We start from the raw sequence: 224,038 nt of genomic DNA, 5'->3' as shown, positions 1-224,038 counted from the left end.
GCCGGCCACCTCGGAGGCCAGGAAGTCGGCCTCCTCGGCGGAGAGCGGGCGGGCCCGGAAGTCCACGTCGTTGGTGCCGAGCGCGACCCGGGCGAACTTGCCGTAGCCGTAGGCGTCCTCGACCGTGACGCGGCCGCCCGCGAGGACCGCGGCCTTGGCGCCGCGCAGCCCCTCGGCGGCGAAGGCCAGCGCCTCCGGCCAGGAGACGGCGACGAGTTCGCCGTCCTTGCGGATCATCGGGGCGGTGAGGCGGTCGCGCTGCTGGGCGTAGCGGAAGGCGAACCGGCCCTTGTCGCAGTTCCACTCCTCGTTCACCGCCGGGTCGTCCCCGGCCAGCCGGCGGAGCACCTTGCCGCGGCGGTGGTCGGTGCGCTGGGCGCAGCCGGAGGAGCAGTGCTCGCAGACGCTGGGCGAGGAGACCAGGTCGAACGGGCGGGAGCGGAACCGGTAGGCGGCCGAGGTGAGCGCGCCGACCGGGCAGATCTGGATGGTGTTGCCGGAGAAGTAGGACTCGAAGTCGTCCCCGGCCCCGGTGCCGACCTGCTGGTTGGCACCGCGCTCCAGCAGGTCGATGAACGGGTCACCGGCCACCTGCTCGGAGAAGCGGGTGCAGCGGGCGCAGAGCACGCAGCGCTCGCGGTCCAGCAGCACCTGGGTGGAGACCGGCAGCGGCTTGGGGTAGGTGCGCTTCATCCCGTCGAAGCGGGTGTCGGCGTCACCGGTGGACATCGCCTGGTTCTGCAGGGGGCACTCGCCGCCCTTGTCGCAGACCGGGCAGTCCAGCGGGTGGTTGATCAGCAGCAGCTCCATCACGCCGCGCTGGGCCTTCTCGGCCACCGGCGAGCTGACCTGGGTGCGGACCACCATGCCCTCGGCCACCGGGATGGTGCAGGAGGCGACCGGCTTGCGCTGGCCCTCGACCTCGACGATGCACTGGCGGCAGGCCCCGGCCGGGGCGAGCAGCGGGTGGTCGCAGAAGCGCGGGATCTGGGTGCCGATCTGCTCGGCCGCCCGGATCACCAAGGTGCCCTTGGGGACCTGGAGTTCGACTCCGTCGATGGTGAGCGTGACGAGGTCGGTGCTGGTCTTCGGCGGCTCGGTCACGGTCATGCGTGCACCTCCCTCTCGGTGGTGTGGTCGTGGGCGGTGCGGTCGGCCCAGACGGTGGAGGCGGAGTGGTCGAACGGGCAGCGCCGCTCGGTCAGGTGCCGCTCGTACTCCTCGCGGAAGTACTGCAGCGAGGAGACGATCGGGCTGGCCGCGCCGTCGCCGAGGGCGCAGAAGGACTTGCCGTTGATGTTGTCGGCGATGTCCAGCAGCTTCTCCAGGTCACCGTCGGTGCCCTCGCCCGCCTCGATCCGCTTGAGCAACTGCACCAGCCAGTACGTGCCTTCGCGGCACGGGGTGCACTTGCCGCAGGACTCGTGGGCGTAGAACTCGGTCCACCGGGTGACCGCCCGGACCACGCAGGTGGTCTCGTCGAAGACCTGCAGCGCCTTGGTGCCGAGCATCGACCCGGCGGCCCCGACGCCCTCGTAGTCGAGCGGCACGTCGAGGTGCTCGTCGGTGAACATCGGGGTCGAACTGCCGCCCGGGGTCCAGAACTTGAGCCGGTGCCCGGCCCGGATGCCGCCGCTGATCTCCAGCAGCTGACGCAGCGTGATGCCGAGCGGGGCCTCGTACTGGCCGGGGTTGGTGACGTGCCCGGAGAGCGAGTAGAGGGTGAAGCCGGGGGACTTCTCGGTGCCCAGCGACTTGAACCACTCGTTGCCCCTGGCCAGGATCGGCGGCACCGAGGCGATCGACTCGACGTTGTTCACCACCGTCGGGCAGGCGTACAGACCGGCGATCGCCGGGAACGGCGGACGCAGCCGGGGCTGGCCGCGGCGGCCCTCCAGCGAGTCCAGCAGCGCCGTCTCCTCGCCGCAGATGTACGCCCCGGCACCCGCGTGCACGGTGATGTCCAGGTCGATGCCGGAGCCGAGGATGTTCTTGCCGAGGTACCCGGCCTCGTACGCCTCGGCCACCGCCGCGTGCAGCCGCCGCAGCACCGGCACGACCTCGCCGCGCAGGTAGATGAAGGCGTGCTCGCAGCGGATCGCGTAGGACGCGATGACCATGCCCTCGATCAGCGAGTGCGGGTTGGCGAAGAGCAGCGGGATGTCCTTGCAGGTGCCCGGCTCGGACTCGTCGGCGTTCACCACCAGGTAGTGCGGCTTGCCGTCGTTCTGCGGGATGAACTGCCACTTCATGCCGGTCGGGAAGCCGGCCCCGCCGCGGCCGCGCAGGCCGGAGTCCTTGACCTGGGCGATCACCTCGTCGGGGGCCATCGCCAGGGCGTTCCGCAGGCCCTGGTAGCCCTCGTGACGGCGGTAGGTTTCGAGGCTCCAGGGGCGGTGGTCGTCCCAGGAGGCGGACAGCACGGGCGAGAGCAACTTCTCGGCCGGCTCTGCGGAGGTCATCACGCTTCGGTCCCTTCGTGCCTCGGAGCCACGACCTTGGTGCCGGGGGTGCCGGGCAGTGCCTCGCCCTTGGCGAGCCGGAGCCCGGCCAGCGAGGGCGCGCCGCCCGCGCCGGAGGCGTCCACCGCGCCGGGGCGCTCGTCCGGGAAGCCGGCCAGGATGCGGGAGGTCTCCTTGAAGGAGCAGAGCCGGGCGCCGCGGGTCGGCCGCACCTCCTGGCCGTCCTTCAGCTGGTCGACCAGCTCCCGTGCGCTCTGCGGCGTCTGGTTGTCGAAGAACTCCCAGTTGACCATCACCACGGGGGCGTAGTCGCAGGCCGCGTTGCACTCGATCCGCTCGATCGAGACCTTGCCGTCCGGGGTGGTCTGGTTGTTCTCCACGCCCAGGTGCTGCTTGAGGTCCTCGAAGATCTCGTCGCCGCCGAGCACCGCGCAGAGCGTGTTGGTGCAGACGCCGACGTGGTACTCGCCGGCCGGGCGGCGGCGGTACATGGTGTAGAAGGTGGCCACCGCGGTCACCTCGGCCGTGGTCAGGTCCAACTGCTCGGCGCAGAACCGGATCCCGGTCGGCGTCACGCAGCCCTCCTCCGCCTGCACCAGGTGCAGCAGCGGCAGCAGGGCGGACCGGGCCACCGGGTAGCGGCCGATCAACTCCTTGGCGTCCTCGGCCAGTCGGGCCTCGACCTCGGCCGGGTACGGCTTGGCGGGGAGGGCCGGCATCCCCAGTTGGACGTCGCTGCTCACCGGTCCACTCCTCCCATCACCGGGTCGATCCCGGCCACCGCGACGATCACGTCGGCGACCTGGCCGCCCTCGCACATCGCCGCCATCGTCTGCAGGTTGGTGAACGACGGGTCCCGGAAGTGCACCCGGTACGGGCGGGTCCCGCCGTCGCTCACCACGTGCACGCCGAGCTCGCCCTTGGGGGACTCGACGGCCGCGTAGGCCTGGCCGACCGGCACCCGGAAGCCCTCGGTGACCAGCTTGAAGTGGTGGATCAGGGCCTCCATCGAGGTGCCCATGATCTTCCGGATGTGGTCCAGCGAGTTGCCCATCCCGTCCGGGCCGACGGCCAGTTGGGCGGGCCAGGCGATCTTCTTGTCGGCCACCATCACCGGGCCGGGCTTCAGCCGGTCCAGGCACTGCTCGACGATCCGCAGCGACTGGTGCATCTCCTCCAGCCGGATCAGGAACCGGCCGTAGGAGTCCGCGGTGTCCGCGGTCGCGACCTCGAAGTCGTAGTTCTCGTACCCGCAGTACGGGTCGGTCTTGCGCAGGTCGTGCGGCAGTCCGGTGGCCCGCAGGATCGGGCCGGTGGCGCCGAGCGCCAGGCAGCCGGGCAGGTCCAGGAAGCCGACGTCGACCAGACGGGCCTTGAAGACCGGGTTCCCGGTGGCCAGCTTGTCGTACTCGTGCATCCGCGAGCGGAGCAGCTTCACCGCCTCGCGGATCTGGTCCACCGCGCCGGGCGGCAGGTCCTGGGCCAGCCCGCCGGGGCGGACGTACGCGTGGTTCATCCGCAGGCCGGTGACCAACTCGAAGACGTCCAGGATGAGTTCGCGGTCCCGGAAGCCGTAGATCATCAGCGTGGTGGAGCCGATCTCCATGCCGCCGGTGGCCAGGCAGACCAGGTGCGAGGAGATCCGGTTGAGCTCCATCATCAGCACCCGGATCACGCTGGCGCGGTCCGGGACCTGGTCGGTGATGCCGAGCAGCTTCTCGACCGCGAGGCAGTACGCGGTCTCGTTGAACATCGGGGTCAGGTAGTCCATCCGGGTCACGAAAGTGGTGCCCTGGACCCAGTTCCGGAACTCCATGTTCTTCTCGATGCCGGTGTGCAGGTAGCCGATCCCGCACCGGGCCTCGGTCACCGTCTCGCCGTCGATCTCCAGGATCAGGCGCAACACCCCGTGGGTGGACGGGTGTTGGGGGCCCATGTTGACGATGATGCGCTCGTCGTCGGCCCGGCCGACGGCCTCGACCACCTCGCCCCAGTCGCCACCGGTGACGGTGAAGACCCGTCCCTCGGTGGTCTCCCGTGCTTCCTCGAAATGAGTGGTCATCAGCTGTACGACCTCCGCTGGTCGGGCGCCGGGATCTGGGCGCCCTTGTACTCGACGGGGATGCCGCCGAGCGGGTAGTCCTTGCGCTGCGGGTGGCCGGTCCAGTCGTCCGGCATCATGATCCGGGTCAGCGCCGGGTGGCCCTCGAAGACCAGGCCGAAGAAGTCCCAGGCCTCGCGCTCGTGCCAGTCGTTGGTCGGGTAGACGCTGACCACTGAGGGGATCACCGGGTCCGAGTCCGGCGCGGTGACCTCCAGCCGGAGCAGCCGGCCGTGGGTGATCGAGCGCAGCGGGTAGACCGCGTGCAACTCCCGCCCGGTGTCGCCCGGGTAGTGCACCCCGTTGACGCCGAGGCAGAGCTCGTAGCGCAGCGCCGGGTCGTCGCGCAGCGTGCGGACGGCCTTAAGCAGGTGCTCGCGGGCGATGTGGAAGGTGAGTTCGCCGCGGTCCACCACGGTCTTCTCGATCACCTCGGCCGGGTCGAGCCCCTGCTCCTCCAGCGCGCCCTCGAACTCGTCGGCGACCTCGTCGAAGCCGTGCCCGTAGGGGCGGCTGCTGGCCGGCGGCATCACGATCGGGGCGGCCAGGCCGCCGAAGCCGGAGGTGTCGCCGGTGCCCTTGGCGCCGAACATGCCCTGGCGCTTGCCGATCACCTCGACGGCCAGCTCACGGTGTGGGTGCTCGGTACGGGTCGCCGGTACCGGCGTCTGCTCGCTCATCGCAGCAGCCCCCGCATCTCGCTGGTCGGGGTGGCCTCCAGGGCCAGCTCCTCCGCCAACTCCTCGGCCCGGAGCCGGTTCACGCCCAGCGGCTCGTGCTGGATCTTCTCGTGCAGCTTGAGGATCGCGTCCATCAGCATCTCCGGGCGGGGCGGACAGCCCGGCAGGTAGATGTCCACCGGGACGATGTGGTCCACGCCCTGCACGATCGCGTAGTTGTTGAACATCCCGCCGGAGGAGGCGCAGACGCCCATCGAGATGACCCACTTCGGATTGGCCATCTGGTCGTACACCTGGCGCAACACCGGCGCCATCTTCTGGCTCACCCGGCCGGCCACGATCATCAGGTCGGCCTGCCGGGGGGAGCCCCGGAAGACCTCCATGCCGAACCGGGCCAGGTCGTAACGGCCCGCCCCGGTGGTCATCATCTCGATCGCGCAGCAGGCCAGCCCGAAGGTGGCGGGGAAGAGCGACGCCTTGCGCACCCACCCCGCCGCGGCCTCCACGCTGGTGAGCAGAAAGCCGCTCGGCAGCTTCTCCTCGATACCCATCAGTTCCCTCTCAGTCCCTCAAGTCCGGTGGCTTGCCCCCGTGTTCACAAGCGGCCCGCACCGTCACGGGGAGCCGCCCGACCGGGGCGTTCAGTCCCACTCGAGACCGCCGCGACGCCACACGTAGGCGTAGGCGACGAAGACGGTGGCGATGAACAGGAGCATCTCGACCAACCCGAAGATCCCCAGGGCGTCGAAGCTGACCGCCCAGGGATAGAGGAAGACGATCTCGATGTCGAAGACGATGAACAGCATCGCCGTGAGGTAGTACTTGATCGGGAACCGACCGCCGCCCACCGGCTGCGGGGTCGGTTCGATGCCGCACTCGTACGCCTCCAACTTGGCCCGGTTGTAACGCTTCGGGCCGGTCAAAGAGGCCATCACGACGGAGCCGACCGCGAACGCCGCCGCGATGGCACCGAGTACGAGGATCGGCGCGTAGGCATTCATAGCCCCCGCTCCCTCCGTCCAGTCTTCCGTGACTGCAGATCGGAACTGCCGGGTCACGCTGTGGTTGACCCGCTTCCACTCCGTGAGATCCGCCCATGTGAGGCAGTTCACAAGGCTTGGAACGAGCGCATCCTATGCCCGTCGGCTTGTGATCTGCGACACGCGGTTCTGAACGATCTTTGTGATCTACGACACCTCGCAAAGGATCACGGAGGGGCGGAAGCCGGGATCAATCAACCCAGTGCAGGCAAGCGGTCACAAACCGTCGCAATCGCCTGTGAAGTGACTGGTCAGCGGGCCATGCGCATATCAACTCGACTGGTGATCATGCAAATTTCGGAGGGTGCCGATGACGTGATAAAGGGACCACCCGGGAGGGTGGCCCCTGGAGAACGGTCGCTTGACCCTTCGTTCACAAGCGCACGAAGGCCCGGTTCCGCTACCGGCGTTCGGCCCAGACGTGGGCGGCGATGCCGACCCGGTTCCGGACGCCGAGCTTGCGCTGGATGGTGGCGAGGTGGTTCTTCACCGTGCCCGGCGAGATGAACAGCCGCCCGGCCACCGCCGCGTTGGTCGCCCCGTCCGCCACCAGGGCGGCGATCTCGGCCTCCCGGGGCGTCAGTTGCTCCACCCCGGCGGCCGGAGCGGCCGGTGCGGCCGGAGCCGCCGGCTCCCGCTCGGTGATCGTCCTGAGCAGACGGACCGTCACCTCCGGGCTGATCAGGGCGTCCCCCGCCACCGCCGCCCGGACCGCCTCCACCAGCAGCGCCGGGCCGGACCGCTTCAGCAGGAACCCGGACGCGCCGTTCCGCAGCGCGGCGTGCACGTACTCGTCCAGGTCGAAGGTGGTCACCACGACCACCCGCAGCGGGTCCGCCACCCCCGGCCCGGCCAGCCGCCTGGTCAGCTCCAGACCGTCCAGCCCCGGCATCCTGATGTCCGCCAGCAGCACGTCCGGCCGCAGCCGGCGGGCCAGGTCGAGCGCCTGCTCGCCGTCGGCCGCCTCGCCCACCACGGTCAGGTCGGGCTGGGCGTCCAGGATGATCCGGTACGCGGTGCGGATGTCGGCGTGGTCGTCCGCCAACAGGACCGTGGTCGTCACGACTCCCCCTCGATCGGCGGCAGGTACGCCCTGACCCGCCAGCCCCGTTCGGTGCGGTCCGCCTCCAGCGTCCCGTCCAGTGCCTCCACCCGGGCGGCCAGTCCGCGCAGCCCGTTGCCGCCGCGCCGCCGGGTCCGGCCGGACGCCGCGCCGCCGTCGTCGCTGACCAGCACCTCCAGACCGCCCCGGGCGGACGGCCGGACGGCCACCTCCACCAGGGTCGCGGCGGGCGCGTGCCGCCGGACGTTGGTCAGCGCCTCCACCACCACCCGGTGCGCGGTCGCCCCGATCTCCCGGCCGACCGGAACCCCGACCGGCCCGCCCGGCCCGGTCAGCTCGGGCAGCTCCAGCCGGACGCCGGCCGGGCCGGAGGCGGCGAACCGCTCGACCACACCGGCGAGTTCGGCCAGGCCCGGCTGCGGCTCGCGGCGGGCCGCGTCCTCCTCCCGGAGCAGGTGCACCGTGCGGTCCAGCGAGGCCAGCGCCTGCTGCCCGGCCTCCTCGATCCGCCGGAACAGCTCCTGCTGACCCTCCGTCACGAACGCCTCCGCCTGGGCCAGCGCCACCATCCCGCTGACGTCGTGGGCCACGAAGTCGTGCAGGTCGTGCGCGAGTTCGACCCGCTGGGCCCGCCGGGCGGCCGCCACCTCACGCCGCCGCCGCTCGTCCAGCGCCCCCAGGTACAGCCCGACCGCCACCGCCGACAACCCCGCCACCAGGCCGAACCCGAGCAACCCCGAGGTCTCCCGCCAGTCCGCCGGCGGCACGTACCGGGTCGGCCAGAGCCCCGCCGCCGTCGCCGCCAGGACCGCCGCCGGCCACCTCCGCGCCCGCACCGCCAGGACCACCAGGCCCAGCAGACAGCCCAGTTCGGCCACCAGCAGCACCCCGAGCAGCCGGCCCGACTCGCCCACCCCGCCCCACCACCAGCCGACGGCGGTCACCCCCAGTGACCCCAGCGCCCCCGCGCTCCCCCACCGAACGATCATGCGACCACCCTACGGGCCGCCCCACCGCCACCACCCGTGCCGAACGGCACATGCCCTCACCTGACGGCCCGTCCGGACCTGCCGATCGGCATCTGCCCCGGGCCGGGGCGCCGACGGGACGCTTGAGCCGTCCCGACCGGCCCACCCCGAAAGGCAGTCCGATGCCCACCACCCTGTACCCCTCCGCCACCCCCACCACCGTTCCCGCCGTCCGGCCGCCCGCCCGGTGGGCCGTCCGCACCGCGAAACTGGCCGCGCTCACCGCCCTGCCCTCCGGCCTCTGGCGGGTCGCCCTCGGCCTCGGCATCCCGGTCGGCTTCTCCGGCACCCTGGAGGCGGAGATGACCGCCCACATGCCGGGCTGGGGCACCCTCTACGTCCTCGCCCTCTCCGCCCTCGCCGAGGCCCTCGCCTTCCTCACCCTCGGCCTGGTCCGCCCCTGGGGCCAACTCGCCCCCCACTGGCTCCCGTTCATCGGCGGCCGCCGGATCGCCCCGCGCACCGCCGCCACCACCGCCGCCCTCGGCGCCCTCGCCGTCACCCTCATCACCCTCTACGCCGCCACCACCTGGTACTCCCCCGAAGCCATGGGCAACCCCGACGCCCCGCACGGCCCGGCCGGCTTCCTGATGACCGCCGCCTACGCCCCACTGCTGCTCTGGGGCCCGCTGCTCGCCGTGGTCACCGCCGACTTCCGGCGCCGCTCGCGGGCCGGCTCCCGCTGAGCCGCGCCCACGTCCTCGCCGGTGCCCGAGCCCGCGGACACCGGGGCCGCGGTGCGGCGGCCCCACTCGGTGCCGGCCAGGACGCAGAGGGCGCCGAGCAGACCGAGCGGGCCGAGGTGGTCGCCTGCCAGGGTGATGCCGAAGACGGCGGCCCAGAGCGGTTCGGTGCCGAGCAGCAGGGAGACCCGGGAGGGCGAGGTGGTCCGGACGGCCCACATCTGGACCACGAAGGCGAAGATCGTGCAGGCCAGCGAGAGGTGCAGCAGCAGCACCCAGTCGGTGGCCCCGTAGGAGGCCGCCAGGGCCGCCGGGGAGGTGCCGGTGAACGGTGCGATCACCGCGAACACCACGGTGGCGGTGGCCAGTTGGACCCAGGTCAGGGCCCCCGAGTCGGCCTCCCGGATGGACCGCAACCGGGCCATGGTGAGCACGTGCGCCGTCCGCACCAGCGCCGCCCCGAGCACCAGCAGGTCCCCGGGGCCCGGCGCCCGGAAGCCGCCGCCCCCGCCCCCGGTCAGCAGCGCGACCCCGAGCACCGAGAGCCCGGCCGCCGCGACGAACGCCCGCGGCAGCCGGGTGCGGGCCAGCGCGCTCTCGGCGAGCGGGGTGAAGACCATGGTGAGGCTGATGACCAGTCCGGCGTTGGTCGCCGAGGTGTGCACCGCCCCGTACGTCTCCAGCAGGAAGACCGCGCCGAGCACCAGCCCGAGCGAGGACCCGCCCAGCCACTCCTTCGGCCCGAAACGGCGCAGCCCCCGCCAGGTGAACAGCGCCAGCAGCGGCAGCGCCACCGCGAACCGCAGCACCAGCATGGCCACCACGCTCTCCTCGGTGGCCACGTTCTTCACCACCAGGAAGCTGGACCCCCAGGCCACCGCGACCCCGAGCACGGGCAGGTCACGGGCGAACGGGGCGAGCGACCGACGCATACGGTCTCCTCCGAAGGATCGGGGTGCGGGAGCCGTGCGACGCCGAACGGTCTGGTGGCGGGCATCCTCCCGCACCCCCGTTCGGACGATCAACAGCATTCCACCCACCGGTCGGCCGACGGTTCCACGAACCGACCTGACGACGTGCATACCGAACGGCCGTGCGGGCATTGATGATTGCGCCATGCCAACTCCCCGCCGTTCCCCGGAGGCTCCTCAAGTGCTGCGCAAACACTGGGCCCTGCTCACCGCCGCCACCACCCTGCCGCTCGCCCTCACCACCTCGGTCGGCGTCGCCGACGCCGCCCCCGCGGCCCCCGCCGCCGCGAGCTGCACCTACACCCCGGCCGTGCCCGCCGACAACTTCAAGGGCATCCCGGTCTTCGACGCCAAGAAGGCGGCCCAGCCCTACAGTGCCGTGCTGAAGACCACTCAGGGCACCATCACCTTCCAGGCCCTGACCGACAAGGCACCCTGCACCACCTTCTCGTTCCGCTTCCTCGCCGAGCGCGACTACTTCGACAAGAGCCACTGCCACCGGCTCACCACCGAGCGGATCTTCGTCCTCCAGTGCGGCGACCCGACCGGCACCGGCAGCGGCGGCCCCGGCTACTCCTTCCCCGACGAGAACCTCACCGGCGCCACCTACCCCGCCGGCACCGTCGCGATGGCCAACGCCGGCCCCAACACCAACGGCAGCCAGTTCTTCTTCACCTGGAAGGACACCAAGCTCTCCCCCGCCTACACCCCCTTCGGCCGCGTCACCGCCGGCCTCGACGTCCTCCAGAAGATCGCCGCCGCCGGCTCCGACTCCCAGAACAACCCCGGCGACGGCTACCCGAACCTGGTCCCCACCTTCAAGAACGTCAAGATCACCAAGCGCTGACGCCACGTCGGCCCGCGGCACGGGCGTAACACGCCGCGTTACGCCCGTGCCACGGCCAAGCAGCGCTTCTCCGTCTCCCTCGACGAAGAGCACGCGGCACAGATCCGGACCACCGCCGAGCACCACGGCCCGGGAACGCACGACGCCCCCGGCGCTCCTGGATGCGGAGGCCGGGGGCGTCGGGGCGGGTCAGGCGTTGGGGGCCACCTTGGCGAGGCCGTTGATGATGCGGTCCATGGCGTCGCCGCCCTGGGGGTCGGTGAGGTTGGCGAGCATCTTGAGGACGAACTTCATCAGGACCGGGTGGGTGAGGCCGCGCTGGGTGGCGAGCTGCATCACCTTGGGGTTGCCGATGAGCTTCACGAAGCCGCGGCCGAGGGTGTAGTAGCCGCCGTAGACGTCCTTGAGGATGCGCGGGTAGGCCTGGAGGGCGCGCTCGCGGCCCTCGGGGGTGATCCGGGCGTGGGCCTGGACGATGACGCCGGCCGCGATCTGGCCGGACTCCATCGCGTAGGCGATGCCCTCGCCGTTGAAGGGGTTGACCATGCCGCCGGCGTCGCCGACCAGCAGCAGGCCCCGGGTGTAGTGGGGCTGGCGGTTGAAGGCCATCGGGAGGGCGGCGCCGCGGATCGGGTCGGTCATGTTCTCGGGGGTGTAGCCCCACTCGGCGGGCATGCCGGCGCACCAGGCCTTGAGCACCTCGCGCCAGTCCAGCTCCCCGAACGCGGGCGAGGAGTTGAGGATGCCGAGGCCGACGTTGGAGGTGCCGTCGCCCATGCCGAAGACCCAGCCGTAGCCGGGCAGCAGCTTCTTCTCGCCGCCGCGGGTGTCCCAGAGCTCCAGCCAGGACTCCAGGTAGTCGTCGTCGTGCCGGGGCGAGGTGAAGTAGGTGCGGTAGGCGACGCCCATCGGGCGGTCCTCGCGGCGGTGCAGGCCCATGGCGAGGGAGAGCCGGGTGGAGTTGCCGTCGGCCGCGACCACCAGCGGGGCGCGGAACACCACCGGGCGCTTGTCGTCGCCCAACTTGGCGGTGACGCCGGTGATCCGGCCGCTGCGGTCGTCCAGCACCGGGCCGGTCACGTTGCACTTCTCGTACAGCCGGGCGCCGGCCTTCTGGGCCTGACGGGCCAGCAGTTCGTCGAAGTCGGCGCGCTTGCGGACCAGCCCGTAGTCCGGGTACGCGGACAGCTCCGGCCAGTCCAGCTCCAGCCGGACGCCGCCGCCGATGATCCGCAGGCCCTTGTTGTGCAGCCAGCCGTTGGAGGTGGAGACGTCGATGCCCATGTCCACCAACTGCTTGGTGGCGCGCGGGGTCAGGCCGTCGCCGCAGACCTTCTCGCGCGGGAACTCGGTCTTCTCCAGCAGCAGCACGTCCAGCCCGGCCTGGGCCAGGTAGTACGCGGTGGTGGCCCCGGCCGGGCCGGCCCCGACCACGATCACGTCGGCGGTGCTCTCCACCGTCTCGCTGGACTCGCTGCTCAGGTCAACTGCGGTGTCGGACACGGCTGGGCACACTCCACTACGTCAGGCTGCGGGCTCGGTCGAGTCTAGTCAGCGCTTATGCCTTGAATCCCCGGTGCAGCGCGACGATGCCGCCGGTGAGGTTGCGCCAGGCGACCCGCTGCCAGCCGGCCTGCTGCAGGCGGGTGGCCAGGGCGGGCTGGTCCGGCCAGGAGCGGATGGACTCGGCGAGGTAGACGTAGGCGTCCGGGTTGGAGCTGACGGCGGTGGCGACCGGCGGCAGCGCGCGCATCAGGTACTCGGTGTAGACGGTCCGGAACGGCGTCCAGGTGGGGGTGGAGAACTCGCAGATGACCACCTTGCCGCCGGGCTTGGTGACCCGGTACAGCTCGCGCAGCGCGGCGTCGGTGTCCTGCACGTTGCGCAGGGCGAAGGAGATGGTGGTGGCGTCGAAGCTGTCGTCGGCGAACGGCAGCTTGGTGGCGTCGCCGGCGGTCAGCGCCAGCTCGGGGTGGCGCTTCTTGCCCTCGCCCAGCATCCCGGTGGAGAAGTCGCAGGGCACGACCTCGGCCCCGGCCTCGACGAAGGGCAGCGAGGAGGTCCCGGTGCCGGCCCCCAGGTCGAGCACCCGCTGCCCGGGCTCGGCCCCCACCGCCTCGGCCACCGCGCGGCGCCAGGCCCGCGCCTGGCCGAGGGAGAGCACGTCGTTCGTACGGTCGTACTTCGCGGCGACGTCGTCGAACATCGCGGCGACTTCGTGCGGCTGCTTGTCCAGGGAGGCTCGGGTCACGACCCCATTGTTCACCACCGGCCCGCGGACCCGGGAGGAGGTGGGGCGGCAGGGCGGCGGAGGCGGCCCGGAAGGCGTCTGGCGGCGGGTCAGCGCAGGGCGCGGCGGCCGGACTTGCGGCGGCGCCGGGAGCGCTTGCCGTGGCTGATCGCGGGCATCCCGGCCCCGAAGGACTCGGAGGCGAAGGCGACCGTGGTGCGCGGCCGGCTGCGCCGCGCCCCGCCGGCGCCCCGGCGGTGCAGCCAGATCCGGTAGCAGCTGAAGGCGAGCAGCAGCAGCGCGACCGGGACGCTGACCCGGGCCAGCCCGACCCCGGCCGGCTGCGGGTAGCGCTTGCCGCAGGCCCGCACCGCGCCCGGGTCGTCGCCCGCGTACTCCAGGCAGATCCGGTCGCCGACCCGGGACTCCTCGGGGAGCCAGAGGTCGGTGGCGGTCAGGGTGCGGCCCTGGGCCGGGTAGTTGACGGAGCTGTAGGTGCCGGTGCCGGCGGCGAGCTGGGTGACGGTGCCCTGCACCTTCACCGGGTCCGCGTTGATCCGGTCCGCCTGGTCGGCCTGGCGCCAGCCGAGCAGGCACATGCCGACCGCGAGCACCGCACTGAGCACGGCGGCGAGGTACCAGCCTCGACCGAGGCGCGCGGTGCTCGGGCGGGAAGCGGTCGGGGGTCGCATGGTTCCTGTCGGGGCTTGCCGGGCCGGGCTGGGGACCACCCGGTGCTCAGGATGGTAACCGCTGACGGTCCCTCCGGTCACGACGAGGGACCATCAGTTCACGTGAGCGAAGCGGGGGTTAGTGCGGTTATGTCCAGTTGACGCCCCGTCGGACGGGGCCCCACCTGACGGAGTCCGGCCGACCCGGTGGCACACCGCTGGACGCCGCTCAGCGGCGGCGGTAGAGCAGCCGCCCGCCCAGCACGGTGGCCAGGCAGGCCGCCCCGCCGCGCTCCAGCTCCGTGACGGACGACACGTCGAAGACCGCGAAGTCGGCCGCCCCGCCGGCCGTCAGCGGACGGTGCGCCGCCCGGGCGAGCGGACGGTCCGTCAGCGGGTCCAGCCCGCCCCGGCCGCCGTCGCCCGGCACCGCGTGCAGCCCCGAACGGGCCACCGCGGTCCGTACCGCGGGCAGCGCGAACGGACCGGCCACCGCCGTCACCCCGTGCGCCAGCAGCCGCTGCAGCCCCAGCCGGGCGCTCGGCCCGCGCCGCTCCGGCGCGACCTCCGGCAACTCCAGCGGCTCGCTGCCCAGCCCCTCCCGCGGGTCCGGGTGGTACGCGGTCTCCAGCAGCCAGGCACCGTACGGGTTGAGCAGACCGGGCGTCAGCAGCCCGCCCCAGTCCCGCTCCCGGGCGCCCTCGCGGTCCAGCGCCGCGTACGGGCCGAACGCCAGCACGGTGCCGCCGTCGACCAGCACCGCCCCGTCGGGGACCGGCGGGGCGGTGGGGTCGGACAGCAGGAGGGCCGCCCGGTGCAGGGTGCGCATCAGGTTCCGACCCCGGATCAGGTGGTGGAGAGGATCTTCAGCTCGGGGTGCGCGGTGCCGCCCTCGATCGCGGTGGAGGCGATGTGCGAGGCCACCCGCGGGTCGACCGGGTCGTTCGCCGGGTCGTCCAGCACCCGCAGGTGCTGGTAGGTGGTGGAGCGCTGCGCCGGGGTGCGGTCGGCGGCCCGGATCAGGTGGATCAGCTCGGTCAGGTTCGACCGGTGCTTGGCCCCGGCGGCCGAGACCACGTTCTCCTCCAGCATCACCGAGCCGAGGTCGTCGGCCCCGTAGTGCAGCGAGAGCTGGCCGGCCTCCTTGCCGGTGGTGAGCCAGGAGCCCTGGATGTGCGCCACGTTGTCGAGGAACAGGCGGGCGATCGAGATCATCCGCAGGTACTCGAAGACGGTGGCCTGGGTCCGGCCCTTGAGGTGGTTGTTCTGCGGCTGGTAGGTGTACGGGATGAACGCCCGGAAGCCGCCGGTGCGGTCCTGCACCTCGCGGATCATCCGCAGGTGCTCGATCCGCTCCGCGTTGGTCTCGCCGGTGCCCATCAGCATGGTGGAGGTGGACTCCACGCCCAGGCCGTGCGCGGCCTCCATGATCTCCAGCCAGCGCTCGCCGGACTCCTTCAGCGGGGCGATCGCCTTGCGCGGCCGCTCCGGCAGCAGCTCGGCGCCGGCCCCCGCGAAGGAGTCCAGGCCGGCCTGGTGGATCCGAGTGATGGCCTCCTCGATCGAGACCTTGGAGATCCGCGCCATGTGCTCGACCTCGGAGGCCCCGAGGGAGTGGATCACCAGCTGCGGGAAGTCCTTCTTGATCGCGGCGAACGCGGTCTCGTAGTACTCCACCCCGTAGTCCGGGTGGTGGCCGCCCTGGAACATCACCTGGGTGCCGCCCAGTTCGACGGTCTCGGCGCAGCGGCGGAGGATCTCGTCGAGGTCGCGGGACCAGCCCTTGTCGCTCTTCGGCGCCACGTAGAAGGCGCAGAACTTGCAGGCCGTCACGCAGACGTTGGTGTAGTTGATGTTCCGCTCGATGATGTACGTCGCGATGTGCTCGGTACCCGCGTAGCGGCGGCGGCGGACGGTGTCGGCGGCGGAGCCGAGGGCGTGCAGCGGGGCCGACCGGTAGAGGTCGAGCGCCTCTTCCGGGGTGATCCGGCCACCGGCCGCCGCACGGTCGAGGACGGCCTGCAGGTCAGTGGCGGAAAGGTTCTGCTCGGACACCTTTGCTGGCCCTTCTTTTCTCCGACGTCGGACCGGCCTAGCCTACGCCAGGGCGTGCACGACCTCGGGGGCGCGGGTTGGTGGTCACCCCGGGGGCGCGAGGAACTGCGCGAGGCGGAAGGCGGCCCACCGGCAACTGAACCGCCGTCAGCCAGTTGCACGTGCTGCCGTTCCCCTGCGCGCCCCGCGGCGGAGCCGCAGATCGCAGAGCCTCGCGCCCCTGCGGGGCGCTCCCGAACGGGCGTCAGACGGGCTGCAGGAGCGTCACCTGGACGTCCGGGGCGAAGCCGGAGTCGTGGCCGGTGCGGCGGGCGAACTCGGCGATGCCGGCCAGCTGGCGCTCGCCCAGGGAGAAGTCGAGGGCCTCGGTGAAGTACCGCTCCAGCAGCGGGGCGTCGAACTCCTCCCACCGCGCCGCCTGTTCGGCGACCAGCGGGGCCTCCGTCAGCGAGAGGTCCCGCGACTCCAGGAAGGCGCGGTGCACGGCGGCCACCACCTCGGGGTGGCTCTCGGCGTACTCCCGCCGCGCGGCCCAGACCGCGAAGACGAACGGCAGCCCCGTCCAGTCCTTCCACATCTCGCCGAGGTCGTGCACCGCCAGCCCCTGCCGCGGCGCCTGCTCCAGCGAGGCCCGCAGCGCCGGGTCCCCGATGAGCACGGCGGCGTCCGCGTCGGCGAGCATCAGCTCCAGGTCCGGCGGGCTGGAGAAGTACTCGGGCCGGACTCCCTCGCGCTCCTCCAGCAGCAGCCGGGCCAGCCGCACCGAGGTCCGCGAGGTGGAGCCGAGCGCGACGCGCTTGCCGTCCAGCTCGTGCAGCGGAAGCTTGCTGACGATCACGCAGGACATCACCGGCCCGTCGCTGCCGACTGCGATGTCGGGGAGCACGACCAGCCGGTCGGCGTGCCGCAGGTACTCCACGCAGGTGATCGGGCCGATGTCGAGAGCTCCGTTCACCAACTGGTCACTCAGCTTCTCGGGGGTGTCCTTGCTGAGGTCGAGGTCGAGCAGGTTGCCGGTTCTGGCCAGACCCCAGTAGAGGGGAAGACAGTTGAGGAACTGGATATGTCCCACTCGGGGCCTTACCGCGACGGTCACGTTGATCCTTCCGAGCTGCCCGTTTGAAGCACTGTTCGCAGGGTATGCCTGCCCGGCTCGGCACCGGTCACCGGGCACCCACGACACACACGCGACACACACCTGACGTGGCTTTGGTCACCCCTGGTCGGGGCCGCCTCTGCGTGCTACCGTTCCACTCAGTTGCAGTTTGATTCCCCTTGCAGTACTTGAAGCCTGCGGAGCATGTAACCGCGGGCTTTTTGTAGTTTTTCAGCTTTATCGAAAAACTCCGGACCCACTCCGGAGGCGGGGCGATCAGCGCAGCGGACCGGATGCCACACGGTGTGGTCTCCGAAACGTCCCTCGCAAGGAGAACGGCATGGCTCAGGGAACCGTCAAGTGGTTCAACGCTGAGAAGGGCTTCGGCTTCATCGCCCAGGATGGCGGCGGCCCCGACGTCTTCGTCCACTACTCCGCCATCAACGCGAACGGTTTCCGCTCGCTGGAGGAGAACCAGGCGGTCTCGTTCGACGTCACCCAGGGCCCGAAGGGCCCGCAGGCGGAGAACGTCACCGCTATCTGATTCATCCTCCCGATGATCTGATCGCTCTGGACCCCTGCTGGGTCCGGCGACGGCCCGACGGGTCGTCAGCAAGAGCATGACGAGCAGTACCAAGGGGGCCCACCGAGTCTTCGGACCCGGGCGGGCCCCCTGCCTTTTCCCGACGTGGCCTCAGGACCGGGCGAACGGCGCTCCGGTGGCCAGCCCGCGCAGCACCAGGACCGCAGACTCCCCCAGGAAGCTGACCCCGAGGCCGAGTTCGGTCGGCCGGGCCTCGTGGTGCAGGCCGAGGCGGGTGGCGAGCAGGCCGTAGCCGGCCATCGCGGCGGCGGAGAGCAGCAGCACCGCGAAGGTGCGGACGGTGTAGTGCTGGTGGAGCACCCCGTCCCTGACCGAGAGCCGGACGGTGGTGCCGCGCACGGCGCCGGAGCCGAGGCCGAGCAGCAGGCCCGGGACGGCCAGGACGTAGTCGGTGCCGGTCAGACCCTCGGCGCGGAGCAGCGAGGAGAGGCCGAGCACGGTCAGGACCACCGGCACCGCCACCAGCCCCCGCAGGTCGAGCGGTTCGCCGCGCACCCGCCGCACCGCCACGACCACCACTCCGGCGAGCACCAGCACCGCCACCGGCCAACCGTTCACGTCGCCCCCCATCGTTTCGTAGCACGGCCGTGCTACGAAAAGTGAATGTAGCCCACCCGTGCTATAACGGCAACATGCCCAAGATCGTGGACCCGGACGAGCGCCGCGCCGCCGTCGCCGCAGCCGTCCTGCGGGTCGCCGCCCGGGACGGGCTGGCCGCCGCCTCGCTGCGCAACGTCGCCGAGGAGGCCGGGCTGGCGATCGGCTCCGTCCGGCACTACTTCGCCGACCACGACGAGCTGATCCTGTTCACCATGCGGGAGTTGGTCGCCCGGATCGACACCCGGGTCACCGCCGCCGTCCGCCGCCTGCTGGCCGAGACGGACGGGGACCACCGGCAGCGCGCCGTGGCCCTGCTGGAGGAGTTCCTCCCGCTGGACGCCACCCGCCGCGAGGAGGCCGAACTCTGGCTGGCCTTCACCACCGCCGGCCACACCAGGCCCGCACTCCGCCCCTACGCCCGCAAGCTCCAGGACTCCCTGCGCACCGTCCTGGCCAAGCTCCTCACCGGCGCCGTCACCTCGGGCGCCCTCCCCGCCGACCTGGACGTCCCGCTGGAGGCCCACCGCCTCTCCGCCCTCCTCGACGGCCTCACCTTCCAGGCCGTCCTGGAGCCGGACCGGGTCACCCCCGCCCTGATGCGGCGCGTCCTGCGCGCCCACCTGCGCTTCAGCTGACCGCCCGCCGACGGCCGACCGGCGGCAACAGCGCGACGGCCCGCCTCCCCGGTGGGGAGACGGGCCGTCAGGCGATGGAGCGTCAGGCCGCGACGGCGACCTTCCCGCCGCGCGGGGCGTCCTCGGTGAGCAGGTCACCGGTGGGGTTGTTGTAGGCGGTGAGGTCGAGGGTCTTCTCGCGGGCGGAGACCAGGATCGGGACGACCGACTGCCCGGCCACGTTGGTGGCGGTGCGGATCATGTCGAGGATCGGGTCGATGGCCAGCAGCAGGCCGACGCCCTCCAGCGGGAGGCCCAGGGTGGAGAGGGTGAGGGTCAGCATCACGATCGCGCCGGTGAGGCCGGCGGTGGCCGCGGAGCCGATGACCGAGACGAAGGCGATCAGCAGGTAGTCGCCGATGCCGAGGTCGATGCCGTAGACCTGGGCGACGAAGATCGCGGCCAGCGACGGGTAGATCGAGGCGCAGCCGTCCATCTTGGTGGTGGCGCCGAACGGGACCGCGAAGGAGGCGTACTCGCTCGGGACGCCGAGCCGCTCGGTGACCCGGCGGGTGACCGGCAGGGTGCCGACGGAGGAGCGGGAGACGAAGGCCAGCTGGATCGCGGGCCAGGCGCCGCGGAAGAAGTTGACCGGGTTGAGGCCGGCGGCGAAGCGCAGCAGCAGCGAGTAGACGCCGAACAGGACGATCGCGCAGCCGACGTAGATGTCGATGGTCAGCGTGGCGAACGGGCCGAGCAGGTCCCAGCCGTACTTGGCGACGGACTTGCCGATCAGGCCGAGGGTGCCGAGCGGGGCGAGCCGGATGACCCACCACAGGGCGGTCTGGGTGAGGTCGAGGACGGACTCGCTGAGCTTGCGGACCGGCTCGGCCTTCTCGCCGATCTTCAGGATGGCGGCGCCGACCACCACGCCGAGGAAGACGATCTGGAGGACGTTCACCTCCAGGAAGGCGTCGGCGATGTTGGTCGGGACGATGCCGGTCAGGAAGTCGACCCAAGTACCCGCGTCCTTGGGGGCCTTGAGGCCCTCGGTGGAGAGCGAGGCGCCCTTGCCCGGGTCGGTGAGCAGGCCGAGGCCGAGACCGACGCCGACCGCGATCAGCGAGGTGATCAGGAACCAGAGCAGGGTGCGGCCGGCCAGCCGGGCGGCGTTGGTGACGTTGCGCAGGTTGGCGACCGAGACCACGATCGCGGTGAAGACCAGCGGCGGGACGGCCAGCTTGAGCAGCTGGACGAAGGTCTTGCCGATGGTGTCCAGGGTGGTGGTCAGCCAGGAGACGTCCTGGACCCGGGCGACGTAGCCCAGGAGGAGGCCGAGGACCAGGCCGCCGACGATCTGCACCCAGAACGGGGTCTGACGGACCTTCTGCAGGAAGGAGGGCGCGGGGGCTGCTGTGGACATGGCGATGCGGCTCCGAGGGGAGTGGGTGAGGAGGGCGACCTGGGGAGGGACGGGCGACACGGCTGTACGGAGCGGGGAGGAGCTCAGGCGCGACGTGCCGCCGGGATACAGCTGACGCAGCGACAGCCGTTGTCCACAGCGGTGTTCAGGCACACGGAGGGCGCGAGCGGGGTGCTCGCGTCACGCATCCGGAAGGCGCCTGGGGTGGTCATGGTCAGTACAGTAGCAACAAACCTTTGAGATGTTCAAAGTACTACTTTCAAATGTGACCACGAACCACCCCGGGACGGTCAGGTCCGTTCGTCCTACTTCCCCAGGCGGGCCTGGGTCATCGCCTTGGCCACCGGCCCGGCCAGCCCGCCGCCGGTGATCTCGTCCCGGTCCTTGGAGCCGTTGAGCACCACGGCCGCGGTGGCGATCTTCCGGCCCTTGCCGTCCTCCGCGTAGGAGGTGAACCAGGCGTACGGGATGCCGGAGTTGTCCACGCCGTTCTGCGCGGTGCCGGTCTTGCCGCCGACGGTGAGCCCGGGGATCCGGGCCGCCTTCCCGGTGCCGTCGGTGACCACCGAGACCATCGCCGAGCGCAGCTGCCCGGCGGTCCGCGCGCTCATCGCCTGCGACTGCCGCTCGGGGTCGAACTGCTGGACGGTGCGGCCGGAGTGGTCGGTCAGCCGGTCCACCTCGAAGGGCTTCATCAGCACCCCGTCGTTGGCGATCGCCGCCGAGACCATCGCCATCTGCAGCGGGGTGGCCGTCACCGAGAACTGCCCGATGCCGGTGAGCGCCACCTGCGAGGGCTCCATCCCCGACGGGTAGACGCTGGTGGCCGCCCGCACCGGGACGTCCTGCTTGGTCAGGTTGAAGCCCAACTTCTGTGCCTGGTCGGTGAGTTTGGCCTCACCCAGGTCGGCCGCGGCCTTGGCGAAGACGTTGTTGCAGGAGTACTCCAGGGCCGTCCGCAGGGTGGCGTTCAGACAGGGCGCGGAGGCGTTCTCGTTGGTGAGCACGGTGCGGGTGTTCGGCAGGGTGTACGGGTTGGGACTGTCGGTCGGGGTGTCCACGTCCTTGTACAGGCCGTTCTCCAGCGCGGCCGCGGCCACCACCAGCTTGAAGGTGGAGCCGGGGGCCAGCGTGGTGCGCAGCGCGCCGTTGACCATCGCCCGGCCCTGGTCGGCGCCGAGCCGCTGCCACTCCTGCCCGGCCGCCCGGTCGCGGCCGGTGATCCCCGACGGGTCGTAGGACGGGGTGGAGACCAGCGCCAGGATGTGGCCGGTGGCCGGGTCGATCGCCACCGCCGCGCCCTGCTTGCCGCCGAGCGCGTCCCAGGCGGCCTTCTGCACCGCCGGGTCGATGGTGGTGACCACGTCGCCGCCGGCCGGACGGGTCCGGGTCAGCTGGTCGGTGACCCGGTCGACCGGGCCGGCCAGCCGGGGGTCGGAGCCGTCGAGCAGGTCGGCGTAGAGGTTCTCCAGCTGGTTGCTGCCGTAGGCCTGGGAGGTGTAGCCGGTGACGGGGGCGTAGAGCGGGCCGTCCGCATAGCTGCGCTTGTAGGCCAGCGAGCCCTCGGTGGCGGTGGAGCCGGTGACGGGCTGCCCGCCGACCAGGATGTTGCCGAGCGGCTGGGAGTAGCGGTCGATGGCGAGCCGCGCGTTGGCCGGATTGTTGGTGTACTCGTCGGCCTTGGCCACCGCGAGCCAGGTGGCGCGGCCCATCAGGGCCAGCACCAGCAGCAGGCAGAACAGCGAGGCCCGGCGCAGCGGGGTGGCCATGGCGTCTCGACTCGCGCTCTTCTTCATCCGTTCCGTCCCGCCGCCGGGCCACGGCTTCCCTTCCGTGCGGCGGCTGGTCGCGGCCGGTGTCCCTGGCGGCCTGGTGCGTCATCAGCTGTCGGTCTGTCAGACGACGAACGATCGGCCCCGGTTCCCGGCCGTGGCCCGGAGCGAGATTGACCCCGGTCTGGTTATACGTATAACTTAAGGGCTTGCCACCCCCTGCTCACGCCTGCCCCGGGAGACCGAATCCGATGGGCTACCTCGCCCTGCTCCGCGCCCCCCACGTCACCCGTCTCCTGGGCGGCACCCTGCTCGGCCGCCTCCCCGCCGGGATGACCGCCCTGGTGATCGCCCTCGCCCTGCGCGAGGCCGGCACCCCCTACAGCCGGATCGGACTGGCCACCGCCGCCTACGCCATCGCCGCCGCGATCGGCGGCCCGGTACTCGGGCGGATCGTGGACCGGACCGGACAGCCCCGGGTGCTGCTCGCCTCCGCCGTGGTGGCCGGCGGCGGGTACGCACTGCTCGCCCTGGCCCCCGGCTCGGCCTGGGCCGCCCCCCTCGGAGCCGCGGTGGCCGGGCTGGCCATGCCGCCGCTGGAGCCCTGCCTGCGCTCGCTCTGGCCCGAGGTGGTGACGGAGGAACAGCTCGACACCGCCTACGCCTTCGACTCCGCCACCCAGCAACTCCTCTACGTGGCAGGCCCGTTGGCCGTCGCCGGGATCGCCGCCGGCGCCTCCCCCACCGTCGCCCTGTGGACCGCCGCCGGGCTCGGACTGCTCGGCGCCCTGGTCGTCGCCACCTCCGCCCCGTCCCGCGCCTGGCGCGCCCCCGCCCGGCACGCCTCCTCCGGCCTGCTCGGCCCGCTGCGCTCGCCCGGCCTCGTCCTCCTCCTGCTCGGCCTGGCCGGAGCCGGCTGGGCGGTCGGCGCGCAGAACGTCCTCTTCATCGCCTACGCCGAACAGCACCCCGACGGGCTCCCCGGCGGCGCCGGGACCCTGCTGGCGCTCGCCGCCCTCGGCGGACTGGTCGGGGCACTCGGCTACGGCGCCGTGAAGTGGCGCAGCACCACCGCGACCCGCACCTGGGTGATCGCCCTGGCCATGGCCGCCTCCTACCTGCCGCTGCTCCTCCTCCCCTCCCCCGGGCCGATGGCCGCCCTGGCCCTGCTCTCCGGGGTCGGGCTGGCCCCGCTGCTGGCGGCCGCCTTCGTGCTCATCGCCGAGCTGGCGCCGACCGGGACGGTGACGGAGGCCTTCGCCTGGCTGATCACGCTGTTCGCCACCGGCAACGCAGCGGGCTACGCCGTCTCCGGCGCCCTGGCCGAATCCACCCTCCCCGGCGTCGCCCTCTGCGCGGCCGGCGGCATCGCCCTCGGCGGCCTCCTCCTGCTGGGCGCCCGCCGGCTCTTCCACCCGATGCCGACGCCCGCTCCCCTCGTCGCGGCGGCGTAGCGGGGGAACGGCAGCACGATCGACCGGCGGGCGAAAGTGGTTACACCAGGGGCGCGAGGAACTGCGCACAGTGGAAAGGCAGCACCGGCAACTGACTGACGGCGGTTCAGTTGCAGATGAGCCGCCTTCCGACTCGCGCAGTTCCTCGCGCCCCCGGTGTAACCACGTACGTCCTCGCGCCCCCGGGGCGACCGCGTAACGTCCCCGCGCCCCTGGTGTAACCACGTACGTCCTTGCACCCCCGGGATGGCCACGTAGCGGAGCGGTCAGGTGGCCGGTCGGGTGGAGCTGCGGTGGACCAGGCGGGTGGCCAGCGGTGGCACGGGCCCGGCGGGCTCGCCGCGCAGCAGTGCGGCCAGCGCGGCCGCCCCGGCCCGGCCCAGCTCTTCGCCGGGCAGGTCGACGGTGGTGAGCGGCGGGGCCAGCAGGTCGGCCACCGGGATGTTGTCCATGCCGACCACCGAGACGTCGTCCGGGATCCGCAGGCCCAGCTCGGCCGCGGCCTGGTAGAGCCCGGAGGCCACCACGTCGTCGTCGCAGACCACCGCGTGCGGCCGGTCCGGCCTGGACAGCAGCTCCCGCGCCACCTCCCGGGCGGCCCGCTGACCGTCGTTCAGGGTGACGCCCAGCTCGATGACTTCGAGGCCGCGGGCGGCCCGCTCGAAGGCGGCCTGCCGGAGCCGGAAGGTGTACGCGGAGTGGGTCGAGCGCAGGTGGCCGATCCGGCGGTGGCCGAGCCCGGCCAGGTGCTCCACGGCCGCCCGCATGCCGCCCGCCACGTCCAGTTCCACGGTCGGCCGGGTGCGGCCGGTCTCCGGATCGGCCAGCGCCGGGTCGGCGTCCAGGAAGACCACGGGGGTGTCGGGGGGCAGTGCGCCCAGCTGGCTGTCGTCGGGGGAGCAGACCAGCAGGCCGTCGAAGCGGCCGGTGGTGGCGGCCTCGGCCAGCGTCGCGCTCCCCCAGCCCGAGCTGACCACCACGGCCAGCCCGTGCCGCCCGGCCTCCTCGTGCACCCCGACCAGCACCCGGCCGAAGAACGGCCCGAGCATGTTCGGCACCGCCAGCAGGATCATCCCGCTGCGGCCCAGCCGGAGCTGACGGCCCGCCGCCTGCGGCCGGTAGCCCAGTTCCCGGGCCGCCTCGCGGACCCGCTCCCGGGTCGCCGGGGAGACCCGCTGGCCCGCCTCCGAGCCGGAGAACACCAGCGAGACGGTGGCCTGCGACACCCCGGCCAGCCGGGCCACGTCCCGCCCGGTCGGACGGCGCGGCGCTGCGGCGGGCTCGGGGGTGGTCATCGGGCGGACGGGAGCGGTCAGTTGGCGGTGGTGGTGCGGGCCGCCTCGGCGGCGCGGGCCGCGTCGTCGGCCGCGTCCTCCTGGGCCGCGACGGCGGCCGAACGGGCCCGGCGGGCGGCGACCTTGTCGGCCAGCTGCGCCGACATCGCGTCCCGCTGCTTGCTGAGCAGGACGTAGCTGAGCGGCGCCGAGACCACACCGGCGATCAGCACCAGGAAGACCACGCCGGTGTTGCCGGTCACCGGGATGATCCCGTAGTGGCCGAGCACCAGGGAGATCAGCAGGCAGGACAGGAAGATGCTGATCCGCATCGAGGTGTAGCGGAGCGTGGCGTGCTTCTGGCTGCTCACGGTGGTGTCCTTCACGGCGGGGGTACGGCTGGCACGGCAGTCCAGTGAAACACGACCCGACGCCCCGGAAGCGCCAGGGTCCCGTGGTGACCTTCGTTCAGGCGAGCGGGAGCCACATGGTGACGTCGTCGCGGTCGTCCCCGGGCGCGACCCGGATCGCCCCGGGCACCCGGCCGACCTCGGTGTAGCCGCAGCTCCCGTAGAACCGCTCCAGCCCGTGCCCGCCGCGCAGGGTCAGCCGAAGGCCCGTCAGACCCCAGCCGGTGGCCACCCGGGCCGCCTCAGCGAGCAGTTCGGCCCCGTAGCCGCGCCCCTGGAAGTCCGGGTGCACCATGACGCGCTTGAGCATCCTCCAGTGCTCCATGAGGTCGAAGCGCATCGACTCGAAGAACAGCATCGCGGCCAGCCGTCCGGTCTCCGGCTCGCGGCCGGTCAGCAGCACGTCCGGCTGGCCCGGGCCGGTGCCGCCGAACTGCTTCTCGGCGGTGACCCAGACCTGGTCCTCCGTCACTGGGGCGACGAAGCCGACCGCGCCGCCCGCGTTGGTGACGTCCGTCCAGAGCGTGATGATCTCGGCGCGCAGCTCGGGCGTCAGCTCGGGGGCCAGGGTGAAGGAGAGGGTCATGATCCCCGAGCCTAGTCGGCGGTGACGGCCGCCCTCGGGGTGGCCTCGTGGTGCGCGTCGGCCGGGGTGGGGGGCGGGGTGGGGCGGGAGATGCCCGGGCCGAGGGCCAGGCAGAGCACCACGGCCACCGCACAGAGCCCGCCCGCGGCGTACCAGGTCAGGTCGTAGTCACCGAAGCTGTCGCGGGCCAGACCGGCGAGCCCGGCGACCACCGCCGCGCCGATCTGGTGACAGGCCAGCACCCAGCCGAACACCACCGGGGCGTCCGCGCCGAACTCGCGGCGGCAGAGCGCGATGGTCGGCGGCACGGTGGCCACCCAGTCCAGGCCGTAGAAGATGATGAAGGCCAGGATCGGCGGCTGCAGCGAGCCGGCGAACAGCTGCGGCAGCAGGAACAGCGAGACCCCGCGCAGACCGTAGTAACTGACCAGCAGCACCCGGGAGTCGAAGCGGTCCGTGAACCAGCCGCTGGCCACCGTCCCGACCACGTCGAAGACGCCGACCAGGGCGAGCAGGCTCGCCGCGGTGGTGACCGGCATGCCGTGGTCGTGTGCGGCCGGGATGAAGTGGGTGCCGACCAGCCCGGCGGTGGTCGCCCCGCAGATCGCGAACGAGCTCCCCAGCAGCCAGAACGCCCGGTCGGTGAGGGAGCGCCGCAGCACCCGCAGACTGCGCAGGATCGCGCTACCCTCCACCTTCGGCACCTCGGGCGCCTCGGTCGCGCCGTACGGCAGCAGACCGAGGTCGGACGGGCGCTCACGCATCAACAGCAGCACCGGGACGGCCACCACGGTCGCGCTGATCGAGACCACCACGACGGCGGTGCGCCAGCCCTGGGTCTGCACCATCCAGGCGAGCAGCGGCATGAAGACCAGGTTGCCCGCCGCCCCGGCGGCCGTCAGCACGCCGGTGACCAGGCCCTGGCGGGCGGCGAACCAGCGACCGGTGACGGTGGTGGCGAAGGCCCCCGCCATCGAACCGGATCCGAGGCCGACCATCACGCCCCAACAGAGGATCAGCTGCCAGCTCTCGGTCATCATCACGGTGAGGCCGGCCCCGACCGAGATCGTCAGCAGGGCGCAGACCACCACCAGGCGGACGCCGAAGCGGTCCATCAGGGCGGCGGCGAACGGGGCCGTCAGGCCGAACAGGGTGAGGTTCACCGAGACCGCGCCGGCCACGGTGGCGTGGGACCAGCCGAACTCCACGTGCAGCGCGTCCATCATCAGCCCCGGCGTGGACCGGAACCCGGCCGAGCCGACCAGCACCAGGAGGGCGACCGCCGCCACCACCCAGGCGTAGTGGAGACGTGGGGCGCGGGTGCGTTCACTGGGTCTGGTCACGGCCGACAGCGTAGGGAGCGGCGTCTGCGACGTACACGGGATATCCGTTCAACGTGCAGTTCGCACAGGTGAAAGCGGAACTGGCCACGCCTCGGGGGCGCGGGGAACTGCGCGGGTCGGAAGGCGGCCCACCTGCAGCTGAGGGCACGTCAGCCGGTTGCACGTGCTGCCGTTCCCCTGCACGCAGTTCCTCGCTCCCCTAGGCCACTCTCCGCAGTTTCCGTACCGGCCGTGCCAGCAGGAGCGCCGCAACGGTCAGCAGGGCGACCAGGATGCCGAGTTCGAGGGTGCGGGTGGTGCCGAAGGCGGTGGTGGCGGGGCCGGCGAGGGCGCTGCCGACGGGGAACATGCAGACGGAGCCGGCCACCTCGTAGGCGTGGATGCGGTTGAGGACCTCGCCCGGGACCTGGGTCTGGACGCTGGTGGCCCACATGACGCTCCAGAAGGTGAGGCCGATGCCGACCACGAACTGGGCGACCCCGAGCAGCCAGACCGGCCAGCCGGCCACCAGGCCGACGGGGTAGAGCGGGAAGACGGCCATGGCCACCGCCCCTGCGGCGAGCGGCCGTTCGGGCTTGTAGCGGATGGCGAGCAGCCCCCCGGCCACGGTGCCCGCGCCGAGGGCGCAGTTGAGCACGCCGAACACGGTGGAGCCGTGCTCGGGCACCACCAGCCCGGCCGAGATCGGCTGCAGCGGTCCCCAGGAGAAGACGGTGAACGCCATCCAGATCAGGATCACGCCCCAGAGCCAGCTGCGGGAGCGGAACTCGTGCCAGCCGACCACCAGGTTGCGCCAGAGGCTGTCCCCCGGCGGCGGGGCGGGGACGGGGCCGAGCCGGAGCAGGAAGAGGCAGATCGCGCTGATGCCGAAGGTGACGGCGGCGATGACCATCACCCAGCCGGTGGCGGCGGCGCCGACCAGGACGCCGGCCAGGGCCGGGCCGATCAGGGTGGTGAGGGCCTCGGAGGTGCGGAGCACGCCGTTGGCGCCCTGGACGTCGCGGGCGACCAGGGGGACGGTGGAGGCGGCGCCGGGCTGGAACATCGCGGCGGCGGTGCCGGCCATCGCGAGCAGCACGTAGAGGTGCCAGAGCTGGTCGATGCCGCGGAAGAAAAGGACGGCGAGCAGGGCCCGGGTGGTGAGGTTGGTGAGGTCGGCGGCGATCATCATCCGCCGGGCGGTGAAGCGGTCGGCCAGCACGCCGCCGAAGAGCACGAAGCCGGCGAACGGGGCGAACAGGAAGGCCAGGGCGAAGCCGACGGTGCCGAGGCCGTGGCCGGCGCCGATCAGTCCGGCGGAGACCGCGACGGGGAGCATCGCGTCACCGAGCAGGCCGGAGCTGCGGGCGGTGAAGTAGTAGCGGAAGTTCCGGGACCAGATGGCGGGTTGGTCATCGGCCGGGGCGGCGACGGTGGGGACCTGTGTTTCGGGGAGCGTCACCCCAGCAGTTTTGGTCCAGACCACTTGGACACGCCAGCGATTTAGGGTCACGATCCCGCAGCTTCGGCGGCCGGGCGGCGGTCGGACGGCGGCCGCTGTTCCGCCGCCGCCCGACCGTGGGCGCGGGCCCTGAATCCCGCACTCCGAGTGCTCCGTGCTCGCCGAGGAAGGGCCGGCCGGGCGCTCGGCAGCTGCTGATCCCCCATGCTGACCGCACCCGGTGCTCCCTCGGCGTCCCCTCACGACGGAGAACTGCACCCAAGAGTGATCAGTCGGATACGTCACGTCAATGGGTTGTCGGAAATTCGGAATGGTTGCGGCGCATTTACCGGGCGCAGGGGGGCGCACGCCCGATGGCTAGGCGATCAGTGCGCCCCCGGAGCCGCCCGCCCCCTCCAGCGCCGGGAGGTCCGCCGAGCAGCCCGCGATCTCGCACCAGACCCGCTTGCCGGAGCCGTCCGGGAACCAGCCCCAGCTCTCGCAGAGCAGCTCGACCAGCTCCAGGCCGCGCCCGTTGGTGGCGTCCCCGGAGGCGTGCCGCGGCACCGGCGCACTGGTGCTGCCGTCGGCCACCTCGACCCGGACCCGGGTCGGCGCCGACGCGCCGTCACCTCCGGCCAGCGGCAGGGAGAGCCGGAGCACCGCCGGGGAGCCGGTGTGCACCACCGCGTTGGTGACCAGTTCGGAGACCACCAGGACCAGCGTCTCGGCCAGCGGGGCGTCCGGATCGAGCCCGTGGCCCTGGAACCGTGACCGCACCCATCGCCGGGCCCTCCCGACCTCCGCCGGGTCGGGCCGCACCGCCAGCTGGACCTGAAGTACCTGCACCGCTCACCACCCGCACTCGCAGTTCGAGGCCCGGTCGGACCGGCCTCGGCCCCGTCACGAATACGCCTCAGAATGGTCCGGCCGGACATTCGCAGCAAGCGCTTCGGGCATATTCCAGCGTCAGAAGGACAGTGCAGTGCATACTGTCCCGCTCACCCTGGCGACCGTCGAACCGACGGGCGTCCGGCCACCCGTGCCCACCTGCTCGTCGAGGGTGCTCCGGGCATGACGAAAGGTACCGCGCGGCGGCTCGGATCTGACGACCGCCACGAGCGAACCACCCTTCCTACATGTGTCCACCACCACTCGAACATCGAATGGCGGTACCACCTCCACCAACTGACGAATCGAAACTTCTTCGTACGATTCCCCCCACCCGTCCACCCCTGCGGGCTACCGTGGTCCGGTGGAGAGCGCCGCACCGCCGCCGAGCTGGGACGAACGGATCCACCGGCGGCTGGCCCGGGGCGAGGAGACCGCCCTGGCCGAGCTCTACGACCGGACCGCCCCGCTGGTGCACGGCCTGGCCGGCCGCATCCTCGCCGACCAGGACGCCGCCGAGCAGCTCACCCGCGAGGTCTTCGCCCAACTCTGGGAGCACCCCGAGTCCTTCGACCCGCGCCGCGGTTCGCTGCGGGCCTGGCTGGGGGCGCTCACCCGGCGGCGGGCCCTGGACCGGCTGCGGCTGGAGCACGGACCCGAGGGGCCGCCGTCCCGCGGACGGGCCTCCGAGGTCGTCGACGCACTGCCCGGCCACCTGCGCGAGACCGTCGCCCTGGCCTGGCTGGACGGCCACGACTACCGCGAGACGGCCCGCCGCCTGGGCACCGACGAACGGACCGTCAAGGAACGGCTCCGCCGCGCCCTTCAGCTCGTGAGTGGTCGTGCCTGCGGGGGCGCGGGGAACTGCGCGCAGGGGAACGGCAGCACCTGCAACCGGCTGACGTGCCCTCAGGTGCAGGCGAGCCGCCTTCCGACCCGCGCAGTTCCCCGCGCCCCCGAAGGCGTAACCGATTCCCCCGAGGCACCGCAATGACCCACGAGGAGTACCGGTCCCTGCTCGGGGCGTGGGCCCTGGACGCCTGCCCCCGGCGGGAGGCGGCGGAGGTGGGCCGTCACCTGGACGGGTGTCCGGAGTGCGCGGAGGAGGCGGTGCGGCTGCGGGAAGCCGCCGGGCGGCTCGCGGCCGAGGACCCGCTGGAGCCGTCCGAGACGCTCCGTCAGCAGGTGCTGGACTGGTGCCTGGCCCGCCGCGCGCCCGAACTCCCGGTCCCGGCCTGGGCGGCGCCCTACGCGGCGGAGACCGCCAAGCTGGACGCCCTGCTGCGCGACCTCGGCCCGCAGGAGTGGCAGGAGGTGGCCGAACTCCCGTGGCACGGCGGGGTGGAGCGCTGGCGCCCGGCCGAGGTGCTGGCCCACCTGACGGCGGTGGACGGGTACCTGGCCCCGGCGCTCGGCCTGCCCGACCCCGTGCCGGACGCCGTCCCCGGGGCGGCGCTGCCGTGGATCCCCGAGCAGCGCTCCCCCGCCGCGGCCGTGCTGGAACGGACCGGGCGGCTGCTGGCCGCCCAGCGCGTGCAGGAGGCGGCGGCCGTCCGGGACCGCTGGCGGGAGCAGGGGCACGCGCTGGTGCGCGGCGCCGCACTGCGGCCGCGGGGTGCGGCGGCGGTGGACTACGGCTTCGCCCGGCTGCCGCTGCGGGACGCCTTCGTGGACCGGGCCTTCGAGACCTGGGTGCACGGCGAGGACATCGCCCGCGCGGTGGACTACCCGTACCCGCCGCCGCTGGCCCGGCACCTGCGGCTGATGGTGGACCTGGCGGCCCGGATGCTGCCGCTGGCCCTGGCCGCCGCGGGTACCCCCGGTGCCGGGCGCCCCGGGCGGGTGGTCCGGCTGGTGATCGACGGGCCGGCCGCCGGGGAGTGGCTGGCACCGCTGGACGGGACGGCGGCCGAGGGGCCGCCGGTGGCCGAACTGGTGCTGGACGGACTGGAGTTCTGCTCGCTGGCGGCCGCTCACCGGAGTCCGGAGCGGATCCCGGCCGGGCAGCACGGGGACCGCGGCGCGATCGCCGAACTGCTCAGGGCCGCCCCGCTGCTCTCCCGTCCGTGAGGCCGGCGGCCCCGGGCCGGTCAGGCCGTCAGGCCGTCAGGCCGTCAGGCCGTCAGGCCGTCAGACCGTCAGGCCGTCAGGCCGTCAGGCGAAGACCACCGTGCGGCTGCCGTTCAGCAGCACCCGGCGCTCGCTGTGCCACTTGACCGCCCGGGCCAGCGCCTGGCACTCCACGTCCCGGCCGAGCGCGACCAGCTGGTCCGGCGTCACGTCGTGGGTGACCCGGGCCACCTCCTGCTCGATGATCGGGCCCTCGTCCAGGTCGGCGGTCACGTAGTGGGCGGTGGCGCCGATCAGCTTCACGCCCCGGGTGTGCGCCTGGTGGTAGGGCTTGGCGCCCTTGAAGCTCGGCAGGAAGGAGTGGTGGATGTTGATGACCCGTCCGGCCAGCGCCTTGCACAGGTCGTCCGAGAGGACCTGCATGTAGCGGGCCAGCACCACCAGGTCGACCTGCTCGGCGGCGACCAGATCGAGCAGCTGCTGCTCGGCCTCGGCCTTGTTCTCCCGGTTCACCGGCAGGTGGTGGAAGGGGATGCCGTAGGACTCGGTCAGCTCGCGGAAGTCGGTGTGGTTGGAGACCACCGCGGCGATCTCCACCGGCAGCGCGCCGATCCGGGTGCGGAACAGCAGGTCGTTCAGGCAGTGGCCGAACTTGGAGACCATCAGCACCACCCGCATCCGCTCGCTGCTCGGGGTGATCTGCCAGTCCATCCGGAAGGAGGCCCCGATCGCGGCGAAACTGGCCCGCAGCTTCTCGGTGCTGACGGGGTGTTCGGCGGCGAAGTGCACCCGCATGAAGAACAGCCCGCTGTCGGCGTCGCCGAACTGCTGGCTGTCGATGATGTTGCACCCCGTCATGAACAGGTAGCTGGAGACCGCGTGCACGATCCCCTGCTTGTCCGGGCAGGACAGCGTGAGGACGTACTGGGCGCTGGCGGTCTGCTGGTCCACGGGGCGTTCCGTTCCTGGGTCGCGGGGCGGGTCGTCCAGGGTTTCACATTCCGGACGCGCTCCGCCCCGCTGACCGCACTGCGGGACAGCGGCCCGCGGACCGGGCTCAGCCGACCCGGGTGAGGATCCGCAGCACCTCCAGCGAGCGCGGCGGCTCGGCCGGGTCCTCGCCGTCCGCCAACGTCAGCCGAACGTGTGCCTCGCGCGAGGCCGCCACCGCGGCGGGCCAGCCGGGGTGCCCGAGGTAGGCGGAGGCCGGGGCGTCCGCGCCGACCTCGTGCAGCACCCGGAGCACCGCCAGCACGGCGGCGTCCACCAGGGCGGCCTCCTCCGCGTCGCGCAGCATGGCACCCACGTACTTCTCGGCCGGCCAGCGGTCCAGCCAGCTGTCCTCGACCAGGCGGTAGACGGCGTCGGTCACGTCGCCGTAGCCCTCCTGGCCGGCCAGCCAGGTGCGCTGCTGGAAGTCGGGATCGGCGAGCATGTGCAGGGCCGAGCGGATCCGGGCGCGCCAGCGCCACCACGGCAGGTCGTTGATCGGCATGCCGCCCATCGTGCTGGAGCCGTGCCCGGTCCGAGAAGAGGTTCGGGCCGAACGATGCGAAGAACTTGTACTCGCGGACATGGGCATCGATGCTACGTGCCCGGACATTGCACGTTCTACCCGCGTCGCGCAACGCGAGCACTCGGAGTTCCGTCCTCGTTTGCCGGTCGTTCGCTTTTCATCCCCTCCTGCGCACCCTGACCGGTCGAACCTGAACCCGGGGCCGACCAGGCCTGCACGTCCGAGGAGGGGCAGAGCATCATGAGGCGCAGCGGATCGCCCGACCACACGCCGTCGACCGACACCGCAGGTCCGGGTGGCCGACGCCGCCGCACCGCCGCCGCGGTCACCGCCGCCCTGCTGCTGCCCGCACTCCTCTCCGCCTGCGGCGGCCCCGCCGACGCGGCCGGGGCCGAGGAGCTGACGGTGATGACCTGGGCCCCCTCCGGCACCGGCGCCACCGACCGCCCCGGCATGACCGCGCTGGCCGAGGCGATCGGCCGCGAGCTGAACTCCACCGGCGGCCTGTTCGGCCGCAAGGTCAAGGTGCTCACCTGCAACGAGCAGAACTCCCCCGACGGCGCGGCCGCCTGCGCCGAGCAGGCGGTGGCCGAGCGCGCGCTGGCCGTGGTCGGCTCGTACAGCCAGTACGGCGACAGCTACATCCCGGTCCTGGAGAAGGCCGGCATCCCGTACATCGGCGGCTACGGGCTCTCCACCCCGGAGTTCAGCAGCCCGCTCTCCTACCCCGTCTCCGGCGGCACCCCCGCGCTGATCGCGGGCAGCGGACGGCAGCTCACCGAGGCCGGCTGCCGGACCGTCGCGCTGATCCGCCCCGACACCCGGGCCGGCGACACCCTGCTCGGCTACCTCGGCGGGGCGCTCAAGGGCTCCGGCATCAAGATCAACGACATCAAGGCGCCGGAGCGGTCGAACGACTACACCTCCATCGCCAAGAAGGCCATCGGCGACGACAAGGCCGGCAACTGCGCGGTCGCCGCGCTCGGCGCCGAACCGACCGCCAACCTGCTCGACCCGTTCCGCCGCCTGGAGCCCAAGCGCACCCAGCTGGCCTCGGTGATCGGCAGCTTCCAGCAGTCCGTGGTCGACTCCACCGGCGGCGACAACGGCCCGCTCGGCGGCGCCTACGCGACCGGCTGGTACCCGCCGGAGTCCTCGCACGTCTGGAACGTGCTGCGGAGCACCGTGCGGCAGCGGGCCGAGGGGGCCGTGATCGACGTCTCCGACCCCGGCGTGCAGACCACCTGGGTCGCGTACGAGGTCCTGCGGACGGCGGTCGAGCGGGCCGGGAACGAGAAGCAGCTGACGTCGAAGGCGCTGCGCAGCGTGCTGGACAGCGGCGAGCCGATCGAGACCGGCGGCGCCACCCCGGCCCTCAGCTGGGGCATGACCAACATGCTCCCCAGCGCCGACTCCCCCCGCCTGGTCAACACCTCCGTCACCTTCCAGCGCGTCCAGGGCGGCCGCCTCACCCTCCAGCGCGAGGGCTTCGTCGACGTCCGCACCACCCTCGCCGGCTGACACCCACCCCCTCCGGGGTCCGGGGAACGTACGTGGTCACCCGGGAGGCGCCAGGGACGTACGTGGTTACCCCGGGGGCGCGGGGAACTGCGCGCAGGGGAACGGCAGCACCTGCAACCGGCTGACGGTGCTTCAGTTGCAGGTGGGCCGCCTCCCGAAGCGCGCAGTTCCTCGCGCCCCCGGCATGACCACCTACGTCCCTCGCGCCCCGTCAGAGCTCGATGGCGGTCTTGGCCGGGAGCCCGGTCTGGGCGGCGATCGCGTTCCAGAGGGTGCTGGCCTGGTTCTTGGCGGTGGTGGCGGTGCCGCTCGCCGCGTCGCCGTTCTTGAGGTGCTGGTTGTCCTTCTTGGCCGGGTCGCAGGCCACGATCGAGTCCGCCGCCCACAGGGCGTACTCGCGGTCGGCGTTGGCCGAGGCCTCCCAGGCCTTCTTGAGCTGCTCGGCCAGGGCGGCTCCGCTCGGCAGCTGGTCGACCTTGAGCGCGGCCAGCCCGCTGACCAGCTTGTCGCGCTGCTGCGCCGCCTGGTCCAGCGCCGCCTGCGACTCCGGGAGCTTCTCGCACTTGCGCACCGACCCGACGGCGTTGACCACCGCCGTGCGGCTGGCGTTGGCGTCGCCGAGCAGGGCGGAGAGCGCCTCGGCCTGGGCCTTCACCTCGGGGCTGACGGCCGCGCCGGAGCCGGCCGAGGCCCCGGAGCTGGGCTTGGCGGAGGAGGAGGCGGTGGTCGCCTTCTTGTCGGTGCCCTCGCCCTCGCCGCCACCGCCGGACAGGGCGATCACGATGCCCACGACGGCCAGGGCGGCCACCACGCCGCCGCCGATGACCACCCGCTTGTCGACCCCGCGGCGCCCGCTCTCGGGCGCCTGGGCCCCGTAGGAGGGCGGGGCCGGGTACTGCTGGGTCGCCGCGGCGGCCGGGAAGCCCTGCTGCCCGCCGAAGGTCTGCCCGCCGTAGGACTGCTGCGGCTCGCCGTACTGCTGCTGCGGATGCTGCGACGGCTCACCGAACTGCTGCGGCGCGCCGAACCCCTGCCCGCCGTACGTCTGCTGACCCGGCATCGGCTGCCCGCCCACCGGCTGGCCGGTCGGGTACGGCGGCAGGTACTGGGTGGCCTGCGAGGCGTCTGCCGGGGCGGCCGGGGCCGCCGCCTGCGGAGGGACCCCGTGCGCCGGCGGGGCGTACTCCGGGCCGCCCTGGAACTGCCCCGTCGGGAAGCCCTGCTGGACCGGCGGCGCGGACTGCTGAGCCGCCTGCTGGGCGGCGTCGGGCTCCGGACGGAACAGATCGTCCAGGTTGAAGTCGCCGGAGTTGTTGTACGAGCGGCGCTGGCTCAACGGGATTCCTCACCTGTGCACGGCCTGCGTCCGCACCGCGGGCCTCTCTCGGTCTACCGCGCGCTCGCTGTGCCCCTGACCGCGCCGGAACGCCGACTATCGGCCCCCAACCTACCCCGTACCCCTCAGCCGTGACTACGCGCCCCGGCACCTCTCACGCTGCCTCCACCTCGATCCTGGCCTGGAACTCCCGCACCGCGCGGTGGCTGCGGTACGGCTCCAGGCGGCGGCGGAACTCGTCCAGGTACTCCACGCCCCGGTTGGAGCGCAGCCCGCTGAGCAGCCGGACGGCCTGGGTGCCGGTCTCGCAGGCCCGCTCGACGTCCCGCTGCTGGAGCTGGGCGGTGGCCAGCAGGACCAGGTCGACCGCGCGGCGCCGGACCCGGGTGGGCGGGTGCAGCTCCAGGGCGGTGCGGGCGTACTTCTCGGCCTGCACGGCCTGCTCCAGGTCCCGGTGGCAGTGCGCCAACTCGTCGGCCAGGTAGGCCTCGTCGAAGTGCACGATCCAGTCCGGGTCGTCCTCGGGGTTGCGCTGCTCCATGGCGGCCAGTGCCTTGGCGGCCACCGCCTCGCAGGAGCGGACGTCGCCGAGCAGGGCGTGGCCGCGGGCCTCGGCGGCGTAGAACATCGCCATCGCGGTGGGGGTGGCCACCGAGCGGGCGCCCTCCTGGGCGGCGCGGGCGAGCTGGGCGATCTCGCGGGGGTTGCCGAGGGCTGCGGCCAGGTGGCTCATCGAGGCGGCGAGCACGTAGCCGCCGTAGCCGCGATCGTCGGCGGCCTGGGCCAGCCGCAGGGCCTGGATGTAGTAGCGCTGGGCCAGCCCGGGCTGGCCGGTGTCCACCGCCATGTAGCCCGCCAGCTCCGTCAACCGTGCGACGGCGGCGAAGAGTTGACGCCCGGTCTGCTCGCGGTAGGCGCCGCCGAGCAGGCCGGAGACCACGCTGTTGAGGTAGTGCACGACCACGGGGCGGACGTGGCCGCTGCCGAAGCGGTGGTCGAGGTCGACCAGCATCTGGGTGGTGGCCCGGATCGCCGCGACGTCCGCCGGGCCGACCCGGGGGCCGCCGGCCCGGGCCACCGAGGGGTCGGGCGGGGTGATCAGCCAGTCCCGGCTGGGCTCGACCAGCGCGGAGGCCGCGACCGTGGCGCCGGAGAGGAACTCCCGGCGGCCGACGTCGCTGCGCCAGAGCTCGCAGACCTGGTCCAGTGCTCCGCTGAGGGTGGCGGCGAACTGCAGCCCGATGCCCGAGCTGAGGTTCTTGCCGTCGGCCATCCCGATCTCCTCGACCGTGACGCTGCGGCCGAGCTTGCGGCCGAGCGCCTCGGCGATGACCGCCGGGGCCTGGCCGCGCGGCTGCTGGCCGCGTAGCCAGCGGGCGACCGAGGTCTTGTCGTAGCGCAGGTCGAGGCCGTGCTCGGCGCCACAGAGGTTCACCCGGCGGGCGAGGCCCGCGTTCGAGCAGCTCGCTTCCTGGATCAGCTGCTGCAGACGCTCGTTGGGCTGCCGTGCGACGAGTGCTCTTGCGGCCATGGGCTTCGCCTCCCCACGCCCCCGGCCCTGACCGGCGGGCGACGATTATGCTGCTCGGTTGCCGACGTGCCGACCGGTTAAGGCTTCTGAGTGCAGGTTAGCGATCAGCAACGCCAGCGGGATACCCACGGTGACTGGCCCGACCCCCACGCGCCCTGCCAAATGCCCCCGTGCGCCCCCTGTTGCGCCGTCAGGAGCCTGTTCCACCTCTACCCCGCCCCGAACACCCGGAACCCAAGCGGCAGTTGCGTTCCGGCTCCGCCGGAGCCCGGTCCGGGCGCCGCCGTGTCACCGGTTGGGGTGACATCGGGGCCCGCGCACAACCGGGCCCGGCACAGCCCGTAACCCCACTCACGGACGGTAGTTGAGCAGCACGTGGAAGAGACCCCCCAAACGCCCAGGTCGGGCCTGCCCCCGCTGCTCATCGAGGCCGTCAGCTACGTCGAGGACCGGCACTGGGAGGTGGCGCAGGGCTGCTGGCTGATCGAGGGCGACGGCCCGGCGCGCTGCTCCTGCGGTGACCCGCGCTGCGAACTGCCCGGCGCCCACCCGACCGGCCCGGAGTGGCGGCGCAAGGCCAGCGCGGGCCCGGGGATCGTCCGCAAGTGGTGGACGGAGAACCCGGAGGGCTCGATCCTGCTGCCCACCGGCCGGTTCTTCGACGTGCTGGACGTGCCGGAGATGGCCGGTTGCCTGGCGCTGGCCCGGATGGAGCGGCTCAGCCTCCAGCTCGGCCCGGTGGTCTCCACCCCCGCCACCACCGGCACCACGGGGCGGCGGCTGCTCTTCCTGGTGCTGCCCGGCGTGGTCGCCAAGCTGCCCGAGATGCTCCGCCGGCTCGGCTGGGCCCCGGGGCGGCTCGACATGGTGGCGCGCGGCGAGGGCGACTGGATCGTCGGCCCGTCCTCCCGGGTCGGCCTGTTCAGCTCGGCCCGCTGGGCCCGGCCGCCGTCCGAGATGAACCGCTGGCTGCCGGACGCCCAGGACCTGATCAGTCCGCTGGCGTACGCCTGCGGACGGGAGGCCGCGCCCCTGCGTCCGCAGGGCGCTCCGGCCACGGCGGGCCGCTGACCGGGCGGCCCGTCGGCGCCCGCCGCGGATTGACGGAGCGTCAACCCGGACGGCCCTCGAACTGCCGCTCTACGCCTATCGGGTGAGGGCGCGCACCGCGCGGGATCACCGCGCACCGCGGACGGGCCCCGTCCCCCACCGGGGGCGGGGCCCGTCACGCGTGGAGGCGGATAAGAGACCGGTCTACCCGGTGATCACCCGTGGAAGCCGCTCGTACGAGTGACAACGCTCAAGGATTGCCGCGATCTGCCGAGGGGAGGAACTCCACCGAGAGGAACGCCGGAGGGGCGCTCGGACGGGGAAGCCGAGTGAGGCGGATCGGGGGGGCTCTCCAGGGAGGGACCGGGGGACCGGAGGGGAAGCGGGGGGCAGAGGGCCCGGTGCGAAGGGGACGCACCGGGCTCACAAGCGCTTCCGGGGGCCGGCGGGACCGCCGGCCCGGGAGAGGTCAGACCTCGGCGACGAAGAGGTGGGCGGCGATGTCCTTGGGGAGCTCGGCCGCGTTCTCCCCCGTACCGACCAGCAGGCCGCCGACGCCGGTGGAGACCTTGACCGTGGTGCCCGGGCGGATGCCGGCCCGGCGCAGGGTGAGCATCAGGCCCTCGTCGTTCTGGATCGGCTCGCCGATCCGGCGGACCACCACGTCCACGCCGCCCTCGCCCGGGCGGACCGCGTCCAGCGCGACCAGCGAGGCGTCGTGGCCCTCGCCCTCGGCCCGGGTGTCCCCGAGCTCGTCCAGGCCCGGGATCGGGTTCCCGTACGGGGACTGGGTGGGGTGACCGAGCATGGCGAGCACCTTGCGCTCGACCGTCTCGCTCATCACGTGCTCCCAGCGGCAGGCCTCCTCGTGCACCTGCTCCCACTCCAGGCCGATCACGTCGACCAGCAGGCACTCGGCGATGCGGTGCTTGCGCATCACCCGGACCGCCAGCAGGCGGCCCTCCTCGGTCAGCTCGAGGTGGCGGTCGCCCGCGACCTGGAGCAGGCCGTCGCGCTCCATCCGGCCGACGGTCTGACTGACCGTCGGGCCGCTCTGCTCCAGCCGCTCCGCGATCCGGGCCCGCATCGGCACGATGCCCTCTTCCTCCAGCTCCAGAATGGTGCGGAGGTACATCTCTGTGGTGTCGATCAGCCCAGACATCGCCGCTGGCTCCCGTTCTTCGGTGTCCTCACCGACAATTCTGACGTACCCCGGGGACAACGACGGCCGCCGGACCCCATGTTCCCGGGCTTTCCGTAACCCCCGCGGCGATTTCGTCACTGTTGACAGCCGCCGCCCCCAGGCCGCACCGTGCTCGCCGTAGCTTTCTCCCAAACTGCGGTCTGGACCACGGGCCGCCCCCACGGTACGGAGATCTGATGAGCGACCTGGTCGGGCAGTACTTCGACGCGGCGGTGGAGCACCTGCACCGGATCCGGACGGAGGAGGCGGAGTCGATCGACCGGGCCGCCGTGCTGCTCGCCGAGGCCGTCGAGGAGGGCCGCCGGATCTTCGCCTTCGGGGCCGGGCACTCCTCGCTGGCCGCCCAGGACGTGGTCTACCGGGCCGGCGGCCTGGTGGTGGTCAACCTGCTGAACGTGCCCGGCATGACCGGGGTGAACGTGATGCCGGCCAACCTGGGCAGCGCCCTGGAGCGGGTCTCCGGCCTGGCCACCACCACCCTGGACCTCACCCCGGCCCGGGCCGGGGACCTGCTCTTCGTGATCTCGCTCTCCGGCCGCCAGGTGATGCCGGTGGAGCTGGCCCAGCACGCCCGGGCCCGCGGGCTCTCGGTGATCGGCGTGACCTCGCTGGCCTATCCGGCCGAGGTGAGCTCCAACCACCCCACCGGCACCTACCTCAAGGACCACTGCGACGTGGTCCTGGACAGCAAGATCGCGGTCGGCGACGGCGAGCTCTCCCACCCCGGCGCCGGCACCACCTTCGGCTCCGTCTCCACCATCGTCACCAGCGCGCTGATGCAGTCCGTGGTGGCCTCCGCGGTCGGCAAGCTGGCCGACCGGGGCGTCACGCCCCCGCTCTTCCGGTCCGGGAACGTGGACGGCGGCACCGAGTGGAACGTCAAGGTGATGGCGGACAACGCGGAGCGCATCTACTACAGCTTCTGACCCCCCTCGATCCGTCAGTTCCCTTGTGATCATCGGGAGTTGGGCCCTCCGGAGGGCGTAGCAGGGCTCCGCCCGGGGCAGTAGGTACCTGGCGGAGCAGATGCGAGCGACGGGGGTCCGGATGGCGGTGGCCGGTGGCGGGCGGTCGATGGGCTGGGTCCGGGAGGACGAGCTGATGCCCGAGCTGTTCTGGACGGCGGACTCCTCCTCGCTCCAGGGGCAGCGGCGGGCGGTCTCGCTCTCCCGCTGGGGCCTGCTGCTCCTGGTGCTGGCCGCCTTCGCCGGCTCCGCCGACGGCACCCTGCCGGCCTGGCTGGCGGCGGCCGCCTACCTGTTCACGGTGGCGCTGGCCGCCGTGGCCGGGCGGCAGAACCCGCAGGGCCTCTGGTACGAGGGCCGGGCCGCCGCCGAGTCGGTCAAGACGCTGTCCTGGAAGTACGCGGTGCGGGCCGACGCCTACCAGCCGCCGCCGAAGACCCTGCCGGACGCCGAGCGGCTCTACGACGTCCAGCTCGGCGGCATCCTCGGCCAGTTCGGCACCAGCCGGGCGATCCCCCAACTGTCCAGGGTGCAGGCCGAGTTGCAGAGCTGGCGGGGCCCGCTGGCCGGCCGCCCGACCCGCCACCCGCAGATCACCGAGAGCATGCGGCAGCTGCGCGAGCAGCCGCTCTCGGTCCGCCGCGAGGTCTACATCAGGGAGCGGGTGAAGACCCAGCGCGAGTGGTACCGGGCCAAGGCCCGCTCCTGCACCAACGCCACCCGCTGGGCTGACCTGCTGGGCGTGGTGCTGCCGCTGGCCGGCCTGGTGCTGGCGGTGCTGCGGGCGCTCGGCGAGTTCAGCTTCGACGCGCTCGGCGCGGTCTCCGCGGTGGCCGCCTCGGTCGCCGCCTGGGCCCAGCTGCGCCAGTACCGGCCGCAGGCCGCCGCCTACTCCATCGCCGCCTCCGAACTCGCGGTGATCGAGGCCCAGTTGAGCCAGCTCCCGCTGGACACCCCGGACGCCGAGGAGACCTGGGCCCGGCTGGCCCGGGACGCCGAGGACGCGATCTCCCGGGAGCACACCACCTGGCAGGCCCGCCGCGAGGTGCGCACCACCGACCCGTTGGGCATGTGACGCCGACGGACGGCCCGCGCGCGGTCCCGCACGCCCCACCGGACGCCCGCGGGGCGTCCCCGACCCCGAGGAGCCCGATGGCGTCGACCCGGCTGGTGCAGGTGGCGGACGGCCGCACCCTGGCGGTGGAGAGCTGGGGCGACCCGGAGGGCAGACCGGTCTTCCTGCTGCACGGCACCCCCGGCAGCCGGGTCGGCCCCAGCCCGCGCAGCTCGGTGCTGTACCGGCTCGGCGTCCACCTGATCTCCTTCGACCGCCCCGGCTACGGCGAGTCCACCCGGCTGCCCGGCCGCCGGGTCGCCTCGGCGGCGGCCGACGTGGAGGCGATCGCCGACGCGCTCGGCATCGACGGCTTCGCCGTGCTCGGCCGCTCCGGCGGCGGGCCGCACGCCCTGGCCTGCGCGGCGCTGCTGGGCGGGCGGGTGCGGCGGGCCGCGGTGCTGGTCAGCCTGGCCCCGCGGAACGCGGAGGGCCTGGACTGGTACGCCGGGATGACCGCCTCCAACGAGCGCGCCTACCACGAGGCCGAGCTCGGCCCGCACCGCTTCGCCGCCTCCTTCCAGGCCAAGTCCCGCCGGATGAAGGCCGACCCGGCCGCCGTGATCGACGGCCTGGTGCCCGAACTCCCGCCCACCGACCGGGTGGTGGTCACCGACTCGGGCATCCGGCGCCGGCTGCTCTCCACCTACGCGGCCGCCTTCCACTACAGCGCGGACGGCTGGATCGACGACGCCCTGGCCTTCACCACCGACTGGGGCTTCAAGGTCGAGGACATCACGGTGCCGGTCCGGCTGTGGCACGGCGCCGACGACCAGTTCTCCCCGGTCGAGCACTCCCGCTGGCTGGCCGAGCACATCCCCGGCGCCGAGCTCTACCTGGAGCCCGGCGCCGCCCACTTCGGCGCGCTGGCCGTGCTGACCGAGGCGCTGCGCTGGGCGGCCGGCTGAGCGGTCTTCAGAGCAGCCGGCCGAGCGGCCGTCAGACGGGGGTGACCGGGTCCTTGCCCGCCAGGACGGCGAGGACGTTGTCGACGGCCAGGTCACCCATCGCGCGGCGGGTCCGGACGGTGGCGCTGCCGAGGTGCGGGGCCAGCACCGCGGTGGGCTGGGCCAACAGCTCGGCGGGGATGGCCGGCTCGCGCTCGAAGTTGTCCACGGCCGCCGCGGAGAGGTGACCGGAGGCGAGCGCGGCGGCGAGCGCGAGCTCGTCGACGATCCCGGCCACCACGCTCACCAGGACGGCCCCGGACGGGAGTCGGGCGATGCTGGTGGCGTCGAGGAGGTGGCGGGTGGCCTCGGAGAGCGGGCAGGTGACCACCAACACGTCGGAGGTGGAGAGGAGTTCGCCGAAGTCGACCCAGCGGGCGCCGTGCTCCTTCTCGGACGGGAGCCGGGAGCGGTTGTGGTAGCTCAGCTCCATCCCGAAGCCGACCGCGCGGCGGGCGACGGCCCGGCCGATCCGGCCCATGCCGAGGATGCCGAGGCGGGCGCCGGTGAGCTCGGTGCCGAGCATGAAGGTCGGGGCCCAGGCCCAGGGCTCGCCGGAGCGGACCAGCCGCTCGCCCTCGGCGAGGCGGCGGGTGGCGGCGAGCAGCAGCGCCCAGGTGAAGTCCGCGGTCGCCTCGGTGAGGACGCCGGGCGTGTTGGTGACGGTCACCCCGCGGGCGGCACAGGCCGCCGTGTCCACGTTGTGGAACCCCACCGCGTGGTTGGCCACCACCTTGAGCCCGGGCCCCGCGGCGTCCAGGAACTCCCCGTCCACCACGTCGTCGAGGGTGGTGACCACGGCCGCCTTGCCCGCCACCGCCGCCAACAACTCGGCCCGGCCCATCGGCGTCTCGCTGTCGTGCTGCTCCACCCGGCAGGACGGGGCCAGCCGCTCCACCACGCCGTCGACGAGCCGCCTGGTCACCAGTACCTGATCCATGCCGCGACCCTACCCGGGCCGACGGCCACCCCGGGGGCGCGAGGAACTGCGCGCAGGGGAACGGCAGCACCTGCAACTGGCTGACGGTGCTTCAGTTGCAGGTGAGCCGCCTTCCGCTTCGCGCAGTTCCTCGCGCCCCCGGGGTGACCACTCTCGTCAGCCAGGCCTGCCGTTCCCCTGCGCGCCCGGTGCCACCACCTTCGTCAGACGGGCTGGGGTTCGAGGTCGCGGTTGATCCGCCTCCAGCCGCGGCAGGCCATGGTGTTGGGGTGCTCCTCGCCGAAGAGGCGGAGGAGTTCGGTGAGGGCGTGTTCGCGGAGTTCGACCGCCTGGTTGGGGTTGGTCTTGCGGAGGGTGACCGCGAGGTTCGACTCGCAGGCGATGGCGTCGGGGTGGCCGGGGCCGTAGCGGTTGACCAGGCCCGCGTAGGCGGCCCGTTCGAGTTCCTCGGCCTTGGCGAGCTGGCCGGCGTCGCCGTGGGCGTTGGCGAGGTTGATCATCGCGTTCAGGGTGTAGTGGTGGTCGGGCCCGAGCACCGACCGCAGGGCGTCCACGGTGTGGCTGCCGCGGCGGATCGCGGCCTCCACGTCGCCGCTGCCGCGCAGGTAGATGCCGAGGTTGTTCTCGCAGGCCAGGGTGAAGGGGTGCTCGTCGCCGAACAGCCGCTGGTGGCCCTCGTAGACAGCGGTGGCCAGGTCTCGGGCGGCCTCCTTGTCGCCGGAGGCGCTGTGGTCGGCGGCCAGGTTGAGCGCGCAGGCGAGCGTCTCGGCGGCCTCGGAGCCGTAGCGGTCGAGGTAGCGCTCGTAGGTCTGCATGGTGAGTTGGCGGGCCTCCCGCAGGTGGCCCTCGCGGCGCAGCGACACGGCCAGCGACTTGGCGTTGCGCAGGTTCTCGGGGAGGTCCGGCTGGAGCACGTCGGCGAGCTCCTCGTTGACCTCCCTGAGGAGTTCGATGGAGCCCTTGTAGTCGCCGATCTCGCGCAGGTCGCGGGCCAGGTTGGACTTGCTGGAGAGGGTGTAGGGGTGGCGGGGGCCGAGCACCGCCTGCCGGCGGTCGTAGGTGTCCTGGTCGAGGTCGCGGGCGGCGGCCGAGTCGCCGACCAGGCGGTAGTCGATGGCGAGGTTGTTGGCGGCGGAGAGGGTGCGGGCGTTCTCCTCGCCGAAGAGTTCGCGGAACTGGCCGTAGGTCTCCAGGTCGAGGTCGAGCGCCTCCTGGAAGCGGCCGAGCGCGCGCAGGTCGGCGCCGAGCGAGCCGGCCGTCATCAGGGTGTACGGGTTGTGCTCGCCGAGCAGTTCCTTCTGGCCTTCCAGGGTGCGCTCGTCGAGGGCCCGGGCGTCCGCGAAGTTGCCCTGGGAGCGGACCACGTTGGCGAGTTGGAAGTTGAGGCTGAGCACCTGGCGGCGCAGGTGCCGGGCCTCCAGCTCGTTGGTCTCGCCGGCCAGCCGGGTGGTCCAGGTGGTGTCCAGCTGTTCGGCCAGTGCCCGGGCGCGGTCGAGGTCGCTGCGCTTCCAGAGGTAGCGGACGCGGTCGATCATCAGCTCGCGGGTCTCGCGCTCGTCGCAGTCCTGGGCCCGGGAGGGGGCCAGGTGCGGCCAGATCTTCTCGAAGCGGGGCCAGTTGGCGGGGTTGTCGGTGTCGCCGAGGACGGGGCGGGCGCCGACCAGGATGCGGTGCACCTCGTGCATCGCGGCCTCCCGGGCGGGGTCGTCCATCTCGGAGCGGACCACGGCCTGCACCAGCCGGTGCACCTGGAAGGAGTTGGAGCCGGCGTCGACCTTGGCCAGCGCGTAGCGGCCGACCGCCTGGATCACCTTGCCGAGCATGAAGGTGTCGCTGAGGTCCTCGTCGTAGCGGACCAGTGAGCGGATCATCTGGTCGCTGTAGAAGAGGTCCATGGAGATCGGCTCGGGGGCCATGAAGGCGCAGAGCTGGAGCAGCCGGACGGCGGCCGGGGACTGCTCGCGCAGGCGGGTGATGGAGACGTTCCAGGTGGCGCCGACGGGGGTGGGGTAGTCGGCGGGGCGGCCGACCGCGAGGGCGCGGGTGGCCTCCTGGTGGAGCTGGGCGACGTAGGTGTCGACGGGGGTGCGGGTGGTGTCGAGCCAGGCGGCGGCCACCTCGACGGCCAGCGGGAGGTCGCCGACGGCCTCGGCGACCCGGTCGGCGTCGGCGCGGGAGAGGCCGCGGGTGCGGCGGGTGAGGTGCTCGATGGACTCGCCGCGGGTGAAGACGTCGACGCCGAGCACGCCGGCCTGGCCGGACCAGGCCTGGTTGCGGGAGGTGACCAGGACGTGGCCGGAACCGCCGGGGAAGAAGCGGCGGATCTCCGACGGCTCGTCGGCGTTGTCGAAGATCAGCAGCCAGCGCGGGGTGGGGGTGCCCTTGCGCAGGGCCTCCCGGGCGGCCTCGGCGGCCTCGTTGACGGAGTCGCCGACCCGCAGGCCCAGCCGGTTGGCGAGTTCGGCCAGGGCGGTGGGGATCAGCTCGGTCTGCTCGGCGTCGATCCACCAGACCAGGTCGTAGTGGGACATGTAGCGGTGGGCGTACTCCAGGGCCAGCTGGGTCTTGCCGACGCCGCCGAGGCCGTAGAGGGTCTGCGGGGTGGGCAGCACCACCATCGGGCCGCCGACCAGACTGTCCCTCAGCTCCTCCAGCACCCGGGCGCGGCCGGTGAAGGAGGGGTTGCGCTGGGGCACCGACCAGTACGCGGGCTTGGTGCCGGGGAAGCGCGGGATGGTGACGTCCGGGTCGGGCTCGGCCCCGTCGCGTCCGAGGGCGCGGAGCAGGATGGCGGCGGCCTGGGTCTCGTCGCGGCCGACCAGGTCGATCGGGTTGCGGCCGCTGAACGGGGCGGTGAGGCGGACGTCGCCGACCCGGACGGGGACGATCTGACGGCGCGTCCCGGAGGGGTCGAAGCCGCCCATCGAGTCCCACAGGGCCCGGGCCTGAGGGGCCCTCAGGTAGCCGGCCGAGAGCACCGCGACGGTCCGGAAGGCGGTGTCGATGCCGCGTTCGGTCTCCAGCCGGGTGTCCGCCCCGGCACCGATGTCCCGGGGCACCACGCGGAAGCCGGCGCTCTCCAGGACGGCGGCGATCCAGTCGGCCCAGATCCGGTCCTCGGGGACGAAGGAGAGGTAGAGGTCGGCGGGCGCGGTCGGGCGGCGCCGGGTGTAGGCGTCCACCCAGTGCAGCCGGACCTCCTCGTCCATCGGCGGCAGCGAGCTGATCCGGCCGCGGGTGAGCACGGTGGTGAGCCGCTCGCAGGCGGCCAGCATCGAGGTGGGGGTGCCGGGCTGGTCGCCGAAGGTGGCCAGGATCTCCTCGTAGGCGTAGAACGGCCGGTACGGGATCTCCACCGAGCCCCAGTAGTGGGCGAGGTCCTCGTCGGCCAGGCCCTCGGGGAGGCCAGCGAACCGGAGCCGGGCCAGGGCGCGGCCGGCGTCCGCCTTCTCCTTCTCGCCCTCGTCGATCCGCATCGGCACCGGCAGGATGCGGATGCCGCGCTCCCGGTAGCGGTCGTTGATGTGCTGGGCGATCTTGGAGGCGCCCTCGATGCTCTGGTCGCTGAGGGTGAAGCAGACCACCAGGTCGTCCGGCATCTGCACGGTGCAGATCTCGGCGATGTCGGAGAGGCCGGTGCGGCTGTCGATCAGCACGTAGTCGTAGCGGCGGCTCATGTCGCGCTTGAGCGCGTCGAAGAACTGGCCGCCGTCGAAGCGGTCGTAGAAGAGGTCCCAGTCGAGCCGGCCGACCACCTCGGAGTAGTCCCGGTTCAGCTGTCCGGCGGAGAGGAAGTCCAGGCTGCCGCCGGCCGGGAAGCCGGGCCAGGAGAGCGAGAGCACGTGCGGGTGGACCCGGGCGAAGTCCCGGTGCCAGCCCGGCGGGTGCTCGGCCTCGCGCAGGGCCTCCTCCCGGTAGTCGGTGATCAGGTCCATCATCCCGGTGGTGCCGGCCAGCGCGGCCTGGTCCAGGAAGGGGCGGAAGAACTTGGCCAGGCCCGGTGCCTCCAGGTCCCAGTCCACGGTGAGCACCCGGAAGCCGTTGGCGGCCAGGATCCAGGCGGTGTTGGCCAGCGCCATGGTGCGGCCGGTGCCGCCCTTGTAGGAGTAGAAGGTCACCACCCGGCCCTGGCGGTCCTCGCCGCCGGGCCGCGGCTCCTCGGCCGGGGCGGCGGCCTGGCCCGGCAGTCGCAGCTTCCTGGTCGGGTTGTCGGTCATCGGTGTCCTCCCCCGAAGCGGCCCGGCAGGGGCCCCTCCTCCTCGTCGTCCGGCGGCTCGTCGTGCGGGTCGTACGAAGGTCTTCCGCGGTCCCTGGGCGGGTCGTCGTCGAACGCGCCGCGCAGCCGCGGGCGGAAGCGGCCCGAGTCCCCCGGCCGGCCGGCCGGGCCGCTCTCCGCGGCGGTGCGGTCCTCGAAGGCGTACTTGGCCCGCATCACCGCGCGCGGCAGGGCCTCCTCGAAGTCGGCCAGCGAGCTCAACTCGCCGGAGCCGTCCCGGAAGCTGGGCTTGGCCTCGCGGCGTTTGTACCGCAGGGTGCGGGCGCTCAGCTCGGTCAGCGGCCGGTCCTCGGCCACGCAGTCCGGGTCCTCGGCGTTCCAGGGCTCCAGCACGCTGACCCAGGGCGGGTTGAGCTGGTCGAAGCGGGCCACCGCCCCGCGGCGCTCGTCGTCCTTGAGCGCCCAGCGGTCCAGCAGCACCAGGCCGGGCGCGTTCGGCGGTTCGCCGGAGAGCAGCCCCGCCTCGTCCTCCTCGAACTCGTGCACGGTCGGCTCGAAGCCCAACTGCCGTGCCACCCTTGCCGCGTGCTCGGCCACCGGGCGGGAGGAGGCGGGCTGGTACGGGTGCCAGTCCTGCCGCCGGGTGCCGTAGTAGTCCGGATTGCGCCCCTCGGGGAGCTCGGACTGCGCGTAGGAGTAGACCGAGATCCGCAGCTGCTTGGTGCGCGGCATCGGGAAGGCGCTGGGCTGGGCGTTGAAGTCCAGCGCCCGGCCGGGCGGGATCACGGTGTTCTCGGCCACCTCGACGATCCGCCGGGCCAGCCGGAAGACGGCCAGCTCGTAGGCCTTGCGGAAGTAGCCGAGGCGCATCAGCGCGTACAGCCCCTCGTCCTCGTACTCCCGGCCGAACCCCCGGTGGTTGAACTGGAGTTGGCGGGCCACCTCGGGGAGCTGACGGTCGCTCATCGGCACCCAGAGCACCGGCACGATGCCGCTGGTGCGCTCGGAGGTCTGCCGGGCCGGGAAGACCGGGCGTTGGGTGAAGGAGTGCCACTCCTGGCCGCAGGCCAGACTGGAGAAGTAGCGGGGCGAGTAGAGCGGGACGAAGACCCGGCAGGTGGCCAGCTCCTGGGAGAGGCGCTTGGCCCAGAGCTGGCCCTGGTGCATGGACTGGTCCATGAAGCCGACCGGGCGGCCGGAGCGGTAGTCGGTCAGGGCCAGGACCGCCTCGCAGAGGTCCTCGTAGAGCTGGCTGACCCACTGGTTCGGGTCACCGGCGCCCTTGGTCCTGGCCCGTGGGACGTGGGCGTAGCTCAGGAAGAAGTAGGGCCGCTCCGCCCCCTCGTCCCACCCACCAGATTCCTCGTCGTACACACGCGCCTCCCCCGAGACATCCGGTGTGTTCTCTCTCCCAGGTGTGTCGTTCCCCCACGGAGGTCCTTCAGTGTAGGAAGGTCAGGTTCGCCAATGGAATAGGGCCTCGAAGTCCTACCCGCCTCGTACAGCCGGGATTCCTACCACCGGCACGTGCCGGCGTCGGTGGGTTCCTGCCTCACCGCACCTTGCGGGCACGGGTGCCCGACTCACCGGCGCTCCGCAGGCGTTTAGCCTGTCCGCCCTTCCGGCGGCCAGGATGTTCTTCGCAGCGTTGATGTCGCGGTCGAGGACGGCCCCGCACGACCCGCACTCCCAGACACGGACGTGAAGGGGCTTGGGGCCGTCCTTGACACCGCAGGACGAGCACACCTGAGAGGTCGGCTCGAAGCGGCCGATCCTGCCGAAGTGCCGGCTGTGCCTGGCGGCCTTGTACTCCAGCATGGCGACGAACGCGGACCAGCCGGCATCGTTCACGCTCTTGGCGAGCCGGGTGCGGCCGAGACCGGACACCGACAGGCTCTCCACGTACACCGCTTGAGTCTCGCGGATGATTCTCGTGGATAGCTTGTGGTGCCAGTCCCGGCGGCGGTCCGCCACCCGGGCGTGCTGTCGCGCGAGCTTCTTGCGGGCCTTGGCCCGGTTCTTCGATCCCTTCTCACAGCGGCTGAGAGCTCTCTGCATCCGCTTGAGCTTCTTCTCGGCACGGCGCAGGAACTTCGGCGAGTCGATCCTCCGGCCGTCGGACAGCACCGCGAAGTGGGTCAGCCCGAGGTCGATACCCGTTTCGGTGTCCAACTCGGGCCAGATGTCCGGCTCGGTCTCCACGACAAAACTGACCCAGTACCGTTCAGCAGCGTCCTTGGTGACGGTGACCGAGGTCGGCGCGGACGGCAGTGGGCGCGACCACCGGACCGGAATGTCCCCGACCTTGGCCACGTACAGGGTGCCGTTCCCGCGCAGCGAGAAGCCGTTGGCGGTGAGCCGGATGCTCTGCCTGCCGTCCCGCTTGGATTTGAAGCGCGGCGGCGCGACCTTCGGTCCCTTGCGCTTGCCGGTGACCGAGGAGAAGAAGCTCCGATAGGCCGTGTGCAGATCCCTCAGGGACTGCACCAGCACCACCGACGACACCTCACCCAACCATGCCCGCTCACAGGTGCGCTTCGCGGCGGTGATGACCCGCTTCTGCAGGTCGGTGTCCTTGATGTACGCCAGCCCTGCACCGTGTGCCTCCTGGCGCATGCGGAGCCCGTCGTTGAAAACGACCCGGGCGCATCCGAACGCGCGTGCCAGCGACTGGCGCTGACCTGACGTCGGATACGCGCGGAAGTTGTAGCGGAGCTGCACGACCGTCACCCCGTCAGCCGCGCAGGTGACGGTCGGCCACCTCGATGCCGTCCGCGATGTCCATCAGGAAGCAGTCCGCCTCGCCCAGCGGGCCCCTGACCAGGCTCGGCATCCGCTCCAGCGCGCCGGTCATGCCCGGGAAGTGCTCGTCCCTCAGGTGCACGGCCTCGAAGGAGGTCCAGTTCCCGTCCGGCAGCACGCAGCCGTAGGTCTGCACCGGCGGGTCGGGCTGGAGGTACTCGGCCAGGTGCAGTGCGGTGCAGCACCAGACCGGGACGCCGATCAGCAGCGCCCTGGCCCGCCGGTCGCGCAGCCGACCGACCGGGGAGCGCTCGCCCAGGTGGCTGTCGATCGGGTGGTTCTCCGTCAGGTCGACGGCCAGGCGGCCGAGGGCGGCGAAGGAGGTCTGCGGGTGGTGGCTGCGGACGGCGCCGGGGGCCAGCCGGACGACCTCGGAGAAGTGGCCCAGGATGCGGGAGGTGGGGGTGGTGTCGGGGTTGAAGGGGGGGCGCGTGCGCCAGTACTCCTGCTTCTGACGCTCCGTCATGCCCTGGGTGGGGGCGAGCGCCAGGCGGGAGGTGTTGGAGTTCTCCGGGGTCGCGGTGTAGACGACCAGGGTGCCGCTCTCGCCGAGCACCGCGAGCAGCGCCTTGAGCAGCGCCTCGGGGCCGCCGTCCAGCTCGCCGAGCGAGCGCAGCGAGGACTGCACCAGCAGGGTCTCGCCCTCCTCGACGCCCAGCTCCCGCAGGCCCCGCTCCAGCTCCGCCGCCCCGGTCACCCGACGGCCGCCGAGCGCTCGGCGGCGGCCCGTTCGGCGGCCCGGCCGACCTCGACCGCGAGCCAGGGCTCCACGGTGGCCCGCATGCCGTCCGCGAACCGCAGCCCGAGGGCGGTCAGCGAGCCGGAGCCGGCCAGTGTCTCCACCGCCCGGGCGGTGTGCCCGCGCCAGGTGGCCAGCTGGACCCGGGCCTGCTCGGCCGCCCCGCTGTCCAGGCCGCCGTAGGCGCGCACCCGGGTGCCCCAGTACGCCGTCACCGCGAGGTGGGCGTAGGTGCCCTGGAGCAGGCCCTCCAGCGGGCGCGGGTCGGGCCGCCAGGGGGCGTGGTAGCGGCGCTCGTCGGCCGGGTCGTACAGCTCGTGGAAGTCCAGCACCGCGCCCAGCTTGACGTGCTGGAACTCGTGGGCGAGCAGCAGTGCCAGGGTCGGGGCGGTGGCCGGGCGGGCGATGCCGACCGCGCCGAAGGCCTGCCGGGCGGCCGCGCTGACGTCCCGTCCGTCCGGGCCGGGCCGCAGCGGGGTGACGGTGCTCAGCCCGGCCGGCAGGCCCTGCGCGTACTCCGGCAGGTCCCGCCGCAGCAGCTCCCAGGCCTCCCGCAACGCGCCCGCCCAGCCCAGCAGTTCGGCCTCGGGCAGCCGTTCGGCCACCGGCCACTGGTGGGCGTCCCGCTGCGGGTCGGTGTCCTCCAGGGCGAGCACCGGGCCGCCGGGCAGCTCCACCCGGCGCACCGGCTGCCAGGCCGGGCTCTCGGGGGCGTCCCAGCCGACCGTCACCCCGCGCACCGTGAAGCCCTCGGCGGTGCCGTGCAGCACCGCCTCCCCGGCGCCGTCCACCCGCAGCCGGCCGAGCGTCGGCAGGTGCACCGCGCCGCCGCGCACCGGCACGGGGAGCTCGAACTCCCGCCCGGCGCGCAGCGCGGCCGCCGCCGCCAGCTCGGCGAAGCCGCCGAGGTCGCCGCCGGGCTCGCGCTCCAGGCAGCGCACCGCCCAGGACCGGGCGTACGGGTGGGCCAGCACCGCGTCCAGCACCCGGGGGGCGGCGGTGTCCAACTCGGCCAGCAGGGACCAGGATTCGGGGGCTCCGGCGGAGAGGGCGGCCAGCAGCCTTCTGGTCAGGCCGAGTTGGGCGGCGGCCAGCGCGCGGATCGTGCCGGGGCTGCCGAGGCCCTGCGCCAGCTCGTCCAACTGGGCATCGGTGAGCGGCCGTTCGGCCGGTCCGCTCTGGGCCGGGACGGTGGCCACGGGGGTGATCCGGTCCCGGATGGTGGTGATCAGCTTCATCAGGTCCCCGCAGAAGACGGAGGGGTTGTCGAATCCGCGGCCGGTCCGGTAGCGGTGGGCGTACAGGCCCCCGCCGCAGGAGCGGACCACGGGGCAGGCCCGGCACTGCTCGCTCAGTCCGGCCAGGCCGGACTGACGCTCCATCATGCCCGGGTGCGCGGCCACCTGGTCCAGGGTGTGCGCGAAGACGTCGAATCCGGTCACCGGGGCGCCGTCGAAGGCGGTCTTCAGGCTGTCGGCCTGCTCCAGGGTGCCGTCGGTCTCCACCACCACCAGGTCGGCCGGGTCCAGTCCGAGCGACTCGGTCAGGCTGGAGCGGCCCCGCAGGGTGCGGTGCACCGAGTCGAAGACCCGGACCGGGACGGGGCGGCCGTGCGCCGTCCAGCGCTCGTGCACGGCCAGCAGCCAGTCGGCGTACGGGGTCGGGCCGAGCCCCTCCGGCCGCTTGGGCGGCTCGTCGTGGGTGGCGTGCGGGAGCAGGAAGTCGATCCGGGGCGGGGCGAGTCCGACCAGTGCGTCGTAGACCGCGAGCGGGTCGTTCTCGACGTCGATCGTGCAGAGCAGCCCGGCGTACAGGTGGCGGAAGGCCGGGCGGCGCAGCAGCTCGACGGCGGCCAGCACCTTGGCGTGGCTGGAGCGGCCGTCGGCGTAGCGGCGGTGCCGGTCGTTGGCGGCGCGGTCGCCGTCCAGTGAGACGCCGACCTTGATGCCGAGCTCGTCGAAGAGTTCGCAGAACTCCTCGGTCAGCCGGACGCCGTTGGTGTGGATGCGCAGGTCCAGCGCGCAGCCCTCGGGGAGCGCGGCGGCCAGCAGTTCGGCCGCCCGGCGCAGCACGGCGGGGCCCGCGAGCAGCGGCTCCCCGCCGTGCAGCACGACGTGGACGGCCGTCAGCCGGTGGGCCCGGGCGTGCTCTCCGATCCTGGCCGCCGCGGCTGCCAGCACGGGCTCCGAGACGGTGCGCGGCTTGCCGCGCCAACTGGTGTCGGCGTGCTCGTACACGTAGCAGTGGTCACAGGCCAGGTCGCAGCGGCTGTGCACCTTGAGGACGAACTGCGTGAACGGTACCTGCGACGGGACGGGGGGCATGACCGGGCTTCGGCTGTGCGGCGACCGTCAGATGGAGGAGTTGAAGGCCGCCACGGCGACCTGACCGGTGTCCCCGCCGGGCAGCGCCCGGTGCAGGTCGGCGGTGAGGCGGTCGGTTCCCAGGGCGGCGAGGTCGGCGAGCGAGGCCCGTGGGGTGGGCTCCTCGGCGGAGTCGCGGTCAGCAGGCCGGATGGCGAGTGCGGTGACCATTGCAGTCTCGTTTCTGCGCATGAAACGCGGGGGAAGCGGGGAAACCCGCGGGGGCGGGCCCACCCGATTCCCCCCAGTACACAGGAGTCACCACCCGAGGACGTACGAATGGCTGGAAAACCATCACTTCCAGCGAGTTGTGACTACTGCGATTGACGTAGGGTCAGCACACGCACGATCAGGGGCAGAGCCGCTCCACCCGCCAGCCGTCCGGGCCGGCCGTGTAGCGCAGCCGGTCGTGCAGCCGGTTCTCCCGGCCCTGCCAGAACTCGACGGTGTCCGGAACCACCCGGTACCCGCCCCAGAACGGCGGCACCGGCACCCCCTCGCCCTCCGGGTAGCGCCGCTCCAGCTCGGCGTAGCGCTGCTCCAGCACCTCGCGGGAGCTCACCGGACTGGACTGCTCGCTGGCCCAGGCGCCCAGCTGCGAACCGTGCGGACGGGTGCGGAAGTAGGCCGCCGTCTCGTCCCGCCCGACCTTCTCCACCCGCCCGGTCACGATGACCTGACGGGAGATCACGATCCACGGGAAGAGCAGCGAGGCCCACGGGTTGGCGGCCAGCTCGGTGCCCTTGCGGGAGCCGTAGTTGGTGAAGAAGACGAAGCCCCGCCGGTCGAAGCCCTTGAGCAGCACCGTGCGCGAGCTCGGCCGCCCCCGGCCGTCGGCGGTGGAGAGCACCATCGCGTTGGGCTCCGGCACGCCCGAGTCGTCGGCCTGGTGGAACCACTCGGTGAACTGGTCCACCGGATCGGCCGCGAGCTGCTTCTCGCCCAGCCCCTCGTGCTGGTAATGCCGGCGCATCACGCTCGGGTCCGGCGCGGGCCGGGGTTCGGCCGGGGCTCCGGAGGTCGGCTTGGTCGGAGGGGTCGGGTGACGATCCGCGGTAGGCACGGCAACATCATCCCGTACGACAAGCGTCGGATACCGCTACGTCCCGGCAAACCCGGGTGGGAGATAAGGTGTCTCGCCACCGCTCCGCCCCTGGTCGGCCGGATCAACCTCCGGTTCCGTCCGGAAATGCCCCAGAAGGTCCGTCAGCGCCGCCGGACCCGGCAGGAGCGTCCCGCAAGGAACATCACCGTGGTGGTGTCTGGCGCAATGCACTCCGTGCCTGTCACTCTGACACCGAGTGCCAATCCACCAACGGTCACCGGCGCGGCCGCCCCACCATCGGCGGCCCGTCAACGGATCACTGAAGGAGCCGTCCATGTCCGACTTCGTACCCGGGCTCGAGGGAGTCGTCGCGTTCGAGAGCGAGATCGCCGAACCCGACCGGGAGGGCGGCGCTCTCCGCTACCGCGGTGTGGACATCGACGAGCTGGTCGGCAACGTCTCGTTCGGCCACGTCTGGGGCCTGCTGGTGGACGGCAAGTTCAACCCCGGCCTGCCCGCCGCCGAGCCGTTCCCGATCCCGGTCCACTCCGGTGACATCCGGGTCGACGTGCAGTCCGCGCTCGCCATGCTCGCCCCGGTCTGGGGCCTCAAGCCGCTGCTGGACATCTCCGCCGAGCAGGCCCGTGACGACCTCGCCCGGGCCGCCGTGATGGCGCTCTCCTACGTGGCCCAGTCCGCCCGCGGCCAGGGCCTGCCGATGGTCCCGCAGCGCGAGATCGACAAGGCCGAGACCGTGGTCGAGCGCTTCATGATCCGCTGGCGCGGCGAGCCGGACCCGAAGCACGTCAAGGCGATCGACGCCTACTGGACCTCGGCCGCCGAGCACGGCATGAACGCCTCCACCTTCACCGCCCGGGTGATCGCCTCCACCGGTGCCGACGTGGCGGCCGCGCTCTCCGGCGCCGTCGGCGCGATGTCCGGCCCGCTGCACGGCGGCGCCCCGTCCCGCGTGCTCGGCATGATCGAGGAGATCGAGCGCACCGGCGACGCCAAGGCCTGGGTCAAGAACGCGCTGGACAAGGGCGAGCGCCTGATGGGATTCGGCCACCGCGTCTACCGCGCCGAGGACCCGCGCGCCCGCGTGCTGCGCCGCACCGCCAAGGAGCTCGGCGCCCCGCGCTTCGAGATCGCCGAGGCGCTGGAGAAGGCCGCGCTGGAGGAGCTGCACAACCGCCGCCCCGACCGCGTGCTGGCCACCAACGTGGAGTTCTGGGCCGCCATCATGCTGGACTTCGCCGAGGTCCCGGCGCACATGTTCACCTCGATGTTCACCTGTGCCCGCACGGCCGGCTGGTCCGCCCACATCCTGGAGCAGAAGCGCACCGGCCGCCTGGTCCGCCCGGCCGCCCGCTACATCGGCCCCGGCCCGCGCAGCCCGCGCGAGGTCGAGGGCTTCGAGTCGATCGCGCACTGACACCCCTTGCGGGACTGACGCCGCGTCACTCTTTCGAGCGGGCCCGGGGGTTCCCCCCGGGCCCGTTCCGCCCTGCTCGGAGCGCCGAAGATCACATCTCAGGGGGCGGACGAGCCTCCCTCGGCCGTCTCACCGGGCAGTAGGCTGCGGCCGTGGCTCAGATCCAGATCCCCGCTGACATCAAGCCCGCCGACGGCCGTTTCGGCTGCGGCCCTTCGAAGGTGCGGCCCGAGGCCCTGAAGGCCCTCGCCGACACCGGTACCTCCCTGCTCGGCACCTCCCACCGGCAGGCGCCGGTGAAGAACGTGGTGAAGCGCGTCCGCGAGGGCGTCTCCTCCCTGTTCTCCCTCCCCGAGGGCTACGAGGTCGTGCTGGGCAACGGCGGCTCCACCGCCTTCTGGGACATCGCCGCCTTCGGGCTGGTGCGCGAGAAGTCCCAGCACCTCAACTTCGGTGAGTTCTCCAGCAAGTTCGCGTCCTCCGTCAAGGCCGCGCCCTGGCTGGCCGAGCCCTCGGTGATCAAGACCGAGCCGGGCACCCACCCGCTCCCGGTCGCCGAGGCCGGCGTGGACGTCTACGCGCTCACCCACAACGAGACCTCCACCGGCGTGGCGATGCCGATCGCCCGCCCCGCGGGCGCCGACGCGGGCTCGCTGGTGCTGGTGGACGCGACCTCGGGCGCCGGCGGCCTGCCGGTGGACATCTCCGAGACCGACGTCTACTACTTCGCGCCGCAGAAGTCCTTCGCCTCCGAGGGCGGCCTCTGGCTGGCCACCTTCTCGCCGGCCGCCCTGGAGCGCGCCGCCGAGATCGCGGGCTCCGGCCGGTACATCCCGCCGTTCTTCGACCTGCCGACCGCGATCGACAACTCCTCGAAGGACCAGACCTACAACACCCCCTCGATCGCCACCCTCTTCCTGCTGGCCGACCAGCTGGAGTGGATCAACGGTCAGGGCGGTCTGGACTGGGCGACGGCCCGCACCGCCGACTCGGCCGCGCGGCTGTACGGCTGGGCCGAGAAGTCCTCCTACGCCAGCCCCTTCGTGGCCAAGGCCGAGGAGCGCTCGCAGGTCGTCGGCACCATCGACTTCGACGAGTCGGTCGACGCCGCCGCGGTCGCCAAGGTGCTGCGCGCCAACGGCATCGTGGACACCGAGCCCTACCGCAAGCTGGGCCGCAACCAGCTGCGGATCGCGATGTTCCCGGCCGTCGACCCGGCCGACGTCGAGGCGCTCACCGCCTGCATCGACCATGTGGTCGGGCAGCTCTAGCACGCTCCGGCACGACACGGAGAAGACCCCCGGGGCACCGCCCCGGGGGTCTTCGCGTCCTGCTTCCTCAGCGCCGCAGCAGGGCGCTGACGATCACCACGGCCAGCAGCAGCGCCAGCGCGCCGCTCACGATTCGCATTCGGGTCTTGGGGTCCACGGTCATCGAGGTTACCCGGTGGCCCGGCCCGGCCCCCCGGTGGCCCGCTCCTGCCGGGCGGCCCCGTACGGCTGCCCCTCCCCCCGGTACTGCTGGGCCCGGAAGGCGGAGGGCGCCATCCCGACCCGGCGGGTGAAGATCCGGGTGAAGTAGGCCGGGTCCTGGTAGCCGACCCGGCGGGCCACCGCCGCGACCGGCAGCCCGCTGGCCGCGAGCAGCTGCTTGGCCTCGTTCAGACGGACCGTCAGCAGGTACTCCTTCGGCCCCGCCGCGCCCACCGAACGCACCGCGCGCCGCAGTTCGGCCACCGTCAGCCCGGCCCGGCGGGCGTGCTGGGCGATCGAGAGCGGCAGGCAGGCGTCCCGGCGGAGCACCTCCAGCACCGGCTCCCCGGCCACGTCCACGTCGGCCCGGTGCCGGCGCAGCTCGACCAGCAGCCGGTGCACCTCGGCCGAGCTCTCCACGTCCACCAGCGGGCCGCCCCGGCGGCAGGCCGAGGCGATCCTGGCCACCACCCGCTGGGCCGGCTCGGCGGTGGTCAGCGGGGTGAGCCGCAGCGGCGGCAGCAGGCCCAGCTCGGCGTAGCCGGCCAGCCCGGAGCCGGTGAAGTCCACGAAGGACTCCGACCAGCCCTCGGCGTCCGGCGCGTAGTGGTGCGGCTCACCCGGGCGCAGCCAGAGCACCGCCGGGGCGGTCACCGGGTGGCGGACGCCGTCCGGGCTCTCGTACCACCCCCGGCCGCTGGTGATCACCACCGCCACCCAGTGGTCCAGGGTGCGCGGCCCCACCGTCGGCAGCACCCCGCGCTGCATGCCCACCCCGAGGCAGGCCAGCCCGGTCTCCAGCTGGGCCGGACCGGGCGTCAGGTACCACCACCACCGCTCCACCGTCACCTCCCTGGCCGTCACCGACTCCGACAGTCCAACACACCCCCGGGGTTTGTCCATGGCCCCGACCTGCCGCTTTCGGGCAGGCTGGGAGGCATGCTCACCTACGACTCCACCGGTTTCCACCTCGACGGCAGTCCGCTCCGCATCCTCTCCGGCGCGGTGCACTACTTCCGCACCCGCCCCGAGCAGTGGCCGGCCCGGCTGGCCGCGCTGCGCGCGATGGGCCTGAACACGGTCGAGACGTACGTCCCGTGGAACCTGCACGAGCCCCGCCCGGGCGAGTACCAGCGACTGGAGGAGCTGCCCGCCTTCCTGGACGAGGCGGCCCGCCAGGGCCTGTGGGCGATCGTCCGCCCCGGCCCGTACATCTGCGCCGAGTGGGACAACGGCGGCCTGCCGGGCTGGCTGACCGCGCAGGTCGGCCGCCGGGCCCGCACCTCGGACCCGGAGTACCTGGCCGCCGTCGACCGCTTCTTCGACGCGCTGCTCCCGGCGGTGGTGGAGCGTCAGACCACCCGGGGCGGGAACGTCCTGATGGTCCAGGTCGAGAACGAGTACGGCTCCTACGGCAGCGACGCGGCCTACCTGCGGCACCTCGCCGACGGGCTGCTGGCCCGGGGCTTCGACGTCCCGCTGTTCACCTCGGACGGCCCCGAGGACCACATGCTCACCGGCGGCACCCTGCCGGGCGTGCTGGCCACGGTGAACTTCGGCTCCGACCCGGAGGGCGCCTTCGAGGTGCTGCACCGGCACCGCCCCCAGGACCCGCCGTTCTGCATGGAGTACTGGAACGGCTGGTTCGACCACTGGGGCAAGCCGCACCACAGCCGGGACGCCGCCGACGCCGCCGACACCCTGCGCCGCATCCTGGCCGCCGGAGGCTCCGTCAACCTCTACATGGCGCACGGCGGCACCAACTTCGGCACCGGCGCCGGCGCCAACCACGCCGACCCGCCCTTCAACTCCACCGACTGGACCGACTCGCCCTACCAGCCCGTCACCACCTCCTACGACTACGACGCCCCGCTGGACGAACGCGGCGCCCCCGCCGCCAAGTACGCCCTCTTCGCCGAGGTGCTGGCCGACTTCGCCGCCGCCCACCCCGAGCAGGCCCGTTTCCTGGGCGAGGCACTGCCGTACGAGCTGCCGCCGGTGCTCGCGCCGCGCACCGTGGAACTGACCGGGCGGGCCCCGATCCCGTTCGGCCCCACCACCGGGCACCCGGTGCCGCCGAGCTTCGAGGAGCTCGGCCTGGAGCACGGGGTGGTCCGCTACGCCTTCCAGGTCCCCGCCGAACGGCCCGAACTTCCGCTCACCGTCGAGGGGTTGCACGACCGGGCGGAGCTGCGGGTGGACGGCAAGCGGGTCGCCGAACTGCACCGGGGCGCGGCGAACGAACCGGTCACGGTACCCGGCGGGGTGGCACTGGAGCTGCTGGTGAGCTCCCTCGGCCGGGTCAACTACGGCCCTCAGACCGGGGATTCCAAGGGCATCACCGGCGGGGTACGGCACGAGCGGCAGTACCTGCACGGCTGCCAGGTGGCCGCCTTCGACCTCCACGCCCCGCTGCCGGAACTGGACTTCACCGGCGAGGGCCCGTTCGCCCGGGGCGTGCTCACCCTGGACACCACCGGCGACACCTGGCTGACCGTCCCCGACGGCCGGCACGGCTACCTCTGGGTCAACGGCTTCCTGCTCGGCCGCTACGACGCGCGCGGACCGCAGACCGCGCTCTTCTGCCCCCAGCCGCTCCTGCACCCCGGCGAGAACGAACTCCTCCTCCTCGAACTCGGCGACGCCACACCGCAGTCGGTCGACCTCCTGGACACCCCGGCCCTGGGCTGAGCCGCACAGCTGGCCCCTGAGGGACGTGGTTACGCCCTCAGGGGCGCGGGGAACTGCGCGAATCGGAAGGCGGACCAGAGCTAGGTCGGGGCAGGCGAGCCAGTTGCACGTACTGCCGTTCCCCGCGCGCCCACGCGGCGGAGCCGCAGATCAGCAGAGCCTCGCGCCCCCGGGGTGACCACCTACGTCGGCCACCGGGCCGTGGGGCGGAGGAGGTGCCGGGCCCCCGGGAGGTACGGGCCCGGCACCTCTTCCGTGACGGCTGCGGCCGACTCACCCCTGAGTACCGCGGCCGGACCGGGACGGGCCCTCGCCGAGGCCCGCCCCGTGGCCGTCACGCTAACCACCGGGGCGTTCGCGGCGGACCTGCCGCCTACCCCCGGGCCGCGGCGCTATGGCCCCGCTCCGCCCCACGTCGGGCCCGCCAGGACGCGTAGGAGGGGCTGCGCCCGGCCGCCTCGCCGTGCGCCCGCCGGGCGTACTCCGTCACCTCGGCCGCCGTGCCGGCGCCCGGTGACTCCGGGTGCCAGCCGAGCAGGTGACGCCAGATCAGCGGATCACCCGCCAGCGGCACCGTCACCACCCCGGCGGTGGGCGGGAAGGTGGCCCGGGCCAGGCCCACCGCCCGGCCGACCTGTACCAGGTGCACGCAGGAGGCGGTGTCGGTCTCGTACATCGCCGCGGGGGTGAAGCCGGCCCGGCTGCAGGCCGCCGAGAAGCAGTCCGCGAAGCAGCCCTCCCCCGGCACCACCGCCCACTGTTCCCGGGCCAGTTCCTCCAGCGCCAACTCCGGCCGTCCGGCCAGCGGATGGGCTTCCCCCAGCATCGCGAACACCGGGTCGGTGCCCACCTCCCGCCAGGCCAGCCCCTCCGCACCGGCCGGGCGGCTCTGGCCGCACACCCCGACCAGCGCGAAGTCCAGCCGCCCGCTGGCCACCTGGCCGGTCAGCTCCTGGGTCGACCAGGAGGTCGCGGTGTTCACCGCCGCCCCCGGGTACTCCGCCACCAGTCGGTCCACCAGCGCCCCGAGCAGCGGCCCGTGGGTCGCCCCCAGCCGGAACCGGCGCCGGCCGCCGTGCGCGTTGGCGAACCGGACCGCCTCCTCCTGGAGCTCCTGCGCCGCCGGGAGCAGCACCTTGGCCCGGTCCAGCACCAGCTCCCCCAGCGGGGTCAGCCGTACCCCGCTGCGCCCGCGGTCGAACAGTGAGCCTCCCAACAGCCGCTCTATCCGCTTGAGTTGAGTACTCAAAGCGGGCTGGGCCAACCCCAGTGCCACCGAGGCCTTGGTCAGGCTGCCCGCCTCGGCGATGGCCCGGACGGTCCGCAGGTGACGCAGCTCCAACTCCATGGCGACGAACGTACGGGCGCAGACGGTTTCTCCACAAGAGAGGGTCACTGACTCCAGTTGGCCAGATTCCACCGGTGCAGCACCGTGTACCGGGCCGGGCCGTAGTCCAACTCGCTTCTCATCAGGCAGAGTTCGTCCGCCGTCCAGTCGCTGCCGCGGAAGCCGTCCAGCCCTGCGGCCAGGCCGCGGAGGTCGGCGGCGTCGGTCCGGCGGGCCGCCCGGCGGCGGCCGTGGGCGGAGCCCGCCCGGGCCAGGGTCAGGTGCGGGTGGAATCCGAACTGGTCGCTCTCACCGGCCAGTTGGCCCACCGCCTCGCGGACGCCCTCGGCCAGGCGGCGCAGCGCCCACACCTCCCCGTCCACCCCGGCCCAGAGCACCCGGTCCCCGAAGCAGCCGCCCCCGGCCAGCCGCAGCCGGTGTGCCCCGTGCTCCTGGGCCACCCGCCCCAGCGCCTCCGCCAGCTCCGGCACCCCGGTGACCGGCACCTCGCCCAGGAAGGCCAGCGTCAGGTGCCACCCCGCCACCTCGCTCCACCTCAGCCGCTCCGCTCCGGGCGCCGCCCGCAACGGTGCCACCGCGTCGACCAGTTCCTGCACCGCGACCGCCGGCGGGTTCACCGCCACGAAGAGCCTCATGGGGTCCATGATCCACGCTCGCGGCGGCGCTCTGGTAGAACGGCGCCCATGGAGATACGTACCGGAACCACTGCCGACGCCCCCGAGCTCGTCGCCCTGCTGGACCGGACCATGAGCTGGCTGGCCGGCCAGGGCCGGACCGGGCAGTGGGGTGACCAACCGTGGAGCGCGCGGCCGGAGTTGGTGGAGCGGATCGGCCGCTACCTCGGCACCATGCACGCCCGGGTGGCGGTGGCCGGGGACGGCTCGCTGCTGGGTGTCTGCGTGGTGGACGAGGAGGGGCCGGAGTACGCGCTGCCCGCGCCGGGGCCGGAGCTCTACCTGCGGTTCCTGGCGACCGAGCGGGCCGCGAGCGGCACCGGGGTCGGCGCCGCCCTGGTCGCGGACGCCCTCGCCGAGACGGAGCGCCGCGGGCTGCCGGTGCTGCGGGTGGACTGCTACGGGGGCGACGACCGCAGGCTGGTGGGCCAGTACCGGAAGCTCGGCTTCACGCCGTGTGGGAGTTTCGAGGTGGAGCGCCCGAACGGCGGCCCGTGGCCCGGCCAGTTCCTGGAGATCAGGCTCTGACCGGGCCTGCCGCGGGCATCACACGGACACCGCACGGACATCAAGCGGGGATCAACCCGGCATCAGCAGGCGGTCGCCAGGTCGCGGCCGCGCAGCGGGGTGCGCGGCACCAGCGCGACCACCCGGCTGCCCCGGTGCAGGTCCACCCGGACCTTGAGGTCGGCGACCCGGGCCAGCACCAGGCCGACCACGGCGGCCGCCACGGCGGAGACCACGCCGCAGGCCAGCAGCCCGACCCGGGGGCCGTACTCGGCGGTGACCCAGCCGACCACCGGGGCGCCGATCGGCGTGCCGCCGGTGAGCACCAGCACCAGCAGGCCCGACACCCGGCCGCGCAGGGCCGGGTCGGTGGCCAGCTGGACGGCGGAGTTGACCGAGGTGTTGAAGGTCAGGCCGAACATCCCGACCACGGTCAGCAGGGCGGTGAAGCTCCAGTAGCCGGGCGCGAAGGCGGCCAGCACCTGGAGCGCCCCGAAGACCAGGGCGGCACCGACCAGCCGCCGCAGCCGCGGTGCCCCGCGCCGGGCGGCGATCAGCGCACCGGCCAGCGAGCCGACCGCCATCGCGGTGTTCAGCAGGCCGTACTGCCCCGCCCCGACGTGGAAGGTGTCGTGGGCGAAACCGGCCAGCAGGGTCGGGAAGTTGAACCCGAAGGTCCCGATGAAGCCGGCCAGCACCATCGGCCAGAGCAGCTCCGGACGTTCCTTCACGTACCGCAGCCCCTCGCGGAGCTGGCCCTTCTCCCGGGCCACCCGCTCGGTCGGGCGCAGCTCGGCCTCGCGCATCGCGAGCAGGCCGCCGATCACCGCCACGAAGGAGAGCGCGTTGAGCGCGAAGGCCCAACCGCTGCCCACCGCGGCGATCAGCAGGCCGGCGACGGCCGGGCCGACCAGCCGGGCGGTCTGGAAGTTGGCCGCGTTCAGGCTGACCGCGTTGGCCAGGTCCCGGGCCGGGACCATCTCGCTGACGAAGGCCTGCCGGGTCGGGTTGTCGACCACGGTGACCAGGCCGAGCAGCAGCGCGAAGACGTACACCAGACCGGCGGTGACGGCCCCGGTGACGGTGAGCACCGCGAGGCCGGCGGCCAGCAGGCCCATCGCGCCCTGGGTGGCGATCAGCAGCCGCCGCTTGGGCAGCCGGTCGGCGAGCACGCCGCCCCAGAGGCCGAGCAGCAGCATCGGGAGGAACTGCATCGCGGTGGTGATGCCGACCGCGAGCGGGCTGCCGGTGAGGCTGAGCACCAGCCAGTCCTGGGCGATCCGCTGCATCCAGGTGCCGGTGTTGCTGACGACCTGTCCGGCGAAGTAGTAGCGGTAGTTGCGGACCCGCAGCGAGGAGAACATCCCGCCGGGCCGGGTGAAGCGGGCCCCGGTGGGGCCGTCCCCGCGAGGCGGGGCGGATGCGGCGGGGAGCTCCGCCGCGGTGCGTTCGTCGGGGTCGTCGTCGCCGGTGCCCGGCAGGCCCACTGGGGTGGGCTCGGGGCTCTCGACGGCGGCAGCGCCTGGCGCTGCGGTCTCGGTGGTGGAGTCGTCGGTACGGATGGCGGCGCTGACGGCGGCCGGCGGTGTCAAGGTGGGCTCCCCTCCTGGCGCGACCGCGGTGCTTCGCACGGTCGCGCTGCTGGTGTGTCGTGTCGGTCCTGCGGTGATGCGGTGCTCCTTCGGTCGATGCCTTCGACGCGCTGACGGTCCGTCGGCTACAGGTGGGCCAGCTTGTAGAGGACCGGTGCGGCCTCCTTGAGCTGCGCCCACTCCTCCTCGGTCAGTCCTTCGGCCAGTTCGGCCAGCCAGACGTTCCGACGGCGGCGGCTCTCCTCCAGGATGGCCTCGGCCTCCTCGGTGGAGCTGACCACCACCTGCCGGCGGTCCTCGGGGTGCGGCTCGCGCCGCACCAACCCCTTCTCCTCCAGCATCGCGATGATCCTGGTCATCGACGGCGGCTGGACGTGTTCCTTCCTGGCGAGCTCACCAGGGGTGGCCTTGCCGCACCGGGCGAGGGTGCCGAGCACCCCGATCTCGGTGGGGCTCAGCGATTCCTCGACCCGCTGGTGTCGCAACCGGCGGGCCAGGCGCATCGCGGCCGACCGGAGCTGACTGACGGCAGCGAGGTCGGCCTCGGACATCTCGGGCATGTTCTTAGCCTAGCTCATTACCCTCTCTAACAAAAACGAGTATCGGCGGGATTAGTGAGCGTGTCTTGATCCGTACGTGAAGGACCCTTCCTGGCCTGCGACTTCACAGAAAACACCGTGGTTGCCCACGTTCCACCGGGGGTGGTTGGGTCGGTCGGACCGATGTTGTCAGGAACACAGCATGCCTAGGAGCTCTCTTGGGTCACATCGACCACGCGGTCCACGGCTGGGTCACCCCGGCGATCTCGTACCTGGCCGCCTGCCTGGGCGCCCTGCTCGCGCTGCGCTCCACCCGCTGGGCCCTGCTCACCGAGGGCCGCACCCGGCGCAACTGGCTGTTCTTCGCCTCGGTCTCGCTCGGCGTCGGCATCTGGAGCATGCACTTCATCGCCATGCTCGGCTTCGCGGTCCAGGGTGCGGAGATCCGCTACAACGTCCCGCTCACCGTGGTCAGCCTGGTCACCGCCATCGCGGTGGTGGGGCTCGGCATCTTCACCGTCGGGTACAGCCGCCGACGCCGCGCCTCCCTGCTCGGCGGCGGGGTCGCGACCGGGCTGGGGGTGGCGGCCATGCACTACCTGGGGATGGCCGCGATGCGGATCAACGGGACGCTGTCCTACGACCGCACGACGGTGGCCGCCTCGGTGGGCATCGCGGTCTTCGCGGCGACGGCGGCGCTCTGGGCCGCGCTCAACGTCCGCGCCACGGGGGCGGTACTGGTGGCGGCGCCGGTGATGGGGGTCGCGGTCTGCGCCATGCACTACACCGGCATGGCCGCCGTCCAGGTCGAGCTCTCCGGCGTCCGCACCACCCCGCCCGGCGTGGTCGCCCTCCAGTTCGTCTTCCCCCTCGCGGTCGGCCTCGGCTGCTACGTCTTCTCCAGCGCCCTCGCCTTCGCCGTCGCCCCCGACAAGGTGGCGGTCCGCCCGGCGTGAACACCCCCGTGGGGGTAGTGGTCACACCAGGGGCGCGGGGAACTGCGCGCAGGGGAACGGCAGCACCTGCAACCGGCTGACGTACCCTCAGTTGCAGGTGAGCCGCCTTCCGTCTCGCGCAGTTCCCCGCGCCCCCGGGGCCTTCGGCCCCGAGGCGCACCACATCACCCCCGGAGGTGGGCGGGGGTCTCGGTGGGGCAGGTCTTGTGGACGAAGGCGCGGCGGAGGGCGTGGTAGGGCTCGTCCGGGGCGAGGAAGTTGTGCCGCATGTGGGCCAACTCCTCGGCCCGGTAGGCGGCCAGGGGCTTGGCGGCCTCGTCGGCCGCGCGGCGGCGCTTCTTCTCGACCAGCCAGTCACCCAACTCCCCGGAGTGGGCCAGCTGTTCGGCCTCCAGGGAGACCCAGCGGCGGAAGGCGGTGGAGTCGCCACCGGCCACCCGGTCGACCAGGCCGAGGGCGAGGGCCTCGCGGGCGCCGATCGGGAGGGCGGCCGTGGTGAGCCGCCCGGCCTGGTCGGTGCCGACCCGGCGGGGCAGGGTGTAGGTCCAGTACTCGGAGCCGTGCAGACCCATCAGCCGGTAGTGCGGATTGAGCACCGACGAGGCCCGGCACCACACCTCGTCCGCCGCCAGGGCCAGCATCAGGCCCCCGGCCGCCGCGTTGCCGGCCAGCGCGGAGACCACGTAGGTGTCGGTGGTGGTGAGGATCGCCTCGACCAGGTCGTCCATCGCGTTGATGTTGGCCCAGGACTCGGTGGCCGGGTCGACGGCGGCCTCGATGACGTTGAGGTGGATGCCGTTGGAGAAGAAGTCCCGGGCCGGGCCGAGCACCAGCACGGAGACCGGCCGGGCGACCGCCGCGCGGTAGGCGCGGAGCAGGCGGCGGCACTGCGCGGTGCTCATCGCTCCGCCAGGGAAGGCGAATTCGAGGTGGCCGACCTCGCCGTGCTCCCGGTAACGGATCTCCGACCAGGTCTCCCGGCCGGCCGCCTCCTGCGGCGTGACCGGCACCTCGGGCACCCCGGCCAGGGTGAGCTGCGGCCCGAGCACGGTGGCGGCGGGCAGCTTGTAGGTGGCGGGCCCGCCGGGTGTCCGGCGCGGCCTCAGCTGCGGGATCCAGACCGCCCCGTCCACCGTGGCGCGGCAGAGGGCGCCGTCCCGGCTGGCGATCGGCTCGCCCGGGTACCCGCGCAGCCGGTCCTCGGCGCAGCCGCCGTGCAGGTAGTACTCGCGGCCGTACAGCTCGTCCAGCACCCCGGGCTGGCTGTCCGCCGCGCGGAGCTTGCGCAGCACCGTCGCGGTACTGTCGACCGCCCAGTCGATCCGGCGGAACTCCTGGGCGTGGTACGGGCGTTCGCGTCCGATGCGGCCGGCCGCCAGGTCCGGGGCGTACCAGCCGCCGGCGAACCGTTCGACCGCCTGGAGCACCGCCTCGACGGCGGCGTCGGCCACCTCGTTGCGGTAGGCCTCGCTCTTGCCGCCGGCCCGGAGCGGGAACGGCACGCTGGCCCAGACCGGGCCGGCGTCCAGCTCGGCCACCGCCTGGAGCACCGTCACGCCCCACTCGGCGGCGCCGTCGTGGATCGCCCAGTCCAGCGAGGACGGGCCGCGGTCGCCGGCCGGGCCGGGGTGCACGATGAAGACCGGGTGGGCCCGCCAGACGTCCTCCGGGACCTTCCTGGTGAGCATGGGCGCTACGATCAGGTCGGGCCGGAACCGGGCCGCCCCGGCCCGCAGGGCCTCGTCCCCCAGGGCGAGTTCGACCCCGACGTGGTGGCCGCGCTCGCGCAGCTCCACGTGGACCCGCTGGGTCAGACTGTTGAAAGCGCTGGCGACCAGCAGTACGCGCAAGGTGCCCTCCGACGGCATGTCAGTGCGGTGACCCCCCGTGAATCGGGATCATCCAAACACGGGCATGCGCACGTCAGATCGCTCACCTCACGACCCTCACCGAGCCCACCCCGGCCACCGACGAAACCTCCCGATCGCCCCCGGCCGGGCCGCGGCACGGCGTTCCAGCAGCCGGTGGGCCGGGGCGGTGGCCGCCGTGGTGAGCACCGCCATCAGCACCAGCACGGTGGCACCCAGGTCGTTCACCAGCCCGGCCCGGTGGCCGACGGTGATCACCACCAGTTCGGTGACGCCCCGGCAGTTCATCAGCACCCCGAGCCGCAGCCCCTCCGATCGCGGCAGCCCCGCCGCCGAGGTGCCCAGCACCGCGCCGAGCAGCTTGCCGCCGACCGCGACGGCCAGCACCGCGAGCAGCAGCAGCCAGCCGGCCGGATCGCCGAGCACCGCCCCCGCGGAGGTCCGCAGCCCGATCCCGACGAAGAACAGCGGCAGCAGCACCGCCGTGGTGAAGCCCTCCAGCTGGCGGCAGATCCGCCGCACCGCCGGGTGCCCGCCCGGGGTGGCCGCGCCGAACAGCAGCGCACCGACCACCGGGTGCAGCCCCAGCCACTGGGTGAGCGCGGCCAGTCCGAGCAGCCCGGCCAGCAGGACGGAGAGCAACTGGCCGGTGCGGGAGGCCGGTTGGCGCTCGGCCCAGTCCACCAGGGCGGCCAGCGCGGGCCGCAGCCCGTACCGGACGGCGGGCAGCAGCACGACCAGGGCGGCCACCGTGAGCGGGGCACCGCCGGCGTGGCCGCCGCCCGCCAGGGCGAGCAGCACGGTCAGCGCGCCCCAGCCGACGCCGTCGCCCAACGCGGCCGCACCGATGGCGAGTTGGCCGTTCGGGTGGTCGGTGAGACGGAGCTCGGCGAGGATCCGGGCCAGTACCGGCAGGGCGGTGACGGAGAGCGCCAGGCCGAGGAAGACGGCCTCGGCGGCGGGGCGGGTGCCGCTCGCCAGGCGGTCGCCCACCAGGAGGGCCAGGGCGGTGCCGCCGAGGAAGGGCACCAGCAGGCTGCCCACGCCCAGGCCGAGCAGCGCACCACTGCGGACCCTCAGCTCCTCGGGGCGGATCCGGCAGCCCACCAGGAACATGAAGACCACCAGGCCCAGGTCGGCGGCGGACCCCAGCCCCTGGCGGACCGGGTCGGTGAACAGCCACTGCTGGCCGGCCGGCCAGAGCAGGCCCAGGGCGGACGGGCCCAGCAGCAGCCCGCCGACCACCTCGCCGACCACCTGGGGCTGGCCGAAGCGCTGGAACAGCGCGCCCAGCAGGTGCGCCGTCAGCACCACCACCGCCGCCGCCACCAGGAACCGCGCCAGCGGATCGTTCACCCCGTCCCAGGCCCACGCCGCCCCACCCAACGCCACCACCGAAACGGCGCCCACCACCCCGCGCCACCTCGGCGCAGCAGCATCGATCCCGCTCACGGTCACGTCTCCTTCTGGGACATGGCTACGCCTTTGGGGGCGCGGGGAACTGCGCGAATCGGAAGGCGGACCACTGCTAGGTCGGGGCAGGCGAGCCAGTTGCACGTGCTGCCGTTCCCCCGCGCGCAGTTCCTCGCGCCCCCAGCGGCGTAGCCACGTCCGCCGGCTCCCTCAGAGCAGGTTGCCCTCGGGGACGACGATGCGGGGGCGGCCCTGGCTGAGGACCTTCGCGGCCTGGCGTTCGGCGAAGACCGGGCCCTCGACGGTGGCGATGCGGTAGTTCTCGGCGGTCTGCCGGGCGATGGCCTTCCAGCTGTAGTCGCGGACCACCATCTCCCGGGCCCGCCCGGCCATCTCCAGGGCGTTGTCACGGTCCGTCAGCAGACCGGAGACGGCCTGCGCGAGCGAGCGCGGGTCGCCCGCGTTGAAGGTGGCGCCGGTGCGGCCGGGGCGGATGATCTCCATCATGCCGCCGGTGGAGGCCACCGCGACGGGGGTGCCGGCGGCCGCCACCTCCAGGGCGATCATGCCGAAGGGCTCGTACCGCGAGGGCAGCGCCATCACGTCGCAGGCGGCGATCATCGTGGAGAGCTCGCGGTCCAGGAAGCCGGTGAACTCGACCCGGTCGGTGACGCCCAGGTCCCGGGTCAGCGCCTCCAGTTCCTGCCGGTAGGGGCCGTCGCCGGCGATCATCACCTTGATCCCGGGGTGCCGCGCGGAGAGCTCCGGCACGGCCATGATGAGGTCCTGGACGCCCTTCTCGTAGACCAGGCGCCCGGCGAAGCCGACCAGTGGTCCGTCGGCGTGGTGCCGGCGGCGGAAGTTGCGCACCTGCTCCGGGTCGGTCTCCCAGCGGTGCGGCTCCACGCCGTTGGCCACCACCTCCATGCGCCGGTAGGGCACGCTCATCAGGCGGTTGACCTCCCAGGCCATGTACTGGGAGCAGACCACCAGGCGGCAGGCCTCGTGCGCGAGCCACCACTCCACCGAGTGGATGGACTTGTTCATGTTCTCGGGCAGCCAGCCCTGGTGGCGGCCGGCCTCGGTGGCGTGGATGGTGGCGATCAGCGGGACGTCGAGCTGCTCCTTGAGCGTGACCGCGGCGTGCGCCACCAGCCAGTCGTGGGCGTGCACCACGTCGAAGTCGTGGCCGGTCGAGGCGCGCAGGGCGGCCCGGGTGAGGGTGTGGTTGAAGGCCATCGTCCAGGCCAGGAAGCTGTCCTGGGACTCGGCGAAGAGCGGCGGGTCCTCCATGGCGTGCACCACCCGGACGCCCTCCTGCCACTCCTCCAGCGGGTGGCCGGGCGCGTAGCGGGTGACCACGGTGATCTCGTGGCCCTCCTTGACCAGCGAGGTCGCCAGGGCGTGCACGTGCCGCCCCAAGCCGCCGACCAGCACCGGCGGGTACTCCCAGGACAGCATCAGGATCTTCATGGACCGTCTCCCCCGTCGTCTCTCGGTTCAGTGGTGCGTTGGTACTCGCCGGGACCGGCGGGGTGCCGGAGCAGACCGAGCATCGTGATGTCGTCGAACTGCTCACCCACACCGGCGTGTTCGGCCACCGCCTTGCGCATCCGCTCGATCACGGTGGCCGCCCGGCCGGGATCGGCCAGCATGGCCAGCATCCGGCCCTCGCCGAGGAACTCCCCGGCCGGATTGCGCGCCTCCGGCACTCCGTCGGTGTAGAGGTAGAGCAGGTCACCCCGCTCCAGGGTGGCGAAGCCGAGGTCGAAGTGGGCGTCCCGCATCAGCCCGAGGGCCGGGCCGGTGGGCAGCAGGGACAGCTGTTCGCCCGTCGCCCGCTGCACGACCGGGGCGTTGTGGCCGCAGTTGATGTAGATCAGCTCACCGGTCCTGGTGTCCACCACCCCGAAGAACAGGGTGGCGAAGTACGCCTGGTGCAGGTGATTGGTGGTCAGGTAGTCGTTGGTGGTGCGGACGGCGCGCAGCGCCAGTGCCGCGCCGGGGAGCGGCCGCCCGGACGAGCCGACCGGCTCGGGGACGGCGGTCAGGCCCTCGTCGGCCACCGCGGCCTGCCGGAGCAGACTGCGGATCAGGGCCATGAACAGGGCGGCCCCGATGCCCTTGTCGCAGACGTCGGCGATGGCGAAGGCGAGGAAGTCGCCGTTGATCACGTCGTACGCGTCGTAGAAGTCGCCGCTGACCTCGCGGGCCGGCTCGAAGTAGGCCGCGATGTCCCACTCGTCCAGCTCCGGCAGGTTCTCCGGCAGGAAGCCGCGCTGGATCTCGCGGCCGATCTGGAGCTCCCGCTCGAAGCGGCTCTCGTCCACGGCCGAGTGCATCTCGTCCAGGACGTAGGCCAGGTCGCGGTTCTGCCGGCACATGTCCAGCCGCTTGCGCACCAGGTAGGGCAGGAAGGGTTCGGACAGGTAGTCCAGCCCCTCCTTCAGGTGCGGCTCGATCAGGCTCACGTCGCCGCTGCTGAAGGCCACCACGGCCGGCGGGCGGCCGGTCCTGCGGCTGAGCTCGCGGATCAGCCGACGGACCGTCTCGACGTCGAGCGCGGCGTCCACCAGCAGCAGGTCACAGGAGGGGGCGTCCGGCCAGCGCGCCGCCAGTACCGAGGAGGGGTAGGACACCGTCGCCGGGATCCCCACCTCCGCCAGGGTCTGCCACAGCTCCAACGCGGCTGCGCTGGGGCTGGGTTGACTGACGATCAGTGCTTTCTCGGACACTCTCGACCCGCCCATCGTATTCCGGTGCGATCCGCCGCATGGCGATCGTGGTGTGGTTCGCACCGTGCACGTACTCGTGAAACGACCTGTCCACCGCGTGGTTGACCAGATAGAGCCCCAGCGAGCCGGGCTCGCGCTGGTGCAGGGGCAGGTCGAGACCACGCGGTGGCCGGGCCGTGAACGGGTTGAACGGTGGTGCGGTGTCCGTCAGCCGGATCGAGACCTCCGTGTCGGTGACCACCCCTTCGAGCCCTATCCGGCCCCGTCCGGAGCCGGAGTACCCGTGCACCACGATGTTGACGACCAGCTCCTCGGTCGCCAGGCGGAGCAGGTGGGACCGGGCCGGGGTCAGTCCGGCCTCGGCCGCGAGGTCCTCCACCAGGGAGTTGACCAGCTCCAGGGAGCTGACGTCCGCCGACACGTCGATCTTCTTCATGGCATGCCTACGCCGGGATCGAGTCTGCGAAGGTGACGCTCTGGTCGAAGCCGACGAGTCGGATGGTCTGCTCCACGGCGCTGTTGACGCCCACCAGGACGACGCGGACGTCGTCGTCCATCTTCTGGCGGGTGTAGACGATCTGGCGCAGGCCGGCCGAGGAGATGTAGTCGACCTTGCTCATCTCCAGGACGAGCTCCTTCGGGCGGCCCTCGATGACCGACTCGGCGGCCTTCTGGAAGGCCGGCGCACTGGCCGCGTCGAGGTCACCGCCGATGGTCACGACCGCCGTGGTGCCGCGGAAATCCACTGAGACGTCAAAACTCATTTGGTCCACTCCTGGTCAGTTTCCTCGGCGGCGCGCTGCCGAATGAGCATGGCGACACCATCGGAACAACTCTCGACAATATGGAAGAGGCGGAGGAAGCCGGTCACCCGGAGCGCATTCCGAAGATGCGACGAAAGGCCGGCGAGAGCCACCTCGACCTCGGCGCCCTGGGCCCGCCGGTGCACCATGAGCAGCACCCGCAGACCTGCGCTGGAGATGAACGGGACCCCGGAGAGGTCCAGCAGCAGCGGCGTTCCCTGCGGCATGACGTCCACGATCCCGCTGAACACGCCCTGCGCCGATCTGGCGTCCAGGTCACCGGTCAGTTCGACGCAGGTGACGCCGTCGGCCATGCGCGTGACGACCTCCATTGCCGGGCCCCTCGGTCGAAATTGCTCCAGATTCCCTTTGCCCTGCTATTTTCCGGCGGCCCGTGAGGGAGCGTCAATCACCTGTCCGCCCGGGGGAATCCACGTTCGAGTCGCGGATCGGAGTCCGTCAAGTCCCTGTGTCAGGTCGGTGTTCACGGCATGGAAAAGCCGATGGCCGGCCCCGGGAAGGGGCCGGCCATCGGCGCGGAAAAAGGGCGGCTACTCGGCCGGCTGGGCGCGCCGGAGGCGCTGGGGCACCCGCACCAGCGGCAGCGAGCGGTGGGTCTCCACGATGAAGGCCTCCAGCCCGTTGACGGCCGCCAGCACCAGCACCACCACGACGGCGGTGACCAGTTGGGGCAGCAGCGGGGCCAGCCCGGACAGCACGACCAGCGCCACGGCTCCGGAGAACCGGGGCACCGCGGCCGCGCCGAACATCCGCCAGCGGGCGTAGCAGAACCCGAGCAGGTAGAGACCGGCCCCCGGGGCCAGCATCAACTGCGGTAGTTCGTGCGGCACTTGGGTCGGGTGGGCGATCAACTCCTCCAGTCCGACCGCCATCAGGATGATCGCGACCGCGTACAGCAGGTGCGCGTAGCTGAACACGTCGCGGACGATGCGGGCCTGCACCGGATCGCTGCCCAGGCTGTGCCGGGCGGCCGGTGCCCCGTAGTGGAAGTACGCCCACCACAGCAGCACGATCAGCACGAAGGCCAGGCCCAGCGTGCTCAGGGTGAGCGCGTCCATCACGTGGCCGGTGATGTGGCTGCCGGCCGCGATGACCGTCTCGCCCAGCGCCATGATGACGAACAGGCCGAAGCGCTCCGGGAGGTGGGAGGTCTCGAACCGGGCCTGGTCGAGCTTCTTGCCCAGCACCGCGGTGCCCAGCACCTCGATCACCGCGCCGATCGCCCAGAGGACGTGGCGCGGCCCGCTGTCCAGGAAGCTGCCGACCAGGAAGAGCGGGCCGCTGGCCAGCAGGCTGACCGAGAACGGCTCGATCCGCAGCCCGCCGAAGCTGGGCCAGCGCCGCATCCGCTGCCACAGGATCAGCCGCAGCAGCACGTAGCAGACGCCGTACAGCGGCCCGCTGGACCCGAAGGCGTCCGGCACCGCCACCGCCATGCCCAGGCCGCAGGCGGCCAGCGCGAAGACCAGCAGGCGGCCGTGGACGCCGTCGAGGTTGGAGCCGCTGGTGTTGCCCAGCAGCGCCGCGCCCACCCAGCCCATCCAGAGCGGTAGGAAGAGCAGGATCGCGGCGCCGGCGTCCAGCAGCGAGTGCGAGTGGGCCAGCAGGACCGAGATCTGGGTGATGGCGAACACCCAGACCAGGTCGAAGAACAACTCGGCCCAGGTGACCCGCTGTTCCTGGGTCTCCGCGGCCTCCACGTCGGTGGTCATGCGCCGTCCCCGCCCTCGATGTGGCGGTGGGCGCCGACCTCCAGGCCGTCGGTCAGACGGCCCGCCTCGCCGTAGACGAAGCCCTTCATGGACTTGATGAAGTCGGCCGGGAAGCCGAGCGGCACCTCGCTGGCGCGGTTGAGCCGCTCGACCGCCTCGTCCGGTAGCCGGACGTCGACGGCGGCCAGGTTGTCCTGCAGTTGCTCCAGCTTCCGGGCGCCGATCACCGGGTGGACGTGGCTGCCGTGCCGCATGATCCAGGCCAGTGCCACCTGGGAGGAGGAGACGCCGAGTTCGTCCGCGACGGCGTCCACCTCCTTGGCCACCGCGAGGTCCCGGGCCGAGATGTCGTGCTGGTTCACCCGGGTCCGGCCGGTGGCCCGGCCGCGGCTGAACTTGCCGGAGAGCAGGCCCCCGGAGAGCGGCGACCAGGCCGCCACCGAGAGGCCCATCGCCTCGACCATCGGCATGATCTCCCGGTCGGCGTCCCGCTTGACCAGGCTGAACGGCACCTGGACGCCCACGAAGGGGGTCCAACCGCGCCATTCGGCCAGGGTGTTGGCCCGTGCGACCACCCAGGCCGGGGAGTCCGAGATGCCGATGTACTGCACCTTGCCGGCCCGGACCTGGTCGTCCAGGGCCCGCATGGTCTCCTCGATCGGCGTGCCCGGGTCCCAGATGTGCACCCAGAGCAGGTCGATCCGGTCGGTGTTCAGCCGCTTGAGGCTCTGGTCCAGCGAACGGACCAGGTTCTTGCGGTGGTTGCCCGAGGCGTTCGGGTCGGTGCCGTCATCGGTGAGGGTGTACTTGGTGGCCAGCACGAAGCGGTCGCGGTCCGCCCCGAGCAGCTCTCCGAGGATCTTCTCGCTGGTGCCCTCGGTGTAGCGGTTGGCGGTGTCGATCACGTTCCCGCCGGCCTCGGCGTACGCCTCGAAGAGCTTGCGGCTCTCCTCGACGGAGGCGCCGAAGCCCCAGTCCTCGCCGAAGGTCATGGTGCCGAGGAACAGCTCGGAGACCCTCAGACCACTGCGTCCCAGAAGTCGGTAACGCATCTCGGTAATCCCTCCCCTGATGTTGGCCCGTCGCGGCCGGGTCAGTGCGCGTGCGTGTGCGCGTGCGCGTGGGCCGACGGATCGTCCCGGTAGCCCTCGCTGACCTCGACCACCACCCCGTCCGGGTCGGTCAGCCAGATGCTGCGCCATCCGGGGATGAAGTCGTCGAAGGAGAGCGGGCCCAGGGAGACCGGCACGTCCTCGTCCAGCCCGGACAGGAACTCTGTCAGGTCCTCGGTCTGGAAGGCCAGGTGTCTCACCGTTCCGGCCGTGGAAGGGCCGTCCTTCGTTACGTCGAGCGGCTCGCCGGCTCCCGCCGCGAACAGTTCGAGGTAGACCTGACCCTGCTTCAGGAAGACGATCTGCTGGTCGCCCAGGTCCACCGTGCGGGCCCGCTCGAAGCCGAACCAGCGGTGGTAGAACTCCTCGGTCGCCTTCTGGTCCGCGCAGTTGAGCGCCGCGTGGGACCAGCGCAGCCCGGCACTCACGACGCGCTCCGGCGGCTGGTCAGGATGTCGATGATCTGACGGGCGAACAGGTGGGCGTGCTGCCCGGTCCGCCCGGTCACCAGGTCGTCGCCGTCCAGCACCACGTCGGAGTCCACGTACTCGGCGCCCATGTTCCGGACGTCGCCGACCAGGTTGTTGTGGCAGACCACCTTGCGGCCCCGGATGGTCTCCGGGACGGTGGCGAGCAGCCAGAAGCCGTGGCAGATGATGCCCTTGAGCACCGAGGGCTCGTCGAAGGCGCGCTTGACGAACTCGGCCGCCGGGGCCAGCACGTCCACGTCCTCGGTGTAGCGCAGCCGGTCCGAGACCATGCCGGAGGGCACGATGACGGCGGCGTAGGAGCGCAGCTCCTCGTCGCTCAGGCCCTCGAAGGACTCGGTCGCGGTGAACGGCACCCGCCACTCGTGGCCGGTGAAGGTGATCGCGTCCTGGCCCCACAGCCGGGTGAGGAAGTGGACCTCGGCGCCCTCCTCGGCGAAGCGCCGCTGGTAGTAGTGGATCTCGGGCTCGAAGTAGTCGCTCTCGATCAGCACGGCGATCTTCGTGCCGGTCAGCGGGCCCTCGCGGAGCACCAGGTCACCCACGGCGCGCCTCCTTGATCAGGTCGGACGCGCGCTCGGCGATGGCGACGATCGCGCTGTGGCAGTTGCCGGACGGGACGGCCGGCATCACGCTGGCGTCCACCACCCGGACGCCCTCGACGCCGCGCACCCGCAGCTGCGGGTCGACCACGGCCAGGTCGTCGATGCCCATCCGGCAGGAGCCGGCCTGGTGGTGGTAGCAGTCGGCGCGGTCGCGGACGAACTGCTCGATCTCCTTGTCGGTGCGCACGTCCGGGCCGGGCAGCAGCTCGCCCTTGAGGTGGCCCTTGAACTCCGGCGCGGCGAAGATGTCGCGGGCCAGCTTGAAGCCCTGGACCATCCGGTCCACGTCCGAGCGGTCGCCCAGGTAGTTGGGGTCGACCAGCGGCTTGGCGAACGGGTCGTCACTGGCCAGCCGGACCGAGCCGCGCGAGGTCGGGCGGACCACGCCGGGCAGGATGGAGACCGCGTTCGGGTGGCCGGCGCCCACGATGATGTCGAACGACACGTGCACGAAGGCGAGTTGCAGGTCCGGCGCGATCATGCCGGGCTGCGAGACCGCGAACAGCGCGGACTCGGAGAGGTTCTGGTGCCCCTCCCGGGGCGGCGCCACCGTCTCCGCGATCAGGCCGGTGAGCACGTGGTTGTGGAAGTTCTCGCCCACGCCCGGCAGGTCGGCGACGACCTGGATGCCGTGCTCGGCCAGCAGCTTGGCCGGGCCGAGCCCGGAGAGCTGGAGCAGCTTGGGGGACTCGATGGCGCCCTGGCAGACGATCACCTCGCGGGTGGCCCGCACGGTGTGCACGCCGGGCTCCGCCTGGGTGGCGGCGGAGAGCAGCCGGCCCTCGCCCTCGGGGGCCTTCTCGGCCTCCTGACGGTACGTCACGCCGACGCAGCGGGTGCCCTCGAAGACCAGGTTCATCGCCGTGGCCGAGGTGCGCAGGGTCAGGTTGGGGCGGGGCAGGGCCGGCTCCAGGAAGGACTGGAGGGCGCCCTTGCGGCGGCCGTTCTCCACGTCGATGTGGTGCCAGCCGGTGCCGATCATCTCGGGGCCGTTGAAGTCGTCCACCTCGCGGTGGCCGAGCCCCTTGGCGGCGTCGATGAAGGTCCGCGACAGCGGGTGGGGGTCGCCGTCGGCCGCGGAGGTGACGGTCTGGAGCTCCTTGAGCTTGGCGAAGTACGGCTTGAGGTCCGCGTAGGACCAGCCGGCCGCGCCCTGGTAGGCCCAGTTGTCGAAGTCCGAGGGGTGACCCTCGATGTGCATCATGATGTAGAGGTTGCTGGAGCCGCCGGGCAGCTTGCCGCGCGGCTCGTAGACCGTCCGGCCGTTCAACCCGGCCTGTGGCACGGTCTGGTAGCCCCAGTCCACCGGGGACCCGAGCAGTGTGTACCACAGTGGTGCGGCGTCCACGTTGGCCGGGACGAACGCGCCGCCGGCCTCCAGCACCAGGACCTTGACGTCCGGGTCCTCGGACAGCCGGTTGGCGACCACCGACCCGGCGGTGCCACCGCCGACGACGATGTAGTCGTACTCCACCGGGGCGCTCATGACGCACCGTCCGGGGAGCCGAGGACGGCGCGGAAGGGCACCGTGTCGTGGAAGTTGGCCATGTAGGTGATCAGGCCGTCCACCACCTGGAAGTAGTTGACGACGTTCGCCTCGACCCGGCCGCCGGCCGGCGTCTCGGCGGTGATCCTCGAGACCACGGCCGCCTGCTCGCCGTCCACCACGAAGTGGGCGGGAACGTTCTGGAACGAGGCGTACATCTCCGGGAAGCCCTTCATCATCTCCCGGAGCGTCTCCCGCCCCTCGACGTGCCCTGCGAGCTGCTCGTCCATCACCTGGTCCACCGCGAACAGGTCGCACCAGGCGTCCCAGTCCCCGGCGTTCGCAAGCTGGTAGTACGAGGTCACTACTTCCCTGGTGTCCACCACGGTGCCCTTCCGCATCTGTGTGAGCCCGAACCGGGCCTGTAGTACCCGGCGCTCAGACGCGCACGGCGTTGGTCGCGAGCTGCGACCAGAACTGGTTGAACTGGGTGGTGCCGTCGCCGAAGATGGCGCCGCGGCCCTCGACGACCTTGCCGTTCTCCCACTTGAGCAGGTGGATGACGTCGATCTCCAGGCGGTCGTACGGGGAGAGGCTCCCCTCCTCCGCGGTGACCCGGGTGCCCAGGTTGTAGGAGACGTCGGCCGACCAGCCGGGCGCGGTGCAGATGGCGCTGCGGGTCATGATGAAACTGCCGCCGGAGAGCTCGCCGACCCGGGTCATGAAGTCGAAGAAGCCGTCCAGGCCCTCCCACCAGCCGGCCAGCTGGTGGTTGCCGGGGACCAGCCAGCGCATGGACTCGTCCCAGTACTTCTCGATCTGGCCGCGGTCGCCGGTGGCGAGCGCCTCGTAGGCCGCGTTGACCAGCTCGGGGGTGACGTCGTCCGCCATGGTTCAGCCCGCCAGACGGGCGGCGATGCCCTTGAGCTGGAAGCGGCTCCACATGTAGCGGTCCACGCCGTGCTGGTCGGCGGTGTGCACCTGGACCTCGCGGATCTTGCCGTCCTCGATGCCGTAGGTGGTGCAGGTCGGGAAGAGGTACTGGACGCCCTCGGACTCGCCGTGGCCACTGTGCTTCTCCACGACGGTGCCGTTGTCCAGCTCGCCGAAGTGCACGTTGTCGACCGAGATGCCGGCCTGGAAGAGGTCGGCGAAGAAGGCGATGACCTCGTCGGCGCCCTTCATCGAACCGGACAGCGGGTGGTGGCCCGGCATGTTCCAGACGATCTCCTCGTGGAAGAGCTCGTTCTTGATCTTGTCCATGTCGCCGGTGCCGAAGTACTCGTACATCTTCAGGACGATGTCGGTGTTGGACATGTGACTGCCTCTCAGTTCGGTTGTGCAACAAGGGTGTTGGAGCGAGGAGGGACTCTCAGAGCGAGGCCGAGCCCGGCATCGGGTCGAGGGAGTCCACGATGTAGGTCTTGATCTGCGGGGCGCCGTCCGGGCCGACCGAGACCACCCAGGTCTGGTAGGCGTCGAAGCCCAGCCAAGCGCTCTTCGGGCCCGGGGCGTCCCAGATCTTGGCCTGCCAGTTGACGACCACCTTGACGTCGGCGGAGGTCTCGGTCAGGTTGCTCACCTCGGTCGAGGTGACGGTGTGCACCTCGTCGAAGAAGCGGTTGGTGACGGCCTTGTACCAGTCGGCGAAGCCGGCGTGGCCCCGGGAGGTGGTCTCCGGGAAGCGCATCTCCAGGCCCTCGTCGACCAGGTAGGTCAGCGCGGTCTCCAGCGGCACGTGCTGGTCCAGCGCGCGGTACCAGTCGGCGACCATGGTCTTGATCGCCGTCTCGGTCAGTGCCATTTCTTCTCCTGCTGCGAAGGACTGCCGGTCAGCGGGTGACGGTCAGCGGGTGTCGTCGGTGAGCAGCTCGACCAGCAGCGGACGACGGGTCGTCAGCATCCGCTCCACCACGTCGTCGATCTGGTCCGGCTTGTCCAGCCGGACGGCGTCGGCGCCCAGCGAGCGGGCCAGGCCGACGAAGTCGATCTCGGGGTGGGAGAGGTCGAAGGAGTGCGGGAAATCGTGCTTGGCGATGTCCCGCTCGACCCAGTACTGGTCGATGTTCTTGTTCAGCAGCTCGTACCGGTGGTTGTTGCAGACCACGAAGACGGCCGGCACGTCGTGCCGGGCGGCGGTCCACAGCGCCTGGTAGGTGTACATCGAGCCGCCGTCGCCGGTGAAGCCGATGACGGTCTTCTCCGGGTGGGCGATCTTCATGCCGACCGCGCCCGGGATGCCCACGCCCAGCGAACCGCCGCGGGTGGCGAAGTAGTGCCCGGGCAGGCGCGGGTTGAGGTACCGGGTGATGTACGGCGAGGCGGTCAGCGCCTCGTCGAAGACCATCAGGTCCTCCGGGGCCCGCTCGCCCAGCTTCGCCAGGAAGGCACCGATCAGGGTGTCGTCCGGAGCCGCCGCGCGCTCGGCCTGCTCGGCCCGCCGCTTCTCGATGAACTCCTGTGCCGCAGCGTCCTGTTCGGGCGTGCGCAGCCCGTCCAGCGCGGTGGCCAGGGCGTCCAGGGTGAGCTTCGGGTCGGCGACCAGGCCCAGCGTGACGGGGTGGTTCTTGGCGATCTCGTAGTCGTCGAGGTCGACGTGCACGATCGCCGCGTCCTCGGCGAACGGGGTGACCAGGTCCGGGAAGACCTCGGGGAAGACGTACGTCCCCACGATCAGCACCGCGTCCGCCTCGCGCACCGCCGCCCGGCTGACCATGCCGAACATGTGGCCGATGGCGCCGCGGGCCAGCGGGTGGTCGGCCGGCAGGTGCGCCTCCGAGGAGTCCACGAACCACACGTCGGCGCCCAACTTCTCGGCGACGCGCAGCAGTTCGGGCTCCGCCCCGGAGACGGAGATCCCGTCGCCGACCAGCAGCAGCGGACGCTCGGCCGGCGCCAGCAGCGCCGCCGCCTCGGCCACCAGGGCCGGGGCCGGCAGCGTCCGACGGTCGGGGATGACCGTCGGGACGACCGGCTCGTCGTTCGGCGCGTCCAGGATGTCCATCGGCAGCGAGACGAAGACCGGGCCGCGCGGCTCGGTCATCGCGGTCTTCACCGCACGGCGGAGCACCCGCAGCAGGGACCGCGGATCGACCACCCTGGTCGCCCACTTGGTCACCGGCCTGGCCATCGCGACCAGGTCGGCGGCCATCTGGGCGTCCATCGCGTCGTACTCGATGCCCGACTCGCCGGCGATGACCACCAGCGGCGCGTGACCGCGCTTGGACTGGTACATCATGCCGATGCCGTTGCCGAGGCCGACCCCGCTGTGCAGCTGGAGCAGCGCCGGGCCACCGGTCGCCCGGGCGAACCCGTCGGCGATGCCGGCCGCCACCGTCTCCTGCAGCGTCAGGATGTACTGGAAGTCGGGGTACTCCTCCAGGGCGTCCAGGAAGCCCTGCTCCACCGTGCCGGGGTTGCCGAACATGTGGGTGATGCCGTCGGCGAGCAGCTGCTCGATGACGGCGTTCTTGCCGAGCCTGGTCACAGGAGCTCCCTTACCAGCCGTAGCGGGTCAGGCCGTCTTCCAGGACCTCGACCATCTTCTCGCCGGTGCGGTAGGAGTCCGGGGTCGAACGGCCCGTGATGAACGGGTAGTCGACGATCACCGAGATCTCCTTGCCGAAGTTGCCGTGGTAGCGGCCCTCGGGGGCGGTGGCGTCGCGGAGGATGTACTCCAGCGGGTACGGCGGCGGGCCCATCACGAAGTCGGTGCCGAGGAAGCCGGTGCCGTCCTTGTAGTCGTACTCCTTGCAGTGCCCGGTGACGTGCTTGCCGGAGATGATGCTCTTCCGGTCCTCCCAGTCACGGGCGAACGCGAGGCAGGCCACGCCGTAGCACTCGGCGCCGATCGGCTTGTCCGCGCGCAGGAAGCTCAGGATCACGTCGTGCACCCGGCCGTTGTTGGCGAGGTCCACGATCGGGCCGCTGCCGCCGACGATGAGCAGTGCGTCGTACTCGGCCAGACGCTCCGTCAGGTCGTCGCCGACCGCGTTGTTGTAGGCCTCCAGCTTGCGGAGGTAGTCCTCGTCGCTGGTGTAGGGCCGGGTCGGGATCCAGGAGGAGAGGTCCTCCGGGCTGTCCAGCCGGTCCGAGGCCTCCAGGTCCACGACCACCTTGGCGACCTCGGCGGAGACCACGCTGCGGCCGAGCGGCGGGTCGACGAAACCCGGGTCCATGCTCGGCGGCAGGGCGTGCGCCCGCTTGCCGGTGGGGGTCGCGAAGGTCACCTCGTAACCCTGCTTGTCGAATGCGTACAGCGGGCCGACGAGTTCCTCGCCCCAATAGCCGTACTCCGACAGGAGTACGAGAACTTTCTTCGTCATGGCTACTCCGTTTTCGAGGCTTGTCACTGCCTGCCCTCAGAGACTGGGGCAGGCCGGGGGCCGGGTCAACGGACCGACGGGCCGGTCGGCACTCCCCCCGGAATGGCCCGGCGCATTACGTCAAGTCCCTTGTGCCGCATTGTCGGAGTGCACTTTTTCCACCCGGAAAACTCCCCACGGAATGCCCCGGGCTGCGAGAATTCCGGAGTGTCGCCGACCAAAGGAATTGCCGTGCTTCAGTCAATCGCCGCGCCTGAGGAGCGGCCGGCTTCCGGGCCCGGCCCGCTCGACCTGCACCTGCTCGCCGAGGGGAAGCACCAGCGCCTCTGGGAGGTGCTCGGCGCCCACCCCGGCACCGACGCCACCGGCCGCCCCGGGGTCTCCTTCACCCTCTGGGCCCCGCGCGCCCACCAGGTCGCGGTGGCCGGCCAGGTGACCGGCGGCCGGGCCGCCGTCCCGCTGCACCGGATCGGCACCACCGACTACTGGACCGCCTTCGTCCCCGGCGCCGAGGCCGGCCAGCGCTACCGCTTCGAACTCCTCGGCGCCGACGGCGTCCGCCGCGCCAAGGCCGACCCGTGCGCCCGCTCCGCCCCGCTCCCGCCCGGCCCGGACAGCGTGGTGTACGCCTCCGGGTACCGCTGGGGCGACCGCGAGTGGATGATCCGCCGCGCCGCCGCCGACCCGCGCCGCCGCCCGCTCAGCGTCTACGAGGTCCACCTCGGCTCCTGGCGGCCCGGCCTGAGCTACCGTCAGCTCGCCGTCCAGCTCACCGCCTACGTGCGCGAGCAGGGCTTCACCCACGTCGAGCTGCTCCCCGTCATGGAGCACCCCTACGGCGGCTCCTGGGGCTACCAGGTCACCGGCTTCTACGCCCCCAGCTCCCGCTTCGGCTCCCCCGACGACTTCCGCTACCTGGTCGACACGCTGCACCGGGCCGGCATCGGCGTCATCCTCGACTGGGTCCCCGCCCACTTCCCCCGCGACGACTTCGCCCTCGGCCGCTTCGACGGCCACCCGCTCTACGAGCACCCCGACCCGCGCCGCGGCGAGCACCCCGACTGGGGCACCCTGGTCTTCGACTACGGCCGCCCCGAGGTCGCCAACTTCCTGATCGCCAACGCCCTCTACTGGTGCGAGGAGTTCCACGTCGACGGCCTGCGGGTGGACGCGGTCGCCTCCATGCTCTACCTCGACTACTCCCGGCCGCACGGCACCTGGGAGCCCAACCGGGAGGGCGGCCGGGAGAACCTCGAAGCCGTCGCCTTCCTCCGCTCCCTCAACGAGACCGTGCACGGCCGCTTCCCCGGCGTCCTCACCATCGCCGAGGAGTCCACCACCTGGCCCGGCGTCACCGCCCCGCTGCGCGACGGCGGCCTGGGCTTCGACTTCAAGTGGAACCTCGGCTGGATGCACGACACCCTCGACTACTTCCGGCAGGACCCGGTCCACCGCGAGCACCACCACCACGGCATCACCTTCTCCACCACCTACGCCTGGACGGAGAACTTCGTCCTCCCCCTCAGCCACGACGAGGTGGTGCACGGCAAGGGCTCGCTCCGCAGCCGGATGCCCGGCGACGAGGCGGCCCAACTCGCCAACGTGCGCGCCATGTTCGGGTTGATGTGGGCACTCCCCGGGAAGAACCTGCTCTTCATGGGCGGCGAGAACGGCGACCAGGGCGAGTGGAGCGAGGCCTACGGGCTCCAGTGGCCCGGCCCCGAGGAGACCGGCCGACTGGGCATCCGCCGGCTGGTCGCCTCCCTGAACCGCACGTACGCCGCCACCCCCGCCCTCTGGGCCCAGGACCCGGTGCTCGAGGGCTTCCAGTGGCTCGACGCCGACGACGCCGGCCACAACGTGTACGCCTTCCTCCGTCGCGCCCCCGACGGCACCCCGCTGGTCTGCGTCGCCAACCTCTCCGGCGCCACCTGGGACTCCCTCCGCATCGGCCTCCCCCGCCCCGGCCGCTGGCACGTCCTCCTCGACACCGACGCCACCCCCACCCGCCCCCTCAGCGTCCGCGCCACCCCCACCCCCCACCACGGCCAACCCTGGTCCGCCGAGCTCCACCTGCCGGCCTTGAGCACCTGCTGGCTCGTGTCGGCGTAAGTGGCTACGCCTCGGGGGCGCGGGGAACTGCGCGCGGGGGAACGGCAACACCTGCAACTGGCTCGCATGCCCCGATCTAGCACTGGTCCGCCTTCCGAACTCGCGCAGTTCCCCGCGCCCCCGGCATCACCAACTAGGAGTTGACCTACATGAAGCGCATCCTCGTCACCGGCTCCGCCGACGGCATCGGCCGTCAGACCGCCACCATGCTCGTCGCCCAGGGCCACGCAGTGGTGCTGCACGCCCGCAACGCCCAGCGCGCCGAGGACGCCCGCCGGGCCGTCCCCGGTGCCGCGGACGTGGTGGTCGGCGACCTCGCCTCCCTCTCCCAGACCGTCGAACTCGCCAAGCAGGCCACCGCCCTGGGCCCGTTCGACGCGATCGTCCACAACGCCGGGATCTCCCGCACCGGCAGCCCCCGCCAGGCCTCCGAGGACGGCCTGGAGACCACCTTCCAGGTCAACGTCCTCGCCCCCTACGTGCTCACCGCGCTGATCCCGCTGCCGCGGCGCCTGGTCTACCTCTCCTCCGGGATGTCCGACGGCGGCACCATCGACCTCGCCGACCTCCAGCGCACCCGCCGCCGCTGGGACGGCACCGGCGCCTACTGCGACTCCAAGCTGGCCGACCTGGCGCTGGCCTTCGCGGTGGCCCGCCGCCACCCCGAGGTCCACAGCAACGCCGTCTGCCCGGGCTGGGTCCGCTCCCGGATGGGCGGCAGCTCGGCGCCGACCGACCTGGCGACCGGCGCCGCCACCCAGGTCTGGCTGGCCGGCTCGGACGACCCGGCCGCCCAGGTCTCCAGCAGCTACCTGCGCCACATGCGCTTCCTCGACGAGGCGAAGCCCGAGACCAGGGACCCGGAGGTCCAGGAGGCCCTGCTGGCCGCCTGTGCCGCGCTGAGCGGCATCCGACTCCCCTGAGAACCAAAGGAGAAGGGCCCCGGTACCGAGGTACCGGGGCCCTTCTCCTGGCGTGCCGTCAGGCCGCCGCCTCACCGTCGTCGTGGCCGGTGAGCTCCAGGCCGCGCTGGAAGCCGGCCAGCCGGAGCGTGCGCCCGACCGGCTCCTGCACCCCGGCGAGCGCGATCGACACCGGCTCCGGGAAGCGCTGGCGCAGGTAGAGCAGCGAGCGCAGCCCGGCCGAGGAGAGGTAGCGGACGGTGCTCAGGTCGAGCACCAGCCGTCCGATCTCCCGGCGTTGGGCCAGGGTGTCGAGCTGGCGGCGGAACCCGGGCGTGCCGAGCGCGTCCAGTTCGCCGCCGACCCTGATCCTCACCGTGCTGCCGCCGTGCCGTCTCGGACCGGCCGCCTCACCGTTCGTCGTCGTCATGGTCATCCCCCTTCTCCCCCCGTGCCGCGCTCAGCCGTCGTTCCGGCGGCCGACCAGGACCACCGCGGAACGCGGGCCGATCGGGTAGCGCAGCTGGTCCTCCAGGACGGGCTCGGCGCCCGGCGCGCTGATGTCCTCGGGCTCCTCGGCCGAGGTGTCGGCCGCCCGGTGCCAGCGCATGTCGCCCGGCAGGTCCGGGAGTTCGAGCTCCAGGCCCTCCCAGTGGGCGTTGGCGGCGACGTAGACGAAGTCGGCGGAGCCGTCCTCGTGCTCGCCGCAGCGCATCACCGCGAGCACCCGGTCGCCCTCGGACCAGTCCGGCTGCCAGGCCCGGGTGCCGTGCCAGCTGACGTCGGGGTAGCCGGGGACGGCGTCGGCGCCGGTCGGGTGGGTGGCCCGGCGGAGCACCTCGTGCTCCTGCCGGAAGCGGATCAACTGGGTGGTGAAGCGCCGGAGTTCGTCGGCCTCGTCGGTCTTCGGCCAGGTCAGCCAGGAGATCTCGCTGTCCTGGCAGTAGGCGTTGTTGTTGCCGCCCTGGGTGTTCCCGAACTCGTCGCCGGCCAGGATCATCGGGATGCCCTGGCTGGTGAGCAGCAGCACCATGGCGTTCTTGGCCTGCCGCCGCCGCAGCGCCAGCACCTCCGGATCGTCGGTCGGCCCTTCGGCCCCCGAGTTCCAGGAGTCGTTGTCGCTGTTGCCGTCCCGGTTGTACTCGCCGTTGGCCTCGTTGTGCCGCTCGTTGTACGAGAACAGGTCGTTGAGGGTGAAGCCGTCGTGGCAGGTGACGAAGTTGACCGAGGCGGTGGTGCCGCGGGTGCCGTAGAGGTCGGGCGAGCCGACCAGGCGGGTGGCGAGCTCACCGACGGTGCCGGGCTCGCCCTTGAGGAAGCGCCGCAGCACGTCCCGGTACTTGCCGTTCCACTCCGCCCAGCGGCCGTAGTTGGGGAAGGCACCGACCTGGTAGAGGCCGCCGGCGTCCCAGGCCTCGGCGATCAGCACGCAGTCCTTGAGCAGCGGGTCGTAGGAGAGCGCCTCCAGCAGCGGCGGGTTCTCCAGCGGGGCGCCGTCCTCGCCGCGGTCCAGGATGGAGGCCAGGTCGAAGCGGAAGCCGTCGACGTGGTACTCGCTGGCCCAGTACCGCAGGCAGGACAGGATGTAGTCGCGGACCACCGGGTTGTTGCAGTTGAAGGTGTTCCCGGTGCCGCTGAAGTTCTGGTAGTAGCCCTCCGGGGTGAGCTGGTAGTAGGTGCTGTTGTCCAGCCCCCGGAAGTGGATGGTCGGGCCGTGCTCGTTGCCCTCGGCGGTGTGGTTGAAGACCACGTCCAGGATCACCTGGATGCCGTTGGCGTGCAGGTCCCGGACCAGCTCCTTGAACTCCTCGCGCTGGCGCCCGGCGGCGCCGCCGGCCGCGTAGCCGGCCTTGGGGGCGAAGAAGCCCACCGTGGAGTAGCCCCAGTAGTTGAGCAGCAGGTCGCCGGTGGTCGGGCTGGTCCGGCTGTTCTCGAACTCGTCGAACTCGAAGACCGGCATCAACTCGACGCAGTTGACCCCGAGTTCCTTGAGGTAGGGGATCTTCTCGCGCAGGCCGGCGAAGGTGCCGGGCGCGGCCACTCCGGCCGACTCGTGCCGGGTGAAGCCGCGCACGTGCAGCTCGTAGACCACCAGGTCCTTGGCGGGCAGCCGGAGCGGGTGGTCGCCCTGCCAGTCGAAGTGGTCGGCGGTCAGCCGGGCCCGGTACTGGTTGGGGCTGTTCCAGTCCGGCTCCTCGCCCCAGGTGTCCCGGCCGGTGACGGCCTTGGCGTACGGGTCGAGCAGGACGGCGGCCGGGTCGAAGCGGTCGCCGGGGGCCGGCTGCGGCGGGCCGAACACCCGGTAGCCGTAGTCCACGTCGCCCTCGCCGATGCGCAGCACGGTGATCGCCCAGACCCCGCCGACCCGGAACTCGTCCGGGATCGGGATCTCGGCGACCGGTACGGAGTCGCCCGGCTTGAAGAGCACCAGCGAGACGTCGTCCGCCCGGCTGGAGTAGACCGAGAAGTTCACCCCGCCCGGCACGTAGGTCGCGCCGAAGGGATAGGGGGTGCCGGGGCGTACGTCGTACCCCGCGATCCGATCGGTGGCGAACTCCTCCGCCGCCACCGTCCCTCTGTCATCCGTGTCCACGTCCGGTCCCTCCCAGAGCCTTTGTCGTGTCCTCGCCGAACTGTTCCGAAGAAGCGTCAGGGGCTGTCGTTCCCGGGGCCCGCATGCCCCGGGAGCGACAGCCCCTGACGAGTACTCAGCCGACCGGGGTCAGCTCCACCTTCACCGTGAGCGAGTAGGCCGAGTCGGGCAGTTCGACGGTGAGGTTCTTGGCGTCGAACCTGTCCCACTCCTTGCCCTCGATCTCGACCCGGGTCAGCTCGACCCGGCCGGCCGGCAGCAGGTCCGGCGACACCCGCAGGGTGCGGTCGGCATCGGGCCGCGGCTTGAACCAGAGGTTCAGCGGCTGACCGGTGTTGAGCAGGTTGGTGTACACCGCGGCGAGGTAGCAGAGCTCCGCCGAGTGGTACATGCTCATCGAGTGGCTGCCCTTGAGGCGCTCGGTGCCGAGCAGGTAGGGCAGGCCGTTGGCCAGCACGTTGAAGTAGACCGCGCCCTCGTCGTGGTCGAGGAAGTTGGTGTTGTAGAAGCCGGTCGCCTGGCGGGCCTCCTCGCGGTAGGCGTCACCGCCGACCGTGCCGCTCAGGATCAGGTAGGCCAGGATCGCCTGCTCCTGCTGCCACCAGGCCTTGCGGTCGTGCCAGGCGAAGCGGTGGAACTCCTGGCCGTCGGCCAGCTTGCGCTCGACCACGTCGTACCAGCCGCCGCGCTGCTGGTCGCTGCCGACCGCCGGCATGATCCGGCCGATCTTCTCGGCCAGCTCCTTGTAGGAGTCCTTGTCCTTGTAGGAGTTCATCCGCATCAGGTTCCAGGCGATCTTCAGGTTGTGCCCGACGACCGCGCGGTCCTGCTGCCAGGTGTGACCGAGGTCCTGGGACCAGTCGGTGTTGAACCGCTCGTTGACGAACGGGCTGGCCTGGTAGTCCGGGAAGTGCTCGACGATGGTGTCGAAGGTGCGCTCCAGCATTTCCGCGTGGCGCTCGTCGCCGGTGGCCAGCAGGAGGTTGATCAGGTACGCCGGGGCGTGGTCGCCGACCGAGTTCCAGTTCTTCCGCGACTTGTTGAACTTCAGCGAGTCGTGGTGGGGGGAGAGCAGGACCGGGTCGATGTGCGAGAAGTAGCCGCCGCCCTCGTAGTCGCGGTAGTACTGCTCGAACAGCCGCATGGTGGAGTCGATGTCCGAGGCGATCCGGCGGTCGCCGGTGACCCGGAAGGTCTGGGTGGGGCCGGCCAGCGCGTAGATCTGCTCGTACATCGGGATCGCGTCGTAGTCGTCGTCGAACTCCGAGGTGAGCAGCTTCTTCTCGTAGTCGCCCTCGACCTTGATGCCGTGGTACCAGTACACGACGTTGGAGTCGCGGTCCACGAAGCGCATGTGGTCGCGCAGGTACTTGGTGCCGAGCTCGGCGACCTCGAGGTAGTCCTCGTTGCCGGTCAGCATGTAGGCCGAGGCCATGCCGTAGACCATCCGGGAGATGGTGTCGGTCTCCTGGACGTGGCTGGCGGCCTTGTCGCCGCCGAGGCGGATGTTGGTGCGGTAGTCCTTGTAGTCGATCTTGCCGTCGCCGAACTGCGCGCGCCGGTAGAACCGGGCCAGCGAGTCGATCTGGTTGATCCACCAGTTGGACTTCTCGTAGCTGTAGTCGTCCGGGCCGCGGCCGACGAAGGTCAGCTTCTTGGCCTCGTAGTTGTACTCGCCGCCCTCGGGGTAGAAGACGCCGTAGACGAAGACCTGCTGGCCGGGCTTGAGCAGGTCGTCGACGTGGCCGCCGGCGTCCGCGTAGGGCTCGTCCAGGTTGCGCAGGAGCTCCGCCGACATCCCGTCACTGAGCTTGACGTCGAAATCGCGGCCGTCGATGGTCTTCAGCGTGAAGACCCGGTCCTCCGAACGGAATTCGACCACTCGTCCGGCGATGGCGTCCATGAACGTGAAACGCATGACCTCGGACTTCACGTGCAACCTCCATGTCGATGGCACCGGGATACCGGCGGACAGCTTGACCGAATTCATCATCCCCATCGGAATTCTGTTCGGTCAATCACGTTGCGAGCCCGGGGAATTCACCCCGGACTCGAACGTGAATGTCCGTCAAGTCGCCTTCTTCACTCCATTGGCCGCGGCGAAGTCGAGCAGGTCGACCAGCGTGAAACCGTCCCCGCCGAAGGGCAGCGTGGGCTGCCAGCCCGGGTCCGCCGCGAGGTAGGACTCGCCGTCCGCGCGGAGCAGCCCGATCAGCACCTCGCCGACGATCCGGCCGCCCACCTCGCCGAGGCGGTCGCCCTCGTGGCGCACCTGCGCCTCCTTGAGGATGTAGAGCCACAGCGGCGTGCCGCCGGCCCACTCCGGCCCGACCTCCTCGGAGGTCAGCACCTGCACGCCGAACTGCTCGGCCACCGACTCCCCGGAGGGCAGCGCGGTGGCCTGCCCGCGCAGCAGGTCGCGGACGGCCAGCGAGCGCAGCTCGGCCTGGTCCACCTCGCCGGTGATGTCCTCCGGCAGCGAGATCAGACTGGTCGGCAGCCCGCCGTCGATCCGCTTGGCCCGCTGGGCCGGCGGCGCGCCGGGGACGTCGAAGAGCATCGACCAGTCGACCACGTGCTCCGGCGGGATCGGCCCGTGGCCGAACAGGTGCGGGAACAGCGGGTACTGCAGCCCGTCCCTGGTCATCCGGTAGCGGTGCCGGATCTGGCCGTGCCCGTAGCGGAACGCGGCGTCCGCGAACTCCAGCGGAATGAAGGCCTCGCCCGGCGCCGGCGCGAAGAACTTCGGCCCCCCGTCCAGGATCTGACGGGTCAGCTCGGCGCCGATCAGCCGCGGCAGGTAGTCGTGGACGACGATCCACTGGTAGTGCCAGGTGAGCGCGCGGCGGGCCTCGTCGAACAGCTCGGCCTCCGGCACCCCGTCCTCGCGCAGCCGGTCCACCAGCCCGTTGTGCGCGTTCAGGAAGGCCAGGTGGAGCTGGGCGGCGAACCGGTGCACGTCGTTGCGCGGGTCGCCGATCAGCGCGGTGCCCTGCCAGTTGCGCGGCACGTCGGTGCCGTCCCGGGAGGTGATCAGCTTCGCCGGGTCGGCCGCGTCGTACAGGTACGGCGAGCCCACCGGGCCGTCCGCGTGCACCAGTTCGAGGTTGAGCTTGGGCGAGCGGACGTTGCGCAGCGCCGCCACGTCGGCCTGGGCCGAGATCGGCGAACGGTCCGCGGTGATGTCGTGCGCGATGAACTGCCCGAAGAACGGCCAGCCGGCCGCACCGGCCGCGTCGTCCACCCCGGCCCGCAGCGGGAACCGGGCGGCGTCGCAGACGCCGCCCGGGGAGCCGGCCCGGAACAGCTCCTCCGGACGGGAGTCGAGCGCGGGGAGCTCCGGCAGCATCCTGCTGTACCGGGCACCGCTCGGCGGCGCGTCCACCGGACGGCCGGGCGCGAGGCAGTGGTCCCTGACCACCTGGTGCTTGCTCATGCCAGCTCGGCGGGGAGCAGGAAGAGCGAGTCGGGGTAGCACCAGGCCCAGTCCTCGTCCGGCTGGAACGAACGGACCAGCGGGTGCTTGGTGGCGTGCCAGTGCGCGGTGGCGTGCCGGCGCGGCGACTGGTCGCAGCAGCCGACGTGGCCGCAGACCAGGCACTCGCGCAGGTGCAGCCAGCGGGTGCCCTCGCGCAGGCAGTCCTCACAGCCCTCCAGGGTCGAGGGCTTGACGTCGGCCGCCTCGCCCAGGTGCCCGCAGGTGGCGGTGGTGGGGTAGCCGTTGGAGTCCCCCACCACGGTCCAGTCGGTCATCTCGGTTTCCTTCCACATCACTTGAGCCGGCCGCCCGGATTCGGGCGGCCGGTCCTACGTCCGCGCGGCCTGACGGCCCGTCAGTCCGCCTTCAGCTCCGGCGGGTACAGGAAGTAGTTGGCCGCCGAGGCCGCCTGGGCGCCCTCGTGGACGGCGGCGGTCACCTGGTGGGAGTGCAGCGCGGTGACGTCACCGGCCGCGTACACCCCGGCCACCGAGGTCTTCTGCTCGGTGTCCACGGCGATGTAGCCGCTGGGGGCGAAGTCGATGCCGAGCTGGTGGGCCAGCTTGGTCTCCGGGTTGGCGCCCTGGATGGAGAAGAGCGCGTCCAGCGGGAGGCGGCGGCCGCCCTTGGTGAAGACCGCGGTCATCTGCCCGTCCTGGCCCTCGACCTTGTCGATCCGGTCGTCGATCACCGGGATGCCCGCCGCGGCCAGCCGGGCGGCGAACTTCGGGCTGATGTCGTTGCTGTTGCTGTTCAGCAGCAGCTGGACCTGGTCGGTCAGGCCGTGCAGCTGCATCGCCTCGCCGGCCGCCGCGTCGGTGTGGCCGACCACCAGGATGCGCTTGCCCCGGTTCTCGTAGCCGTCGCAGGTGATGCACCAGAACATGGACCGGCCGACGTACTCCTCCCAGCCCTCGAAGTGCGGGAAGTGGTCGAGCACGCCGGTCGCCAGCACGATCACCTTGCCGTGCCAACTGCCGCCCTGCGCCTTGACGGTGAAGCCGATGTCGCCGTTGCCGGAGACCTCGTTGATGGTGTGGTGGACGATCCGCACCTGCTCGTACGGCTCCAGCTGACGCCGCGCCAGCTCGCGCAGCTCCACGGTGGCGATGCCGTTCGGGAAGCCGAGGTAGTTGTGGTTGGTCTGGTGGTGGGTCGACCGGCCGTGACCGCTGTCGAAGACCAGCACCGAGCGGTTGTAGCGCGCCAGGTACAGCGCGGCCGAGAGCCCGGCGGGCCCGCCGCCGACCACGATGGCGTCGGCGGCGTGTGCGGGACCTGTCATGTGAAAACCTCCCGTGTGGCACGGCTCCGCACGCCGTCCCAGTCGAAATGCGGCTTGTCCAGAGCGCAGGCTAGCCAGCGCTCCCGGCCCCTTTACGGGGCCGGACACCCCCCTGACGCACTGCGTCAGGTCAACGGACGAGTTCGGTGAGCTCGGGGGCCGGACTCTCCTCGAATTCGTCCCGCCCCAGGTGGGCGCCGTTGAGAATGTCGTAATCGAGCGCGGCGCTCACCATCGTGGCGTGGTGGTGCCAGCCGTTGAACGTGCGGCCCTCGTAGTCGAACAGGCCGTAACCGGAAGCGAGTTCCGCCGCTTGCGGGGTGGCGGTGGACACCTGCTTGGCCAACCGGACCAATTCGCGCAGCGACGCGCCCCGGATGTTGGTGAGCCAGTAACCCCGCGGGCTCGGCTTGCCGAGCGGCCATTCCACGATCAGCAGCCTATTCGCCAGCAGCGCCTTGCTTCCGGCCGGCCGGCCGCTGCCGACCAGGACCTGGACCGGAATGACCAGGAATTGCGAGCGCAGCGTGTGGCCGCCGGCGTCGCGCCAGTAGAGGGTCTCGGGGGTGACGTTGCCGACCCCGGCCGCGATGTCGGCCACCGTCCGGGCCCGGGCGCGGGCGCCCTGGCTGTTGACGATCCGTCCGCTGCCGCGGGCCCAGCTGGCGTCAGCGGGCTGCACCAGTTCGTTCGGGCTCACCTGGGCGAGGTAGGTCTGGGCCCGCATCTCCAGTGCGGCCAGGTACCACTCCAGCGGGCGGTGCCGGGCGTCCAGCAGGATCGGCGCCTCGGGAACGCCCCAGTCCAGGGCCATGTCGTCGAGCAGTTCGACGTGGTACTGCCAGTAGGGACGGGGCAGCTCACTGTCGGGCACCTTCGCCCGGGAGCGCCGCTCGTCGTCCTGCCCCCACTGCTCGGGGATGGTCAGGCTCCAGTTCACCGGGACGGTGACGCCGTCGACCTGCATGCCGACCATGATCGCCAGCTGGCAGTTGCGGACCCGTCCGTGCGAGTGGACGTACTGCCGCTCCACCGCCGCCGAGTACCGGCCGTGCTTCGGGAAGGCCAATTCGCCGACCACCCAGGCCTCCGGACGGAAATCGCGGACCATGCGTTCCGCCAGCCATTTCCGGACCGGACCGTGCTCCCACGGGCTCTGGTTGATGAACTGCTGGAGCGACTGCTCGCTCCGGCCGGGCGACGCCACTGCCAGCCGCGGGATCGTCTTCCGCCCGTCGCAGTGCAGCAGGCCCCGGACATAGGTTTCCGCCGCGTTCCGCTGATCGGCCCGGCCGAGCGAGGCGAAGGCCTCCGAACAGAATTCCGGCAGCCCCGTGCAATCGACCTGACCGACTCGTTCCTGTGCCATTTTCTCATCCCCCGTCCGGGTTCATTGCGGATCAGCAGCAGCCGGGGTCGCCCGGGTCCGCGAGGTAGACCGGAGCCTTGACTTCGAGCCCGTCATAAGAAGCGGCATACATGGCACTGACGGCGATTATCAACATGCAAATGAGCGCAGTGAACCGAAGGCCGAAGCGGGCCATTTGTTTCCCCCAGGAAGGTGACGAATCTGCGTTCGTTCTCTGTCAGATTCAATGGTGCCGCCCCTGGTCACACGGAGGCAACGAAACCCGGGGACATGATCACGCCCTGTCGCAAAGACGACACGTTGGGCGGCGGCGTCCTCGCCGGTGCACGGTCAAAGACTAATCCGATCTTTCGCCGAGTGAAGCCTCTTCCGCAGAATTCCCATGGAATAGTAAAATGACCGCGCCCGGTCAATACCCCCGGGGCTACCTCACCGGGTCCATTCGCACAGGTGGATGAGTACGCGGGCCGGGCCCCCGGCCCGTGGGCGGCGGGCCTCCCGCCCGGCTACGGTCCCGGCCATGACCACACCCCGCAGAGGAATCAGCAAGGCGGTCATCCCCGCCGCCGGGCTGGGCACCCGCTTCCTGCCCGCCACCAAGGCCACCCCCAAGGAGATGCTGCCGGTCGTGGACCGGCCGGCCATCCAGTACGTGGTGGAGGAGGTGGTGGACGCCGGCATCCACGACGTCCTGATGATCACCGGCCGGAACAAGCGCCCGCTGGAGGACCACTTCGACCGGAACTGGGAGTTGGAGGAGGCGCTCCGGCACAAGGGCGACCTCGGCCGGCTGGCCCAGGTCCAGCGCGCCACCTCCCCCGCCGCCATCCACTACGTCCGCCAGGGCGACCCGCGCGGCCTGGGCCACGCCGTGCTCTGCGCGGCCCCGCACGTGGGGAACGAGCCCTTCGCCGTCCTGCTCGGCGACGACCTGATCGACCCGCGGGACCCGCTGCTCAGCCGCATGGTCGACGTCCAGGCCGAGCACGGCGGCAGCGTGGTGGCCCTGATGGAGGTGGACGAGAGCCAGATCGGCCTCTACGGCTGCGCCGCCGTCCACGGCACCGGCCAGGCCGACGTGCTCCGGGTGGACCGCCTGGTGGAGAAGCCGGCCCCCGGCGAGGCCCCCAGCAACTACGCGGTGATCGGCCGTTACGTGCTCGACCCGGCGGTCTTCGACGTGCTGGCCAGGACCGAGCCCGGCCGGGGCGGCGAGGTGCAGCTCACCGACGCCCTCCAGCAGCTCGCCGCCGACCCCTCGATCGGCGGCCCGGTGCACGGCGTGGTCTTCCGCGGCCGCCGCTACGACACCGGCGACCGGCTGGAGTACCTCCGGGCCGTCGTCCAACTCGCCTGCGAGCGCGAGGACTTGGGCGACCCGTTCCGCCGCTGGCTGCAGGAGTACGTCACCGCCTCGATGCCCTTCTATGCGGACGACGCCGTACCGGTTTAGCCCCAGAAGAGCGTATTCCGACCCCCTGGCGCTATTTGCGACAGCTCACCCCGCGATAGGGACCGCGAGATTTTCCGGTCACCTAGGCATATCCCTCGGACACTCTCCGTCGCGCTATCCTGACCGGCGGGAGGACGATAGAGACTGGGGGAACGGTGAATACGGAGTCGGTCAGAGAGAAGAGCGGCAGGGCCCCGCGGAGCGGCAGAACAGACAAGGAAATCGCCGCAAGCATTTACGGCGCCATGGAGCAGCGCGGCTCCTGGCAGATCCAGCAGGCGGCCGAGGCCGTCGGCCTGGAACCGGAGGACGCCCGCCGGGGGATCGACTACCTGGCCTCGCTCGGGCTGGTGGAATTCCCTTCCGAGGAGACCCCCGAGTTCGTGCTGCTCGGCTCGCAGGTCGCCGCCATGCGGCTGATCAACGACGCCGAACGCGAACTCGCCGCCAACCTGGAACAGATGGCCGTGGCCCGGGCCGGTCTGGCCGAGATCCTCAGCAGCTTCATGCCGCTGAACTTCTGGTCACCCGGCCCGGTCGCCGTCGAGATGCTGACCGACCTGCGCAGCGTCGCGGTCTACCTCAACAAGGCCACCGAGCTGGCCCGCGAGCAGATCCTCACCATGCACCCCGCCCCCGCCATGGCCCCGGCCCAGTCCGCCGAAGCCGCCACCCGGACCAAGAGCCTGGTGGACCGCGGGCTGGACCTGCGCACCATCTACCAGCAGAGCCTGGCCGGCGTGCCGAGGATCGCCAAGCACCTGACCGACATCCGGATGGCCGGCTACGAGGTCAGGCTCTCGCCCACCGTGCCGTTCCGGATGATCATCTTCGACCGGCGCCGGGTGATCATCCCGATCGACCCGAACAACGGCAAGGCCGGCGCGATGGCGATCGAGGGCGAGGCGCTGGTACGCGCCCTGATCTCGGTCTTCGAGTACTGCTGGCAGCACTCCAGCTACGAGGAGGCCGGCACCATCACCGCCGAGCTCAACCTCGGCCCGCAGGAGCAGGCGGTGCTCCGGATGCTGGCCACCGGCGCCACCGACGAGACCATCGCGCGCAACCTCACCGTCTCGCTGCGCACGGTCAACCGGGTGGTCTGCCGGATCATGAAGGCGATCGGGGCGGACAGCCGCTTCCAGGCCGGAATGATCGCCGCCCGGCTCGGCCTCATCCACTGAGGCCGGCCGGGCGGCGTTCTGAGCGGCCGGGAAGGGCCCTGACGTACCGTCAGCCCAGGCCGAGGGCCGGCATCAGGTAGTAGAAGGCGAAGACGCCGGCCACCGCGTAGAGCGCCACCGGCACCTCGCGGCCGCGGCCGGTCGCCGCGCGCAGCACGCAGAAGGCGATGAAGCCGAAGCCGATCCCGTTGGTGATGCTGTAGGTGAACGGCATCATGACCATGGTCAGGAAGGCCGGGATCGCGATGGTGAAGTCCGACCAGTCGATGTCCCGGACCGAGTTGGCCAGGATCAGGAAGCCGACCGTGACCAGCGCGGGGGTGGCCGCCTGGGCCGGGACCATGGTGGCCAGCGGGGTCAGGAAGAGCGCCACCAGGAAGAGCGCACCGGTGACGATCGAGGCGAAGCCGGTCCGGGCCCCCTCGCCGACGCCCGCGGTGGACTCGACGAAGCAGGTGTTGGCGGAGGAGGAGGTCGCACCGCCGGCCGCGGTGGCGATGCCGTCCACCATCAGCACCTTGTTGATGCCGGGCAGGTCGCCCTTCTCGTCCAGCAGGTGGGCCTCGTCGGCCACGCCGAGGATGGTGCCCATCGCGTCGAAGAAGCAGGACATCAGCACGGTGAAGACGAACAGACTGCCCGTCAGGACGCCGACCTTCGAGAAGCCGCCGAACAGGCTGACCTGGCCGACCAGCCCGAAGTCGGGCGCGGCCACCGGGTTGCCCGGCCAGCTCGGCACCGTCAGGCCCCAGTTCATCGGCGCGATGGTGGCGGCCTCGTTGATGACCACGGCCACGCCGGTCATCACCACGATGGAGATCAGGATGGCGCCCGGCACCTTGCGGACCACCAGCACCAGGGTGAGCAGCAGGCCGAGGATGAAGACCAGCACCGGCCAGCCGTTGAGGTGACCGTTGCTCCCCAGCTGGAGCGGGACGGTGGTGTGCGCGGCGTCCGGGATGCGGCTGACGAAGCCAGCGTCCACCAGGCCGACCAGGCTGATGAAGAGGCCGATGCCGATCGCGATGGCCTTGCGCAGGCCGAGCGGCACCGCGTTCATCACCCGCTCGCGCAGGCCGGTGGCGACCAGGATCATGATCGCGAAGCCCGCCAGCACCACCATGCCCATGGCCTCCGGCCAGGTCATCCGGGGCGCGAGCTGGAGGGCCACGATGGTGTTCACCCCGAGGCCGGCCGCCAGGCCGATCGGCACGTTGCCGATCACGCCCATCAGCAGGGTGGTCAGACCGGCGGTGAGCGCGGTCGCGGTGACCAGCTGGGCGCTGTCCAGGTGCGTCCCGTTCATGTCCACGGCGCTGGCCAGGATGATCGGGTTGAGCACCAGGATGTAGGCCATGGTGAAGAAGGTGGCGACGCCGCCACGGACCTCGCGGGCGAGCGTGGAGCCCCGCTCGGAGATCTTGAAGAAACGGTCCAGCGGGCCGCTGGGCTGCGGCGTCGTGGACGGCTCGGGCGACACGGCGGTCGGCTGGGCCTGCGGAGACATCGGGGGGCCTCGTCAGATGTGGGGGAGGTGAGGAGGCCACAAGTATGTGTTTCTCGGTCGTGCACGCGCCATCTCCGCGCGTAGAAAGCGACCATGACGAGCACACTTCGACGGGTTTTGTTTGGAGCTTCCTCCAGGCGCGGACCCGGAGCGAGGCGCACCCCTTACCCTGGGCCGCATGCCGAAGACCGCTGTCCGCCCCTCTCCGCCGCCCCTGGAAGCCAACGACGTCGCGATCGTCGGCGGCGGCACGGCGCTCTGGTTCCTCGCCTTCCTGGTACTCCTCCCCTTCCACTCCACGCTGGAGCAGAACGGCCACGGCCGCTGGCCGTGGATCTGCCTGGCCGGCGCCGGCCTCGGGCTGATCGGCCTCTGGTACTGCCGGGCCCGCCGCGACGCCATCCGCCGGGCCCGTGCGGCGGAGGCGGCGGAGGCGGAGACGGACCCCGCCACTCGGACGGACTGAATGGCCCCTCAGGAGGGCGCACCGGACAAATCGCCCACCTAGAGTCGGTCCCATGACCCATCCCGCGGAGAACACGGCGACCGACCCCGGTGGGGACGCCCGGCCTGAAGGTGCGTCAGCGATCGGCGGCGGCCCGGCCCGCCGGGGCGGTCTGAGCTCCGCCGAGGTCGCCGAGCGGGTGGCCCGCGGCCAGGTCAACGACGTACCGGTGCGCTCCAGCCGGTCCGTCAGGGAGATCGTCCGGGCCAACGTCTTCACCCGGTTCAACGCGATCATCGGGATCATGTTCGGCATCATCCTGGTGGTGGGGCCGATCCAGGACGGACTGTTCGGCCTGGTCATCGTGGCCAACACGGCGATCGGCATCATCCAGGAGCTGCGCGCCAAGAAGACCCTCGACGGGCTGGCGCTGATCGGCGAGGCCAAGCCGCAGGTCCGCCGGGACGGCACCGCCCAGCAGGTCCCGGTGGCCGGCATCGTGCTGGACGACACCGTGCTGCTCGGCATCGGCGGCAAGGTGATCGTGGACGGCGTGGTCACCGAGGCCGACGGCCTGGAGATCGACGAGTCGCTGCTCACCGGCGAGCCCGACCCGGTGCTCAAGCAGCCCGGCGCCCAGGTGATGTCCGGCAGCTTCGTGGTGGCCGGGGCCGGCGCCTTCACCGCCACCAAGGTCGGCCGGGAGGCCTACGCGGCCCAGCTGGCCGAGGAGGCCAGCCGGTTCACCCTGGTGAAGTCGGAGCTGCGCAGCGGCATCGACTCCATCCTCAAGTTCATCACCTGGCTGCTGGTGCCCACCGCGATCGGCCTGATCGTCAGTCAGCTCGCGGTGGAGAAGAACGACTGGCGCGAGGCGGTCCGGCGGATGGTGGCCGGCATCGTGCCGATGGTGCCCGAGGGGCTGGTGCTGCTCACCTCGGTGGCCTTCGCGATCGGCGTGATCCGGCTCGGCCGCAAGCAGTGCCTGGTGCAGGAGCTGCCCGCGATCGAGGGGCTGGCCCGGGTGGACACCGTCTGCCTGGACAAGACCGGCACCCTCACCGAGGGCGGCATGGACGTGGTCGAGCTGCGCACCCTGGACGGCGCCGCCCCGCACCTGAGCCCCGGGGCCCCGCTCGCCAACCACCTGCTGGGCGACCCGGCGGTGCTGAAGCAGGCGCTCGGCGCGATGGGCGGCGCGGACGCCCGGCCCAACCCCAGCATGCAGGCGGTGATCGACGCCTACGGCGACGGCAGCGCGGGCGAGCGCTGGCGGGTGCTGGAGGCGGTGCCGTTCTCCTCGGCCCGCAAGTGGAGCGGGGTGCGGCTGCTGGAGCCGGCCGGCACCGAGGCCAGCTGGCTGCTCGGCGCCCCGGACGTACTGCTGCCCACCGGGCACCCGGCGCTGACCGAGGTGGACGAGCTGGGCTCGCGCGGACTGCGGGTGCTGCTGCTCGGCCGCAGCGAAGCCCCGCTGGAGGACGACCCGGCGGCCTCCCTGCAGCCGCTCGGCCTGGTGGTGCTCCAGCAGCGGCTGCGCGGCGACGCCGCCGACACCCTGCGGTACTTCGAGAGCCAGAAGGTCGAGGCCAAGGTCATCTCCGGCGACAGCGCCGTCTCGGTCGGCGCGGTCGCCGCCCACCTCGGACTCCCGGGCGCGGAAAGGCCGTTGGACGCCCGGACGCTGCCGACCGACCCGGAGGAGCTGGCCGAGGTCGCCGAGCACACCACCGTGTACGGGCGGGTGACGCCCCAGCAGAAGCGCGAACTGGTCGGCGCCATGCAGTCCCGCGGCCACACCGTGGCGATGACCGGCGACGGCGTCAACGACGTGCTGGCGCTCAAGGACGCCGACATCGGCGTGGCGATGGGCTCCGGCAGCGAGGCCACCCGCGCGGTGGCCCAGATCGTGCTGCTGAACGACTCCTTCGCCACCCTGCCCTCGGTGGTGGCCGAGGGCCGCCGGGTGATCGGCAACATCGAGCGGGTGGCCAACCTCTTCCTGGTGAAGACGGTCTACTCGGTGCTGCTGGCCCTGCTGGTGGTCCTCACCCACGTGCCGTACCCGTTCCTGCCCCGGCACTCCACCGTGCTCTCCTCGCTGACCATCGGCATCCCGGCCTTCTTCCTGGCGCTGGCCCCCAACAACGAACGGGCCAGGACCGGCTTCGTCCGCCGGGTGCTGCGCCTGGCCGTCCCGGGCGGGGCGATCGCCGGGACGGCCACCTTCACCGCCTACATGCTGGCCCGGGCCAACCACGCCACCGACCTCAAGGCCGACACCAGCGTGGCCACCCTGACCCTCTTCCTGGTCGCCATCTGGGTGCTGGCCATCGTGGCCCGCCCCTACACCTGGTGGCGGCTGGCACTGATCGGCACCATGGGCGGCGCCTTCGCGCTCGTCCTGGTGGTGCCCTGGCTCTCCGACTTCTTCCAGCTCTCGCTGGCCGGGACGCGTGACCCGTGGATCGGCGTCGGCATCGCGGTGGCGGCCGGGCTGCTGCTGGAGGTGGTCTGGCGGGTGATCGTCAAGCGCACCGGCGAGGCCAGCTAACCCTCACCGAGCACCGCCGCGAGCTTCTCCTCCTCCCCCAACCGTCCCGCCAGGTCGGTGAGTTCGGCCACCACGGCGGCCCGCAGCTCCGCTTCGGCACCGGCCGCGTGCCGCCGGTAGGCGGAGCAGAGCGCCCGGAAGGCGGCCCGGTCGTCGTTCTTGAACTCGACCAGGATCCGGGCGTTGTCCAAAGCCTTGGCCACGCCGGTGAGTTCGGACGATCCGCCGTACTCCAGCTCCATCGGCTCGTCCCGCTGGACGAAGATCAGCGAGTTCCCCGACGGATCGACCAGGGTGAAGCGGCTGGCGCCCTCCCGGTAGCGGGTGATCCGGGGCAGCCCGGCCGAGGGCACCCGACCGTAGCGCTCCTTCAGCCCGGCCTTGAACTCGGCGTGGTACGGGGCCACCCGGTCCACGAAGACCAGGCAGGCACCGCCGTCCTCGGCGGCCGGGTCGTGGCCCTGCGGCGGCTTGGCGTAGTGCAGGTGGACGCCGCCCCGGCCGAAGGCCAGGTAGAGGTACGGGCGGGTCTGGCGGTACGTCACCTCGAAGCCGAGGGCTTCCAGGAACTCCACCGTCTCGTCGACGGCGGCGCAGGGGAGGATGGGGACGGTCGTCTCGTTCGCGCTCGTCATGCCCGCGAAGCTAGCCCAACCGTCCCCCTCGGCGCACATGAAGGTTCGTGCGCGCACTCCCCTCACTCGTAGTCGCGCGCCGCCAGCAGCTCGTACGCCCGGTCCGGCTCGGTCAGCGCGGCGAGCACCTCGAAACGGCGGTGCCACTGGCCGACCGACCAGGCCAGGCCCGCCGCCAGGCCCTCGGGGGTGGCGGCGTGCAACAGGCCGGGCACCGGCGGGACCTCGAACTCGTCGTCCTCGTCGCCGGCTTCGGCCTCCTCGGGGTCGTACGGCAGCTCCGGCGCCTGGGCGGCCGTGTCCCAACGCCAGCCGACCGCGGCCTCGCCGCCGTCCGGGCCGACCACCAGGAGCTCGTCATGCTCCTCGTAGACGGCCGGGCAGCCGGGCAGCAACTCCCGCACCACGGCCGGGGTCCGGTGCAGGGTGCCCTCGGAGAGCACCCGGCCGCCGGCCACCTCGCTGGCCAGCGAGACGTGCAGCCGCTCGGCCAACTCCGGTGCCAGCGACGGCTCCACCGGCAGCAGCGGGTGGTCGTGCAGCAGCTCCACCAGGTCCGGGGCGTCCGCCACCACCGCCTCGGTGGCGTCCACCAGCACGGTGTCGTCCGGGCGGCGGCCGGTCTCCGGGTCCATCGGCGGGACGGCCCGCACGGTGTGCAGCGGCTCGATCCGCTCGACCGCGACGGCGGCCAGGGCCGTGTGGATGCCGTGCAGTTGACGGTGGCTCACGAAGGAGGCCGGATCGGTCAGCCGGTCCAGCAGCTCCTCCGGACCGTGCGGCTCGGCCAGCAGCGCGGCCAGCGTGGTGCGCACCCCGAGCGCGTGCAGGAAGGTCTCGTCCAGCGTGGTGCGGGCCTCGTCGTAGAGACCGCGCAGCAGCGGGTCGGCCCCGGCCGCGCGCAGCCCGGCGGGCTCCCGGCCGTCCAGCACCGGGTGGTCGCGCAGCCACCAGGCGGTGTACGGCGGCAGGTCCACGTACCGGCCGTCCGGCAGCAGGGTCCGCACCGGGTTGACCACCGCGTCCCGGTACGGCGGGCGGGCCAGCAGGGCCAGCGCCTCGGGCCAGGCCGCGTCGTCCACCAGGTCCAGGTCCCGCACCGCGAGCAGCTCGGCGGCCACCGGCGGCACCCCCAACTCCCCGCTGTCGTCGGCGTGCAGGGCCTCCAGGGCGTCCTCGCACCACTCGGCCAGACCGTCCGGGGCCTCGTCCAGCAGGCCGGTCGGACGGCCGCCGGCCGCGCGGTCGGCGGGGGCGGTCGGGTCCAGCCGCTCCAGGTCGTCCGGGTCCAGCACCACGTCCTCGGCCCGGACCAGCACGAAGGCGCTCAACGCGCCCGCGGCGGCCAGTACGTCGGGGCCCCAGCGCTCCAGCAGGTCCTCGTCCACGTACCCGGCGTCCTCCTCCCGGGCCAGCGCGGCCAGCGCGGAGTCCGGCAGGATCAGCTCGCCCGCCCGGGAGAGCTCGCCCTCGTCGTCCGGCAGCGCCAGCCGGGCCAGCCACGGGTGCTCGCCCGGAGTGGCCCCGGCCGCCTTCACCAGGGCCAGCACCGCGTCGGCCAGGTCCACCGCGGCCTCGAAGTCGTCCTCGCCCAGCTCCAGCGAACGGGCCACCGCGGCCCGCACCTCGGGGGTGTCCAGCACCCCGGCCGGAGTGGCCGTGCCGGCCCCCAGCTTGGCCAGCAGCGGGTGCGCGGCCTCCGGGTGGGCCAGCCGCAGGTCCAGCAGGCCGAGCGCCTCGGCCAGCGTCTCCGGGTAGCCCTCGTAACCCTCCCAGTCGGCCGCGTCCGAGGGCAGCAGCACCCGGCGCGGCCCGGTCACCGTCCGGCCGTCCGCCAGCGGCACCGGCAGTGCGCCCAGCGCCTCCGGGTCGGCCCCGCCGAGCGCCGCGTAGAGGTTGCGCCACCAGGCCGGCTCGCGCTCCAGCCCGCCGAGCTGGTCCACCACCTCGGCCAGCGGCACCCGGCGCACCTCCAGCACCCGCAGCTCGGTCCGGCGCTCCAGGCCGGCCGGCAGCAGGCCCGGGAAGATCGGTGCCAGCGCCTCCACCACACTGCGGTCGGCGCCCTCCAGCACCGTCGCGTCCCGCGGGCGCAGCGCCGGGGTGCCCTCCTCCACCGGAGCCGGGTGCGGCAGGAACGGCGTGGCCGGCAGCCGCCGCAGGATCGCCGCCCGCAGCCCGTTGTCCAGCGCGCCCTGGCCCAGCGGGCCCGGCACCAGGCCCAGCGAGCCGAGGTCGCCGCCGCGGGCCCGGAGCAGGTCGGCGTAGGCGTCGGCGGCCCGCTCGGTCAGGAAGTCGGTGAGCGGGCCCGGCGCGACGTGCCGGCGGGTCGAGTCCAGCGGGTACCCGGCGATCAGCAGCGCGGGCACCCCGAGCGGCTCGTCGCTCGGGGTCGGCGCGTGCACCACCGGGGCCGTGGTCAGCGGCTGCGGGACACCCGCCGCGTCCACCGGCACCGCCCAGGTCACCGACCAGAACGGGCGGGCCCGCTCCTCGGTCGGACGGTCCGTCAGCAGCTCGGGCGCGGTCGCCCCCGACAGGGTGACGGTCTGCCAGGTGGTGGTGCGGTCGCCGTCGGCCAGCGTGACGGTGCCGATGCCCTCCGGCTGCTGCTCGTCCGCCTCCCGGGTCAGCCGGCGGACGCCCTCCGGCGTCTCCACGGTCACCTCGGCCAGCCCCGGCAGCGTGAGCAGCAGCGCCTCGTCGACCCCGGCCAGCAGACGGCGGGTCAGGTCCTCGGCGGCGGCGTCCCGCAGCGGCAGCACCACCACCGTGTCGTACCCGGACGGCGCCGCGCCCTCGGCCGGGAACGGCAGCCGCAGCAGCGGGACGTGGCCCTCCCGGCGGCGCAGCTCCTCCACCAGCTCGGGCCGGGCCTCGGTGAGCGCCTGCGCCTCCGCGAGGTCCCAGCGGACGCCGCCGTGCGAACCCAGCACCGCCGGCGCGTCGGTGACGGCCAGGACGGCGGAGAAACCGACGCCGAAGCGGCCGACGGTGGGGGCCTCGTCCGAACGCTTCGAGGAGGCCCGGAGGGTGGAGAGCGACTCCACCGCGGCGGCGTCCAGGGGCGCCCCGGTGTTGGCCGCCGCCAGCACCCCGTCGCGGAGGGCCAGCCGGAGGCGGCCGGGGCCATGGCCGGCGCGGGCCGCCGCGTCGGCGGCGTTCTGCGCCAACTCCACGATCAGCCGGTCCCGGTAGCCCCCGAGCGCCAGCTCCTCCTCGGCGTTCGCGTCCTCCCGGAAGCGGGCCGGGGCGGCCGTCCAGGCGTCCAGCACCCGGCGCCGCAGGGTGGCCGTGTCGAAGGGATCGGCCGCCTGCCCGTCGCTGCCGCCGCCGATGATCCGAGGCTCCACTGCACTGCCGCCTTCCCCTGGACTGCTGTAGGGAGGCATTCTCCCCCGCCCGGGAGCACTCGGCGCACGGCAGTGGTGATACCGGGGGCGCGAGGAACTGCGCGCGGGGGAACGGCAGCACCTGCAACCGGCTGACGTGCCCTCAGTTGCAGGTGGGCCGCCTTCCGACCCGCGCAGTTCCCCGCGCCCCTGAGGTCGCTGCCCTTCCGGGCGTGCGTCAGGAGTGGCCGAGTTCCTCGGTGGGGGCGTCGGGCTCGACGGAGCCGCTGGTGCGGTCGGGGTGGAGGTGGAGCGGCTCGACCTGGAGCTCGTCGAGGATGAGCTCGGCGGGGGCCGGCGGGGCCGGGATGACGGCGGCCTCGGAGTGGCCGCCGCAGCCGTAGGCGAGGGAGACGACCTGGCCGTCGGCGGGGCCGAACTCGTTGCCGCAGATGCCGAAGGCCTGCCCGAGCGAGCCGCCGATCGGGATCAGGAAGCCGCAGCTGGTGCAGTTCGCGGGGGCGGCCTGCGCCATCGGGGTCTGCGGGCCGTGGGCGGTCTCCCAGCGGTCGGCCGCCTGGTGCAGGCCGAGCCGGGAGAGGACCCGGGAGCGGCCGAGGCCGAGCTCCTCGGCGAGCGCGCCGATGCTGCCGCGGGCCGGGGTGACCGTGGCCTCGGCGGGGCTGACCAGCAGGTCCTCGGTGGCGTCGAGGGCGGCGACCGAGTTGGGGGCCGGCTCGTCCTCGCCGGTCCAGCCGGGCTCCAGGCGGAGGTCGTCCGCGTCGGTGGGCAGCAGGTCGCCGGGGCCCATGTCGCCGGGCCGCAGCCGCTCGCTCCACGGCACCCACTGCGGTGCGAGCACCGCGTCGGGGCCGGGCAGCAGCACGGTCTCGTCCAGGGTGACGTTCTTGGCGCGCGGGGCGCGGGCCACCGTCACGGCCCAGTGCCAGCCGCGGTAGGCCGCGTCCAGGCACTCGAAGGTGTGGGTGACGACCCGCTCGCCGTCGGCGCGGGCGCCCAGGTGGGCCCCGACGCTCTCCGGGCCGACCGTGTCGACGGCGGACTGGCGGGCGAGTTCGACGGCCTCGGCACAGAGCCGGTCGGGGGTACGGCTTCGCATCGCAGCACTCACGGCGTCGATTCTCTCCCAAGTTCTGTGGCCTGCGGCCCATTTGCCCACGGTCTGTCGGCGCCGCCCCGTACGGGTCGGCCTGCCGGGAGACCCGGCCGCACGGGCACCGTCACCCTTATTCTGCGCGACCCGCTTCCTTCCGGTGACCGGCCGCGCCGCCCACCGGGCAGTGCACGCGCGTAGTGCAGGCTACCCGCCGGTCGGCCACCCGGGACAGTCCGGCTCCGCGTCCGGACCCGACGGAGCCCCGTTGATCTCCGTGGCGCCCCGCGTCACCGGGCGCATTCTCGGGCAGGATGGGCTGTGTGGCGGACGAGACCCCACCGATACCCGTCCCGCCGGCCGGCGACAGCGGGTCGCCGTCGGAGGGTGGACCGAAGACGCCCCGGCGCGGTCTGCTGGTGCGCGGTGCCTCCGCGGCCGGGGCCCGGACGGGCCGGGTGGTGCACGGCACCGGGCGGCGGATCCGCCGGGCCACCTCCGCCGAGGGCGCGGGCGAGTCGGGCCTGGCCAAGCTGATCGAGCTGCACGCGCTGAACTCCTTCGGCGACATGCTGATCGCCATCGCGCTGGCCTCCACCGTCTTCTTCTCGGTGCCGACCGGGGAGGCCCGCGGCCGGGTCGCCCTCTACCTGCTGGTCACCATGGCCCCGTTCGCGCTGCTCGCCCCGGTGATCGGCCCGCTGCTGGACCGGATGCCGCACGGCCGCCGCTCCGCGATGGCGATGTCGATGCTGGCCCGGGCGGTGCTCTCGTGGACCATGGCCGGGCCGGTGATCAGCGGCAGCCTCACCCTGTACCCCGCCGCGCTCGGGGTGCTGGTCGCCTCCAAGGCGTACGGGGTGGTGCGCAGCGTGGTGGTGCCCCGGCTGCAGCCACCGGGGCTCTCGCTGGTGAAGGCCAACTCCCGGGTGACCCTGGCCGGGCTGATGGCCGGGATGCTGGGCGCGGGGGTGGGCGGGCTGCTCCACCTGATCGGGCCGGCCTGGCCGCTGCGCGGGGCCTTCCTGGTCTTCGTGGTGGGCACCCTGATGGCCTTTCACCTGCCGCACGCGGTGGACTCGGCCAAGGGCGAGCAGCGGGCCGTGCTGCACTCCCCCGAGCACGCCCCGCGCAAGGCCCGGCTGCGCACGGTCGGCCCCTCGGTGATCCTGGCGCTGCGCGCGGTCTCCTCGCTGCGGGCGCTGGTCGGCTTCCTGGTGATGTTCCTGGCCTTCCTGCTGCGCAGCGACCCGGTGGCCGGGCTGCGGCCGACGGTGGCGATCGGGGTGGTGGCGGCCTGCGCCGGGGCGGGCAACGCGCTCGGCTCGGCGCTGGGCTCCTGGCTGCGCACCCGGCGCTCGGAGGCGATCGTCACGGTCGCGCTGCTGCTGGCCACCGCGGCGGCCTTCACGGCGGCCCTCTGGTACGGGCTGCTGACGGTGGCCCTGGTGGCCGCGACCGCCGGGGCGGCCGCCTCGCTGGGCAAGCTGGCGCTGGACGCGCTGATCCAGCGGGACGTGCCGGAGGCGGTGCGGACCTCGGCGTTCGCCCGTTCGGAGACGGTGCTCCAGCTCAGCTGGGTGGCGGGCGGCGGGCTGGGCATCACCCTTCCGTTGGACGGTTCGCTCGGACTGGGGGTGGCGGCCGCCCTCCTGACGGTCTCGCTGCTCTGGACGCTCTGGTCCCTGACGAGGCTGGGAAGGTCCTCGCCGCACCCGTCGGCCCGCCCCCGCTCGGTGGGCTGACGGTCCGGCAGGCGGCGGCCCGTTCCTGATGTTGTGCTCGCCGTTCGGGCGACCCGGACGTTCGCCGGGAGGGTGTGGCCGGTAGTCTTCGGCCCATGAGCCTCAGCACCCGTGTCATCGCCGCCCTCGGCGCCGTGGTCGTGATCGGCGCCGGCACGGTCGGCGGTTCGATCGCCTACGCCTCCGGCGAGAACAAGCCCGCCGAGCCCAAGGCCACCCTGGTCGTCGGCCGCTCCTCCATCGAGGCCGGCCCGCTCTGCTACAACGACGGCAAGCCGCTGGACGAGGCCGCCCAGACCAAGTGCCAGGCCGCCGCCCTGAAGGCCAAGGCCAAGGGCGAGCTGCCGGTCTCGGACGTCACCTTCGCCGACAAGATCGGCGTCGGCGTCGCCCCCGAGGTGGCCGAGAAGGGCTGGTTCGCCTTCACCGACGGCGGCCAGCAGCAGCGCGCCACCCTGGCGGCGAGCCGCACCGGCTCCACCTACTCGGGCTCGCTCCCGGCCGTGGGCCTGCTCTCCTCCGGCGAGAAGACCCTGGTCACCGTGGTCGAGGCCAGCGAGAAGACCGGCGACATCCTGGGCGTCTGGTACTTCCAGCTCAAGAACAAGGACGCCGCGGGCGCCCCGGCCGGCGGCGGCGCCGAGCAGCCGGACGCCGGCACCGAGCAGTGACGAGTCCTCACGAAGACGGCGGCCGGCGGCCGGGTACCCCCCGGCTGCTGGTCGCCGTCGCCGTTGCGGCGGAGGCCGAGGCGGTGCTGCGCGGGCTGCGCGACGGCGCCCGGCCGGTCCCCCTGGAGGGGCCGGCGTCGGCCGGCGAACTGCGCCGCAGCGAGCACGCGAGCGGCACCGAGGTGGACGTGCTGGTGGCCGGGGTCGGCCCGGTCGCGGCCGCCGTCTCGGTGGCCGCCGTGCTGGCCGCGCACCCCTACGACCTGGTGATCTCGGCCGGGATCGCCGGCGGCTTCGCGCCCCGGGCCCCGATCGGCTCGATCGTGCTGGCCGAGGAGATCGTGGCCGGCGACCTGGGGGCCGAGACCCCGGAGGGCTTCCGCAGCGTCGCCGAGCTGGGCTTCGGGGCCGTCCGGCACCTGCCCCCGGCGGGCGCCGTCCGGCTGGCCGCCGACGCGCTGGACGCCGCCACCGGCACCGTGCTGACCGTCTCCACGGTGACCGGCACCGCCGAGCGGGCGGCCGCGCTGAGTGCCCGTCACCCGCACGCGGTGGCCGAGGCGATGGAGGGTCACGGCGTGGCCGAGGCCGCCGCCCGCTACGGAGTGCCGGTGCTGGAGCTGCGCACCGTCTCCAACGCGGTCGGCCCCCGGGACCGCGGGGCCTGGCGGATCGGCGAGGCGCTCGGCGCCCTGGAGCGCGCCTTCCTGCACCTGCCGTACCGCGCCCTGATCGAGGAGGCCCAGCGGTGACCCTGCGCGTCGCGTACTCGCCCTGCCCGAACGACACCTTCGTCTTCCACGCCTGGGCCCACGGCCTGGTGCCCGGCGCCGAGGCGCCGGAGGTGACCTTCGCGGACATCGACGTCACCAACGGGATGGCCGAGCGCGGGGAGCTGGACGTCCTCAAGATCAGCTACGGCCAGCTGCCCTGGGTGCTGGACGAGTACGCCCTGCTGCCCTGCGGCGGCGCGCTGGGCCGGGGCTGCGGCCCGCTGGTGCTCACCGCCGGGGAACTGACGCCGGAGCAGCTGACGGGCCGTACGGTGGCGGTGCCGAGCGAGCGCTCGACCGCCTACCTGCTGTTCCGGCTCTGGGCCGCGCAGGCGGTGCCGGGCGGCTTCGGCGAGATCGTGGTGCTGCCGTTCCACGAGATCATGCCCGCCGTCCGGGACGGCAAGGTGGACGCCGGCCTGGTGATCCACGAGGCCCGCTTCACCTACCGGGACTACGGGCTGCACAAGGTGGCCGACATGGGCGAGGCCTGGGAGCTGGCCACCGGCCTGCCGATCCCGCTGGGCGCCATCGTGGCCCGCCGCTCGCTCGGCGCGCAGCGGCTGGCGGAGCTGGCGGGGACGATCCGCAGCTCGGTCCGGATGGCCTGGGACGACCCCGAGGCCTCCCGGGAGTACGTGCTGGCGCACGCCCAGGAGATGGACCCGGCGGTGGCGGACCAGCACATCGGGCTCTACGTCAACGAGTTCACCGCCGACCTGGGCGAGGCCGGCTACGCCGCGGTGCGCGGCCTGCTCACCCGGGCCGCCGCCGAGGGGTTGGTCCCCGCCGTCGGCCCGGGTGCGCTGGACTTCTGACCGAAGGTCACACGTCGAACTGGTCGGCCACCGCCCGCAGCAGCACGGCCAGCTTCTGGCCGGTCGGCTTGGCCGGGTAGCGGCCGTGCTGGAGGCCGGGCAGCACCGCGTCCAGGGTGGTGATCAGGTCCTGGACGATCGGCGCCATGTCGTCCGCGCTCTTGCGCTGGGCGGCGGCCACCGAGGGCAGCGCCTCCAGCAGCTGGACCGCCATGGCCTGGTCGCCGCGGTGGCCGGCCACCACGCCGAACTCGACCCGCTGCCCCGGCCGCAGCGCCGTCACCCCGGCGGGGAGCGCCTTGGTGTGGACGAACACGTCCCCGCCGTCGTCGCGCGACAGGAAGCCGAAGCCCTTCGTCTCGTTGAACCACTTCACCTGGCCGGTGGGCATCTCGAAAAGTCCTCGTGTGGGTACGGGGAGGCCCCGGCGAGAGCCGGGGTCCCGGGGTGGATGGCGGGCCGACCGTGCCGAACGCGTCAGGCGTGCCCGGTCAGCATGCTAATGATCCGTCAGCTGCTCAGCAGCGCGCAGCCGGTTTCCGGTACGCGGATCTGACGGGGCGGCCGCCGGGCCTGGCACGGCCAGGGCGCGACTGAGCGCTCTCCACTGGCGGACACCCCCGGTCGGGACGGCGGGGCGCCGGACCGGCCCCGTGCGAGTGCTGCATACCCGGCCCACCAGCGGCCCGAAACACTCCGTCTCCGGAGAACTGCGGTGGGTGACGGCCCGTCAGGTCACGGACCGCCGCCCCCGCCCCTCGCCGGGCCTGGCGGCTGCCACACTGGGAGGGCCCGCCGGCCGTCCCCCGGACCGGCCGCACCCCCGTCGAGGAGCCCCCGTGAGCAGCAGCACCACCACCGACCGAGGCGACGTCCTGGTGAAGGCCGGCGCCGTCGTCTTCCTGATCGGCGCGGCGGCCACCCTGGCGACCTTCGTGCCGCTCTTCCTGCACCTCACCCCGCTGCCGACGGCCGCCTACTGGGTCTCGATGCTGATGCCGCTCGGCCTGGCGCTGGCCCTGACCGGCATGTTCCGCGAGTCCCGCGCGAAGCGGCCGGCCAAGTCCTAGCCGCGGTCGAGGTGGGCGGCGAGCCAGTCCGGGAAGGCCGTCAGGTCGTCCAGGACCACGTCCGCCCCGGCGTCGCGCAGCTCGGCCGCCGTGTACGGGCCGGTGGCGACGGCCACCGCGACCGCGCCGGCTGCCCGGGCGCCGCGGATGTCGCCGTAGTGGTCGCCGACGTAGACGGTGGCACCGTGCTCGCGCAGCGCGTCGCCCTTGGTCTCGGCCCAGGTGTCGCCGACCAGCACGTCCACGACCAGGCCGACGTGGTCCAGCTGGAGCCGGGCGTTGGGCTCGTACTTGCCGGTGACCACGGCCACCCGGCCGCCGGCCGCCCGGACCGCCGCCAGGGACTCGCCCGCGCCCGGGAGGACCAGGGTGCCGGGCAGTGCGTACTCCCGGTACAGGCCGCGGTAGAGGGTGGCCGTCTCGGCGACCACCTCGGCGGGGAACCAGTTGGCGATCTCCCGCTCCAGCGGCGGGCCGAGCCGGGTGACCACCAGGTCGCTGTCGATCGCCACACCGGTCAGGGCCGAGAGGGCGTCGTACGTGGCCTTGATGCCGGGCCGGGTGTCCAGCAGCGTCATGTCGAGGTCGAATCCCACGGTGAGTGCCATGGCCCCACCCTAGGCACCCCGGGGAACGGCCCCGCGAACTGTCCGCCACGCTTGCGGACTGACGGCCTTTCACCGCCGCCATTTCCGGCATTTCGGACATAATCGGCTGCGATCCCCACTGCCGACCCGCCCGAGGTGTCCCGATGCCACGTCAGCTCACCCGCCGCGCCGCCCTCGCCGGGCTCGGGGCGGTCCTGCTGACCGGCTGCACCGACGACCGGCCGGACGACCCCTCCGCCGGCCCCGTCATCGAGATCTCCCCCTCCCCCACCCCGCCCGTCACCGTGGACACCCCGAACGGGCCGGTCGTGGTGCCCGGCGGACCGACCAGGCTGGTGGTGCTGGACACCGCGGAGCTCGACTCCGCCTTCACCCTCGGCGTCCCCCCGCTCGCCGCCTCCCGCCCCGCGGCCGACCCCGGCCCGCCCGACTACTTCCCCGCCGCCTGGCTGGCACCGGTCCGCTCGGCCGGAACGGTCGGCAGCCCCGACTACGCGGCGATCCGGGCCGAGCGGCCCGAGCTGCTGCTCGGCAACCAGACCCGGGACGCCGCCCACTACGAGGAGCTCCGGGAGATCGCCCCCACCGTGCTCACCGCCACCACCGGCTACCCCTGGAAGGACAACTTCCGGGTGCACGCCCGCGCCCTCGGCCGCGAGCAGCAGGCCGACGCGGTGGCCGCCGAGTACGTGCGGCACGCCGGCCGGGCCGCCGAGGCGATCGGCGCGGCCGGGAACGGCGGCGCCCGGATCAGCCTGGTCCGCTTCGTCGAGGGCTCGCCGACCGTCCGGCTCTACGGACGGCAGAACTTCCCCGGCACCCTGCTCACCGACCTGCGGCTCGGCCGCCCGGCGGCCCAGGACGTGGACGCCTTCGACGTGGAGGTGACGCCCGACCGGATCGACCTGGCCGACGGCGACTTCCTCTTCCACGCCACCTACGGCGACCCCGCCAAGGCCGGCACCGACGCCGTCCTGGCCTCCCCCGCCTGGCAGTCCCTCGGCGCCGTCCGGGCCCACCGCGCCTTCCCCGTGGACGACCGCCTCTGGTACCAGGGCATCGGCTACACCGGCGCCAACCTGATCCTCGCCGAACTCCAACGCTTCCTCACCGGCTGACGCCGCACCCGGGCCGGGAGCTCAGGTGGTTACCCCGGGGAATCGGTCACCCCGGGGGCGCGAGGAACTGCGCGAATCGGAAGACGGCTCACCGGCAACTGAACCGCCGTCAGCCAGTTGCACGTGCTGCCGTACCCCCGCGCGCAGTTCCTCGCGCCCCCGGGGTAACCACGTACGTCCTCGCGCCCCGGGGGTGGCCGCCTCTCGGCTAGCCCGCGTCCTCGGGCTTGCGGCGGCGCATGGTGACCACCAGCAGGAAGACCGCGGTGAGGACGCCGGCCAGGCGCAGGACGCCCGGGGCGCCGTCCCAGACGGCGCGGCCGAGTTCCTCGGCCGGGGCCGGAGTGCCCCAGCGGCCCTGGGTGCGGCCCCACTGCCAGACCGAGGCGGCCGTCATGGTGGCCAGCGGGATGCCCAGGGCGGCGAACTTGCGGGTGAGCGGGCCGAGGCGCGGGGCGATGTAGGCCAGGCCCCAGCCCGCGAGCAGGGCCAGCAGCTGGCCGGTGACGACACCGGCCACCAGTACCGCGACGACCAGCAGCACCAGCGGCGAGGGCCGACGGCCCGTCAGGAAGGAGCGCCGGGGGGCGGCCGGCTCCTCGGGGCCGGGCGCGGCGGTGAGGTCCGGTTCCGCCGTCCGCTGCTCGGGGACGGCCGGGGCGGCCGGGGCGGGTGCGGCCGCCTGCTCCCCCTGGAAGTCGAAGGTCACGCTGTCCCACCCGGGGAAGTCCGCCGAGCTCAGCGGCGGCCCGCCCGGCTCGGCCCGGGCGATCAGCCAGGCGCTCTGCCCCGGGGCGGCGGGCGGTTCGGAGGGACGCGGCGGCACCGACGGAGGCGTCACCGACCCGGCCGGCACCTCGGGCGCGTACACCGAATCGGAGTCCACGCCGGCCGCGGCACCGGCCGCGGCACCGGACGGCCCGTCAGGACCCGTACTCCCCACGGGCTCCCCCGAGCGCTGCCTGCCGAGCACCCGCCAGGGCCCGTCCACCCGCCACCACTCACCATCCGCCACAGGGCAGACCGTACCCCCGGCGCCGCCGATCAGTCAGCGGGTCGGCCTCCCGGGTGGGATTGTCCCCAGCCTGTGGACAACGGGGCGCCGCCCGGCCCCCGCACCGGCCGTGCGACCGCCGTTTCTGTCCTCTTAACCCGGGGCCGACTAGTCTGGGTCGGATGACCGGTCAGCAGAGCAAGGCGCCCCGCACCCTCGCCGAGGAGCTGCGCGCCCGCAGCGACGAGGCCCTGGCCGCGCTGCTGCACGCCCGCCCCGACCTGCTCAACCCGGTGCCCACCGACCTCACCCAGCTCTCCGCCCGGCTCTCCTCCCGGGCCTCCGCGCTGCGCGCGCTGGAGCGGCTGGACCGTTTCACCCTGCAGACCGCCGAGGCGCTGGCCGCCGCCCCCGACGGCTGCCCGGAGGCGACGCTCCGTCAGCTGCTGGCCGGCCCCTCCCGGGTGAAGCCGCACCCGGGCGCCGCCCCGGCCGACCGCGCCGCGATCACCGCCGCACTGCCCGCCGCCCTGGAGACGCTGCGTTCCCAGGCCCTGCTCTGGGGCCCGGACTCGGGGCTGCGCCTGGTGATCGCGGTCCGCGAGGCGCTCGCCCCCTCGGCCGCCAACCCGGGCCGCACCGGCCTGGGCCCGACCCTGGCCGACGCCACCGTCGGGATGTCCCCGGCCCGGTTGCAGCAGCTGCTGCACGGCGCCGGGCTGCCGGCCACCGCCGACCCGGTCACCGCCGTGGCCGCGCTCACCGCGCTGCTCCAGGACCGCAAGCGCTGCGCCGCCCTGCTGGAGCAGGCCCCGCCCGGCGCGCTCGCCCTGTTGGAGAAGCTGGTCTGGGGCCCGCCCACCGGCACCGTGCCGGACGCCGCCCGGCAGGTCACCGCCGAGGAGGCCCGCAGCCCGGTGGAGTGGCTGCTGGCCCGCGGCCTGCTGCTGCCGACCAGCCCCGGTTCGGTGGTGCTGCCGCGGGAGTTGGCGCTGCACCTGCGCGGCGGCCGGAGCCACCGCGAGGTCGAGCCGGCCCCGCCGGTGCTCACCGCCACCGCCGAGCGCGATCCACAGGCTGTGGACGGCACCGCGGCCGGGCAGGCGTACACCGCCGTGCGCACCGTCGAGGAGCTGCTGGAGGCCTGGGGCCTGCAGTCCCCGCCCACCCTGCGCGCGGGCGGGCTCGGCGTCCGGGACCTCAAGCGGGCCGCGCTGCTGCTGGACTGCCCGGAGACCACCGCCGCCTTCTGGCTCGAACTCGCCCACACCTCCGGCCTGCTGGCCCCGGACGGGGAGGCGGACGAGCGCTGGGCGCCGACCCCCGCCTACGACCTCTGGCTCCAGCAGCCGGTCGCCGAGCGCTGGACCGTGCTGGCCCGCGGCTGGCTGGCCGCCACCCGGGTGGCCGGGCTGACCGGCACCCCCGACGGCAAGGGCAAGACCCGGGCCGCCCTCGGCCCCGAGCTGGACCGCACCCTGGCCCCCTCGGTGCGCCGGGCCGTGCTCACCGCGCTGGCCTCGCTGCCGCCCGGCGCGGTGGCCGACGCCGCGGCCCTGCTGCCGCTGCTGCGCTGGCAGCGCCCGCTGCGCGGCGGCCCGGCCGGCCCCGACGGGCGGGACCTCCGCGACCACCTGACCGGCTGGGCGCTCCAGGAGGCCGAGCTGCTCGGCGTCACCGGCCGGGGCGCACTCGGCTCCCCCGCCCGCGCGCTGCTCGCCGGGGCCGACCCGGAGCCGGTCCTGGAGCCGCTGCTGCCGCAGCCGCTGGACCACGTGATCCTGCAGCCCGACCTGACCGCGATCGCCCCCGGCCCGCTGCTCACCCCGCTGGCCCAGGCGCTGGCGCTCTGCGCCGAGATCGAGTCCAAGGGCGGCGCCACCGTCTACCGCTTCACCACCGAGTCGGTCCGCCGCGCCCTGGACGCCGGGCGGACCGCCAACGACCTGCACGCCTTCCTGACCCAGCACTCCCGCACCCCCGTGCCGCAGCCACTCAGCTACCTGATCGACGACGTGGCCCGGCGGCACGGCGTGCTCCGGGTCGGCGGCGCCTCCTCCTACCTGCGCTGCGACGACCCCGGCCTGCTCGCCGAGGTGCTGGCCGACCGGCGGGCCGGCGAACTCCGGCTGCGGCTGCTGGCCCCCACCGTGCTGGCCGCCCAGGCGGGTCCGGAGACGCTGCTCTCGGTGCTCCGCTCGATGGGCTACGCCCCGACCGCCGAGTCCGCCGAGGGCGACGTGCTGCTGACCCACCCCGACAGCCACCGCACCCCGCCGCGCTCCGCGCCCGTACCGGTGCCGGACGGGCCGCCCACCCCCGACGAGGTGCTGCTCACCGCCGCCGTCCGGGCGGTCCGGGCCGGCGACCTGGCCGCCACCGCCGTCCGCCGCGAGACCGTCGCCGGCCCCGCCGCCGGGCAGCCGCAGACCGGCCCGGCCCGCACCGACCTGCGCCAACTCCCGCGCACCGCCGCGGCGGACACGCTGGCCGCGCTGCAGACCGCGGTGCTGCTCGGCGAGCGGATGTGGATCGGCTACGTCAACGCCGAGGGCCTGGCCTCCCAGCGGGTGGTCGACCCGGTCAAGGTGGAGGGCGGGTACGTCACGGTGTACGACCACCTCAGCGACGAGGTCCGCACCTTCGCGCTGCACCGGATCACCGGCGTGGCCGAGCTCGCCGACCAGTAACCCACCGAACGCCAGGAGACCGGACATGGACCAGCTCGCCCCCGGCATCAGCTACGCCGTGATGGACCGTCACGGCGGTGTCAGCCCGGCCCCGTTCGACTCCCGCAACCTCGGCGGCCGCACCGCCGACGACCCGGAGAACGTCCGCCGCAACCGCGAGCTGACCGCCCGCGAGCTCGGCCTGGACCCGGCCCGGGTGGTGATGATGCGCCAGGTGCACGGCACCGAGGTCGCCTACGTCACCCAGCCCTACGACCCGCGCACCGCACCGCCGTTGGACGGCATCGTCACCGACCGGCCGGGCCTCGGCCTGGTCGCGCTGGCCGCCGACTGCGCGCCGGTGCTGATCGGCGACCCGGTCCGCCGCCTGGTCGGCGCCGCGCACTCCGGCCGGGCCGGCACGGTGGCGGGCATGGCCCCCGCGCTGGTCGCCGCGATGACGGAGCGCGGCAGCGACCCGGCCGACCTGGTCGCCCTGGTCGGCCCGCTCGCCTGCGGCCGCTGCTACGAGGTGCCGCAGGCGATGCAGGACGAGGCCTGCGAGGCGCTCCCCGAACTGCGCTCCACCACCCGCCGGGGCACCCCCGCCCTGGACGTCCGGGCCGGCATCACCGCCCAGCTCACCAGGGCCGGGGTCGGCGAGATCCGGCACGACGACCGCTGCACCATCGAGGACGAGGACTTCTTCTCGCACCGCCGGGAGCGGGAGACCGGCCGGTTCGCCGCCTACGTCTGGCTCGACTGAGCTACTTCTGCTGCTGCGCGTCCCGCTCGGCGGCCTGCTGCTTCGCCTGCTCCATCAGCGTCTCCGGGTCCGGCGGGGTCGGGTCCACACCGGTCAGCAGCTCGGTACCGGTGAACGCCACCAGCCCGAACACCCCGCCGGCCTTGGAGATGTCCGGCATCCCGGCGGGCGCCGCCGCCGAGGCGGGAGCGGCGGCAGCGGCCAGTGCGGCCCCGGAGAGCGCGACGGCGGCGAACAGACGATTCGTCTTCTTCATGCCCTGCCCAACGATCCCCCCCGCGTGAGGTCACCCAACACCCGCCCTGCATAAGGGGAAGACGGCGACCGGGTGTAGAACGTACTCTCGACCGGCCGCAACGGCCGACCCGTTCGTGCGCACCGCACGGGCGGCATCAACGGGGGGAACACACGCATGTCCGACGGAACCTTCAGACGCAGACTCCTCGCCCTGACCGGCGCCGCCGCGCTCGCCGCCGGCGCCCTGCTCACGGCCGGCGCCCCGGCGCAGGCCGCCAACACCTACTGCGCCGAGCCGGTCCAGCCCGGGGCCGCCCGGCTCGGCGCCGGCCAGACGCTGACGGCCGGTCAGTCCGTGAACGTGGCCGGCGAGACCCTGGTCATGCAGCAGGACGGCAACCTGGTCCTGCGCCTCACCGCCCCCGGCAACCCGTCCGGGCCGCCGCTCTGGCACTCCAACACCTGGGGCAACGACGGCGCGTACGCCACCATGCAGGCCGACGGCAACTTCGTCGTCTACCGCCAGAACGGCACCGCCCTCTGGTCCAGCGGCACCTACGGCCACCCCGGCTCCTGCCTCGACGTCTCCCCGCGGGGCGACGTCCAGGTCACCGCGCCGGACCTCAACTACGCCCCGTGGCGCCTGGACTCCGGCTACTGCTACTGCAACCCGGACCCGTACGGCCCGAAGGACCGCTGGTACGCCCAGGGCGTCCTCCGCCGCGCCAACTGGATGGAGTCGAACACCGTCTGGCTGGTCATCCCGCCCTCCGGTGACCTCACCCTGTACCGCAAGCGCGACAACGCCGTGCTCTGGCACAGCAACACCCCGAACCCCGACGGCGCCATGAGCACCGCGATCCTCCAGGAGGACGGCAACCTCGTGCTCTGGGAGGTCCCCCCGGTCGGCAGCCCGCGCCACGTCGGCCACACCGCCACCTGGGGCAACCCGGGCGCCTACGCCCACCTCCAGGACGACGGCAACTTCGTGCTCTACCGCCAGGACGGCGTCCCGCTCTGGTCCACCGGCACCTACGGCCAGGTCTGACCGACGGCGGCACCGACGGGTGTCCGGAGCCCTGCTCCGGGCACCCGTCCCCCGTTCCCGCACGCATGCGGGACACTGGAAGGTCTGCGCCCGACAACCGGAGGACTGCCCGCGTGAACGACGGACCGCTCATCGTCCAGAGCGACAAGACGCTGCTGCTGGAGATCGACCACCCGAAGGCCGCCGACTGCCGACGGGCCATCGCGCCGTTCGCCGAGCTGGAGCGGGCGCCGGAGCACGTGCACACCTACCGGGTGACGCCGCTGGGCCTGTGGAACGCACGGGCCGCCGGGCACGACGCCGAGCAGGTGGTGGACGCGCTGGTGACGTACTCGCGCTACCCGGTGCCGCACGCGCTGCTGGTGGACGTGGCGGACACCATGGCCCGGTACGGGCGGCTGCAGCTGTCCAAGCACCCGGTGCACGGGCTGGTGCTGACCACCACCGACCGGCCGGTGCTGGAGGAGGTGCTCAAGTCGAAGAAGATCGCCCCGCTGGTGGGCGCGCGGCTCGACCCGGACACCGTGATCGTGCACCCCTCGGAGCGCGGTCAGATCAAGCAGGTGCTGCTGAAGCTGGGCTGGCCGGCCGAGGACCACGCCGGGTACGTGGACGGCGAGGCGCACCCGATCCACCTGGAGCAGGACGGCTGGGAGCTGCGGCCGTACCAGCAGCAGGCGGTGGAGGGCTTCTGGCACGGCGGCAGCGGCGTCGTGGTGCTGCCCTGCGGCGCGGGCAAGACGCTGGTCGGCGCGGCGGCGATGGCGGAGGCCAAGTCGACCACCCTGATCCTGGTGACCAACACCGTCTCGGCCCGGCAGTGGAAGCACGAGCTGGTGAAGCGCACCTCGCTGACCGAGGACGAGATCGGCGAGTACAGCGGGACGAAGAAGGAGATCCGCCCGGTCACCATCGCCACGTACCAGGTGATGACGACCAAGCGGAAGGGCGTGTACGCGCACCTGGAGCTGTTCGACGCGCGGAACTGGGGCCTGGTGGTCTACGACGAGGTGCACCTGCTGCCCGCGCCGGTCTTCAAGTTCACCGCCGACCTGCAGGCCCGGCGGCGGCTGGGGCTGACCGCGACCCTGGTGCGGGAGGACGGCCGGGAGGGGGACGTCTTCAGCCTGATCGGGCCGAAGCGCTTCGACGCCCCGTGGAAGGAGATCGAGGCGCAGGGCTACATCGCCCCGGCCGACTGCTGCGAGGTCCGGGTGACGCTGACCGACTCGGAGCGGCTGGCGTACGCGACCGCCGAGCCGGAGGAGCGGTACCGCTTCTGCGCGACCACCGCGACCAAGCGGCGGGTGGTGGAGGCGCTGGTGAAGAAGCACGAGAAGGACCAGACGCTGATCATCGGTCAGTACATCGACCAGCTGGACGAGTTGGGCGAGGTGCTCGGCGCACCGGTGATCAAGGGCGAGACCAGCAACGCGCAGCGGGAGAAGCTGTTCGACGCGTTCCGGTCCAAGGAGATCAGCGTGCTGGTGGTCTCCAAGGTGGCCAACTTCTCCATCGACCTGCCGGAGGCGACCGTCGCCATCCAGGTCTCCGGGACCTTCGGCTCCCGGCAGGAGGAGGCCCAGCGGCTGGGCCGGGTGCTGCGCCCGAAGGCGGACGGGCACTCCGCGCACTTCTACTCGGTGGTGGCGCGGGACACCGTGGACCAGGACTTCGCGGCGCACCGCCAGCGCTTCCTGGCCGAGCAGGGCTACGCGTACCGGATCGTGGACGCGGACGACGTGCTCTGAGCGGACCTCAGAACTTGACGCCGTCGCGCCCGAAGAAGACCACGCGCGCGGCGGTGTCGAGGGCGATCCCGACGTTGCGCACGGCGGTGGCGATCGGGCCGCGGCGGCGGGAGTGGGCGACGGGGCGGTGGGTGTGCGAGGTGGTGTTCATGCCTCCACGGTAGGTTCCGGTCCCCGCCCCGGGCGTCAGTCCGCAGGGCGCTCCGGTCTCGTCCTTCCGGCGTACCGGCCCCTGACTCAGGGGGGACCCTGCCCCGGGGTGAACCCGGAGGAAATGATTGGCGTCGCGCGCGGGGGCGGGTCTAGGATCTCCGGTCTTGCCCCCTCCCGAACCGTGGTGCCGTCGTCGCGGCAGCCGTGGGAGCCCGTCCCGGTCGGCAACCGGGCGGTCCACCGTGAGCCAACGACGATCCGCCGCCCCACGGGCGGCCGGGAAGGTTTGCCGTGCACACCGCCGCTTCACCCGGGGCCGCTCCCCTCGGGGCCGATCCGCTCCAGCTCGAACGCGACCACCTGGCCGCCTCCCGCGCGGCCCTGCGCGCGATGCGCGAGGACGCCGAATCGCTGGACCTGCGGGACGTGACGGGGACCTGGGTCTCCGCCGCCGTCCTCCAGCACCAGGTGGAGCAGCGCATCGCCGCGCTCGCCGACATGGCCCACACCCCGCTGTTCTTCGGCCGGTTGGACTACCTGCACGCGATCAGCGAGGACATCGCGGAGGGCGGGAAGGGCGAGCGGTTCTACATCGGGCGCCGGCACGTGCACGACGCCGAGGGCGACCCGATGGTGATCGACTGGCGCGCGCCGGTCTCCCAGCCCTTCTACCGGGCCAGCCGCACCGAGCCGCTGGACGTCGAGAAGCGGCGCCGGTTCGGTTACACCGGCGGGGAGTTGACCGCCTACGAGGACGAGAACCTGTCCGACCCGGCGGAGACCGACACCGCCTCCGCACTGCTCGCGGCCGAGATCGAGAAGCCCCGCGTCGGCCCGATGCGCGACATCGTGGCCACCATCCAGCCCGAGCAGGACGAGATCGTCCGGGCCGAGATCGGCGGCACCATCTGCGTCCAGGGGGCTCCCGGCACCGGGAAGACCGCGGTCGGCCTGCACCGGGTCGCCTACCTGCTCTACGCGCACCGGGAGCGGCTGGCCAAGTCCGGCACCCTGGTGGTCGGGCCGAACCGCTCCTTCCTCCACTACATCGAGCAGGTGCTGCCCGCGCTGGGCGAGTTGGACGTCGCCCAGGCCACCGTGCAGGAGCTGGTGAAGCACGTCGAGGTGCGCGGCGAGGACTCCGCCGAGGCCGCCTCGGTCAAGGGCGACGCCCGGATGGCCGAGGTGCTGCGGCGGGCCGTGCGCTCCGGCATCACGCTGCCCACCGAGCCGCTGGTGGTGCAGCGCGGCTCCCGGCGCTGGCGGGTTCCGACGTACGAACTGGTGGAGATCGTCGAGGAGTTGACGGGCCGGGAGATCCGCTACGGGGCGGCCGCCGAGGCGCTGCCGCAGCGGATCGCGCACGCCGTGCTGCTCAAGATGGAGCAGGGCGGCGAGGCCCCGGACGACCGGGTGCAGGACGCGGTGGCCCGCAACGCGCAGGTGAAGGCCGCGGTCAAGGCGTACTGGCCGCCGGTGGACCCGGCCAAGCTGGTGCACCGGCTGCTCTCCGACGCCGCCTTCCTGGCCGCCTGCGCCGAGGGGGTCCTCTCCGAGGAGGAGCAGGCGGCGGTGCTCTGGCCCAAGCCGGGGCGCTCGGTGCGGACCGCGCCGTGGACGGCCGCCGACGCGGTGCTGGTCGACGAGACCACCGACCTGGTGCGGCGCACGCCCTCGCTCGGCCACGTGGTGCTGGACGAGGCGCAGGACCTCTCCCCCATGCAGTACCGGGCGGTCGGGCGGCGCTGCTCCACCGGCTCGGCCACCGTGCTGGGCGACCTCGCCCAGGGCACCACCCCGTGGGCGACCGGGAGTTGGGCCGAGGCCCTGCACCACCTGGGCAAGGAGGGCGCCCACGTGGAGGAGCTCACCAAGGGCTTCCGGGTGCCCGAGGAGGTCATCGCCTACGCCTCCCGGCTGCTGCCCGCCATCGCCCCCGGCCTGGCCCCCGCCACCTCGGTCCGCGACGCCCCCGGCTCGCTGACGATCACCCATGTCCCCGACGGGGAGCGGGACTCCGCCGTGGTCGGGGCCTGCCGGGCCGCCCTGGAGCGGGAGGGCTCCACCGGCCTGATCGCCGCCGACGCCCGGATCGACGAGCTCGGCAAGCTGCTCACCGAGGCCGGCCTCCCCTTCCTCGACCCCGGCACGGAGACCAGTGCCGAGGCCCGGCTCACCCTCGTCCCGGCCTCACTGGCCAAGGGTCTGGAGTACGACTACGTGGTCCTCGACGAGCCCGCCGCCGTGGTGGCCGGCGAGCCCGACCTGCGGACCGGCCTGCGCCGCCTGTACGTCTCGCTCACCCGCGCCGTCTCCGGCCTCGCGGTGGTGCACGCCGAACCCCTCCCCGCCGAGCTGGGCTGACGCGTGCGAGGGGGCCCGGAGCGCGCTGCTCCGGGCCCCCTCGCACGTACGGGTCAGGCGTCGATCAGGGCCCGCCACTCGGCGACCTTGGCCTGGTCGACCGGGGTGTCCCAGCCGTTCACCCGGACCGGGCCGCCGACGTGGAAGGCGTCGAAGCCGGCCGCGCGCAGCCCCGGGACGTGCTCGGCGCGCAGACCGCCGCCGATCAGGATCCGCTGCCGGTAGCCCGGGTCCCCGGCCTTGGCGAGCTCGCCGGCCAGCACCTCCTGACCGGCCGTCACACCGGCCGCGGCGCCGGAGGTGAGGAAGGTGTCCAGGCCCGGCAGGTCGGCGACGGCGGCGCGCAGGGCGGCCCGGTCGGCGCTGTGGTCGATCGCCCGGTGGAAGGTCCAGCGGCAGCCGGCCACCGCCTCGGCCACCGTCCGGGTGGCGGCCAGGTCGACCGCGCCCCCGGCGTCCAGGAACCCGAGCACGAACTCCTCGGCGCCCTCGGCGCGCAGCGCGGCGGCCCGCTCGCACAGCTCGTCCACGCTGCCGGGGGTGAAGCCGTCGCGGATGCGGAGCATCACCCGCAGCGGGACGGAGACAGCCGCGCGGATGGCGGCGAAGTCGGCCAGGGCGGGGGTCAGACCGTCCGCGGCCATGTCGGCGACCAGTTCGAGCCGGTCGGCCCCGCCCGCCTCGGCCGCCTGGGCGTCCTGCACCGTCAGGGCGATCACTTCGAACATTGGTCTAGACATATCGCTAACCCTGCCACATCCGGAGGCCGCTGGGCGAGCCCCCTGCACGGGAAACGGAAGGGCCCGCCGGGCGGCGGACCTGGAACTCCAGCATCCGTACCACCCGGCGGGCCCGCATCCGGCGTCAGACCCCCGGCGCCCCGCTGCGCCGCCCGCCCGCGAGCAGCCGGGCCGCCAGCAGCAGGGTCGCGGCGACCAGCAGTGCGGCCGGGGCCAGCCGCCACATCCCGCCCACCTGCTCCCAGAGCGAGAACAGGCTGAACGCGGCGGTCAGCGGCAGCAGCGCCAGGCCGAGCGCGGCGGGCAGCAGCCGCTCCCGGGCGGCGAACAGCATCAGCACCAGCGGGACCAGCAGCAGGGCCACCGGCCACCAACCGTCCATCAGGTTGCGGGTGCTGTACCCGCCCTGGGCCCGGGTGACGGCGAACCCCGCGGCGGCACCGGCCAGGATCAGCAGCCGGTCGGCCCGGCCGCGCGGTTCCAGCAGCTCGGCCGGCGCGGCGGCCAGCAGCGCGCCGCCCACCAGGTACGGCACCACCGCGGTGGCGTCGCAGAAGAAGAGCCAGGCGTTCCAGCCGTCCGGGCCCTCCAGCCCGGCCGCGATGTCGGCGAGCCGGACCGCCGCCAGCAGCGCGACGCCCGCACCCAGCACCCGAGCCGCCCGCCAGGCACCGGAGGCGGCCGCCAGCGCGAGCAGCACCGGCACCACGGCCAGGCCCAGCAGGGCGAGGTTGCCGGCCAGTTCGCCCCAGGGCGCACCCAGGCCCGCCCGGGCCGCGTGCTTCACCTGGAACATCCGCTCGTCGCCCAGCCGGGGCAGCACGCTGAGCCCGACCAGCGTGCCGGCCAGCAGCGGGGCACCCACCGCCAGCAGCCGGCCGCCGAGCGCGGTGGCGGTCAGGCCGGTCCGCATCCGCAGGCCGTAGGCCGCCAGGTCCAGCGCCTCCCGGGCGGTGGCCAACCGCCCGGCCCCCGCCGTCACATCGGCGAACACCTCGGCGATCTCCTCCCCCCGGTCCCGCCGGTAACGGGCCGGGTAGAGCGCGAGGGCGGTGCGCAGGGCGACGCTCATGCCGTCGCCCCCTTCGGCCCGGCGACGCCGCCGAGGCGGCGACGCGCCTCGGCGGCGACGGTGTGCAGCCGCTCGGCCTCGGCGGCCAGCACGCCGCGGCCGCCCTCGGTGAGGGCGTAGGTGCGGCGGGCCCGGCCGTCGACGATCTCCTCCGCCGCGACCTCGATCAGGCCCTGCTGGAGCAGGCGGTCGAGCGCGCCGTAGAGGGTGCCGGTGCGCATCTTCACCCGGCCGCCGGAGATCGCCTCGACCTCCTGGATCAGCGCGTATCCGTGCCGGGGGGCGTCGGCGAGGGCGGTGAGCAGCAGCAGCGTCGGCTCCTGCATGGCACGTTCGGTCATGCACCTACATATATCGCCGGACTGCCTATCCGCGCCACCCCCACGCGCAGTGGTCACACCGGGGGCGCGAGGAACTGCGCGGGTCGGAAGGCGGCCCACCTGCAACTGAGGCTCCATCAGCCGGTTGCAGGTGCTGCCGTTCCCCTGCGCGCAGTTCCTCGCGCCCCTGCGGGGCGCTGCCTGCCGAAGCCAGGATCGTCAGGCGTCCCGGCGCATCGCTCCGAAGAGGCCCGCGAGCAGCGGCAGGGCCAGGGCCAGGACCGCGATGCCGGTCCACGGGACGTCGGCCGGGCTGAGGACGGGCGGGGCGCCCATCATGCCGGCGACCCGGGAGCGGAGCAGGGCGTAGGCCGGGACGAAGCCGCTGACGGTGCCGAGCAGGGCGCCGAGCAGGACGATCAGTCCGGCCTGGAGCCCGGCGATGGTGCGCCGGGTCCGGGGACGGGCCCCGATCGCGGCGAGCACCGCGCGCTCGCGGCGGGCGTCCGTCGCGGCCAGCGCCGTGGAGACCATGGCCGCACCGAGCACCACCACCGCGGCGAAGCCGGAGATCGCGATCTGCATCACGCCGTCCTTGGGCCGGAAGCCGCGCTCCACCACGAAGGTGGAGTGCGGGGCGAGCCGGGAGACGGTGGCGGCGGCCCGCTGTTCGGCGCGGTCGGCGACCGGGGCGGTGGGCAGCCAGATCACCCCGGTGGGCTGCACCGTCAGGCCGAGCTGACGGACCGTCCGCTCGCCGACCACCAGCGGCGCGTACCGCTGACCCGCCGGCAGCTGGACCAGCACGGCGTCCACCGTGTGGGTCCGCGGCTCCATGTTGGCGCCGTTCATCCGCAGGACGGCCTTGCCGTCGTGCAGGTACGCCGGGTCGGTCACCACCGCCTTGCCCTGGGCCAGGGCGGCCTCGGCGGCCGGGTCGCGCAGGGCCAGCAGGTTGTGCAGGACGGCCGCGTCGCCGACCACCGCCCGGGTGGACGCCGGCTCGCCGTACCGCCGGCCGCCCTCGGCCCACACCGCGGACGAGCAGCCCTTGCAGAACTCCCAGACCGCCTCGTAGAGGTCGGCGCGCTCGCCCAGTTCGGGCAGGTCCTGCGGCAGGGCGGCGCGCAGCTGCGGGACGGCCGCGCCGCCGCTGCCGTAGACGTCGACCCGGACGGCGTTGAGCGGCTGCTGCATCCGGTAGCCGGCCCGGTCCTGGGCCTCGGCGCCGGAGGTGTGCACGCCGACCGCGACCGCGCCGGCCACGGCGGCGAGCACCGCCGCGACGGCGGGGGCGGTCCGGGAGCGGTGGCGGGAGGCGTCGCGCAGGGCGAGCCGGGGGCCGACCGGGAGCAGCCGGGCCACCCGCCCGAGCCCGGCCAGCAGCAGCGGGGTGACCAGCAGCAGGCCCAGCTCGGCCAGCACGCCGCCGCCCAGCACCGTGAGCGAGCGGACCGAAAGCCCCGCCAGCACCGGCATCCCGCCGACCGGGGCGAGCACCGCGCCGCCCACCGCCAGTGCGGCACCGGTCAGGCCGAGCAGCAGGCCGGCCAGCGGCACCCAGCGGGCGGACCGGCGGACCGGGTCGCGGTCGGTCAGCCCGGCCAGCACCTCCCGGCGGCCGGCCTGGAGGGCGGGCTGCAGGGCGGCGGCCAGCGCGGTGACCACGCCGACCAGCAGGATCAGCAGCAGGTCGAACGGACGGAACGTCAGGGCGCCGAACCGGCTGCCGCCCCACTCCTCGATCCACGGGCGCAGCGCGGAGACCAGCAGGACGCCGAGCACCCCTCCGGTCGCGGCACCGACCGTGCCGAGCACCAGCCCGCCGCCGAGCACCACGGTGCGGACGTGGCCGGGGCGGCCGCCGGCCGCACCCAGCAGGGCGAGTTGGCGGCGGGCCCGGCGGGCGCCGACCGCGAAGGCCGGACCGGCCAGCAGGGCGACCTCCAGCAGGGCCATCGCGGCGGTGACGGCGATGGTCATCACCCGGCGCTCGCGCTCGCCCTCGGCGTCGACGGCCTCCTCCGCGGCCATCGCCCCGGCCGGCGGATCGGCCGCCACCTGACGGCTCGCCATGGTGTAGCCGTACTTGTTCAGTTGGGTGACCGCGTCCCAGCCGAGCTTCGCCCCGGTCGGCACCGTGACCAGCCAGGCGGCCTTCCGGGTGGCGGCCTGCTCGGCGTCCTCGGTCTTCGGAGCGGCCCCCGCCTTCGCCAGGGCCTCGTCCAGCGGCGCGTACAACTCGCCCGGGCGGGCGACGAGTTCGCTCTTCCTCAGGTCCTCGGGGTGCTCCACCGTGCCGGTCAGCGTGAACGGGGTGGACTCCAGGCCGCGCACCGTGACGGTGTCGCCGACCTTCTTGCCGGTGGCCTCCAGGAAGCCCGGGGTGGCGGCGGCCTCGTGGGCGGCGGCCGGGGCCCGGCCGGAGACCAGGTCGATCCGGCCCTGCCAGAGCCGCCCGGTCAGGTCCGCCTCGAAGGTCTCGACCGAGGCCATCCCGTCCGTGCTGCCCACCACCGCGACCGGACCGATCCGGGCCGGGGTGACCACGCTGCCCTGGGGCAGCAACTCGCGCAGCAGGTCGGCCGGTTCGGTCTCCACCGCGTGCCTCTGCTCCGGGGTGAGCGGGGCGTCGGCGCGCTGCGGAAGGGTGCGGACGCCGTCCTGCGGGAAGACCGCCTGCTGGAGCGGGCGCCCGGGTTCGTACGCGCCGACCAGCGCGTCGGCCCGGCCCATCAGCCGGTCCGACCGCTCGGCGGCGGTGAGCTGGGTGGAGCGGTGCACCACGTCGACGCCGGTGGCGCCGAGCACCGGCAGCGCGATCATCGCCGCCACCAGCGCGCTGCGGCCCTTGGACCGCAGCGCGTCCCGGCGGGCCATCCGCAGCAGCGGACGCCAGGCGCTCATCGGGCCGCCCCCGTCGCCAGCGGGGCGCGGTGGTTGACGGTCTCGTCGACGATCCGGCCGTCGCGCAGCGAGACCACCCGGTCCGCCCAGGCGGCGTGCGAGGGGTCGTGGGTGACCATCACGGCCACGGCGCCCGCGTCGCAGCGGGCCCGCAGCAGGGCCAGCACGGCGTCGCCGGTCGCGGTGTCCAGCGCGCCGGTCGGCTCGTCGGCCAGCACCAGGCGGCGCTCGCCGACCAGCGCGCGGCCGATCGCCACCCGCTGCTGCTGGCCGCCCGACATCTCCTCGGGGAAGCGGTCGGCGAGGTCGGCCAGGCCGAACTCCTCCAGCGCGACCAGCGCCTCGGCCCGGGCGGTGCGGGCCGGGACGCCGTCCAACTCCCGTGGCAGCGCGATGTTCTCGGCCGCGGTCAGGGACGGGATCAGGTTGTACGACTGGAACACGTAGCCCACCGAGCGGCGGCGCACGTCGGCCAGCCCGGCCCGGTTCAGCCCCTCCAGTGGCCGCCCCTCCACCAGCACCCGGCCGGTGGACGGCCGGTCCAGGCCGCCGGCCAGCGCCAGCAGCGTGGACTTCCCGGAGCCGGACGGCCCCATCACGGCCAGGAACTCCCCGGCCCGCACCTCCAGGTCGACCGGGTGCAGGGCGTGCACCTCGGCCGCGCCCTTGCCGTGCACGCGGCCGACGCCCTCCAGGCGCAGGACGGCCTGCGTGTGTGATCCGGACATGGCTCCCCCTCGGAACAGCGGAACGTCTTGCATACCGAGTATGTATAGCCGCCGCGCGCCGACTACTCAAGTCTGCGACATAAGTCGGCCAACGGCATATAGTCTGGATCACAGCGACGGAGAAGGAGCAGAATGACCGTCATGACCGCCTCGCTGTCCGCCCGCTGGCACGACCTGCTCACCCGCTGCGGCGCCACCGCCGACCCGGCCCCGTACGCCGAGGACCTGCTCGGCCGCTGGGCCGAGCCGCAGCGCCGCTACCACACCACCGCGCACCTGGCGGCGGTGCTGGACGTGGTCGACGAACTGGCCGGGCACGCCGAGGACGCCGACGCCGTCCGGCTGGCCGCCTGGTTCCACGACGCGGTGTACCGGCCGGACCGCTCCGAGAACGAGGAACGGTCCGCCGCGCTGGCCGTCCGGGCACTCCACGAGGCGGGCCTGGCACCGGAGTTGGCGTCGGAGGTGGCCCGCCTGGTCCGCCTGACGGTCGGCCACCACCCCGCCGAGGGGGACCGCAACGGCGAGGTGCTCTGCGACGCCGACCTGGCGGTGCTCGGCGGCATGCCCGAGCAGTACGCGGCCTACGCGGCCGCCGTCCGCGAGGAGTACGCCTTCGTCCCGGAGGACGCCTTCCGGGCCGGCCGGGCGGCGATCCTGCGCCAACTCCTCGACCTGCCCGCGCTCTACCGCACCCCCGAGGCACGGGAACGCTACGACGCCGCCGCCCGCCGCAACCTCGCGGGCGAACTCCTGCTCCTGGGCGGCTGACCCCCCGGACACCGGGCCCCGGACGCCCGGACGTGGCGCCGACGGACCGTCAGGCGGAGGACCGCCCGGCGGCCCGCACGTCCGCCTTGCGGCGGCGCAACCCCGCGGCGCTGAGCCGGGCGACCAGCTCCTTGCTGCCGACCGGCTCCGCGCCGAGCGCCACCGCCTTCTCGTACCAGTGCGCGGGGATGTCGTAGTGGTCCCGCTCGAAGCCCTTCGCGGGCGCGCCCAGGCGCTCCGCGAAGGCGTGCAGCTCCGCGTACGAGACGTCGCTCACCAGGTGCGACCAGTACTTCCCGTGCCCCGGCCAGGTCGGCGGGTCGATCAGGATCACGTCAGCGACCCCACCGGGGCCACCACCGCGCCCTCCTTGCCGCACACCCAGTGCGGCTCCGGGCCCAACTCCGGCTCCACCGACAGCGCGTGCGGATCCCCGTCGGCCGCGCACGACCGGCAGACCGGCCACCGCCCGTACCCCTCCAGCAGCGCGTCCTGCACGTCCTGCGCCACCAGCCCGGCCACGTAGTCGACCCCGTCCGGCCACTGCTCCACCCACCACCGCCGCTTGGTGAGCACCTCCTCCACCAGCGACACCACCTGCGGGTCGGCCACGTCACGCGCCGTCAGATCGGCCAGGATCAGCGCCCGCGCGGCGTGCAGCGCGCCTTCGATGCCATCAGAACTCATCCCCCCATTGTCCCCTCCCCCACCCGCCTCAGGAACCGGACCGGGCGACTGACCGGGCGGCTCTCCGCCGGGTCCGTCCGTCCGGGGCCGCGGTCCACGTGGCGGTGGAACGCCGCAGGGCGGCCTCCCCGGTGAGGGGAGACCGCCCTGACGGACGTTCCGGAACTACCGATCCTCGGGAGGATCAGAAGTCCATGTCACCGCCCGGCATGCCGCCGCCGGCGGCCGCGGCGGCCTTCTCCGGCTTGTCGGCGATGACGGCCTCGGTGGTGAGGAAGAGCGCCGCGATGGAGGCGGCGTTCTGCAGCGCGGAGCGGGTGACCTTGGCCGGGTCGATGATGCCGGCGGCGATCAGGTCGACGTACTCGTTGGTCGCGGCGTTGAGGCCCCAACCGGACTCGAGGTTGCGGACCTTCTCCACGACGACGCCACCCTCGAGGCCGGCGTTGGTGGCGATCTGCTTGATCGGGGCCTCGAGCGCGACGCGCACGATGTTGGCACCGGTGGCCTCGTCGCCGGTCAGCTCCAGCTTGTCGAAGGCGACACCGGCCTGCAGCAGCGCGACGCCACCACCGGCGACGATGCCCTCCTCGACGGCGGCCTTCGCGTTGCGGACGGCGTCCTCGATGCGGTGCTTGCGCTCCTTGAGCTCGACCTCGGTCGCGGCACCGGCCTTGATGACGGCGACGCCACCGGCGAGCTTGGCCAGGCGCTCCTGGAGCTTCTCGCGGTCGTAGTCCGAGTCGGAGTTCTCGATCTCGGCGCGGATCTGGTTCACGCGGCCGGCGACCTGGTCGCTGTCGCCGCCACCGTCGACGATGGTGGTCTCGTCCTTGGTGATGACCACCTTGCGGGCGGTGCCCAGCAGGTCGAGACCGGCGTTCTCCAGCTTGAGGCCGACCTCCTCGGAGATGACGGTGCCACCAGTGAGGATGGCGATGTCGCCGAGCATGGCCTTGCGGCGGTCACCGAAGCCCGGGGCCTTGACGGCAACGGACTTGAAGGTGCCACGGATCTTGTTCACGACCAGGGTCGACAGGGCCTCGCCCTCGACGTCCTCGGCGATGATGACGAGCGGCTTGCCGCTCTGCATGACCTTCTCCAGCAGCGGGAGCAGGTCCTTGACCGAGCCGATCTTGGAGTTGGCGATCAGGATGTACGGGTCCTCGAAGGAGGACTCCATCCGCTCCAGGTCGGTGGCGAAGTAGGCGGAGATGTAGCCCTTGTCGAAGCGCATGCCCTCGGTGAGCTCGAGCTCCAGACCGAAGGTGTTGCTCTCCTCGACGGTGATGACGCCTTCCTTGCCGACCTTGTCCATGGCCTCGGCGATGAGCTCGCCGATCTGGGTGTCGGCGGCCGAGATGGAGGCGGTGGAGGCGATCTGCTCCTTGGTCTCCACGTCCTTGGCCTGGGCCAGCAGCTGGTCGGAGACGGCGGCGACGGCCTTCTCGATGCCGCGCTTCAGGGCCATCGGGTTGGCGCCGGCAGCGACGTTGCGCAGACCCTCGCGGACGAGCGCCTGGGCGAGCACGGTGGCGGTGGTGGTGCCGTCACCCGCGACGTCGTCGGTCTTCTTGGCGACCTCCTTGACGAGCTCCGCGCCGATCTTCTCGTACGGGTCCTCGAGCTCGATCTCCTTGGCGATGGAGACACCGTCGTTGGTGATCGTGGGGGCGCCCCACTTCTTCTCAAGGACGACGTTGCGGCCCTTGGGGCCCAGCGTCACCTTGACGGCGTCGGCAAGCTGGTTCATGCCGCGCTCGAGTCCGCGGCGAGCTTCCTCGTCAAAAGCGATGATCTTGGCCATCGGAAGTGGTCCTCCAGGACACGTCGACTGCGCCGGACCGGAGGGCGCCCGCGACGGACGGCCCTGGTGTGCGGGGGTCTTGTCCCCTACCGCTCCCGGGGGCCTCACCGACCCGGTCCGTTGTCACTCTCATGCTGTGAGTGCTAACGCCAATGATTAGCACTCTCGGGTATCGAGTGCAAGCCCAATCGTGATACGCGCACCCGCGCCGGAGACGACGACAGGCCCGTACGACGTGGTGTCGTACGGGCCTGCCGGCGAAGCGTGGAGACTGCCAGCCCGAAGCCGAGCCGAGGTCCGCAGGTGCGGAAGGTCAGACCGCCGCGCGGACCATGTCCGCCTGCGGGCCCTTCTGCCCCTGGGAGATCTCGAACTCGACCCGCTGGCCCTCCTCGAGGGTGCGGTAGCCGTCCATCTGGATCGCGCTGTAGTGGACGAACACGTCCGCACCACCGTCGACCGCGATGAAGCCGTAGCCCTTCTCCGCGTTGAACCACTTGACGGTGCCCTGAGCCATTCCGAACTCCCCTTGTGCTGTGCTGGCCCTTCGCGGGTCCACAGGATGCGGACCCAGGTCTGTACCGGCACACGCCCGAGGGAACCCCCCCTGGGCGTAGCCGCGGTCAACACTCGAACGCGTCGACCGCCGCTGAATGTATCCGGACAGACGCCCTCTGCAACAGGGTCAACTTCGCCGAATTCGCCGTGTGACGAAAGGGATGTGACGGGAGGAATGCCTCAGGGAGTGGCTATTCGCTCCGGGCATAGCGGACCTAACGGGATAAAACTCCGTCAGATTCCTGACGCTGGCCTGTCAGTTCCCGTCTCAGCGCGACCGCCCCACGTCTCAACGGACGGACGGGCCCTGCGTGCACGACCCAGCCGTACCGCCGGGCCGGATTCGAAACATCCGATCCGAATCCGCACTCTACCGTCTGCCACCTGACGGAATTTCACCGCGGCGCGCGGCGGGCCGCCACCGAATGACCGGAATCATTCGTTCCGGTCGCGGTGGCGGCCCGTCGATTGCGCCCGTCGGCCGTCTGCCGGTTCAGCAGCCCCCGGCCACGGCCGGAATGATCGAGATGCTGGTGCCGTCCTTGATCTCGGTCTCCAGGCCCTCGGCGAAGCGCACGTCGTCGTCGTTCACGTAGACGTTCACGAAGCGGCGCAGCTTGCCGGCGTCGTCCAGCACCCGGGCGGCGATGCCGGCGTGGTTGGCGTCCAGGTCGGCGATCACGGCAGCCAGGGTGGCGCCCTCGGCGGTCACCTCGGCGGCGCCGCCGGTGTAGGTGCGCAGGATGGTCGGGATGCGGACGGTAGCGCTCATGGGGGTACTCCTAAACCAGTGCTGAGGGGGGATCAGGCGGAGGCCAGGCCCGCGGCCCGGAAGGACTCCAGGGTCGGGCGGATGGTGGCGGTCAGACCGGCGTCGGCGACGGCGTCCAGGGTCTTCAGGCCGTCACCGGTGTTGATCGCCACGGTCTCCTTGGCCGGGTCGAGCTGCCCGGTCTCCACCAGCTTCTTCAGCACGCCGATGGTCACGCCGCCCGCGGTCTCGGCGAAGATGCCCTCGGTGCGGGCCAGCAGCTTGATGGCCTCGACCACCTCGGCGTCGGTGACGTCCTCGACCGCGCCGCCGGTGCGGCGGGCGATGTCCAGCACGTACGGGCCGTCGGCCGGGTTGCCGATCGCCAGCGACTTGGCGATGGTGTCCGGCTTGACCGGCTTGATCACGTCACGGCCGGCCTTGAACGCGGCGGAGACCGGGGAGCAGCCCTCGGCCTGGGCGCCGAAGATCTTGTAGGGCTTGTCCTCGACCAGGCCGAGCTTGATCAGCTCCTGCAGGCCCTTGTCGATCTTGGTGAGCTGGGAGCCCGAGGCGATCGGGATGACGATCTGCTCCGGCAGGCGCCAGCCGAGCTGCTCGCAGATCTCGTACGCCAGGGTCTTGGAGCCCTCGCCGTAGTACGGACGGAGGTTGACGTTGACGAAGCCCCAGCCCTCGCCGGCCGGGTCGCCGATCAGCTCGGAGCAGAAGCGGTTCACGTCGTCGTAGTTGCCCTCGATGCCGACCAGCTCGCCGCCGTAGACACCGGCCATCACGACCTTGCCCTGCTCCAGGTCGTGCGGGATGAAGACGCAGGACTTGAAGCCGGCCCGGGCGGCCGCGGCGCCCACCGCACCGGCCAGGTTGCCGGTGGAGGAGCAGGACAGGGTGGTGAAGTTGAAGGCGCGCGCCGCCTCGATGGCGCAGGCCACCACGCGGTCCTTGAAGGAGTGGGTCGGGTTGCCCGAGTCGTCCTTGACGTGCAGCTGGGCGGTGAAGCCGAGCTCGCGGCCGAGGTTGTCGGCCTTCACCAGCGGGGTCCAGCCCGGGTTCAGGTTGGGCTTGGAGGCCACGTCGGCCGGGACGGGCAGCAGCGGGGCGTAGCGCCAGATGGAGGCCGGGCCGGCTTCGATCCTCTTGCGCAGCTCCTCGGCGTCCGCGGAGCCGAAGTCGTAGGCGATCTCCAGCGGGCCGAAGCACTCCAGGCAGGCGAAGCTGGGGCCGAGCGGGAACTTGGTACCGCACTCGCGACAGGACAGCTGGTCGGCGGGGCCGAGGTCGACGGCGGGTGCGGCGGAAACAGCGGTAGCCATGGTGGCGGAGGCCTCTCTCCTCATCTTCCCCGTGACGCGGTCGCGCCACAGGCCGGAATTGGCACCTGTCCCGCCGTGGCCGCAGATGGGCCTGACCGCGCGAGAAGGTTGCCGGGACGTCAACGGGCCGTTCCCTCAGTCCCTCTGGATGAGCTCTGTGAAGTTGTGGTCCTGCGCTCCGGCCGACCCCGACGTGCGAAGGTCTGACCGCAGTACGAAGACTGTATCCGAAGGCGCCGGAGCGGGAACCGGCCGTCCGAGGTACGAGATGCGAAGCGCGAGGAGACGAGACAGTGCCCGAGCAGCCCCAGCCGTCCGACCCTGCCGAGGAGTTGCTGCCGGAGGTGTCCGACTGGCTGCGCCGGCGCTCCTGGACCGCGGCCGAGCGGCCGTTGGAGGCACTGCTGACCGCCAAGCGGGCGGCGGGCCCGGCCGGGACGATCAGCGTGGTGCTGCCCGCCCTGGACGAGGAGTCGACGGTCGGCGGCATCGTCCGGGTGATCCGCCGCGAGCTGATGGAGCGTCTGCCGCTGGTGGACGAGCTGGTGGTGCTGGACTCCGGCTCGGCCGACGGGACGGCCCGGATCGCGGCGGAGGCCGGCGCCCGGGTGGTGCACCGGGACGAGGTGCTGCCCCGGCTGCCCGCGGTGGCCGGCAAGGGCGAGGTGCTCTGGCGCTCGCTGCTGGCCACCTCCGGGGAGATCGTCTGCTTCGTGGACGCGGACCTGCGCGAGTTCGACCCGGCCTTCGTCTCCGGGATCGTCGGGCCGCTGCTCACCGACCCGTCCATCCACCTGGTGAAGGCGATGTACGACCGCCCGCTGGAGACGGACGGTGCGGTGGTACCGGCCGGCGGCGGCCGGGTCACCGAGCTGGTGGCGCGGCCGCTGCTGAACCTGCACTGGCCCCAACTGGCGGGATTCGTCCAGCCGTTGGGCGGCGAGTACGCGGCCCGCCGGTCGCTGCTGGAGCGGCTGCCGTTCCCCACCGGCTACGGGGTGGAGCTCGGCCTGCTGGTGGACGCGCTGGAGCTGGCCGGGCTGGACGCGCTGGCCCAGGTGGACGTCGGGGTGCGGCACCACCGGCACCAGGACGGCCAGGCGCTCGGGCGGATGGCGGCGACCATCTACCGCACCGCGCTGGAGCGGCTGGACCGGACCGGCCGGCTGAAGAGCGGTCAGGACCTGGTGCGCCCGCTGCTCACCCAGTTCACCCGGGACCCGGCCGGCCGGGAGTTCACCGCCCACACCCATCCGGTCGGTGCGCTGGAGCGGCCGCCGATGGTGACCGTGCCGGAGTACCACCGACGGTGAGCCCTGGGGGCTGTCTTCTTGGTGGGGCCGGGCGGCCGCCGCCGGGGCACGCCCATCCGACCCCACCGAGAAGACAGCCCCCGCGTGCGCCCCGTGTGCCGACTGGTTTGCCCCCCGGGGTGCGAGGCAAGGTTGGTGACATGGCCGATCTCGCGACCGAACGTTCGAATCAGACCGGGGCCGCCCCCATCCTGGTGGCCTCCAACCGGGGGCCGGTGTCCTTCACCGCCGAGGACGACGGTTCGCTGACCCTGCGCAGAGGCGGCGGCGGGCTGGTCTCCGGGCTCTCCGCGATCGACGACCCGTCCGCCGTCTGGGTCTGCGCCGCCCTCTCCGAGGCCGACCGCACCGCCGCCCGCCAGGCCCCCGACGGCCGGCTCGACCTGGCCGGGCACGAGGTCGGCGGGCAGGCCGTGCGGATGCTCGACATCGACCCCGGCACCTTCGCCCGGGCCTACAACGGGGTGGCCAACTCCACCCTCTGGTTCGTCCACCACCTGCTGTACGAGACCCCGGTGGCACCGGTCTTCGACGACCGCTTCCGCCGCGAGTGGGACTCCTACCAGGCCTACAACACCGCCTTCGCCGAGGCGCTGGCGGCCGAGGCCGCGCCGGGCGCCGCGGTTCTGGTGCAGGACTACCACCTCTCACTGGCCCCCGCCCTGCTCCGCGAGCTGCGACCCGACCTGAGGATCGGTCACTTCTCGCACACCCCGTGGGCCCCGCCCGAGTACTACCGGATGCTGCCCGACGACGTGGCGGCCGACGTGCTCGCCGGCATCCTCGGCGCCGACCGGGCGGGCTTCCTCACCCGGCGCTGGGCGCTGGCCTTCGCCGACTGCTGCGAGGCGGTGCTGGGCGCCGTCGTGGACCGCGGGGCGCTCACCGTCACCCACGCGGGGCGGACCACCGCGCTGGGCGTGCACGGGCTGGGCGCGGACGCCGACTTCCTCCGCGAGCGGGCCCACCGGCCGGACGTGGACGCCCGGTTGGCCACCCTGCGGGAAGCGGTGGGCGAGCGCCGCACCATCGTCCGGGTGGACCGCACCGAGCTCAGCAAGAACATCGTCCGCGGCCTGCTGGCCTACCGGCACCTGCTGCGCACCCGCCCCGAGTGGCAGGACCGGGTGGTGCACGTGGCCTTCGCCTACCCCTCCCGGCACGACCTGCCGGAGTACCGGGAGTACACCGCCGCCGTGCAGCGGATCGCCCAGGAGATCAACGACGAGTTCGGGACGGCGAGTTGGCAGCCGCTGATCCTGCACGTCAACGACGACTTCCCGCGCTCGCTGGCCGCCTACCGGCTGGCCGACGTGGCCCTGGTCAACCCGATCCGGGACGGGATGAACCTGGTCGCCAAGGAGGTCCCGGTGGTCTCCGACGCGGGCTGCGCCCTGGTGCTCTCCCGGGAGGCCGGCGCCCACGCCGAACTGGCCGAGGACTCGGTGGTGGTGAACCCCTACGACGTGATCGCCACCGCCGAGGCGCTGCACCGCGCCCTCACCATGCCGGAGGCCGAACGGGCCGACCGCACCAAGCGCCTGGCCGCCGCGGCCACCGCGCTGCCGCCGCAGCAGTGGTTCCTGGACCAGCTGCACGCGCTGCGGGGCGAGTGACGGGGGCGGGTGACCGGTCCGGGCCGGTGGGGGGCTGATCCCCACCGGCCCGGACGGTCCGTCAGACCGCGACCGAGACCGTCTGCCCCGCCGCCACCTTGACGGTGAGGTAGGTGTAGGTGACCCCGTGCTCGACCTTGGTCTGCGCCTGGCGCGCCACGCCGTCCACGGTCAGCGTCGGGTGGCTGCCGACGAAGCGGGCCTCCCAGGTGTAGGCGCGGCCGGTGGAGTGGTTGGTCAAGGTGGAGCGGCCGGCCCCGTCCTGGCGCAGGCCGATCCGGTCCTTGCCGACCGGGATGTCGTCCACCTGGAGCCAGTCCATCCCGGCGGGCAGCCCTGACCGGGTGGTGAGCCTGCGGTTCGGTGCGTCCGGCTCCAGGCCGAGCAGGCCGGAGACGGTCTGGCCGACCAGGGTGAAGGAGACCTCGGGGTAGTCGCCGTTCGGGCCCTGCGAGGCGTTCACGTGCTGGACGGCGCGCTGGTCGTAGACGTGGCGCATCCACTTCCACGCCTCGTCGTTGCGGTTGTTGGCGAAGAAGGTGTCCGGCAGGTAGGTGAACGCCTCGATGTTGGACGGCCCGTGCGGGCCGGCCGCCTGACGGTCGATGAAGTCCAGGTAGGCCTCGTTGCGCGGGCCGGCCTCGATGATCCGCTTCATCGGCATGAACCAGCTGTTCTCCAGCCCCCAGCCCTTGAACGCGGTGCCGTCCAGCGAGTACGCCCGGACCATGTCCGCGCCCGAACCGGTGCCGCTCCACTCGGAGTTGAAGTACTGCTTGAGGGCGGTCGCCTGCTGCTCCGCCTTGGCCGCGAGCTCGGCGTCGCCCTTGCCCCGGGCCAGCGCGGCCAGGCCCAGGTACGCCTGGTACTGGGCGGCGATGCCGTCGCCGGCCTCGGCCAGCTTCTCGTCGCCCTGCTCGTTGTAGCTGGCGGTGCCGGAGAAGATGCCCTTCCCGGTGCCCTCGGCGACGGCCACCGCGCCGTTCGGCTTCGCCTGGTTGTGCAGGGCGACGAACTCTTCGGTGGTGTGCCGGTAGAAGTCCCAGAACACCTCGTCCTCGACGTAGGCCTTGTCACCGCTCCAGCGGTAGGCCTGGGCGGCCTTCTCCACCAGCTCGAACGGGGCGGGCACCTCGCGGACGAACAGGTCGGGGCGGCGGTAGTCGATGCTCAGGTAGGTGCCGGTGTCGAAGTTGTGCGCCCAGACCGGGTAGTACTTGTGCGCCTCGGTCGCGGAGGCGGCGAAGGAGCGCAGCATGGTGCGGTTCTCGGCGGTCAGGCCGAGCACCTGGGCGCCGACCACCTGGTGGGCCGTGTCCCGGGAGTAGTAGCCGCTGCGGTTGGCGTAGCCGGCCCAGTAGGACGGGCCGTAGGTGGCGGTGCCGGTGCCGAAGCGGTTGTTCTCGTCGACGTTCACCGGGCCGGTCGAACCGGCCAGCAGCACCCAGGAGTTGGCCTTGCGCTTGGCCCAGTCGAACATCTCCACGACCCGCGGGTCGGAGGAGGTGGCGACCGGGTCGGCGGGGGCTGCCGGGGAGATCATCACGTCGTCGACGTTGAGCCAGGCGTCGCCGGACTCGAAGGCGATCTCCAGCCTGTCGCCCCGCTTCACCTCGATCCGGCTGACGGTGTGCCGGGAGTACTCGGTGCGGGCCGGGATGCCGGCCGCGCCGGCCTCGGCGCCGTTGACCTTCACGGCGAACCGGCCGTTCGGGCCGCCGGTGGCGATCCAGGCCGAGACGTCGTAGCGGCCGTCCACCGGGGCGGTCAGCGTCTGGCTGATCCGGTAGCCGGGGCCGCCGTCCAGGTAGGCCAACCTGGCGCCGCCGTGCGGGTAGTTGGTGGCCACCCCGGCTCCGGACGTGAAGTCCCAACCCCTGGTGCCGAGTTCGAAACCGGGGTTGACCACGGTCGGCACCTTGGCGGTGGCGGTGGCGGCCTCGGCCTGCGGGGCCAGTGGTGTCAGCAGTGCGAGAGCAGTGAGCAGCGGCAGTCGTGCGCGTCGCATCAGGTCTCCAGGTCTCCGTTGACGGTGCAGCGAAGCTAACAGCCCGCACCATCGCTTTCAATCCTCTTGCACGACAGCGGAGAAAGTTTTCATCACGCCATTGCAAGTGTGCTGGCCGCGTTGCTAACGTCCAGCCGTCACCCACCCTCGGAAGGCAGGACACACCATGGACCTCGACAGACGCGGACTGCTCAGACTCGGCGGCGCCCTCACCGTCGGCGCGGGGCTGACCGGCCTCACCACCGCGTGCTCCGGCACCGGCACCGGCACCGACGCCAAGGGCGGCGGCGCGGGCGACGCCAAGAAGGGCGAGATCTCGGTCTGGAGCTGGCAGGGCCCCGCCGCCCAGCTCAAGGCGCTCCTGCCGGCGTTCAACGCGGTCTACCCGGACATCAAGGTCACCGTCCAGGACATCGGCAACCCGGCCATCTGGGACAAGATCACCACCGGCATGGCGGCCGGCGGCGCCGGCCTGGCCGACGTCCTGCACATCGGCGTGGACTACCTGCCCAGCTACGTCGAGAAGTTCCCGAACGGCCTGGCCGACCTCGGCCCGCTCGGCGCCACCAAGTACCAGAACGCCTTCGCCGCCGGCCTGTGGGAGACCGTCGCCCCCAAGGGCCGGGTCAACGCCCTGCCGTGGGAGGCCAACTCGGGCGGCTTCTGGTACCGCGCCGACCTGTTCGAGCAGGCCGGGGTGGACGTCGAGGGGCTGCAGACCTGGGACGAGGTCATCGAGGCGGGCAAGAAGCTCAAGGAGAAGACCGGCAAGTACCTGCTGGGCATCGACAAGCCCGCCTCGCAGGCCGACGCCGCCAACTTCTTCCAGCTGCTGCTCCAGCTCCAGGGCGCCTTCTACTTCAACATGGACGGCGCGATCACGCTGGACTCGCCGCAGGCGGTCACCGCGATGACCATCATCAAGAAGCTGAACGACGCGGGCCTGGTCGCCGACCTGTCCGGCGGCTGGAGCGCGCTGGAGAACTCCATCAAGGACACCACCTCCGCCGTCCTGCCCTGGCCGACCTGGTTCGGCGGGATCATCGAGGGCCTGGTGCCGCAGGAAGCCGGCAAGTGGAAGGTCCGGCTCCCCCCGGCCGTCCGCCAGGGCGGCACCAACGCGGCCACCGTGAACTCGACCCACCTGGCCGTCTCCGGCTCCAGCAAGCAGCAGGCCGCCGCCTGGAGCTTCATCGAGTTCGTGCTGACCCGCCCGGCCTCCCAGGTCTCCATCTACAAGGGCAAGGGCATCGCCCCGGCCCTGATGGCCGCCTACGAGGACTCGGCCTTCCACACCCCGTCGCCGTTCTTCAGCGGCCAGAAGCAGGGCGAGATCTTCCTCAAGGCCCTGCAGACGCCGTCGCCGGCCACCAACTACTCGGCCGACTACGCCCGCGCGCTCAAGGTGGTGACGGACGCTCAGACCAAGGTCCTGCTCAAGGGTGCCGACCCGGCCGAGGTCCTGAAGCAGGCCGCCGACCAGCTCGCCCAGCAGACCGGGCGCAAGGTCGTTCGATGACCCCGGCGAGGCGGCGTGCGCTGCCGTACCTGTTCGTCCTCCCGGCGCTGCTGTTGTTCGCGGCTTTCAAGCTCTACCCGATCGCCGCCTCGTTCCGGCTCAGCCTGTACCGCTCCACCGGAGGCACCGAGACCTTCGCCGGCCTGGACAACTACACCAGGCTCATCGACGACCCGCTGTTCTGGACCTCCCTGAGCAACAGCGCGGTCATCCTGGCGATCCAGGTGCCGCTCATGCTGACCCTCGCGACCGGCCTCGCAGTGGCGCTCAACTCCTCGCTGCTGCGGGCCCGGTCCGTGTTCCGGCTGGGCTTCTTCCTGCCGATGATCACCGGCCTGGTGGCCTACGGGATCATCTTCTCCGTGCTGCTCAACCAGCAGTACGGCCTGGTCAACTGGCTGATCGGGACGGACGTCCCGTGGCTGACCGACCCGCTCTGGGCGAAGATCTCGCTCGGGCTGGCCCTGACCTGGCACTACACCGGTTACAACGCGGTCATCCTGCTGGCCCGCCTGCAGTCCGTCCCCGCCGAGCTGTACGACGCGGCGGCGGTGGACGGGGCGGGCGCCTGGAAGGCGTTCCGGCACGTGACCCTGCCCGGCCTCAAGCCGGCCCTGCTGCTGACCACGGTGCTCTCCACCATCGGCACGCTGCAGATCTTCGACGAGCCCTACGTCCTCACCGGCGGCGGGCCCGACAACGCGACCCTGACCATCGGCATGTACCTGTACCAGAACGCCTTCAAGTACTTCGACTTCGGCTACGCCTCGGCGATCGCGTACGCCCTCGCGCTGATCATCGGCGCCCTCGGCCTGATCCAGTTCAAGCTGCTGGGGGACAAGTCATGAGCACCCGCGTGAAGAACCGCACCGCCAAGTCGATCGGCCTGACCTGGTCGCTGGCCATCACCCTGGCCGCCGTCCTGGTGCCGTTCTACTGGCTGGTCATCGCCGCCACCCACAGCTCCAAGGAGATCTTCACCTCCCCGCCGCCGCTGCTGCCCGGCGGGCACCTCCTGGACAACCTGGGCTCACTCCAGGAGAAGGCCGACTTCGGCCGGGTGGTGCTCAACTCCCTCGGCATCGCGACCGTCTACACCCTGACCGCGGGCGTGATCTGCACCCTGGCCGGCTACGGCTTCGCCAAGTTCGACTTCAAGGGCAAGGAGGCGCTGTTCGGCCTCCTGATGCTGGGTCTGGTGATCCCGTCCCAGGTCACCCTGGTGCCGCTGTTCCGCCTGATGGCCGAGCTGACCTGGCTGGACACCTACCAGGCCGTCATCCTGCCCAACCTGGCGCTGCCGTTCGGCATCTTCCTGATGCGCCAGTCGATGAGCACCCTGCCGAACGAGCTGCTCGACTCCGGGCGGGTGGACGGCTGCGGCGAGCTGCGGCTGTTCCTGCGGGTGGCGCTGCCCCCGATGCGGCCCGCGCTGGCCGCGCTGGCCATCTTCCTCTTCCTCTTCCAGTGGAACGAGTTCATCTGGCCGCTCACGGTGCTGCGCAGCGAGAGCGCGCTCACCATCCCGGTCGCGCTCGCCTCGCTCCAGGGCGTGGACGACACCGACTACGGCGCCATCCTGGCCGGCACGGCCATCGCCGCGCTGCCGATGGCGGCGCTCTTCCTGGCACTCCAGAAGCACTTCGTCTCCGGACTCCTCGCAGGGGCGGTGAAGGAATGACCATCCATCAAGAGGCGGTCACCACCGCCGAGTTGGCTCCGGCCACGTTCGAGGCGCTGCTCGACCAGGTCTCGGTCGCGGTACCCGGCGGCCACTGGTCCAGCACCGAACTCCCCTCCGGGATCCGGATGGTGGCGGTCGGCTCGGCCGACGGCGGCCCCGTGGAAGTCCGGCTCTCGGTGCCGCTCGGCGACGCCGCCGGCTACTGGCACCCGCAGGGCGGCTGGCGCCGCACCCTGACCGCGGACTGGGAGGGGAAGGCCGCGGTCTCCCTGGTCGACTCGCTCGCCACCGGCTGCCTGTACGACCACGCCGGCACCACCATGCTCACCTTCGCGGCGGCCGACCCGGTGCCCGAGGCGCGGCTGCGGTTCGGGGTCTCCGAGGAGACCGACAGCTTCGTGGTGCAGCTGCTGCTGCCCGCCGCCCCCGGCGGCCACCGGCTGCTGTTCGTCCCGCGCTCGGCCACCGTGGCCACCGCGATGCGCACCCTGCGCGAGTGGTACGCCGCCGGGATCACCCCGATGCCGGTGCCGGACGGCGCCCGCACCCCGGTGTACTCCACCTGGTACGCCTTCAACCAGCAGGTGGACGCGGAGTCCGTGGCCGCCGAGGCCGCGCTGGCCGCCACCATGGGCTTCGGCGCGCTGATCCTGGACGACGGCTGGCAGCTCGGCGGCCACGGCCGCGGCTACGCCGGCTGCGGCGACTGGCTGCCCGACCCGGCCAAGTTCCCCGACCTGACCGCGCACGTCGCCGAGGTGCGCGGGCACGGCCTGCACTACCTGCTCTGGGTCGCCCCGCTGCTGGTCGGCCCGGACTCCGCGGCGTACCGGAGGTGGGCCCCCACCGTGCGGGCCGGCGTCCCCGGCGCCTACGTGCTGGACCCGCGGCTGCCCGAGGTCCGGGCCCACGTGGTCGAGCTCTGCGTCCGGCTGGTCCGCGACCACGGGCTCGACGGCCTCAAGCTGGACTTCCTGGACGAGGCGATGGCGCACGCCGGCGACGGCGGCCCCGACGTCGGCCTGGCCATGACCGAACTGCTGGCCGAGGTCCGGGCCGAACTGGAGAAGGTCCGCCCCGGCCTGCTGCTGGAGCTGCGCCAGCCGTACACCGGCCCCGGCATGGCCCCGTACGGGAACCTGCTGCGCTCCTTCGACTGCCCCGGCGACTCGGCCGCCAACCGGGTCCGCACCATCGACACCGCCTTCCTGGCGATCGGCGGCGCGGTCCACTCGGACATGCTGCTCTGGCACCCCGGGGCCCCCGCGCACAGCGTGGCCCGGCAACTGATCGGCGCCCTGCACTCCGTCCCGCAGGTCTCCGTGCGGCTCACCGGGGTCCCCGAGGAGCACCGGGCCGCGATCTCCTTCTGGCTCGGCCAGTGGACCAGGCTGCGCCCGGTCCTGCTGGACGGCGTGGTGGAGCCCGGCCGCCCGGACGAGCTCTACCCCGTGGTCCGCGCCGACCGGGGCGGCACCGGCCTGGTCAGCGTCCACTCCGAGCAGGTGGTCCCGCTGGACCTGACCTGGCGTCAGGAGCTGGTGCTGGTGAACGGTTCGGCCTCCGACCGGGTCTTCCTGGAGGTGGCCGAACCGGGAGGCGAGACCGAGCTGACCGCCTACGGACCGTCCGGCCGTATCATCGAGCGCAGGCTGCTGGGCCTGACGCCCGGCCTGCACGCGCTGCCGGTGCCGAGGTCCGGACTTGCCGTGCTCAGTGGCCCGGTGGGGGCCACCGAGGTGGAAGGGGCGGAATGAAGGTCGGCATCACCGAACTCGCGGCTCGCGCCGGTGTCAGCGAGGCGACCGTCAGCCGGGTGATCAACCGGCGGCAGGGCGTCGCCAAGAAGACCCGTGACGCGGTCGAGCGGGCGATGTCCGAGCTGGGCTACGAGCGTTCCACCCCGGGCCAGTTGGTCGCCGTGGTGACGGAGCGGGTGTCCAACCCGTTCTTCGCCGACGTGGCCGAGCGGATCGAGTCCGCGCTCGCCCCGCACGGTCTGAAGATGGTGCTCTGCCCCGCCTTCCCCGGCGGGGTGCAGGAGCGCGAGTTCGTCTCCTCGCTGGTCGACCGCGGCATCGCCGCGGTGGTCTTCCTCTCCGCCAGCAACACGGTGGAGGGCGCGGACGTCGAGACCTACGAGCTGCTCCGCGACCGCCGGGTGCCCTACCTGGGCATCAACGGCGAGTTCGCGGACGGGCACCCCGCGCCGGTGTTCTCCACCGACGACACGCTCGCCGCCGAACTCGCGGTCGACCACCTGTACCGGCTCGGCCACCGCCGGATCGGCATGGCCTCCGGCCCGGCCGGGAACCACCCGGCCGACCGCCGGGTGGAGGGCTTCCTCGCCGCCATGGAGCGGCGCGGACTGGCCGACGCCGAGAGCTGGGTCTTCCGCCAGTCGTACACCGTCGAGGGCGGCCAGGCGGCCGCCGCCGCCCTGCTCAGGCAGGGCGCCACCGCGATCGTCGCGGCCAGCGACTTCATGGCGCTCGGCGCGATCCGCGGACTGCGGCGGCACGGACTCTCCGTGCCGGACGACGTCTCGGTGGTCGGCTACGACGGCACCATCATCACGGAGTTCACCGACCCGCCGCTCACCACCGTCCGGCAGCCCGCCGACCGGCTGGCGCTGGAGGTCGGCCGCAGCGTCCTGGCCCTGGTGGCCGGACGGCCCGTCCCCACGGGCGAGTTGCTCTTCGACCCCGAGCTGGTGATCCGCTCCACCACGGCCGCCCCGCCGGCCTGACACCGCCCCGCCCTCGGCCCTCGCCGGGCCCGCTGCTACCGCAGCGCCCCGGCGAGGGCCTGCAGCAGTTCCGCGACCCCGGCCGGCCCCGGCACCAACAGGTCGGCGCGGTCGGCCAGTTCGGCCACCTGACGCTCCCCCGTGACCGCCGAACTGCAGACCAGCACGGCCGGGCCGCCGCCCTTGCGGCGCAGCTCCAGCGCCTCGTACGCGGGCAGGTCGCCGAGGTCGTCCCCGGCGTACAGCACCGCCGCGCCTGCCGGCCGCCCCGCCAGGTACTCCGTCAGCGCCCCGCCCTTGTCCACCCCCGGCGGGCGCAGCTCCAGCACGTACCGGCCCGGCTCCACCATCAGGCCGTGACGGGCCGCCAACTCCGCCAACGGGGCCCGCAGTTGCTCCAACAGCGCCTGCGGGTCGGCGGTCCGCCGGGTGTGCACCGCCAGCGCCCGCCCCTTGTCCTCCACCCAGGCCCCCGACTCCCCCAGCACAGCAGGCAGTTCGGCCCTCACGGCGGCCACCCCGGGCGGCGGCTCCGGCGCCGTCAGCACCCCGGCCTCCCAGCGCTCCGCCCCGTACTGCCCCAGTACCGTCAGCCCGAGGCCCTCGAACCCCCCGTACTCCACCGCCACCGCCGCCGGACGGCCCGTCACCACCACGACCCCGCCCACCAACGGCACCAACGCCCGCAGCGCCGCCACCGCGGCCGGCTCGGCCCGGGCAGCGGCCGGATCGGCCACGATCGGCGCCAACGTCCCGTCGAAGTCCAGGGCGACCACCGCACTCCGCGGCTCCGCAACCAGGGCTCGCAGCCCCACCCGCCCGGCGTCCGTACTCGGCTCAGGGATACCCATGGCCCCGACGATAGCTGGCGAACGAGGCTGCGCCACCAGGGGCGCGAGGAACTGCGCGAGTACGGAAGGCGGACCGGTGTGAGATCGGGGCAGGCTAGCCAGTTGCACGTGTTGCCGTTCCCCCGCGCGCAGTTCCCCGCGCCCCCGGGGTAACCACTATCGTTCCGCGCGTTTGGCGTCCCTGATGCGGCGCAGTCGGTGCACCAGCACGGGGTCGGCGGCCAAAGCTTCGGGGCGGTCGAGCAAGGCGTTCAGGAGCTGGTGGTAGCGGGTGGCCGAGAGGTCGAGCTCCTCCCGGACGGCGCGTTCCTTGGCACCGGCCGTGCGCCAGCCGCGGGCCTCCAGGGCGAGCACCGCGCGTTCGCGGTCGGTCAGGTCGGGCATGTCGGCCACCTCCACTTACGGGGTGTCATTCTGCCCGCCCACGGCGACACAGTCTGCTCCCCCGGCCGCCGCGCCGTCCGGGTTAGCGTCGACCCCATGGACCACAGCTTCGCTCTCAGCATCCCCGACGCCGACCTCGAACCCGACCCGCTCGACCCCGCCCAGATCGTCTCCGGCACCCCCGAGGTGACCGGCAGGCTGCTCTGGGAGTCGCCCGACGGCCGCCGCCTGCGCGGCATCTGGCAGATCACCCCGGGCGTGGTGACCGACACCGAGGCGGACGAGATGTTCGTGGTGGTGAGCGGCCGGGCCACCGTCGCGGTGGAGGGCGGGGAGACCCTGGAGCTGGCCCCCGGCACGGTCGGGTTCCTGCGCGAGGGCGACCGCACCACCTGGACGGTGCACGAGACCCTCCGCAAGGCCTACGCGATCGACCTGGGCCCCGAAGGGGCCTGACCGGCCGTCAGCCCCCCGAGGTGCGCCGGCTCTGCTCGGCGGCCTCCGCGGCGGCGCCCTGGAGACCGGACAGGACTCCCTGTCCGTCGTTCTTCACGGCGCCGCCGAGCTGCTTCTTGAGCAGCCCGCTGACCCGGTCCCAGGAGGTCTCGCCGTACGGGTAGAAGCGCGCGTTGGTGAGCGCGTCGAGGAAGGGCTTGATGTTGTGGCCCGAGGCGGCCATCTCCTCGCGCGCGTCCTGGGTCACCGGCAGGAGGTTGTACATCGACGCGAACTTGATGACGTTCTCCTTCTGGTAGACGTGGCTGAGGAACTTCTTGATCTCGGCCCGGTGCCCGTTCGCCTTGAAGGCCATCATCCAGTCGGCCACGCCCATCGAGGAGGCCTTGCCCTGGGCGTCCTTGCGCGGCAGCGGGGCGGTGCCGTACGGGACGTTCGCCTTGTCGGAGTTGAGGGCCAGCTGCGGGTGGCCGTTGAGCATCGCCACCTTGCCGGCCGCGAACTCCTCGAAGGCGGTGGCCCGGTTGACCGCGCCCGGGTCCTTGTAGGTGAGGCCCGGGTTGACCAGCGAGGTGCGCAGCCAGTCGAAGGTCTTCTGGTTGGCCTCGCTGTCGATGCTGTAGTTGCCGGCGTCGTCGGCGAAGCCGCCGCCCCCGGAGGTGGCCCACATCAGGCCCTCGGCCTGGGCCTCCTCGGGGCCGAGCGGCAGCCCGTACGGGGTCACGCCGGGCACCTTCTCCTTGATCTTCTTGGCCGCCTTGACCAGCTCGTCCCAGGTGGCGGGCGGGGCGGTGAGGCCCGCCTTCTCGAAGATCGCCTTGTTGTAGAAGAACAGCCGGGAGGAGGTGGTGAACGGGATGCCGTACTGGCTGCCGAGCACCTGCCCGGCCTGGGAGATGGACGCCAGCATGTTGGCCTGGGTCTCGATGGTCAGCACGTCCCCGGCGGGGTAGAGCCGGCCGGCCGCGACGTGGTCGGCGTAGCCGCCGGTCTGCACCAGGTCGGGGGACTTGCCGCTCTTGATCAGCTCGGCGACCCGGGTGTCGATGTCGGTCCACGGGACCACCTCGACCTCGACCTTGATGCCGGGGTTGGCCGTCTCGAAGCCCTTCGCCAGCTCCTGCCAGTACGGCTCGGTGCTGGTGGCCCGGTTGGTGCCGTAGTCCGGCGCGACCAGCTTGAGCGTGACGTCACCGTCCTCCCCCAGTCCGAGCGCCCCGCAGCCGCTGAGCAGCAGCGCGGCGGTGACGGCGAGGGCCGTCGAGGGGAGGAACGACCTGCGGGCGGCGCTGGACAACGGTGGACCAACCTTCGGGCGGAGACGGAGCGTCGCCACCTTTCCAGCCAGACCCTCAGTGGTCCAGACCTGTACACACGGTAGTTACCGAATCTCGGCTGACGTTGCATCAGGCGCAACGCGCTAACGGGTGAAGGCCGTTGGTACCGTGAGCAACCGCTCGTCAGACCGTGATCACCCGCACGCCGGCCTCCTCGAAGGCCGCGGCCAGCTCCGCCGGAACGCCGGCGTCGGTCACCAGGACCGAGATCCGCTCCGTCCCGCAGATCCGCGCGAAGGCGCGGTGGCCCAGCTTGGAGGAGTCGGCCGCCACCACCACCCGGCGGGCCCGCTCGGCGAGCAGCCGGTTGACGCTGGCCTCGCCCTCGTTGTGGGCGGTGGCACCGTACTCGGCGTCCAGCGCGTCCACGCCCAACACCGTGACGTCCAGGGTCAGTTCACCGAGCACCAGGGTGGCCAGCGGGCCGATCAGCTCGTAGGACTGCGGCCGGGCCACCCCGCCGGTGAGCACGATCTTCACCTGCGGACGGACCGTCAGCTCGTTGGCGATGTTCACCGCGTTGGTGACGATGGTGATCGCCTGGCCCGCCCCGCCGTCCGGCTCCGGGCGCACCGCCAGCGCGCGGGCCACCTCGGTGGTGGTGGTGCCGCCGTTCAGGCCGACCACCTCGCCGGGGGCGATCAGCTCGGCCACCGCGGCGCCGATCCGCTGCTTGGCGTCGGCGTTGCGGGCCGTCTTGTAGCGCAGCGGCAGGTCGTAGCTGACGTTGTGCGCCACCGCGCCGCCCCTGGTCCGGGTGACCATCTGCTGGCGGGCCAGCTGGTCCAGGTCGCGCCGGATGGTGGCGGCGGAGACGTCGAGCGCCTCGGCGGCCTCCTCGACCTCCAACTTGCCGTGCTCGTTGAGCAGTTCCAGCAGTGCGTTCCACCGCTCGTACCTGGACACGCTTGGTGTCGCCCCTCTCCCGCAGCGCCCGCGCCGGAGGTCTCCGGCACGGCTGGCTCAGCTTCCCACAGTTCACCTCGCGCGAGCGCTCTTGCGCAATCCTGCGCGAAACATCTATAAATCAATCAGCTTCACGCATCCATGCTAGGGATCCCCCGGAGGAGCCATACCCATGTCTTCCCTGACTGCCCAGGAACTGGCCACCCAGCCCGCCAACTGGCGGCAGGCCGCCGCCCTGGCCGCCGCCTCCTCCGCCGCCCTGCCGCAGCGCGGCGAGCGGGTCGCGGTGGTCGGCTGCGGCACCTCCTGGTTCATGGCGCAGGCCTACGCGGTCCTGCGCGAGAGCGGCGGGCACGGCGAGACCGACGCGCTGGCCGCCTCCGAGTTCCCGCTCGGGCGCCACTACGACCGGATCGTGGCGATCACCCGCTCGGGCACCACCACCGAGGTGATCGAGCTGCTCGACCGCCTCAAGACCCCCTCCACCGTGCTGACCGGCACCCCGGGCAGCCCGGTGCTGGAGGTGGCGGACCAGCACGTGATGCTGGAGTTCGCCGACGAGCACTCGGTGGTGCAGACCCGCTTCGCCACCACCGCGCTCGCCCTGCTCCGGGCCCACCTGGAGCTGGAGGAGGCGCTGCCGGCCGGCGTGGCCACGGTGGCGAAGGCCGCCGAGGACGCCGAGCGGGCACTGGCCTGGGAGCTGCCGGCCGCACTGGTCGCCGCCGAGCAGGTGAGCTTCCTCGGCCGCGGCTGGACGTACGGCCTGGCCCAGGAGGCCGGCCTGAAGATGCGCGAGGCGGCCGGCGCCTGGACCGAGTCCTACCCGGCGATGGAGTACCGGCACGGCCCGATCGCCATCGCCGCGCCCGGCCGCGCGGTCTGGGCCTTCGGCGGCCTGCCGGAGGGCCTGCCGGAGCAGATCGGGGCCACCGGCGCCGATCTGCTGGACGAGCCCGGCCTGGACCCGATGGCGGACCTGGTGCGGGCCCAGCGGCTCGCGGTGGCCACCGCCGAGGCGCGCGGTCTGAACCCTGACGAGCCGCGTGCGCTGACCCGCTCCATCATCCTGGTCTGATCCCGTTTCCTTCCCAACTCCCTTGCCCACAATAGGAAAGAAGGTTGCCAAAGCCCGAACAAAGGGCCTTAAGCCATCCTTAAAGGCGACAAACCTCACCACCATGGACCAGACCAATCACGCAACTGGACTAGACCTCTCCGACAAGTCCAAGGGAAACTGTCCCCCGTGAAGCACGTCATCGCACTCGATGTAGGCGGCACCGGCATGAAGGCCGCGCTGCTCGCCCAGGACGGCTCCGTGCTGTTCGAAGCACGCCGACCGACCGGGCGGGAGCACGGCACCGACGCCGTCGTCGCCACCATCCTCGACTTCGCCGCCGAGCTGGCGGAGGAGGGCCGCCGCCGCTTCGGCACCGGCCCCCTCGCGGCCGGCGTCGCGGTGCCGGGGACGATCGACGAGAAGAACGGGATCGCGGTCTTCTCCGCCAACCTCGGTTGGCGGGACCTGCCGATGCGCAAGCTGCTCGGCGAGCGCCTCGGCGGCCTGCCGGTCGCCCTCGGCCACGACGTCCGCTCCGGCGGGCTGGCCGAGGGCCGGATCGGCGCCGGGCAGGGCGTGGACCGCTTCCTCTTCATCGCGCTGGGCACCGGCATCGCCGGGGCGATCGGCATCCACGGGGCGATCGAGGCGGGCGCGCACGGCTACGGCGGCGAGATCGGCCACGTGGTGGTCCGCCCCGGCGGCCCCCAGTGCGGCTGCGGCGCCAAGGGCTGTCTGGAGACGCTGGCCTCGGCCGGCGCGGTCTCCCGGGCCTGGGCCGAGGCCACCGGTGACCCGGAGGCGGACGCGGCGGCCTGTGCCGCGGCGGTCGACGCCGGGGACCCGCGCGCCCTGGCGGTGTGGCGGACCGCGGTCGACGCGCTCGCCGACGGCATCGTGCTGGCCCAGAGCCTGCTCGACCCGTCGACGGTGATCGTCGGCGGCGGGCTGGCCGAAGCCGGTGACACGCTCTTCACGCCGTTGCGTGCGGCGGTCTCCGAGCGGCTGACCTTCCAGATGCCCCCGAAGGTCGTTCCCGCCATGCTCAAAGACACCGCCGCATCCCTGGGCGCGGGCCTGCTCGCCTGGGATCTGCTCTCCATGGAGGTGACCGCGTGAGCGCGGACCGAACTGCACTTGCCGGAGCCCGACTGGTCCTGCCGGGCGGTGTGATCGAGCACGGGCGGCTGTCCGTCGAGGGTTCGCGGATCGCGGGCCTCGGCGGGGAGACGGAGCCCGGCGACGTGGACCTCACCGGGTACACCGTCGTCCCCGGCTTCGTGGACCTGCACGTGCACGGCGGCGGCGGCGGCTCCTACGCCTCGGGGATCGCCGAGGAGGCGCTCACCGTGGCCCGCACCCACCTGGCCCACGGCACCACCACCACCATGGCCTCCACCGTCACCGGGGAGATCGACGAGCTCTGCCACCAGGCCGCCGTGCTCTCCGAGCTGGTCGAGGACGGCGTGCTGGCGGGCGTGCACTTCGAGGGCCCCTTCATCTCCCACAACCGGTGCGGCGCGCACCGCCCCGACCTGCTCCGCGACCCGGACCCGGCCCTGGTGCGCAAGCTGGTGGACGCCGCCCGCGGCACCGCGCGGATGTTCACCCTGGCGCCCGAGCTGGACGGCGGCCTGGAGTCGGTCCGGATGCTGGCCGACCTCGGCGTGATCGCGGCCGTCGGCCACACCGACTCCGACTACGACAAGACCCTGGAGGCCGTCGAGGCCGGGGCCACCGTCGCCACCCACCTGTTCAACGCGATGCCGGGCATCCAGCACCGCGCCCCGGGCCCGATCGTGGCCCTGCTCGAGGACGAGCGGGTCACCGTCGAGCTGATCAACGACGGCGTGCATCTGCACCCCTCGGTGCTCGACCTGGCCTACGGCACCGCCGGTGCCGAGCGGGTCGCGCTGATCACCGACGCGATGGGCGCGGCCGGCATGGGCGACGGCCTCTACCCGCTGGGCCCGCTCCAGGTCCGGGTGGAGAGCGGCGTCGCCCGCCTGGTCGAGGGCGGCTCCATCGCCGGCTCCACCCTCACCCTGGACGTCGCCTTCAAGCGCTCCGTCACCGTCAATGGCCTGTCCCTCAACCAGGCCGTCACCTCCCTGTCCACCGTCCCGGCCCGCCTGCTCGGCCTGGACGACACCATCGGCTCCCTGGAGGCCGGAAAGAACGCCGACCTGGTCGTGCTCGACTCCGACACCTACGACCTCGTCGCGGTGATGCGCCGCGGCGAGTGGATCGTCGGCGCGGACCGCTTCAGCAAGGCCCACGCGGCCTGAGGCTGAGCCGCCTTCCTGTCCCACCAGGAGGTGAGCAGCGGATCTGCGTCCCGCTGCTCACCTTCGTCCTGGGGGACACCCATGCCTCTCGCCCGTACGTCCGACCTGCTCGCCTCCGCCGTCGCCGACGGCCGCGGCCTGCCCGCCTTCAACGTGATCACCCTGGAGCACGCCGAGGCCATCGCCGCCGGCGCCGAACTGGCCGGCTGCCCGGTGATCCTGCAGATCAGCCAGAACGCCACCGCCTACCACGGCCACCGCCTGCTGCCGCTGGCCCGGGCCTGCGCCGAGGTGGCCGCCGCCGCCTCCGTGCCGGTCTCACTCCACCTGGACCACGTCGAGGACTTCGACCTGCTGCGCGCCTCGGCCGCGGCCGGGTTCAGCTCCGCCATGTTCGACGCCTCCGCCCTGCCGTACGCGGAGAACGTGAAGGCCACCGCCGAGGCCGCCGACTGGGCGCACCGGCACGGCCTGCACCTGGAGGCCGAGCTCGGCAAGGTGGGCGGCAAGGACGGCGAGCCGCCGCTCTCCCCGCACGCCCCCGGCGCCCGGACCGACCCGAACGAGGCCGTCGCCTACGTGGCCGACACCGGGGTGGACGCGCTGGCGGTGGCGGTCGGCAGCTCGCACGCGATGACCACCAGGACGGCCGCGCTGGACCACGCGCTGGTCCGCCGGCTGGCCGCCGCCGTGCCCGTCCCGCTGGTGCTGCACGGCAGCTCGGGCGTGCCGGACGAGGAGCTCGCGGCGGGCGTGGCGGCCGGGCTGGTGAAGATCAACATCGGGACGGCGCTCAACACCGCCTTCACCCGGGTGGTCCGCCAGCGGCTCGACGGTGACCCGGCCACGACCGACCCGCGCAGGTACCTGGGGCCCGCCCGGAGCGCGATGACGGAGACCGTCGCGCACCTGGCGGGGGTGGTCACAGGCCGGGATCGACTCCGTTCGGCGTGACGGCGATCTGGTCGAAGAGCACGGCGCCGGCCGGGCTCGACGGGAGCGACTCGATCGTTATCGTGTGCTCGCCCGCGCTGGGGATCTCGGCGCTTATCCAGGAGCCGAACCAGGCCTGCTCCGGCTGGAGGCCGGCCTTGTAGTTCCGCAGGTTGATCGGGGTGTAGGTGGGCTTGCCGTCCACCTTCACCACCGCCTGGGCGTCGGCACCGGTGTTGTTGAAACGGATCGACACCCGGTAGGTCGCCGCCTGCGGGACGGTGACCTTCCAGCTCACCACGGCGCTGCCGGCCAGGCCGGTGACGTAGCCGCCCTTGCCCTTGGCACCGCCGACCGAACCGGCCACCGCCGCGCCGCCGGAGAGCTGCAGGCCGCTGAAGTCGGCCACGCCCGTGCCGTTGACCAGCGGCGAGGCGGTCGTGCTCGGGGTGGGGGACGGCGACGGGCTCGCGCCCGGGGTGGTCGCGGCGGCGCTGCCGGTGGTGCCGGAGGCGGTCTTGGTGCCCTTGCCCGCGTCACCCATGGAGAGCGCCACCCCGGCGCCGATGGCGATCGCCGCCACCACCGCGATCGCGCCGATGACCACGCCCTTGCTCCGCCCGGGCGGAGCCTGCTCGCCCGGCTGCGGGCGGGAGTGCTCGGCGTACCGGGCGTGCTGCTGGCCCTGCGGGTGCGCCCCCTGCTGGTGCGGGAGGTGCTGCGTGGTCTGCTGGTACACGGCCTGGGGCTGCGGCGGCGGGTACTGGGCGCGGCCGACCTCGACCGGGCGCGAGTACTTCGCGTCCCTCGGCTGCTCGGCGGCGGACTCGCCGTCGGCAGGGCGGTAGAGGTACGCGAACGGGTCCTCCGCCGTCCGGTCCTCGGACGCTCCGTCACTTCCGGCCGTCGTCACGGTGGTCAACTCCCCATCGCGGCCCGGATCCGGCGGCCCGACGCCGCACGGGCGGGTGAACGCTCGTACCGGGGGAACCCTACCTGCCCGGCCCGACCCCGGGGAAAGCCGTCCACCGCCCGCGCACACGGTCGGGGGAACGGGTGGAGAAACGGTGCGCCTGACGTCCCGTCAGGGCGTACCCCCGGGCGGACGCCCGCCGTTCGGACCCACTCCGACCTGCGCTTTCACCCCGCGCGCCGGTGCGAGCGCTCACCCCGCGCGCCCCGCGGGCTGCCGCCGCGCGCCCGTTTCTCGTCGTACATCCGCTCGTCGGCGGCGTGCAGCACCTCTTCGATCGACATCCCGCAGCCGGCCCAGCCGATGCCCAGGCTGACGCCGACCCGGGTGGTGCGGTTGTCGATCCGCATCGGCGGGATGATCGCGTTGCGCAGCCGCCCGGCCAGGTCCTTGGCCTCCTCGCGGCCGATCCCGTCGGCCAGCACCACGAACTCGTCGCCGCCGAGCCGGGCCACCGTGTCGCCCTCCCGGACCACCTGCTGGAGCCGCCGGGCCACCTCGATCAGCACCCCGTCGCCCGCCTTGTGACCGAACCGGTCGTTGATCGACTTGAAGCCGTCCAGGTCGCAGAAGAGCACCGCCAGGCCCTTCTCCGCGGCCGGGCCGCGCGGGCCCGAGCCCCAGAGCTCGCCCCCGGTGGGCAGCTCGGCCGGGATCACCGTGTGCACGTGGTCGGCCGGCACCTCGACGTCCCGGACCCGCCCGAAGGGCTCCCGGTCCAGGCCGAAGGGCTCCCGCTCCAGCCCCCTGGCGGGCCCGTCAGCGGCCCCGTGGGCGTGCGGCAGGGCGGCCGGGCAGCCCCCCACCTCGAAGCCGCCGTAGGAGGCCACCTGACCGGCGTACGCGGGCTCGCCGTCCAGGCGCTCGGGGTCGGCCTGGTGCGCCCCCGCGCCGGTCGGGTCCAGCGGGCAGATCCGGCGCCCCAGCCGGGCCCGCAGCTCGGCGCTGTTCGGCAGCCCGGTGAGCGCGTCGTGGCTGGCCCGGTGGGCCAGCTGGAACTCGTGCCGCTTGCGCTCCTCGATGTCCTCGACGTGGGTCAGCAGGAAGCTCGGCCCCTCGGCCGCGTCCGCCACCACCGAGTTGCGCAGGCAGACCCACTGGTAGCCGCCGTCCCGCCGGGACAGCCGCAGCTCGGCCCGCCCGCCCTCGGCACTGGTGCGCTGCAGCAGCTCCAGGTCGTCCGGGTGCACCAGGTCGGCGAAGCGCTGCTGACGGAGCGTCGCCCGGGGCCGTCCGAGCAGTCGGCAGAGCGCGTCGTTCACCCTGGTCAGCTGGCCCATCGCGGCCCCGTGCAGCTCGGTGATGGCCATCCCGCTGGGCGCGTACTCGAAGGCCTGCCGGAAGCTCTCCTCGCTGGCCCGCAGCGCCTGCTGCTCCTTCTCCAGCCGGGCCAGCGCGCGCTGCATCTCGGCCCGCAGCCGGGCGTTGCCGATCGCGATCGAGGCCTGCAGGGAGAACATCTCCAGCGCCTCCCGGGTCCACGCCCCGGGCCGCTTGCCGCTGCGCGGCCGGTCCACCGAGAGCACGCCCAGCAGGTCTCCCCCGGCGCTGTACATCGGGGCCAGCAGCACGTCCTGCGGGTGCCAGTCGTTGACGTACACCGGCAGCGGGCCGTCCCCGGTCCAGCTCGGGATGTCGGTGCCGATCGCCCAGCCCCGGTCGTACGGCAGGAAGCGCAGGGTGCCCCAGTGGTCGCTGACGCTCAGCATCCGCTCCCAGGACTCCCGGGAACCGACCTGGCCGAGCAGCACCGCGGGCCCGCCGAAGGCGCTCTCCTCCAGCTCCCAGACCGCCGCCACCACCAGATCGCCGTCCGGCCGCACCAGGCTGACCGCCGCCGCGTCGAAGCCGAGCCCGTGCACCGCGCCCTCGACGACCGCCTGGAGCGTCCCCGCCAGGCTGCGGGCAGCGTTGAGGTCCGCCACGACCCGGTGCAAGGTGCGGAGGGTCGCGAGGCGGACGTAGGGCTCCGACTCGGCTTCCATGCGGGGGCTCCCCGGCTGCTTCGGATAGGTCTTGATGGTTATCGTCCGATTGCCAGAAGAACTGAATCACAGGGAGCACAACGTTCGGCACGCTCGGTCAACAATAGGTCACCACTTGTGACCCAAATCACACCGTGCTCATGCGCGAAAGCCCAGCTCACAGGCCCTTCGTGGAACATCACCGGACAATCCGGACCATTGGGTGGTCGGCCGTTCCCCGCCACCGCTGAAGCCCGCTGCCCGCCGGAGGGCCCCTCCCGCTCACCCCCAGGGGTGAGGGTCTGCGCCGCCCGGGACACCCGGTTCAGCCCTTCGGCCCAGCAGGTCCTAAGACCACTGCCCGATGCCGCTCACCTGGGCGGCCGACTACCGTGCGGTACGTGCAGACGTTCCCGCAGTCCACCGCCGCCCAGACCGCCACCCCCGACGAGTTCCGGGCCGCCCTCGGCCAGCTCGCCTCCGGCGTCACGCTGGTCACCGCCCACGACCCCGAGGACGGCGAGGACGCCGGCATGACGGCCACCTCGTTCCTCTCGGTCTCGCTGGAGCCCCCGCTGGTGCTGGTCTCGGTCCGCACCGACTCCCGGATGGACGAGCTGCTCGCCCGCACCGACCACTGGGCGGTCTCCCTGCTCGGCGAGGCGCACCGCACCGTCGCCTCCCGGTTCGCCATGAAGGGCCGGCTCGGCGACCGCCTGCTGTTCGCCGACACCCCGCACCACCGCGGCCCGCACTCCGGCGCCCCGCTGATCGACGGCGCCCTGGCCACCGTGGAGTGCCGCACCGTCCAGCGCGTCACCGCCGGCGACCACACCCTGCTGATCGGCCACGTCCTCGCCGCGGCCCTGCCCGCCCCCGGCGCCGCACCGCTGCTCTACCACCGCGGCGGCTACCGGCACCTCGCCTGAGGCCGCGTCAGCCGGACGGACCGTCAGTACTGCGGACGGGAACGGCCCTGCTTGAGCTCCGAACGGTGCCGCTTGTTCTCCAGCCGCCGCTCGACCATCCCCCGGGTCGGCTTGGTCCGGCGGCGCGCCTTCGGCGGCGGCGCGGTGGCCTCGCCGAGCAGCGCCGCCAGCCGGACCACGGCCATCTCGCGGTTGCGCAGCTGGGACCGGTGCTCGGACGCCTTCACCACCACGAACCGGCCGTCCACCAGCCGGCCCGCCAGGCGCTCCAGGGCGCGCTCCTTCCACACCGGCGGGAGCGCGGCCGACCCCGCCAGGTCGTAGCGGAGCTCCACCTGGGTGTCGGAGGTGTTCACGTGCTGCCCACCGGGGCCGGACGAACGGGAGAAGCGCCACATCAGCTCGGCGTCGGGCACGACCACCGATCCCCGGACGCGCAGAGGCTCAGGCATGCCGCCATCATCCCGCCCCGGCCCCCCTGTCGAAAGTGGTTATCCCCAGGGGCGCGGGGAACTGCGCGCGGGGGAACGGCAGCACGTGCAACCGGCTGACGTGCCCCGACCCCACGCCGGTCCGCCTTCCGGACTCGCGCAGTTCCCCGCGCCCCCGGGATCACCACGTACGTCCCTCGCGCCTCCGGCCGGGCCGCCTGGGGGAGAATGTCGGCGTGATCGAGCTCGGCTACTCCCTTTCCAACCGGTTCCCCGACCCGCCGCAGACGGACTACCGGACCGCACCGGTGCGGGCGCTGCGCCACGACCTGTTCTGCGGGGACGTGTACCTCGACGCCGACGGGGCCGAGTTCTCCACCAACTGGAGCTGGGTGCCGGTGCTGGACTTCGCCTGGGCGCTCTGCGACACCGTCGAGGAGCTCGACCGGGACCCGCGCGGCAGCCGGTCCGCGCTCGTCCAGACCTACGACCTGGACTTCACCCAGAACACCGAACTGCTCCGCTTCGCCCGCCGCTTCGGCCTGGTCGAGATCAGCGCCACCTGGCTGCCCGACGAGCCGCCCGCGGTGGTGCGGCACGAGGAGCTGCGCCGGGAGGCGCGGGACTTCCTCCAGGACGTGCTGGCCGACCTGTTCGACCTGCACGAGGGCCTGGCCGACAATCCGAACATCTGGACCGTCCAGGGCCGCTTCCCGCGGATCTGACGCGCCGTCGCCCCGCGCCGTGAGATATTCGCCGCGCGGCCGGAACCACCACCCCCGCCGCCCGCGTTCTCACGGACAGAAGCGACGAAGGGACACCGAAACCATGCCAGTCAGCCTCTCCAAGGGCGGCAACGTCTCGCTGACCAAGGAGGCCCCGGGCCTGACCGCGGTCAACGTCGGCCTCGGGTGGGACGTCCGGACCACCACGGGTGCCGAGTTCGACCTGGACGCCAGCGCCATCGTGCTGAACGCGGAGGGCCGGGTGCTCTCCAACGGGCACTTCGTCTTCTTCAACAACACCAGCTCCCCGGACGGCACCGTGGTGCACACCGGTGACAACCGCAGCGGCGAGGGCGCCGGCGACGACGAGCAGATCTCCGTCAACCTGGCCAACCTCCCGGCCGAGGCGGCCCGGATCACCTTCCCGGTCTCGATCTACGACGCCGACAACCGCAGGCAGAGCTTCGGCCAGGTCCGCAACGCGTACATCCGGGTGCTCAACTCGGCCGGCGGCAGCGAGATCGCCCGCTACGACCTCTCCGAGGACGCGGCCACCGAGACCGCGATGGTCTTCGGCGAGCTGTACCGCAACGGCGCCGAGTGGAAGTTCCGCGCCGTCGGCCAGGGCTACGCCTCCGGCCTGGCCGGCATCGCCCAGGACTTCGGCGTCCAGATCTGAGACGCGGTCAAGAACGAAGGGGCGCCCCCGAGGGGGCGCCCCTTCCGCGTGTGCGCGCGGCCTACCGGAACTCCGCCCGGAGCTCGGCGACCGAGATCACCTCGGTGTCGTCGTGCGGCGTCAGGTCGACCACCTCGGGCCGCCCGTGGGCGTCCGCGACCTCCTCCGCCGGGGCGGCCGTCAGCGGCTGCTCCACGGAGGGCTGCGGGGCCGCGTAGCGCACGCTCTCGGCCACCGCCTCGTCGCCCACCACGTCCGCCAGGTCGTCGCCGGCCGCCGGGGCCTTGGCGGCCAGCTCGGTCACGCTGCCCACCGAGGGCGCCGGGGCGGCGGCCCGCACGGCGGCACCGGCCGCGCCGGGGCGGCCGAAGAAGCTGAAGTTCTGCCCCCGGGCGGCCGGGCGCGGCCGCTGCCGCACCACCGGGGCCGCGGCAGCGGCGCCCTCCGCGGCACCCGGCGCGGCGAGCACCGGACGCTCGGGCACCGCGCCGAGTTGACGGACCGTCGCCTGCACCGGCGCGGCGGCGGGCGCCGGCGCGGCACCGGCCGGCAGCGCGGGCGGACGCACCACGACGGCGGCCCGCTCGGCGGCGGCCCGGCGCTCCTCGGCCCGGACGGCCTCCCGCTCCAGCTGCCGCAGCACCGAGGCGGCGCGGACGTACGCGGCCGGCGAGGCGGGGTACTTGGGGCGCGCGGCGGCCAGGGCGCGCTGGTGCGCCTCGGCCTCCTTGAGGGCCTGCTCGGCGACCAGCACGGCGCGCTCGCGGAGCAGCCGGGCGATCTCGGTCTCGGCCTTGGCCAGCCGGGACTTCTCGGCCGTCAGCCGGCGGCCGAAGCGGGTGGCCCGCTCCTCGGCGACCTCGGCGGCGTACTCGGCCTCGGCGAGCTGCTCCTCGAAGCGCTCCTCGGCCCGCAGCCGCCGGGTGGCGGCCAGCTCGGCGGCCAGCCGGGCGGCGCGGTCGCGCTGGCGCAGCAGCAGGGCGATCCCGATCGAGGCGAGCACGGCGGCGACGCCGAGCGAGCGCACCACGAGGGTGTCGGGACTGGCCACCAGTGAGGCCAGGGCGGCGACGACGAGCACACCGGCCGCGGCCGGCGGCCCGGTGCGGCCGAGGAGGGACGAGTGACGGTGGCGTCCGCGAGACATGCCAAAGAAACTAGCGTGCGAATCGGGGCGCTGTCAGCCTGGCCCCCCATTCCGCTCTTGACACGCCGTCACCGACACGTCCGGTGACGGCGTCCTGACGTGCCGTCAGTACGGGAACCGTGCCGTCAGCGCGCCGACGGTGCGGGCCCGGCCGGACCGTCGTGGTCCTCCGGCAGCCGGCAGACGTGCTGGAGCCAGAGCGCGGCCGCCACCACGCCGGCCGCCGCGAGCACGGCCAGCCCGGCGGTGATCGCCTGGCCCGACCGGGCCGTGTCGTCCAGCCCGCCGAGCAGGTGGATGCCGGTGCCCGCGTAGATCCCGGCCATCACCGCCGAGACCAGGGCACTGGCCTGCCCGAGCACCACCGCCCGGGCCGCCCCGATCGGGTCGACCCCGCGGGCCCCGGGCCGCCGCTCCCGGGCGGCCTTCAGCCGGGACCGCAGCGAGAACGCGGTGGCCAGCAGCACCACCGCGACCGCCGCCAGCACGATCGGCGCGGCGGCGGGCACCCCGGGCAGGTGCCCGAGCGAGTCCCACAGCCGGGCACCCGCCCAGGCCAGCGCGGTGGCCACGGCGGCGATCAGCAGCAGCAGACGGAGGTGGAGCGGCTTCACACGGGTCCTTCCAGCGGAGATGACGCCCAGTCGAGCGGGGACCGGCCGGGCGGGGACCGGACAGCAGGGCCAACGTGCGCACCCGCCGCCCGGTTCCGCCGCGGGGGCTACTCCGGCAGCCGGAGCCGGATGTCCTCGCGGCGGTGGACCTCCTGGCCGGGCTCCTCGGAGACCGTCTTCAGCAGGTCGGCCACCCGGCCGAGGCCGGGCAGCTCGGCGTCCGGGTCGGCGTCCTGCCAGGGGGCCAGCACGAAGGCCCGCTCGTGGGCCCGCGGGTGCGGCAGCAGCAGCACCGGGTCGTCGCTGGTGACGCCCTCGTAGGCGAGCACGTCCACGTCCAGGGTGCGCGGTCCCCAGCGGACCTCGCGGACCCGGCCGAAGGCGTCCTCGACCGCGTTGGCCCGCTCCAGCAGGGAGCCCGGCGGCAGGGTGGTCTTCAGCAGCACCACGGCGTTGAAGTACGAGGGCTGCTCCTCCGGGCCGCCGACCGCGGCGGTCTCGTACACCGCCGAGACGGCGCAGACCTTCAGCCCGGGCGTGTCGGCCAGCGCGTCGACCGCGCCCTGCAGGGTCTCCAGCCGGTTGCCGAGGTTGGAGCCGAGAGCCAGGGCCGCGCGGCGCGGGTCGTGCAGGGTGGATTCGGCGGTGTCGACCCGGTTCTCCAGGTCGAACGTGGTCGGCGAGGCGGTCGGGTCGCTGGTGCTCATCGGTATCCCTCTGCAGGTTCGGTCTGGACGGCGGCGGGCCGCACCGCGAAGGTCATCCGCGGCGCCGGTGGATGGTGATCGTGACGTCGTCGAACGGCACCGTGATCGGGGCGTCCGGCTTGTGCACCGTCACCTCGACCTCCTCCACCGCCTCGTGCTTCAGGCACTGGTCGGCGATCCGCTGGGCCAGCGTCTCGATCAGGTCGACCGGCTCGCCGGCGATGATCGCGGTGACCTCCTCGGCCACCACCCCGTAGTGCGCGGTGCGGGTCAGGTCGTCGCCGGAGGCCGCCGGACGGGTGTCCAGGTACATCACCAGGTCGACCACGAAGGTCTGGCCCTCGACCCGCTCGCGCTCGAAGACACCGTGGTGGCCACGGGCACGCAGGCCCCGCAGAGTGACGCGGTCCAGCAACTCACTTCTCCCATGTGGACAGGCTCCGCACACGGCGGAGCACCGGGCCGCCCGGCCCGCAGCTCTCGAATCTACCCGCGGACGACGACGAACCCCGACCGTCCTACCCGGCACCGCGCGGCGCCACGCACGCCGGATCGGCCATTGACGTGAACAGTCGGTGCACGTTCCGCAACAACGCCGCAGCCCGGCGGATTCCCGCCGGGCTGACGGACCCTCACCCCCGGCTCACTCCTCGTCCTCGTCGTCCCCGCTGGTCAGCACCGGTGAGCCGTGGTGCGACCAGAGCTTCCAGCCGTCCGGCGTACGCCGGAACAGGTTGGTGGAGACCACCTTGCCGCCGACCAGCGGGCCCAGCTCGCCCTCCTCCTCGGCCTCGCCGCCGGAGAGGATGTTCTCGGTGCAGGTGAGCAGGGCCGTGTCGCCCTGCACCTCGCACTCCACGTCGGTCAGGAAGAACTGGATGTACTCCGTGTTCGCCATGATCAACATGTACGAGCGGGTCACCTGCGCCCGGCCGCGCAGCACCGGCCAGCCGGGGTGCACGCAGACCGCGCCGTGCTTGTCGTCGGCGTCCTCCGGGCCGAGCCAGGCGTTCTCGACGGCCTCCAGGTCGCCGTTCTCCAGGGCCTCGTACAGCGCCTGGTTGGCCGCCAGCACCGCCAGCCTGTCCAGCTCCGCCTCCGCCGAGGCCCGGTCCCCGACCGACCTGCCGTCACCCGCCATGGTCACTCCCGCCCTTCGCCAAACCGCTACCCCCGGATAGGTCCCCGCGCGGCCGCCCGCTGCCAGGCCGCCACCACCCGTACCGCGTCGGCCGTCCCGGCCACGTCGTGCACCCGGACCGCCCACGCCCCGGCCCGGGCCGACAGCACCGAGACGGCAGCCGTGGCGTCGTCCCGCTCCCTGGCCGGGCGCAGCTCGCCCGTTTCCGGGTTGGCGAGCAGCGTACCCAGGAACCGCTTGCGCGAAGCCGCCACCAGCACCGGGCGGCCGAGACCGGTCAGCGCGTCCAGCCGGCCGAGCAGCGCCCAGTTGTGCTCCGGGGTCTTGGCGAAGCCCAGCCCCGGGTCGAGCACCAGCTGCTCCTCCTTGACCCCGGCCGCGGTCAGCGCCGCCATCCGGGCCGACAGCTCGGCCACCACGTCCTCGACCACGTCGCCGTAGACCGCCAGCGCGTCCATGTCCGCGGACTGCCCGCGCCAGTGCATCACCACGAACGGGGCACCCGTGGCGGCCACCACGGCGGCCATCTCCGGGTCCGCCAGCCCGCCCGACACGTCGTTCACCAGCCGGGCCCCGGCCGCCACCGCCCGGGCCGCCACCGACGCCCGCATGGTGTCCACCGACACCACCACCCCGGCCGCCGCCAGCTCCTCCACCACCGGGATCACCCGGCGCAGCTCCTCCGCCTCGGTCACCCGCTGCGCCCCCGGCCGCGTCGACTCCCCCCCGACGTCCACCAGGTCCGCCCCCCGGGCGGTCAGCGCCAGCCCGTGCGCGACGGCCTTCGCCGGGTCCAGCCACAACCCCCCGTCCGAGAACGAGTCCGGCGTGACGTTGACCACCCCCATCACGGCGCAGCGGTCGAGATCGAAGAGGCCGGGCAGCTTGTTCATGTGGCCATTATCGACGCGCCGCCCGAGCTGAGACGCCCGGCAGGGCAGCGACCCGGGGGCGCGGGGAACTGCGCGAGGCGGAAGGCCGCTCACCTGCACCTGAGGCTCCATCAGCCAGTTGCACGCGCTGCCGTTCCCCCTCGCGCAGTTCCTCGCGCCCCTGAAGGCATCACCTTGTTCCGTCAGGCCGCCTTGGTGAGCTGCGGGGCGTCCGCCATCAGGCCCTGGCGCTGCTTCTTGCGCCACGGCATCGGCAGCCCCAGCGTGATGAAGGCCTCCGCCTGCATCGCGGCGAAGCCGATCCGCGGGAGGTCCCGGGTCTGCGGGTAGACCAGGAACCGCGGCTCCCACTCCGGCTGGAACTTGGCGTTGAACTTGTACAGCGACTCGATCTGGAACCACCGCGAGAGGAAGACCAGCAGCCCCCGCCAGGCCCGCAGCACCGGCCCCGCCCCGATCCGCTCCCCGCGGGCCAGCGCCGAGCGGAACATCGCGAAGTTCAGCGAGACCCGCCGCACGCCGAGCGCCGGCACGGCCTGCAGCGCCGCCACGATCAGCAGCTCGTTCAGCCCCGGGTCGGCCGCCCGGTCACGCCGCATCAGCTCCAGCGAGATCCCGTCCGGCCCCCACGGCACGAAGTGCAGCACCGCCTTGAGGTCGTCCGCGTCGGCCGGCTCGCCCTCCTCGGGGGCCTTGTGCGCGGTGACCACCACGCAGCCGTCGTCGCCCGGGTCGCCGAAGCGCCCCAGCGCCATCGAGAAGCCGCGCTCGGTGTCGGTGCCGCGCCAGCGGGCGGCGGCGTCGGCGATCCGGCGCTTCTCCTCCAGGCTCAGGTCGCCGACCCGGCGGACCTGGCAGGAGTAGCCGTTGCGCTCGATCCGCTTCACCATCTGGCGGACGTTGCGCATGGCGCGCCCGGAGAGTGAGAAGGCCGCGGTGTCGACGATGGCCTCGTCGCCGAGCTCGATCGCGTCGAGGCCGGCCTCCCGGGTCCAGATCTCGCCGCCCTGCTCGGAGCAGCCCATCACGGCGGGGACCCAGGCGTGGGCGCGGGCCTCGGCCATGAAGACCTTGATCGCGCCGGGCCAGGCCTCGGGGTCGCCGACCGGGTCGCCGGAGGCGAGCATCACGCCGGAGACCACCCGGTAGGAGATGGCGGCCTTGCCGGTGGGCGAGAACAGCACGCTCTTGTCGCGGCGGAGCGCGAAGTAGCCGAGGGAGTCCCGCTCGCCGTGGCGGTCCAGCAGCTGACGGACCTTCACCTCGTCCTCGGCGGTGAGCTCGGGCTCGGGCTTCTCGGGGCGCAGCGCCAGGTAGGCGGTGGTGCCGGCGGTGATCAGGCCGAGCGCGCCGAGGGAGTAGCCGACGTACCAGGCGACCTTCTCGGAGCGGTAGTCGACCGGGCCCTCGAAGCCGACCAGGCCGTACAGCACGTGCTGGAGCCGTTCGCCCAGCCCCGGGGTGTTGACCTCGGCGCCGTGGCGGACGCCGACGATCAGCAGGCCGAGGCCGACCGAGACGGCGGCCAGCAGGACGAAGGCGGCCCCGGCGCGCCAGCGGGTGCGCGGGTCGGCCTTGGCGTAGAACTCGCGGTGGTGCACCAGCATCACCACGAACAGCACCAGCGAGATGACCGCGGGGCCGATCTGGTGCCAGCGCAGCAGGTGGAGCCCGGCGCCGATCGGCAGCAGGACGCAGACGGCCCGCCAGGCGCGGCGCTTCCGGCGGCGCAGGGCGTGCGCCAGCATCACCAGCAGCAGGCCGACCATCAGGGTGCCGGCGGCGGCCAGCGTGGTGGTGCCGCCGGGGAGCTGGCCGGCCAGCCACTGCATCTTGGTGCCGCGCAGCTTCGGGAAGATCGCGCAGGCGATGTCCACCAGGCCGATCAGCAGACAGGTGTACCCCACGGCGCCGGGCAGCCAGGCCCGGGGCACGGCGGCCGCCTGGGTGCGCAGCGTCTGGAGCCGCCGGCGCGGCTGCTCCTGGGTCGGTTCAACGGACACGGGCGTACTCACGGGGTGTCAGCGTAGGGGCTGCCGCGGGCAGTTCCGCCCCTCCGGTGGGGGCGTCGTGCGGAACCTTCATGACAAATCCTTGTTCTGGCAATCGGACCGTCAGATGAGCTCCCGGAGAGGGTCGTTCCGGGTGCGCGGCGGACGGTGGTGCCCTGGGGACGGGTGGGCGTTGCGACCTGACGGGTACTCGACCGACGCGTGTGCGGACGACCCCCTCGGCTGTGCCGCACACGGTGGACGCAGCATTCTAGGCCTCCGGTTGCGCCCCTCCCGCACACCGGTCGCCCGGCTCCCCGGACACCCGCCCGGCGCAGCACCGGTGGCCCGCCCGGCGCGGCCCGGCACAGGATGGACCTCCCGACCGGAGGAGACGCTCCGCCATGCTCAGCACCCGATCGCTGTTCCAGCAGATCTACGCCGACGACCGGGCGTACCAGCTGTTCTGCTCCGTCGCGGCCGGCGGCGAGGACCAGGGCGGGTGGGAGAACGAGCGGATCACCGAGCTCACCACCGACCCGGTGCTGGCCCCCAAGGTGGCCCGGCACGGCGCGGACGAGCGCAAGCACGGCCGGATCTTCACCCAGCTGCTGCGCAAGCGCGGCCTGGAGAAGGTGGAGATCCCGCCGGAGACCGACTACTGCATGCTGCTGGAGCGCCAGGGCATCGGCCTCTCGCACGACCGGCTGACCTCGGGCGCCCCGCTCTCCGAGCGGGAGATCATCACCTACCTGGCGCACAGCCGGGTCACCGAGCAGCGCGCGTCCGAGCAGATGCGCCAACTGGTGAAGGCGTACGCCGACAACCCGGACCTGGACCGGGCGATGCGGATGATCTCCGCCGACGAGGACAACCACCTCGCCTACTGCCACGAGGAGCTGCTCCGGCTGGCCGCCCGCGGCCACGGCCCGTACATCCGGCACTCCCTGGAGTCGATCGCCCGGGGCGAGATCCGCACCCACCGGGACGTCGGCCTGGCCGTGATGACCGCGCTGGGCCGGATCCTGGGCTGGCCCCGGCACCAGCGGCTGCTGCTGGCGGCCGGGGTGCAGGCGCTCTACCTGTACGACCGGGCCTGGGGCTGGCGCCGGATGGTCAGCCTGCGGATGCCGGCCAAGCGCAACGCCCTGGGCTGACGCGTCGTCATCCCAGGGCGTTCGCGGACCGGCTCGGCGGCCGGTTCAGGGCCGGTTCAGCGGCCGATGATGAGGCTCATCGCCTCGGCCCGGGTGGCCGGGTCGCGCAGCTGGCCGCGGACGGCCGAGGTGAGGGTCTTGGCGCCGGCCTTGCGGATGCCGCGCATCGACATGCACATGTGCTCGCACTCGATCACCACGATGGCGCCGCGCGGCTCCAGGATGCGCATCAGCGAGTCGGCCACCTGGCTGGTCAGCCGCTCCTGGACCTGGGGCCGGCGGGCGTAGACGTCGACCAGCCGGGCCAGCTTGGAGAGGCCGGTGATCTTACCGCTGGTGGACGGGATGTAGCCGACGTGGGCGACGCCCCGGAACGGCACCAGGTGGTGCTCGCAGGTGGAGTACACCTCGATGTCCTTGACCAGCACCATCTCGTCGTGGCCCAGGTCGAAGGTGGTGGAGAGGACGTCCTCGGGCTGCTGCCACAGGCCCGCGAATATCTCCTTGTAGGCCCGGGCCACCCGGGCCGGGGTCTCCAGCAGGCCCTCGCGGTCCGGGTCCTCGCCGATCGCCAGCAGCAGCTCGCGCACGGCGGCCTCCGCGCGCTTCTGGTCGAACTCCCCGATCGCGGGGTCCTGGTCCAGAGTCACCGGGTCGATCATGCGGGCCTCGCAAGCTGGTCAGTGGAGTTGGTGGAGAAACGGTCCGAGCAGCACGGATGCCGCGCCTCCAGAGTACAAACCCGGGTGACGCGGCATCCATTCCGATCGGTCGTCAGGCCTCCGAAGGGGTCTCCGGCAGCTTGACGATGTCGACCTGGGCGGTGGCCTCGGCCTGTGCCGCGTTGCTCAGGGCCAGCTCCTTGGGGGACTGGACCGGCGGGCGGGTGGACGGGGTCCGGCGGGCGGAACCGGTCCAGGCCGGGCGGGCCGGGCGCTTCACCACGGGGGCGAAGATCTCGGCGATCTGCTCCTTGTTCAGGGTCTCCTTCTCCAGGAGCTCCAGGACGAGGTTGTCGAGCACGTCGCGGTTCTCGACCAGGATCTCCCAGGCCTCGTTGTGCGCGGTCTCGATGAGCTTCTTGACCTCCTCGTCCACCAGCCCGGCGACCTCCTCGGAGTAGTCGCGCTGGTGGCCCATCTCGCGGCCCAGGAACGGCTCCGAGTCGCTGGAGCCGAACTTGATCGCACCCAGGCGCTCGGTCATGCCGTACTGGGTGACCATGGCCCGCGCGGTGGCGGTGGCCTTCTCGATGTCGTTCGAGGCGCCGGTGGTCGGGTCGTGGAAGACCAGCTCCTCCGCCGCGCGCCCGCCCAGCATGTAGGCCAGCTGGTCGAGCATCTCGTTCCGGGTGGTCGAGTACTTGTCCTCGTCCGGCAGGACCATCGTGTAGCCCAGGGCGCGGCCGCGGGACAGGATGGTGATCTTGTGGACCGGGTCCGCGTTCGGGGAGGCCGCCGCGACCAGGGCGTGGCCGCCCTCGTGGTACGCGGTGATCTTCTTCTCCTTGTCGGACATGATCCGGGTCCGCTTCTGCGGGCCGGCCACGACGCGGTCGATCGCCTCGTCCAGGATGGAGTTGTCGATCAGCTTCTTGTCCGAGCGGGCCGTCAGCAGGGCGGCCTCGTTGAGCACGTTGGACAGGTCGGCACCGGTGAAGCCGGGGGTGCGCTTGGCGACGGCCGAGAGGTCGACGTCCGGGGCGACCGGCTTGCCCTTCTGGTGGACCTTCAGGATCTCCAGACGGCCCATCAGGTCGGGGCGGTCCACCGCGATCTGGCGGTCGAAGCGGCCCGGGCGCAGCAGCGCCGGGTCCAGGATGTCCGGGCGGTTGGTGGCGGCGATCAGGATCACGCCGCCCTTCACGTCGAAGCCGTCCATCTCGACCAGCAGCTGGTTGAGGGTCTGCTCGCGCTCGTCGTGACCGCCGCCGAGGCCGGCGCCGCGGTGGCGGCCGACCGCGTCGATCTCGTCGACGAAGACGATCGCCGGGGCGTTCGCCTTGGCCTGCTCGAACAGGTCACGGACCCGGGAGGCACCGACACCGACGAACATCTCGACGAAGTCCGAGCCGGAGATCGAGTAGAACGGGACGCCCGCCTCGCCGGCCACGGCACGGGCCAGCAGGGTCTTGCCCGTCCCGGGCGGGCCGTACAGCAGCACGCCCTTGGGAATCTTGGCACCGACCGCCTGGAACTTGGCCGGCTCCTGGAGGAACTCCTTGATCTCGTGGAGCTCCTCGACCGCCTCGTCCGCGCCCGCGACGTCGGAGAAGGTGGTCTTCGGGGTGTCCTTGGTGAGCAGCTTGGCCTTGGACTTGCCGAACTGCATGACCCGGGAGCCGCCGCCCTGCATCTGGTTCATCAGGAACAGGAACACCAGCACGATGATGACGATCGGCAGCATCGACAGCAGCAGGCTGACGAAGGTGGACTGCTTCTCGGGCACCACGGTGTAGCCGTTCGGCACGCTGGTCGGGTGCTCGGTCAGCCAGCCGGCCAGGTCGGAGCCCTGGTCGCCGACGTACGAGGCCTGGAACTTGGAGCCCGAGGGCACCTTGCCGTTGCTACCCGCGGGCAGCTTCTGACCGTCCCTCAGCTCGACCTTGATCAGGTTCGAGTCGCCGGTGGTGATCTGCACCGACTGCGCCTGGTTGTTCTTGATCGCGTAGACGACCTGGCTGGTGTCCGCCGTCTTGGAGCCGCTGGAGTCGGAGACGACCTGCATCAGCACAATGACGGCGAGGACGGCCAGCACGATCCACATGATCGGCGCACGGAAGTATCGCTTGACGTCCATCCATGCGGGGCGTTGCCGCCCCGTCCCTCCTGCCACTCAACAGCGCTGATCGGCTGTGGCCGTCGGCGCATCCGGTATGTGCTCATGAGAAGAGCGGTTTATGGGACCGTACCGCAGCCTTCACCGCCGACGGCGGGAGCACGACGACTACGACGTATTTTCCTACCCCGGCACAACGGGCGGGAACATCGCACTGTTCCCGCCCGTCGCCCGATCGGGGCACTCTCTTCCGACGGTGCGTCAGCCGCCGTACACGTGCGGGGCCAGGGTGCCGATGAACGGCAGGTTCCGCAGCTTCTCCGCGTAGTCCAGGCCGTAGCCGACCACGAACTCGTTCGGGATGTCGAAGCCGACGTACTTGACGTCGATCTCGACCTTGGCGGCGTCCGGCTTGCGCAGCAGGGTGCAGACCTCCAGCGAGGCCGGGCCGCGCGAACGCAGGTTGTTGAGCAGCCAGGACAGGGTCAGGCCGGAGTCGATGATGTCCTCGACGATCAGCACGTCCCGGCCCGAGATGTCGGTGTCCAGGTCCTTGAGGATCCGGACCACGCCCGAGGACTTGGTGCCCATCCCGTAGGAGGAGACCGCCATCCAGTCCATGGTGACCTTGGAGTGCAGCACCCGGGACAGGTCGGCCATCACCATGACGGCGCCCTTGAGCACGCCGACGATGAGCAGGTCGCGGCCGGCGTAGTCCTGGTCGATCCGCTCGCCCAGCTCCAGGAGCTTGGCGTCGATCTCGTCCTTGCTGATGAGCACCTTCGCCAGGTCGGCGCCCATGTCGTTGTGATCCACCGGGGATACGTCCTCAAACGTTCGGGGTCCTGTGTCGGCGGCGTCCCTGCGACCTGGTGTTCACCCGTCAGTCGCCCTGGCGCCGGAACACCAGCGTGCCACACGTGCGGGTGACCTCCACCCCTCCGGGTAGGTGCAAGGGCCCCTGACCACGCCATCCGGTGACCAGCAGGTCCACCGTTTCGAGGTGACGGGCGAACAGGTCGCCGGCCGGACAGCCCGCCCGCAGCGCGGCCCGGCGCAGCAGCCGGCGGCGCACGGCGGACGGCAGTTCGGCCAACCTCGTGACGTCCAGGGCCCCTTCGGCCGTCCGGAGGTCCCGCTCGGCCAGCGCGGCCCACTGGTCCAGCGCGTCGGCGTCGTCCCGGAACAGCCGGGCGGTCCGCGCCAGCGCCTCGACCACCCCGGTGCCCAGGTGCTTCTCCAGCACCGGCAGCACCTCGTGCCGCACCCGGGCCCGGGTGTACGCCGGGTCGGAGTTGTGCGGGTCGTCCCAGACCGGGATCGACTGCTCCTTGCAGGCCTGCCGGGTCGCCGCCCGGTCCAGCTCCAGCAACGGCCGCCGGTACCGGCCCTTCTGGGCCGGCATCCCGGCCAGCGAACGGGCGCCCGAACCGCGGGCCAGCCCCATCAGCACCGTCTCGGCCTGGTCGTCCCGGGTGTGCCCGAGCAGCACCGCCACCGCGCCGAAGCGCTCGGCGGCCTCGTCCAGCGCGGCGTACCGGGCCTCCCGGGCGGCGTTCTCCGGCCCGCCCTGACGGCCCACCAGCACCTGGACGGCCTCCACCGGGTCCAGCCCCAGCTCGGCCAGCCGGCCGGCCACCTGGCGGGCCCGCTCCCCGGAGCCGTCCTGCAGTCCGTGATCCACCGTCACCGCGCCCACCCGCAGGCCGAGCTTGGGCGCCTCGAAGGCGGTGGCGATGGCCAGCGCCATCGAGTCGGCTCCGCCGCTCACCGCGACCAGCACCAGCGGCGAACCGGGGGCGGCGGGGGTGCGGGGCAGTCCGGAGGGGTGGCGGCGGGCGTTGCCGATCAGCGTGGTGGCGCTGCCGGCCGGCTCGGGCGCCGGGGCCCCGCTGAGCGCGAGGGCGGCGGGGCGGCCGCGCGGCGAGCGGGCGGCGGGGGTGATGTCGCCCAGGTCTGCGGCGAGTTCGGCGAGGGTGCGGCGGACGGCGAGGCGTATCGCCGCGACGGCGGGGTGTGGTCCCACGGGGAGGCACTCCTTGGCACGGGGGCGGAGCGGGAACGGTGACGCGGCGTCAGCCCACGGTCACCGGATGCTCACAGATGGTCGCAGAATCCGGGCACCGGCCACGCCACCCTCGCCACCGGTACGACCACCGTCCCACGTACGAGTGAATGAAGAAACGTTCCCCCACCGCCAACGGGTCAACCTCACGGCACCCGTGTACGACCCCCGCGCGGCTGACCCGCAACACGGGGTGCGCCCCGCAGGGGCGCGAGGAACTGCGCGCTCCGGGAGGCGGCCCACCGGCAACTGAACCGCCGTCAGCCGGTTGCACCTGCTGCCGTACCCCTGCGAGCAGTTCCCCGCGCCCCTGCGGGGCGCACCTGCGGGGCCGTCTACGGCGTGACGCGGGCGACCCAGGCGGCGGGGTTGTGGATCTCCTCCTTGGTGGGGAGGGTGTTCGGGGAGGTCCAGACGCGGTTGAAGCCCTCCATGCCGACGCGGTCCACGACGCCCCGGACGAAGACCGCGCCGTCCTGGTACTGGCGGAGCTTGGCGTCCATCCCGAGCAGCCGGCGGATCACCAGGTCCAGCCGCCCGGCCCCGAGGGCCCGCCGCTGCTGGAACTTCTCCCGGATCTCCCCCACGCTCGGCACCACGACCGGCCCGACCCCGTCCATCACCACGTCCGCGTGCCCCTCCAGGAGGGACATCACCGCCGTCAGGCGGTTGAGGGTCTCGCGCTGCCCCGGCGACTGCACCACCTCCAGCAGCGATCCCCGCTCCCGCTCGCGCTCCCCCTCGCCGCGCCCGCCGAGCAGCCCGCGCGCCCGCTCCAGCAGCGCCAGCGGGTCGACCTCGGTCTGCGCCAGGAAGGACTGCACCTCGGACTGGATGTGGTCGCGCAGCCACGGCACCGCCGTGAACTGGGTGCGGTGGGTCTCCTCGTGCAGGCAGACCCAGAGCCGGAAGTCGTGCGGGTCGACGTCGAGTTCGCGCTCCACCTGGACGATGTTCGGTGCGACCAGGAGCAGCCGTCCGGGGGCCGGCGGCCGCAGGCCCAGCCGGGGCGAGTCCATGATCCCCTCGGGGCTGTCCGGGGCGCTCGGCAGCGGGCCGGGGTACTCGGCCGGGGCGAAGGTCTCGTACTGGCCGAGCACCTTCCCGGAGAGGAAGGCCAGCACCGCGCCGATCTCGACGCCGGTGGCCTTCTCGCCGATCGTGCCGAACACGGCGGCGCCGGGGGTGTCGGTGCGGCGGGCCTGGAGCTTCTCGACCAGCGGGCGGACGACGGTGCGGAAGCCGGCCACGTTGGCCCGCACCCAGCCGGGGCGGTCGACCACGAGCACGGGGGTGGAGTCGGCGGCGATCAGGCTGGAGGAAGCCATCCGGGTGTAGGCGCGGACGTGCTCCTCCGCCTCCAGTGCGTGGCGCCGGAGTTCGGAGACCACCTCGCGGGCCTCGGCCCGGGTCACCTCCGGACCGGGCCGCGCCAGCCTGGTCGCCGTAGCGACCGCGAGATCCCAGTCGACCATCCCAGCCCCACCGCTCGCGCTCGTCATGCCCTCACCGTACGGGACGGGCCGCCAACGGCACATGGTTGGGGAACGGCAGCACCCGGTTGGCGAAAGTGGTCACCCCGGGGGCGCGGGGAACTGCGCGCGGGGGGACGGCAGCGCGTGCGACCGGGTGACGGTGGGTCAGTTGCAGGTGAGCCGCCTTCCGTACTCGCGCAGTTCCTCGCACCCCCGGGGTGACCACCGACCCGCGCCCCGAGTTGCCTGGCGGGCGGCAAGTCTCAGTGGCAGCCGCAGACGGCCAGGCGGGCGACGGCGCGGTCGATGGCGGCGCGGGCGGCGTCGCCGCCGGTGGGGGTGGTGTGGCTCATCAGGGCGAAGGTGAGCGGGCGGCCCTCGGCGTCCATGACGGTGCCGGCCAGGGTGAAGATGCCGCTCTCGGTCAGGGTGCCGGTCTTGGCCCGGACGATGCCGATGCCCTCGGGGGACTTGGCGAAGCGGCTCGCCATGGTGCCGGTGAAGCCGGCGATCGGCAGGCCGGTCAACACCGGTCGCAGCTGCGGGTGTTCGGGGGACGAGGCGACCGCGAGCAGCTTGGCGAGGACCAGCGGGGAGAGCTGGTTCCCCTTGTGCAGGCCGCTGCCGTCGTTGAGGACCACGCCCGTCATCGGGACGCCGAGCGCCTCCAGGGTCTGCCGGGTGGCGAGCGAGGCTCCCTCGAAGCTCGCGGGCTGCTTGGCGGCGATGGCGACCTGACGGGCGATCGTCTCGGTGAGCAGGTTGTCGGAGGTGGTGAGGAAGCGCTCGACCAGCCGGTCGATGGTCGGCGACTTCACCGCGGCCAGCTCGGCCGCACCGGCCGCCGCGGTCTTGGCGGCCGGCTTGCCCTGGACGGTGATCCCCAGCCCGCCGAGCAGGGCGGCGAAAGCCTCGGTGGCCCGGACGGCGGGTTCGGCGACCCGGCCGGGGGCGTCCTCCTTGGAGCGCGGGTCGATCTTGGCCTCGTCCACCATCAGCGGGGTGACGTCGGCGATGTTGGTGCCGTCGTGCTCGGCGTGCCGGATCGGACCGGTGTACAGCGAGGTGTCGAAGCCGATCTTGACCGAGCCGACGCCGGCCGTCTTCAGGGCGGCGGCGGTCCGCTGGGCGAGGTCGGCGAGGGTGGCGGGGGCGGTGTCCTCGTCCACCGGCATGCCGCCGACCCGCACGTCGGCCTGCGGCAGGGTGGAGAGGGTCGGGTCGCCGCCGCCGACCAGCACGATCTCGTCGGGCGCGGAGCCCTGCACCACCCGGGTGGAGAGCCTGGTGTCGCCGGGGACGAGCTGCAGTGCGGCGACCGCGGTGAGCAGCTTGGTGGTGGAGGCGGGGGTGGCCGCGCCGTTCTCGTTCCCGCCGAGGAGCAGGGCGCCGGTGACGCCGTCGGTGATGGCGAAGCCGAGGGTGCCGAACGCCTTGTCCTGGAGCAACGCCCCGAGGTCGCGCTGGAGTCCGGCGGTGGTGGGCAGGCCGGTGTCCCCGGTGACGCTCGCCGCGAGCACGGCCCCGCCGGTGGCGGCCAGCTTCGGCCCGGCGGGCGCCGGCGGCCTGGCGGCGCCGGAGGCCGGGGCGGACGGATGTCCGCTGCTCTGGCCCGCCTTCGGGCTGGGCGCGGCGGAGGCCGCCGTCAGTCCGCCCGCGGTGAGCGCGACCCCGAGCACTCCGGCCACCGCCGCTCTGCGGCCGCGCCGCACCCCCGTCCCTCGCTGCACCACCGGGCCCCTTTCCTGAGCACACCCTGCCGTAGGAGACACTAGATTCTGTCAGTCCCTACCTTGGAGGAACCGTTGGAGTTCGACGTCCTGATCGAGATCCCGAAGGGCTCCCGCAACAAGTACGAGGTCGACCACGAGTCTGGTCGCCTGCGTCTTGACCGGATGCTCTTCACCTCGACCCGCTACCCGGCCGACTACGGCTACGTCGAGGGCACCCTCGCGGACGACGGTGACCCGCTGGACGCGCTGGTCATCCTGGACGAGCCGACCTTCCCCGGTTGCCTGATCAAGTGCCGCGCCATCGGCATGTTCAAGATGACCGACGAGGCGGGCGGCGACGACAAGCTGCTCTGCGTCCCGGCCACCGACCCGCGCTGGGAGCACCTGCAGGACATCCAGCACGTGTCGGAGTTCGACCGCCTGGAGATCCAGCACTTCTTCGAGGTCTACAAGGACCTGGAGCCCGGCAAGTCGGTCCAGGGTGCCGACTGGGTCGGCCGCACCGAGGCCGAGGCCGAGATCAACGCCTCGATCAAGCGCTTCGAGGAGAACGGCGGCCACTGAGGCCCCGTCACTCCCGGGACCGTGGCGAGCAGCTGACTGCTCGCCACGGTCCCTTTTTTCGTCCACACTCTTGCCGACAGTCTGTCGGCATCACGTTGACTTAGGTAAGGCTAACCATAGAGAATCGGGGCGTCTCCCCCCGACCCACGGAGGTCCGCATGACCAGCCCCGAGCCCACGCCGTTCTCCACCGTGCTGCGCACCGCCAGTGCCGCCGAGCACGAGGCCGCCGAAGGCTCGGCCTTCATGGGCCACCTGCTGAACGGGCGCCTCGGGGTGGACGCCTACGCCGAGCTCTCCGGCCAGCTCTGGTTCGTCTACCGGGCCCTGGAGGGCCGGGCGGCCGAGCTGGCCGGGCACCCGGTGATCGGCCGGTTCATCGACCCGGCGCTGTTCCGCACCGAGGCCCTGGAGGCGGACCTGCTCCACCTGCGCGGGGCCGGCTGGCGCGACGGGCTGTCCGCGCTGCCCGCCACCGCCGCGTACGCGGCCCGGCTGGAGGAGCTGGTGGAGACCTGGCCGGCCGGGTACCTGGCCCACCACTACACCCGCTACCTGGGCGACCTGTCGGGCGGTCAGATCATCCGCGGCATCGCGGAGAAGACCTGGGGCTTCGAGCGCAAGGGCGCCGGGGTGCACTTCTACGTCTTCGACCAGGTCACCAACCCCGCCGCGTTCAAGCGCGACTACCGGGCCAAGCTGGACGCCGCCGGGCTGGAGCTGGACGAGGTCGAGCGCCGCCGGGTGGTCGAGGAGACCAAGCGGGCCTTCGGCCTGAACAGCGCGCTCTTCGCCGACCTCGACCTGCGCTACCCGCTCAGCGCCTGAGCACGGCAACGACGGTGCCCCGACGGGAGTTCGACTCCCGTCGGGGCACCGTCGCGTGGCGGCCGCGGTCAGCGGGTACGACGCCGGACCAGCACCGTGGTGCCGGTGCCGAGCAGCAGCAGACCGGCCGCGGTGGCGACCAGCGGGACCACCGGGGTGTCCATGCCGGTCGAGGCCAGCTGGCCGCCCGAGGCGAGCGAGCCACCGCTGCTGGTCAGCACCGCACCACCGCCGGTCGAACCCCCGCCCGTGGCACCGCCGTTGGTGACGCCGGTGCCCGCCGAGGGGGCCGGGGTGGAGGGCTTCGCGGAGGAGGCCGGCAGGGTGGCGCCCTTGTCGAAGGAGAGCACGGCGTTCACCGGGTCCAGCGCATCGCCCTCCTTGTAGAACCCGGCGAAGGCGGTGGCCCCCTCCTTGGTCAGGGTGGCCGGGAGCCGATCGAGCGTCACCACGCCGTTGACCGGGGCGAAGCCCGCCCCGGAGACGTCCAGCGCGGCGAGCTTCATGCCCTTCCACTGCGCGGTCGTCCCGTCCACCGCCCTGGAGGTCAGGTCGGCGGTCAGGAAGGCACCGGACCGCTCGATCCGCACGCCCGGGTTGGCGATGGTCAGGTCCAGCTCGTACGCGTCGCCCTTCGGGTGGGCCAGGAAGCGGACCGAGCCCTGGAATCCGGCGGTGACGCCGTGGGTCCTGGTGTCGTACGAGCCGCTGCCCTTGCCGAACCGGTAGTCGGCCGCGCCGCCGCCGAACTCCACCCTGCCGCCGCTGGCCGGCATGGCCAGGTACGTGCGGAAGGACTCCTTGACGCCCCAGTCCAAGCGCCCGTCCACGATCGGGAGTTCGGCCGGAGCGGTGCTCGGCGAGGCGGACGCGGAGGCGGAGGAGCTGGGCGACGAGGAGGGCGACGCCGAGGCGGACACGGACGGCGAGGCCGACGCCGACGCCGACGGAGATGCCGAGGCCGACGGGGATGCGGACGCGGACGGCGAGGCCGAGGCGGACGGACTCGCGGAGGCGGAGGCCGAGGCCGAGACGGAGGGGCTCGCGGAGGGCGAGGTGCTGGGCGTGGACTTGGCGAGCGCGATCTTCACCGGGTCCATCGCGGCGCCCGCCTGGTAGAAGCCGCCGAAGACCGCCGCGCCGTCCGCCGTGAGGGTGGCCGCCGCGGGCACGCCCGTGGTGGTGTCCCGGCCGACCGCGAAGGTGACCAGCGGGGCGTCCTCGCGCTTGACCACCTTGGGCGACTTCGCCTTGGTGGCCGGGTCCTCGACCAGCTCCACCGTCGACGCGTCGGCGGTGATGGAGCCGGTGGTGCCGCTGGTGGTGAGCCTGAGGTCGGTCAGGGTGATGTCCATCTGCCCGCCGTGGGCGGTGAACCGGACCCTGCCGGTGAAGGCGGCCGCGAGCGCGTGGGTGGTGGGGTCGTACTCGCCGGAGCCGTCGAAGTGCAGGGTGCCGTCCGCGTTCCGGCTCGCGCCGCCGGTCAGCTCGACCTTGCCGCCCTGGGAGGCCGGGCCCTCCAGGTACTTGAGGAAGCTGCTCTTCACGCCCCAGTCGAACGAGCCCTGGTCGTAGACCACCTTGGCCGGAGCACCGAAGGCCAGACCGGGCACACCGACGGCGGTCAGGCCGAGGCCGATCGCGGCGGCGGCCAGGGCCGGGAGCGGGGTGCGGTTGCGACGGGTGACGGGCATGGCGGTGACGCTCCTTCAAGCGGGGGACGTGGGAGGGGGTTTCAGGAGGTGCTGCGGCGGCGCCGGACCAGCAGGACGGCGCCCGCGGCGGCCCCGGCCGCGAGCACGCCGCCGACGGCTGCGGCCGGCACCCAGCCGCCGGAGGAGTCCGAGGCGGCCGCCACGGGGGTGGCGGAGGCGCTCGCCGGGGTGGCCGCCGGGGCACCGGGCACGGCGGGGCCGAGGTCCGGCAGCGGCGGCAGGACGGCGGCCGGGTCGAGGGCCACGGCGAAGCTCAGCGGGTCCATGGCGGTGCCGGCCGGGTAGAGCCCGCCGAAGGCCCTGCTGCCCTCCTCGGTGAGGGCCAGCGGGAGTTCGACGGCCTTGAGCAGGCCGCCCTCGGGCTTGAGCGCGGCGGCGTCGAAGGTGGCCAGCACCACGCCGGGGAGCCGCCGGGCCTCGCCGTCGGCGGTCTTCCCGGAGACGTCGGCGGCCAGCGTGCCCTTCCCGCCCGTGACCTTCACGGACGGGTCGGCCAGCCCCAGGTCGAGGCCGTACGCGCCGCCGCTCTCCATGCCCCGGAAGCGGACCGTGCCGGTGAAGGCGGCGGCCAGTTCGCCGGTGGCGGGGTCGTACGAGCCCTTGGCCGGGGTCCAGCGGAAGAAGGCGCCGCCGTCGGCCGCGCCGCCGTCCAACTGCCAGCCGCCCTTGGCGACGGTGCCGGTGACGTAGTCCCGGAAGGTGCGCCGCACGCCCCAGTCCAGCGCGCCGCCGGCGAACTCGGTACGGGCGGCGGCCGGGCTCGCCGAGGGGCTCCCGGACGGGGCCGCGGTGGCCGACGGGGTGTCAGTGGGCGCGGCGGTCGGGCTCGCCGACGGGTTCGGGGGCACGGTCGGGGTCGCGGACGGGGTGGGTGCGGCGGCCGCCTTGACGTTGACCGAGAGGGTCAGCGGGTCCAGCTCCGTCCCGGCCGGGTAGAAGTTGCCGAAGGCGGTGGCCCCGGCGCCGGTCAGGGTGGCGGGCACACCGGAGAGGGTGATCGTGCCGCCCTGGCCGCGCAGGTCGATCCCGCCGAGCCCGAGCTCGGCCAGCTTCACCTGGCTCGCACTGCTCACCGCGCCGGTGTCCTTGGCCTTGCTGACCACGTCCGCGTAGAGCCCGCCGCTGCCGGGGCCGGCCTTCACCGTGAAGCGGCTCAGCTTCATGTCCAGGGCGAAGCTGCCGTTGCTCTCGTGCCCCCGGAAGCTCACGCCGCCGGAGAGCGCCGCGGCCAGCGCCCCGCTCTCCGGGTCGTAGGAGCCGGTGGCGGAGTGGAACCGGAAGGTGTCCCCGCCGACCGTGGCCGCGCCGCCGGTCAGGCTCCAACTGCCCTTGGCGATCGGGCCGGTGACGTAGCTGAGGAAGGAGTGCTTGATGCCCCAGTCCAGCCGTCCGCCGGAGACCGTGCCGGGGGCGGCGACGGCCGGGACGACGGCCAGGGTCAGCAGCGCCGCGAGCGCCGCGACCAGGGTGGCGGCGAGGCGGCGCAGGCGGCGCGGGAAGGGCATGACGGAGCGCTCCAGGGCAGCGGGGGACGCGGGAGGGTCCGGGCGGACCCCCTTGCGGAACTGAGGTAAGGCTAACCTAATATAAGCGTCAAGAGTCACCCCGGGTCCACCCCCGCTTCACCACCCGGAAGTGCCAGCACCCCGACGAGGAGCAGCAGTTGACGGCGAACCACCCAAGACCGACCGGCACGTGGGGGGCGGCGTCGCGCCGCCGGGGCACGCACCTCGCCGGCTTCTCGTCGGTCGCCGATGCTCCGCATGGACTCCCTCCTCGGCGCCGCCGAGCCACGCACCCCAACGACGCTCCTTCCTCCACCCCCCACGTGCCGGTCGGTCTGATCCGCGCCCGCGCGCTGGGCCTCGCCCTGCTGCTCGCCACCGCCGTCGGCTGCGGCGGGACGGCCACCGGGCAGGCCACCCCCACCACCGCCGCGGCCGCCGTCCCGGACCGGGTCGAGCCGCTGGCCGCCGCCCCCGCCCCGGTGCTGCCGGTCACGGTGGACTCGGCCGACGGCCGGCCGGTCACCGTCACCAGCGCCGAGCGGATCGTCCCGCTCAACGGCAGCCTGGCCGAGCTGGTCTTCTCCCTGGGCCTGGGCTCCAAGGTGGTGGCCCGGGACGTCTCCACCACCTTCGAGCAGGCCGCCGCACTACCGGTGATCACCCAGGCCCACGACGTCTCGGCCGAGGGCGTGCTCTCGCTGCGCCCCACCCTGGTGCTGGCCGACCGCTCCACCGGCCCGGCCGAGGCGGTGGCCCAGATCCGGGCCGCCGGGGTGCCGCTGGTGGTGCTGGAGGACGCCAAGCGGCTCTCCGACGTGGACGTCCGGATCGCGAAGGTGGCTGCCGCCCTCGGAGTCCCGGACGCCGGACGGCAGTTGACCGAGCGCACGGCCGCCCGCACCGCCGAGGTGCGGGCCGGGATCACCGCCGACGGCAAGCACCCCAAGGTGGCCTTCCTCTACCTGCGCGGCAGCGCCTCGGTCTTCCTGCTCGGCGGGCCGGCCTCCGGCGCGGTCTCGCTGATCGAGGCGGTCGGCGGCACCGACGCGGGCACCGCCGCCGGGCTCACCGGCGACTTCACCCCGCTCACCAGCGAGGCCCTGGTCAAGGCCGCCCCCGACGCCCTGCTGGTGATGGGCAAGGGCCTGGACTCGGTCGGTGGCGTGGACGGCCTGCTCAAGCTCCCCGGCGTGGCCCAGACCCCGGCCGGACTGGACCGCCGGGTGGTCTCGGTGCCCGACGGCGAACTGCTCAGCTACGGCCCCCGCACCCCCGAGGTGCTGCGGTCGATCGCCGCCCAGCTCTACGGGAGCGGGAAGTGACCACCCTTCAGGACCGCCCCGCGACGACCACCGCACCGTCGCAGCCGTCCCGCCGCCCGGCCCGCACCACCCTGCTGACCGCCGGCCTGGCCGCCGCCCTGCTGCTGGCCGCCCTGCTGGCGGCCGGGACCGGCGCCTACGCCGTCCCGCTCGGCGACGTGCTGGCCTCCGTCGCCCACCGCCTGGGCCTCGGCGGGCACGCCCTGGAGCGGGTGCCCGAGTCGGTGCTCTGGAACGTGCGCTTCCCCCGGGTCGTGCTGGCCCTGCTGGTCGGCGCCTCGCTGGGCTGCGCCGGGGCGCTGATGCAGGGCGTGTTCGGCAACCCGCTGGCCGAGCCCGGGGTGATCGGGGTCTCCTCCGGCGGCGCGGTCGGCGCGGTGGCCTGCATCGTGCTCGGCCTGGACGCGCTGGGCGGTTGGACCGTCACCGCCTTCGCCTTCGGTGCCGGCCTGGCCACCGTGTTCGCGGTCTACGCGCTCTCCCGCTCCGGCGGCCGGACCGAGGTGGTCACCCTGGTGCTCACCGGCGTCGCGGTGAACGCCTTCTGCGGCGCGCTGATCGGCCTCTTCCTGTTCACCGCCGACTCCGCCGCGATCAGCCAGGTGACCTTCTGGCAGCTCGGCTCGCTGGCCCAGGCGACCTGGGGCAAGGTGCTCGCCGTACTCCCGTTCGCCCTGCTCGGGTTGGCCGTCGCACCGCTGTACGCCCGGAAGTTGGACCTGCTGGCGCTCGGCGAGCGCCCCGCCCGGCACCTCGGCGTGGACGTGGAGCGGATGCGCCTGGTGCTGATCACCGTGGTCGCGCTGCTCACCGCCGCCGCCGTCTCGGTCAGCGGCGTGATCGGCTTCGTCGGCCTGGTCGTCCCGCACCTGCTGCGGATGCTGGCCGGGCCGGGCCACCGCTTCCTGCTGCCCGGCAGCGCGCTGGCCGGGGCGCTGGTGCTGCTGCTCGGCGACCTGGCCGCCCGCACCCTGGCCCGGCCGGCCGAGCTGCCGCTCGGGGTGCTCACCGCGCTGATCGGCAGCCCGTTCTTCTTCTGGCTGCTCCGCAGGACCCGTACCCGGCAGGGAGGTTGGGCATGAGACGGCCACGACGGCAGGTGCCGGAGCGCCCCGCGCCGGGCACCGAGGTGCTCGTCACCGAGGGGCTGCGGCTGAGCCTGGGCGGGCGCGAACTGCTCGGCGGGGTCGACCTGGTGGTCCGTGCCGGGGAGGTGCTGGCACTGCTCGGGCCGAACGGCGCGGGCAAGTCCACGCTGCTCTCGGTGCTGGCCGGGGACAACGCCCCCACCGCCGGGGAGGTGCGGCTGCTCGGCCGCCCGCTCGGCTCCTACCGGCCCGCCGAACTCGCCCTGCGGCGCGCGCTGCTGCCGCAGCACTCGGCCCTGACCTTCCCCTTCACGGCCGGGGAGGTGGTCCGGATGGGCCGCGCCCCCTGGGCCGGGACGGCGGCCGAGGCCGAGGACGGGGCGGCGGTGGCCGGGGCGCTGGCCGCCACCGAGTCCACCGCCTTCGCCGAGCGGCCGTTCACCGCGCTCTCCGGCGGCGAGCGGGCCCGGGTGGCACTGGCCCGGGTGCTGGCCCAGCGGGCCGCCGTCCTGCTGCTGGACGAGCCGACGGCGGCGCTCGACCTGCGCCACCAGGAGCTGGTGCTCCGGGTGGCCAGGGAGCGGGCCGCCGCCGGGGACGCGGTGGTGGTCGTGCTGCACGACCTCTCGCTGGCCGCCGCCTACGCGGACCGGATCACCCTGCTCGCGCGGGGGCGGCCGGTGGCCGACGGGCCGGTCGCCGAGGTGCTCTCGGCGGGGCTGCTCAGCGAGGTCTACGGCCACCCCGTGGAGGTCCTCCCGCACCCCGGGACCGGCGCCCCGCTGGTGCTGCCGACCCGTCGGTGACGGGGCGTCAGTCCTCGTCGTCGAGCCTGAAGCCGACCTTCAGGCCGACCTGGTAGTGCGCCACCGCGCCGTCGGCGAGGTGGCCCCGGATCTGCGTCACCTCGAACCAGTCGAGGTTGCGCAGGGTGCGGGCGGCGCGGCCGACGCCGTTGCGGATGGCGGCGTCCACGCTCTCGGTGGAGGACCCGACGATCTCGGTGACCCGGTAGACGTGGTCGGTCATGGCTGGCTCCCTGTTCTGCGGACGGCAAGTCCGTGGACGGTCCCCCGACCCACCCACCGTGCCCCAGCCGGGTGCCCGCCGCACGTGCAGACCGCCGCCCGGGGGCGCTCAGCTCCCGGCCAGCAGGTCGTCCACCCGGGCCTCCCCCTCCCGGTAGCGGCGGGTGATCTCCGCGCTGCAGTCGTCGGCCCGCCGCTGGAGGGCCTGGCGGCGGCCGGAGACCTCCCGCTCGTGCACCGTCAGCCGCTCCACGGCGGCCAGCAGCTCCTCGGTGGCGTGCGCCCCGAGGTCGGCCAGCTGGACGTCGCCCATCAGGGCGTCCGCCTCCCGCTGGTAGCGCTCGCCGCGCGGCGGGCCCATCCGCAGGTGCCGGGCGGGCCGGCGCACCCCTGACGGGGCGTCGGCCAGGATCGACGGCAGCCGGTCGAGCAGGTCGTCCGCCTCCGGGTGCTCGGCGGCCAGCCGGCGGCGCTCCAGCTCGGCCCGGAGGATGTCCAGCCGCCCGTGCAGCAGGCGGCGCAGGTAGGAGAGGTCGGCCTCCTGGTCCTGGGCGTCCCGGCGGATCAGCCGCAGCCGCTCCAGGCCCAGGCCGGTGAGCCCGTACGCCTGCTCGTCGTGGGCCGTGCTGCTCGCGTCCATCAACCAACCACCTGCCGCCGTTCCGGTCACCGTACCTCCCCCTGACGCCCCGTCACCTCGTGCACGAGCGCCCGGTGCCGGGGGTTCCCGACGGTGGAGGAGACCACCCGTGCGAGGGATGCGTGCGTTCGAAACCTCCGTACAGGGGCCGCCCGCGCGCCGTCCACAGCGTGCCATCCGCAGCCGTCCCTCGCACCGCCCGTACCCCCGAACGGCCCCCTGGCGAAGGGGGGTGGCTGATACGACGAGGACAATCCGCAGGCCGCGCGGGGGCTCGACCGCCGGGTTCTGCGCGCCCCCGGCGCGCGGTGCCTATCCGCACGCCGGGGGCGCGTTGTGACGCCTGGGGCAGAATGTGCCGCATGCGAGCAGTGGTGCAGCGGGCCGCCGAGGCGGCCGTGACGGTGGACGGCGAGACGGTCGGCGCGATCGAGGGCCCGGGGCTCTGCGTCCTGGTCGGCGTGACGCACGAGGACACGCCGGAGAAGGCGGCCCAACTGGCCCGCAAGCTCTGGACGCTGCGGCTGTTCTCGCACGGGGAGACCGAGGAGTCCTGTTCCGACATCGACGCGCCGTTGCTGGTGATCAGCCAGTTCACGCTCTACGGCGACGCGCGCAAGGGCCGCCGCCCCACCTGGAACGCCGCCGCGCCCGGCCCGAAGGCCGAGCCGCTGGTGGACGCCGTGGTGGCCGAACTCCGGGCGCTGGGGGCCACCGTGGCCACCGGGCGGTTCGGCGCGGACATGAAGGTCAGCCTGGTGAACGACGGGCCGTTCACCGTGCTGCTGGAGGTCTGAGGGCCCGTCAGGCCGGGACGATCACGTCCTGGCTGCCCGGGACGCCGTCCGCCAGCAGCACCTCCTCCACCGGCACGTTCCGCTTCACCAGGGCCAGCGCGACCGGCCCCAGCTCGTGGTGGCGGGCCGAGGAGGTGACGAAGCCGACCGGGCGGTCCTGGCCCGGGCGGAACACCTCCGCGCCGTGCGCGGGCAGCTTCTCCTCGGTGCCGTCCAGGTGCAGGAAGACCAGCCGGCGCGGCGGGCGGCCGAGGTTGTGCACCCGGGCCACCGTCTCCTGGCCCCGGTAGCAGCCCTTCTGCAGGTGGACGGCGGTGGTCAGCCAGTCCACCTCGTGCGGGATGGTGCGATGGTCGGTCTCGAAGCCCAGCCGGGGCCGGTGCCCCTCGATCCGCAGCGCCTCGTAGGCCCAGACCCCGGCCGCCGGGCCGTAGCCCGCGGCCAGCGCCTCCAGCTCGGCGCGCGGCACGAACAGGTCCCGCCCGTACGGCAGTTCGCGCACCGCCAGGGCCCCCTCGGCGGAGGCCGCGGAACCGGCCGGCAGGTGCACCACGGCGAGCTCGGCGGAGCGGTCGGCGACCTCGACCCGGTAGAAGAACTTCATGCTCTCCAGGTAGGCGATCAGCGCCTCCTGGGTGCCCGGCTCCACGTGCGCCCAGGTGGTCTCGCCGTCGTCCACCAGGTAGAGCGCGTGCTCGACGTGCCCGTTCGGCGAGAGGATCAGCGCCTCGGTGGCCTGCTGGGCCGGGAGCGCCGAGACGTGCTGGGTGAGCAGCAGGTGCAGCCAGGAGAGCCGGTCGGCACCGCTGACGGTGACCACGCCCCGGTGCGAGAGGTCCACGAAGCCGCGCCCGGCGGCCAGTTCGCGCTGCTCGCGGAAGAGGTCGCCGTAGTGCGCGGCCACCCCCTCGTCGGCTCCTTCGGCGGGGACGGCACCGGGCAGGGCAAGCAGCGGACTCTTCATGCCGCAAGCTTAGACCGGCCGCCATTTGGGGGGCAGCGTCGCGACGCCGGGGCACGCACCTCGCCGGCTTCTCGTCAGTCGCCGATGCTCCGCATGGACTCTCCCCCAGCCTCCGGCCGGGAGGTGCCCCCTTCTCGGCACCGCCGAGCCACGCACCCCACCGCCGCTCCTTCGCCTGCCCCCAAATGACGGTCGGTCTTACGACTGCGCCCGTTCGAGTTTGGCGGTGCAGTCGGCGCAGCGGCCGAAGATGGCGAAGTGCTTGAGGTCGGTGTCGAAGCCGTGGGCCGCCCGCAGGCTCTCGGCCAGCGGCGCGGCGATCGCGGTGTCGGTCTCGGTGACCGAGTCGCAGTCCCGGCAGACCAGGTGCAGGTGGTGGTGACGGCCCGCCAGGTGGTAGGTCGGGGCGCCGTGGCCGAGGTGGGCGTGCGAGACCAGGTGCAGCTCCTCCAGCAGCTCCAGCGTCCGGTAGACGGTGGAGATGTTGATCCCGCTGGCGGTCTTGCGGACCTCGTGCAGGATGTCGTCCGGGGTCGCGTGGTCCAGCCGGTCGACCGCCTCCAGCACCAGCTGGCGCTGCGGAGTGAGCCGGTACCCGCGCTCGCGCAGGTCGGCCTTCCAGTCGGAGGGGGTCTCGGTGTCCGCCACGGTGCCTGCCCTGGGTCTCGTCGAGGTCGTGGCAACAAGTGTAGGGACCGGCCGAGGGGCCGGTCCCTACCTCGTCAGGCCGGTGGCCGGACGGTTCAGCGGAAGAACGCGATGCCGTCGTCCGGCAGGTCGGCGATGTCCTGGATCAGCTTCGCCGGGTTGAGCACCTTCTTCAGCTGCGCCGACATGTACGGACGCAGCGGCACCTCGGGCGCGGACTTCTCGCCGACCCAGGCCAGGTCCTCGCCGTTGACCAGCCCGTACAGGCGCTTGCCACCGGAGTAGCGGACCTCGTCGCTGATCCGGGCGACCGCGTCGGTGGCCAGGTCGATCTGCGGCTTGCCGTCGTGCAGCTTGCCGTACCAGATCTCCACGGTGCCGTCGTCGCGGACCGAGGAGACCTCGATCTCGCGCTCGCCGCTGGTGCCGTGCTGGTTGGTGGTGACCCGCCAGAAGGCGTGCTCGGTCTCCAGCGGGCGGATCTTCTCGCCCTCGGCGTCCAGCTCCCAGCTGCGGGAGCGGAACTCGAGGAACGGCCGGCCGTCGTGCCGGAACACGATCTCCTGGCCGAAGTTGCACTTCTCGGTACCGGGGAAGTCGTAGACGCCCGCGCCCTCCCAGGTGCCGAGGAGGAAGGCCAGCGAAACGACGTCCGGGTGGAGGTCAGAAGGGATCTCGATCATGTTCCTGGTCGCTGTCGTCGGTGTGGTGCCTCAACCGTACGGCAGTGGTCAGCGCTGGCCCTGGTAGAGCTTCATGACGGAGAAGATGGCGAACCAGGTGATCAGGATGGCCATCAGGACGAGCAGGCCGTCGAAGAAGATTTCCAGACCGGACACGGGGCGCTCCCAGATGCGGCGTTGCGGAGACTGAACAGGACGGGCCCGAGTCTATCGGCCCGTTATGCGGCGGTCTCGGTGAGCCCCGCCACGTGGCGTGGACCGGCTTATAGGGTGTCAGCATGCCGAAGAAGCTGGTCATCAAGGTCACCGCCGGACCCGAGGCGCCGGAGCGCTGTTCGCAGGCCTTCACGGTGGCGGCGGTCGCCGTCGCCAGCGGCGTCGAGGTCTCGCTCTGGCTGACCGGCGAGGCCTCCTGGTTCGTCCTGCCGGGGCGGGCCGCCGAGTTCGAGCTGCCGCACGCCGCACCGCTGCCGGACTTGCTGGAGTCGGTGCTGGCAGGCGGTCAGGTCACCCTCTGCACCCAGTGCGCGGCGCGCCGGGGCATCGAGGAGAAGGACCTGATCGAGGGCGCCCGGATCGCCGGGGCGCAGGTCTTCGTGCAGGAGATCATGGCCGAGGACGTCCAGGCGCTGGTCTACTGACGGTCCTCGTGGTCGGGGTGGTCCCGGTCGTGGCCGGGCTCCTCCCACCTGGGGTCGTCCCAGCGCGGGTCGTTCCACCAGTCGTCCTCCGGGTCGCGCTTGTTGGCGAAGACCGCGGCCACCGGCGGGATCACCGCGGCGAACACGCACATGCCGATCGCGACCGGGACGGACCACAGGCGCACCAGGCCCCAGGCCAGGACGAACGTCGCCAGACAGACGCCCATCATGACGAAGTACCAGAAGTGTCTTCGGCGTCCCTGCACACTTCCACCGTACGGCCGTTGACAAGGCCGCCGGGTCAGACCCGCGTGGTGCACAGGACGGTGGCGCCGCCGCCCACCTCCAGCCGCTGGTAGACGGCCGGGTCGTCCGGGCCCCGGCGGCAGCTGTCGTTCGGCAGCGGGGCCGGGTGGACGGCGGCGATCCGCAGCGCCCCGTCGTAGCCCTGGGCCCCGGCGGGCGCCGTGCACTCCCAGCTGCCGAGCAGGTCCTCCGCCCTCAGCTGCGGCTCCCCGTCGGTCCCCTTCACCGGGAAGCACTCCCCCTCCCGGTACTGGCGCTCGACGCAGAGGGTGGTCTCGGCCATCGGCGCCTCGTGCACCCAGGAGCCCCGGCCCGCGCCCTGCGGGCACTCCCCGGCGGTCTTGCCCGGACCGGCCGCGAGGACCTTGAGGCGCGCCTCGGCCGAGCCGCACGGCACCTCCTCCGGGAACGGGCTGGACCAGGTGCCGGCGGGTGTCCGGTGGGTGCGCAGGCACTCGCCGGCCGCGACGCCCTGGAAGGCCAGGTTGGCGATCAGGCCGGGGTCGTCGGTGGGCGGGGTGGCGGGCGCGGAGACGGGCGGCGTGGTGCCGTGCGCCCTGGGGCCGCCGCCCGTCCCGCCGTCGCCCCATTGCCACGGCCGGAGCAGGACGGCGCCGGCCGCGATCAGGAACACCAGCACCCCGGCCAGCAGGACCGGCCACCAGCGGGCGCGCGGCGGTTCGGGCCGCGGCGCCGGGCGGGGTGTCGGCCGGTCCGGCGGTGGTGCGGAGGCCTGCGGTGCGGACGGCGGTTGCCCGGGCGCGGCGGACGGCGGCGGCCAGGCGGCGGGCGGGGACTGCGACGGGGGCTGCGACGAGGCCTGCGGCGGAGCGGGCGGCCGCCGGAGCGGGACGGTGGTGGCGGGCGGGGACTGCGACGGGGGCGTCGGGGCTGCCGCAGGCGGACGGACGACCGGCTGCCGAACGGCCTCCGGCGGAGCCGCAGGTGACGGCACGACAGGTGACGGTGCGGCAGGTTCCGCCGCCGCGGACGCCGCGGGCGGCGCGGACGACGACGCCACGGGCGGCGGCGGGGCCGGTACGTACCCGGGCCGCCGGACCCGTCCGAGCCGGGTGGCGGCCGACCCCCCGCCGGCCGGGTGGGCGAGCTCCAGCTCGCGGCCGCGCCGCTCGTACTCGCCGATCAGGGCGGTCCAGCGGGGCGGCAGCCAGCGGCTGCCGCTGGAGGAGACCGGGAGGCCGTCGAGCGAGGCCAGGAAGGCGGCGTGCAGCTCGGCGGGGGTGGGGCGGTCGCCGGGGGCGGCGGCCAGGCAGGGTTCGACCAGCGGGGCCAGTTCCTTGGGGAGGCCGGTCAGGTCGAGCCGGTTGTGCTGCACCAGGGCGAGCAGTTGGAGGGTGTCGTGGTGGTCCGGGTAGGGCGGGCGGCCGACCGCGAGGTGGAAGAGGGTGGCGCCGAGCGAGTAGACGTCGGAGGCGGCCTCCGAGCGTTCGCCGCGGGCCTGCTCGGGCGAGGTGAAGGTGAGGGTGCCGAGGGTGAGGCCGGTGCGGGTGAGGTCGGCGGCGTGCGAGATGCCGAAGTCGATCAGCCGGGGGCCGTCCAGCGGCAGCAGGATGTTGGAGGGCTTCACGTCGCGGTGCACGATGCGGTGCGCGTGCAGCACCATGAGCGCCTCGGCCGTCCCGGCGGCCAGCCAGCGGACGGCGGAGCCGGGCAGCCGCCCGGCGGTGCGGACCAGTTCGCCGAGCGAGGGCGCCGGCACGTAGTCCAGGGCCAGCCAGGGCGGGTCGCCGTCCGGGTCGGCGCCGCGCACCCGGACGGTGTGGTCGCTCTCCACCCGCTGGGCGAGCCTGGCCTCACGGGCGAACCGCTGCCGGTCCACCTCGTCCCGGCTGCCCTCCGGCAGCAGTGTCTTGACGGCGGCCAGCGGGCCGGCCGCGCCGTCCTCGCGGGCCAGGTAGACCCGGCCCATGCCGCCGGCGCCCAGTCGGCCGAGCAGCCGGTACGGCCCCAGCCGGACCGGGTCGTCCCCGGCCAACGGCGCCACCCTTGCCCCGGTCATCGAGCTCCCCCCGTATCCCCCGGTTCCCTCCCCTCCAATGAGAACCGGCGGGTAGGTCGCAGGGCAACCACCCTACGGGGTGCGGCAGCTGACACACCGACGGCGGACGGCCCCGCCGCCCCTGCTCGGGGGTGGCGGGGCCGCCGTCGGTCACACGGGTGGCGCCGTGGTCGTGACGGGTCCTCAGACCGCGATCGCGACCTCGGTCTGGGCGCCCTGGGAGGCGACCACGACACGGTCCACGGTCGCGCCCGGGACCAGCGCGCGCAGCGTCCACTTGCCCGGACGGGCGAAGAAGCGGAACTGCCCGGTCGCCGAGGTGGGAACCTCGGCCGTGAACTCGCCGCCCTCGTCGAGGAGGCGGACGTAACCGTTGACGGGCTCGCCGTCGCGGGTCACGGAACCCTGGATGATCGTCTCCTTGGCCACGTCAACTCCTGCCAGGTCGGGGCCGCCGGCCTTCGCACCGCACATGTCTGTCTTCCTTCCTTACGGTTCGAGCGCCGAGGCTCAGTTGTCGCCGAGCTCGATCGGGACGCCGACCAGGCTGCCGTACTCGGTCCACGAGCCGTCGTAGTTCTTGACGTTGGTCTGGCCGAGCAGCTCGTGCAGCACGAACCAGGTGAGCGCGGAGCGCTCGCCGATGCGGCAGTAGGCGATGGTGTCCTTCGCCAGGTCGACGCCCTCGGCGGTGTAGAGCGCCGCGAGCTCGTCGTCCGACTTGAAGGTGCCGTCGTCGTTGGCGTTCTTGGCCCACGGGATGTTGCGGGCGGACGGGACGTGGCCCGGGCGCTGCGACTGCTCCTGCGGCAGGTGGGCCGGGGCGAGCAGACGGCCGGCGAACTCGTCGGGCGACCGGACGTCGACCAGGTTGAGGGTGCCGATCGCGTTCACCACGTCGTCGCGGAAGGCGCGGATGGACTTGTCCTGCTCCTGGGCCTTGTACTCGGTCGCGGCGCGCTCGGGCACCTCGGCGACCAGCTCGCGGGCGTCCAGCTCCCACTTCTTGCGGCCGCCGTCCAGCAGGCGGACGTCGCCGTGGCCGTACAGCTTGAAGTACCAGTAGGCGTACGAGGCGAACCAGTTGTTGTTGCCGCCGTAGAGCACCACGGTGTCGTCGTTGCCGATGCCCTTCTTGGAGAGCAGCGCCTCGAAGCCGGCCTGGTCGACGAAGTCGCGGCGCACCGGGTCCTGGAGGTCCTGCTTCCAGTCGATCCGGACGGCGTTGCGGATGTGGTTCAGGTCGTACGCGGCGGTGTCCTCGTCGACCTCGACGACGACGACCTTCGGGTTGTCGAGGTTGGCCTCGACCCAGTCGGCGTCGACCAGGACGTCACTGCGGCTCATGGTGGTGTCTCCATCCGGGGGCGGTACTGCGGAAGGTGTGTGCGGGCAGCACCCGGCGGCAGCCCGTACCGAACCGACGTCTCGCATGGCGAGACATGGGCGGGTGCAGCCGGGGTGGGGCAAGACTTCGGGAGGCCGAGTCGGCCACGGCAGGAAATACCAGGCCAGAGGTGCTCGGCAGGGTGGACGGGGCCGGACTCGCCGGTCAGAACCGCCCGGTCAGCGCATTCGACACAGGCAGGCGGACACGCGGCACAGGTCTACCGCCCGCCGCTTCGTGAGGTCCGCCTGTCGCTTCATGCCGACGATGCTAGGGAACCGAAACCGCCGCTGTCACCAGCATGTCGAATATTGAGACGGATCCGCTCACATTCCGGGATTCCGCCGAACGGCGCCGCCCAGGGGCGCGGCCGGGAGCCCCCGGCGGAGCGCCGGGAGGCCGCCCCGGCGATCGTCATGGACACCGCGTCTCGACAGGCGGACGTCAGAGCGGCAGCGCCGACCCGATCCAGCCCAGCGGGGCGGCCACCGCCACCGGCAGCACCACCCCGGCCGTGAAGTGCACGAACCTCGACGGGAAATCGTACGAGGCCACCCGCCGACCGACCAGGGCACCGACCGTCACCAGCACCGCCTGCACCGGCGGACCGCCAGCCAGCACCCCCGCGGTGGCGCCGAGCAGCAGCGCGGCGGCGGTGGCCACCGCCGCCGGGGCCGGTGAGGCGGCCAGCAGCACCGTCACCGCCACCGCGAGCAGCGCGGCCGGGGTGTGGCCGCCCAGCAGCAGCGAGGCCTCCAGCCCGGCCAGCACCACCCCCGAGGCCAGCACCGTCAGGGCGTAGAACCGCTCCGCCGGATCGGACGGACGGAAGGTCTGCCAGACCAGCACCGCCACCAGGTACGTCCCGAGCACCCCCAGCAGCCCGGTCGCCCCGTGCGTCAGCACCGCGAGGTCCGCCAGCACCCCGGCCAGCGCCACCGCCGCGATCCCCTGCCGGGCCGGCCACATCCCGTGCAGCCTGAACCACCCCACCGCGGTCAGCCCCTGAGCCGCCGTCAGCCCCGCCGCCAGGCCGTACCGCCCCCCGAGCGCGGCCACTGCCAGCACCCCGCAGAGCCCGGCGGTCAACCCCGCCACCGGCAGCCCCGGTTCGACGATCGGCGTCCCGCTCCGACGGACGGGATCTGCAGTGAGTGTCATGGGTACTCCTTGGTAATTCCGGGGGCGCGGGGAACTGCGCGAGTGCGGAAGGCGGCCCAGTGCTGGATCGGGGCACGAAAGCCAGTTGCACGTGGTGCCGTTCCCCCGCGCGCAGTTCCTCGCGCCCCTGCGGGGCGCTCCCGGGCAGGGCGCTCCGCGCGGCCCGTCAGCCGCCGGCGAAGGGCGGGAGGGCCTCGACGGTGGCGCCGGGCGGGAGGGGGACGGTGGCGTGGTCGCGGTTGCCGACCTGCTCGCCGTCGACCAGGTAGGAGCAGTGCGCCAGCACCTGGTGCAGACGGGCGTTCCCGGGGTGGCGTTCCCGGACGGCCGAGAGGGCCTCGGCGAGGGTGGCCGCCGGGACCTCCTCCTCGGCCAGCCCGGCGGCCGCCTTGGCCGCCGCCCAGTACCGCACGGTCACCCGGGCGGCCCCGGGGTCCGTCACCCGCGAGGTGGAAGTGTGGTCCGCGGTCGCCGTCATGGCTGTCCTCCTCCTACGTCCCCGCCCGGTGCGGCGCCCCCGCCCTGTTGCCGGGGCACCCACGCCAAAGGTGTACACGTACGGTGCGGCCGGTGCGGCTCCCATGATGGACCGGCCCGCCCCGGATGCCGCAATGCCGCTGCTCGCGCGCGGCGCGCGACGGCACCGGGAGAACGGCGCGGGCCCCTCCCGGGTCACGCCCGGCGGGCGCCGATGTGGCCCAGTCCTCGTTGCGTGCCCCTCCCCTGGCCGGAGGTGGTCGGCTATTCTCGTCCGGAGAGAGGGACCTGGGCAGAGTCGCCCCCGGGTCCTTTTGTGCTTTCAGGACGCCACGCACGGATGGCCTCCGGAGGCCGGCGCCCCACCCGCGCCGGTCACCCCGGGGGGCCGCCCGGCCGGAACCGCACAAGGACGTGCGGGGCACGGACGGGCGGTGTGCGGCGGGAGCAGACCGGAAGGTTCGCGGATGAGCAGGGCAGTGACGGAGCACCGGGGGTTGCGGGACCTCGCGCGTGCGCCCCTGTCCGCACTGCTCACCCCCGAACCGGTCGTGTCTCGCCCCTCGGACGTCCCCACCCCCACCTCCTCCGTGGCCGACGCTCCGTCAGGACCGCCGGCCGCGTCCGCGACGACCCGGAAAGGGGACCACCGGGTATGAGTTCACTCCTGCTCCTCACCAACGCCCTCCAGCCCTCCGCCGAGGTGCTGCCCGCCCTCGGACTCCTGCTGCACAACGTCCGGGTGGCCCCCGCCGAGGGCTCCGCCCTGGTGGACACCCCGTCGGCCGACGTGATCCTGGTCGACGGCCGGCGCGACCTGCCGCAGATCCGCAGCCTCTGCCAGCTGCTCCGCTCCACCGGCATCGGCTGCCCGCTGATCCTGGTGGTCACCGAGGGCGGCCTGGCCGCCGTCACCGCCGAGTGGGGCATCGACGACGTACTGCTGGACACGGCCGGCCCGGCCGAGGTCGAGGCCCGGCTCCGGCTGGCCATGGGCCGCCTCCAGGTGGCCGTCGACGACAGCCCGATGGAGATCCGCAACGGCGACCTGTCGGTGGACGAGGCCACCTACTCGGCCAAGCTCAAGGGCCGGGTTCTGGACCTCACCTTCAAGGAGTTCGAGCTCCTCAAGTACCTGGCGCAGCACCCGGGCCGGGTCTTCACCCGGGCCCAGCTGCTCCAGGAGGTCTGGGGCTACGACTACTTCGGCGGCACCCGGACGGTCGACGTGCACGTGCGGCGGCTGCGGGCCAAGCTCGGCGTCGAGCACGAGCAGCTGATCGGCACCGTGCGCAACGTCGGCTACCGCTTCGTCGTCCCGGAGAAGGGCGAGCGGGCACCCGAGCGGGCGTCCCAGGACGCCTGACGGCCCGTCGGTTTCCCGCCGTACCGCGCGGCGGCAGGTCCGTTCTGTCCGACTGTGCCCCGGCCTGTCCGGGGCCGGTCGGCCGGACGGCGGGTATCCCCCCTACCGGTGGCGAGCCACCCGCGTAGACTCCCCCCGTGGCCAAGGTGACGCGCGACGATGTAGCCCGACTGGCTGGGACTTCGACCGCGGTCGTCTCCTACGTCATCAACAACGGGCCGCGCCCGGTCGCGCCCGCGACCAAGGAGAAGGTGCTCGCGGCGATCGAGCAGCTCGGCTACCGGCCGAACAGCGTCGCCCAGGCGATGGCCTCCCGGCGCACCAACCTGATCGGCATGGTCGTCCCCGACGCCCGCCAGCCCTTCTTCGCCGAGATGGCGCACGCGGTGGAACGCGCCGCCTCCGAGCGCGGCAAGCTCGTGCTGATCGGCAACTCCGACTACGTGGACGACCGCGAGGTGCACTACGTCCGCGCCTTCCTCGGCATGCGGGTCTCCGGCCTGATCCTGGTCAGCCAGGGCCCCTCGCAGCGGGCCGCCGAGGAGTTCGCCGCGATGGAGGGCGCCAAGGTGGTGCTGCTGCACCGCCGCCCCGAGGCGATCGACGACGTGGCCGTCACCACCGACGACGTCGGCGGCGCCGAGGCGGCCGTCCGCCACCTGCTGGAGGAGCACGGGCACGCCTCCGTGGTCTGCTTCGGCGGCCCGGTCGAGTCCCCCGCCCCCGGCGACCCGGTCATCGACCACGTCGAGGGCTGGGAGCGGGCCATGCGGGCCCACGAGCTGCCGGTCGAGCCCAACCTGGTGGACGCCCCGTTCCACCGCTACGGCGCGTACGAGGTGGCCGTCGAGCTGCTCCGCTCGCCGGAGCGTCCGACCGCGATCTTCTGCTCCACCGACGACCAGGCGATCGGCGTGCTGCGGGCCGCCCGCGAGGTCGGCCTGCGGGTGCCGGAGGACCTGGCGGTGGCCGGCTTCGACGACATCCCCGAGGCCGCCCTGGCCGACCCGCCGCTGACCACCGTCGCCTCCGACCGGGACGCGATGGCCCGGGCCGCGGTGGACCTGGTGCTGGACGAGTCGCTGATGGTGCCGGGCTCGGAGACCGAGCGGGTGCGGACCTTCCCGTCCCGGCTGGTCATCCGCCGTTCCTGCGGCTGTGGCGGTCCTTCCGCAGGCTGACCAGGCTTTATGAGAAGTCAACGGGCTTCTCGGCCACCTCTGACTCCGCTCTCATCCGGCTCTCATCCGGTGGGCGGAGCTTGGAGGACATGAGCGACCAGCAGCGAAGCACCGAAGACCAGGGTCCTTACGCCTACGCCGGCTGGACCACCACCCCGCAGCCCGCCGAGGCCCCCGTGGGCCCTGTGCGGAAGGGCTTCCTCAAAGGCCGCCTCGCCCTGGTGACCGCCGTCGCCACGGCGGCCGCCCTGATCGGCGGCGTCACCGGCGGCCTGGTCGCCGGCGACCGGGGCACCGCCACCGCCTCGGGCTCCACCGTGGTCAGCCCGGTGTCCGCCGAGTCCGACGGCACGGCGAACGTCGCGGCCGTCAACACGGCCGTCTCCCCCGCCGTCGTCCAGATCACCGTGAAGACCGCGACCGGCACCTCCACCGGCACCGGCGTGGTGCTCACCTCCGACGGCCAGATCCTCACCAACTACCACGTGGTCTCCGGCGCGGTCAGCGGCGGCGGCCAGGCCACCGTCACCTTCAAGGACGGCTCCACCGCCGAGGCCACCGTCACCGGCACCGACGAGTCGCTGGACGTCGCCGTGATCACCGCCGCCGGCGTCAGCGGCCTCAGGACCGCGACCCTCGGTGACTCCGACGCCGTGCAGGTCGGCGACTCCGTGGTCGCCATCGGCAACCCCGAGGGCCTCACCGGCACCGTCACCTCCGGCATCATCAGCGCCAAGGACCGGCCCGTCACCGTCCAGGTCGACGACTCCACCACCAGCGGCAACGGCGGCTTCGGCTTCCCGAACCTGCCCGGCCTGCAGTCCCGCTCCTCCGCCGGCTCCGGCGACACCGCCAGCTACAAGGCCCTGCAGACCGACGCCGCCCTCAACCCCGGCAACTCCGGCGGCCCGCTGATCAACGCCTCCGGGCAGGTCATCGGCATCAACTCCGCGATGTACTCGGCGAGCGGCTCCAGCGCCACCGCCGGCTCCGGCAGCGCGGGCAGCGTCGGCCTCGGCTTCGCCATCCCGATCAACGACATCAAGCAGGTACTGCCGAAGCTCCAGGCCGGACAACGGCTCTGACGGAGAATGACAGCAGCCAGACCGCACGAGGAAAGGCCCAGCGCCGATGACCCCGCCCGCCGACGACCGCACCCCTGCCGAGGCACTCCAGGGCCCCACCGCCCGGATCCTCGTGGTCGACGACGAACCCGCCCTCCGGGACGCCCTGGAGAGCAGCCTCGCCTTCGAGGGCTACGAGGTGACCACCGCCACCGACGGCTTCGAGGCCCTGGACGCGGTCGAGCGTGACCGCCCCGACCTGGTGCTGCTCGACATCATGATGCCCCGGATGGACGGCCTCACCGCCGTCCGCCGCATGCGGGCCCGGGGCGACAGCGCCCCGGTCCTCATGCTCACCGCCCGCGACGCCGTCGGCGACCGCGTCACCGGCCTCGACGTCGGCGCCGACGACTACCTGGCCAAGCCCTTCGAACTCGACGAACTCCTGGCCCGCGTCCGGGCGTTGCTCCGCCGCTCGGCCCTGGCCAGCGAGGCCGCCGCCCGGGCCTCGGCCGAGGCCGAGTCCAGCGAGGTGCTGGCCTTCGCCGACCTCCGGATGAACACCGCCACCCGGGAGGTCACCCGCGACGGCAAGCCGATCGAGCTGACCCGCACCGAGTTCATGCTGCTGGAGATGTTCCTCTCCCACCCCCGGCAGGTCCTGACGAGGGAGCAGATCCTCAAGGCCGTCTGGGGCTTCGACTTCGAGCCCTCGTCCAACTCCCTGGACGTCTACGTGATGTACCTGCGGCGCAAGACCGAGCAGGGCGGCATGCCGCGGATCATCCAGACCGTCCGGGGAGTCGGCTACGCCCTCCGCACCGCCACCGGCGCGGCGGCGTGAAGCGCCTCGCGGGCTGGTACGGGGGGCGCTCGCTGCGCAGCCGGCTCGCGATGCTCACCGCCGCCGCGGTGGCGGTCGCCATCGCGCTGTCGGCGCTGGCGTGCTGGTTCATCGTCAGGGACCGGCTGTACGGCCAGGTCAGGCAGACGCTCTCGGACACCCGGCCGCCCGGCGGACCGAACGGGGTCTCGCTGTCCTGCGAGCCGACGGCCGCCGCGGCGCTGGCCGGCGCGAACAAGGTGGGCACCCACCCGTTCCCCAACCGCTTCGACGTCCAGTACGTCAAGGCCGGTGACGACGTCTGCTTCCCGTACGGCGCGGAGCGGATCATCAGGACCGATCCCTCGGACCTCTCCGCCACCGGGGTCTCGATCCGCGACGGGAGCTACTCCGACGGGACGCCCGCGCTGGTCAAGCGGTCCCCGGCCCAGGTCCAGAGCGGGCCGAACGTGAAGAGCTACACCGTGCTGATCGCCGTACCGGTCGACACCGTCCAGAGCTCGCTCCAGCAGCTCGCCCTGCTGCTCGCCGGCGTGGCCGCCCTCGGCGTGGTCGGCGCCGGCGTCACCGGGCGGCTGGTCGCGCGGTCGGCGCTGAAGCCCGTGGACCAGCTCACCAACGCCGTGGAGCACATCGCCCGCACCGAGGAGGTCGGCACCACCATCCCCGTCCGCGGCGACGACGAACTCGCGCGGCTGTCCTCCTCGTTCAACTCGATGTCCACCGCGCTCGCCAACTCCCGGGAGCGGCAGATCCGGCTGATCGCCGACGCCGGGCACGAGCTCCGCACGCCGCTGACCTCACTGCGCACCAACGTCGACCTGCTGATCCGCTCCAACGACACCGGCCGCCCGCTCCCCGAGGCGACCAGGACCAAGCTGCTGGGCAACATGAAGGCCCAGATGCAGGAACTCACCGTACTGATCGGCGACCTGCTCCAGCTCTCCCGCCCGGAGACCTCGCGTCCCGAGCGCGAGCACACCGTGGTGGCGCTGCACGAGATCGTCCACCGCGCGGTGGAGCGGGCCCGGCTCCGCGGCCCGGGCCTGCAGTTCGCCCTGGTCGTCGACCCCTGGTACGTGCGCGGGGACGGCCCCGGCCTGGAGCGGGCGGTGATCAACCTGCTCGACAACGCGGTGAAGTACTCCCCGCCCGGCGGCACCGTCCAACTCGCCCTCCAGGACGGCCGCCTGACCGTCCGTGACCACGGTCCCGGCATCCCGCCGGACGAGCTCCAGTACGTCTTCGACCGCTTCTGGCGCTCCCCGTCCTCCCGTCAGCTGCCGGGCTCCGGGCTCGGGCTGTCGATCGTGGCGCAGGCCGTCCAGGACGCCGGCGGCGAGGTCTCGCTCGGCCCGGCCCAGGACGGCGGCCCGGGCACGGTGGCCACCGTCCGCCTGCCGGGGCAGGCCACCGCGCCGTAGCGGTGGAAAAGGTGCGGGGCTCCCCTCCGGAAGGAGGGGAGCCCCGCACCGGGCTTCAGCCGGGCGTCAGTTGACGTCCTCGCCGATGCCGATGACCTTGATGCGGTCCTGGGCCGGGACCTTCAGCGGGGCCGAGGCGGTCGAGTTCGCGCCGAGGTAGGCGGAGAACACGTCCAGGTCGGAAGCGCCGACCAGCTTGTCGGTGCCGGCCGTGAAGGTCGGGAAGCCGTCGCCGCCGCCGTGCAGGAACTCGTTGGCCGCGACGCGGAACTTGGCGTTGACGTCGATCGGGGCGCCGTTGAACTTGACGTCCGCGATCCGCTCGGCGCCGGTCTTGTTGAGGTTCAGGGTGTAGGTCAGGCCCTTGGAGATCTGGAGGATCTTCGGGGCGGCCTGGTTCGGGCCGCTGACCTGCTCCTGCAGGACCTTGACGACCTGAGCACCCGTCAGGGTCTTGACCTGCATCATGTTGGTGAACGGCTGGACGGTGAACGCCTCGCCGTAGGTCACCACGCCGTCGCCCTCGGCGCCGCTGGCCTTGTAGACCAGGTCGGAGCGGATGCCGCCGGGGTTCATGAAGGCGATCTGGGCGCCGCCCTTGTCGGCCGGGGAGAGACCGGCCAGCTGGGCGTCGGCGATCACGTCACCGAGCGGCTTCTCGAAGGCGGAGGAGCCACGGCCGTTGATGTCCGCGCCGATGAAGCCGAGCGGACGGTTGGCGATCGGGGCGGCCAGCTTGTTGTAGTGGCCGATCAGCTCGGTGATGTCCGGTGCCTTCTCGCCGGTGCGGCGCACGACCTTGTTGGCGGCGGTCACCGAGGGGCGGACGATGGCGCCGGTGCGCTTGTCCAGCTTGAGGTTGATCTCGGTGTACAGGCGGCCGAAGGAGGCGGCGCTGGTCACCGAGCGCGGGACGCCGTTCGGGTCCGGGATCGAGCAGGCGTAGGAGTTGTGGGTGTGACCGGTGACGATCGCGCCGATCGCCGGGTCCAGGCCCTTGGCGATGTCGACGATCGGGCCGGAGATGCCCGCGCCCGCCGCGCCGCAGTCGTAGTTGTACGTAGTGGAGGCCGGGAAGCCGCCCTCGTGGATCAGCGCCACGATCGAGTCCACGCCCTTGCGCTTCAGCTCGGCCGCGTACTTGTTGATGGTCTCGATCTCGTCGCCGAACTTCAGGCCCTTGATGCCCTCGGCGGTGACGATGTTCGGGGTGCCCTCGAGGGTCGCGCCGATGAAGCCGACCTTGGTGCCGCGGACGTTCTTCACCCAGTACGGCTTGAGGATCGGGCGGCCGGTCTTCTCGTTGGTGACGTTGGCGGCCAGGTACTGGAAGTCGGCGCCCTCGAAGGAGCGGCCCTCCTCGTAGCAGCCGTCGGTCGGGTGGCAGCCGCCCTGCTGCAGGCGGAGCAGCTCCTTGTAGCCCTCGTCGAACTCGTGGTTGCCCACCGAGGTGACGTCCAGTCCGACCTTGTTCAGCGCCTCGATGGTCGGCTCGTCGTGGAACAGCGCCGAGACCAGCGGGCTGGCACCGACCAGGTCACCGGCCGCCACCGTCACGGTGTTGCGGTGGCCCTCACGGGCCTGGCGCAGCGCGGTCGCCAGGTACTCCATGCCGCCGGCGGGGGTGTCCACCACCTTGCCGGTGGCCGGGTCCACCTCCTTGATGTTGCCGGAGGAGCCGGCCGGGGGCTCCAGGTTCCCGTGCAGGTCGTTGATGGCGAGGATCTGGAGGTCCTCGGTCTTCGGCTTGTGCCAGTTCCAGTCCCAGTCCCAGCCGTGCGCCTGGGCAGTGCCCGGCACCAGGAGGGTCCCGAAGAGACCGACGGCGGCGGCCGCGGCGTACGCCGGGCGACGGAAACGGCCGGTGCGGCCGGCATTGGACATGAGGGTTCCCCTGCACCGTTGGGGGCTCCGCCGTGGGGCCGGAGCCGAGAAAGGTGGTGTGACCACCGCAGCCTAGGGTCAACGCGCGTAGCTGTCAGGACCCCGCGAGTAACGAGAGGGTTTCCATCCCCCGAAGAACCGTCAGACGCCGGGCTCAGTCGCACACGTACCCCCGTAAGCCTGTGTGCCACTCCACACACCCACCGGCCGGGTGAACCGGATCGTTCCGCCACCCGAACCGTCCGGGCCGGTGCAAGGCTCCGCGCCATGAGCAACGAACTCGCGGCCCCGGCCGGCCTCCCCGCCCAGGCCACCGGCGACCTGCCGCCCGGCTACGCCGACCTGCTCGGCGACATCAAGGCCGAGATCAGCAGTACCCAGCTCCGGGTGCGACGGATCGTCAGCACCGAGCAGATCTGCCACTACTGGCGGATCGGCCGGCTGATCCTGGACCGCCAGGAGCAGGAGGGCTGGGGCACCAAGGTCATCAACCGCCTGTCGGTCGACCTCCGGACCGCCTTCCCGGAGCAGCGCGGTCTCTCACCCCGCTCGCTCCGTTACATGCAGCACCTGGCCAAGAGCTGGCCCGAGCCAATTGGGCAGCAAGCTGCTGCCCAATTGCCCAGGACCGCTAGACCCCCGGCTCCGCCGCGAGTTGGCGCTCCGCGCGGTGGCGCTCGGCGACGGCGTCCTCGGTCATGGCGCGGTCGGTGTAGACGAGGGGGCGTTCGGCCTCGGTGATGATGTGTTTGACGACTTGGACGTTGCCGTTGACGTCCCAGACGGCGATGCCCGGGGAGAGGGTGGGGATGATCTCGACGGCCCAGCGGGGGAGGCCGAGGACGCGGCCGGTGGCTCTGGCCTCGTCGGCCTTCTGCATGTAGATGGTGCGGGTGGAGGCCATCTTGAGGATGGCGGAGGCCTCCTTGGCGGCGGCGCCGTCGACCACGTCGGAGAGGTGGTGGACGACGGCGACGAAGGAGAGGCCGAGGCGGCGGCCGAACTTCAGGAGGCGCTGGAAGAGCTGGGCCACGAAGGGGCTGTTGATGATGTGCCAGGCCTCCTCGACCAGGAAGATGCGCTTCTTCCGGTCGGGGCGGATCCAGGTGTGCTCCAGCCAGACGCCGACGATCGCCATCAGGATGGGCATGGCGATCGAGTTGCGGTCGATGTGCGAGAGGTCGAAGACGATCAGCGGGGCGTCGAGGTCGATGCCGTCGGTGGTGGAGCCGTCGAACATGCCGCGCAGGTCGCCGTCGACCAGGCGGTCGAGGACGAGGGCGACGTCCAGGCCCCAGGACTGCACCTCGTCGACGCCGACGCCGAGCGACTCGACCGAGGAGAGGTCGGGGCTGCGCAGGGTGTCGATGATGTCGTTGAGGACGGGCTGACGGCCCGTCACGGTGGCCACCACGTGGGCGTGGGCGGCCTTGAGGGCGAAGCCGGCCCGCTCCTCCAGGCCGCGGCCCATCGCCACCTCGATGATGGTGCGCAGCAGGGAGAGCTGGCCGGTGGTGGTGATCGCCGGGTCGAGCGGGTTGAGCTTCACCCCGCCGTCGCGGGCGGCCATCGGGTCGAGGCGGATGGACTTTATCCCCAGCGCGTCGGCGATCAGGTTCCACTCGCCGACGCCGTCCTCGCCCTGGGCGTCGAGGACGACCACCTGGCGGTCGCGGAAGCGGAGCTGGCGCAGCACGTACGTCTTCTCCAGCGCGGACTTGCCGTTGCCGGACTCGCCGAGCACCAGCCAGTGCGGGGCGGGGAGCTGCTGCCCGTAGAGCTGGAAGGGGTCGTAGACGTAGCCCTTGCCGGAGTACACCTCGCGGCCGATGATCACCCCGGAGTCGCCCAACCCCGGTGCTGCGGTGGGGAGGTAGACCGCCTGGGCCTGGCCGGTGGAGGTCCGGACCGGGAGCCGGGTGGTCTCCACCTTGCCGAACATCAGGCTGGTGAAGGCGTCGGTGATGCTGCCGATGGCCATGGGAGGACTCCAGACGAGGTCAGCGGCGGATGCCCGTGGCGAACGGGAGGGTGTTGACGAAGGCCCGGTGGTGCTCGCGGTCGCACCACTCCAGCTTGAGGTAGCTCTTGCCGGCCGAGGCGCGGATGGTCCGCTTGTCCCGGGCCAGCGCCTCGGGCGAGCGCGAGGAGACGGTGATGTAGCCGACCAGGTTGACCCCGGCGGCGCCGGAGGCCAGGTCGTCGCCGCGCTGGTCGACCCGGCCGGTGTGGGCCAGGTCGCGCGGGTCGATGGTGCGGTTCATCTTGGCGGCCCGGCTGGCCTCGGCCTCGTCGTTGGTCTTCTCGGTGAGCATCCGCTCGATGGCGACGTCGGTCGGCTCCAGGTCCATGGTGACGGCGACCGTGCGGATCACGTCCGGGGTGTGCACCAGCAGCGGGGCCAGGAAGTTGACGCCGACCGGGGTGAGCGGCCACTCCTTGACCCAGGCGGTGGCGTGGCACCAGGGCTCGCGGGTGGCCGACTCGCGGGTCTTGGCCTGGAGGAACTGCGGGTGGGTGGCGTCCAGTTCGGCCGGCCAGGCGTTCCGCCTGGACATCGCCTGGATGTGGTCGATCGGGTGGTCCGGGTCGTACATCGAGTGCAGCAGCGAGGAGAGCCGGGCCTGGCCCAGCGGCTGGCGGACCCGGATGTCGGCCTCGGCCAGCCGGGCGCAGATGTCGGTCAGCTCACGGGCCATCACGGCGGCCAGGCCGTCGTCGTCCCGGGCCTTGGCGCCACCCGCGGTGCGTCCCATCGCGTGCGCCTCGGCGGCGAGTTCGCGGTTGTAGTGCATGCAGGCGACCAGGTAGGCCCGGTGCTGCTCGGAGGAGGTGGAGACCATCGACTGGAGCTGGTCGTAGGAGTCCTGGAGCCAGCCGGGGGCGGAGGCGTCGCCGCGGCGCTCCACGTCCTTGGCGTGCGCGTCCGGGTCGGCCGGCAGGGTGCGGGCCAGGATCTGGAGGCGCGTCACGAAGCCGTCGCCGTTGGCCACGTGCTTGAGCAGGGTGCCGAAGCGGTCGACCAGGGCCTCCTGGTCCTCCGAGTCGCGCAGGCCCACGCCGGGGCCCTCGATCTCGATCGCGGCGGTGACGGTGCGGCGCTCCAGGTGCATCAGCACCCCGACCTCGTCCGGGCCGAACGGGGCCGTCAGCCAGTGCAGCCGGCCCACCCCGGGCGGCGGGCCGATCTCCACCTCGCGGCCGTCCAGCCGGGTGCCGGCGTCGACCACCTCGGACTTCCAGACCGCGCGGCCGCTGCGCAGGGTGCGGCGGTAGGTGCGGTTGATCTCCACCCACTTGTAGAAGGTGCGGCGCCGGTACGGCACGTAGACGGCGGCGATCGCGAGCAGCGGCAGGCCGATCAGGCCGGCGATCCGCAGCGGCAGGATCGGCATCGCCAGACCCCAGACCATGCCGAGGAAGGCCCCGAAGATGATCAGCACGATCTCCCCGGACTCCCGGTTGCGCCCGATCGGCGCGTTCGGCCGGGCCTTGCCGATCAGGTAGGTGCGGCGCTGGTGGGCGTACGGGGCGCCGTACTGGCCGAGCGGTTCGCTGCTCACGCGCGACTCACGCTCCCTTCACTGGGTTGGCGGCCGGGGCCTGGGCGGGGGTCTGCGGCGGGGGTGCCGGAGTGCGGGAGCCGTGGGCGGCGATGCCGGCGGCCGCGGCGCCGGTGCCGGTGGAGGCGTTGGCGGTGGCGGGGCCGCCGCCTCCGCCGCGGGCGCCGTGGGTGGAGATGCCCTGCTTGACCAGGTTGGCCGGGCCGTTGATCATCGCGGAGCCGGCCGAGACGGCGCTGGCGCGGGCGTGCCGCATCTGCATCAGCTCGTCGCCGAAGCCAGGCACGAAGCGGTAGACGGCGGCGCTGGCGAAGATCGACAGGAACAGGATGGCCAGCCCGGAGAGCACCTTGGCGAAGTCGTCGGTGGCCCCGGCGCCGGTGGCCACCGCCCCGGCCAGGCCCAGGATGATCACGATGATCGGCTTGGCCAGGTCCACCGCGAGCATCACCCCGGCCCAGCGCCGGACGTGCTTCCAGAGCTGCTTGTCGACCAGCCCGGCGTAGACCGCGGTGCCCAGCAGCGCGCCGACGTAGAGCATCGCGGCCCGGATCAGCAGCTCGATCCAGAGCACCGCGGCGGCCAGCACCGCGACCAGCGAGACGATGATCAGGATCAGCGGGCCGCCGCCCAGCGAGCCCTTCTCCAGGGTGTCCGCGAAGCCGCCCAGGTAGGTGCCGGTGTCGGACTTGGTCCCGGCCGCGATGGCGGCGGTCAGCCCGTCGGTGGCGGAGACCAGGGTGAAGAGCACCAGCGGGGTGAAGGCGGAGGCGATGACGGTCAGCCAGAGGAAGCCGATCGCCTCGGAGACGGCGGTGGCCAGCGAGGCGCCGCGCACCGCGCGCTTGGTCACCGCGAGCAGCCAGAGGATCAGGGTGATCACGGTGGAGCCGGCGAAGACCACCGCGTACTGCTGCAGGAAGGCGGCGTTGGTGAAGTCCACCTGGGTGGTGGAGTCGATCGCGGCGGCCAGCTTCCGGGTGACCCAGGCGGCCGCCTCGGCGCAGCCCTTGGCCAGCGAGCCGAGCGGGTCGGTGACGCCGCCGAGGGTGCCGCCGCCGGGGCCGGTGACCACCACGCCGGGAGTGTCCGGGGCGCAGGCCCGGTCGGCCCCGGGCACCGGCAGGTTGCACTTGGCCGTCTGCGAGGGCGAGGGCGTCGGTTCGGCCAGCGCCCGGGCCGCCGTCAGCAGCACCAGCGCGGGCAGCGCTCCGAGCACCGCCCCGGCCCGGGCGAACCGGCGACCGGTGGCTGTGGCGTCAACGGGCATAGCGGAAGCCTCCGAAGTCCTGGACGGCGCCGGTGATCTCGTCGGCGGTGGCGGCCTGCTGGTCGCCGGGGAGGGGGGCCGGACCCGAGCGGCGGGCGAAGTCGGTGAGCTTCCAGTCGCTGCCGGTCCAGCGCATGGTGAGGGTGAGGGTGAACCAGTTCTCGGACACCGGCTGGGTGGAGCCCTGGCCGGCCAGGCCGAGCAGGCCGGTGCACCAGACCTCGACCACGGTCGCGGTGTCGGCCTGGTTGGTGAGCTTGGTGCCGACCGGCACCGTCCGGCTGACGAAGGTCAGGCCCTTGGCCGGCTTCCCCTTGTCGTCCAGGCCGAAGCCGGCCAGCTGCTCCGGCCCGAAGGCCGCGTCCAGCCGGGCCTTCAGGGCGGGCAGCGCGGTCGGGTCGGCCAGCGTGCCGAGCAGGGCGCCCCGGGTGTCGGGGCGGAACATCTCCTCGGAGCCCATCGCCACCGCGTAGTTGGCGGCGGCCGACTGCGCGCCCTGCGAGGTGTGCGGGTGGCCGACGCCGATCCCGTTCGAGGCGGTGGCCACCGGCAGCTGGCCGGTGGGCGCGGTGGTGGCGGGCCGGGGGGACGCCGAGGCCGCCCGGTCCGAGGAGCCGGCCGGGGCGGTGCTGCCCGGGTCCGGCTTGTCCCGGTTCGCGATGGAGATGGCGACCACCAGCAGGACCACCACCAGCAGAACCGTCAAGAGCGTCCGCACCGGCCGGGCCTGACGCCCCGTCTGCTGCTGGTAGACGGACTGCTCGCCGACCGGCAGCCGCGTCCGGGTGTGCGGCTGGTCGTCGGACACCGGCACGGCGGCCCTCCTGGTACGGGGAGCCCCCTGGGCCCCCTGGCTGGTACGAGCTGGTACGAGCGGTCCGCGCGGGAAGCGCGACACCCCGGCGGGGACGGCCGCTACGGGGCCGCTCCGCCGGGGCAATTCTGTCTGATCGTCAGATGGCCATGCCGTACACAATGGTGAACAGAGTGGTGAGCGAACCGATGATGAACACGCCGGTCAGGCCCGCCACGATCAGCCCCTTGCCCTGCTCGGCGCTGAAGCTGTCCCGCATCGCGGTGGCACCGATCCGCTGCTTGGCCGCCCCCCAGACGGCGATGCCCAGACACGCCAGGATGGCGACCGCCATCACCACCTGGATCATCGTCCGCGCCTCGGCACCCAGACTGGAGAACGGGCCCCAGTCCGGCGCGATGCCACCGATGATGGTGTCGATGTTCGCCTTCTTCGGAGGGTCCTCAGCCAGGAGCCGGACCCGGTCACTCTGCATCACGCTGCTCAGGTTCATTCATCTCACCGCCCGATCAGGCAAATTCAAGGCCCAGGACCGGGGTGGCGCGAAGGGCCGTACCCCATTCTTGGCCAGATCCGACTTCGACTTGGCTGTTTCTCGCGGATTGGTCGTGGAGCACGGGGCCCGTACGCCAGGATGTCCACCGTACGAAGGATACCGCTCACCCTTTGTATCTGCGATGATTGCGATGAGCAATGCCTTCTGGGACACGGGAAACTGACGGTTCGTCGGGACGGTGCTGATGGTACTCCGGAAGGCGGGCGCGGCAGCGGCCGCGACGGGTCTGGTGGGGGTCGGTTTCGTCGGCGTGGTGGTGCTCGGCACCTTCGCCGCCAGCGGCACCCCGCAGGCCGTCCAGCCCAAGCTCGCGGGCCGCACCGTGCCGGCCGCCTACCAGCCGATGTTCCAGCAGTGGGGCTCCCTCTGCCCCGAGATCTCTCCCCCCATGCTGGCCGCCCAGCTCTACCAGGAGAGCGGCTTCAACCCCCGGGCCCAGAGCCCCGTCGGCGCCCAGGGCATGGCGCAGTTCATGCCGGGCACCTGGCCCGGCTACGCCACCGACGGCGACGGCGACGGCAAGAAGGACGTCTGGAACGCGGCCGACGCGATCGCCTCCGCCGCGGTGTACGACTGCGCCCTCGCCAAGGACATAGCGAAAATCCCCGGCGACCGGCAGTCGAATCTGCTCGCCGCCTACAACGCCGGCCCGTACGCGGTCATCAAGTACAACGGGGTCCCGCCGTACCGGGAGACCCAGGGGTACGTGAAGAACATCAAAACCCTCGCGGCCAACTTCACCGCCCCCGCCGAGGCCTCCCCCGGTGCGCCGGTGGTGACCCAGGCGCTCTCCCCGCAGGCCTCCGGGGCGATCTACTTCGCCCAGACCACCCTCGGCACCCCGTACCTGTGGGGCGGGAACGGCACGGCCGCCGAGGGCGGCCGCTTCGACTGCTCCGGCCTCACCGTGGCGGCCTTCAAGAGCGTCGGCATCGAGCTCCCCCGGGTGGCCAACGACCAGTGGAACGCCGGCCCGCACATCGAGCGGAGCCAACTCCGCCCGGGCGACCTGGTGTTCTTCGCCACCGACCAGGGCGACCCGCGCTCCATCGACCACGTCGGCATCTACGTCGGCGGCGGCTACATGATCAACGCGCCGCACACCGGCGCGGTGATCCGCTACGACAAGATCGACCGCGCCAAGTACTACGGCGCCACCCGGGTCACCCCCGACGGTGCCCTCTCCCTGCCCGTCCGCCAGGCCGACGGGCAGATCGCCAGCGGCGGCCAGGGCACCGGGCGCGACCCGAAGGACAGTTGACGCACCGTTGACCGTGGACGTCCAGTGGACGGTCAGTCAAGTTTTCATAACGGTGCGTGAAATCTGAAACCGTCCTCGCGGTCGCCGCGTTGTGCCCCTTGTCAGACTGATGATCAAGGGGCCACGAGGGCCAACGACGGAGGTGCGGCGTGTCGACGCTGCTGGGCGACACCGCCGGGCCCGACCTGGACCTGCTGAAGGCCGTCAACGGCCTGGCCGGCTCCGCCCCCTCCTGGGTCGACTCCACCGTCGCCTGGCTCGGCGAGTACGGCCTCCTGCTCGGCCTCGGCCTGCTCTTCGCCGTCGGCTGGCTCCAGGCCCGCCGCCGCCCCGACGCCCCGGTGGCCGTCGCCGGACTGCTCTGGGCCCCGCTCGCGGTGGCCCTCTGCGAACTGGCCAACCTGCCGATCTCCGCGATCGTCGACCGGCCCCGGCCGTTCGTCGACCACCCCGAACTGGACGTGCTGGTGCACGGCAAGGAGGGCACCCTCTCCTTCGTCAGCGACCACTCGGCGATGGCGATGGGGATCGCGGTCGCGCTCTACCTGGTGAACAGGCGGCTGGGGCTGGTCGCCGGGGTGCTCGCCGTCCTGCAGGGCCTCGCCCGGATGTACGTCGGGGTGCACTACCCCACCGACGTCCTCGGCGGCTTCGCCCTGGCGGCCGCGGTGGTCCTCCTCCTGGCACCGCTCGCGATGGCCGTCCTGGTCCCCCTCACCCACGCCCTAGGCCGCACCGCCCTGCGGCCCCTCCTCGTCGCGAGCCCCCGCCGCACCGGCCGCCGCCGCATCGAACGCGACCTCGCCGCCTGACGAAGGTGGTCACACCGGGGGCGCGGGGAACTGCGCGCGGGGGAACGGCAGCACGTGCAACCGGCTGACGTGCCCCGACCTCACACCGGGCCGCCTTCCGGTTCGCGCAGTTCCTCGCGCCCCTGAACACCCGAACGTTCTGCGGAATGCTCAGCCCCGTCGCGGCGGGACTTGTCGCGGCTGCGTCGGGCGGGAGCATGCCAGCCGCAGGTGCAGCGGGCGGTGGAGAAGGAGCCTCGTTCTTCGACCGTCACCCGGTGCTCGACGTTCACGCTCCTCACCGTAACGGCTCAGCCGACCGGCGTGAAACGAAAGCCGTGCGCCGGTCCACCCGTAACCTCGCGGACCCTCAACTCGTTTGCTCTGGAAGAGCTCTGAGGGGGTTGTACCCGATCGTGAAGCACACCGTCCGCACCACCACCATCGCATCCGCCGCCACCGTCGCCGCCCTGCTCGTCGCCACCCTGACCGCCTGCGGTTCCGGCGACGCCCGCAAGCCCGGCAGCTCGGCCGACCAGCTCTCGGCCGACCCGCTGACCGCGGTCCGCAGCGCGGCGGACATCACCGGCCGCACCGGCTCCGCCAAGGCCGTCACCGAGCTGACCACCGAGTCCGCCGACAAGAAGGCGGTCTTCAAGGGGGCCGGCGGCTACGACTACGTGAAGCGGATCGGCCGGCTGGACATCGACGTGCCGCCCGGCGCCGCCACCACCGGCAAGATCGTGGAGGTGGTGCTGCCCGGCACGGTCTACCTGCAGAACAGCGGGGCCAAGATCCCCGAGGGCAAGTGGGTCAAGCTCGACATCCGCCAGCTCCCGGACGGGAACCTGGTGAGCAGCGGCGCCACCGACCCGGCCAGCGCGGCCGGGGCGCTGCGCGGGGCGGTCAGCGCCGAGCTGGTCGGCACCGAGACGGCGGGCGGGTCGGAGCTCAAGCACTACAAGGGCACTCTGGACCTGGCCAAGGCGGCCGAGGCGACCGGCGGCCGGGGCGGGGACGGGCTGCGGATGGCGGCCCAGACCTTCACGGTCAAGGAGGTGCCGTACGAGGCCTGGCTGGACGGGCAGGGCCGGCTGCACAAGGTGACGGAGACCTTCTCCTTCGCCGGGGTGGCCGGGTCCAAGCAGCCCAAGGACCAGGTGAGGGTGGTCTCCACGGTGCTGCTCTCCGACTTCGGGCAGCCGGTGCAGGCGGCGGAGCCGGCCGCCACCGAGATCTACTCGATGAAGCCGTCCGCCACGCCGTCCAAGTAACGGGCAGCGAGTAGCACGCCCGGGTGGTGCGCAGAGATGGCCCGTTGGTGCCATGGGGTCTGACGCCCCGTCTGCCTACGCTTGAGTAGGGGGCGGCAGCTCTGCCGGCCGGACGGGTCCATGGGGGTGGAACGGATGGTGTCCTCGACGCCCCGTGACGGTGGCGGGCACGAGCAGGCCGCGCTGGACGAGATCGAGCTGGCCGGTGAGCTGATGATCGCCGCCGCGGCCGGCGAGGGCGAGCGGCTGGCGCCGGAGCTCATCGACGAGGTGCTGCTCGCGGGCGACAACTGAGCCCGGCCCGCGAGGACCGGGCCAACGGCAGCCGGGCCCGCGACAGCTGAGCGGCCGTCAGGAAGCCTCCCGACGGCCGCCGCGGGCGTCACACCGCGGGCTTCACGCCGCGGGTCTCAGGTGCGCAGCAGGCGGGAGATGGCGGCCGTGGCCTCCGCCACCTTGGCCTCCAGCTCGGCGCCGCCCTCCTCCGCGGCGGCGGCCACGCAGTGCCGCAGGTGCTCCTCCAGGAGCGAGAGGGCGAAGGCCTGGAGCGCCTTCGTCCCGGCCGAGACCTGGGTGAGCACGTCGATGCAGTAGACGTCCTCGTCCACCATCCGCTGGAGGCCGCGGACCTGGCCCTCGATCCGCCGCAGCCGCTTGAGGTGCTCGGCCTTGCGCGCGGAGTAGCCGTGCGGGCCGTGGTTGTCGCAGCACTGGCCCCCGTCGTCGGCGGCCTCCCCGGCCGCCGCGGCGGTGGTCTGGTCGTGCGTCTCGATGCTGGTCATTCGGCCCGCCTAGGTCTCGGTCCTCACCCGTCCACTGGGCTCAAGTGTCCAACACGCCGGGCCCGCCGGGTGTTCCGCCGTCCGGGCGGCGCGATCGGATCTCCGTGCACAGGACGGACGCAATCCGGCCGACTTCCGTCAGACTGAGGGATCGTGACCATCACCCCGTTTGCGCAGTTCTGACGGCTTGCGCCTAGCATCGTTCAGTCCCTCCCCCGCACATCGGAGATTTCCGTGCGTTTTAGCCTGACCCCGAAGGAGACGAGCTTCTACGACATGTTCGCCGCGGCCGCGGAGAACCTGGTCGTCGGATCGAAGCTCCTGCTGGAACTGCTGGGTGCAGACGTGTCGGCCCGCGCGGAGATCGTCGAGCGCATGCGCGCCGCCGAGCACGCCGGCGACGACACCACCCATGCGGTGTTCCACCAGCTGAACTCCTCCTTCATCACGCCCTTCGACCGCGAGGACATCTACTCCCTCGCCTCGTCGCTGGACGACATCATGGACTTCATGGAGGAGGCGGTCGACCTCGTCGTCCTCTACGACATCCAGACCCTGCCCAAGGGCATCGAGCAGCAGATCGAGGTGCTGGCCCGGGCCGCCGAGCTGACCGCCGAGGCGATGCCGAAGCTGCGGACGATGGACAAGCTGACCGAGTACTGGATCGAGGTCAACCGGCTGGAGAACCAGGCGGACCAGATCCACCGGAAGCTGCTGGCCCACCTGTTCAGCGGTCAGTACGACGCCATCGAGGTGCTGAAGCTCAAGCAGGTCGTGGACGTCCTCGAAGAGGCCGCCGACGCGTTCGAGCACGTGGCCAACACGGTGGAGACCATCGCGGTCAAGGAGTCCTGACCCTCGTGGATACGGCTGCACTCATCGCCGTCATCGGCGTGGCCTTCTTCTTCACCTACACCAACGGCTTCCACGACTCGGCGAACGCGATCGCCACCTCGGTCTCCACCCGGGCGCTCACCCCCCGGGCGGCGCTGGCCATGGCGGCCGTGATGAACCTGGCCGGTGCCTTCCTCGGCACCGGCGTCGCCAAGACCGTCTCCGAGGGCCTGATCGAGACCCCGTCGGGCCAGCAGGGCATGGCCATCCTGTTCGCCGCGCTGGTCGGGGCGATCACCTGGAACCTGATCACCTGGTACTTCGGCCTGCCGTCCTCCTCCTCGCACGCGCTGTTCGGCGGCATGGTGGGCGCGGCACTGGCCGGCGGCACCGAGGTGATCTGGCACGGCGTGCTGGAGAAGATCGTCATCCCGATGATCGTCTCGCCGGTGGTCGGCCTGGTGGCCGGTTTCCTGGTGATGCTGGCCATCCTGTGGATCTTCCGGAAGGCCAACCCGCACCGCGCCAAGCGCAACTTCCGGGTGGCCCAGACCGCTTCGGCCGCCGCCATGGCCCTGGCGCACGGTGTCCAGGACGCCCAGAAGACCATGGGCATCGTGGTGATGGCCCTCACCATCTCGGGCCACCAGGGCGACTCCTCGATCCCGCTCTGGGTGAAGATCTCCTGCGCCACCATGCTCTCGCTGGGCACCTACGCGGGTGGCTGGCGGATCATGCGGACCCTCGGCCGCAAGATCATCGAGCTGGACCCGCCGCAGGGCTTCGCGGCCGAGGCCACCGCCGCGACGATCATGTACATCACCTCGTTCGTCTTCAAGGCGCCGATCTCCACCACCCACGTGATCACCTCGGCGATCATGGGCGTGGGCGCCACCAAGCGGATCCGCGCGGTCCGCTGGGGCGTGGCGAAGAACATCGTGATGGGCTGGTTCATCACCATGCCGGCCGCCGCCCTGGTGGCCGCGCTGATGTACTGGCTGGTCCACCTGTTCTTCGGCTGACCGCCCGTCAGCCACCGGCTCCGGCCACGGCGAAGGCCCGCCCCCACATCACGGGGGCGGGCCTTCTCTGACTCCGCGGCGGCACCGCCATGCAGCACCGCGGAGCAGCTGGGGGTCCGCGCGGTCTAGCCGAAGCGGCCGGAGATGTAGTCCTCGGTGGCCTGCACGGACGGGTTGGAGAAGATCCGCTGGGTGTCGTCCAGCTCGATCAGCTTGCCCGGCTGGCCGACGCCCGCCAGGTTGAAGAAGGCGGTGCGGTCGGAGACCCGGGCCGCCTGCTGCATGTTGTGGGTCACGATCACGATGGTGAACTGCGACTTCAGCTCACCGATCAGGTCCTCGATGGCGAGGGTGGAGATCGGGTCGAGGGCCGAGCAGGGCTCGTCCATCAGCAGCACCTCGGGCTCGACCGCGATGGCGCGGGCGATGCACAGACGCTGCTGCTGACCACCCGACAGACCGGCGCCGGGCTTGTTGAGGCGGTCCTTGACCTCGTTCCAGAGGTTGGCGCCCTGGAGCGACTTCTCCACCACGCCGTCCAGCACCGACTTCTTCTTCACGCCGGCCAGTCGCAGGCCGGCCACCACGTTGTCGTAGATCGACATGGTGGGGAAGGGGTTCGGACGCTGGAACACCATGCCGACGCTACGGCGGACGGCCACCGGGTCGACCGCGGCACCGTAGAGGTTCTCGTCGTCCAGCATCACCTTGCCCTCGACCCGGGCACCGGGGATGACCTCGTGCATCCGGTTGAGGGTGCGCAGGAAGGTCGACTTGCCGCAGCCGGAGGGGCCGATGAAGGCCGTCACGGAGCGGGGCTCGACGGTCATCGAGATGTCCTCGATGGCCTTGGTGTTCCCGTAGTAGGCGGACAGTCCGCTGACGTCGATGCGCTTGGCCATGATCGTTCGTCTTCTCTCGTCTGTTCGTACGTCAGTCGGTGTGTCAGTGACCGGACTTGGGCGAGCGCCAGCGGGCGACGGCACGGGCGATCAGGTTGAGCGCCATCACGAAGGCGATCAGCACCAGCGCGGCGCCCCAGGCCCGGGCGTACCCGAAGTCGTTGTTGGTCTGGTACTGCTGCCAGATGTAGAGCGGCAGCGACTGCTGCGGACCCTCGAACGGGTTCTCGTTGATGATGTCCGCGCCGAAGACCAGCATCATGACCGGGGCGGTCTCGCCGGTGATGCGGGCGACGGCCAGCATCACACCGGTGGTGATGCCGCCGATCGCGGTCGGCAGGACGATCCGCAGGATGGTCTTCCACTTGGGCACGCCCAGGGCGTACGAGGCCTCGCGCAGCTCGTTCGGGACGAGCTTGAGCATCTCCTCGGTGGAGCGGACCACGACCGGCATCATCAGGATGGCCAGGGCGAGGGAGCCCGCGAAGCCCGAGTACTGGAAGCCGAACAGGAGGATCCAGAGCGACAGGATGAACAGACCGGCGACGATGGACGGGATGCCCGTCATGACGTCGACGAAGAAGGTGACCGCCTTGGCGAGCCGGCCGCGGCCGTACTCCACCAGGTAGACGGCGGTCAGCAGACCGATCGGGGCGGCCATCAGGGTGGCCAGGCCGACCTGCTCCAGGGTGCCGATCAGCGCGTGGTACAGACCACCGCCGGCCTCGGTCTGGAGCACGCCCTTCATGGAGTGGCTGAGGAAGTAGCCGTCCACCACGCCGATGCCCTGCTGGACCGTGTAGAAGGTCAGCGCGGCCAGCGGGATCACGGCGAGCACGAAGGCCAGCCAGACCACCGAGGTGGCGAGGCGGTCCTTGGCCTGGCGGGAGCCCTCGACCTTGGTGGCGGCGCCGTAGGTGATGGCGACGAAGAGCAGTCCGGCGATCAGGCCCCACTGGATCTTGCTCTGCAGCCCGGCACCGAGGCCGATGCCGACGCCGAGGGCGACCGAGAGGGCGGCGATGCCGCCCGGCGCCCAGGAGGGCAACCGGTTGGCGGTCAGCCGGCGGCTGATCCGCGGGGAGTCGGCCACGGGGGTCACGGTGGTGGTACTCATCAGTTGGCCCCCGAGAATTCCTTGCGACGGGCGATGATCATCCGGGCCGCGCCGTTCACCAGCAGGGTGATCACGAACAGGACCAGGCCGGAGGCCATCAGCGCGTTCCGGCCGTTGTCACCGGCCTCGCCGAACTTCAGCGCGATGTTCTGCGCGAAGGTGCCGCCGCCCGGGTCGAGCAGGTGCAGCGAGAGGATCGGGCTGGCGGAGAGCACGGTGGCGACCGCGATGGTCTCGCCGAGCGCGCGGCCCAGGCCCAGCATCGCGGCGGAGATCACGCCCGGGCGGCCGAACGGCAGCACCGCGGTGCGGATCATCTCCCAGCGGGTCGCGCCGAGGGCGAGCGCCGCCTCCTCGTGCATCCGCGGCGCCTGCTTGAACACCTCGCGGGAGACCGCGGTGATGATCGGCAGGATCATGATCGCCAGCACGATGCCGACGGTGAACAGCGAGCGCGGGGCGGCACCGGTCTGGGTGACGTCGAAGATGTAGGTCCAGCCGAGGTACTCGTCCAGCCAGCTGGTCAGGCCCTCCATGTGCGGCACCAGGAAGAGCGCGCCCCACAGGCCGTAGACGATGGACGGCACGGCGGCCAGCAGGTCCACCAGGTAGGCGAAGGGCTGGGCGATCCTCCGCGGCGCGTAGTGCGAGATGAACAGCGCCACGCCGATCGCCACCGGCACCGCGATCAGCATCGCGATGACCGCGCTGACGATGGTGCCGAAGGCCAGCACCGCGATGCCGAAGACCGGCTTCGGCGCGTCCGGCAGCCACTCGAAGGTGGTGAAGAAGTTGCCCTCGTTGTGCCCGAACGAGAGCGCCGAGCGGTAGGTCAGGAAGCCCGCGATGGCGGCCATGATGACCAGCAGCAGGATGCCCGAACCACGGGAGAGGTTGAAGAACAGGTTGTCCCCGCGCCGGCTGTCGCGCTGGCGGGCCCTGCCCCGGTCTGTGACAGGGGGTGATGTGGTCATGGTCTTTCTCCGGTCTGGTGGTGCTGCCCAAGGAGGGCGGCACCATGGCGGCGGTGCCCCGGACTTGACATGCTCTCAGCTGGATCCGGCCGGGCAGCCCCGCCCCCCTCTTCGAGGGCTGCCCGGCCGGTGGTTCACGAGGGTCAGGCGAGGGCGGCGACGGCGGCCTTCACCTTGGAGCTCAGCTCGGCCGGCAGGGCGACGTAGCCCTTGGCCTCGATGGCCTTCTGGCCCGCGTCGCTGATGGTGTAGTTCAGGAAGGACTTCAGGGTGTCCAGCGTCTCCGGCTTGTTGCCCTTGTCGCAGACGACCTCGTAGGTGACCAGGACGAGCGGGTAGGAGCCCTCGGCCTTGGTCGCGTAGTCGAGCTTCAGCGCCAGGTCGCTGCCGGTGCCGGCGATCTCCGCCTTGGCGAAGGTGGTGGCGGCGTTGGCGGCGGTGGCCTCGACCGGCTTGGCGGCACCGGTGGCGATCGCGGCGGACTTGAGGTTGTTGGTCTGCGCGTAGGAGAGCTCGGCGTAGCTGATCGAGTTCTTGACCTGCTTCACCTGGGCCGAGACGCCGGCGCTCTGGGCCGCGGACTGGCCGCCCTTGCCCGCCCAGGTCTTGCTCGGCTTGTAGGTCCAGGCGCCGCCCGAGGCCTTCTCGAAGTACTTGGTGAGGTTCTCGGTGGTGCCCGAGTCGTCCGAGCGGTGGATCGCCTGGATGTCGGCGTCCGGCAGCTTGGCGCCCGGGTTCAGCGCGGCGATCTCCGGGGCGTTCCACTTGGTGATCTGCGAGTCGAAGATCTTCGCCAGGGTCGGGCCGTCCAGGACCAGGCTGTCCACGCCGTCCACGTTGAAGATGATCGAGATCAGGCCGCCGACCATCGGCAGGTTGATGCCCTGGCCGGTCTTGCAGACCTCCTTGGAGGCGTCGACCTCGGCCTGCTTCAGGGCCGAGTCGGTGCCCGCGAAGGCGACCTTGCCCTGGTTGAACTGCTGCACACCGGCACCCGAACCGCCACCGCTGTAGGTGATGGTCGACCCGGAGCAGGCGGCGCCGTAGGCGACCTTCCACACGTCGATCGCGTTGCCCTGGGCGGTGGAACCGGCGCCGAGCAGCTGCCCGGCCTTCCCACAGGCGATCGCGGCGGAGGAACCGGCCGCGGAGGAACCGCCCGTGCCGGGGGTCTTGTTCTCGTCCGAGCCGCACGCCGCGAGCGACAGCGAGCCAACGAGCGCCATGGCACCGATCGCGAGGGCCTTGGAGCGGCCGTTCCGCTGGAGCTTCACAGGGGTGTCCCTTTCTGTGGAAGGGCCCGTTCGGCCCTCCGGTGACACCGAAGTTAGGCCGGTCAGGTGACGCGTCAGCCCGTCACAAATGAACGGAGAGTGAACCGACGACGGACGGCGGGAAACACCGATCGGTAGTAACGGTTGCGTCACAGGCAGGGCGCGACCAGGTCACCCGTGACGGTGCGTCACCCCGAGTACGGACAGCAGCGCGTCCACCAGCGCCCGGTCCCGCCGGTGCGACAGCCGGGCCCGCGCCTTCCTCGGCGACAGCCACTCCAAACGGTCCACCTCGCGGTTGGGCAGGAACGAGCCACCCGTCAGCTCCCCCGCCCAGTACCGGACCTCCTTGGCCCGCCCGTTCGCCAGGTAGTGCTGGGCCGGCAGCTCCTCCCCCAGCACACAGCTCAGCCCGGTCTCCTCCCGGACCTCCCGCAGCGCCGCCGCCCGCCAGTCCTCGCCCGGCTCCAGCTTCCCCTTCGGCAACGACCAGTCGTCGTACTTCGGCCGGTGGACCAGCGCGATCCGCGGCTTCTTCCGCCGCTCCCCGTCCTTCTTCAACGGGCCCGGCCGCCACAGCACCACCCCGGCCGCCAGCACCGTCTGCCCGTGCCGCACCGCACGGCCCCGCACCGGGGGGACCGCCATGGTCAGGAACTCGCCCATTCGTGCCATCCGTGCTGCTGGAGGTTCGGCCAACGGCGGCCGAAGGCGTACCTCGCCGCCTCCACCTCCAGCCGTTGATCAGCATGCACCACGCCGAGCACGTAGGCCGTCGCCGGGGTGATCCGCGGCGTGCGCGCCGCCGTCGCCACCGTCACCGCCGCGTCCGCGGCGTCCTGGTGACGGTCCAGCACCTCGTCCACCTCGTCCAACCCCGCCAGCCGCTCCCCGCACACCTCCAGCGCGTACCGGGCCCGCTTCACCAGGATCCGCACCCGCCCCCACGGCGCGTCGTCCGCCGCCAGCGCCGCGTCCGCGTCCACCTCCGCCACCGGAGCCGGCCCCTGCCCCTGCGGGGGCACCTGCGGCGGCACCACGCTCAGCCGGTGCAGCCCCTCGCCCCCGTACGGCGCCCGGGCCGGCGGCAGCGCCGCCACCCCCGCCGACAGCAGCTCCAGCGCCCGCACCGCCTGCCCCGCCAGCTCCGGCTGCGACTCCACCAACGGCACCTCGCCCGCCAGCAGCGTCATCCGGTCCGCCAGCGCGTGCAGCCGCGCCGACCGCAGCTCCTGCAGCAGCGTCGAGTGCGCCCTGGTCCGGGCCAGCGTCAGCTGACGCTCCAGCAGCGCCCGGGCCTTCGGCGCCCCCTGATGACCCGCCAGCATCCCCGGCCGCCGCGGATCCGTCTCGCTCAACGAGTCCAGCGCCGCCAGCAGCCGCGCCGACCGCCGCAGACAGCCCGGCTCCTGCGCCAGCAGCTCCAGCAGCCAGCGCAGCTCCGCCCTGGTCCGCTCCGCCCACTCCGGCTCGAAACCGGCCGCGTACGTGTGCAGCGCCCCACCGATCCGCCGCACCACCCGCAGCAGCTCGGCCGTCCCGGCCGCGGCCTGCCCGCCCGGACCGCCCGGCAGCGTGCCCGCCCGGGCCCCGGCCTCCCCCACCACCAACGGCAGGGCACGCAGGAAGGCGGCCGCCTGGGCGGTCAGATAACCCGTCAGGGCCTCCCCCGCCGGCTGGTCGGTCCGGGCGGTCGTCGGCAGATCGGTCATGCTGGTTCCTCGTCCCCCCGAGGCAAGTCCCCGCCGTACCGGGGAACGGTGGTGCCCGGCACGGCCGCGGCGGGAGCCGCGACCGCACCGGGCGGAGCAGGTCAGGACAGGTTGCGGCGGCGCTGCCGGGAGTCGATCAACAGGTTCTGCACGTGCCGCAGCCGACGCCCCTCCGCGTCCTGCGAGTGCCTGGTCCACCGCCCGTCGGACCCCAGGTGCCAGGACTCCGTCTCGTCCGACATCCCCAGGTCCACCAGACCGGACAGCTCCGCCCGCTGCGCCGGGTCGGTGACCCGCACCAGGGCCTCGATCCGGCGGTCCAGGTTGCGGTGCATCATGTCCGCGCTGCCGAACCAGACCTCCGGGTCGCCCCCGTTGCCGAACACGAAGATCCGCGAGTGCTCCAGGAAGCGCCCCAGCACGCTGCGCACCCGGACGTTCTCGCTCAGCCCGGCCACCCCGGGCCGCACAGCGCAGATCCCGCGCACCCAGACGTCCACCGGCACCCCGGCCTGCGAGGCCCGGTACAGCGCGTCGATCACGTCCTCGTCGACGATCGAGTTGACCTTCAGCTTCACGAAGGCCGGCCGCCCCGCCCGGTGGTGCGCGATCTCCTGGTGGATCCGGCCCACCAGCCCGTCCCGCAGCCCGCGCGGAGCCGTCATCAGCCGCCGGTACGACTCCCGCCGGGAGTACCCGGAGAGCCGGTTGAACAGGTCCGAGAGGTCCGCACCGACCTGCGGGTCCGCCGTCAGCAGCCCCAGGTCCTCGTACAGCCGGGCCGTCTTCGGGTGGTAGTTCCCGGTCCCCACGTGCGCGTACCGGCGCAGCGTGTCGCCCTCCTGACGGACCACCAGCGACAGCTTGCAGTGCGTCTTGAGGCCGACCAGGCCGTACACCACGTGGCAGCCCGCCTCCTCCAGCTTGCGGGCCCACTTGATGTTCGCCTGCTCGTCGAAGCGCGCCTTGATCTCGACCAGCACCAGCACCTGCTTGCCGGACTCGGCCGCGTCGATCAGCGCGTCCACGATCGGCGAGTCACCCGAGGTGCGGTACAGCGTCTGCTTGATCGCCAGCACGTCCGGGTCGCCCGCCGCCTGCTCCAGGAAGGCCTGCACCGAGGTGGAGAAGGAGTCGTACGGGTGGTGCAGCAGCACGTCCCGCTCGCGCATCGCCGCGAAGATGTCCGGCTGCGAGGCCGACTCCACGTCGGTCAGCCCGCGCGCCGTGCCCGCCACGAACTTCGGGTACTTCAGCTCCGGCCGGTCCAGCTCCGCCAGGCCGAACAGCCCGGTCAGGTCCAGCGGCCCCGGCAGCGGGAAGACCTCCGCGTCGGTGATGTTCAGCTCGCGCACCAGCAGGTCGAGGATGTAGGGGTCGATCGACTCCTCCACCTCCAGCCGGACCGGCGGGCCGAACCGACGGCGCATCAGCTCCTTCTCCAGCGCCTTCAGGATGTTCTCGGTGTCGTCCTCCTCCACCTCCAGGTCCTCGTTGCGAGTGACCCGGAAGGCGTGGTGCGCCAGCACCTCCATCCCCGGGAAGAGCTCCTCCAGGTGGGCCCCCATCACGTCCTCCAGCGGCACGTACCGCTGCGGCGCCGCCTCCAGGAAACGGGACAGCACCTGGGGCACCTTCACCCGGGCGAAGTGCTTGTGGCCGGAGACCGGATTGCGCACCACCACGGCCAGGTTGAGGCTCAGCCCCGATATGTACGGGAACGGGTGCGCCGGGTCCACCGCCAGCGGCGTCAGCACCGGGAAGATCTTCTGCCGGAACAGCGTGTGCAGCCGGGCCTGCTCCTTCTCCGACAGCTCCGACCAGCGCACCAGCTCGATGCCCTCGGCCGCCAGGTCCGGCAGCACCTCCTGCTGGAAGGTGGCCGCGTGACGCGCCATCAACTCGCGCGACCGGACCCAGATCTGGTCCAGCACCTCGCGCGGCTGCAGGCCCGAGGCCGAGCGCTGCGCCACCCCGGTGGCGATCCGGCGCTTCAGGCCGGCCACCCGGACCATGAAGAACTCGTCCAGGTTCGAGGCGAAGATCGCCAGGAACTTGGCCCGCTCCAGCAGCGGGATCTGCGGGTCCTCGGCCAGCTCCAGGACGCGCTCGTTGAACGCCAGCCAGCTGCGCTCCCGGTCCAGGAAGCGACCCTGCGGAAGCTCGTCCAACTCCTCGTCCTTCAACGGCTCTCCCTCGGCCAGGACCAGGGAGGGCGGCAGGGCGGTGGACTCCTTGGTCTGGGTGGTGGAGACGGGACGGGGGATGCTCATGGGCTCCAGCTCCTCCAGCAGGACGGTCTCCGAGCGACCGGTCGCCCGGGGGCGGGGCACTGCTGACTTCATCCTGTGATCTTCGCGGCGTGAATTTAATCCACGGTAAACACCGCATGGCCAGGAGGAAAGCTGAGTCCGTCGCCCCCGTGGCCGCCTCAGTCCCGCGGCGCCTGCTCCGTGTGCAGGCGGTACACCAGGTCCACCTCGTGGACGGTGAAGCCCTGCCCCTCGTACACCCGCACCGCGGCGTGGTTGTCGGCGTCCACGTACAGCAGCACCGTCGGCACCTTGCGGTCCCCGGCCAGGTGACGCAGACCCGTCGCGGTCAGCGCCTTGCCCAGTCCGTTCCCCTGCTCCGCCGGGTCCACACCGACCACGTACACCTCGCCGAGCCCGTCCGGGTGCACCTTGGTCCAGTGGAAGCCCACCACCCGCTCACCGCCCTCCTCCTGGCGGACCGCCAGGAAGAACCCCTCCGGGTCGAACCACGGCTCCGCCTGACGGTCCGCCAGGTCCCGCTCCGTCCAGCTCCCCTGCTCCGGGTGGTGGGCGAAGGCCAGCGCGTTCAGCGCCAGCCAGGCCGCCTCGTCCCGCCCCGGCCGGAAGGTCCGCACCGTCACCCCCGCCGGGAACACCGGCTCGGCCGGCACCGGCTCCGCCGGCTTGCGCATCTGCCGCAGCTCGCGCACCAGCTCGGCACCGTCCTCCTCCGCCAGCCGGGCCGCCCCCGGGTGCCCGCCGTGCGCCCAGAAGTCCACCGTCCGCCCCGGCCCCGCGGCCGCCAGCACCGCGTCCAGCAGCGCCCGGCCCAGCCCACGGCGGCGGAGCGCCGGGTGCACCGCGAACTCCACCGTCACCGCGCCCTCCCCCGCCTCCAGCTGCGCGTACCCGGCAGGCTCCCCGTCCTCGCCCCGCTGCACCAGGTGCGTCACCCCGGCCCGGGGCTCGGCCACCCGCAACCGCAGCCGGCCCGCCTCCGACACCGCCTCGCGTCCGTCCGCCTCGGCGGCGGCGGTCAGGACGTCCCGGGCGGCGGCGAGCTCGGCCTCGGTCAGGGCAGCATTGGTCAGGATCTCCATGCAGCCGACCTTACGCGGCGGGCGGGCGGTAATGCGGTGGTCCCGGGGCGCCGGTCCTGATTGAGTGTCAGGTCCGGTTTCTCCTGCGGTACCCCAGGCTGACGACGGAGGTGTCCGACGATGACGGAGCTCGTGAAGCGCTCACGAACGGCGGCGTACGTGGTGTGCATCGACCAGGACGGGCGGATGCTGCTCGCCCGGGGCGTGCTCGGCGACGGCACCCACGAGTGGACGGTGCCCGGCGGCGGCCTCGACCACGGCGAACCCCCGCAGCTCGCCGCCGTCCGGGAGGCCGAGGAAGAGACCGGCTACCTGGTCGAGCTCGACGCCCTGCTCGGCGTCGACTCCCGCCACCTCATCGACCCGCCGTTCCTCTCCGGACCGGCCCGGGATTTCCACAGCCTGCGGATCGTCTACGCCGCCCGGGTGGTCGGCGGCGAGCTCCGCCCCGAGACGGACGGCTCCACCGACCTGGCCGCCTGGGTACCCCTCGACGAGATCCCCGGCCTGCGCCGGGCCGACCTGGTCGACGTCGCCCTCGCCCTCCACCGCGACCGGCCCGCCCTCGGCCTGGCCGAGCTGCCCTGAGCCGGCATCGGCCGGGCGCGTTGGTGCCCGGCCCGCCCCGGAACCACTTCTCCGGGACCACTTCTCCGGAACTACTTGCTCCAGCCGCTCTCGGCCAGGAAGTCCACCAGGAGGGCGGCCGTCTCCTCCGGCCGCTCCACCGCCGGCAGGTGACCGGCCCACTCCAGGTCCACCCGACGCGCCCCCGGGATCAGCCCGGCCAGCCTGTCCGAGACCCGGCCGAACTCCGGAAAGTCGTGCGCCCCGGTCACCAGCAGCGTCGGCGCGGTGATCGCCTCCGGGGACGACTCGTACTCGACGCCCTCCACGTCACCCGCGGCCAGCTGCACCTCGAAGGCGTGCCGCTGCATCTGACGGACCGTCTCCCGGGCGTCGTCACCCGCGTCCGGCCCCAACCAGGTGGCCACGTTCAGGTCCGTCGCCCCCGCGACGTCCCCCGCCTCCAGCAGCTCGTTCTCCTTCCCCCAGAACGCCCGCAGCCCGTCCCCCGGCTCCAGCCCGGCCGCCGCCGTGCACAGCAACGCGAGCGCCCCGACCCGCTCCGGGAACCGCGCCGCGAACTCCAGCGCCACCGCCCCACCACCGGACGCCCCGACCAGCGCGAGCCGCTCGACCCCGAGCCCGGCCAGCAGCTCCACCAGATCGTCCGCGTCGTTGTACGGCCGGTCGGCCGCCGGACTCTCCCCGAACCCGCGCAGATCGGCCCGGACCACCTGGTGGCCGGCCTCGGCCAGAGCGGCCACCTGGCCGTCCCACATACGGCGGTCGCAGACGGTGGAGTGGAGCAGGAGCACGGCCGGGCCGGCACCGGTGGTGTCATGAGAAATCGTCATGCGCGCAACAGTAAAGATCATCCGATGGGTGCGCACGCGGTTATTCGGCCCGGAAATGCGAAAAGGCCCCCCGGCTGGGCCGGGGGGCCTTCTCTGAATGATTGTTCGGCGGCGTCCTACTCTCCCACAGGGTCCCCCCTGCAGTACCATCGGCGCTGTGAGGCTTAGCTTCCGGGTTCGGAATGTAAC

Annotated in this window: 211 protein-coding genes, 1 rRNA gene and 1 riboswitch (1 of these 213 cut by a window edge); of the genes, 71 read left to right on the top strand and 141 right to left on the bottom strand. The window is 72.7% G+C overall.

The genetic code is table 11. The annotated features are described in order from the left end of the window. From ACIA8O_RS23720 to ACIA8O_RS23680, 9 genes are all read right to left on the bottom strand, one after another. On the bottom strand, positions 1-1,110 hold the 5' portion of the coding sequence (locus ACIA8O_RS23720; protein ID WP_396295937.1) for an NADH-quinone oxidoreductase subunit G. The gene continues 1,332 nt to the left of window position 1, outside the view; the window shows 1,110 of its 2,442 coding nt (coding positions 1-1,110); it begins with the start codon at positions 1,108-1,110; the stop codon falls past the left edge of the window. After that, a complete protein-coding gene (gene nuoF / locus ACIA8O_RS23715) occupies positions 1,107-2,462 on the bottom strand; it encodes an NADH-quinone oxidoreductase subunit NuoF (protein ID WP_396295936.1) in 1,356 nt (451 codons plus the stop codon). Before nuoF ends, ACIA8O_RS23720 begins: the two co-directional genes overlap by 4 nt. After that, on the bottom strand, positions 2,462-3,181 hold the full coding sequence (gene nuoE, locus ACIA8O_RS23710; RefSeq protein WP_396296145.1) for an NADH-quinone oxidoreductase subunit NuoE: 720 nt from the start codon (positions 3,179-3,181) through the stop codon (positions 2,462-2,464). The genes nuoF and nuoE overlap by 1 nt, the downstream gene beginning before the upstream one ends. Positions 3,182-3,201: 20 nt before the next feature. After that, on the bottom strand, positions 3,202-4,524 hold the full coding sequence (locus ACIA8O_RS23705) for an NADH-quinone oxidoreductase subunit D (RefSeq protein ID WP_396295935.1): 1,323 nt from the start codon (positions 4,522-4,524) through the stop codon (positions 3,202-3,204). Next, positions 4,524-5,243: an NADH-quinone oxidoreductase subunit C gene (locus ACIA8O_RS23700; protein ID WP_396295934.1), complete on the bottom strand. Its 720-nt coding sequence runs from the start codon at positions 5,241-5,243 to the stop codon at positions 4,524-4,526. Before ACIA8O_RS23700 ends, ACIA8O_RS23705 begins: the two co-directional genes overlap by 1 nt. Next, entirely contained in the window at positions 5,240-5,794 is a 555-nt protein-coding gene (locus ACIA8O_RS23695) for a NuoB/complex I 20 kDa subunit family protein (RefSeq protein WP_396295933.1), read from the bottom strand. The genes ACIA8O_RS23700 and ACIA8O_RS23695 overlap by 4 nt, the downstream gene beginning before the upstream one ends. A gap of 90 nt (positions 5,795-5,884) precedes the next feature. After that, positions 5,885-6,244, bottom strand: coding sequence for an NADH-quinone oxidoreductase subunit A (locus ACIA8O_RS23690; protein WP_014137597.1), 360 nt, complete (start codon positions 6,242-6,244; stop codon positions 5,885-5,887). A 439-nt stretch (positions 6,245-6,683) separates the two neighbouring features. After that, a complete protein-coding gene (locus ACIA8O_RS23685; RefSeq protein ID WP_396295932.1) occupies positions 6,684-7,346 on the bottom strand; it encodes a response regulator in 663 nt (220 codons plus the stop codon). After that, complete coding sequence (locus ACIA8O_RS23680) at positions 7,343-8,335, bottom strand: sensor histidine kinase (RefSeq protein ID WP_396295931.1); 993 nt, start codon at positions 8,333-8,335, stop codon at positions 7,343-7,345. Before ACIA8O_RS23680 ends, ACIA8O_RS23685 begins: the two co-directional genes overlap by 4 nt. Positions 8,336-8,496: 161 nt before the next feature. On the opposite strand from ACIA8O_RS23680, the gene ACIA8O_RS23675 reads away from it, so the two are divergent. Continuing rightward, positions 8,497-9,060 carry a hypothetical protein gene (locus ACIA8O_RS23675; protein WP_396295930.1) on the top strand — a complete coding sequence of 188 codons (564 nt, stop codon included), beginning with the start codon at positions 8,497-8,499 and terminating at the stop codon, positions 9,058-9,060. Here the strand turns inward: ACIA8O_RS23675 and ACIA8O_RS23670 are convergent. Next, on the bottom strand, positions 8,976-9,989 hold the full coding sequence (locus ACIA8O_RS23670; RefSeq protein WP_396295929.1) for a DMT family transporter: 1,014 nt from the start codon (positions 9,987-9,989) through the stop codon (positions 8,976-8,978). The two genes, ACIA8O_RS23675 and ACIA8O_RS23670, sit on opposite strands and share 85 nt — an antisense overlap. Before the next feature lie 220 nt (positions 9,990-10,209). Here ACIA8O_RS23670 and ACIA8O_RS23665 point away from each other — a divergent pair, with 220 nt between their 5' ends. Next, positions 10,210-10,875, top strand: coding sequence for a peptidylprolyl isomerase (locus ACIA8O_RS23665; RefSeq protein ID WP_396295928.1), 666 nt, complete (start codon positions 10,210-10,212; stop codon positions 10,873-10,875). A 189-nt stretch (positions 10,876-11,064) separates the two neighbouring features. Here the strand turns inward: ACIA8O_RS23665 and ACIA8O_RS23660 are convergent, their stop codons facing one another. The 6 genes from ACIA8O_RS23660 to ACIA8O_RS23635 all read right to left on the bottom strand — a co-directional run bounded on the left by ACIA8O_RS23660 (position 11,065) and on the right by ACIA8O_RS23635 (position 16,933). Beyond that, positions 11,065-12,333, bottom strand: coding sequence for a geranylgeranyl reductase family protein (locus tag ACIA8O_RS23660; protein ID WP_396296144.1), 1,269 nt, complete (start codon positions 12,331-12,333; stop codon positions 11,065-11,067). A gap of 100 nt (positions 12,334-12,433) precedes the next feature. Continuing rightward, complete coding sequence (locus ACIA8O_RS23655; protein ID WP_396295927.1) at positions 12,434-13,126, bottom strand: demethylmenaquinone methyltransferase; 693 nt, start codon at positions 13,124-13,126, stop codon at positions 12,434-12,436. 89 nt (positions 13,127-13,215) lie between these two features. Beyond that, positions 13,216-13,797: a hypothetical protein gene (locus ACIA8O_RS23650; protein ID WP_396295926.1), complete on the bottom strand. Its 582-nt coding sequence runs from the start codon at positions 13,795-13,797 to the stop codon at positions 13,216-13,218. Positions 13,798-14,005: 208 nt separating this feature from the next. Continuing rightward, positions 14,006-14,605, bottom strand: coding sequence for a hypothetical protein (locus tag ACIA8O_RS23645; protein WP_396295925.1), 600 nt, complete (start codon positions 14,603-14,605; stop codon positions 14,006-14,008). A 17-nt stretch (positions 14,606-14,622) separates the two neighbouring features. Then, positions 14,623-15,831, bottom strand: coding sequence for a cyclic dehypoxanthinyl futalosine synthase (gene mqnC / locus ACIA8O_RS23640; protein ID WP_396295924.1), 1,209 nt, complete (start codon positions 15,829-15,831; stop codon positions 14,623-14,625). Positions 15,832-16,075: 244 nt separating this feature from the next. Continuing rightward, positions 16,076-16,933: a menaquinone biosynthetic enzyme MqnA/MqnD family protein gene (locus ACIA8O_RS23635; protein ID WP_396296143.1), complete on the bottom strand. Its 858-nt coding sequence runs from the start codon at positions 16,931-16,933 to the stop codon at positions 16,076-16,078. Positions 16,934-17,267: 334 nt separating this feature from the next. Between ACIA8O_RS23635 and ACIA8O_RS23630 the strand changes: the two genes are divergently transcribed. After that, complete coding sequence (locus tag ACIA8O_RS23630) at positions 17,268-17,471, top strand: cold-shock protein (RefSeq protein WP_345283882.1); 204 nt, start codon at positions 17,268-17,270, stop codon at positions 17,469-17,471. A gap of 150 nt (positions 17,472-17,621) precedes the next feature. Here the strand turns inward: ACIA8O_RS23630 and ACIA8O_RS23625 are convergent, their stop codons facing one another. Further along, positions 17,622-18,089 (bottom strand): DUF1453 domain-containing protein, encoded by a 468-nt coding sequence (locus ACIA8O_RS23625; RefSeq protein ID WP_396295923.1) that lies wholly within the window; start codon positions 18,087-18,089, stop codon positions 17,622-17,624. Between the two features lie 74 nt (positions 18,090-18,163). On the opposite strand from ACIA8O_RS23625, the gene ACIA8O_RS23620 reads away from it, so the two are divergent. Beyond that, positions 18,164-18,766, top strand: coding sequence for a TetR/AcrR family transcriptional regulator (locus tag ACIA8O_RS23620; RefSeq protein WP_396295922.1), 603 nt, complete (start codon positions 18,164-18,166; stop codon positions 18,764-18,766). 82 nt (positions 18,767-18,848) lie between these two features. On the opposite strand, the gene ACIA8O_RS23615 is transcribed toward ACIA8O_RS23620, so the two are convergent. Together ACIA8O_RS23615 and ACIA8O_RS23610 are read right to left on the bottom strand one after the other, a co-directional pair. Beyond that, entirely contained in the window at positions 18,849-20,168 is a 1,320-nt protein-coding gene (locus ACIA8O_RS23615) for a dicarboxylate/amino acid:cation symporter (protein WP_396295921.1), read from the bottom strand. A gap of 305 nt (positions 20,169-20,473) precedes the next feature. After that, positions 20,474-21,937 carry a penicillin-binding transpeptidase domain-containing protein gene (locus ACIA8O_RS23610; RefSeq protein ID WP_396296142.1) on the bottom strand — a complete coding sequence of 488 codons (1,464 nt, stop codon included), beginning with the start codon at positions 21,935-21,937 and terminating at the stop codon, positions 20,474-20,476. A 254-nt stretch (positions 21,938-22,191) separates the two neighbouring features. On the opposite strand from ACIA8O_RS23610, the gene ACIA8O_RS23605 reads away from it, so the two are divergent. Further along, positions 22,192-23,394, top strand: coding sequence for an MFS transporter (locus ACIA8O_RS23605; protein WP_396295920.1), 1,203 nt, complete (start codon positions 22,192-22,194; stop codon positions 23,392-23,394). 266 nt (positions 23,395-23,660) lie between these two features. Here the strand turns inward: ACIA8O_RS23605 and ACIA8O_RS23600 are convergent, their stop codons facing one another. From ACIA8O_RS23600 to ACIA8O_RS23575, 6 genes are all read right to left on the bottom strand, one after another. Beyond that, complete coding sequence (locus tag ACIA8O_RS23600; RefSeq protein ID WP_396295919.1) at positions 23,661-24,689, bottom strand: LacI family DNA-binding transcriptional regulator; 1,029 nt, start codon at positions 24,687-24,689, stop codon at positions 23,661-23,663. Positions 24,690-24,706: 17 nt separating this feature from the next. Beyond that, the gene (locus ACIA8O_RS23595) at positions 24,707-25,039 is read right to left on the bottom strand and encodes a DUF4229 domain-containing protein (protein WP_396295918.1); all 333 of its coding nucleotides are present in this window, start codon (positions 25,037-25,039) and stop codon (positions 24,707-24,709) included. Between the two features lie 97 nt (positions 25,040-25,136). Continuing rightward, positions 25,137-25,664, bottom strand: coding sequence for a GNAT family N-acetyltransferase (locus tag ACIA8O_RS23590; RefSeq protein ID WP_396295917.1), 528 nt, complete (start codon positions 25,662-25,664; stop codon positions 25,137-25,139). Between the two features lie 11 nt (positions 25,665-25,675). Next, positions 25,676-27,016: an MFS transporter gene (locus ACIA8O_RS23585; RefSeq protein ID WP_396296141.1), complete on the bottom strand. Its 1,341-nt coding sequence runs from the start codon at positions 27,014-27,016 to the stop codon at positions 25,676-25,678. A gap of 190 nt (positions 27,017-27,206) precedes the next feature. Beyond that, positions 27,207-28,448, bottom strand: a complete 1,242-nt coding sequence (locus ACIA8O_RS23580; protein ID WP_396295916.1) for an MFS transporter — start codon at positions 28,446-28,448, stop codon at positions 27,207-27,209. 357 nt (positions 28,449-28,805) lie between these two features. Beyond that, positions 28,806-29,276, bottom strand: a complete 471-nt coding sequence (locus tag ACIA8O_RS23575) for an ATP-binding protein (RefSeq protein ID WP_396295915.1) — start codon at positions 29,274-29,276, stop codon at positions 28,806-28,808. Between the two features lie 406 nt (positions 29,277-29,682). On the opposite strand from ACIA8O_RS23575, the gene ACIA8O_RS23570 reads away from it, so the two are divergent. Both ACIA8O_RS23570 and ACIA8O_RS23565 read left to right on the top strand, forming a co-directional pair. Further along, positions 29,683-30,312, top strand: coding sequence for an RNA polymerase sigma factor (locus tag ACIA8O_RS23570; RefSeq protein WP_396295914.1), 630 nt, complete (start codon positions 29,683-29,685; stop codon positions 30,310-30,312). Continuing rightward, a complete protein-coding gene (locus ACIA8O_RS23565) occupies positions 30,309-31,388 on the top strand; it encodes a zf-HC2 domain-containing protein (RefSeq protein WP_396295913.1) in 1,080 nt (359 codons plus the stop codon). The genes ACIA8O_RS23570 and ACIA8O_RS23565 overlap by 4 nt, the downstream gene beginning before the upstream one ends. Before the next feature lie 84 nt (positions 31,389-31,472). On the opposite strand, the gene purU is transcribed toward ACIA8O_RS23565, so the two are convergent. Both purU and ACIA8O_RS23555 read right to left on the bottom strand, forming a co-directional pair. Continuing rightward, positions 31,473-32,339 carry a formyltetrahydrofolate deformylase gene (gene purU / locus ACIA8O_RS23560; RefSeq protein WP_345283861.1) on the bottom strand — a complete coding sequence of 289 codons (867 nt, stop codon included), beginning with the start codon at positions 32,337-32,339 and terminating at the stop codon, positions 31,473-31,475. A 106-nt stretch (positions 32,340-32,445) separates the two neighbouring features. After that, positions 32,446-32,883, bottom strand: coding sequence for a hypothetical protein (locus ACIA8O_RS23555; RefSeq protein WP_396295912.1), 438 nt, complete (start codon positions 32,881-32,883; stop codon positions 32,446-32,448). 261 nt (positions 32,884-33,144) lie between these two features. On the opposite strand from ACIA8O_RS23555, the gene ACIA8O_RS23550 reads away from it, so the two are divergent. After that, positions 33,145-34,425 (top strand): ABC transporter substrate-binding protein, encoded by a 1,281-nt coding sequence (locus ACIA8O_RS23550; protein WP_396295911.1) that lies wholly within the window; start codon positions 33,145-33,147, stop codon positions 34,423-34,425. Between the two features lie 211 nt (positions 34,426-34,636). Here ACIA8O_RS23550 and ACIA8O_RS23545 read toward each other — a convergent pair whose 3' ends face one another. Together ACIA8O_RS23545 and ACIA8O_RS23540 are read right to left on the bottom strand one after the other, a co-directional pair. Beyond that, positions 34,637-35,761, bottom strand: a complete 1,125-nt coding sequence (locus ACIA8O_RS23545) for a hypothetical protein (RefSeq protein ID WP_396295910.1) — start codon at positions 35,759-35,761, stop codon at positions 34,637-34,639. A gap of 154 nt (positions 35,762-35,915) precedes the next feature. Further along, positions 35,916-37,292 (bottom strand): transcriptional regulator, encoded by a 1,377-nt coding sequence (locus ACIA8O_RS23540; protein ID WP_345283854.1) that lies wholly within the window; start codon positions 37,290-37,292, stop codon positions 35,916-35,918. 375 nt (positions 37,293-37,667) lie between these two features. On the opposite strand from ACIA8O_RS23540, the gene ACIA8O_RS23535 reads away from it, so the two are divergent. Next, on the top strand, positions 37,668-38,363 hold the full coding sequence (locus tag ACIA8O_RS23535; protein ID WP_396295909.1) for a bifunctional DNA primase/polymerase: 696 nt from the start codon (positions 37,668-37,670) through the stop codon (positions 38,361-38,363). A 448-nt stretch (positions 38,364-38,811) separates the two neighbouring features. Here the strand turns inward: ACIA8O_RS23535 and ACIA8O_RS23530 are convergent, their stop codons facing one another. Further along, complete coding sequence (locus ACIA8O_RS23530; RefSeq protein WP_396295908.1) at positions 38,812-39,504, bottom strand: metal-dependent transcriptional regulator; 693 nt, start codon at positions 39,502-39,504, stop codon at positions 38,812-38,814. 218 nt (positions 39,505-39,722) lie between these two features. Here ACIA8O_RS23530 and ACIA8O_RS23525 point away from each other — a divergent pair, with 218 nt between their 5' ends. The 3 genes from ACIA8O_RS23525 to ACIA8O_RS23515 all read left to right on the top strand — a co-directional run bounded on the left by ACIA8O_RS23525 (position 39,723) and on the right by ACIA8O_RS23515 (position 42,533). Further along, positions 39,723-40,472: a sugar isomerase domain-containing protein gene (locus tag ACIA8O_RS23525; protein WP_396295907.1), complete on the top strand. Its 750-nt coding sequence runs from the start codon at positions 39,723-39,725 to the stop codon at positions 40,470-40,472. Positions 40,473-40,572: 100 nt separating this feature from the next. Beyond that, positions 40,573-41,586, top strand: coding sequence for a DUF4231 domain-containing protein (locus tag ACIA8O_RS23520; protein WP_396295906.1), 1,014 nt, complete (start codon positions 40,573-40,575; stop codon positions 41,584-41,586). A gap of 77 nt (positions 41,587-41,663) precedes the next feature. Beyond that, positions 41,664-42,533, top strand: a complete 870-nt coding sequence (locus ACIA8O_RS23515) for an alpha/beta fold hydrolase (RefSeq protein ID WP_396295905.1) — start codon at positions 41,664-41,666, stop codon at positions 42,531-42,533. Positions 42,534-42,564: 31 nt separating this feature from the next. Here the strand turns inward: ACIA8O_RS23515 and ACIA8O_RS23510 are convergent, their stop codons facing one another. The 8 genes from ACIA8O_RS23510 to pdxH form a co-directional block, all read right to left on the bottom strand. Further along, positions 42,565-43,512 carry a 2-hydroxyacid dehydrogenase gene (locus ACIA8O_RS23510; protein ID WP_396295904.1) on the bottom strand — a complete coding sequence of 316 codons (948 nt, stop codon included), beginning with the start codon at positions 43,510-43,512 and terminating at the stop codon, positions 42,565-42,567. Positions 43,513-43,715: 203 nt separating this feature from the next. Then, positions 43,716-47,729: an FxSxx-COOH system tetratricopeptide repeat protein gene (fxsT, locus tag ACIA8O_RS23505; RefSeq protein WP_396295903.1), complete on the bottom strand. Its 4,014-nt coding sequence runs from the start codon at positions 47,727-47,729 to the stop codon at positions 43,716-43,718. Continuing rightward, positions 47,726-49,102 carry a TIR-like protein FxsC gene (locus tag ACIA8O_RS23500; RefSeq protein ID WP_396295902.1) on the bottom strand — a complete coding sequence of 459 codons (1,377 nt, stop codon included), beginning with the start codon at positions 49,100-49,102 and terminating at the stop codon, positions 47,726-47,728. Before ACIA8O_RS23500 ends, fxsT begins: the two co-directional genes overlap by 4 nt. A gap of 114 nt (positions 49,103-49,216) precedes the next feature. Next, positions 49,217-50,449 (bottom strand): RNA-guided endonuclease InsQ/TnpB family protein, encoded by a 1,233-nt coding sequence (locus ACIA8O_RS23495; RefSeq protein WP_396295901.1) that lies wholly within the window; start codon positions 50,447-50,449, stop codon positions 49,217-49,219. 13 nt (positions 50,450-50,462) lie between these two features. Continuing rightward, the gene (locus ACIA8O_RS23490) at positions 50,463-51,227 is read right to left on the bottom strand and encodes an aminoglycoside N(3)-acetyltransferase (protein ID WP_396295900.1); all 765 of its coding nucleotides are present in this window, start codon (positions 51,225-51,227) and stop codon (positions 50,463-50,465) included. Continuing rightward, complete coding sequence (locus ACIA8O_RS23485) at positions 51,224-53,593, bottom strand: FxsB family cyclophane-forming radical SAM/SPASM peptide maturase (protein WP_396295899.1); 2,370 nt, start codon at positions 53,591-53,593, stop codon at positions 51,224-51,226. Before ACIA8O_RS23485 ends, ACIA8O_RS23490 begins: the two co-directional genes overlap by 4 nt. 27 nt (positions 53,594-53,620) lie before the next feature. After that, complete coding sequence (locus ACIA8O_RS23480) at positions 53,621-53,803, bottom strand: hypothetical protein (RefSeq protein WP_396295898.1); 183 nt, start codon at positions 53,801-53,803, stop codon at positions 53,621-53,623. A 178-nt stretch (positions 53,804-53,981) separates the two neighbouring features. After that, positions 53,982-54,695, bottom strand: a complete 714-nt coding sequence (pdxH, locus tag ACIA8O_RS23475) for a pyridoxamine 5'-phosphate oxidase (protein WP_396295897.1) — start codon at positions 54,693-54,695, stop codon at positions 53,982-53,984. Positions 54,696-55,011: 316 nt separating this feature from the next. On the opposite strand from pdxH, the gene ACIA8O_RS23470 reads away from it, so the two are divergent. Together ACIA8O_RS23470 and serC are read left to right on the top strand one after the other, a co-directional pair. Next, positions 55,012-56,112: a citrate synthase 2 gene (locus ACIA8O_RS23470; RefSeq protein ID WP_396295896.1), complete on the top strand. Its 1,101-nt coding sequence runs from the start codon at positions 55,012-55,014 to the stop codon at positions 56,110-56,112. Between the two features lie 152 nt (positions 56,113-56,264). Next, positions 56,265-57,383 (top strand): phosphoserine transaminase, encoded by a 1,119-nt coding sequence (gene serC / locus ACIA8O_RS23465; protein WP_396295895.1) that lies wholly within the window; start codon positions 56,265-56,267, stop codon positions 57,381-57,383. A 168-nt stretch (positions 57,384-57,551) separates the two neighbouring features. On the opposite strand, the gene ACIA8O_RS23460 is transcribed toward serC, so the two are convergent. Beyond that, positions 57,552-58,448, bottom strand: a complete 897-nt coding sequence (locus ACIA8O_RS23460) for an AraC family transcriptional regulator (RefSeq protein ID WP_396295894.1) — start codon at positions 58,446-58,448, stop codon at positions 57,552-57,554. A gap of 75 nt (positions 58,449-58,523) precedes the next feature. Between ACIA8O_RS23460 and ACIA8O_RS23455 the strand changes: the two genes are divergently transcribed. Beyond that, complete coding sequence (locus ACIA8O_RS23455) at positions 58,524-60,275, top strand: beta-galactosidase family protein (protein WP_396295893.1); 1,752 nt, start codon at positions 58,524-58,526, stop codon at positions 60,273-60,275. A gap of 373 nt (positions 60,276-60,648) precedes the next feature. Here ACIA8O_RS23455 and ACIA8O_RS23450 read toward each other — a convergent pair whose 3' ends face one another. Together ACIA8O_RS23450 and thpR are read right to left on the bottom strand one after the other, a co-directional pair. After that, positions 60,649-61,623 carry a LysR family transcriptional regulator gene (locus ACIA8O_RS23450; RefSeq protein ID WP_396295892.1) on the bottom strand — a complete coding sequence of 325 codons (975 nt, stop codon included), beginning with the start codon at positions 61,621-61,623 and terminating at the stop codon, positions 60,649-60,651. 44 nt (positions 61,624-61,667) lie between these two features. After that, positions 61,668-62,258, bottom strand: coding sequence for an RNA 2',3'-cyclic phosphodiesterase (gene thpR / locus ACIA8O_RS23445; protein ID WP_396295891.1), 591 nt, complete (start codon positions 62,256-62,258; stop codon positions 61,668-61,670). 48 nt (positions 62,259-62,306) lie between these two features. On the opposite strand from thpR, the gene ACIA8O_RS23440 reads away from it, so the two are divergent. Further along, positions 62,307-62,825 carry a GNAT family N-acetyltransferase gene (locus tag ACIA8O_RS23440; RefSeq protein WP_396295890.1) on the top strand — a complete coding sequence of 173 codons (519 nt, stop codon included), beginning with the start codon at positions 62,307-62,309 and terminating at the stop codon, positions 62,823-62,825. Between the two features lie 62 nt (positions 62,826-62,887). Here ACIA8O_RS23440 and ACIA8O_RS23435 read toward each other — a convergent pair whose 3' ends face one another. Then, the gene (locus ACIA8O_RS23435) at positions 62,888-64,396 is read right to left on the bottom strand and encodes an MFS transporter (protein ID WP_396295889.1); all 1,509 of its coding nucleotides are present in this window, start codon (positions 64,394-64,396) and stop codon (positions 62,888-62,890) included. Between the two features lie 125 nt (positions 64,397-64,521). After that, positions 64,522-64,956 carry a MarR family transcriptional regulator gene (locus ACIA8O_RS23430; protein WP_345283814.1) on the bottom strand — a complete coding sequence of 145 codons (435 nt, stop codon included), beginning with the start codon at positions 64,954-64,956 and terminating at the stop codon, positions 64,522-64,524. A gap of 197 nt (positions 64,957-65,153) precedes the next feature. On the opposite strand from ACIA8O_RS23430, the gene ACIA8O_RS23425 reads away from it, so the two are divergent. After that, positions 65,154-65,891 carry an MHYT domain-containing protein gene (locus tag ACIA8O_RS23425; protein ID WP_396295888.1) on the top strand — a complete coding sequence of 246 codons (738 nt, stop codon included), beginning with the start codon at positions 65,154-65,156 and terminating at the stop codon, positions 65,889-65,891. Positions 65,892-66,055: 164 nt separating this feature from the next. Here the strand turns inward: ACIA8O_RS23425 and ACIA8O_RS23420 are convergent, their stop codons facing one another. The 18 genes from ACIA8O_RS23420 to ACIA8O_RS23335 all read right to left on the bottom strand — a co-directional run bounded on the left by ACIA8O_RS23420 (position 66,056) and on the right by ACIA8O_RS23335 (position 82,459). After that, the gene (locus ACIA8O_RS23420) at positions 66,056-67,741 is read right to left on the bottom strand and encodes an enoyl-CoA hydratase-related protein (RefSeq protein WP_396295887.1); all 1,686 of its coding nucleotides are present in this window, start codon (positions 67,739-67,741) and stop codon (positions 66,056-66,058) included. Positions 67,742-67,837: 96 nt separating this feature from the next. Further along, the gene (locus ACIA8O_RS23415) at positions 67,838-69,211 is read right to left on the bottom strand and encodes a cation:proton antiporter (protein ID WP_396295886.1); all 1,374 of its coding nucleotides are present in this window, start codon (positions 69,209-69,211) and stop codon (positions 67,838-67,840) included. Positions 69,212-69,382: 171 nt separating this feature from the next. Further along, on the bottom strand, positions 69,383-70,645 hold the full coding sequence (locus tag ACIA8O_RS23410) for a glycosyltransferase family 4 protein (RefSeq protein ID WP_396295885.1): 1,263 nt from the start codon (positions 70,643-70,645) through the stop codon (positions 69,383-69,385). Beyond that, positions 70,642-71,829, bottom strand: a complete 1,188-nt coding sequence (locus tag ACIA8O_RS23405; protein ID WP_396295884.1) for a PP2C family protein-serine/threonine phosphatase — start codon at positions 71,827-71,829, stop codon at positions 70,642-70,644. Before ACIA8O_RS23405 ends, ACIA8O_RS23410 begins: the two co-directional genes overlap by 4 nt. Next, positions 71,756-72,343, bottom strand: coding sequence for an ATP-binding protein (locus tag ACIA8O_RS23400; RefSeq protein WP_396295883.1), 588 nt, complete (start codon positions 72,341-72,343; stop codon positions 71,756-71,758). The genes ACIA8O_RS23405 and ACIA8O_RS23400 overlap by 74 nt, the downstream gene beginning before the upstream one ends. 7 nt (positions 72,344-72,350) lie before the next feature. Further along, positions 72,351-72,671 carry an STAS domain-containing protein gene (locus ACIA8O_RS23395; RefSeq protein WP_396295882.1) on the bottom strand — a complete coding sequence of 107 codons (321 nt, stop codon included), beginning with the start codon at positions 72,669-72,671 and terminating at the stop codon, positions 72,351-72,353. After that, the gene (locus tag ACIA8O_RS23390; protein WP_396295881.1) at positions 72,668-73,042 is read right to left on the bottom strand and encodes an STAS domain-containing protein; all 375 of its coding nucleotides are present in this window, start codon (positions 73,040-73,042) and stop codon (positions 72,668-72,670) included. Before ACIA8O_RS23390 ends, ACIA8O_RS23395 begins: the two co-directional genes overlap by 4 nt. Before the next feature lie 219 nt (positions 73,043-73,261). Further along, entirely contained in the window at positions 73,262-74,443 is a 1,182-nt protein-coding gene (locus tag ACIA8O_RS23385) for a low temperature requirement protein A (RefSeq protein WP_396295880.1), read from the bottom strand. Beyond that, positions 74,440-75,495, bottom strand: a complete 1,056-nt coding sequence (locus ACIA8O_RS23380) for an aldo/keto reductase (protein WP_396295879.1) — start codon at positions 75,493-75,495, stop codon at positions 74,440-74,442. The genes ACIA8O_RS23385 and ACIA8O_RS23380 overlap by 4 nt, the downstream gene beginning before the upstream one ends. A 41-nt stretch (positions 75,496-75,536) precedes the next feature. After that, positions 75,537-75,983, bottom strand: a complete 447-nt coding sequence (locus ACIA8O_RS23375; RefSeq protein WP_396295878.1) for a VOC family protein — start codon at positions 75,981-75,983, stop codon at positions 75,537-75,539. Then, positions 75,980-76,588 carry a DJ-1/PfpI family protein gene (locus ACIA8O_RS23370; protein ID WP_396295877.1) on the bottom strand — a complete coding sequence of 203 codons (609 nt, stop codon included), beginning with the start codon at positions 76,586-76,588 and terminating at the stop codon, positions 75,980-75,982. The genes ACIA8O_RS23375 and ACIA8O_RS23370 overlap by 4 nt, the downstream gene beginning before the upstream one ends. After that, complete coding sequence (locus ACIA8O_RS23365; protein WP_396295876.1) at positions 76,581-78,134, bottom strand: GMC family oxidoreductase; 1,554 nt, start codon at positions 78,132-78,134, stop codon at positions 76,581-76,583. The genes ACIA8O_RS23370 and ACIA8O_RS23365 overlap by 8 nt, the downstream gene beginning before the upstream one ends. Beyond that, on the bottom strand, positions 78,131-78,535 hold the full coding sequence (locus tag ACIA8O_RS23360; RefSeq protein WP_396295875.1) for a nuclear transport factor 2 family protein: 405 nt from the start codon (positions 78,533-78,535) through the stop codon (positions 78,131-78,133). The genes ACIA8O_RS23365 and ACIA8O_RS23360 overlap by 4 nt, the downstream gene beginning before the upstream one ends. A gap of 37 nt (positions 78,536-78,572) precedes the next feature. Next, positions 78,573-79,025, bottom strand: coding sequence for a nuclear transport factor 2 family protein (locus ACIA8O_RS23355; protein WP_345283788.1), 453 nt, complete (start codon positions 79,023-79,025; stop codon positions 78,573-78,575). A 3-nt stretch (positions 79,026-79,028) separates the two neighbouring features. Then, entirely contained in the window at positions 79,029-79,451 is a 423-nt protein-coding gene (locus tag ACIA8O_RS23350; protein ID WP_396295874.1) for a nuclear transport factor 2 family protein, read from the bottom strand. A 55-nt stretch (positions 79,452-79,506) separates the two neighbouring features. Then, positions 79,507-79,938 (bottom strand): nuclear transport factor 2 family protein, encoded by a 432-nt coding sequence (locus ACIA8O_RS23345; RefSeq protein ID WP_396295873.1) that lies wholly within the window; start codon positions 79,936-79,938, stop codon positions 79,507-79,509. A gap of 42 nt (positions 79,939-79,980) precedes the next feature. Next, positions 79,981-81,621, bottom strand: coding sequence for a thiamine pyrophosphate-binding protein (locus tag ACIA8O_RS23340; RefSeq protein WP_396295872.1), 1,641 nt, complete (start codon positions 81,619-81,621; stop codon positions 79,981-79,983). Between the two features lie 10 nt (positions 81,622-81,631). Continuing rightward, positions 81,632-82,459: a type 1 glutamine amidotransferase domain-containing protein gene (locus tag ACIA8O_RS23335; protein ID WP_396295871.1), complete on the bottom strand. Its 828-nt coding sequence runs from the start codon at positions 82,457-82,459 to the stop codon at positions 81,632-81,634. A 231-nt stretch (positions 82,460-82,690) separates the two neighbouring features. On the opposite strand from ACIA8O_RS23335, the gene glgB reads away from it, so the two are divergent. Continuing rightward, a complete protein-coding gene (glgB, locus tag ACIA8O_RS23330; RefSeq protein WP_396295870.1) occupies positions 82,691-84,571 on the top strand; it encodes a 1,4-alpha-glucan branching protein GlgB in 1,881 nt (626 codons plus the stop codon). A 149-nt stretch (positions 84,572-84,720) separates the two neighbouring features. Next, positions 84,721-85,494 carry an SDR family NAD(P)-dependent oxidoreductase gene (locus ACIA8O_RS23325; RefSeq protein WP_396295869.1) on the top strand — a complete coding sequence of 258 codons (774 nt, stop codon included), beginning with the start codon at positions 84,721-84,723 and terminating at the stop codon, positions 85,492-85,494. A gap of 58 nt (positions 85,495-85,552) precedes the next feature. Here the strand turns inward: ACIA8O_RS23325 and ACIA8O_RS23320 are convergent, their stop codons facing one another. From ACIA8O_RS23320 to ACIA8O_RS23290, 7 genes are all read right to left on the bottom strand, one after another. Then, positions 85,553-85,903, bottom strand: a complete 351-nt coding sequence (locus ACIA8O_RS23320; protein ID WP_396295868.1) for an STAS domain-containing protein — start codon at positions 85,901-85,903, stop codon at positions 85,553-85,555. Positions 85,904-85,933: 30 nt separating this feature from the next. Next, positions 85,934-88,066, bottom strand: coding sequence for a glycogen debranching protein GlgX (gene glgX / locus ACIA8O_RS23315; RefSeq protein ID WP_396295867.1), 2,133 nt, complete (start codon positions 88,064-88,066; stop codon positions 85,934-85,936). 115 nt (positions 88,067-88,181) lie between these two features. Further along, the gene (locus ACIA8O_RS23310) at positions 88,182-89,984 is read right to left on the bottom strand and encodes an AGE family epimerase/isomerase (RefSeq protein WP_396295866.1); all 1,803 of its coding nucleotides are present in this window, start codon (positions 89,982-89,984) and stop codon (positions 88,182-88,184) included. Positions 89,985-90,134: 150 nt separating this feature from the next. Further along, positions 90,135-91,502 (bottom strand): peroxidase family protein, encoded by a 1,368-nt coding sequence (locus tag ACIA8O_RS23305; protein ID WP_396295865.1) that lies wholly within the window; start codon positions 91,500-91,502, stop codon positions 90,135-90,137. After that, on the bottom strand, positions 91,499-91,819 hold the full coding sequence (locus ACIA8O_RS23300) for a UBP-type zinc finger domain-containing protein (RefSeq protein ID WP_345283770.1): 321 nt from the start codon (positions 91,817-91,819) through the stop codon (positions 91,499-91,501). The genes ACIA8O_RS23305 and ACIA8O_RS23300 overlap by 4 nt, the downstream gene beginning before the upstream one ends. Before the next feature lie 80 nt (positions 91,820-91,899). After that, positions 91,900-92,829 carry an NAD(P)/FAD-dependent oxidoreductase gene (locus ACIA8O_RS23295; protein ID WP_396295864.1) on the bottom strand — a complete coding sequence of 310 codons (930 nt, stop codon included), beginning with the start codon at positions 92,827-92,829 and terminating at the stop codon, positions 91,900-91,902. 130 nt (positions 92,830-92,959) lie between these two features. Then, positions 92,960-94,198, bottom strand: a complete 1,239-nt coding sequence (locus tag ACIA8O_RS23290; RefSeq protein ID WP_396295863.1) for an IS701 family transposase — start codon at positions 94,196-94,198, stop codon at positions 92,960-92,962. 520 nt (positions 94,199-94,718) lie between these two features. Here ACIA8O_RS23290 and ACIA8O_RS23285 point away from each other — a divergent pair. Both ACIA8O_RS23285 and ACIA8O_RS23280 read left to right on the top strand, forming a co-directional pair. Further along, positions 94,719-95,651 (top strand): UTP--glucose-1-phosphate uridylyltransferase, encoded by a 933-nt coding sequence (locus ACIA8O_RS23285; RefSeq protein ID WP_396295862.1) that lies wholly within the window; start codon positions 94,719-94,721, stop codon positions 95,649-95,651. 245 nt (positions 95,652-95,896) lie between these two features. Next, complete coding sequence (locus tag ACIA8O_RS23280; RefSeq protein WP_396295861.1) at positions 95,897-96,835, top strand: LuxR C-terminal-related transcriptional regulator; 939 nt, start codon at positions 95,897-95,899, stop codon at positions 96,833-96,835. A gap of 49 nt (positions 96,836-96,884) precedes the next feature. Here the strand turns inward: ACIA8O_RS23280 and ACIA8O_RS23275 are convergent, their stop codons facing one another. Further along, entirely contained in the window at positions 96,885-98,342 is a 1,458-nt protein-coding gene (locus ACIA8O_RS23275) for an NCS2 family permease (RefSeq protein WP_396295860.1), read from the bottom strand. 178 nt (positions 98,343-98,520) lie between these two features. On the opposite strand from ACIA8O_RS23275, the gene ACIA8O_RS23270 reads away from it, so the two are divergent. Beyond that, the gene (locus ACIA8O_RS23270; protein ID WP_396295859.1) at positions 98,521-98,808 is read left to right on the top strand and encodes a DUF2530 domain-containing protein; all 288 of its coding nucleotides are present in this window, start codon (positions 98,521-98,523) and stop codon (positions 98,806-98,808) included. A gap of 52 nt (positions 98,809-98,860) precedes the next feature. After that, positions 98,861-101,341: an HAD-IC family P-type ATPase gene (locus ACIA8O_RS23265; protein ID WP_396295858.1), complete on the top strand. Its 2,481-nt coding sequence runs from the start codon at positions 98,861-98,863 to the stop codon at positions 101,339-101,341. On the opposite strand, the gene ACIA8O_RS23260 is transcribed toward ACIA8O_RS23265, so the two are convergent. The 3 genes from ACIA8O_RS23260 to ACIA8O_RS23250 all read right to left on the bottom strand — a co-directional run bounded on the left by ACIA8O_RS23260 (position 101,338) and on the right by ACIA8O_RS23250 (position 106,428). Beyond that, positions 101,338-101,976: a glyoxalase gene (locus ACIA8O_RS23260; protein ID WP_396295857.1), complete on the bottom strand. Its 639-nt coding sequence runs from the start codon at positions 101,974-101,976 to the stop codon at positions 101,338-101,340. The two genes, ACIA8O_RS23265 and ACIA8O_RS23260, sit on opposite strands and share 4 nt — an antisense overlap. 62 nt (positions 101,977-102,038) lie before the next feature. Then, complete coding sequence (locus tag ACIA8O_RS23255; RefSeq protein ID WP_396295856.1) at positions 102,039-105,329, bottom strand: sacsin N-terminal ATP-binding-like domain-containing protein; 3,291 nt, start codon at positions 105,327-105,329, stop codon at positions 102,039-102,041. Between the two features lie 217 nt (positions 105,330-105,546). Further along, on the bottom strand, positions 105,547-106,428 hold the full coding sequence (locus ACIA8O_RS23250; protein ID WP_396295855.1) for a DUF3027 domain-containing protein: 882 nt from the start codon (positions 106,426-106,428) through the stop codon (positions 105,547-105,549). 308 nt (positions 106,429-106,736) lie between these two features. On the opposite strand from ACIA8O_RS23250, the gene ACIA8O_RS23245 reads away from it, so the two are divergent. The 4 genes from ACIA8O_RS23245 to ACIA8O_RS23230 all read left to right on the top strand — a co-directional run bounded on the left by ACIA8O_RS23245 (position 106,737) and on the right by ACIA8O_RS23230 (position 110,429). Next, a complete protein-coding gene (locus ACIA8O_RS23245; RefSeq protein WP_396295854.1) occupies positions 106,737-108,167 on the top strand; it encodes an MFS transporter in 1,431 nt (476 codons plus the stop codon). A gap of 95 nt (positions 108,168-108,262) precedes the next feature. Further along, positions 108,263-108,838, top strand: a complete 576-nt coding sequence (locus ACIA8O_RS23240) for a hypothetical protein (protein WP_396295853.1) — start codon at positions 108,263-108,265, stop codon at positions 108,836-108,838. Continuing rightward, positions 108,835-109,590, top strand: coding sequence for a futalosine hydrolase (locus ACIA8O_RS23235; protein WP_396295852.1), 756 nt, complete (start codon positions 108,835-108,837; stop codon positions 109,588-109,590). The genes ACIA8O_RS23240 and ACIA8O_RS23235 overlap by 4 nt, the downstream gene beginning before the upstream one ends. Continuing rightward, positions 109,587-110,429, top strand: coding sequence for a 1,4-dihydroxy-6-naphthoate synthase (locus ACIA8O_RS23230; RefSeq protein WP_396295851.1), 843 nt, complete (start codon positions 109,587-109,589; stop codon positions 110,427-110,429). Before ACIA8O_RS23235 ends, ACIA8O_RS23230 begins: the two co-directional genes overlap by 4 nt. 7 nt (positions 110,430-110,436) lie before the next feature. Here ACIA8O_RS23230 and ACIA8O_RS23225 read toward each other — a convergent pair whose 3' ends face one another. Then, the gene (locus ACIA8O_RS23225; RefSeq protein WP_345283744.1) at positions 110,437-110,820 is read right to left on the bottom strand and encodes a cold-shock protein; all 384 of its coding nucleotides are present in this window, start codon (positions 110,818-110,820) and stop codon (positions 110,437-110,439) included. Between the two features lie 448 nt (positions 110,821-111,268). Here ACIA8O_RS23225 and ACIA8O_RS23220 point away from each other — a divergent pair, with 448 nt between their 5' ends. Continuing rightward, a complete protein-coding gene (locus ACIA8O_RS23220; RefSeq protein WP_396295850.1) occupies positions 111,269-111,499 on the top strand; it encodes a hypothetical protein in 231 nt (76 codons plus the stop codon). On the opposite strand, the gene ACIA8O_RS23215 is transcribed toward ACIA8O_RS23220, so the two are convergent. Continuing rightward, positions 111,496-112,107, bottom strand: a complete 612-nt coding sequence (locus ACIA8O_RS23215; RefSeq protein ID WP_396295849.1) for an HAD family hydrolase — start codon at positions 112,105-112,107, stop codon at positions 111,496-111,498. The genes ACIA8O_RS23220 and ACIA8O_RS23215 overlap by 4 nt on opposite strands. A gap of 143 nt (positions 112,108-112,250) precedes the next feature. Here ACIA8O_RS23215 and ACIA8O_RS23210 point away from each other — a divergent pair, with 143 nt between their 5' ends. Then, entirely contained in the window at positions 112,251-113,225 is a 975-nt protein-coding gene (locus tag ACIA8O_RS23210) for an ABC transporter substrate-binding protein (protein ID WP_396295848.1), read from the top strand. 208 nt (positions 113,226-113,433) lie between these two features. Here ACIA8O_RS23210 and ACIA8O_RS23205 read toward each other — a convergent pair whose 3' ends face one another. Continuing rightward, positions 113,434-114,240, bottom strand: coding sequence for a hypothetical protein (locus ACIA8O_RS23205; RefSeq protein WP_396295847.1), 807 nt, complete (start codon positions 114,238-114,240; stop codon positions 113,434-113,436). A 161-nt stretch (positions 114,241-114,401) separates the two neighbouring features. On the opposite strand from ACIA8O_RS23205, the gene ACIA8O_RS23200 reads away from it, so the two are divergent. Together ACIA8O_RS23200 and pgeF are read left to right on the top strand one after the other, a co-directional pair. Then, positions 114,402-116,909, top strand: a complete 2,508-nt coding sequence (locus ACIA8O_RS23200) for a helicase C-terminal domain-containing protein (protein WP_396295846.1) — start codon at positions 114,402-114,404, stop codon at positions 116,907-116,909. Between the two features lie 25 nt (positions 116,910-116,934). Further along, positions 116,935-117,654 (top strand): peptidoglycan editing factor PgeF, encoded by a 720-nt coding sequence (gene pgeF, locus ACIA8O_RS23195; RefSeq protein WP_396295845.1) that lies wholly within the window; start codon positions 116,935-116,937, stop codon positions 117,652-117,654. Position 117,655: 1 nt separating this feature from the next. On the opposite strand, the gene ACIA8O_RS23190 is transcribed toward pgeF, so the two are convergent. Further along, a complete protein-coding gene (locus ACIA8O_RS23190) occupies positions 117,656-117,910 on the bottom strand; it encodes a hypothetical protein (RefSeq protein WP_396295844.1) in 255 nt (84 codons plus the stop codon). A 156-nt stretch (positions 117,911-118,066) separates the two neighbouring features. Between ACIA8O_RS23190 and ACIA8O_RS23185 the strand changes: the two genes are divergently transcribed. Then, the gene (locus ACIA8O_RS23185) at positions 118,067-118,939 is read left to right on the top strand and encodes a hypothetical protein (RefSeq protein WP_396295843.1); all 873 of its coding nucleotides are present in this window, start codon (positions 118,067-118,069) and stop codon (positions 118,937-118,939) included. Positions 118,940-119,052: 113 nt separating this feature from the next. Beyond that, the gene (locus tag ACIA8O_RS23180) at positions 119,053-120,690 is read left to right on the top strand and encodes a DNA repair helicase XPB (protein ID WP_396295842.1); all 1,638 of its coding nucleotides are present in this window, start codon (positions 119,053-119,055) and stop codon (positions 120,688-120,690) included. A gap of 7 nt (positions 120,691-120,697) precedes the next feature. Here ACIA8O_RS23180 and ACIA8O_RS23175 read toward each other — a convergent pair whose 3' ends face one another. Then, positions 120,698-120,841 carry a hypothetical protein gene (locus tag ACIA8O_RS23175; RefSeq protein WP_396295841.1) on the bottom strand — a complete coding sequence of 48 codons (144 nt, stop codon included), beginning with the start codon at positions 120,839-120,841 and terminating at the stop codon, positions 120,698-120,700. A 293-nt stretch (positions 120,842-121,134) separates the two neighbouring features. On the opposite strand from ACIA8O_RS23175, the gene ACIA8O_RS23170 reads away from it, so the two are divergent. Further along, positions 121,135-123,207: a HelD family protein gene (locus ACIA8O_RS23170; protein ID WP_396295840.1), complete on the top strand. Its 2,073-nt coding sequence runs from the start codon at positions 121,135-121,137 to the stop codon at positions 123,205-123,207. Positions 123,208-123,260: 53 nt separating this feature from the next. Here the strand turns inward: ACIA8O_RS23170 and ACIA8O_RS23165 are convergent, their stop codons facing one another. The 5 genes from ACIA8O_RS23165 to ACIA8O_RS23145 form a co-directional block, all read right to left on the bottom strand. Next, a complete protein-coding gene (locus ACIA8O_RS23165) occupies positions 123,261-123,935 on the bottom strand; it encodes a copper homeostasis protein CutC (RefSeq protein WP_396295839.1) in 675 nt (224 codons plus the stop codon). 136 nt (positions 123,936-124,071) lie between these two features. After that, entirely contained in the window at positions 124,072-125,019 is a 948-nt protein-coding gene (locus ACIA8O_RS23160) for a hypothetical protein (RefSeq protein WP_396295838.1), read from the bottom strand. Next, positions 125,016-125,360 carry a PadR family transcriptional regulator gene (locus ACIA8O_RS23155; RefSeq protein ID WP_396295837.1) on the bottom strand — a complete coding sequence of 115 codons (345 nt, stop codon included), beginning with the start codon at positions 125,358-125,360 and terminating at the stop codon, positions 125,016-125,018. The genes ACIA8O_RS23160 and ACIA8O_RS23155 overlap by 4 nt, the downstream gene beginning before the upstream one ends. Positions 125,361-125,558: 198 nt before the next feature. After that, the gene (locus tag ACIA8O_RS23150; RefSeq protein ID WP_396295836.1) at positions 125,559-128,246 is read right to left on the bottom strand and encodes an FtsX-like permease family protein; all 2,688 of its coding nucleotides are present in this window, start codon (positions 128,244-128,246) and stop codon (positions 125,559-125,561) included. Next, positions 128,243-128,974, bottom strand: coding sequence for an ABC transporter ATP-binding protein (locus ACIA8O_RS23145; RefSeq protein ID WP_396295835.1), 732 nt, complete (start codon positions 128,972-128,974; stop codon positions 128,243-128,245). Before ACIA8O_RS23145 ends, ACIA8O_RS23150 begins: the two co-directional genes overlap by 4 nt. A 132-nt stretch (positions 128,975-129,106) precedes the next feature. Between ACIA8O_RS23145 and ACIA8O_RS23140 the strand changes: the two genes are divergently transcribed. After that, positions 129,107-129,745, top strand: coding sequence for a hypothetical protein (locus ACIA8O_RS23140; protein ID WP_396295834.1), 639 nt, complete (start codon positions 129,107-129,109; stop codon positions 129,743-129,745). Positions 129,746-129,794: 49 nt separating this feature from the next. Here the strand turns inward: ACIA8O_RS23140 and ACIA8O_RS23135 are convergent, their stop codons facing one another. The 6 genes from ACIA8O_RS23135 to thrC all read right to left on the bottom strand — a co-directional run bounded on the left by ACIA8O_RS23135 (position 129,795) and on the right by thrC (position 134,882). Next, positions 129,795-130,079 (bottom strand): DUF4031 domain-containing protein, encoded by a 285-nt coding sequence (locus ACIA8O_RS23135; RefSeq protein WP_396295833.1) that lies wholly within the window; start codon positions 130,077-130,079, stop codon positions 129,795-129,797. After that, positions 130,076-130,432 carry a hypothetical protein gene (locus ACIA8O_RS23130; protein ID WP_396295832.1) on the bottom strand — a complete coding sequence of 119 codons (357 nt, stop codon included), beginning with the start codon at positions 130,430-130,432 and terminating at the stop codon, positions 130,076-130,078. The genes ACIA8O_RS23135 and ACIA8O_RS23130 overlap by 4 nt, the downstream gene beginning before the upstream one ends. 184 nt (positions 130,433-130,616) lie before the next feature. Further along, entirely contained in the window at positions 130,617-132,239 is a 1,623-nt protein-coding gene (groL, locus tag ACIA8O_RS23125; protein WP_396295831.1) for a chaperonin GroEL, read from the bottom strand. A gap of 313 nt (positions 132,240-132,552) precedes the next feature. Further along, complete coding sequence (locus tag ACIA8O_RS23120; RefSeq protein WP_030289665.1) at positions 132,553-132,756, bottom strand: cold-shock protein; 204 nt, start codon at positions 132,754-132,756, stop codon at positions 132,553-132,555. A gap of 534 nt (positions 132,757-133,290) precedes the next feature. Continuing rightward, positions 133,291-133,569: a MoaD/ThiS family protein gene (locus ACIA8O_RS23115; protein ID WP_396295830.1), complete on the bottom strand. Its 279-nt coding sequence runs from the start codon at positions 133,567-133,569 to the stop codon at positions 133,291-133,293. 32 nt (positions 133,570-133,601) lie between these two features. Beyond that, positions 133,602-134,882, bottom strand: coding sequence for a threonine synthase (gene thrC, locus ACIA8O_RS23110; RefSeq protein WP_396295829.1), 1,281 nt, complete (start codon positions 134,880-134,882; stop codon positions 133,602-133,604). A 17-nt stretch (positions 134,883-134,899) separates the two neighbouring features. Next, positions 134,900-135,037: riboswitch (SAM riboswitch) on the bottom strand. A 177-nt stretch (positions 135,038-135,214) separates the two neighbouring features. Here thrC and ACIA8O_RS23105 point away from each other — a divergent pair. Continuing rightward, complete coding sequence (locus ACIA8O_RS23105; RefSeq protein ID WP_396296140.1) at positions 135,215-136,195, top strand: glucosyl-3-phosphoglycerate synthase; 981 nt, start codon at positions 135,215-135,217, stop codon at positions 136,193-136,195. Positions 136,196-136,335: 140 nt separating this feature from the next. Further along, entirely contained in the window at positions 136,336-137,811 is a 1,476-nt protein-coding gene (locus tag ACIA8O_RS23100; RefSeq protein ID WP_396295828.1) for a trehalose-6-phosphate synthase, read from the top strand. Positions 137,812-137,872: 61 nt separating this feature from the next. Here the strand turns inward: ACIA8O_RS23100 and ACIA8O_RS23095 are convergent, their stop codons facing one another. Next, positions 137,873-139,819 carry a hypothetical protein gene (locus ACIA8O_RS23095; RefSeq protein WP_396295827.1) on the bottom strand — a complete coding sequence of 649 codons (1,947 nt, stop codon included), beginning with the start codon at positions 139,817-139,819 and terminating at the stop codon, positions 137,873-137,875. Positions 139,820-139,985: 166 nt separating this feature from the next. Here ACIA8O_RS23095 and ACIA8O_RS23090 point away from each other — a divergent pair, with 166 nt between their 5' ends. Genes ACIA8O_RS23090 through ACIA8O_RS23070 form a run of 5 tightly spaced genes read left to right on the top strand, consistent with a single transcriptional unit; the run spans position 139,986 to position 145,771 of the window. Next, positions 139,986-141,338 carry an ABC transporter substrate-binding protein gene (locus ACIA8O_RS23090; protein WP_396295826.1) on the top strand — a complete coding sequence of 451 codons (1,353 nt, stop codon included), beginning with the start codon at positions 139,986-139,988 and terminating at the stop codon, positions 141,336-141,338. After that, positions 141,335-142,186 carry a carbohydrate ABC transporter permease gene (locus ACIA8O_RS23085; RefSeq protein WP_396295825.1) on the top strand — a complete coding sequence of 284 codons (852 nt, stop codon included), beginning with the start codon at positions 141,335-141,337 and terminating at the stop codon, positions 142,184-142,186. Before ACIA8O_RS23090 ends, ACIA8O_RS23085 begins: the two co-directional genes overlap by 4 nt. Next, positions 142,183-143,019 (top strand): carbohydrate ABC transporter permease, encoded by an 837-nt coding sequence (locus tag ACIA8O_RS23080; protein ID WP_396295824.1) that lies wholly within the window; start codon positions 142,183-142,185, stop codon positions 143,017-143,019. The genes ACIA8O_RS23085 and ACIA8O_RS23080 overlap by 4 nt, the downstream gene beginning before the upstream one ends. Further along, positions 143,016-144,779 (top strand): glycoside hydrolase family 36 protein, encoded by a 1,764-nt coding sequence (locus ACIA8O_RS23075; RefSeq protein ID WP_396295823.1) that lies wholly within the window; start codon positions 143,016-143,018, stop codon positions 144,777-144,779. The genes ACIA8O_RS23080 and ACIA8O_RS23075 overlap by 4 nt, the downstream gene beginning before the upstream one ends. Next, complete coding sequence (locus ACIA8O_RS23070) at positions 144,776-145,771, top strand: LacI family DNA-binding transcriptional regulator (protein ID WP_396295822.1); 996 nt, start codon at positions 144,776-144,778, stop codon at positions 145,769-145,771. Before ACIA8O_RS23075 ends, ACIA8O_RS23070 begins: the two co-directional genes overlap by 4 nt. 35 nt (positions 145,772-145,806) lie before the next feature. Here ACIA8O_RS23070 and otsB read toward each other — a convergent pair whose 3' ends face one another. Together otsB and ACIA8O_RS23060 are read right to left on the bottom strand one after the other, a co-directional pair. Next, positions 145,807-146,622, bottom strand: a complete 816-nt coding sequence (gene otsB / locus ACIA8O_RS23065; RefSeq protein ID WP_396295821.1) for a trehalose-phosphatase — start codon at positions 146,620-146,622, stop codon at positions 145,807-145,809. A 156-nt stretch (positions 146,623-146,778) separates the two neighbouring features. Next, positions 146,779-147,006, bottom strand: coding sequence for a DUF3263 domain-containing protein (locus ACIA8O_RS23060; RefSeq protein WP_396295820.1), 228 nt, complete (start codon positions 147,004-147,006; stop codon positions 146,779-146,781). 96 nt (positions 147,007-147,102) lie between these two features. Between ACIA8O_RS23060 and ACIA8O_RS23055 the strand changes: the two genes are divergently transcribed. After that, positions 147,103-147,462: a cupin domain-containing protein gene (locus ACIA8O_RS23055; RefSeq protein ID WP_396295819.1), complete on the top strand. Its 360-nt coding sequence runs from the start codon at positions 147,103-147,105 to the stop codon at positions 147,460-147,462. 7 nt (positions 147,463-147,469) lie between these two features. Here the strand turns inward: ACIA8O_RS23055 and ACIA8O_RS23050 are convergent, their stop codons facing one another. Together ACIA8O_RS23050 and ACIA8O_RS23045 are read right to left on the bottom strand one after the other, a co-directional pair. Then, positions 147,470-148,759: an extracellular solute-binding protein gene (locus ACIA8O_RS23050; RefSeq protein WP_396295818.1), complete on the bottom strand. Its 1,290-nt coding sequence runs from the start codon at positions 148,757-148,759 to the stop codon at positions 147,470-147,472. Between the two features lie 163 nt (positions 148,760-148,922). Further along, a complete protein-coding gene (locus ACIA8O_RS23045) occupies positions 148,923-149,705 on the bottom strand; it encodes a DeoR/GlpR family DNA-binding transcription regulator (RefSeq protein WP_396295817.1) in 783 nt (260 codons plus the stop codon). A gap of 172 nt (positions 149,706-149,877) precedes the next feature. Between ACIA8O_RS23045 and ACIA8O_RS23040 the strand changes: the two genes are divergently transcribed. From ACIA8O_RS23040 to ACIA8O_RS23025, 4 genes are all read left to right on the top strand, one after another. After that, positions 149,878-150,783, top strand: a complete 906-nt coding sequence (locus tag ACIA8O_RS23040; protein ID WP_396295816.1) for an SIS domain-containing protein — start codon at positions 149,878-149,880, stop codon at positions 150,781-150,783. Between the two features lie 168 nt (positions 150,784-150,951). Further along, positions 150,952-151,884, top strand: coding sequence for an ROK family protein (locus tag ACIA8O_RS23035; protein WP_396295815.1), 933 nt, complete (start codon positions 150,952-150,954; stop codon positions 151,882-151,884). Next, positions 151,881-153,053: an N-acetylglucosamine-6-phosphate deacetylase gene (gene nagA, locus ACIA8O_RS23030; RefSeq protein ID WP_396295814.1), complete on the top strand. Its 1,173-nt coding sequence runs from the start codon at positions 151,881-151,883 to the stop codon at positions 153,051-153,053. Before ACIA8O_RS23035 ends, nagA begins: the two co-directional genes overlap by 4 nt. 81 nt (positions 153,054-153,134) lie before the next feature. Beyond that, the gene (locus tag ACIA8O_RS23025; RefSeq protein ID WP_396295813.1) at positions 153,135-154,007 is read left to right on the top strand and encodes a ketose-bisphosphate aldolase; all 873 of its coding nucleotides are present in this window, start codon (positions 153,135-153,137) and stop codon (positions 154,005-154,007) included. On the opposite strand, the gene ACIA8O_RS23020 is transcribed toward ACIA8O_RS23025, so the two are convergent. Further along, positions 153,976-154,899 (bottom strand): hypothetical protein, encoded by a 924-nt coding sequence (locus ACIA8O_RS23020; protein ID WP_396295812.1) that lies wholly within the window; start codon positions 154,897-154,899, stop codon positions 153,976-153,978. The genes ACIA8O_RS23025 and ACIA8O_RS23020 overlap by 32 nt on opposite strands. Before the next feature lie 227 nt (positions 154,900-155,126). Next, positions 155,127-156,944 (bottom strand): diguanylate cyclase domain-containing protein, encoded by a 1,818-nt coding sequence (locus tag ACIA8O_RS23015; RefSeq protein ID WP_396295811.1) that lies wholly within the window; start codon positions 156,942-156,944, stop codon positions 155,127-155,129. 380 nt (positions 156,945-157,324) lie between these two features. On the opposite strand from ACIA8O_RS23015, the gene ACIA8O_RS23010 reads away from it, so the two are divergent. Further along, positions 157,325-157,852, top strand: a complete 528-nt coding sequence (locus ACIA8O_RS23010) for a flavin reductase family protein (RefSeq protein WP_396295810.1) — start codon at positions 157,325-157,327, stop codon at positions 157,850-157,852. A gap of 23 nt (positions 157,853-157,875) precedes the next feature. Here ACIA8O_RS23010 and arfB read toward each other — a convergent pair whose 3' ends face one another. After that, entirely contained in the window at positions 157,876-158,304 is a 429-nt protein-coding gene (gene arfB / locus ACIA8O_RS23005; protein ID WP_396295809.1) for an alternative ribosome rescue aminoacyl-tRNA hydrolase ArfB, read from the bottom strand. Positions 158,305-158,519: 215 nt separating this feature from the next. Here arfB and ACIA8O_RS23000 point away from each other — a divergent pair, with 215 nt between their 5' ends. Continuing rightward, positions 158,520-159,008, top strand: coding sequence for a hypothetical protein (locus ACIA8O_RS23000; RefSeq protein WP_396295808.1), 489 nt, complete (start codon positions 158,520-158,522; stop codon positions 159,006-159,008). Between the two features lie 103 nt (positions 159,009-159,111). Next, entirely contained in the window at positions 159,112-159,687 is a 576-nt protein-coding gene (locus tag ACIA8O_RS22995) for a TerD family protein (protein WP_396295807.1), read from the top strand. Positions 159,688-159,748: 61 nt separating this feature from the next. On the opposite strand, the gene ACIA8O_RS22990 is transcribed toward ACIA8O_RS22995, so the two are convergent. From ACIA8O_RS22990 to ACIA8O_RS22960, 7 genes are all read right to left on the bottom strand, one after another. Continuing rightward, positions 159,749-160,834 carry a hypothetical protein gene (locus ACIA8O_RS22990; RefSeq protein WP_396295806.1) on the bottom strand — a complete coding sequence of 362 codons (1,086 nt, stop codon included), beginning with the start codon at positions 160,832-160,834 and terminating at the stop codon, positions 159,749-159,751. Between the two features lie 125 nt (positions 160,835-160,959). After that, positions 160,960-161,448 (bottom strand): DUF3180 domain-containing protein, encoded by a 489-nt coding sequence (locus tag ACIA8O_RS22985; protein ID WP_396295805.1) that lies wholly within the window; start codon positions 161,446-161,448, stop codon positions 160,960-160,962. 107 nt (positions 161,449-161,555) lie between these two features. Next, a complete protein-coding gene (folK, locus tag ACIA8O_RS22980; RefSeq protein WP_396295804.1) occupies positions 161,556-162,155 on the bottom strand; it encodes a 2-amino-4-hydroxy-6-hydroxymethyldihydropteridine diphosphokinase in 600 nt (199 codons plus the stop codon). Between the two features lie 52 nt (positions 162,156-162,207). Next, entirely contained in the window at positions 162,208-162,567 is a 360-nt protein-coding gene (folB, locus tag ACIA8O_RS22975; protein ID WP_345283962.1) for a dihydroneopterin aldolase, read from the bottom strand. A 231-nt stretch (positions 162,568-162,798) separates the two neighbouring features. Further along, on the bottom strand, positions 162,799-163,296 hold the full coding sequence (locus ACIA8O_RS22970; RefSeq protein WP_396295803.1) for a nuclear transport factor 2 family protein: 498 nt from the start codon (positions 163,294-163,296) through the stop codon (positions 162,799-162,801). A 26-nt stretch (positions 163,297-163,322) separates the two neighbouring features. Continuing rightward, positions 163,323-164,189: a dihydropteroate synthase gene (folP, locus tag ACIA8O_RS22965; protein ID WP_396295802.1), complete on the bottom strand. Its 867-nt coding sequence runs from the start codon at positions 164,187-164,189 to the stop codon at positions 163,323-163,325. A gap of 182 nt (positions 164,190-164,371) precedes the next feature. After that, entirely contained in the window at positions 164,372-166,144 is a 1,773-nt protein-coding gene (locus ACIA8O_RS22960) for a phosphatidylglycerol lysyltransferase domain-containing protein (protein WP_396296139.1), read from the bottom strand. 440 nt (positions 166,145-166,584) lie between these two features. On the opposite strand from ACIA8O_RS22960, the gene ACIA8O_RS22955 reads away from it, so the two are divergent. Next, complete coding sequence (locus tag ACIA8O_RS22955) at positions 166,585-167,337, top strand: ferritin-like domain-containing protein (protein ID WP_396295801.1); 753 nt, start codon at positions 166,585-166,587, stop codon at positions 167,335-167,337. A 56-nt stretch (positions 167,338-167,393) separates the two neighbouring features. Here ACIA8O_RS22955 and folE read toward each other — a convergent pair whose 3' ends face one another. The 6 genes from folE to dacB form a co-directional block, all read right to left on the bottom strand. Next, positions 167,394-167,999, bottom strand: a complete 606-nt coding sequence (folE, locus tag ACIA8O_RS22950) for a GTP cyclohydrolase I FolE (protein ID WP_396295800.1) — start codon at positions 167,997-167,999, stop codon at positions 167,394-167,396. A 112-nt stretch (positions 168,000-168,111) separates the two neighbouring features. Beyond that, positions 168,112-170,136 (bottom strand): ATP-dependent zinc metalloprotease FtsH, encoded by a 2,025-nt coding sequence (ftsH, locus tag ACIA8O_RS22945; RefSeq protein ID WP_396295799.1) that lies wholly within the window; start codon positions 170,134-170,136, stop codon positions 168,112-168,114. A gap of 240 nt (positions 170,137-170,376) precedes the next feature. Beyond that, positions 170,377-170,916 (bottom strand): hypoxanthine phosphoribosyltransferase, encoded by a 540-nt coding sequence (gene hpt / locus ACIA8O_RS22940; RefSeq protein ID WP_380149463.1) that lies wholly within the window; start codon positions 170,914-170,916, stop codon positions 170,377-170,379. Between the two features lie 82 nt (positions 170,917-170,998). Further along, entirely contained in the window at positions 170,999-172,141 is a 1,143-nt protein-coding gene (tilS, locus tag ACIA8O_RS22935; RefSeq protein ID WP_396295798.1) for a tRNA lysidine(34) synthetase TilS, read from the bottom strand. Positions 172,142-172,515: 374 nt separating this feature from the next. Then, complete coding sequence (locus ACIA8O_RS22930) at positions 172,516-173,682, bottom strand: zinc-dependent metalloprotease (RefSeq protein WP_396295797.1); 1,167 nt, start codon at positions 173,680-173,682, stop codon at positions 172,516-172,518. Positions 173,683-173,918: 236 nt separating this feature from the next. Then, complete coding sequence (dacB, locus tag ACIA8O_RS22925; protein ID WP_396295796.1) at positions 173,919-175,385, bottom strand: D-alanyl-D-alanine carboxypeptidase/D-alanyl-D-alanine-endopeptidase; 1,467 nt, start codon at positions 175,383-175,385, stop codon at positions 173,919-173,921. A gap of 75 nt (positions 175,386-175,460) precedes the next feature. On the opposite strand from dacB, the gene ACIA8O_RS22920 reads away from it, so the two are divergent. Together ACIA8O_RS22920 and ACIA8O_RS22915 are read left to right on the top strand one after the other, a co-directional pair. Next, complete coding sequence (locus ACIA8O_RS22920; protein ID WP_396295795.1) at positions 175,461-175,952, top strand: inorganic diphosphatase; 492 nt, start codon at positions 175,461-175,463, stop codon at positions 175,950-175,952. Between the two features lie 158 nt (positions 175,953-176,110). Then, entirely contained in the window at positions 176,111-176,779 is a 669-nt protein-coding gene (locus tag ACIA8O_RS22915) for a heme oxygenase (biliverdin-producing) (protein WP_396295794.1), read from the top strand. 68 nt (positions 176,780-176,847) lie between these two features. Here the strand turns inward: ACIA8O_RS22915 and ACIA8O_RS22910 are convergent, their stop codons facing one another. Both ACIA8O_RS22910 and ACIA8O_RS22905 read right to left on the bottom strand, forming a co-directional pair. Beyond that, complete coding sequence (locus ACIA8O_RS22910; protein ID WP_396295793.1) at positions 176,848-178,473, bottom strand: HtaA domain-containing protein; 1,626 nt, start codon at positions 178,471-178,473, stop codon at positions 176,848-176,850. Positions 178,474-178,514: 41 nt separating this feature from the next. Continuing rightward, positions 178,515-179,999, bottom strand: a complete 1,485-nt coding sequence (locus ACIA8O_RS22905) for an HtaA domain-containing protein (protein WP_396295792.1) — start codon at positions 179,997-179,999, stop codon at positions 178,515-178,517. Between the two features lie 323 nt (positions 180,000-180,322). Between ACIA8O_RS22905 and ACIA8O_RS22900 the strand changes: the two genes are divergently transcribed. Genes ACIA8O_RS22900 through ACIA8O_RS22890 form a run of 3 tightly spaced genes read left to right on the top strand, consistent with a single transcriptional unit; the run spans position 180,323 to position 183,218 of the window. Then, positions 180,323-181,324, top strand: a complete 1,002-nt coding sequence (locus ACIA8O_RS22900; RefSeq protein WP_396295791.1) for a hemin ABC transporter substrate-binding protein — start codon at positions 180,323-180,325, stop codon at positions 181,322-181,324. Continuing rightward, entirely contained in the window at positions 181,321-182,406 is a 1,086-nt protein-coding gene (locus tag ACIA8O_RS22895) for a FecCD family ABC transporter permease (protein WP_396295790.1), read from the top strand. Before ACIA8O_RS22900 ends, ACIA8O_RS22895 begins: the two co-directional genes overlap by 4 nt. After that, on the top strand, positions 182,403-183,218 hold the full coding sequence (locus tag ACIA8O_RS22890) for a heme ABC transporter ATP-binding protein (RefSeq protein ID WP_396295789.1): 816 nt from the start codon (positions 182,403-182,405) through the stop codon (positions 183,216-183,218). The genes ACIA8O_RS22895 and ACIA8O_RS22890 overlap by 4 nt, the downstream gene beginning before the upstream one ends. 7 nt (positions 183,219-183,225) lie before the next feature. On the opposite strand, the gene ACIA8O_RS22885 is transcribed toward ACIA8O_RS22890, so the two are convergent. Beyond that, positions 183,226-183,441 carry a dodecin gene (locus ACIA8O_RS22885; protein ID WP_396295788.1) on the bottom strand — a complete coding sequence of 72 codons (216 nt, stop codon included), beginning with the start codon at positions 183,439-183,441 and terminating at the stop codon, positions 183,226-183,228. 108 nt (positions 183,442-183,549) lie between these two features. Continuing rightward, positions 183,550-184,080 (bottom strand): ABC transporter substrate-binding protein, encoded by a 531-nt coding sequence (locus tag ACIA8O_RS22880; RefSeq protein ID WP_396295787.1) that lies wholly within the window; start codon positions 184,078-184,080, stop codon positions 183,550-183,552. 362 nt (positions 184,081-184,442) lie between these two features. On the opposite strand from ACIA8O_RS22880, the gene dtd reads away from it, so the two are divergent. Continuing rightward, positions 184,443-184,877, top strand: coding sequence for a D-aminoacyl-tRNA deacylase (gene dtd, locus ACIA8O_RS22875; protein ID WP_396295786.1), 435 nt, complete (start codon positions 184,443-184,445; stop codon positions 184,875-184,877). A gap of 7 nt (positions 184,878-184,884) precedes the next feature. On the opposite strand, the gene ACIA8O_RS22870 is transcribed toward dtd, so the two are convergent. The 3 genes from ACIA8O_RS22870 to ACIA8O_RS22860 all read right to left on the bottom strand — a co-directional run bounded on the left by ACIA8O_RS22870 (position 184,885) and on the right by ACIA8O_RS22860 (position 187,172). Further along, on the bottom strand, positions 184,885-185,841 hold the full coding sequence (locus ACIA8O_RS22870) for a YgfZ/GcvT domain-containing protein (protein WP_396295785.1): 957 nt from the start codon (positions 185,839-185,841) through the stop codon (positions 184,885-184,887). 198 nt (positions 185,842-186,039) lie between these two features. After that, complete coding sequence (locus ACIA8O_RS22865; protein WP_396295784.1) at positions 186,040-186,489, bottom strand: Fur family transcriptional regulator; 450 nt, start codon at positions 186,487-186,489, stop codon at positions 186,040-186,042. Positions 186,490-186,584: 95 nt separating this feature from the next. Then, positions 186,585-187,172, bottom strand: coding sequence for an FABP family protein (locus tag ACIA8O_RS22860; protein ID WP_396295783.1), 588 nt, complete (start codon positions 187,170-187,172; stop codon positions 186,585-186,587). A gap of 278 nt (positions 187,173-187,450) precedes the next feature. Here ACIA8O_RS22860 and ACIA8O_RS22855 point away from each other — a divergent pair, with 278 nt between their 5' ends. After that, on the top strand, positions 187,451-187,813 hold the full coding sequence (locus ACIA8O_RS22855) for a DsrE family protein (protein WP_396295782.1): 363 nt from the start codon (positions 187,451-187,453) through the stop codon (positions 187,811-187,813). On the opposite strand, the gene ACIA8O_RS22850 is transcribed toward ACIA8O_RS22855, so the two are convergent. From ACIA8O_RS22850 to ACIA8O_RS22820, 7 genes are all read right to left on the bottom strand, one after another. Beyond that, positions 187,807-188,079: a DUF3099 domain-containing protein gene (locus ACIA8O_RS22850; protein ID WP_396295781.1), complete on the bottom strand. Its 273-nt coding sequence runs from the start codon at positions 188,077-188,079 to the stop codon at positions 187,807-187,809. The two genes, ACIA8O_RS22855 and ACIA8O_RS22850, sit on opposite strands and share 7 nt — an antisense overlap. Before the next feature lie 35 nt (positions 188,080-188,114). Then, positions 188,115-190,139: a serine/threonine-protein kinase gene (locus tag ACIA8O_RS22845; RefSeq protein ID WP_396295780.1), complete on the bottom strand. Its 2,025-nt coding sequence runs from the start codon at positions 190,137-190,139 to the stop codon at positions 188,115-188,117. 183 nt (positions 190,140-190,322) lie between these two features. Then, complete coding sequence (locus ACIA8O_RS22840) at positions 190,323-190,613, bottom strand: DUF1416 domain-containing protein (protein WP_057227860.1); 291 nt, start codon at positions 190,611-190,613, stop codon at positions 190,323-190,325. Between the two features lie 36 nt (positions 190,614-190,649). Next, entirely contained in the window at positions 190,650-191,486 is an 837-nt protein-coding gene (locus ACIA8O_RS22835; RefSeq protein WP_396295779.1) for a sulfurtransferase, read from the bottom strand. A gap of 219 nt (positions 191,487-191,705) precedes the next feature. Beyond that, complete coding sequence (locus ACIA8O_RS22830; protein WP_350529122.1) at positions 191,706-191,786, bottom strand: putative leader peptide; 81 nt, start codon at positions 191,784-191,786, stop codon at positions 191,706-191,708. 184 nt (positions 191,787-191,970) lie between these two features. Beyond that, positions 191,971-192,687 (bottom strand): hypothetical protein, encoded by a 717-nt coding sequence (locus ACIA8O_RS22825; protein ID WP_396295778.1) that lies wholly within the window; start codon positions 192,685-192,687, stop codon positions 191,971-191,973. A gap of 166 nt (positions 192,688-192,853) precedes the next feature. Further along, positions 192,854-193,165, bottom strand: a complete 312-nt coding sequence (locus ACIA8O_RS22820; protein WP_396295777.1) for a MoaD/ThiS family protein — start codon at positions 193,163-193,165, stop codon at positions 192,854-192,856. Between the two features lie 654 nt (positions 193,166-193,819). On the opposite strand from ACIA8O_RS22820, the gene ACIA8O_RS22815 reads away from it, so the two are divergent. The 5 genes from ACIA8O_RS22815 (at position 193,820) to ACIA8O_RS22795 (ending at position 199,043) form a co-directional block, all read left to right on the top strand. Continuing rightward, a complete protein-coding gene (locus ACIA8O_RS22815; protein ID WP_396295776.1) occupies positions 193,820-194,530 on the top strand; it encodes a response regulator transcription factor in 711 nt (236 codons plus the stop codon). Positions 194,531-194,667: 137 nt separating this feature from the next. Then, positions 194,668-195,711: a LacI family DNA-binding transcriptional regulator gene (locus tag ACIA8O_RS22810; RefSeq protein WP_396295775.1), complete on the top strand. Its 1,044-nt coding sequence runs from the start codon at positions 194,668-194,670 to the stop codon at positions 195,709-195,711. 89 nt (positions 195,712-195,800) lie between these two features. Next, complete coding sequence (locus tag ACIA8O_RS22805; RefSeq protein WP_396295774.1) at positions 195,801-196,796, top strand: S1C family serine protease; 996 nt, start codon at positions 195,801-195,803, stop codon at positions 196,794-196,796. Positions 196,797-196,842: 46 nt separating this feature from the next. Then, positions 196,843-197,619 carry a response regulator transcription factor gene (locus tag ACIA8O_RS22800; protein WP_396295773.1) on the top strand — a complete coding sequence of 259 codons (777 nt, stop codon included), beginning with the start codon at positions 196,843-196,845 and terminating at the stop codon, positions 197,617-197,619. Next, complete coding sequence (locus ACIA8O_RS22795) at positions 197,616-199,043, top strand: sensor histidine kinase (protein ID WP_396295772.1); 1,428 nt, start codon at positions 197,616-197,618, stop codon at positions 199,041-199,043. The genes ACIA8O_RS22800 and ACIA8O_RS22795 overlap by 4 nt, the downstream gene beginning before the upstream one ends. A gap of 66 nt (positions 199,044-199,109) precedes the next feature. On the opposite strand, the gene ACIA8O_RS22790 is transcribed toward ACIA8O_RS22795, so the two are convergent. Then, entirely contained in the window at positions 199,110-200,927 is a 1,818-nt protein-coding gene (locus ACIA8O_RS22790) for a bifunctional metallophosphatase/5'-nucleotidase (RefSeq protein WP_396295771.1), read from the bottom strand. A 267-nt stretch (positions 200,928-201,194) separates the two neighbouring features. Here ACIA8O_RS22790 and ACIA8O_RS22785 point away from each other — a divergent pair, with 267 nt between their 5' ends. Further along, on the top strand, positions 201,195-201,668 hold the full coding sequence (locus ACIA8O_RS22785) for a DUF1016 N-terminal domain-containing protein (protein ID WP_396295770.1): 474 nt from the start codon (positions 201,195-201,197) through the stop codon (positions 201,666-201,668). On the opposite strand, the gene ACIA8O_RS22780 is transcribed toward ACIA8O_RS22785, so the two are convergent. The 5 genes from ACIA8O_RS22780 to ACIA8O_RS22760 all read right to left on the bottom strand — a co-directional run bounded on the left by ACIA8O_RS22780 (position 201,559) and on the right by ACIA8O_RS22760 (position 207,049). Next, positions 201,559-202,908 (bottom strand): ATP-binding protein, encoded by a 1,350-nt coding sequence (locus tag ACIA8O_RS22780; protein WP_396295769.1) that lies wholly within the window; start codon positions 202,906-202,908, stop codon positions 201,559-201,561. The genes ACIA8O_RS22785 and ACIA8O_RS22780 overlap by 110 nt on opposite strands. 19 nt (positions 202,909-202,927) lie before the next feature. Continuing rightward, positions 202,928-204,490 (bottom strand): SCO6880 family protein, encoded by a 1,563-nt coding sequence (locus ACIA8O_RS22775; protein ID WP_396295768.1) that lies wholly within the window; start codon positions 204,488-204,490, stop codon positions 202,928-202,930. Positions 204,491-204,497: 7 nt separating this feature from the next. Continuing rightward, complete coding sequence (locus tag ACIA8O_RS22770; RefSeq protein ID WP_396295767.1) at positions 204,498-205,760, bottom strand: hypothetical protein; 1,263 nt, start codon at positions 205,758-205,760, stop codon at positions 204,498-204,500. Beyond that, a complete protein-coding gene (locus tag ACIA8O_RS22765; protein WP_396295766.1) occupies positions 205,750-206,574 on the bottom strand; it encodes a hypothetical protein in 825 nt (274 codons plus the stop codon). Before ACIA8O_RS22765 ends, ACIA8O_RS22770 begins: the two co-directional genes overlap by 11 nt. Positions 206,575-206,713: 139 nt before the next feature. Continuing rightward, complete coding sequence (locus ACIA8O_RS22760) at positions 206,714-207,049, bottom strand: hypothetical protein (RefSeq protein ID WP_396296138.1); 336 nt, start codon at positions 207,047-207,049, stop codon at positions 206,714-206,716. Between the two features lie 265 nt (positions 207,050-207,314). Between ACIA8O_RS22760 and ACIA8O_RS22755 the strand changes: the two genes are divergently transcribed. Continuing rightward, the gene (locus ACIA8O_RS22755; RefSeq protein ID WP_396295765.1) at positions 207,315-208,391 is read left to right on the top strand and encodes an NlpC/P60 family protein; all 1,077 of its coding nucleotides are present in this window, start codon (positions 207,315-207,317) and stop codon (positions 208,389-208,391) included. A 149-nt stretch (positions 208,392-208,540) separates the two neighbouring features. Further along, positions 208,541-209,203, top strand: coding sequence for a phosphatase PAP2 family protein (locus ACIA8O_RS22750; protein WP_396295764.1), 663 nt, complete (start codon positions 208,541-208,543; stop codon positions 209,201-209,203). 80 nt (positions 209,204-209,283) lie between these two features. Here the strand turns inward: ACIA8O_RS22750 and ACIA8O_RS22745 are convergent, their stop codons facing one another. After that, on the bottom strand, positions 209,284-209,475 hold the full coding sequence (locus ACIA8O_RS22745) for a hypothetical protein (protein WP_396295763.1): 192 nt from the start codon (positions 209,473-209,475) through the stop codon (positions 209,284-209,286). Positions 209,476-209,598: 123 nt separating this feature from the next. On the opposite strand from ACIA8O_RS22745, the gene ACIA8O_RS22740 reads away from it, so the two are divergent. Together ACIA8O_RS22740 and ACIA8O_RS22735 are read left to right on the top strand one after the other, a co-directional pair. Then, positions 209,599-210,456, top strand: coding sequence for a hypothetical protein (locus ACIA8O_RS22740; RefSeq protein WP_396295762.1), 858 nt, complete (start codon positions 209,599-209,601; stop codon positions 210,454-210,456). A 135-nt stretch (positions 210,457-210,591) separates the two neighbouring features. Continuing rightward, positions 210,592-210,750: a hypothetical protein gene (locus tag ACIA8O_RS22735; RefSeq protein WP_396295761.1), complete on the top strand. Its 159-nt coding sequence runs from the start codon at positions 210,592-210,594 to the stop codon at positions 210,748-210,750. Positions 210,751-210,866: 116 nt separating this feature from the next. Here the strand turns inward: ACIA8O_RS22735 and ACIA8O_RS22730 are convergent, their stop codons facing one another. Further along, a complete protein-coding gene (locus ACIA8O_RS22730) occupies positions 210,867-211,238 on the bottom strand; it encodes a metal-sensitive transcriptional regulator (protein ID WP_396295760.1) in 372 nt (123 codons plus the stop codon). 234 nt (positions 211,239-211,472) lie between these two features. Here ACIA8O_RS22730 and ACIA8O_RS22725 point away from each other — a divergent pair, with 234 nt between their 5' ends. After that, entirely contained in the window at positions 211,473-212,093 is a 621-nt protein-coding gene (locus tag ACIA8O_RS22725) for a DUF47 family protein (protein WP_345286831.1), read from the top strand. Between the two features lie 5 nt (positions 212,094-212,098). Continuing rightward, positions 212,099-213,094 (top strand): anion permease, encoded by a 996-nt coding sequence (locus tag ACIA8O_RS22720; protein WP_396295759.1) that lies wholly within the window; start codon positions 212,099-212,101, stop codon positions 213,092-213,094. Between the two features lie 125 nt (positions 213,095-213,219). Here the strand turns inward: ACIA8O_RS22720 and pstB are convergent, their stop codons facing one another. The 8 genes from pstB to mshD all read right to left on the bottom strand — a co-directional run bounded on the left by pstB (position 213,220) and on the right by mshD (position 222,428). Beyond that, positions 213,220-213,996: a phosphate ABC transporter ATP-binding protein PstB gene (gene pstB / locus ACIA8O_RS22715; RefSeq protein WP_396295758.1), complete on the bottom strand. Its 777-nt coding sequence runs from the start codon at positions 213,994-213,996 to the stop codon at positions 213,220-213,222. Between the two features lie 43 nt (positions 213,997-214,039). Further along, the gene (gene pstA / locus ACIA8O_RS22710) at positions 214,040-215,113 is read right to left on the bottom strand and encodes a phosphate ABC transporter permease PstA (RefSeq protein ID WP_396295757.1); all 1,074 of its coding nucleotides are present in this window, start codon (positions 215,111-215,113) and stop codon (positions 214,040-214,042) included. Then, positions 215,113-216,087 (bottom strand): phosphate ABC transporter permease subunit PstC, encoded by a 975-nt coding sequence (pstC, locus tag ACIA8O_RS22705; RefSeq protein ID WP_396295756.1) that lies wholly within the window; start codon positions 216,085-216,087, stop codon positions 215,113-215,115. The genes pstA and pstC overlap by 1 nt, the downstream gene beginning before the upstream one ends. Before the next feature lie 143 nt (positions 216,088-216,230). Then, the gene (gene pstS / locus ACIA8O_RS22700) at positions 216,231-217,361 is read right to left on the bottom strand and encodes a phosphate ABC transporter substrate-binding protein PstS (RefSeq protein WP_396295755.1); all 1,131 of its coding nucleotides are present in this window, start codon (positions 217,359-217,361) and stop codon (positions 216,231-216,233) included. A gap of 171 nt (positions 217,362-217,532) precedes the next feature. Then, a complete protein-coding gene (locus ACIA8O_RS22695) occupies positions 217,533-218,027 on the bottom strand; it encodes an NUDIX hydrolase (protein WP_396295754.1) in 495 nt (164 codons plus the stop codon). Further along, positions 218,012-219,073 carry a CHAD domain-containing protein gene (locus ACIA8O_RS22690; RefSeq protein ID WP_396295753.1) on the bottom strand — a complete coding sequence of 354 codons (1,062 nt, stop codon included), beginning with the start codon at positions 219,071-219,073 and terminating at the stop codon, positions 218,012-218,014. The genes ACIA8O_RS22695 and ACIA8O_RS22690 overlap by 16 nt, the downstream gene beginning before the upstream one ends. Positions 219,074-219,174: 101 nt before the next feature. Continuing rightward, positions 219,175-221,418: an RNA degradosome polyphosphate kinase gene (locus tag ACIA8O_RS22685; RefSeq protein WP_396295752.1), complete on the bottom strand. Its 2,244-nt coding sequence runs from the start codon at positions 221,416-221,418 to the stop codon at positions 219,175-219,177. Between the two features lie 86 nt (positions 221,419-221,504). Continuing rightward, positions 221,505-222,428 carry a mycothiol synthase gene (gene mshD, locus ACIA8O_RS22680; RefSeq protein WP_396295751.1) on the bottom strand — a complete coding sequence of 308 codons (924 nt, stop codon included), beginning with the start codon at positions 222,426-222,428 and terminating at the stop codon, positions 221,505-221,507. Between the two features lie 120 nt (positions 222,429-222,548). On the opposite strand from mshD, the gene ACIA8O_RS22675 reads away from it, so the two are divergent. Next, positions 222,549-223,016, top strand: a complete 468-nt coding sequence (locus tag ACIA8O_RS22675) for an NUDIX hydrolase (protein ID WP_396295750.1) — start codon at positions 222,549-222,551, stop codon at positions 223,014-223,016. 71 nt (positions 223,017-223,087) lie between these two features. On the opposite strand, the gene ACIA8O_RS22670 is transcribed toward ACIA8O_RS22675, so the two are convergent. Next, positions 223,088-223,849 carry an alpha/beta fold hydrolase gene (locus ACIA8O_RS22670; RefSeq protein WP_396295749.1) on the bottom strand — a complete coding sequence of 254 codons (762 nt, stop codon included), beginning with the start codon at positions 223,847-223,849 and terminating at the stop codon, positions 223,088-223,090. A gap of 103 nt (positions 223,850-223,952) precedes the next feature. Next, positions 223,953-224,038 (bottom strand): 5S ribosomal RNA (rrf, locus tag ACIA8O_RS22665); the annotation flags it as partial.

This window comes from Kitasatospora sp. NPDC051853 (genome assembly GCF_044452665.1).
Lineage (GTDB): Bacteria > Actinomycetota > Actinomycetes > Streptomycetales > Streptomycetaceae > Kitasatospora.
The sequence above is the reverse complement of the archived record's forward strand: the minus strand, read 5'-3'. Positions and strand labels throughout refer to the sequence as shown.

Excerpts from the sequence above, each read along its gene's own strand:
- ACIA8O_RS23705 (WP_396295935.1), bottom strand. The coding sequence starts at position 4,524 with ATGACCACTCATTTCGAGGAAGCACGGGAGACCACCGAGGGACGGGTC.
- ACIA8O_RS23410 (WP_396295885.1), bottom strand. The coding sequence starts at position 70,645 with ATGAAGATCCTGATGCTGTCCTGGGAGTACCCGCCGGTGCTGGTCGGC.
- folE (WP_396295800.1), bottom strand. The coding sequence starts at position 167,999 with ATGATCGACCCGGTGACTCTGGACCAGGACCCCGCGATCGGGGAGTTC.
- ACIA8O_RS23450 (WP_396295892.1), bottom strand. The coding sequence starts at position 61,623 with ATGGAGTTGGAGCTGCGTCACCTGCGGACCGTCCGGGCCATCGCCGAG.
- ACIA8O_RS23345 (WP_396295873.1), bottom strand. The coding sequence starts at position 79,938 with ATGGCACTGACCGAGACGGCGATCAAGACCATGGTCGCCGACTGGTAC.
- ACIA8O_RS23430 (WP_345283814.1), bottom strand. The coding sequence starts at position 64,956 with ATGCCCGAGATGTCCGAGGCCGACCTCGCTGCCGTCAGTCAGCTCCGG.
- ACIA8O_RS23250 (WP_396295855.1), bottom strand. The coding sequence starts at position 106,428 with ATGCGAAGCCGTACCCCCGACCGGCTCTGTGCCGAGGCCGTCGAACTC.
- ACIA8O_RS22780 (WP_396295769.1), bottom strand. The coding sequence starts at position 202,908 with ATGGCCATCGGCAGCATCACCGACGCCTTCACCAGCCTGATGTTCGGC.
- ACIA8O_RS23390 (WP_396295881.1), bottom strand. The coding sequence starts at position 73,042 with ATGGAGGTCGTCACGCGCATGGCCGACGGCGTCACCTGCGTCGAACTG.
- ACIA8O_RS23650 (WP_396295926.1), bottom strand. The coding sequence starts at position 13,797 with ATGCGACCCCCGACCGCTTCCCGCCCGAGCACCGCGCGCCTCGGTCGA.
- ACIA8O_RS23530 (WP_396295908.1), bottom strand. The coding sequence starts at position 39,504 with ATGTCTGGGCTGATCGACACCACAGAGATGTACCTCCGCACCATTCTG.
- ACIA8O_RS23015 (WP_396295811.1), bottom strand. The coding sequence starts at position 156,944 with ATGGAAGCCGAGTCGGAGCCCTACGTCCGCCTCGCGACCCTCCGCACC.
- arfB (WP_396295809.1), bottom strand. The coding sequence starts at position 158,304 with ATGCCTGAGCCTCTGCGCGTCCGGGGATCGGTGGTCGTGCCCGACGCC.
- ACIA8O_RS23060 (WP_396295820.1), bottom strand. The coding sequence starts at position 147,006 with ATGCCCGACCTGACCGACCGCGAACGCGCGGTGCTCGCCCTGGAGGCC.
- ACIA8O_RS23515 (WP_396295905.1), top strand. The coding sequence starts at position 41,664 with ATGGCGTCGACCCGGCTGGTGCAGGTGGCGGACGGCCGCACCCTGGCG.
- ACIA8O_RS23470 (WP_396295896.1), top strand. The coding sequence starts at position 55,012 with ATGTCCGACTTCGTACCCGGGCTCGAGGGAGTCGTCGCGTTCGAGAGC.
- ACIA8O_RS22820 (WP_396295777.1), bottom strand. The coding sequence starts at position 193,165 with ATGACGGCGACCGCGGACCACACTTCCACCTCGCGGGTGACGGACCCC.
- ACIA8O_RS23160 (WP_396295838.1), bottom strand. The coding sequence starts at position 125,019 with ATGAGCGTCGCCCTGCGCACCGCCCTCGCGCTCTACCCGGCCCGTTAC.
- ACIA8O_RS23600 (WP_396295919.1), bottom strand. The coding sequence starts at position 24,689 with ATGACCACCCCCGAGCCCGCCGCAGCGCCGCGCCGTCCGACCGGGCGG.
- ACIA8O_RS22825 (WP_396295778.1), bottom strand. The coding sequence starts at position 192,687 with ATGACACTCACTGCAGATCCCGTCCGTCGGAGCGGGACGCCGATCGTC.
- ACIA8O_RS23200 (WP_396295846.1), top strand. The coding sequence starts at position 114,402 with ATGACCGGTCAGCAGAGCAAGGCGCCCCGCACCCTCGCCGAGGAGCTG.
- ACIA8O_RS22695 (WP_396295754.1), bottom strand. The coding sequence starts at position 218,027 with ATGGGCGAGTTCCTGACCATGGCGGTCCCCCCGGTGCGGGGCCGTGCG.
- ACIA8O_RS23690 (WP_014137597.1), bottom strand. The coding sequence starts at position 6,244 with ATGAATGCCTACGCGCCGATCCTCGTACTCGGTGCCATCGCGGCGGCG.
- ACIA8O_RS23145 (WP_396295835.1), bottom strand. The coding sequence starts at position 128,974 with ATGTCCGGATCACACACGCAGGCCGTCCTGCGCCTGGAGGGCGTCGGC.
- ACIA8O_RS23115 (WP_396295830.1), bottom strand. The coding sequence starts at position 133,569 with ATGAGCGCTACCGTCCGCATCCCGACCATCCTGCGCACCTACACCGGC.
- ACIA8O_RS23140 (WP_396295834.1), top strand. The coding sequence starts at position 129,107 with ATGACCGTCATGACCGCCTCGCTGTCCGCCCGCTGGCACGACCTGCTC.
- ACIA8O_RS22690 (WP_396295753.1), bottom strand. The coding sequence starts at position 219,073 with ATGACCGATCTGCCGACGACCGCCCGGACCGACCAGCCGGCGGGGGAG.
- ACIA8O_RS23675 (WP_396295930.1), top strand. The coding sequence starts at position 8,497 with ATGCCCACCACCCTGTACCCCTCCGCCACCCCCACCACCGTTCCCGCC.
- ACIA8O_RS23695 (WP_396295933.1), bottom strand. The coding sequence starts at position 5,794 with ATGGGTATCGAGGAGAAGCTGCCGAGCGGCTTTCTGCTCACCAGCGTG.
- ACIA8O_RS23670 (WP_396295929.1), bottom strand. The coding sequence starts at position 9,989 with ATGCGTCGGTCGCTCGCCCCGTTCGCCCGTGACCTGCCCGTGCTCGGG.
- ACIA8O_RS23165 (WP_396295839.1), bottom strand. The coding sequence starts at position 123,935 with ATGTTCGAAGTGATCGCCCTGACGGTGCAGGACGCCCAGGCGGCCGAG.
- ACIA8O_RS22955 (WP_396295801.1), top strand. The coding sequence starts at position 166,585 with ATGCTCAGCACCCGATCGCTGTTCCAGCAGATCTACGCCGACGACCGG.
- thpR (WP_396295891.1), bottom strand. The coding sequence starts at position 62,258 with ATGAGGCTCTTCGTGGCGGTGAACCCGCCGGCGGTCGCGGTGCAGGAA.
- thrC (WP_396295829.1), bottom strand. The coding sequence starts at position 134,882 with ATGGCTACCGCTGTTTCCGCCGCACCCGCCGTCGACCTCGGCCCCGCC.
- folK (WP_396295804.1), bottom strand. The coding sequence starts at position 162,155 with ATGAGCACCAGCGACCCGACCGCCTCGCCGACCACGTTCGACCTGGAG.
- ACIA8O_RS23510 (WP_396295904.1), bottom strand. The coding sequence starts at position 43,512 with ATGGATCAGGTACTGGTGACCAGGCGGCTCGTCGACGGCGTGGTGGAG.
- groL (WP_396295831.1), bottom strand. The coding sequence starts at position 132,239 with ATGGCCAAGATCATCGCTTTTGACGAGGAAGCTCGCCGCGGACTCGAG.
- ACIA8O_RS22790 (WP_396295771.1), bottom strand. The coding sequence starts at position 200,927 with ATGTCCAATGCCGGCCGCACCGGCCGTTTCCGTCGCCCGGCGTACGCC.
- ACIA8O_RS22880 (WP_396295787.1), bottom strand. The coding sequence starts at position 184,080 with ATGGACGCGAGCAGCACGGCCCACGACGAGCAGGCGTACGGGCTCACC.
- ACIA8O_RS23590 (WP_396295917.1), bottom strand. The coding sequence starts at position 25,664 with ATGACCCTCTCCTTCACCCTGGCCCCCGAGCTGACGCCCGAGCTGCGC.
- ACIA8O_RS23645 (WP_396295925.1), bottom strand. The coding sequence starts at position 14,605 with ATGCGCACCCTGCACCGGGCGGCCCTCCTGCTGTCCGACCCCACCGCC.
- ACIA8O_RS23310 (WP_396295866.1), bottom strand. The coding sequence starts at position 89,984 with ATGCGTTTCACGTTCATGGACGCCATCGCCGGACGAGTGGTCGAATTC.
- ACIA8O_RS22970 (WP_396295803.1), bottom strand. The coding sequence starts at position 163,296 with ATGGCGGGTGACGGCAGGTCGGTCGGGGACCGGGCCTCGGCGGAGGCG.
- ACIA8O_RS23150 (WP_396295836.1), bottom strand. The coding sequence starts at position 128,246 with ATGAGCGCCTGGCGTCCGCTGCTGCGGATGGCCCGCCGGGACGCGCTG.
- dtd (WP_396295786.1), top strand. The coding sequence starts at position 184,443 with ATGCGAGCAGTGGTGCAGCGGGCCGCCGAGGCGGCCGTGACGGTGGAC.
- ACIA8O_RS23395 (WP_396295882.1), bottom strand. The coding sequence starts at position 72,671 with ATGAGTTTTGACGTCTCAGTGGATTTCCGCGGCACCACGGCGGTCGTG.
- ACIA8O_RS23280 (WP_396295861.1), top strand. The coding sequence starts at position 95,897 with ATGGAGCAGCGCGGCTCCTGGCAGATCCAGCAGGCGGCCGAGGCCGTC.
- pstC (WP_396295756.1), bottom strand. The coding sequence starts at position 216,087 with ATGACCACATCACCCCCTGTCACAGACCGGGGCAGGGCCCGCCAGCGC.
- ACIA8O_RS23260 (WP_396295857.1), bottom strand. The coding sequence starts at position 101,976 with ATGACGAGCGCGAACGAGACGACCGTCCCCATCCTCCCCTGCGCCGCC.
- ACIA8O_RS23610 (WP_396296142.1), bottom strand. The coding sequence starts at position 21,937 with ATGGCCACCCCGCTGCGCCGGGCCTCGCTGTTCTGCCTGCTGCTGGTG.
- ACIA8O_RS23320 (WP_396295868.1), bottom strand. The coding sequence starts at position 85,903 with ATGACGACGACGAACGGTGAGGCGGCCGGTCCGAGACGGCACGGCGGC.
- ACIA8O_RS22835 (WP_396295779.1), bottom strand. The coding sequence starts at position 191,486 with ATGAGCCGCAGTGACGTCCTGGTCGACGCCGACTGGGTCGAGGCCAAC.
- ACIA8O_RS23100 (WP_396295828.1), top strand. The coding sequence starts at position 136,336 with ATGGCCGATCTCGCGACCGAACGTTCGAATCAGACCGGGGCCGCCCCC.
- ACIA8O_RS23175 (WP_396295841.1), bottom strand. The coding sequence starts at position 120,841 with ATGAACACCACCTCGCACACCCACCGCCCCGTCGCCCACTCCCGCCGC.
- ACIA8O_RS23615 (WP_396295921.1), bottom strand. The coding sequence starts at position 20,168 with ATGTCCACAGCAGCCCCCGCGCCCTCCTTCCTGCAGAAGGTCCGTCAG.
- ACIA8O_RS22830 (WP_350529122.1), bottom strand. The coding sequence starts at position 191,786 with ATGAAGCGACAGGCGGACCTCACGAAGCGGCGGGCGGTAGACCTGTGC.
- ACIA8O_RS23090 (WP_396295826.1), top strand. The coding sequence starts at position 139,986 with ATGGACCTCGACAGACGCGGACTGCTCAGACTCGGCGGCGCCCTCACC.
- ACIA8O_RS22675 (WP_396295750.1), top strand. The coding sequence starts at position 222,549 with ATGACGGAGCTCGTGAAGCGCTCACGAACGGCGGCGTACGTGGTGTGC.
- ACIA8O_RS23240 (WP_396295853.1), top strand. The coding sequence starts at position 108,263 with ATGAGCCTCAGCACCCGTGTCATCGCCGCCCTCGGCGCCGTGGTCGTG.
- ACIA8O_RS23555 (WP_396295912.1), bottom strand. The coding sequence starts at position 32,883 with ATGCCGATCAACGACCTGCCGTGGTGGCGCTGGCGCGCCCGGATCCGC.
- ACIA8O_RS23215 (WP_396295849.1), bottom strand. The coding sequence starts at position 112,107 with ATGGCACTCACCGTGGGATTCGACCTCGACATGACGCTGCTGGACACC.
- ACIA8O_RS22785 (WP_396295770.1), top strand. The coding sequence starts at position 201,195 with ATGAGCAACGAACTCGCGGCCCCGGCCGGCCTCCCCGCCCAGGCCACC.
- ACIA8O_RS23540 (WP_345283854.1), bottom strand. The coding sequence starts at position 37,292 with ATGGCCGCAAGAGCACTCGTCGCACGGCAGCCCAACGAGCGTCTGCAG.
- ACIA8O_RS23095 (WP_396295827.1), bottom strand. The coding sequence starts at position 139,819 with ATGCGACGCGCACGACTGCCGCTGCTCACTGCTCTCGCACTGCTGACA.
- ACIA8O_RS22885 (WP_396295788.1), bottom strand. The coding sequence starts at position 183,441 with ATGACCGACCACGTCTACCGGGTCACCGAGATCGTCGGGTCCTCCACC.
- ftsH (WP_396295799.1), bottom strand. The coding sequence starts at position 170,136 with ATGGACGTCAAGCGATACTTCCGTGCGCCGATCATGTGGATCGTGCTG.
- ACIA8O_RS23070 (WP_396295822.1), top strand. The coding sequence starts at position 144,776 with ATGAAGGTCGGCATCACCGAACTCGCGGCTCGCGCCGGTGTCAGCGAG.
- ACIA8O_RS23620 (WP_396295922.1), top strand. The coding sequence starts at position 18,164 with ATGCCCAAGATCGTGGACCCGGACGAGCGCCGCGCCGCCGTCGCCGCA.
- ACIA8O_RS22890 (WP_396295789.1), top strand. The coding sequence starts at position 182,403 with ATGAGACGGCCACGACGGCAGGTGCCGGAGCGCCCCGCGCCGGGCACC.
- ACIA8O_RS23075 (WP_396295823.1), top strand. The coding sequence starts at position 143,016 with ATGACCATCCATCAAGAGGCGGTCACCACCGCCGAGTTGGCTCCGGCC.
- ACIA8O_RS23290 (WP_396295863.1), bottom strand. The coding sequence starts at position 94,198 with ATGGCACAGGAACGAGTCGGTCAGGTCGATTGCACGGGGCTGCCGGAA.
- ACIA8O_RS22905 (WP_396295792.1), bottom strand. The coding sequence starts at position 179,999 with ATGCCCTTCCCGCGCCGCCTGCGCCGCCTCGCCGCCACCCTGGTCGCG.
- mshD (WP_396295751.1), bottom strand. The coding sequence starts at position 222,428 with ATGGAGATCCTGACCAATGCTGCCCTGACCGAGGCCGAGCTCGCCGCC.
- ACIA8O_RS23480 (WP_396295898.1), bottom strand. The coding sequence starts at position 53,803 with ATGGTCACCGCACTCGCCATCCGGCCTGCTGACCGCGACTCCGCCGAG.
- ACIA8O_RS23025 (WP_396295813.1), top strand. The coding sequence starts at position 153,135 with ATGCCTCTCGCCCGTACGTCCGACCTGCTCGCCTCCGCCGTCGCCGAC.
- ACIA8O_RS23225 (WP_345283744.1), bottom strand. The coding sequence starts at position 110,820 with ATGCCCACCGGCCAGGTGAAGTGGTTCAACGAGACGAAGGGCTTCGGC.
- ACIA8O_RS23455 (WP_396295893.1), top strand. The coding sequence starts at position 58,524 with ATGCTCACCTACGACTCCACCGGTTTCCACCTCGACGGCAGTCCGCTC.
- ACIA8O_RS23040 (WP_396295816.1), top strand. The coding sequence starts at position 149,878 with ATGTCTTCCCTGACTGCCCAGGAACTGGCCACCCAGCCCGCCAACTGG.
- ACIA8O_RS22860 (WP_396295783.1), bottom strand. The coding sequence starts at position 187,172 with ATGATCGAGATCCCTTCTGACCTCCACCCGGACGTCGTTTCGCTGGCC.
- ACIA8O_RS22800 (WP_396295773.1), top strand. The coding sequence starts at position 196,843 with ATGACCCCGCCCGCCGACGACCGCACCCCTGCCGAGGCACTCCAGGGC.
- hpt (WP_380149463.1), bottom strand. The coding sequence starts at position 170,916 with ATGGGCGCCGACCTGGCGAAGGTGCTCATCAGCAAGGACGAGATCGAC.
- ACIA8O_RS23190 (WP_396295844.1), bottom strand. The coding sequence starts at position 117,910 with ATGAAGAAGACGAATCGTCTGTTCGCCGCCGTCGCGCTCTCCGGGGCC.
- ACIA8O_RS23520 (WP_396295906.1), top strand. The coding sequence starts at position 40,573 with ATGCGAGCGACGGGGGTCCGGATGGCGGTGGCCGGTGGCGGGCGGTCG.
- ACIA8O_RS22730 (WP_396295760.1), bottom strand. The coding sequence starts at position 211,238 with ATGACCAGCATCGAGACGCACGACCAGACCACCGCCGCGGCGGCCGGG.
- ACIA8O_RS23325 (WP_396295869.1), top strand. The coding sequence starts at position 84,721 with ATGAAGCGCATCCTCGTCACCGGCTCCGCCGACGGCATCGGCCGTCAG.
- ACIA8O_RS23085 (WP_396295825.1), top strand. The coding sequence starts at position 141,335 with ATGACCCCGGCGAGGCGGCGTGCGCTGCCGTACCTGTTCGTCCTCCCG.
- ACIA8O_RS23265 (WP_396295858.1), top strand. The coding sequence starts at position 98,861 with ATGACCCATCCCGCGGAGAACACGGCGACCGACCCCGGTGGGGACGCC.
- ACIA8O_RS23605 (WP_396295920.1), top strand. The coding sequence starts at position 22,192 with ATGGGCTACCTCGCCCTGCTCCGCGCCCCCCACGTCACCCGTCTCCTG.
- ACIA8O_RS23355 (WP_345283788.1), bottom strand. The coding sequence starts at position 79,025 with ATGGCGGACGACGTCACCCCCGAGCTGGTCAACGCGGCCTACGAGGCG.
- ACIA8O_RS23055 (WP_396295819.1), top strand. The coding sequence starts at position 147,103 with ATGGACCACAGCTTCGCTCTCAGCATCCCCGACGCCGACCTCGAACCC.
- ACIA8O_RS23700 (WP_396295934.1), bottom strand. The coding sequence starts at position 5,243 with ATGAGCGAGCAGACGCCGGTACCGGCGACCCGTACCGAGCACCCACAC.
- ACIA8O_RS23380 (WP_396295879.1), bottom strand. The coding sequence starts at position 75,495 with ATGCGTTACCGACTTCTGGGACGCAGTGGTCTGAGGGTCTCCGAGCTG.
- otsB (WP_396295821.1), bottom strand. The coding sequence starts at position 146,622 with ATGGGTATCCCTGAGCCGAGTACGGACGCCGGGCGGGTGGGGCTGCGA.
- ACIA8O_RS23185 (WP_396295843.1), top strand. The coding sequence starts at position 118,067 with ATGTCCGACGGAACCTTCAGACGCAGACTCCTCGCCCTGACCGGCGCC.
- fxsT (WP_396295903.1), bottom strand. The coding sequence starts at position 47,729 with ATGACCGACAACCCGACCAGGAAGCTGCGACTGCCGGGCCAGGCCGCC.
- ACIA8O_RS23680 (WP_396295931.1), bottom strand. The coding sequence starts at position 8,335 with ATGATCGTTCGGTGGGGGAGCGCGGGGGCGCTGGGGTCACTGGGGGTG.
- ACIA8O_RS23155 (WP_396295837.1), bottom strand. The coding sequence starts at position 125,360 with ATGACCGAACGTGCCATGCAGGAGCCGACGCTGCTGCTGCTCACCGCC.
- ACIA8O_RS22990 (WP_396295806.1), bottom strand. The coding sequence starts at position 160,834 with ATGTCTCGCGGACGCCACCGTCACTCGTCCCTCCTCGGCCGCACCGGG.
- ACIA8O_RS23485 (WP_396295899.1), bottom strand. The coding sequence starts at position 53,593 with ATGCCCCCCGTCCCGTCGCAGGTACCGTTCACGCAGTTCGTCCTCAAG.
- ACIA8O_RS23295 (WP_396295864.1), bottom strand. The coding sequence starts at position 92,829 with ATGACAGGTCCCGCACACGCCGCCGACGCCATCGTGGTCGGCGGCGGG.
- nuoF (WP_396295936.1), bottom strand. The coding sequence starts at position 2,462 with ATGACCTCCGCAGAGCCGGCCGAGAAGTTGCTCTCGCCCGTGCTGTCC.
- pstA (WP_396295757.1), bottom strand. The coding sequence starts at position 215,113 with ATGAGTACCACCACCGTGACCCCCGTGGCCGACTCCCCGCGGATCAGC.
- ACIA8O_RS23360 (WP_396295875.1), bottom strand. The coding sequence starts at position 78,535 with ATGCGGAAGGGCACCGTGGTGGACACCAGGGAAGTAGTGACCTCGTAC.
- ACIA8O_RS23245 (WP_396295854.1), top strand. The coding sequence starts at position 106,737 with ATGGGCTGTGTGGCGGACGAGACCCCACCGATACCCGTCCCGCCGGCC.
- ACIA8O_RS23270 (WP_396295859.1), top strand. The coding sequence starts at position 98,521 with ATGCCGAAGACCGCTGTCCGCCCCTCTCCGCCGCCCCTGGAAGCCAAC.
- ACIA8O_RS23365 (WP_396295876.1), bottom strand. The coding sequence starts at position 78,134 with ATGAGCGCCCCGGTGGAGTACGACTACATCGTCGTCGGCGGTGGCACC.
- ACIA8O_RS22805 (WP_396295774.1), top strand. The coding sequence starts at position 195,801 with ATGAGCGACCAGCAGCGAAGCACCGAAGACCAGGGTCCTTACGCCTAC.
- ACIA8O_RS22915 (WP_396295794.1), top strand. The coding sequence starts at position 176,111 with ATGACCAGCCCCGAGCCCACGCCGTTCTCCACCGTGCTGCGCACCGCC.
- ACIA8O_RS23565 (WP_396295913.1), top strand. The coding sequence starts at position 30,309 with ATGACCCACGAGGAGTACCGGTCCCTGCTCGGGGCGTGGGCCCTGGAC.
- ACIA8O_RS23080 (WP_396295824.1), top strand. The coding sequence starts at position 142,183 with ATGAGCACCCGCGTGAAGAACCGCACCGCCAAGTCGATCGGCCTGACC.
- ACIA8O_RS22930 (WP_396295797.1), bottom strand. The coding sequence starts at position 173,682 with ATGACGAGCGCGAGCGGTGGGGCTGGGATGGTCGACTGGGATCTCGCG.
- ACIA8O_RS23210 (WP_396295848.1), top strand. The coding sequence starts at position 112,251 with ATGCCACGTCAGCTCACCCGCCGCGCCGCCCTCGCCGGGCTCGGGGCG.
- pstB (WP_396295758.1), bottom strand. The coding sequence starts at position 213,996 with ATGGCCAAGCGCATCGACGTCAGCGGACTGTCCGCCTACTACGGGAAC.
- ACIA8O_RS22870 (WP_396295785.1), bottom strand. The coding sequence starts at position 185,841 with ATGAAGAGTCCGCTGCTTGCCCTGCCCGGTGCCGTCCCCGCCGAAGGA.
- ACIA8O_RS23300 (WP_345283770.1), bottom strand. The coding sequence starts at position 91,819 with ATGACCGACTGGACCGTGGTGGGGGACTCCAACGGCTACCCCACCACC.
- ACIA8O_RS22845 (WP_396295780.1), bottom strand. The coding sequence starts at position 190,139 with ATGACCGGGGCAAGGGTGGCGCCGTTGGCCGGGGACGACCCGGTCCGG.
- ACIA8O_RS22670 (WP_396295749.1), bottom strand. The coding sequence starts at position 223,849 with ATGACGATTTCTCATGACACCACCGGTGCCGGCCCGGCCGTGCTCCTG.
- ACIA8O_RS23525 (WP_396295907.1), top strand. The coding sequence starts at position 39,723 with ATGAGCGACCTGGTCGGGCAGTACTTCGACGCGGCGGTGGAGCACCTG.
- ACIA8O_RS23335 (WP_396295871.1), bottom strand. The coding sequence starts at position 82,459 with ATGACGAAGAAAGTTCTCGTACTCCTGTCGGAGTACGGCTATTGGGGC.
- ACIA8O_RS22855 (WP_396295782.1), top strand. The coding sequence starts at position 187,451 with ATGCCGAAGAAGCTGGTCATCAAGGTCACCGCCGGACCCGAGGCGCCG.
- ACIA8O_RS23440 (WP_396295890.1), top strand. The coding sequence starts at position 62,307 with ATGGAGATACGTACCGGAACCACTGCCGACGCCCCCGAGCTCGTCGCC.
- ACIA8O_RS22815 (WP_396295776.1), top strand. The coding sequence starts at position 193,820 with ATGAGTTCACTCCTGCTCCTCACCAACGCCCTCCAGCCCTCCGCCGAG.
- ACIA8O_RS23275 (WP_396295860.1), bottom strand. The coding sequence starts at position 98,342 with ATGTCTCCGCAGGCCCAGCCGACCGCCGTGTCGCCCGAGCCGTCCACG.
- ACIA8O_RS23630 (WP_345283882.1), top strand. The coding sequence starts at position 17,268 with ATGGCTCAGGGAACCGTCAAGTGGTTCAACGCTGAGAAGGGCTTCGGC.
- ACIA8O_RS23305 (WP_396295865.1), bottom strand. The coding sequence starts at position 91,502 with ATGAGCAAGCACCAGGTGGTCAGGGACCACTGCCTCGCGCCCGGCCGT.
- ACIA8O_RS22760 (WP_396296138.1), bottom strand. The coding sequence starts at position 207,049 with ATGCAGAGTGACCGGGTCCGGCTCCTGGCTGAGGACCCTCCGAAGAAG.
- ACIA8O_RS23120 (WP_030289665.1), bottom strand. The coding sequence starts at position 132,756 with ATGGCTCAGGGCACCGTCAAGTGGTTCAACGCGGAGAAGGGCTACGGC.
- pgeF (WP_396295845.1), top strand. The coding sequence starts at position 116,935 with ATGGACCAGCTCGCCCCCGGCATCAGCTACGCCGTGATGGACCGTCAC.
- ACIA8O_RS22910 (WP_396295793.1), bottom strand. The coding sequence starts at position 178,473 with ATGCCCGTCACCCGTCGCAACCGCACCCCGCTCCCGGCCCTGGCCGCC.
- ACIA8O_RS22755 (WP_396295765.1), top strand. The coding sequence starts at position 207,315 with ATGGTACTCCGGAAGGCGGGCGCGGCAGCGGCCGCGACGGGTCTGGTG.
- folP (WP_396295802.1), bottom strand. The coding sequence starts at position 164,189 with ATGAACAAGCTGCCCGGCCTCTTCGATCTCGACCGCTGCGCCGTGATG.
- ACIA8O_RS22840 (WP_057227860.1), bottom strand. The coding sequence starts at position 190,613 with ATGTGCGGTGCGAAGGCCGGCGGCCCCGACCTGGCAGGAGTTGACGTG.
- ACIA8O_RS22770 (WP_396295767.1), bottom strand. The coding sequence starts at position 205,760 with ATGCCCGTTGACGCCACAGCCACCGGTCGCCGGTTCGCCCGGGCCGGG.
- ACIA8O_RS23385 (WP_396295880.1), bottom strand. The coding sequence starts at position 74,443 with ATGACCACCGACGTGGAGGCCGCGGAGACCCAGGAACAGCGGGTCACC.
- ACIA8O_RS22995 (WP_396295807.1), top strand. The coding sequence starts at position 159,112 with ATGCCAGTCAGCCTCTCCAAGGGCGGCAACGTCTCGCTGACCAAGGAG.
- nuoE (WP_396296145.1), bottom strand. The coding sequence starts at position 3,181 with ATGCCGGCCCTCCCCGCCAAGCCGTACCCGGCCGAGGTCGAGGCCCGA.
- ACIA8O_RS22685 (WP_396295752.1), bottom strand. The coding sequence starts at position 221,418 with ATGAAGTCAGCAGTGCCCCGCCCCCGGGCGACCGGTCGCTCGGAGACC.
- ACIA8O_RS23130 (WP_396295832.1), bottom strand. The coding sequence starts at position 130,432 with ATGAGTTCTGATGGCATCGAAGGCGCGCTGCACGCCGCGCGGGCGCTG.
- ACIA8O_RS23285 (WP_396295862.1), top strand. The coding sequence starts at position 94,719 with ATGACCACACCCCGCAGAGGAATCAGCAAGGCGGTCATCCCCGCCGCC.
- ACIA8O_RS23400 (WP_396295883.1), bottom strand. The coding sequence starts at position 72,343 with ATGAAGAAGATCGACGTGTCGGCGGACGTCAGCTCCCTGGAGCTGGTC.
- ACIA8O_RS23550 (WP_396295911.1), top strand. The coding sequence starts at position 33,145 with ATGAGGCGCAGCGGATCGCCCGACCACACGCCGTCGACCGACACCGCA.
- ACIA8O_RS23350 (WP_396295874.1), bottom strand. The coding sequence starts at position 79,451 with ATGTCCAACACCGACATCGTCCTGAAGATGTACGAGTACTTCGGCACC.
- ACIA8O_RS22735 (WP_396295761.1), top strand. The coding sequence starts at position 210,592 with ATGGTGTCCTCGACGCCCCGTGACGGTGGCGGGCACGAGCAGGCCGCG.